202 protein-coding genes, 3 tRNA genes, 2 pseudogenes, 1 riboswitch and 1 other annotated feature (2 of these 209 running past the window's edge) are annotated in these 230686 nt (G+C 53.4%); of the genes and pseudogenes, 121 read left to right on the top strand and 86 right to left on the bottom strand.

The window, feature by feature from the left end; translation table 11 throughout:
• Positions 1 to 517: the 5' portion of a GntR family transcriptional regulator gene (locus ACO7SM_RS18500; RefSeq protein ID WP_490468718.1), read on the bottom strand. 404 nt of this gene lie to the left of the window's left edge; the window shows 517 of its 921 coding nt (coding positions 1-517); the start codon lies at positions 515 to 517; the stop codon falls past the left edge of the window.
• Between the two features lie 139 nt (positions 518 to 656).
• On the opposite strand from ACO7SM_RS18500, the gene ACO7SM_RS18495 reads away from it, so the two are divergent.
• Together ACO7SM_RS18495 and ACO7SM_RS18490 are read left to right on the top strand one after the other, a co-directional pair.
• On the top strand, positions 657 to 1679 hold the full coding sequence (locus ACO7SM_RS18495; protein WP_490468717.1) for a zinc-binding alcohol dehydrogenase family protein: 1023 nt from the start codon (positions 657 to 659) through the stop codon (positions 1677 to 1679).
• A 13-nt stretch (positions 1680 to 1692) separates the two neighbouring features.
• The gene (locus ACO7SM_RS18490; RefSeq protein WP_490468716.1) at positions 1693 to 3138 is read left to right on the top strand and encodes a tagaturonate reductase; all 1446 of its coding nucleotides are present in this window, start codon (positions 1693 to 1695) and stop codon (positions 3136 to 3138) included.
• 104 nt (positions 3139 to 3242) lie between these two features.
• On the opposite strand, the gene opgB is transcribed toward ACO7SM_RS18490, so the two are convergent.
• The 6 genes from opgB to ACO7SM_RS18460 all read right to left on the bottom strand — a co-directional run bounded on the left by opgB (position 3243) and on the right by ACO7SM_RS18460 (position 9001).
• Positions 3243 to 5534 (bottom strand): phosphatidylglycerol--membrane-oligosaccharide glycerophosphotransferase, encoded by a 2292-nt coding sequence (gene opgB / locus ACO7SM_RS18485; protein WP_490468715.1) that lies wholly within the window; start codon positions 5532 to 5534, stop codon positions 3243 to 3245.
• Positions 5535 to 5801: 267 nt separating this feature from the next.
• Positions 5802 to 6293: a YjjA family protein gene (locus ACO7SM_RS18480; RefSeq protein WP_203361325.1), complete on the bottom strand. Its 492-nt coding sequence runs from the start codon at positions 6291 to 6293 to the stop codon at positions 5802 to 5804.
• Positions 6294 to 6351: 58 nt separating this feature from the next.
• The gene (gene dnaC / locus ACO7SM_RS18475; RefSeq protein WP_490468714.1) at positions 6352 to 7089 is read right to left on the bottom strand and encodes a replicative helicase loader DnaC; all 738 of its coding nucleotides are present in this window, start codon (positions 7087 to 7089) and stop codon (positions 6352 to 6354) included.
• Positions 7090 to 7091: 2 nt separating this feature from the next.
• Entirely contained in the window at positions 7092 to 7631 is a 540-nt protein-coding gene (dnaT, locus tag ACO7SM_RS18470) for a primosomal protein DnaT (protein WP_490468713.1), read from the bottom strand.
• Between the two features lie 129 nt (positions 7632 to 7760).
• On the bottom strand, positions 7761 to 8234 hold the full coding sequence (locus tag ACO7SM_RS18465) for a threonine/serine exporter (protein WP_490468712.1): 474 nt from the start codon (positions 8232 to 8234) through the stop codon (positions 7761 to 7763).
• Complete coding sequence (locus ACO7SM_RS18460; RefSeq protein ID WP_490468711.1) at positions 8225 to 9001, bottom strand: threonine/serine exporter family protein; 777 nt, start codon at positions 8999 to 9001, stop codon at positions 8225 to 8227. The genes ACO7SM_RS18465 and ACO7SM_RS18460 overlap by 10 nt, the downstream gene beginning before the upstream one ends.
• A 614-nt stretch (positions 9002 to 9615) precedes the next feature.
• On the opposite strand from ACO7SM_RS18460, the gene ACO7SM_RS18455 reads away from it, so the two are divergent.
• Positions 9616 to 10338 carry a LuxR C-terminal-related transcriptional regulator gene (locus tag ACO7SM_RS18455; RefSeq protein ID WP_490468710.1) on the top strand — a complete coding sequence of 241 codons (723 nt, stop codon included), beginning with the start codon at positions 9616 to 9618 and terminating at the stop codon, positions 10336 to 10338.
• Complete coding sequence (gene bglJ / locus ACO7SM_RS18450; protein ID WP_490468709.1) at positions 10299 to 10973, top strand: DNA-binding transcriptional activator BglJ; 675 nt, start codon at positions 10299 to 10301, stop codon at positions 10971 to 10973. Before ACO7SM_RS18455 ends, bglJ begins: the two co-directional genes overlap by 40 nt.
• Positions 10974 to 11026: 53 nt before the next feature.
• On the opposite strand, the gene ACO7SM_RS18445 is transcribed toward bglJ, so the two are convergent.
• Positions 11027 to 11485 carry a YbaK/EbsC family protein gene (locus ACO7SM_RS18445; RefSeq protein ID WP_490468708.1) on the bottom strand — a complete coding sequence of 153 codons (459 nt, stop codon included), beginning with the start codon at positions 11483 to 11485 and terminating at the stop codon, positions 11027 to 11029.
• Positions 11486 to 11853: 368 nt separating this feature from the next.
• On the opposite strand from ACO7SM_RS18445, the gene ACO7SM_RS18440 reads away from it, so the two are divergent.
• A complete protein-coding gene (locus tag ACO7SM_RS18440) occupies positions 11854 to 13197 on the top strand; it encodes a PTS sugar transporter subunit IIC (RefSeq protein ID WP_490468707.1) in 1344 nt (447 codons plus the stop codon).
• Positions 13198 to 13228: 31 nt separating this feature from the next.
• Here the strand turns inward: ACO7SM_RS18440 and fhuF are convergent, their stop codons facing one another.
• The gene (gene fhuF, locus ACO7SM_RS18435) at positions 13229 to 14017 is read right to left on the bottom strand and encodes a siderophore-iron reductase FhuF (protein ID WP_490468706.1); all 789 of its coding nucleotides are present in this window, start codon (positions 14015 to 14017) and stop codon (positions 13229 to 13231) included.
• Positions 14018 to 14130: 113 nt separating this feature from the next.
• Entirely contained in the window at positions 14131 to 15195 is a 1065-nt protein-coding gene (locus ACO7SM_RS18430) for a GGDEF domain-containing protein (RefSeq protein ID WP_490468705.1), read from the bottom strand.
• A 216-nt stretch (positions 15196 to 15411) separates the two neighbouring features.
• Here ACO7SM_RS18430 and ACO7SM_RS18425 point away from each other — a divergent pair, with 216 nt between their 5' ends.
• Positions 15412 to 15687, top strand: a complete 276-nt coding sequence (locus ACO7SM_RS18425; protein ID WP_490468704.1) for a DUF1435 domain-containing protein — start codon at positions 15412 to 15414, stop codon at positions 15685 to 15687.
• Positions 15688 to 15725: 38 nt separating this feature from the next.
• Here ACO7SM_RS18425 and ACO7SM_RS18420 read toward each other — a convergent pair.
• The 4 genes from ACO7SM_RS18420 to rsmC form a co-directional block, all read right to left on the bottom strand.
• Positions 15726 to 15812: transfer RNA gene (locus tag ACO7SM_RS18420), tRNA-Leu, on the bottom strand.
• Between the two features lie 31 nt (positions 15813 to 15843).
• A tRNA-Leu gene (locus tag ACO7SM_RS18415) sits at positions 15844 to 15930 on the bottom strand.
• 28 nt (positions 15931 to 15958) lie between these two features.
• A tRNA-Leu gene (locus ACO7SM_RS18410) sits at positions 15959 to 16045 on the bottom strand.
• A 173-nt stretch (positions 16046 to 16218) separates the two neighbouring features.
• Positions 16219 to 17250, bottom strand: a complete 1032-nt coding sequence (rsmC, locus tag ACO7SM_RS18405; RefSeq protein WP_490468703.1) for a 16S rRNA (guanine(1207)-N(2))-methyltransferase RsmC — start codon at positions 17248 to 17250, stop codon at positions 16219 to 16221.
• Between the two features lie 103 nt (positions 17251 to 17353).
• Here rsmC and ACO7SM_RS18400 point away from each other — a divergent pair, with 103 nt between their 5' ends.
• The 8 genes from ACO7SM_RS18400 (at position 17354) to ACO7SM_RS18365 (ending at position 23843) form a co-directional block, all read left to right on the top strand.
• Complete coding sequence (locus tag ACO7SM_RS18400; protein ID WP_490468702.1) at positions 17354 to 17767, top strand: DNA polymerase III subunit psi; 414 nt, start codon at positions 17354 to 17356, stop codon at positions 17765 to 17767.
• On the top strand, positions 17736 to 18182 hold the full coding sequence (gene rimI, locus ACO7SM_RS18395) for a ribosomal protein S18-alanine N-acetyltransferase (RefSeq protein WP_490468701.1): 447 nt from the start codon (positions 17736 to 17738) through the stop codon (positions 18180 to 18182). Before ACO7SM_RS18400 ends, rimI begins: the two co-directional genes overlap by 32 nt.
• Positions 18183 to 18203: 21 nt before the next feature.
• Positions 18204 to 18881, top strand: coding sequence for a pyrimidine 5'-nucleotidase (yjjG, locus tag ACO7SM_RS18390; protein ID WP_490470980.1), 678 nt, complete (start codon positions 18204 to 18206; stop codon positions 18879 to 18881).
• A gap of 91 nt (positions 18882 to 18972) precedes the next feature.
• On the top strand, positions 18973 to 20562 hold the full coding sequence (gene prfC, locus ACO7SM_RS18385) for a peptide chain release factor 3 (RefSeq protein ID WP_490468700.1): 1590 nt from the start codon (positions 18973 to 18975) through the stop codon (positions 20560 to 20562).
• Between the two features lie 404 nt (positions 20563 to 20966).
• Entirely contained in the window at positions 20967 to 21584 is a 618-nt protein-coding gene (gene osmY, locus ACO7SM_RS18380; RefSeq protein ID WP_192610976.1) for a molecular chaperone OsmY, read from the top strand.
• Between the two features lie 127 nt (positions 21585 to 21711).
• The gene (locus ACO7SM_RS18375; RefSeq protein WP_162380798.1) at positions 21712 to 21873 is read left to right on the top strand and encodes a DUF1328 domain-containing protein; all 162 of its coding nucleotides are present in this window, start codon (positions 21712 to 21714) and stop codon (positions 21871 to 21873) included.
• Between the two features lie 123 nt (positions 21874 to 21996).
• A complete protein-coding gene (locus ACO7SM_RS18370) occupies positions 21997 to 23070 on the top strand; it encodes a patatin-like phospholipase family protein (RefSeq protein ID WP_490468699.1) in 1074 nt (357 codons plus the stop codon).
• Positions 23067 to 23843, top strand: coding sequence for a metal-dependent hydrolase (locus tag ACO7SM_RS18365; protein WP_490468698.1), 777 nt, complete (start codon positions 23067 to 23069; stop codon positions 23841 to 23843). Before ACO7SM_RS18370 ends, ACO7SM_RS18365 begins: the two co-directional genes overlap by 4 nt.
• Positions 23844 to 23910: 67 nt before the next feature.
• On the opposite strand, the gene ACO7SM_RS18360 is transcribed toward ACO7SM_RS18365, so the two are convergent.
• Positions 23911 to 24774 (bottom strand): YjjW family glycine radical enzyme activase, encoded by an 864-nt coding sequence (locus tag ACO7SM_RS18360; RefSeq protein WP_490468697.1) that lies wholly within the window; start codon positions 24772 to 24774, stop codon positions 23911 to 23913.
• Positions 24746 to 26296 (bottom strand): YjjI family glycine radical enzyme, encoded by a 1551-nt coding sequence (locus tag ACO7SM_RS18355; protein WP_490468696.1) that lies wholly within the window; start codon positions 26294 to 26296, stop codon positions 24746 to 24748. The genes ACO7SM_RS18360 and ACO7SM_RS18355 overlap by 29 nt, the downstream gene beginning before the upstream one ends.
• Positions 26297 to 26557: 261 nt before the next feature.
• On the opposite strand from ACO7SM_RS18355, the gene deoC reads away from it, so the two are divergent.
• From deoC to deoD, 4 genes are all read left to right on the top strand, one after another.
• Positions 26558 to 27337 carry a deoxyribose-phosphate aldolase gene (deoC, locus tag ACO7SM_RS18350; protein ID WP_490468695.1) on the top strand — a complete coding sequence of 260 codons (780 nt, stop codon included), beginning with the start codon at positions 26558 to 26560 and terminating at the stop codon, positions 27335 to 27337.
• Positions 27338 to 27459: 122 nt separating this feature from the next.
• On the top strand, positions 27460 to 28782 hold the full coding sequence (gene deoA, locus ACO7SM_RS18345; RefSeq protein ID WP_490468694.1) for a thymidine phosphorylase: 1323 nt from the start codon (positions 27460 to 27462) through the stop codon (positions 28780 to 28782).
• 52 nt (positions 28783 to 28834) lie between these two features.
• Positions 28835 to 30058 carry a phosphopentomutase gene (deoB, locus tag ACO7SM_RS18340; protein WP_490468693.1) on the top strand — a complete coding sequence of 408 codons (1224 nt, stop codon included), beginning with the start codon at positions 28835 to 28837 and terminating at the stop codon, positions 30056 to 30058.
• A 98-nt stretch (positions 30059 to 30156) separates the two neighbouring features.
• Complete coding sequence (deoD, locus tag ACO7SM_RS18335; RefSeq protein WP_490468692.1) at positions 30157 to 30876, top strand: purine-nucleoside phosphorylase; 720 nt, start codon at positions 30157 to 30159, stop codon at positions 30874 to 30876.
• 91 nt (positions 30877 to 30967) lie between these two features.
• Here deoD and lplA read toward each other — a convergent pair whose 3' ends face one another.
• Together lplA and ACO7SM_RS18325 are read right to left on the bottom strand one after the other, a co-directional pair.
• Positions 30968 to 31984, bottom strand: coding sequence for a lipoate--protein ligase (gene lplA / locus ACO7SM_RS18330; RefSeq protein WP_490468691.1), 1017 nt, complete (start codon positions 31982 to 31984; stop codon positions 30968 to 30970).
• A gap of 67 nt (positions 31985 to 32051) precedes the next feature.
• The gene (locus ACO7SM_RS18325) at positions 32052 to 32699 is read right to left on the bottom strand and encodes a YtjB family periplasmic protein (RefSeq protein ID WP_490468690.1); all 648 of its coding nucleotides are present in this window, start codon (positions 32697 to 32699) and stop codon (positions 32052 to 32054) included.
• Between the two features lie 117 nt (positions 32700 to 32816).
• On the opposite strand from ACO7SM_RS18325, the gene serB reads away from it, so the two are divergent.
• From serB to nadR, 3 genes are all read left to right on the top strand, one after another.
• Positions 32817 to 33785: a phosphoserine phosphatase gene (gene serB, locus ACO7SM_RS18320; RefSeq protein ID WP_490468689.1), complete on the top strand. Its 969-nt coding sequence runs from the start codon at positions 32817 to 32819 to the stop codon at positions 33783 to 33785.
• A gap of 11 nt (positions 33786 to 33796) precedes the next feature.
• Entirely contained in the window at positions 33797 to 35179 is a 1383-nt protein-coding gene (gene radA, locus ACO7SM_RS18315; RefSeq protein ID WP_490468688.1) for a DNA repair protein RadA, read from the top strand.
• A 121-nt stretch (positions 35180 to 35300) separates the two neighbouring features.
• A complete protein-coding gene (gene nadR, locus ACO7SM_RS18310; RefSeq protein ID WP_490468687.1) occupies positions 35301 to 36533 on the top strand; it encodes a multifunctional transcriptional regulator/nicotinamide-nucleotide adenylyltransferase/ribosylnicotinamide kinase NadR in 1233 nt (410 codons plus the stop codon).
• 31 nt (positions 36534 to 36564) lie between these two features.
• On the opposite strand, the gene ettA is transcribed toward nadR, so the two are convergent.
• The gene (gene ettA, locus ACO7SM_RS18305; RefSeq protein WP_203358996.1) at positions 36565 to 38232 is read right to left on the bottom strand and encodes an energy-dependent translational throttle protein EttA; all 1668 of its coding nucleotides are present in this window, start codon (positions 38230 to 38232) and stop codon (positions 36565 to 36567) included.
• Between the two features lie 212 nt (positions 38233 to 38444).
• Here ettA and sltY point away from each other — a divergent pair, with 212 nt between their 5' ends.
• Entirely contained in the window at positions 38445 to 40382 is a 1938-nt protein-coding gene (gene sltY, locus ACO7SM_RS18300; RefSeq protein ID WP_490468686.1) for a murein transglycosylase, read from the top strand.
• 89 nt (positions 40383 to 40471) lie between these two features.
• Entirely contained in the window at positions 40472 to 40798 is a 327-nt protein-coding gene (trpR, locus tag ACO7SM_RS18295) for a trp operon repressor (protein WP_192610991.1), read from the top strand.
• Between the two features lie 81 nt (positions 40799 to 40879).
• Here trpR and yjjX read toward each other — a convergent pair whose 3' ends face one another.
• Positions 40880 to 41395: an inosine/xanthosine triphosphatase gene (yjjX, locus tag ACO7SM_RS18290; RefSeq protein WP_490468685.1), complete on the bottom strand. Its 516-nt coding sequence runs from the start codon at positions 41393 to 41395 to the stop codon at positions 40880 to 40882.
• A gap of 51 nt (positions 41396 to 41446) precedes the next feature.
• Here yjjX and gpmB point away from each other — a divergent pair, with 51 nt between their 5' ends.
• Complete coding sequence (gene gpmB / locus ACO7SM_RS18285; protein ID WP_490468684.1) at positions 41447 to 42094, top strand: 2,3-diphosphoglycerate-dependent phosphoglycerate mutase GpmB; 648 nt, start codon at positions 41447 to 41449, stop codon at positions 42092 to 42094.
• On the opposite strand, the gene robA is transcribed toward gpmB, so the two are convergent.
• Positions 42091 to 42960 (bottom strand): MDR efflux pump AcrAB transcriptional activator RobA, encoded by an 870-nt coding sequence (gene robA, locus ACO7SM_RS18280; RefSeq protein ID WP_490468683.1) that lies wholly within the window; start codon positions 42958 to 42960, stop codon positions 42091 to 42093. The two genes, gpmB and robA, sit on opposite strands and share 4 nt — an antisense overlap.
• Positions 42961 to 43171: 211 nt before the next feature.
• Here robA and creA point away from each other — a divergent pair, with 211 nt between their 5' ends.
• From creA to creD, 4 genes are read left to right on the top strand one after another with little or no spacing between them, the layout of a single operon-like run.
• Positions 43172 to 43645, top strand: coding sequence for a protein CreA (creA, locus tag ACO7SM_RS18275; RefSeq protein ID WP_490468682.1), 474 nt, complete (start codon positions 43172 to 43174; stop codon positions 43643 to 43645).
• Positions 43646 to 43656: 11 nt separating this feature from the next.
• The gene (gene creB / locus ACO7SM_RS18270) at positions 43657 to 44346 is read left to right on the top strand and encodes a two-component system response regulator CreB (RefSeq protein ID WP_490468681.1); all 690 of its coding nucleotides are present in this window, start codon (positions 43657 to 43659) and stop codon (positions 44344 to 44346) included.
• Positions 44346 to 45770, top strand: coding sequence for a two-component system sensor histidine kinase CreC (creC, locus tag ACO7SM_RS18265; protein ID WP_490468680.1), 1425 nt, complete (start codon positions 44346 to 44348; stop codon positions 45768 to 45770). Before creB ends, creC begins: the two co-directional genes overlap by 1 nt.
• Before the next feature lie 58 nt (positions 45771 to 45828).
• Complete coding sequence (gene creD, locus ACO7SM_RS18260; RefSeq protein WP_490468679.1) at positions 45829 to 47187, top strand: cell envelope integrity protein CreD; 1359 nt, start codon at positions 45829 to 45831, stop codon at positions 47185 to 47187.
• A gap of 61 nt (positions 47188 to 47248) precedes the next feature.
• On the opposite strand, the gene arcA is transcribed toward creD, so the two are convergent.
• A complete protein-coding gene (gene arcA / locus ACO7SM_RS18255; protein WP_001194359.1) occupies positions 47249 to 47965 on the bottom strand; it encodes a two-component system response regulator ArcA in 717 nt (238 codons plus the stop codon).
• Positions 47966 to 48060: 95 nt separating this feature from the next.
• Between arcA and yjjY the strand changes: the two are divergent.
• The 6 genes and pseudogenes from yjjY (at position 48061) to thrC (ending at position 54331) form a co-directional block, all read left to right on the top strand.
• Positions 48061 to 48200, top strand: a pseudogene (gene yjjY, locus ACO7SM_RS18250) (YjjY family protein).
• 400 nt (positions 48201 to 48600) lie between these two features.
• The gene (locus tag ACO7SM_RS18245; RefSeq protein WP_490468678.1) at positions 48601 to 49287 is read left to right on the top strand and encodes a tRNA/rRNA methyltransferase; all 687 of its coding nucleotides are present in this window, start codon (positions 48601 to 48603) and stop codon (positions 49285 to 49287) included.
• Between the two features lie 213 nt (positions 49288 to 49500).
• Positions 49501 to 49566, top strand: coding sequence for a thr operon leader peptide (gene thrL / locus ACO7SM_RS18240; RefSeq protein ID WP_192614291.1), 66 nt, complete (start codon positions 49501 to 49503; stop codon positions 49564 to 49566).
• Positions 49502 to 49622, top strand: a sequence feature (Thr leader region). It overlaps the preceding gene by 65 nt.
• A gap of 25 nt (positions 49623 to 49647) precedes the next feature.
• A complete protein-coding gene (gene thrA, locus ACO7SM_RS18235; protein WP_490468677.1) occupies positions 49648 to 52110 on the top strand; it encodes a bifunctional aspartate kinase/homoserine dehydrogenase I in 2463 nt (820 codons plus the stop codon).
• A gap of 1 nt (position 52111) precedes the next feature.
• Positions 52112 to 53041 carry a homoserine kinase gene (gene thrB, locus ACO7SM_RS18230; protein ID WP_490468676.1) on the top strand — a complete coding sequence of 310 codons (930 nt, stop codon included), beginning with the start codon at positions 52112 to 52114 and terminating at the stop codon, positions 53039 to 53041.
• A gap of 3 nt (positions 53042 to 53044) precedes the next feature.
• The gene (thrC, locus tag ACO7SM_RS18225) at positions 53045 to 54331 is read left to right on the top strand and encodes a threonine synthase (RefSeq protein WP_490468675.1); all 1287 of its coding nucleotides are present in this window, start codon (positions 53045 to 53047) and stop codon (positions 54329 to 54331) included.
• A gap of 104 nt (positions 54332 to 54435) precedes the next feature.
• On the opposite strand, the gene yaaA is transcribed toward thrC, so the two are convergent.
• Positions 54436 to 55209: a peroxide stress protein YaaA gene (yaaA, locus tag ACO7SM_RS18220; protein ID WP_490468674.1), complete on the bottom strand. Its 774-nt coding sequence runs from the start codon at positions 55207 to 55209 to the stop codon at positions 54436 to 54438.
• Positions 55210 to 55278: 69 nt separating this feature from the next.
• A complete protein-coding gene (locus ACO7SM_RS18215) occupies positions 55279 to 56724 on the bottom strand; it encodes an alanine/glycine:cation symporter family protein (protein WP_490468673.1) in 1446 nt (481 codons plus the stop codon).
• Positions 56725 to 56996: 272 nt separating this feature from the next.
• Between ACO7SM_RS18215 and tal the strand changes: the two genes are divergently transcribed.
• The 3 genes from tal (at position 56997) to ACO7SM_RS18200 (ending at position 60080) form a co-directional block, all read left to right on the top strand.
• Positions 56997 to 57950 (top strand): transaldolase, encoded by a 954-nt coding sequence (tal, locus tag ACO7SM_RS18210; RefSeq protein WP_490468672.1) that lies wholly within the window; start codon positions 56997 to 56999, stop codon positions 57948 to 57950.
• 111 nt (positions 57951 to 58061) lie between these two features.
• A complete protein-coding gene (gene mog, locus ACO7SM_RS18205; RefSeq protein ID WP_490468671.1) occupies positions 58062 to 58649 on the top strand; it encodes a molybdopterin adenylyltransferase in 588 nt (195 codons plus the stop codon).
• A 123-nt stretch (positions 58650 to 58772) separates the two neighbouring features.
• Positions 58773 to 60080 carry an MFS transporter gene (locus ACO7SM_RS18200; RefSeq protein ID WP_490468670.1) on the top strand — a complete coding sequence of 436 codons (1308 nt, stop codon included), beginning with the start codon at positions 58773 to 58775 and terminating at the stop codon, positions 60078 to 60080.
• A gap of 35 nt (positions 60081 to 60115) precedes the next feature.
• Here ACO7SM_RS18200 and satP read toward each other — a convergent pair whose 3' ends face one another.
• Positions 60116 to 60682, bottom strand: a complete 567-nt coding sequence (satP, locus tag ACO7SM_RS18195) for an acetate uptake transporter (protein WP_490468669.1) — start codon at positions 60680 to 60682, stop codon at positions 60116 to 60118.
• A gap of 532 nt (positions 60683 to 61214) precedes the next feature.
• On the opposite strand from satP, the gene dnaK reads away from it, so the two are divergent.
• The 4 genes from dnaK (at position 61215) to nhaR (ending at position 66691) form a co-directional block, all read left to right on the top strand.
• Positions 61215 to 63131 carry a molecular chaperone DnaK gene (gene dnaK, locus ACO7SM_RS18190; RefSeq protein WP_192611009.1) on the top strand — a complete coding sequence of 639 codons (1917 nt, stop codon included), beginning with the start codon at positions 61215 to 61217 and terminating at the stop codon, positions 63129 to 63131.
• Positions 63132 to 63217: 86 nt separating this feature from the next.
• Positions 63218 to 64351 carry a molecular chaperone DnaJ gene (dnaJ, locus tag ACO7SM_RS18185; RefSeq protein WP_192611010.1) on the top strand — a complete coding sequence of 378 codons (1134 nt, stop codon included), beginning with the start codon at positions 63218 to 63220 and terminating at the stop codon, positions 64349 to 64351.
• Positions 64352 to 64556: 205 nt separating this feature from the next.
• Complete coding sequence (gene nhaA, locus ACO7SM_RS18180; protein ID WP_490468668.1) at positions 64557 to 65723, top strand: Na+/H+ antiporter NhaA; 1167 nt, start codon at positions 64557 to 64559, stop codon at positions 65721 to 65723.
• Between the two features lie 68 nt (positions 65724 to 65791).
• Positions 65792 to 66691: a transcriptional activator NhaR gene (nhaR, locus tag ACO7SM_RS18175; RefSeq protein ID WP_490470979.1), complete on the top strand. Its 900-nt coding sequence runs from the start codon at positions 65792 to 65794 to the stop codon at positions 66689 to 66691.
• A 73-nt stretch (positions 66692 to 66764) separates the two neighbouring features.
• Here nhaR and rpsT read toward each other — a convergent pair whose 3' ends face one another.
• Entirely contained in the window at positions 66765 to 67028 is a 264-nt protein-coding gene (rpsT, locus tag ACO7SM_RS18170; protein ID WP_142466497.1) for a 30S ribosomal protein S20, read from the bottom strand.
• A 105-nt stretch (positions 67029 to 67133) separates the two neighbouring features.
• Here rpsT and ACO7SM_RS18165 point away from each other — a divergent pair.
• From ACO7SM_RS18165 to caiF, 11 genes and pseudogenes are all read left to right on the top strand, one after another.
• Positions 67134 to 67348 (top strand): annotated as a pseudogene (locus ACO7SM_RS18165) (DUF2575 domain-containing protein).
• A 7-nt stretch (positions 67349 to 67355) separates the two neighbouring features.
• A complete protein-coding gene (ribF, locus tag ACO7SM_RS18160; protein ID WP_490468667.1) occupies positions 67356 to 68294 on the top strand; it encodes a bifunctional riboflavin kinase/FAD synthetase in 939 nt (312 codons plus the stop codon).
• 32 nt (positions 68295 to 68326) lie between these two features.
• Positions 68327 to 71143 (top strand): isoleucine--tRNA ligase, encoded by a 2817-nt coding sequence (gene ileS, locus ACO7SM_RS18155; protein WP_490468666.1) that lies wholly within the window; start codon positions 68327 to 68329, stop codon positions 71141 to 71143.
• A complete protein-coding gene (gene lspA / locus ACO7SM_RS18150; RefSeq protein ID WP_192611018.1) occupies positions 71143 to 71640 on the top strand; it encodes a signal peptidase II in 498 nt (165 codons plus the stop codon). The genes ileS and lspA overlap by 1 nt, the downstream gene beginning before the upstream one ends.
• 509 nt (positions 71641 to 72149) lie before the next feature.
• The gene (gene fkpB / locus ACO7SM_RS18145) at positions 72150 to 72599 is read left to right on the top strand and encodes an FKBP-type peptidyl-prolyl cis-trans isomerase (RefSeq protein WP_490468665.1); all 450 of its coding nucleotides are present in this window, start codon (positions 72150 to 72152) and stop codon (positions 72597 to 72599) included.
• A gap of 1 nt (position 72600) precedes the next feature.
• The gene (ispH, locus tag ACO7SM_RS18140) at positions 72601 to 73551 is read left to right on the top strand and encodes a 4-hydroxy-3-methylbut-2-enyl diphosphate reductase (protein ID WP_490468664.1); all 951 of its coding nucleotides are present in this window, start codon (positions 72601 to 72603) and stop codon (positions 73549 to 73551) included.
• 66 nt (positions 73552 to 73617) lie between these two features.
• On the top strand, positions 73618 to 74532 hold the full coding sequence (gene rihC, locus ACO7SM_RS18135) for a ribonucleoside hydrolase RihC (RefSeq protein ID WP_490468663.1): 915 nt from the start codon (positions 73618 to 73620) through the stop codon (positions 74530 to 74532).
• A 173-nt stretch (positions 74533 to 74705) separates the two neighbouring features.
• On the top strand, positions 74706 to 75527 hold the full coding sequence (dapB, locus tag ACO7SM_RS18130) for a 4-hydroxy-tetrahydrodipicolinate reductase (protein ID WP_490468662.1): 822 nt from the start codon (positions 74706 to 74708) through the stop codon (positions 75525 to 75527).
• A 456-nt stretch (positions 75528 to 75983) separates the two neighbouring features.
• Complete coding sequence (carA, locus tag ACO7SM_RS18125; RefSeq protein WP_490468661.1) at positions 75984 to 77132, top strand: glutamine-hydrolyzing carbamoyl-phosphate synthase small subunit; 1149 nt, start codon at positions 75984 to 75986, stop codon at positions 77130 to 77132.
• Between the two features lie 17 nt (positions 77133 to 77149).
• Positions 77150 to 80374: a carbamoyl-phosphate synthase large subunit gene (gene carB, locus ACO7SM_RS18120; protein ID WP_490468660.1), complete on the top strand. Its 3225-nt coding sequence runs from the start codon at positions 77150 to 77152 to the stop codon at positions 80372 to 80374.
• Between the two features lie 291 nt (positions 80375 to 80665).
• The gene (gene caiF / locus ACO7SM_RS18115; protein WP_490468659.1) at positions 80666 to 81058 is read left to right on the top strand and encodes a carnitine metabolism transcriptional regulator CaiF; all 393 of its coding nucleotides are present in this window, start codon (positions 80666 to 80668) and stop codon (positions 81056 to 81058) included.
• Positions 81059 to 81160: 102 nt separating this feature from the next.
• On the opposite strand, the gene caiE is transcribed toward caiF, so the two are convergent.
• From caiE to caiT, 6 genes are all read right to left on the bottom strand, one after another.
• Positions 81161 to 81757: a carnitine operon protein CaiE gene (gene caiE, locus ACO7SM_RS18110; protein ID WP_490468658.1), complete on the bottom strand. Its 597-nt coding sequence runs from the start codon at positions 81755 to 81757 to the stop codon at positions 81161 to 81163.
• A gap of 90 nt (positions 81758 to 81847) precedes the next feature.
• Entirely contained in the window at positions 81848 to 82633 is a 786-nt protein-coding gene (gene caiD, locus ACO7SM_RS18105) for a crotonobetainyl-CoA hydratase (protein ID WP_490468657.1), read from the bottom strand.
• A gap of 115 nt (positions 82634 to 82748) precedes the next feature.
• Entirely contained in the window at positions 82749 to 84302 is a 1554-nt protein-coding gene (gene caiC, locus ACO7SM_RS18100) for a crotonobetaine/carnitine-CoA ligase (RefSeq protein ID WP_490468656.1), read from the bottom strand.
• 64 nt (positions 84303 to 84366) lie between these two features.
• A complete protein-coding gene (gene caiB / locus ACO7SM_RS18095; protein ID WP_490468655.1) occupies positions 84367 to 85584 on the bottom strand; it encodes an L-carnitine CoA-transferase in 1218 nt (405 codons plus the stop codon).
• Between the two features lie 106 nt (positions 85585 to 85690).
• On the bottom strand, positions 85691 to 86833 hold the full coding sequence (caiA, locus tag ACO7SM_RS18090) for a crotonobetainyl-CoA dehydrogenase (protein ID WP_490468654.1): 1143 nt from the start codon (positions 86831 to 86833) through the stop codon (positions 85691 to 85693).
• Positions 86834 to 86864: 31 nt separating this feature from the next.
• Positions 86865 to 88382, bottom strand: coding sequence for an L-carnitine/gamma-butyrobetaine antiporter (gene caiT / locus ACO7SM_RS18085; RefSeq protein WP_490468653.1), 1518 nt, complete (start codon positions 88380 to 88382; stop codon positions 86865 to 86867).
• Positions 88383 to 88863: 481 nt separating this feature from the next.
• Here caiT and ACO7SM_RS18080 point away from each other — a divergent pair, with 481 nt between their 5' ends.
• The 8 genes from ACO7SM_RS18080 (at position 88864) to folA (ending at position 96846) form a co-directional block, all read left to right on the top strand.
• Entirely contained in the window at positions 88864 to 89637 is a 774-nt protein-coding gene (locus ACO7SM_RS18080) for an electron transfer flavoprotein FixA (RefSeq protein ID WP_490468652.1), read from the top strand.
• A gap of 11 nt (positions 89638 to 89648) precedes the next feature.
• Positions 89649 to 90590 (top strand): electron transfer flavoprotein subunit alpha/FixB family protein, encoded by a 942-nt coding sequence (locus ACO7SM_RS18075; protein WP_490468651.1) that lies wholly within the window; start codon positions 89649 to 89651, stop codon positions 90588 to 90590.
• A gap of 57 nt (positions 90591 to 90647) precedes the next feature.
• Positions 90648 to 91934, top strand: a complete 1287-nt coding sequence (locus tag ACO7SM_RS18070; RefSeq protein WP_490468650.1) for an FAD-dependent oxidoreductase — start codon at positions 90648 to 90650, stop codon at positions 91932 to 91934.
• A complete protein-coding gene (gene fixX, locus ACO7SM_RS18065) occupies positions 91931 to 92218 on the top strand; it encodes a ferredoxin-like protein FixX (protein WP_490468649.1) in 288 nt (95 codons plus the stop codon). The genes ACO7SM_RS18070 and fixX overlap by 4 nt, the downstream gene beginning before the upstream one ends.
• A gap of 118 nt (positions 92219 to 92336) precedes the next feature.
• On the top strand, positions 92337 to 93662 hold the full coding sequence (locus ACO7SM_RS18060) for an MFS transporter (protein WP_490468648.1): 1326 nt from the start codon (positions 92337 to 92339) through the stop codon (positions 93660 to 93662).
• Between the two features lie 120 nt (positions 93663 to 93782).
• Complete coding sequence (gene kefF / locus ACO7SM_RS18055; protein ID WP_490468647.1) at positions 93783 to 94313, top strand: glutathione-regulated potassium-efflux system oxidoreductase KefF; 531 nt, start codon at positions 93783 to 93785, stop codon at positions 94311 to 94313.
• Positions 94306 to 96168, top strand: coding sequence for a glutathione-regulated potassium-efflux system protein KefC (gene kefC, locus ACO7SM_RS18050; protein WP_490468646.1), 1863 nt, complete (start codon positions 94306 to 94308; stop codon positions 96166 to 96168). Before kefF ends, kefC begins: the two co-directional genes overlap by 8 nt.
• Positions 96169 to 96366: 198 nt before the next feature.
• Entirely contained in the window at positions 96367 to 96846 is a 480-nt protein-coding gene (gene folA, locus ACO7SM_RS18045) for a type 3 dihydrofolate reductase (RefSeq protein ID WP_162380932.1), read from the top strand.
• Between the two features lie 93 nt (positions 96847 to 96939).
• Here folA and apaH read toward each other — a convergent pair whose 3' ends face one another.
• The 6 genes from apaH to lptD are packed head-to-tail and all read right to left on the bottom strand — an operon-like array spanning position 96940 to position 103698.
• Entirely contained in the window at positions 96940 to 97788 is an 849-nt protein-coding gene (apaH, locus tag ACO7SM_RS18040) for a bis(5'-nucleosyl)-tetraphosphatase (symmetrical) ApaH (protein ID WP_490468645.1), read from the bottom strand.
• A 10-nt stretch (positions 97789 to 97798) separates the two neighbouring features.
• A complete protein-coding gene (apaG, locus tag ACO7SM_RS18035; protein ID WP_490468644.1) occupies positions 97799 to 98176 on the bottom strand; it encodes a Co2+/Mg2+ efflux protein ApaG in 378 nt (125 codons plus the stop codon).
• A 2-nt stretch (positions 98177 to 98178) separates the two neighbouring features.
• The gene (gene rsmA, locus ACO7SM_RS18030) at positions 98179 to 99000 is read right to left on the bottom strand and encodes a 16S rRNA (adenine(1518)-N(6)/adenine(1519)-N(6))-dimethyltransferase RsmA (protein WP_192611048.1); all 822 of its coding nucleotides are present in this window, start codon (positions 98998 to 99000) and stop codon (positions 98179 to 98181) included.
• Positions 98997 to 99986 carry a 4-hydroxythreonine-4-phosphate dehydrogenase PdxA gene (gene pdxA / locus ACO7SM_RS18025; protein ID WP_490468643.1) on the bottom strand — a complete coding sequence of 330 codons (990 nt, stop codon included), beginning with the start codon at positions 99984 to 99986 and terminating at the stop codon, positions 98997 to 98999. Before pdxA ends, rsmA begins: the two co-directional genes overlap by 4 nt.
• Positions 99986 to 101272: a peptidylprolyl isomerase SurA gene (surA, locus tag ACO7SM_RS18020; protein ID WP_490468642.1), complete on the bottom strand. Its 1287-nt coding sequence runs from the start codon at positions 101270 to 101272 to the stop codon at positions 99986 to 99988. The genes pdxA and surA overlap by 1 nt, the downstream gene beginning before the upstream one ends.
• 53 nt (positions 101273 to 101325) lie before the next feature.
• A complete protein-coding gene (lptD, locus tag ACO7SM_RS18015; protein WP_490468641.1) occupies positions 101326 to 103698 on the bottom strand; it encodes an LPS assembly protein LptD in 2373 nt (790 codons plus the stop codon).
• A 332-nt stretch (positions 103699 to 104030) separates the two neighbouring features.
• Here lptD and djlA point away from each other — a divergent pair, with 332 nt between their 5' ends.
• Complete coding sequence (gene djlA, locus ACO7SM_RS18010; RefSeq protein WP_490468640.1) at positions 104031 to 104843, top strand: co-chaperone DjlA; 813 nt, start codon at positions 104031 to 104033, stop codon at positions 104841 to 104843.
• Between the two features lie 93 nt (positions 104844 to 104936).
• On the opposite strand, the gene rluA is transcribed toward djlA, so the two are convergent.
• The 6 genes from rluA to araB all read right to left on the bottom strand — a co-directional run bounded on the left by rluA (position 104937) and on the right by araB (position 115246).
• A complete protein-coding gene (gene rluA / locus ACO7SM_RS18005) occupies positions 104937 to 105596 on the bottom strand; it encodes a bifunctional tRNA pseudouridine(32) synthase/23S rRNA pseudouridine(746) synthase RluA (RefSeq protein WP_490468639.1) in 660 nt (219 codons plus the stop codon).
• A gap of 11 nt (positions 105597 to 105607) precedes the next feature.
• On the bottom strand, positions 105608 to 108514 hold the full coding sequence (rapA, locus tag ACO7SM_RS18000) for an RNA polymerase-associated protein RapA (protein ID WP_490468638.1): 2907 nt from the start codon (positions 108512 to 108514) through the stop codon (positions 105608 to 105610).
• 131 nt (positions 108515 to 108645) lie between these two features.
• The gene (gene polB / locus ACO7SM_RS17995; protein WP_490468637.1) at positions 108646 to 110997 is read right to left on the bottom strand and encodes a DNA polymerase II; all 2352 of its coding nucleotides are present in this window, start codon (positions 110995 to 110997) and stop codon (positions 108646 to 108648) included.
• A 111-nt stretch (positions 110998 to 111108) separates the two neighbouring features.
• On the bottom strand, positions 111109 to 111804 hold the full coding sequence (gene araD / locus ACO7SM_RS17990; RefSeq protein ID WP_192611056.1) for an L-ribulose-5-phosphate 4-epimerase: 696 nt from the start codon (positions 111802 to 111804) through the stop codon (positions 111109 to 111111).
• Between the two features lie 219 nt (positions 111805 to 112023).
• Positions 112024 to 113526: an L-arabinose isomerase gene (araA, locus tag ACO7SM_RS17985; protein WP_490468636.1), complete on the bottom strand. Its 1503-nt coding sequence runs from the start codon at positions 113524 to 113526 to the stop codon at positions 112024 to 112026.
• Positions 113527 to 113536: 10 nt separating this feature from the next.
• Positions 113537 to 115246: a ribulokinase gene (gene araB, locus ACO7SM_RS17980; protein ID WP_490468635.1), complete on the bottom strand. Its 1710-nt coding sequence runs from the start codon at positions 115244 to 115246 to the stop codon at positions 113537 to 113539.
• Positions 115247 to 115584: 338 nt separating this feature from the next.
• Here araB and araC point away from each other — a divergent pair, with 338 nt between their 5' ends.
• Together araC and ACO7SM_RS17970 are read left to right on the top strand one after the other, a co-directional pair.
• Positions 115585 to 116430, top strand: a complete 846-nt coding sequence (araC, locus tag ACO7SM_RS17975) for an arabinose operon transcriptional regulator AraC (protein WP_490468634.1) — start codon at positions 115585 to 115587, stop codon at positions 116428 to 116430.
• Positions 116431 to 116549: 119 nt separating this feature from the next.
• The gene (locus ACO7SM_RS17970) at positions 116550 to 117317 is read left to right on the top strand and encodes a DedA family protein (protein ID WP_490468633.1); all 768 of its coding nucleotides are present in this window, start codon (positions 116550 to 116552) and stop codon (positions 117315 to 117317) included.
• A 90-nt stretch (positions 117318 to 117407) separates the two neighbouring features.
• Here the strand turns inward: ACO7SM_RS17970 and thiQ are convergent, their stop codons facing one another.
• From thiQ to sgrR, 4 genes are all read right to left on the bottom strand, one after another.
• Positions 117408 to 118106, bottom strand: a complete 699-nt coding sequence (gene thiQ / locus ACO7SM_RS17965; protein WP_490468632.1) for a thiamine ABC transporter ATP-binding protein ThiQ — start codon at positions 118104 to 118106, stop codon at positions 117408 to 117410.
• Positions 118090 to 119700, bottom strand: a complete 1611-nt coding sequence (gene thiP / locus ACO7SM_RS17960) for a thiamine/thiamine pyrophosphate ABC transporter permease ThiP (RefSeq protein WP_490468631.1) — start codon at positions 119698 to 119700, stop codon at positions 118090 to 118092. Before thiP ends, thiQ begins: the two co-directional genes overlap by 17 nt.
• Entirely contained in the window at positions 119676 to 120659 is a 984-nt protein-coding gene (gene thiB / locus ACO7SM_RS17955) for a thiamine ABC transporter substrate binding subunit (protein WP_490468630.1), read from the bottom strand. The genes thiP and thiB overlap by 25 nt, the downstream gene beginning before the upstream one ends.
• 31 nt (positions 120660 to 120690) lie before the next feature.
• Positions 120691 to 120791, bottom strand: a riboswitch (TPP riboswitch).
• Positions 120792 to 120826: 35 nt separating this feature from the next.
• Positions 120827 to 122482: an HTH-type transcriptional regulator SgrR gene (gene sgrR, locus ACO7SM_RS17950; protein WP_490468629.1), complete on the bottom strand. Its 1656-nt coding sequence runs from the start codon at positions 122480 to 122482 to the stop codon at positions 120827 to 120829.
• Between the two features lie 93 nt (positions 122483 to 122575).
• On the opposite strand from sgrR, the gene sgrT reads away from it, so the two are divergent.
• Positions 122576 to 122698: a glucose uptake inhibitor SgrT gene (gene sgrT, locus ACO7SM_RS17945; protein WP_192611065.1), complete on the top strand. Its 123-nt coding sequence runs from the start codon at positions 122576 to 122578 to the stop codon at positions 122696 to 122698.
• A gap of 127 nt (positions 122699 to 122825) precedes the next feature.
• Positions 122826 to 124004: a sugar efflux transporter gene (locus tag ACO7SM_RS17940; RefSeq protein WP_490468628.1), complete on the top strand. Its 1179-nt coding sequence runs from the start codon at positions 122826 to 122828 to the stop codon at positions 124002 to 124004.
• Between the two features lie 100 nt (positions 124005 to 124104).
• Here the strand turns inward: ACO7SM_RS17940 and leuD are convergent, their stop codons facing one another.
• The 5 genes from leuD to leuL all read right to left on the bottom strand — a co-directional run bounded on the left by leuD (position 124105) and on the right by leuL (position 128963).
• Positions 124105 to 124710 (bottom strand): 3-isopropylmalate dehydratase small subunit, encoded by a 606-nt coding sequence (gene leuD / locus ACO7SM_RS17935; RefSeq protein ID WP_490468627.1) that lies wholly within the window; start codon positions 124708 to 124710, stop codon positions 124105 to 124107.
• A gap of 10 nt (positions 124711 to 124720) precedes the next feature.
• The gene (leuC, locus tag ACO7SM_RS17930; protein ID WP_490468626.1) at positions 124721 to 126121 is read right to left on the bottom strand and encodes a 3-isopropylmalate dehydratase large subunit; all 1401 of its coding nucleotides are present in this window, start codon (positions 126119 to 126121) and stop codon (positions 124721 to 124723) included.
• Between the two features lie 2 nt (positions 126122 to 126123).
• Positions 126124 to 127215 (bottom strand): 3-isopropylmalate dehydrogenase, encoded by a 1092-nt coding sequence (gene leuB / locus ACO7SM_RS17925; protein WP_490468625.1) that lies wholly within the window; start codon positions 127213 to 127215, stop codon positions 126124 to 126126.
• Positions 127215 to 128786: a 2-isopropylmalate synthase gene (gene leuA / locus ACO7SM_RS17920; RefSeq protein ID WP_203358937.1), complete on the bottom strand. Its 1572-nt coding sequence runs from the start codon at positions 128784 to 128786 to the stop codon at positions 127215 to 127217. The genes leuB and leuA overlap by 1 nt, the downstream gene beginning before the upstream one ends.
• A gap of 90 nt (positions 128787 to 128876) precedes the next feature.
• Positions 128877 to 128963 carry a leu operon leader peptide gene (leuL, locus tag ACO7SM_RS17915; RefSeq protein ID WP_192614293.1) on the bottom strand — a complete coding sequence of 29 codons (87 nt, stop codon included), beginning with the start codon at positions 128961 to 128963 and terminating at the stop codon, positions 128877 to 128879.
• 655 nt (positions 128964 to 129618) lie between these two features.
• Between leuL and leuO the strand changes: the two genes are divergently transcribed.
• From leuO to mutT, 23 genes are all read left to right on the top strand, one after another.
• Positions 129619 to 130560: a transcriptional regulator LeuO gene (gene leuO / locus ACO7SM_RS17910; protein WP_490468624.1), complete on the top strand. Its 942-nt coding sequence runs from the start codon at positions 129619 to 129621 to the stop codon at positions 130558 to 130560.
• Between the two features lie 316 nt (positions 130561 to 130876).
• The gene (ilvI, locus tag ACO7SM_RS17905) at positions 130877 to 132601 is read left to right on the top strand and encodes an acetolactate synthase 3 large subunit (protein ID WP_490468623.1); all 1725 of its coding nucleotides are present in this window, start codon (positions 130877 to 130879) and stop codon (positions 132599 to 132601) included.
• A gap of 2 nt (positions 132602 to 132603) precedes the next feature.
• Positions 132604 to 133095, top strand: a complete 492-nt coding sequence (gene ilvN, locus ACO7SM_RS17900; protein WP_490470978.1) for an acetolactate synthase small subunit — start codon at positions 132604 to 132606, stop codon at positions 133093 to 133095.
• Positions 133096 to 133276: 181 nt separating this feature from the next.
• The gene (gene cra, locus ACO7SM_RS17895; RefSeq protein WP_490468622.1) at positions 133277 to 134281 is read left to right on the top strand and encodes a catabolite repressor/activator; all 1005 of its coding nucleotides are present in this window, start codon (positions 133277 to 133279) and stop codon (positions 134279 to 134281) included.
• Positions 134282 to 134884: 603 nt separating this feature from the next.
• Positions 134885 to 135343, top strand: coding sequence for a division/cell wall cluster transcriptional repressor MraZ (gene mraZ, locus ACO7SM_RS17890; protein WP_203361319.1), 459 nt, complete (start codon positions 134885 to 134887; stop codon positions 135341 to 135343).
• Positions 135344 to 135345: 2 nt separating this feature from the next.
• Entirely contained in the window at positions 135346 to 136287 is a 942-nt protein-coding gene (gene rsmH / locus ACO7SM_RS17885) for a 16S rRNA (cytosine(1402)-N(4))-methyltransferase RsmH (RefSeq protein ID WP_192614295.1), read from the top strand.
• Entirely contained in the window at positions 136284 to 136649 is a 366-nt protein-coding gene (gene ftsL / locus ACO7SM_RS17880) for a cell division protein FtsL (protein WP_192611074.1), read from the top strand. The genes rsmH and ftsL overlap by 4 nt, the downstream gene beginning before the upstream one ends.
• Before the next feature lie 15 nt (positions 136650 to 136664).
• A complete protein-coding gene (locus tag ACO7SM_RS17875; RefSeq protein ID WP_203358933.1) occupies positions 136665 to 138431 on the top strand; it encodes a peptidoglycan glycosyltransferase FtsI in 1767 nt (588 codons plus the stop codon).
• On the top strand, positions 138418 to 139905 hold the full coding sequence (gene murE, locus ACO7SM_RS17870; RefSeq protein WP_490468621.1) for a UDP-N-acetylmuramoyl-L-alanyl-D-glutamate--2,6-diaminopimelate ligase: 1488 nt from the start codon (positions 138418 to 138420) through the stop codon (positions 139903 to 139905). Before ACO7SM_RS17875 ends, murE begins: the two co-directional genes overlap by 14 nt.
• Complete coding sequence (gene murF, locus ACO7SM_RS17865) at positions 139902 to 141260, top strand: UDP-N-acetylmuramoyl-tripeptide--D-alanyl-D-alanine ligase (protein WP_490468620.1); 1359 nt, start codon at positions 139902 to 139904, stop codon at positions 141258 to 141260. Before murE ends, murF begins: the two co-directional genes overlap by 4 nt.
• Entirely contained in the window at positions 141254 to 142336 is a 1083-nt protein-coding gene (gene mraY / locus ACO7SM_RS17860; RefSeq protein WP_490468619.1) for a phospho-N-acetylmuramoyl-pentapeptide-transferase, read from the top strand. Before murF ends, mraY begins: the two co-directional genes overlap by 7 nt.
• 2 nt (positions 142337 to 142338) lie before the next feature.
• Positions 142339 to 143655, top strand: coding sequence for a UDP-N-acetylmuramoyl-L-alanine--D-glutamate ligase (murD, locus tag ACO7SM_RS17855; RefSeq protein ID WP_490468618.1), 1317 nt, complete (start codon positions 142339 to 142341; stop codon positions 143653 to 143655).
• A complete protein-coding gene (gene ftsW, locus ACO7SM_RS17850; RefSeq protein WP_203358928.1) occupies positions 143655 to 144899 on the top strand; it encodes a cell division protein FtsW in 1245 nt (414 codons plus the stop codon). The genes murD and ftsW overlap by 1 nt, the downstream gene beginning before the upstream one ends.
• Entirely contained in the window at positions 144896 to 145963 is a 1068-nt protein-coding gene (gene murG / locus ACO7SM_RS17845; protein ID WP_490468617.1) for an undecaprenyldiphospho-muramoylpentapeptide beta-N-acetylglucosaminyltransferase, read from the top strand. The genes ftsW and murG overlap by 4 nt, the downstream gene beginning before the upstream one ends.
• A 53-nt stretch (positions 145964 to 146016) precedes the next feature.
• Entirely contained in the window at positions 146017 to 147492 is a 1476-nt protein-coding gene (murC, locus tag ACO7SM_RS17840; protein WP_490468616.1) for a UDP-N-acetylmuramate--L-alanine ligase, read from the top strand.
• Positions 147485 to 148405 carry a D-alanine--D-alanine ligase gene (locus ACO7SM_RS17835; RefSeq protein WP_490468615.1) on the top strand — a complete coding sequence of 307 codons (921 nt, stop codon included), beginning with the start codon at positions 147485 to 147487 and terminating at the stop codon, positions 148403 to 148405. The genes murC and ACO7SM_RS17835 overlap by 8 nt, the downstream gene beginning before the upstream one ends.
• Position 148406: 1 nt before the next feature.
• Complete coding sequence (gene ftsQ, locus ACO7SM_RS17830) at positions 148407 to 149237, top strand: cell division protein FtsQ (RefSeq protein WP_192611084.1); 831 nt, start codon at positions 148407 to 148409, stop codon at positions 149235 to 149237.
• Positions 149234 to 150496: a cell division protein FtsA gene (gene ftsA / locus ACO7SM_RS17825; protein ID WP_192611085.1), complete on the top strand. Its 1263-nt coding sequence runs from the start codon at positions 149234 to 149236 to the stop codon at positions 150494 to 150496. Before ftsQ ends, ftsA begins: the two co-directional genes overlap by 4 nt.
• Positions 150497 to 150557: 61 nt before the next feature.
• Positions 150558 to 151709 (top strand): cell division protein FtsZ, encoded by a 1152-nt coding sequence (gene ftsZ / locus ACO7SM_RS17820; protein ID WP_003018753.1) that lies wholly within the window; start codon positions 150558 to 150560, stop codon positions 151707 to 151709.
• Between the two features lie 100 nt (positions 151710 to 151809).
• Positions 151810 to 152727: a UDP-3-O-acyl-N-acetylglucosamine deacetylase gene (gene lpxC, locus ACO7SM_RS17815; RefSeq protein WP_162381022.1), complete on the top strand. Its 918-nt coding sequence runs from the start codon at positions 151810 to 151812 to the stop codon at positions 152725 to 152727.
• A 279-nt stretch (positions 152728 to 153006) separates the two neighbouring features.
• On the top strand, positions 153007 to 153510 hold the full coding sequence (secM, locus tag ACO7SM_RS17810) for a secA translation cis-regulator SecM (RefSeq protein WP_490468614.1): 504 nt from the start codon (positions 153007 to 153009) through the stop codon (positions 153508 to 153510).
• Positions 153511 to 153575: 65 nt separating this feature from the next.
• The gene (gene secA, locus ACO7SM_RS17805; RefSeq protein WP_490468613.1) at positions 153576 to 156281 is read left to right on the top strand and encodes a preprotein translocase subunit SecA; all 2706 of its coding nucleotides are present in this window, start codon (positions 153576 to 153578) and stop codon (positions 156279 to 156281) included.
• Positions 156282 to 156340: 59 nt separating this feature from the next.
• Positions 156341 to 156733, top strand: a complete 393-nt coding sequence (mutT, locus tag ACO7SM_RS17800; RefSeq protein ID WP_490468612.1) for an 8-oxo-dGTP diphosphatase MutT — start codon at positions 156341 to 156343, stop codon at positions 156731 to 156733.
• A 74-nt stretch (positions 156734 to 156807) separates the two neighbouring features.
• Here the strand turns inward: mutT and yacG are convergent, their stop codons facing one another.
• From yacG to coaE, 3 genes are read right to left on the bottom strand one after another with little or no spacing between them, the layout of a single operon-like run.
• Positions 156808 to 157002 carry a DNA gyrase inhibitor YacG gene (gene yacG / locus ACO7SM_RS17795; RefSeq protein ID WP_490468611.1) on the bottom strand — a complete coding sequence of 65 codons (195 nt, stop codon included), beginning with the start codon at positions 157000 to 157002 and terminating at the stop codon, positions 156808 to 156810.
• A 22-nt stretch (positions 157003 to 157024) separates the two neighbouring features.
• On the bottom strand, positions 157025 to 157768 hold the full coding sequence (gene zapD, locus ACO7SM_RS17790; RefSeq protein ID WP_490468610.1) for a cell division protein ZapD: 744 nt from the start codon (positions 157766 to 157768) through the stop codon (positions 157025 to 157027).
• Positions 157768 to 158388, bottom strand: a complete 621-nt coding sequence (gene coaE, locus ACO7SM_RS17785; RefSeq protein WP_490468609.1) for a dephospho-CoA kinase — start codon at positions 158386 to 158388, stop codon at positions 157768 to 157770. The genes zapD and coaE overlap by 1 nt, the downstream gene beginning before the upstream one ends.
• Positions 158389 to 158614: 226 nt before the next feature.
• Between coaE and ACO7SM_RS17780 the strand changes: the two genes are divergently transcribed.
• Entirely contained in the window at positions 158615 to 159658 is a 1044-nt protein-coding gene (locus tag ACO7SM_RS17780) for a GMP reductase (protein ID WP_490468608.1), read from the top strand.
• A gap of 38 nt (positions 159659 to 159696) precedes the next feature.
• On the opposite strand, the gene hofC is transcribed toward ACO7SM_RS17780, so the two are convergent.
• The 4 genes from hofC to nadC all read right to left on the bottom strand — a co-directional run bounded on the left by hofC (position 159697) and on the right by nadC (position 163855).
• Positions 159697 to 160896: a protein transport protein HofC gene (hofC, locus tag ACO7SM_RS17775; protein ID WP_490468607.1), complete on the bottom strand. Its 1200-nt coding sequence runs from the start codon at positions 160894 to 160896 to the stop codon at positions 159697 to 159699.
• Positions 160886 to 162271 carry a type II secretion system protein GspE gene (gene gspE, locus ACO7SM_RS17770; protein ID WP_490468606.1) on the bottom strand — a complete coding sequence of 462 codons (1386 nt, stop codon included), beginning with the start codon at positions 162269 to 162271 and terminating at the stop codon, positions 160886 to 160888. The genes hofC and gspE overlap by 11 nt, the downstream gene beginning before the upstream one ends.
• A 9-nt stretch (positions 162272 to 162280) precedes the next feature.
• Positions 162281 to 162718, bottom strand: coding sequence for a prepilin peptidase-dependent pilin (ppdD, locus tag ACO7SM_RS17765; protein WP_490468605.1), 438 nt, complete (start codon positions 162716 to 162718; stop codon positions 162281 to 162283).
• A gap of 243 nt (positions 162719 to 162961) precedes the next feature.
• Positions 162962 to 163855, bottom strand: a complete 894-nt coding sequence (gene nadC, locus ACO7SM_RS17760) for a carboxylating nicotinate-nucleotide diphosphorylase (RefSeq protein WP_490468604.1) — start codon at positions 163853 to 163855, stop codon at positions 162962 to 162964.
• An 86-nt stretch (positions 163856 to 163941) separates the two neighbouring features.
• Here nadC and ampD point away from each other — a divergent pair, with 86 nt between their 5' ends.
• Together ampD and ampE are read left to right on the top strand one after the other, a co-directional pair.
• Positions 163942 to 164505, top strand: a complete 564-nt coding sequence (ampD, locus tag ACO7SM_RS17755; RefSeq protein ID WP_192611097.1) for a 1,6-anhydro-N-acetylmuramyl-L-alanine amidase AmpD — start codon at positions 163942 to 163944, stop codon at positions 164503 to 164505.
• On the top strand, positions 164502 to 165356 hold the full coding sequence (gene ampE, locus ACO7SM_RS17750; RefSeq protein WP_490468603.1) for a beta-lactamase regulator AmpE: 855 nt from the start codon (positions 164502 to 164504) through the stop codon (positions 165354 to 165356). Before ampD ends, ampE begins: the two co-directional genes overlap by 4 nt.
• A gap of 87 nt (positions 165357 to 165443) precedes the next feature.
• Here the strand turns inward: ampE and ACO7SM_RS17745 are convergent, their stop codons facing one another.
• The 3 genes from ACO7SM_RS17745 to aroP form a co-directional block, all read right to left on the bottom strand.
• Positions 165444 to 166394 (bottom strand): glycoside hydrolase family 43 protein, encoded by a 951-nt coding sequence (locus ACO7SM_RS17745; protein WP_490468602.1) that lies wholly within the window; start codon positions 166392 to 166394, stop codon positions 165444 to 165446.
• Positions 166394 to 167800, bottom strand: a complete 1407-nt coding sequence (locus ACO7SM_RS17740) for a glycoside-pentoside-hexuronide (GPH):cation symporter (protein WP_490468601.1) — start codon at positions 167798 to 167800, stop codon at positions 166394 to 166396. The genes ACO7SM_RS17745 and ACO7SM_RS17740 overlap by 1 nt, the downstream gene beginning before the upstream one ends.
• A gap of 156 nt (positions 167801 to 167956) precedes the next feature.
• Positions 167957 to 169330 carry an aromatic amino acid transporter AroP gene (gene aroP, locus ACO7SM_RS17735; protein ID WP_490468600.1) on the bottom strand — a complete coding sequence of 458 codons (1374 nt, stop codon included), beginning with the start codon at positions 169328 to 169330 and terminating at the stop codon, positions 167957 to 167959.
• 593 nt (positions 169331 to 169923) lie between these two features.
• On the opposite strand from aroP, the gene pdhR reads away from it, so the two are divergent.
• From pdhR to traT, 5 genes are all read left to right on the top strand, one after another.
• On the top strand, positions 169924 to 170688 hold the full coding sequence (gene pdhR / locus ACO7SM_RS17730) for a pyruvate dehydrogenase complex transcriptional repressor PdhR (protein ID WP_162381051.1): 765 nt from the start codon (positions 169924 to 169926) through the stop codon (positions 170686 to 170688).
• Positions 170689 to 170849: 161 nt separating this feature from the next.
• Entirely contained in the window at positions 170850 to 173513 is a 2664-nt protein-coding gene (gene aceE / locus ACO7SM_RS17725; protein WP_301701433.1) for a pyruvate dehydrogenase (acetyl-transferring), homodimeric type, read from the top strand.
• 14 nt (positions 173514 to 173527) lie between these two features.
• Positions 173528 to 175417: a pyruvate dehydrogenase complex dihydrolipoyllysine-residue acetyltransferase gene (aceF, locus tag ACO7SM_RS17720; RefSeq protein ID WP_490468599.1), complete on the top strand. Its 1890-nt coding sequence runs from the start codon at positions 173528 to 173530 to the stop codon at positions 175415 to 175417.
• A gap of 199 nt (positions 175418 to 175616) precedes the next feature.
• Entirely contained in the window at positions 175617 to 177041 is a 1425-nt protein-coding gene (gene lpdA, locus ACO7SM_RS17715; RefSeq protein ID WP_203361317.1) for a dihydrolipoyl dehydrogenase, read from the top strand.
• Positions 177042 to 177235: 194 nt separating this feature from the next.
• Positions 177236 to 177967, top strand: coding sequence for a conjugal transfer complement resistance protein TraT (traT, locus tag ACO7SM_RS17710; RefSeq protein WP_276292819.1), 732 nt, complete (start codon positions 177236 to 177238; stop codon positions 177965 to 177967).
• Positions 177968 to 178098: 131 nt separating this feature from the next.
• Here the strand turns inward: traT and ACO7SM_RS17705 are convergent, their stop codons facing one another.
• Together ACO7SM_RS17705 and ACO7SM_RS17700 are read right to left on the bottom strand one after the other, a co-directional pair.
• Positions 178099 to 178890 (bottom strand): DUF2950 family protein, encoded by a 792-nt coding sequence (locus ACO7SM_RS17705; protein ID WP_490470977.1) that lies wholly within the window; start codon positions 178888 to 178890, stop codon positions 178099 to 178101.
• A 12-nt stretch (positions 178891 to 178902) separates the two neighbouring features.
• Complete coding sequence (locus tag ACO7SM_RS17700) at positions 178903 to 180594, bottom strand: DUF3300 domain-containing protein (RefSeq protein ID WP_490468598.1); 1692 nt, start codon at positions 180592 to 180594, stop codon at positions 178903 to 178905.
• 400 nt (positions 180595 to 180994) lie between these two features.
• On the opposite strand from ACO7SM_RS17700, the gene acnB reads away from it, so the two are divergent.
• On the top strand, positions 180995 to 183592 hold the full coding sequence (gene acnB, locus ACO7SM_RS17695; protein ID WP_490468597.1) for a bifunctional aconitate hydratase 2/2-methylisocitrate dehydratase: 2598 nt from the start codon (positions 180995 to 180997) through the stop codon (positions 183590 to 183592).
• Positions 183593 to 183812: 220 nt separating this feature from the next.
• Positions 183813 to 184175, top strand: coding sequence for a protein YacL (gene yacL, locus ACO7SM_RS17690; protein ID WP_490468596.1), 363 nt, complete (start codon positions 183813 to 183815; stop codon positions 184173 to 184175).
• 47 nt (positions 184176 to 184222) lie between these two features.
• On the opposite strand, the gene speD is transcribed toward yacL, so the two are convergent.
• From speD to ACO7SM_RS17675, 3 genes are all read right to left on the bottom strand, one after another.
• Entirely contained in the window at positions 184223 to 185017 is a 795-nt protein-coding gene (gene speD / locus ACO7SM_RS17685; RefSeq protein WP_490468595.1) for an adenosylmethionine decarboxylase, read from the bottom strand.
• 20 nt (positions 185018 to 185037) lie between these two features.
• A complete protein-coding gene (gene speE, locus ACO7SM_RS17680; protein ID WP_490468594.1) occupies positions 185038 to 185898 on the bottom strand; it encodes a polyamine aminopropyltransferase in 861 nt (286 codons plus the stop codon).
• A gap of 106 nt (positions 185899 to 186004) precedes the next feature.
• Entirely contained in the window at positions 186005 to 186352 is a 348-nt protein-coding gene (locus ACO7SM_RS17675) for a YacC family pilotin-like protein (RefSeq protein WP_000846617.1), read from the bottom strand.
• Between the two features lie 166 nt (positions 186353 to 186518).
• On the opposite strand from ACO7SM_RS17675, the gene cueO reads away from it, so the two are divergent.
• Together cueO and hpt are read left to right on the top strand one after the other, a co-directional pair.
• Complete coding sequence (gene cueO, locus ACO7SM_RS17670; RefSeq protein WP_490468593.1) at positions 186519 to 188099, top strand: multicopper oxidase CueO; 1581 nt, start codon at positions 186519 to 186521, stop codon at positions 188097 to 188099.
• 215 nt (positions 188100 to 188314) lie between these two features.
• Entirely contained in the window at positions 188315 to 188851 is a 537-nt protein-coding gene (gene hpt / locus ACO7SM_RS17665; RefSeq protein ID WP_192611113.1) for a hypoxanthine phosphoribosyltransferase, read from the top strand.
• A gap of 104 nt (positions 188852 to 188955) precedes the next feature.
• Here hpt and can read toward each other — a convergent pair whose 3' ends face one another.
• On the bottom strand, positions 188956 to 189618 hold the full coding sequence (gene can, locus ACO7SM_RS17660) for a carbonate dehydratase (RefSeq protein WP_192611114.1): 663 nt from the start codon (positions 189616 to 189618) through the stop codon (positions 188956 to 188958).
• A 108-nt stretch (positions 189619 to 189726) separates the two neighbouring features.
• Between can and ACO7SM_RS17655 the strand changes: the two genes are divergently transcribed.
• From ACO7SM_RS17655 to ACO7SM_RS17640, 4 genes are all read left to right on the top strand, one after another.
• Positions 189727 to 190653: an ABC transporter ATP-binding protein gene (locus tag ACO7SM_RS17655; RefSeq protein ID WP_490468592.1), complete on the top strand. Its 927-nt coding sequence runs from the start codon at positions 189727 to 189729 to the stop codon at positions 190651 to 190653.
• Entirely contained in the window at positions 190650 to 191420 is a 771-nt protein-coding gene (locus ACO7SM_RS17650; RefSeq protein ID WP_203358897.1) for an ABC transporter permease, read from the top strand. Before ACO7SM_RS17655 ends, ACO7SM_RS17650 begins: the two co-directional genes overlap by 4 nt.
• A 102-nt stretch (positions 191421 to 191522) precedes the next feature.
• Positions 191523 to 191963: a PTS sugar transporter subunit IIA gene (locus ACO7SM_RS17645; RefSeq protein WP_490468591.1), complete on the top strand. Its 441-nt coding sequence runs from the start codon at positions 191523 to 191525 to the stop codon at positions 191961 to 191963.
• A gap of 62 nt (positions 191964 to 192025) precedes the next feature.
• On the top strand, positions 192026 to 193255 hold the full coding sequence (locus tag ACO7SM_RS17640) for a polysaccharide deacetylase family protein (RefSeq protein WP_490468590.1): 1230 nt from the start codon (positions 192026 to 192028) through the stop codon (positions 193253 to 193255).
• Positions 193256 to 193261: 6 nt separating this feature from the next.
• On the opposite strand, the gene panD is transcribed toward ACO7SM_RS17640, so the two are convergent.
• The 9 genes from panD to thpR all read right to left on the bottom strand — a co-directional run bounded on the left by panD (position 193262) and on the right by thpR (position 200411).
• Positions 193262 to 193642: an aspartate 1-decarboxylase gene (gene panD / locus ACO7SM_RS17635; protein ID WP_162381094.1), complete on the bottom strand. Its 381-nt coding sequence runs from the start codon at positions 193640 to 193642 to the stop codon at positions 193262 to 193264.
• Between the two features lie 93 nt (positions 193643 to 193735).
• Positions 193736 to 194590, bottom strand: a complete 855-nt coding sequence (panC, locus tag ACO7SM_RS17630; RefSeq protein ID WP_490468589.1) for a pantoate--beta-alanine ligase — start codon at positions 194588 to 194590, stop codon at positions 193736 to 193738.
• Positions 194591 to 194716: 126 nt separating this feature from the next.
• Complete coding sequence (gene panB / locus ACO7SM_RS17625; RefSeq protein ID WP_490468588.1) at positions 194717 to 195508, bottom strand: 3-methyl-2-oxobutanoate hydroxymethyltransferase; 792 nt, start codon at positions 195506 to 195508, stop codon at positions 194717 to 194719.
• 119 nt (positions 195509 to 195627) lie between these two features.
• Positions 195628 to 196107: a 2-amino-4-hydroxy-6-hydroxymethyldihydropteridine diphosphokinase gene (folK, locus tag ACO7SM_RS17620; RefSeq protein WP_490468587.1), complete on the bottom strand. Its 480-nt coding sequence runs from the start codon at positions 196105 to 196107 to the stop codon at positions 195628 to 195630.
• Positions 196104 to 197501 (bottom strand): polynucleotide adenylyltransferase PcnB, encoded by a 1398-nt coding sequence (gene pcnB / locus ACO7SM_RS17615; protein WP_490470976.1) that lies wholly within the window; start codon positions 197499 to 197501, stop codon positions 196104 to 196106. The genes folK and pcnB overlap by 4 nt, the downstream gene beginning before the upstream one ends.
• A gap of 59 nt (positions 197502 to 197560) precedes the next feature.
• Positions 197561 to 198457 (bottom strand): tRNA glutamyl-Q(34) synthetase GluQRS, encoded by an 897-nt coding sequence (gene gluQRS / locus ACO7SM_RS17610; protein ID WP_490468586.1) that lies wholly within the window; start codon positions 198455 to 198457, stop codon positions 197561 to 197563.
• 72 nt (positions 198458 to 198529) lie between these two features.
• Complete coding sequence (gene dksA / locus ACO7SM_RS17605) at positions 198530 to 198985, bottom strand: RNA polymerase-binding protein DksA (protein ID WP_003829221.1); 456 nt, start codon at positions 198983 to 198985, stop codon at positions 198530 to 198532.
• Between the two features lie 177 nt (positions 198986 to 199162).
• Positions 199163 to 199867 carry a DNA/RNA nuclease SfsA gene (gene sfsA / locus ACO7SM_RS17600; protein WP_490468585.1) on the bottom strand — a complete coding sequence of 235 codons (705 nt, stop codon included), beginning with the start codon at positions 199865 to 199867 and terminating at the stop codon, positions 199163 to 199165.
• 13 nt (positions 199868 to 199880) lie between these two features.
• Complete coding sequence (gene thpR, locus ACO7SM_RS17595; protein WP_490468584.1) at positions 199881 to 200411, bottom strand: RNA 2',3'-cyclic phosphodiesterase; 531 nt, start codon at positions 200409 to 200411, stop codon at positions 199881 to 199883.
• Positions 200412 to 200484: 73 nt separating this feature from the next.
• On the opposite strand from thpR, the gene hrpB reads away from it, so the two are divergent.
• The 6 genes from hrpB to fhuB all read left to right on the top strand — a co-directional run bounded on the left by hrpB (position 200485) and on the right by fhuB (position 211762).
• Positions 200485 to 202914, top strand: a complete 2430-nt coding sequence (gene hrpB, locus ACO7SM_RS17590; protein ID WP_490468583.1) for an ATP-dependent helicase HrpB — start codon at positions 200485 to 200487, stop codon at positions 202912 to 202914.
• A gap of 121 nt (positions 202915 to 203035) precedes the next feature.
• Positions 203036 to 205585, top strand: a complete 2550-nt coding sequence (gene mrcB / locus ACO7SM_RS17585) for a bifunctional glycosyl transferase/transpeptidase (protein ID WP_490468582.1) — start codon at positions 203036 to 203038, stop codon at positions 205583 to 205585.
• A 218-nt stretch (positions 205586 to 205803) separates the two neighbouring features.
• A complete protein-coding gene (fhuA, locus tag ACO7SM_RS17580) occupies positions 205804 to 208047 on the top strand; it encodes a ferrichrome porin FhuA (RefSeq protein WP_490468581.1) in 2244 nt (747 codons plus the stop codon).
• Between the two features lie 48 nt (positions 208048 to 208095).
• Complete coding sequence (gene fhuC, locus ACO7SM_RS17575) at positions 208096 to 208893, top strand: Fe3+-hydroxamate ABC transporter ATP-binding protein FhuC (protein WP_192611128.1); 798 nt, start codon at positions 208096 to 208098, stop codon at positions 208891 to 208893.
• A complete protein-coding gene (gene fhuD, locus ACO7SM_RS17570) occupies positions 208893 to 209783 on the top strand; it encodes a Fe(3+)-hydroxamate ABC transporter substrate-binding protein FhuD (protein ID WP_490468580.1) in 891 nt (296 codons plus the stop codon). The genes fhuC and fhuD overlap by 1 nt, the downstream gene beginning before the upstream one ends.
• Positions 209780 to 211762: a Fe(3+)-hydroxamate ABC transporter permease FhuB gene (gene fhuB, locus ACO7SM_RS17565; RefSeq protein WP_490468579.1), complete on the top strand. Its 1983-nt coding sequence runs from the start codon at positions 209780 to 209782 to the stop codon at positions 211760 to 211762. Before fhuD ends, fhuB begins: the two co-directional genes overlap by 4 nt.
• A gap of 104 nt (positions 211763 to 211866) precedes the next feature.
• Here fhuB and hemL read toward each other — a convergent pair whose 3' ends face one another.
• Entirely contained in the window at positions 211867 to 213147 is a 1281-nt protein-coding gene (hemL, locus tag ACO7SM_RS17560; RefSeq protein WP_490468578.1) for a glutamate-1-semialdehyde 2,1-aminomutase, read from the bottom strand.
• A 151-nt stretch (positions 213148 to 213298) separates the two neighbouring features.
• Between hemL and clcA the strand changes: the two genes are divergently transcribed.
• Genes clcA through erpA form a run of 3 tightly spaced genes read left to right on the top strand, consistent with a single transcriptional unit; the run spans position 213299 to position 215145 of the window.
• On the top strand, positions 213299 to 214720 hold the full coding sequence (gene clcA, locus ACO7SM_RS17555) for a H(+)/Cl(-) exchange transporter ClcA (protein ID WP_490468577.1): 1422 nt from the start codon (positions 213299 to 213301) through the stop codon (positions 214718 to 214720).
• On the top strand, positions 214668 to 214808 hold the full coding sequence (gene yadW / locus ACO7SM_RS17550; protein ID WP_490468576.1) for a small protein YadW: 141 nt from the start codon (positions 214668 to 214670) through the stop codon (positions 214806 to 214808). Before clcA ends, yadW begins: the two co-directional genes overlap by 53 nt.
• Positions 214801 to 215145 carry an iron-sulfur cluster insertion protein ErpA gene (erpA, locus tag ACO7SM_RS17545; protein ID WP_006686771.1) on the top strand — a complete coding sequence of 115 codons (345 nt, stop codon included), beginning with the start codon at positions 214801 to 214803 and terminating at the stop codon, positions 215143 to 215145. The genes yadW and erpA overlap by 8 nt, the downstream gene beginning before the upstream one ends.
• Before the next feature lie 44 nt (positions 215146 to 215189).
• On the opposite strand, the gene ACO7SM_RS17540 is transcribed toward erpA, so the two are convergent.
• From ACO7SM_RS17540 to mtnN, 3 genes are read right to left on the bottom strand one after another with little or no spacing between them, the layout of a single operon-like run.
• Positions 215190 to 215813, bottom strand: coding sequence for a TRIC cation channel family protein (locus ACO7SM_RS17540; RefSeq protein WP_490468575.1), 624 nt, complete (start codon positions 215811 to 215813; stop codon positions 215190 to 215192).
• A 37-nt stretch (positions 215814 to 215850) separates the two neighbouring features.
• Positions 215851 to 216651 (bottom strand): vitamin B12 ABC transporter substrate-binding protein BtuF, encoded by an 801-nt coding sequence (btuF, locus tag ACO7SM_RS17535; protein ID WP_490468574.1) that lies wholly within the window; start codon positions 216649 to 216651, stop codon positions 215851 to 215853.
• On the bottom strand, positions 216644 to 217342 hold the full coding sequence (mtnN, locus tag ACO7SM_RS17530) for a 5'-methylthioadenosine/S-adenosylhomocysteine nucleosidase (protein ID WP_490468573.1): 699 nt from the start codon (positions 217340 to 217342) through the stop codon (positions 216644 to 216646). Before mtnN ends, btuF begins: the two co-directional genes overlap by 8 nt.
• Before the next feature lie 83 nt (positions 217343 to 217425).
• Here mtnN and dgt point away from each other — a divergent pair, with 83 nt between their 5' ends.
• From dgt to cdaR, 3 genes are all read left to right on the top strand, one after another.
• Positions 217426 to 218940, top strand: coding sequence for a dGTPase (gene dgt, locus ACO7SM_RS17525; protein ID WP_490468572.1), 1515 nt, complete (start codon positions 217426 to 217428; stop codon positions 218938 to 218940).
• Between the two features lie 132 nt (positions 218941 to 219072).
• Complete coding sequence (gene degP / locus ACO7SM_RS17520; protein ID WP_490468571.1) at positions 219073 to 220509, top strand: serine endoprotease DegP; 1437 nt, start codon at positions 219073 to 219075, stop codon at positions 220507 to 220509.
• 155 nt (positions 220510 to 220664) lie between these two features.
• A complete protein-coding gene (cdaR, locus tag ACO7SM_RS17515; protein ID WP_192611138.1) occupies positions 220665 to 221822 on the top strand; it encodes a DNA-binding transcriptional regulator CdaR in 1158 nt (385 codons plus the stop codon).
• Between the two features lie 56 nt (positions 221823 to 221878).
• On the opposite strand, the gene ACO7SM_RS17510 is transcribed toward cdaR, so the two are convergent.
• The 4 genes from ACO7SM_RS17510 to map all read right to left on the bottom strand — a co-directional run bounded on the left by ACO7SM_RS17510 (position 221879) and on the right by map (position 226811).
• A complete protein-coding gene (locus ACO7SM_RS17510; RefSeq protein ID WP_192611139.1) occupies positions 221879 to 222265 on the bottom strand; it encodes a DUF3461 family protein in 387 nt (128 codons plus the stop codon).
• A 110-nt stretch (positions 222266 to 222375) separates the two neighbouring features.
• Positions 222376 to 223200 (bottom strand): 2,3,4,5-tetrahydropyridine-2,6-dicarboxylate N-succinyltransferase, encoded by an 825-nt coding sequence (gene dapD / locus ACO7SM_RS17505; RefSeq protein ID WP_162381135.1) that lies wholly within the window; start codon positions 223198 to 223200, stop codon positions 222376 to 222378.
• 30 nt (positions 223201 to 223230) lie between these two features.
• Positions 223231 to 225903, bottom strand: coding sequence for a bifunctional uridylyltransferase/uridylyl-removing protein GlnD (gene glnD, locus ACO7SM_RS17500; protein ID WP_490468570.1), 2673 nt, complete (start codon positions 225901 to 225903; stop codon positions 223231 to 223233).
• 113 nt (positions 225904 to 226016) lie between these two features.
• Positions 226017 to 226811, bottom strand: coding sequence for a type I methionyl aminopeptidase (map, locus tag ACO7SM_RS17495; protein WP_490468569.1), 795 nt, complete (start codon positions 226809 to 226811; stop codon positions 226017 to 226019).
• Positions 226812 to 227258: 447 nt separating this feature from the next.
• On the opposite strand from map, the gene rpsB reads away from it, so the two are divergent.
• The 5 genes from rpsB to ispC all read left to right on the top strand — a co-directional run.
• Complete coding sequence (gene rpsB / locus ACO7SM_RS17490) at positions 227259 to 227984, top strand: 30S ribosomal protein S2 (protein WP_490468568.1); 726 nt, start codon at positions 227259 to 227261, stop codon at positions 227982 to 227984.
• Between the two features lie 136 nt (positions 227985 to 228120).
• A complete protein-coding gene (gene tsf / locus ACO7SM_RS17485) occupies positions 228121 to 228972 on the top strand; it encodes a translation elongation factor Ts (RefSeq protein ID WP_203358869.1) in 852 nt (283 codons plus the stop codon).
• Positions 228973 to 229122: 150 nt separating this feature from the next.
• Positions 229123 to 229848, top strand: a complete 726-nt coding sequence (gene pyrH / locus ACO7SM_RS17480; protein WP_046475796.1) for a UMP kinase — start codon at positions 229123 to 229125, stop codon at positions 229846 to 229848.
• A gap of 152 nt (positions 229849 to 230000) precedes the next feature.
• Complete coding sequence (gene frr / locus ACO7SM_RS17475) at positions 230001 to 230558, top strand: ribosome recycling factor (protein WP_203358868.1); 558 nt, start codon at positions 230001 to 230003, stop codon at positions 230556 to 230558.
• A gap of 95 nt (positions 230559 to 230653) precedes the next feature.
• Positions 230654 to 230686, top strand: the beginning of a protein-coding gene (gene ispC / locus ACO7SM_RS17470) for a 1-deoxy-D-xylulose-5-phosphate reductoisomerase (protein WP_490468567.1). The gene runs 1164 nt beyond the window's last position; 33 of the gene's 1197 nt are visible here — the first part of the coding sequence; the start codon lies at positions 230654 to 230656; its stop codon lies off the right edge, out of view.

Here is a 230686-nt window from a genome sequence, read left to right as displayed (position 1 = left end):
GCAGGGCGTGGGTTTCCAGCATTTCCCGTATTTCGAAAAGCTGTTCGGCATAGCGTTGATCGAACTGTTGCATACGCCACAGACCCCGCCGTTCGCTGATAATCAGATTGTAACGCCCGAATTTTAAAAGATATTCCCGCACCACGACCGGGCTGACACCGGCAGCGCGCGCCAGTTGCAGTTCGGAAAAAGTCTCTCCTGCGCGTAACTGCCGTTGGTTAATCATGGTGAAAAAGGCGTGTTCGAAAATACGATTTTGCTCTGCCAGTGAGGCTGTAGTGCAGGCGAAACCGTCGTCATTATTGGGCTTGCGGGCGATCACGTAGTCGCTGCCAACTGGCGTCAGTACGCCGCATTCGCTTAAATGACTGAGCATATGGCGCACCGTGGTACGGCTGATGTTATACATCTCCGCCAGGGCGCTTTGCGAGGGGAGTGGGGACGGGATATGGCCGCGAGCCATATCATCGATCATCTGATTAATGACATTGTGACGTAAATTTTGCGAGCGGCTCATCGGTCTCTCCTTTTGGCGCGTATTAAAACCCGATTTAAAACATTTTTATGCGTCGGTATTCACAAATTACGTTTTCTGTCTCTTCGATATTTTTATTTTCATCGATATCTGATGCAACGAAAAACAGGAGAGCTGAATCATGTCAACGATGAACACGCTGATTTGCCAGGAACCGAAAAATTTAGTTTGGGAAGAACGTGAAATTCCTATTCCTGGTGAGGATGAGGCATTAATCAAAATTAAATCCGTAGGGATTTGCGGTACCGATATTCATGCCTGGGGAGGTAATCAACCTTTTTTCAGTTATCCTCGTGTATTGGGCCATGAAATATGTGGCGAAATTGCCGGGTTAGGTAAAAATATCCAGCATCTGAAAATGGGCCAACAGGTCGCCGTGATTCCCTACGTGGCCTGCCAGCAATGCCCGGCGTGTAACAGTGGACGTACCAACTGCTGTGAGAAAATTTCGGTGATTGGCGTGCATCAGGACGGCGGCTTTAGCGAGTATTTATCTGTTCCTGCGACTAACCTGCTGGCGGCGGACGGTATTGATCCGCAGGCGGCGGCGCTGATTGAGCCTTATGCCATTAGCGCACATGCGGTACGCCGGGCGGCGATTGCGCCAGGCGAGCAGGTACTGATTGTGGGGGCAGGGCCGATAGGACTCGGGGCGGCGGCTATTGCCAACGCCGACGGCGCGCAGGTGGTGGTTGCCGATACCAGCCCAGCCCGTCGGGAGCATGTGACTTCTCGCCTGGAACTCCCGGTGATTGATCCGTCTGCCGACGATTTTGACGCACAGTTACGTGCGCAATTCGGCGGATCCCTGGCGCTAAAAGTCATTGATGCGACGGGGAATCCGCATGCGATGAACAATAGCGTTAACCTGATTCGCCATGGTGGCAGCATTGTTTTCGTTGGACTATTCAAGGGGGACTTGCAGTTTTCCGACCCTGAGTTCCACAAGAAAGAGACCACCATGATGGGCAGTCGTAACGCCACGCCGGAGGATTTCGCCAAAGTCGGGCGTCTGATGGCGGAAGGTAAGCTGACCGCAGAGATGATGCTGACGCACCGCTATCCCTTCACCACCCTGGCGGAGATCTACGAAAGTGATGTGATTAACAACCGTGAGCTTATCAAAGGCGTGATTACTTTCTGACAGGGATAGAGTAATGAAGGCATTGAATAGAAAGAATTTTCCAGGTCATAACTACCCGACGAAAGTGATTCAGTTTGGTGAAGGCAATTTTCTGCGCGCGTTTGTCGACTGGCAACTGGATGTCCTTAATGAGACGACGGATTTGCAGGCGGGCATCACCCTTGTCCGCCCTATAAATACTGATTTTCCGCCGTCGCTCAATACCCAGGATGGCCTGTACACCACGGTGATACGGGGCCTGAACGAGCAGGGCGAGGCCGTTAGCGACGCGCGTTTGATCCGCTCGGTGAATAACGAGATTAACCCGTATCAGGATTTTGCCGGGTATCTGGCGCTGGCGCATAACCCTAATATCCGCTTTGTGTTTTCTAACACCACTGAGGCAGGGATCAGCTATCACGCAGGTGACAGTATTGACGATGCTCCGCCGGTGAGTTTCCCGGCGAAACTGACTCGCCTGTTGCTGGAGCGTTTTAATCACTTCAACGGTGCGCCAGACAAAGGCTGGGTGATCATTCCCTGCGAACTGATCGACTATAACGGCGATGCGCTCAAGGCGTTAATTCAGCGTTATGCACAGGAGTGGCAGTTGTCTGCGGCGTTTCTCGACTGGCTGGAAACAGCCAACACATTCTGCTCCACGTTGGTGGACAGAATCGTGACCGGTTATCCGCGTGAAGAGGCGCCAGCGCTGGAAGCACAGTTGGGGTATCACGATGCGTTTCTCGACACCGCCGAGCATTTTTATCTGTTTGTGATCCAGGGGCCGGCCTGGCTGGCAGACGCGCTGAAATTGACGGAATCTTCGCTGAATATTCGCATTGTCGCCGACATCAAGCCGTATAAAGAGCGTAAAGTCGCCATTCTCAATGGCGCGCATACCGCACTGGTGCCGGTGGCGTGGCTGTGTGGGCTGGATACGGTCGGCGAGGCGATGCAGGATGACGATGTGCGTCACTTTGTGGAAAAGGCGATTAACCAGGAGATTATCCCGGTTCTGGATCTGCCTGCTGCTGAGCTGCGTGAATTTGCCGATGCGGTGACCGGGCGTTTCCAGAATCCGTATATCCGCCATCAGCTACTTTCTATCGCGCTCAACGGCATGACGAAATTCCGCACGCGTATTTTGCCTCAGTTGCTGGCTGGTCGGCAGAACGGTACTTATCCCGTGCGGCTGACGTTTGCGCTTGCGGCGTTGATCGCGTTTTACCGTGGCGAACGGGCAGGTGAGACGTATCCACTCCAGGACGACGAGCAGTGGCTCACTCGCTATCAACAACTGTGGCCGCGTGTGGGTACAGATCTGACGTTGCATGAGCTGGTCAATGCCGTACTCAGCGATAACGCGCACTGGGGCGAGGATTTAACGCTGTTGCCAGGGCTTACCGCCCAGGTGACGGACTGCCTGGAAAAGGTACGGGTACAGGGAATGCGTCAGGCGGTGAAAGCGCTGGATTAAGGTTGCCATGCAGCGCCCGGAGTCGTGTTGGGCGCTGTTTTTTTCACCGATAATGAGAGGCCCGGTGGCGTGACGCTTATCGGGCCGATGCTTTCCACACGGGGTTATCCTTCGGCATTCACCACTTTGATTTCCACCATACCGATCCCCAGTTTACGTGGCGAGTGTCCCAAAATGTTGCCCTCGTTGCTGGATTGCGGGTCGGGTGGCGTAATCACCAGCGTGCTGGCCGCTTCCGGATTGTCAAAATGCAGTGTGGTTGTGGAGATATCATTACCTAACCGCAGGATCTGTTCTTCTTTGCCCACACGCACCGGAATGGGACGATCGGCGTTCGCGCCGTAGGCTTTGGCGGTGATCACCAGATCGAATTTTTTGGGCAACGGCGTCTTGTACTCGATTTTGACCTCTTCTCCCACCTGCGCGTTTGACCAGCGCCCCCAGGATTCCGGGCGAGAGATGCCGCTGAACTGTTTCACCTCTTCTGGCGCGCCTGCAACGTTAAAGACGAAACTGTCCGCTTTGTAGCGAATATCGTTATCGACGATTTTCAGCGTATCCACGTTGCCTTTATAGCGTTCCATATCGATGAGGGTGTTCTTAAACGCGGTCTTGCCCTTCCACTGTGCTTTGTTCACGTGCTGTACGGTTTGCTCCCCGCCCAACTGACCCTGCGAGACACACCAGTCGGTAGAGAGCGCCAGTTCCGGCGACCACAGTTGTGCCATTTTGTAGCAGCGATCAACCCAGACAAAGTTGTCGCGTGGGGCAAAATCCGCCAACTGGAAGCGTAGCGGGGCGGAGTATTCGCTTTCCGGCAGCGGTTCAACGCGATTGTCTGAAACGCGCAGCAGCAGCGGCAAACGGAAATGGCTGCCCGAAAAGGCAATCATGTTTTTATCCTGATCGATGGTGAACGTTTTCATCTCTTTGGGGAAATTCCACAAGCGGATGATATCGGGTTTCCACGCCAGAACTTTCTCTTTAATGTTCAGGAACACCAGCGACATGGATTCGCCGGACAAACTGCTGCGCCCGAGTCCAATAAAGTTATCCCCGCCGAGAATATCGAGTATGGTCGCGCCGTTATCCATCGTGTTGCGTTTGACCGCCAGCGTCTCTTGCTGAGGCTGGTCGCCGCGCAGAACGAAAAACAGGTTATTGCGATCTTGTTTATTCAGGTACTTCCATGCGGTGTTGTTCATCGCCAGATGATCGGAAGTGACGACGATAACGGTGTCTTTAAACCACGGAGACGCTTTGATCTTATTGATAAACTGGGCGATGTTTTCCTGGCTGCAACTGACGGCGCTAAATGACTGGTTAGGCTTGCCGTCGAAGTCGTAGCGTTTACGGTTGCAGGTGCGCGAGATAAATCCATCCGGGTGATGCGTGTCGACGGTCAGCGTAAACAGAGAGAAACGCTGGCCGGAGCGAGAGAGTTCTTCAAACTTTTTCCATGCTTCGTCGAGCACGGTATCGTCGTAGAAACCCCAGTCATTACGATACGTTGGGTCCGCGACCACGGTTTTTAACTCTTCGGCGCCGTAGAGATGATCAAAGCCGTGGGATTTCAGGAACACATCTTTGCCGGCAAAACGCAGGTTCGCGCCCTGAACAAAGTAGTTCTGGTAACCGGAGTTCTTCAGGATATCGCCAAGGCAGACATTCTGCGGGAAGAAGCTGGAAACCGATGCCGAGGCGTTGCCTTCAAAGGGGGCAAACAGAGGAATACCGCACTGGGAGGCTACCATCCCGGCAATGGTGTAATCCGTGCCCGGCAATTGCATGGTTTGACTGAAATCTAGCCCTTCGTTTTTCAGCGCGCCCAGTTCCGGAGCGAGATCCGGGAAGGCATCGTTGTCAAAATAGGTGCGCTCAAGACTTTCGCCATAGATATAGACCAGATTCAGTTTGGGGTTGGGGATCGTTTTCGACGGCTCTTTGTAATACGCCGTGAAATCAGGATCGCCATCGCGGGACTGTGATTTCACCAGTTCGGTAATCTGGCGAAACGCCGGGCTGGCATCTACCGAACCCAGTGCCAGCAGCAGTGCCAGCAGACTATAACCCATATGATGAGGATGGTGACGACGGCGGCGAAGAACCCAGCCCAGCGCACCAAATACCAGCGTCAGCGCGAGGAAAATCCCCACGCCCGGAAGAATGTATTTACTGACGCCTGCGCCCGTCAGGCTGTTGGTCAAGGTGTAGAGCACCGCATCGTTGATGCCGTCGCCGGTAAAGTAGTCGCTGGCATAGAGTGTAATGTTCAGGACAACAAAAAGACCGAGCACCGTCAGCGTGGCGGCAAACCACCAGGTGTTACGACCCGCTTTCCAGGCATAAATCAGCACAGAAGCGAGAAACAGGGCGATGGACAGGAATTCAGACAACGAACGATCCTCAGTTATAGCCTGCTCCTCCCGGCTAAATATCAGGAGGGCTAATCTTTTTCGGGGTAGACAATGTAATTGCGATGTTACACTGCTGCAATTCTAGTGACATTAAATTACGTTGTTATTCAGAATTGGTTTAGAAAGCGTATATTTTGATCGCCATCACTTCCCGTGATTCCGGCGTGTATCAAGGGGTGAGGGGAGAAAAGAGAGGATTAAGGCCGCGTTTCAGGCTCAGGCGCTAAAACGCGGCGTGTGAAACGATTAGGAAATGAAACTCATGCCTTGCTTAAGTACCAAATCGCAGGCTTTGGTTTTGACCTGCTCCGCCAGCGGCGTGCTGCCGATGTTGCTCAGATTCAACTGCTGGCCGTCTTTGGTGTTCAGCAGACCCTGAATACCGTCCATATAGTTGGTATCCTGTTTTTGCTCGTTTGCGCTCAGGCCCAGTTTATCCAGAACCTGATTTTTGACGTTCTCCGCATCGGTCGCGGACGCGAGTTTTTGTTTGGCGCAATACTGCAAAATCCCCGCCGCGTTGTTCATGTTGCTGGCGCTCAACGCGTCAGTGCTGCCATTTAACAGACTGGTGAGGGAGGAAAGCGACGTGCTGCTCTGTCCTGAGGTGGTGCTTTTGGTGAGTTCGTTGGCGGCGCTTGAGAGCGAATCCTGCCAGGATGATGCGAAAATGCTGGTGGAGATGAGTGCGCTGGCGGCAATCGCGCAGCGCAGAATGCGTTTTGTTGTTTTCATAATGGTAACTCGTATGTGCCTTTTCAGCGAAAGTATAGCGCTGCTCGTATTAAGAATGGTCTTAATACTCTTTCCCGGTCACACGGCTACGATAGCTATCCCAGTTGAAATTTACCCACAAACTGTTGCCCAAACGCATACGATCCATCACACGCTCGCCGAGCAATTTGCTCATCTCTTCCATATTGCTGTTGGTCAGCATACCTGTAGGGCGTTTTGAGGATGAGCGACGATCGACGATCTGATTGATGATCACTTTTTCGTAGCGAGATTCGGTTTGTACGCCAATTTCGTCGATGACCAGCAGATCGACATTGCTGAGATCGTTGAGCAACTGTTCTTCACTGGTTTCACGATTCGTGAAAGTCTCTTTCATCGCTGACATAATATCGGCGACGGTAATGATCAGGACTGATTTTCCCCGCAGCAGCAGCTCGTTGCAGATTGCCGCCGCAAGGTGGTTTTTTCCGGTGCCTGGCTTGCCCGAGAAGATAAAACTGGCGATGTTGCCATCGAACTCTTCGACATACTGTCGGGCTTTGCTGAGTGCGTTCATTTGGCCGTCGCACTCGACCCGATAGTTCTCGAAAGAGCAGTTTTGATGCAACGGGCGGATGCCGGAACGGTTGAATGTGCGCTGCATCTTCATCGCCCGGTTTTCTCGGGCCAGCGCGGCAGCGCGAATTTCACCCTGCTCTTTCTGCCATGCCAGCAGTTCTTCGCCTGTTTTAAACGCAGGCACTACATTCGCCGGCATTATTTTTTGCAGACGTTTCATCAGATCGCCAACGTTTTTCATCGTTACCCTCTAAATCCCGGTGGAATGTGGTTGTCAGGTTCGCTAATGCTATTCACATCACGTTTGGGCATTCCGCCATTGCTGGAGCGGCCAATCTGGAGACTGCGCGCCAGTTTTTGCTGCCACTGAACATGGTGAAAGACTTTGCCTTCCGCCTGCCAGTAAGTCACAAATGACGCCAGCTCTTCCGCTGTCGCCGGCTCTCTTAACGCGATGCCCCATAATGCCGCCTGACGCTGGAAGTCGGCGTCCGGCTGCCAGTCAGGATACATCGCAAATTTCCCCATCGGTACCGCAACGGGCGTGGCCTGCGGTTCTTCGTAAAACTGCGCGTCCAGTGTGATGTCGCTTCCCGGGCGCGACAGTTTTTCTTCCAGCGCCAGCAATTCTGCCAGACGGGCAGGCGTGACGGCATAAAATGCAGGCACGTTATTGGCAAATACCGCGACCGCGCCGCCAGCCGATTTTGCCAGCACGGCGTTGTGATCGTGGACTAATGCGTCAATACCGATGACGTCCGGGGTTAAAATTCTGCAAGACATAATGTTTCTCAATACGGAACAACAACCGAGAAGGGAGACTGTTTTTATAGTAACACACCGATGACCAGAAGCGGCAGGGAGGCGGGGTCACCGCCTCCGATTCGCAAAGTGATGCCAGAGGAGGGGGAATCAAACGCGTGGGCGTTTGCGGTACAACCAAAGCCCCGGCACAGAAAGTCCGATGGAGAGCGCGCCAACAATGGATGAGGCTTTCAGGAAATTGGTCAGCAAGGTGATCATCAGAGGATCGCTGTAGCCAAAATGGCCGATCTTAACGGCGGAAATCATCGCCGTGTAGGCGGAGATCCCCGGGAACATCGGGATAACCGCCGCTACGGTGAAGACCTTCGGGTGCGCCAGATACCAGCGCGACCACTGGATACCGATGCTGCCGACCAACAACGACGCCATAAAGGTCGACCATTCAATGTTAAACCCGGCGGTCATCATCGCCATCCGTGACCCGTGACCCAGCGCACCCAGCAGGGCGCACCAGGGCAGCGCCCGGTGTGGCACGTTAAAGACCATGGCGAACCCGACGGCCGGGATTGCCGACAAAATCATGTCCTGCATAAGGGCAAGAATAAATTCGATCACACCCATCCGCGAAGCCCCCATAACGTTAAAGCCATCACGACACCTACACAGGTTGCCAGCGTCAACAGGCTGGCGATCGCCCAGCGCGCCAGCCCGGTATTGATGTGACCTTTAAACATATCTGCGACAGAGTTGATTAACGGAAATCCCGGAACCAGCAGCAGTACGCTGGCCGCCATCGCGATGGTCGGGGTTTGACTGAACGTGTCCAGACGCAGTAATAGACCGGAGATGGTTGTGGCGACAAAGGCTGTAATGCAAAAGTTGATTTGCGGGTGGAGATGTCGGTGCGCCAGAAACTGACGGATATACATGGCCACCATGCTGGCGAAAAAGGTGATTACGGCGCCGTCCCATCCGCCCTTATTCAGTTTGCAGAAACAGGCGCAGGAAAGTCCGACCATGAAAGCCACCAGCCATCGCGGATAACGCAGCGGTTTGATTTGGCTAAAACGCTTCTCGACTCCCCGGCAGTCCAGGAGTTTGTGTTCAGCCAGAATCACAATGTGCTGAACTTCCGTGACAACGTGCATATTAATGCCACGATCCTGATTCTTCCGCGTCGACGTCAGACAGTGACCGTCTTTAATGGTGGTGAGAACGATAGCGTTAGAAGAGATGGCGCTTTCTACGCTGTCCATTCCGAGCGCCAGACCCAGACGCGTGGAGAGCTCATCAACCAGTGCGCTTTCTGCTCCGTGCTGCAATAAAAAAAGCCCGCATTGAATACATAACCGTGTAACCGTTCGTTGTAACAACTGCTCTGTTTGCATGACTCGCCCTGATTGAAGAGACGGGTAAAAATGACAAAGTCTTCTTTGTAACACGAAGTGCGAGTCCGTTGGCTCTGGCCCGGATCAATCTTTGTGTTGAAAAAAACGTCAGGGCGATGCGGTTGATCATGTGAACCGCGTCGCCTTCCGTTTTGCGTTGAGATTCATCATTGCAGTGCATTGATCAGGTTATGTCAACGAGGAAGGTTTACGTGAAGCACACCGACGATATTCCCTGACCGCCTGTTGCTAGCATTATGATTATACGGAGATTACTGATACGACAGACACCCTTATTATTTATCAATGAAGATGAGTGGATGTCGTCAAAAACATATTATTAATTTATTAAAAGAAATTAATTCATATTAAAGCAGTCGATCATTTAATTTGGATAATTTACTTGTGCGGTAATTGTTTTTATAAAACATAATGTGATAATGTTAATAGGAACTTATACCAGGTGGGTTCTGGTATGGCCGCAGTCACAATACACAAGAATAAAATAATGGAATAATTCACATCGCTAATCAAATTTATTTTCACTGTGCTATTTATATGTTTTATTTATTAATGGCGGTGGGAATGAGAAAGGATGTGAATATGGAGGGAGTATGTTGCCAGGACGCTACAGAAATGGAATTGTTATCAGTAAAATACCCGTTATCCAGGCCGGACTAAGAGGCATCTTTCTGGGTCACTTTCCCGATCATGAGGTCACATTTTGCCGTTCAATCGAAGCGCTTACGTTGTTGCAGTTGAGTCGCTCTGATCTGGTGTTGGTCGATTTATCGGGGGAGAGCAATCAGCCTCGTGCTGTTTGTGAACAGTTCTGTACATTATTGACGCAATACAGTGAAATTCATTGGGTTTTTCTCGTTTCCCGTACTTACTACCCTTCGGCCATTGAGCTATTGATGGGGCCTGGCACGACGTTGCTTTCTGACGAGGATCCGGTCGAAAGCGTGGTTAACGCCATTCGTTCAGGTAATCATAGTGAAGAGCGAATCAGTAAAGATCTGATATGTCCGACACTGCAAGAGATGAAGGAATATGGCGGTCAGTCGATGGTGCTTACGCTATCGGAACGAAAAGTATTACGGCTTCTCGGAAAAGGCTGGGGAATTAATCAAATCGCGACGTTGTTGAAGAAGAGTAATAAAACCGTCAGTGCCCAGAAAAACAGTGCCATGCGTCGTTTGTCTATACACAGTAATGCCGAAATGTACGCATGGATTAACAGTTCTCAAGGAGCAAGAGAACTGAACTTACCTTCAGTATATGGAGATACCACGGAATGGAAAAAAGAAGCATTAAGAGAAATGTCGCACTGGTAGAAAAGTGTGCAATGAGTAGTATTGGTATTAAGAGTTTATTTAATTCAGTTCCTGAATGTCTCTATAAGCTTCATCTCTTTTCCAATCAGTTTGAATTTAAAAAAGCGATGGTTAATACGCCTTTTTCTGCGGTTATTTTCTCACTTTCTGCAATACGAGAAGATCGTCGGGTCGGGTTGGCGTGCCTGACGGAACTGGCGATCGATTTCCCGCGTATGCGTCGACTGGTCATTGCTGACGACGATGAGGAAGCCCGTCTTATTGGCTCTCTGTCGCCATCGCAACTGGATGGCGTATTAAGTAAATCATCGTCGCTGAACAGTTTACAAGAACAGTTATCTTTAGCGCTGAACGGCGTACGTCAGGTGACGGAAAGCAGCAGCAATCTTTGGTATACCAGTCAGAGTCGTATGATAAGCCCTACAGAGCGTGAGATTTTACAGTTTATGTCGCACGGCTACTCGATGGTTCAGATAGCTGTGCAGCTTGAACGTAATATCAAAACGATCCGGGCACATAAATTTAATGTGATGTCCAAGCTGGGCGTGAGTTCGGATGCCGGGTTGTTGGATGCAGCAGATATCTTGCTGTCTCTGCGCGCTGTGGATCCCCGTTCCAGGCTGCACACGGCATAGCGCTGTGTACCTGAAATGGCGAACGAGGCGTTTTGCTCAGACCTGACGGCGGATCACTGGCAGACATCAATCCAGGTCGCTGACGTCAACTCGGCCATCCTTTCAGGTGCGATTCTTATTGCACTGTTCGTTGCGCCAGCAGCGGGCAATACCTCTGTGTAATGCCTGAGGGAGACGTCGCAATAGACTGGCAGAGGCGTTTCCAGACCAAAAGGGCAGACGCCGCCTGGCGGGTGACCTGTTGCACTCACCACTTCATCAAAACTGAGCATACGCGCTTTCGCCCCAAATGTTTCTTTGAGCTTTTTATTGTCCAGGCGGACATCACCTTTGGCGACAACCAAAATAATGTTGTCTTTCACCTTTAGGGAAAGCGTTTTTGCAATTTGTCCCGGCTCCACATTGTGGGCTTTCGCAGCCAGTTCAACCGTTGCTGTGCTCTGATCCAATTCGATAATTTCAATTTCGGGGGCATATTCGGCCAGAAATTGCCGTACAGATTGCAGACTCATTCATTCCTCCTGACGCGGTGTAAGCAGCCCTGTTCTTCGGAAAACTGCGTGGCGTAATTTGTCATAGGGAAAGTATCGCTGTAAATATTTTAAAGTAACAATCCAGCAACATGCACAAATATTAGATCCTCTTCACAATCACAGAAACCGGTTACAGTAACCGGTTGCGGTACGGGTGGGAGAGATTAATACTAAAATTGTCACTTCCTCTGTATCACATAATAAGAGCCATCTATGAAACTTGATTCTCTACGCTGTATCGCGGGTCTTTATTCCGGCACGGTTGTGAAAAGTGGTAATGGATTCTTACGTGGCGGTGCTGCTGCTGCCTGCATATCTACGTTGTTTTGACGGACTGGAGAGCGGATATGTCTACCAACCATGCTGTGTTTAATGTGATTTTTCGGTTTGTTGAAAACTATGTTAGCCCCGTTGCCGGGCGTATATCCTCACAGCGCCACGTAATGGCGATCCGCGATGGGTTTATTTCGGCAATGCCGTTTATGATTGTCGGATCGTTCTTGCTGGTGTTTGCCTATCCTCCTTTTTCTCCGGATACCACCTGGGGGTTTGCCCGTGCGTGGCTGGATATGGCAAAACAGTTTGAAGGTCAGATACTCACGCCGTTTGATATGACGATGGGGATCATGTCCATCTACATTTGCGCGGCCATCGCATACAACCTGGGGAAACACTACGCTAAGTCGCATCAGTTAGATCCTTTTATGTGCGCAATGCTTTCGATCATGGCGTTTTTACTGATTGCGGCCCCTAAAACGAAAGGTTCCCTGCCGGTTGACAGCCTCGGAGGCACCGGTATTTTTACCGCGATCCTGGTGGCGATTTACTGCGTCGAAATGATGCGTTTTCTGAAAGCGCACAATATCGGAATTCGCTTGCCGGATCAGGTTCCCCCGATGATCAAAAACTCTTTTGATCTGCTGATTCCGGTGTTGGTGGTGGTTCTCACGTTGTACCCACTGAGCCTGCTGATTCAGGCGCAATTCGATATGCTGATCCCACAGGCCATCATGGCGATCTTTAAGCCATTAGTTTCAGCGGCTGACTCCTTGCCGGCAATTTTGCTCGCGGTGTTGATTGGCCATCTGTTGTGGTTTGCGGGGATACACGGCGCCGCGATTGTCTCCGGGATGCTACAGATGTTCTGGCTGACCAATCTTGGGATGAACCAGAGCGCACTGGCGCAGGGCGCACCGCTACCGCATATCTTCATGGAAGCGTTCTGGACGTTCTTTATTGTTGTCGGCGGATCCGGTGCGACAATGGGGCTGGTGATTTGCTATTTGCGTAGCCGGTCTGTCCACCTGCGATCCATTGGTCGTTTGAGTGTGGTTCCCAGCATTTTCAATATTAACGAGCCGGTCATTTTCGGTACGCCGATTGTAATGAACCCGGTATTTTTTATTCCGTTCCTGCTCGCACCGATGGTTAACGCGGTACTGGCCTGGGCGGCAATGAAACTCGACTTGATTGGGCGCGTGATTTCCGTTGTTCCGTGGACCGCACCAGCACCGGTAGGGGCTGCCTGGGCGTTAGGCTGGGATTATCGTGCAGCAGTACTGGTGGTGGTGCTGGCGTTGGTGTCCGCCGTGATTTATTTCCCATTCTTCAAAGTTTACGAGAAACAGTTGCTGGCGCAGGAAGCTGAAGAAGCTCAGCGTACGGAAGAGGAAAGTCAGCAGGTTGCATAAAGCGAAAAAGCAAGGGGCGATGGCTCCTTGCTTATTTTAACGTACAGTCGCCACACTGCTGAACATCAGGAAGGCGATAGCGCTGGCAGCAGGTTCTGCGCACCAAAAGCCCTTCGCGTGGAACAACAGTTCGCCACAGGGGGTTATCTTCACCGCCAGACAGCTTTTTCTCGAAGAAGCAGGTCTGGCGCAGTGTCGCCAACAACTCTTCTCCCAGTAACGGTTTCATTTCTGTCAGATACCAGTGGATCAAATACCCGGTATTGCTCCAGATGAGTTTGCTATTAATCTCTCCGGTGGCTTCCAGCGCCTGAACGATGGGCATTAACGCCCGGAGAATCAACGTTTCCATCCGTTGCTGGGGAGTGTGTAACGTCGCCCGGTTATCCTGGTGCACGTCAATCCAGAAACAGGCTGCCCGTCCGGTTTCATGAAACTCAACGCTGACATATTCAGGTGAAACATCAATGGCTTCTTCCTGAGTCAGCAGAGCAAGCATCAGCGGGGGAACCATCAGTCCGATATACCATTGCGCCCACAGCGAAATCAGCGGTTTATTTTCGCGTGGCTGTGTGGGTTGATTGCGATAGATATGATCGGAATATATCGCCAGCAAAGAGCGTAACGCGCTGGGAGTAGACCACTGGGCCAGCGTCATGACACCTTGCGGGGCGGGTTCATCAAGACGAATAAATTCCAGTAGATGCTCGCGGGTTTGCGCGATCGTTTCACGCACGGCATCGGCAAGCGCTGGCTCCCCGGACGGGAGATGAGCTTGCCAGATGACATCTTCAATAATAGGAGCAGAGCGATAGGCCATAGCGCTATATCTGGATAGTAATCTAAATGATAATGATTACGAATCCTAGCGATAGAGCGAAACGATGGCAAGTGCTTTGTCGCTATCCTCTGCGACGCAGCACGATTAAACCATCAGGGGAGGGGGAGTTCATCGAAAACCAGCGTGTTATTTCGCCCCTGGTTTTTCGCTTCATACAGCGCTTTATCGGCTCGTGAGATCGCGCCATCAATGTCCTGATCGACCAATGGCGCAATGCCGATGCTGATGGTGACATTTGTCGCAGTACTCTCATTAAACATATGCGGGATCTCGAGATCGTAGACTTTTTGGCGAATCTGTTCGGCGGTAACTCGCGCCTGTTGTTGATCCACCGCAGTCAGCAAAACCATGAATTCTTCGCCGCCAAAACGCGTGACAATATCCCGTGAACGGACGGCGTCACGAATGGCCGCAGAAACGCGAATCAGCGCCTGATCGCCCATCATATGCCCGTAATGATCGTTGTAGGCTTTGAAGTGGTCGATATCGAGGAGTAAGACATAGTGCTCGCGGGTGTCCAGGGCCAGCAGGGTATCCAGCTTATTTTGCAGACCGCGACGATTGTACAAACCGGTCAATGGATCCAGCATACTCAGACCGTTCAGTGTCTCCCTCTCTTCCAGCAAGTTGTACATCAACCGTTGAGCGAAGCGGTCATAGCGCTTTTGGATAACATGCTGAATGGCAACGCCTGCCATCGGCAAGGCCATTAAATAGAGGATCCGTATTCCGTGATCGTGGCCATTAAGCCATAAGCAGACAAACACCGAAGGTAACGAGTGAAGCGTAAACGCAATAATGTTGTTAGCAAACGCAATGGAGCCAATGAATAACACGCTCAGCAGGGAAATCATTAAAAAAGCGTCATCACTATGACCTAACATCCTGTATTTCATTGCAATATAACTCGCCCACAGCAGGCCAAATATCAGGGATACGATGGGAAGACTGATTTTTTTATCGGCGTATTTCCCATGCCAGACCAATAACAGCGTGCTTGCGGCAACGATAAAAACCGCCGGGGCGGGAAGTGTGCTGACCTCAAATAGGGGAAACGCTAATGCAAACAGTGCCGATGCAGCGTTAAGAAACAGAAAAAGGCGGAGTGAAAATTGATACTTCTTGGTACGTAGTGTTCGCCAGGATTGTGCTGTCATATCTAAATATCGTTATTAATCTGCAAGATACGTTGTGTGGGGTACAAAATGAAAAATAACGTGCGAGGATGAAACTCACAGAGGTATACGTTTTATGGTGCTCGTAGGTTAACCAGCGAGCAATTTATCACCCTGCTGAATTTATGTCATCTATCGTTAAGTAAAACTTATTGCTGTGATGAATGCGCCATGCTGACAGATGAGAAATTATATCATATGATATTGATTATCATTATTGCTGTCAGAGGTGAAATCATGTTGCAACGTGCGCTGGGCAGTGGGTGGGGGATATTGTTGCCTGGAATGATTATTACCGGACTGGCGTTTGCCGATCTCTCTCTCGCAGCATGGAAAGCGATGGTTGTGTCAGGATTGCTACTGACTTCATTGATGTTATATCACAAACAGTTACGACACTTTGTGTTGCTGCCATCATGTGTGGCGCTGGTGAGCGGCATTGTGCTGGTGGTGATCAACGCGAGTCAGGGATAAAACAGAGAAGGAAAAAACAGCGTGGGAAATAAGATAATTGGTGCGAGGGGGGGGACTTGAACCCCCACGTCCGTAAGGACACTAACACCTGAAGCTAGCGCGTCTACCAATTCCGCCACCTTCGCACAGTCATCTTACTTTTTGATATCGCCTCGTTGGTGCGAGGGGGGGGACTTGAACCCCCACGTCCGTAAGAACACTAACACCTGAAGCTAGCGCGTCTACCAATTCCGCCACCTTCGCCCAGTGCGAGCAATATCAACGTGGTTTATGGTGCGAGGGGGGGGACTTGAACCCCCACGTCCGTAAGGACACTAACACCTGAAGCTAGCGCGTCTACCAATTCCGCCACCTTCGCATACCATCGATTCTTAAAAAAAGAATCACTACCACGGAGGCGCATTCTAGTGGTTTTCAGCTTTTCGTCAATAGTTAATTACGTGGGATGAATTGATTGCTGTAAAAATGGCCTGGCATGTGGCGACCGGATGACAGATGCCAGCGTCAGACCCGGTCTTCACATTCAGTCAATCAGGCTTTCTTCGCCTGACGGGTCATCACCGTGCGGTATACCTTAAAGCGGCCGGTTTGCGCGATGACTTCGTGGAAGCCAAATGTCTCATCCAGCACTTTCGGATACGGCAGGAAGGCGTTGGCGACAATCCGCAGCTCTCCGCCGCTGTTCAAATGGCGAACGGCGCCGCGAATTAACGTTTGTGCAGCGTCAAGACTGGTCTGAACGCCGTCATGGAAAGGCGGGTTGGAGATGATCATGTCAAAACGCCCCGTCACTTCCGAGAACACATTGCTGGCAAATACGTCACCTTCAATGCCGTTCGCTGCAAGCGTTGCACGGCTGGCTTCAACCGCAGGCGCGGAAACATCACACAAGGTCAGGCGCACTTTCGGGGAGTGGCTCACTAATGCGGCAGACAACACGCCTGCGCCACAGCCAACATCCAGAACTTTACCTTTGGTGTGTGGCGTCAGCGTTGAGAGCAAAAGCTGGCTGCCGACATCCAGACCGTCACGGCTAAACACGCCAGGCAGGGTTTTGATGGTAAGCCCTTCGCAAGTATATTCACCCCAGAAGGCGTCGGCATTAAAGACCGGCTGTTTTTCCAGGCGACCGTGATACAGACCGCAGCGACGCGCACTATCGATTTTATTCAACGGCGCGTATTCGGCCAGCATCTGCTCAGCGCTGCGAACACCGCTACGGTTTTCACCCACCACAAAAATGTCCGTACCGACAGGCAGCAGCGACAATATGTTCATCAACTGAAACTGCGCTTCCGGTTTGTTTTTCGGCCAGTAGTAGATAAATGTGTCGCAGTCGGCGACATCGCTGGCCTGCGCCACCAGGCTAAAACGCGCGTTGTCACCCATCTGGCGGCTCAATACCTGCCAGTGGTGAAATTGTTGAGTATGCACACGGCTGGCGGCACATTCGAAGCGGGCAGGCAGGTCATCCTGCAAATCTCCGGCAAACAGAATACGGCTTTGTTCGAAATCATCACTGTGACGCAGCAAGACTTCACTTGCCGGGGTAAAAGCAGACATGAAAAATTCCTCTATTGTTCCAGGCGGCGATTATAGTTGTTTGTTGGCGCAGTTTCGACGAATTTGCTATATTTGCGCCCCTGACAGACAGGAGCGTTTCGCTATGACATCCCGACGAGACTGGCAGTTACAGCAACTGGGCATTACGCAGTGGTCGCTGCGTCGCCCTGGCGCGCTGCAGGGCGAGATCGCGATTTCACTTCCTGCGCACGTTCGTCTGGTCATGGTTGCCGAGGACTTACCGGCGCTGAATGACCCGCTGATGAGCGATATTTTACGTGCGCTGACCCTTAGCCCGGATCAGGTGCTGCAATTGACGCCTGACCGCGTCACGATGCTGCCGCAGGGGAGTCGCTGCAATAGCTGGCGGCTGGGGACAGACGAACCGCTGTTACTGGAAGGCGCACAGGTATTAAGTCCTGCGTTTAATGAATTACGGGAAAACCCAACGGCACGCGCCGCACTATGGCAACAAATCTGCGCATATGAACACGATTTCTACCCTCAATCCGACTGATCTCCCCGCAGCCTTTCAGATTGAAAAACGCGCCCATGCGTTTCCGTGGAGCGAACACACTTTTGCCAGTAATCAGGGCGAACGCTACCTCAACTATCAATTGACGGTAGACGGGAAGCTGGCGGCCTTTGCCATTACGCAGGTCGTACTGGATGAAGCGACGCTGTTTAATATTGCCGTCGATCCGGATTTTCAACGTCGGGGACTGGGACGCGCGCTGCTGGATCATCTTATTGATGAACTGGAAAAACGCGGCATTCTGACGCTATGGCTGGAAGTCCGCGCCTCTAACGTTGCCGCCATCGCGCTGTATGAAAGCTTAGGCTTTAACGAGGCAACGATCCGCCGCAACTATTATCCGACGGCGGATGGGCGTGAGGACGCCGTCATAATGGCACTTCCTATAAGTATGTAATAAAAGAGGCAAGGTGTAATGATGAAGTGGGACTGGATTTTCTTTGATGCCGATGAAACGCTGTTTACGTTTGATTCCTTCACCGGTTTACAGCGGATGTTTCTCGACTATAGCGTAACCTTTACCGCTGAAGATTTTCAGGACTATCAGGCCGTCAATCAACCTCTGTGGGTGGATTATCAAAACGGTGCGATCACTTCATTACAGTTGCAACACGCGCGTTTCCTGGACTGGGCTGAACGTTTGAATGTGCCGTCGGGCCAGCTTAATGACGCATTTATTAATGCGATGGCGGAAATTTGCTCGCCATTACCGGGTGCTGTCTCTCTGCTCAACGCTATTCGCGGTAAAACAAAAATTGGCATTATTACCAATGGATTTACCGCGTTGCAGCAAATTCGCCTTGAGCGTACCGGACTGCGCGACTATTTCTCCCTGCTGGTCATCTCTGAGCAGGTTGGCGTGGCGAAACCGGACCCGCGAATTTTTGATTATGCGCTGGAGCAGGCGGGCAACCCTGACCGTTCTCGCGTGCTGATGGTAGGCGATACCGCAGAGTCTGATATTCTTGGTGGTATCAATTCCGGGTTATCCACCTGCTGGCTAAATGCGCACCATCGTGAGCAGCCTGCGGGCATTCAGCCGACCTGGACGGTGACGTCATTAAGCGAACTGGAGCAGCTCCTGTGTAAACACTGATTGCCTCCCCCCTGTTGATGGGTAAAATAGCCGCAATTTTTCGTATTCAACATGCCCGGCCTTAGCCGTGCTTACCTAAGAAGATTTGACTATGACGTTGTCTCCTTTCTTGCAAGAGGTGGCCAAACGCCGCACTTTTGCCATTATTTCTCACCCGGATGCCGGTAAAACTACCATCACCGAAAAGGTGTTGTTATTCGGACAGGCTATCCAGACCGCCGGTACGGTAAAAGGTCGTGGCTCCAGTCAGCATGCGAAATCAGACTGGATGGAGATGGAAAAGCAGCGTGGTATCTCTATTACCACCTCTGTGATGCAGTTTCCGTATCATGACTGCCTCGTTAACCTGCTGGACACCCCCGGGCACGAAGACTTCTCGGAAGATACTTATCGTACGCTGACGGCGGTGGACTGCTGCCTGATGGTGATCGACGCCGCGAAAGGTGTAGAAGACCGTACCCGTAAGCTGATGGAAGTCACCCGTCTGCGCGATACGCCGATCCTCACTTTTATGAACAAACTCGACCGTGACATCCGTGATCCGATGGAAGTGATGGATGAAGTGGAGCGCGAGCTGAAAATCGCCTGTGCGCCAATCACCTGGCCGATTGGCTGCGGTAAGTTGTTCAAGGGCGTTTACCACCTCTATAAAGATGAAGTGTATCTCTACCAGACTGGTAAAGGGCACACCATCCAGGAAGTGCGCATCGTGAAAGGTCTGGAGAACCCGGATCTGGATAAAGCCGTCGGTGAAGAGCTGGCGCAACAACTGCGCGATGAGCTGGAGCTGGTCAAAGGCGCATCTCACGAATTCGATCATGAGCTGTTCCTGGCCGGTGAAATCACGCCGGTCTTCTTCGGTACCGCACTGGGTAACTTCGGTGTGGATCACATGCTGGACGGTCTGGTGGAGTGGGCGCCTGCGCCGATGCCGCGCAAAACCGATACGCGTGTGGTAGAAGCCGAGGAAGAAAAATTCACCGGTTTCGTCTTTAAAATTCAGGCCAACATGGACCCGAAACACCGTGACCGCGTTGCCTTTATGCGTGTCGTTTCCGGTAAATACGAAAAGGGCATGAAAATGCGCCAGGTGCGTACCGGTAAAGACGTGGTGATTTCTGACGCGCTGACCTTTATGGCCGGTGACCGCTCTCATGTGGAAGAGGCGTATCCGGGTGATATCCTCGGTCTGCACAACCACGGCACCATCCAGATTGGCGATACCTTCACCCAGGGTGAAATGATGAAGTTCACGGGTATTCCGAACTTCGCGCCGGAACTGTTCCGCCGTATTCGCCTGAAAGATCCGCTGAAGCAGAAGCAACTGCTGAAAGGGCTGGTGCAGCTCTCTGAAGAGGGCGCGGTGCAGGTCTTCCGTCCTATCGCCAACAACGATCTGATCGTTGGCGCGGTCGGTGTACTGCAGTTTGACGTCGTGGTTGCGCGTTTGAAGAGTGAATACAACGTTGAAGCGATTTACGAATCGGTGAATGTGGCGACCGCACGCTGGGTCGAATGTTCTGACGTGAAGAAATTCGAAGAGTTCAAACGTAAAAACGAAATCCAGTTGGCGCTGGATGGCGGTGATAACCTCACGTATATCGCCCCAACGATGGTCAACCTTAACCTGACGCAGGAACGTTATCCTGACGTTCGGTTCCGCAAAACCCGCGAGCACTAATCTACCTTCCAGAGCGCGGTATCGCCGCGCTCTGCGACGTTTTCCCTCTTCTCCCCCCGTTGCGGAATGTTCTTAAATCCCTCTGTTTTCCCTATGATTGTCTGTTTTTTAACCGCATCAGCAAGCGATTTTGCGATTGTGATCTATATTTAACAAAGTGATGACATTTTTGACGGCTTTTACAACTACTTGGATTGTGAATGTTGGTTGTTAAAGCTGTAAATAATTTTAATCACGATATTAAAAACTGACTCAGAAGGTACCAGGGCAGAGTTTCATCATAAGAATTGCTGATTGTGACCTCTGCCATTGACTTCTGAACTGGGTGATTTTCACCACATTCAGCAATGCAGCCTCGTGTTGCCTGCGCTCAAATTACGAGCAAACCATACAGGAATTAATCGATGACTATGACAAGACTTAAGATTTCTAAAACTCTGCTGGCCGTTATGTTGACCTCCGCTGTCGCGACAGGCTCTGCGTTTGCAGAAACCTCTACGATGGATAAGGCGCAATCCGGGGCTGAAAGCGCAGGGCAAAAGATCGATAGCTCTATGAATAAAGTCGGTAATTTCATGGATGACAGCACCATCACTGCGAAAGTGAAAGCCGCACTGGTGGACCACGAAAGCATTAAGAGCACCGATATCTCCGTTAAAACCGACCAGAAAGTGGTGACACTCAGTGGGTTTGTCGAAAGCCAGGCGCAGGCAGAAGAAGCTGTCAAAGTGGCAAAAGGCATTGAGGGCGTGAGTTCCGTCAGCGACAAACTTCATGTTCGTGATAGCAAATCAGATTCCGTGAAAGGCTACGCAGGCGATACGGCAACTACCAGCGAGATCAAAGCGAAGTTGCTGGCTGATGACACCGTTCCCTCCCGTAAAGTGAAAGTCGAGACTACCGATGGCGTGGTTCAGCTCTCCGGTACCGTCGATTCTCAGGCGCAAATCGAGCGCGCTGAAAGTATCGCCAAAGCGGTTGATGGCGTGAAAAGCGTCAAAAATGATCTGAAAACTCAGTAATTCTTCGTAATTTGCCCTCCTGACTTTGTCGGGAGGCGCACTGTGCACCACACTCAAATTATCGCAAATGAGCAGCCTGAGCGCTCATCTCAAGCGGTCGACATTAACAAGGGTAAAGGAGAGGCTTATGTTTCGTTGGGGCATTATATTTCTGGTTATCGCGTTAATTGCCGCCGCTCTGGGTTTTGGCGGACTGGCTGGCACCGCTGCAGGGGCGGCGAAAATAGTCTTCGTCGTCGGGATTATTCTGTTCCTGATCAGCCTGTTTATGGGCCGTAAACGACCCTAGTGCTTAATCCGTAACGTTTTGTTGATACTAAGCCAGTCTAACGGACTGGCTTTTACGGTTTTAGCACAGGCAAAATTGCGTTACTTTGTTGCTCTATAATACAAAAAGAACAGGAAGGCAGAGGTGGGGCAGCGAATACCCGTCACGCTCGGCAATATAGCGCCGTTAACAATCAACACATTCCGCCCGGGCAGCATGGCACTGGTGTGCGAAGGTGGAGGACAGCGGGGGATTTTTACCGCTGGGGTGCTGGATGAGTTCATGCGCGCGCAGTTCAACCCCTTTGATCTCTACTTCGGCACATCCGCGGGGGCGCAAAACCTCTCGGCTTACCTCTGCAATCAGCCCGGCTATGGGCGCAAAATCATCATGCGGTACACCACGAAGCGCGAATTCTTTGATCCGGTGCGCTTTGTGCGCGGGGGAAACCTCATCGACCTCGACTGGCTGGTGGAGTCGAGCGCCGGGCAGATGCCTCTGGCACTGGATAACGCAGCGCAGTTGTTTGAAACGGGAAAAAAGTTTTACATGTGCGCCTGTCGCGGCGATGACTACTCGCCGGTCTATTTTTCGCCCACCAAACAAAACTGGCTCGATCTGCTTCGCGCCTCCAGCGCCATTCCTGGATTCTATCGCACGGGCGTCGAGCTTGATGGTATCAGCTATCTGGACGGCGGCGTCAGCGATGCGATCCCCGTTCGTGAGGCGGCGAAGCAAGGGGCAAAGACGCTGGTGGTGATCCGCACCGTCCCCTCGCAGATGTACTACACGCCACAATGGTTTAAGCGTATGGAGCGCTGGCTGGGGGAAAGCAGTTTGCAGCCGTTGGTCAATCTGGTGAAGCATCACGAAGCCAGTTACAGTGCAATTCAGCGCTTTATAGAAAAGCCGCCGGGTAAATTACGTATTTTTGAGATCTACCCGCCAAAACCGTTACAAAGCATGGCGCTGGGGAGTCGCATTCCGGCATTGCGTGAGGATTACAAAACCGGGCGTCTGTGCGGGCGCTATTTTTTGGCGACGGTGGGGAAACTGCTGGCGAAAAACCCACCGATAATCCGCCATACGCCGAAGATTGTGGTTCCCGGAAGGGTGGTGGTGCCCGCCGCTCCGGTGGCTAACGACGCGCAGGTGAAAACCATGAGTGGTGCGCCGCAGGCCAATGACACAGCGTTCAACAGTGAGGATCTGGCGTGAGTCGGTGTTTTATCGATACGCACTGCCATTTTGATTTTCCGCCTTTTTGCGGCGATGAAGTGGCCAGTATTCAGCGCGCTGCAGATGTCGGCGTCGGAAAAATCATCGTCCCGGCAACGGAGTCGGCGAACTTCTCACGCGTGCTGGCGCTGGCGGAACAGTTCCCGCCGCTGTTTGCCGCACTCGGCCTGCACCCCATTGTCATTGAACATCACACAGACGACTGCCTGGATAAACTCCAACAGATCCTGGATAAACGCCTACAGAAAGTGGTGGCGGTAGGGGAGATTGGCCTGGATCTTTACCGGGACGATCCTCAGTTCGCAAGGCAGGCGTTCTTGCTGGAGGCGCAACTGAAACTGGCGAAACGTTATGAGCTGCCGGTTATCCTCCACTCGCGTCGCACGCACGACACGCTGGCGATGCATCTTAAGCGCCAGAATTTGCCGCGAACCGGCGTGGTACACGGTTTCTCAGGAAGCCTGCAACAGGCGGAGCGCTTTGTTCAACTGGGCTATAAGATTGGCGTGGGTGGCACCATTACGTATCCTCGCGCCAGTAAAACGCGTGATGTTATGGCGCGACTGCCGCTGGACGCTTTACTGCTGGAAACGGACGCGCCGGACATGCCGCTGAACGGTTTTCAGGGGCAACCGAACCGCCCGGAACAGGCCGTCAGAGTGTTTGAGGTGTTATGCGAATTGCGCCCGGAGCCTGAAGAGGTGATTGCCGATGCGCTGTATCGCAATACAACGACGCTGTTTGATCTTTGATTGCCGGAGGGCGAACGCGCTGTACCTGTAGGCCCGGTAAGCGTCAGCGCCACCGGGCAATTCAGATTTAAAGATACAGCGCCGGGAAAATCAGGTTAGTCACGCCGCGCTCCTGCAAGGCGCTCGCCAGGGCTTTCACGTCGTCCGGCGTTGCGCTCGGCCATGCTTTGGCTTCGCCATACACTCCGTGGGCGTGGAAAGCATTCAATCGGATGGGAACATTTCCCAGCGTAGAAATAAACGCCGCCAGCGGGTCTATCTGTTGCAAATAATCAACCTGACCGGGAATGACCAGCAGCCGCAGTTCCGCCAGTTTGCCACGTTCTGCCAACAGTGAAATGCTGCGCTTAACAAGCGCATTATCCCGCCCGGTGAGCCGTTGGTGGCACGCGTTACCCCACGCTTTAAGATCAAGCATGGCCCCGTCACACAGCGGGAGTAATTTCTCCCAGCCGGTTTCGCTCAACATACCGTTGCTATCGACCATGCAGCTCAGATGACGCAGGTGCGGGTCGGCTTTGATGGCCGCAAACAGTTGCAGGATAAACGGTAATTGCGTTGTGGCTTCGCCGCCGCTGACGGTGATGCCCTCAATGAACAATGATGCTTTGCGGATATGACGTAATACATCGTCAATGCTCATCGTCTGCGCCATCGGCGTGGCGTGTTGTGGGCACATTTGCAGGCAGGTATCGCACTGCTTACAGACATCAGCCTGCCACACCACTTTCCCGGCAACGAGACTCAGCGCCTGGTGCGGGCAGTAAGCGACACACTCTGCGCAATCATTACAGCGTCCCATCGTCCACGGATTGTGGCAGTTTTTACAGCGCAGATTACATCCCTGTAAAAACAGGGCCAGACGACTGCCTGGCCCGTCCACGCAGGAGAAAGGGATAACCTTACTTACCGAAGCGCATCTGTTGTTCATGGCTTATCACGCGGGGTTGTCGTTCCAGAATACGTGTATTACGTGCGGCTTCTTCTCCCAGCCAGGTAGTGTTGGTACGGGAGCCTTCAGCGCGGTATTTTTCCAGGTCTGACAAACGCACCATATAACCCGTGACGCGCACCAGATCGTTGCCGCTGACGTTGGCGGTAAATTCACGCATACCCGCCTTGAACGCCCCAAGACAAAGTTGTACCAGCGCCTGCGGATTACGTTTAATGGTTTCATCCAGCGTCAGGATGTCGCTGATACCAGAGTGATACCACGCATGGTGCGGCGCGACGGTTTGCAGATGGGTGATGGGATCTGGTTCGTCGCCATAGGGCAGACGCGCGCCCGGCGTTGTGCCGATATCTGAACTGATCCCCGACTGCGCATGCAGCATCGCTCTTTGCTTCCAGCCGTGTTTTACCGGTGTCTTTTCGACAAACCCAGCCAGTTGCTCACTGATGCGATAACCCAGCGCGTTTGCGGCCTCATCTTTCCCATATCGCGCTTTCAACCCTGCTTTTTCACACAGCAGATTGACGGCTTCCGCCAGGCCATACATCCCAAACATGGGCACAAAACGTTGTGGATCGATCAACCCTTCCTGCACGAGGAAGCTATTCTCAAAGAAATGTGATTGTTCGTAGAGGAAGTCACAGCGGGCATCAATGATGGAAATTTGTTGCTGACAGTAGTGCGGTAGCGTGCGCGTAAAGAAGTCATCGACAGAAGTACTGCGCTCTGCAACGGCTTTCAGGTTAAGCCTGACCAGTGTGCTGCCGCCTCCGGCAAGGGGTAAAGAGTTGTAACAACTGACGACGCCATAACCGCCTTTTGTGAAAATTTTATCATTTTCAGGGCCGTTGGAAATATGGGGCTTACTGCATTCGCAAATATTTTTCGCCACTTCCAGCAGCAAATCATCCGGTGTAATTTGCGGATCATAAATAAACGTCAGATTAGGTGCTACCTGCTTTAGCTCTGCATCTGCGCGTAAAATTGCACGGGTGACAGGGGTATCGGCAGGGCCAATATTGGCATGCATAAACGCATCAGGAAGGGTTCTGTCGAGATAGCGCCAAAAACGTTTTATTCGAATGTCGATCTCTTCTTGTGTTAGAATTCTAACATATGGTTGCAGCAGCGTATCAAGCTGACCAAGGAAGACCGGCATCGATGTTACCGAGGGCACATGGTGGTACAGAATGGTGAGCAAGGATAATGCGTCATCCAAATCCTGCGCCCCTTCCAGTTCCAGCCACTGTGAACCGTTAGCCAGAAAACGCGCATAATCAGGCAATACATAGCGGGGTTTGAAGGGGGCATGTCCTTCAAACATATCGCAAATAACGCCGTCATCCAGCGCCTGGCGGGCATCAGCCGGGAGCGGCGGATAAGGCAGATTGTTCTCGGCCTCCAGCGCCAGGAAATGGCGTTTTTGTTCAGGGCTGAGCACCGGGCTGGCCACGATTTGCTGGCAACGTTGTTGCAGGGCGGTTTCGCTTGAAACAGGCATCTTCGCTTCCTTTTTGTACCGAAGGTTTAGCGCCATTGTAGAAAGTTACGCCACGATAGCTTTTGATCCTGATGCGCCTGTCGCATTCTCGTGGGGCCTGAAAAGGTCATTTATTTGAAGTTGATCGCATTAGAGTAATGCAAATTTGTACGTAGTTTTCATTAACTGTGATGTATATCGAAGTGTAATGGCGGATGAATGTTAGAATACTAACAAACCCGCAAGGTGAAATTTTATACGGCGATGCCGTTGGAGAATCAAATGACCGATTTAAAAGCAAGCAGCCTTCGCGCGCTGAAACTGATGGACCTGACCACCCTGAACGACGACGACACCAATGAAAAAGTGATCGCGCTGTGTCATCAGGCGAAAACCCCGGTCGGCAACACGGCTGCTATCTGCATCTACCCGCGTTTTATTCCCATCGCGCGTAAAACCCTGAATGCGCAGGGCACGCCGGATATCCGTATCGCGACGGTGACTAACTTCCCGCACGGTAACGACGACATCGACATCGCGCTGGCAGAAACCCGTGCGGCAATCGCCTACGGAGCAGATGAAGTGGACGTGGTGTTCCCGTACCGCGCGCTGATCGCGGGCAATGAGCAGGTCGGTTTTGATCTGGTTAAAGCCTGTAAAGATGCCTGTGCGGCGGCTAACGTGTTGCTGAAAGTGATCATCGAAACCGGTGAACTGAAAGAAGAAGCGCTGATCCGTAAAGCGTCTGAAATCTCCATCAAAGCCGGTGCGGATTTCATCAAAACCTCTACCGGTAAAGTGCCGGTAAACGCGACGCCGGAAAGCGCGCGCATCATGATGGAAGTCATTCGTGATATGGGCGTTGCCAAAACCGTTGGTTTCAAACCGGCAGGCGGCGTACGCACGGCTGAAGACGCGCAGCAGTTCCTCGCGATTGCCGACGAACTGTTTGGCGCTGACTGGGCTGATTCTCGTCACTACCGTTTCGGCGCATCCAGCCTGCTGGCGAGCCTGCTGAAAGCACTCGGCCACGGCGACGGTAAAAGCGCAAGCAGCTACTAAGGTGCTAAGTGCCTGATGGCGCTTCGCTTATCAGGCCTGCGACATATCACCGTAGGCCGTATAAGGCGTTAGCCGCCATCTGGCAAAACCGCCTGCAAACTCTTTTCCTCATGGAGGTTACCTTGTTTCTCGCACAAGAAATTATTCGTAAAAAACGTGATGGCCACGCGCTGAGTGATGAAGAAATTCGTTTCTTTATTAACGGGATTCGTGACAACACCATCTCTGAAGGGCAGATTGCCGCCCTGGCGATGACCATTTTCTTCCACGATATGACAATGCCAGAACGCGTCTCGCTGACCATGGCGATGCGGGATTCAGGAACCGTACTGGACTGGAAAAGCCTGAATCTGAACGGCCCGATTGTTGATAAACACTCTACCGGCGGCGTAGGCGACGTGACCTCCCTGATGTTGGGGCCGATGGTGGCAGCCTGCGGGGGTTACATTCCGATGATCTCCGGGCGTGGCCTCGGTCATACCGGCGGTACGCTCGACAAACTGGAAGCGATCCCGGGGTTTGATATCTTCCCGGATGACGCTCGTTTTCGTGAAATTATTAAAGACGTGGGTGTGGCGATCATTGGGCAAACCAGTTCGCTGGCACCGGCGGATAAACGTTTTTATGCCACGCGCGACATTACCGCGACCGTGGACTCCATCCCATTGATTACCGCCTCCATTCTGGCCAAAAAGCTGGCAGAAGGGCTGGATGCGCTGGTTATGGATGTCAAAGTGGGTAGCGGCGCCTTTATGCCAACCTATGAGCTTTCTGCCGCGTTGGCAGAAGCGATCGTCGGCGTTGCCAATGGCGCGGGAGTGCGGACAACGGCGCTGCTGACTGACATGAACCAGGTGCTGGCCTCCAGCGCAGGCAACGCGGTAGAAGTGCGTGAAGCGGTGCAGTTCCTGACCGGCGAATATCGCAATCCACGTCTGTTTGACGTCACGATGGCGCTGTGCGTTGAGATGCTGATCTCCGGCAAGCTGGCCCGTGATGATGCAGACGCGCGTACAAAACTGCAGGCGGTGCTGGATAACGGTAAAGCGGCGGAGATCTTTGGTCGTATGGTTGCGGCGCAGAAAGGGCCGACGGACTTCGTTGAAAACTACGCAAAATACCTGCCGACAGCGATGCTGAGTAAAGCGGTATATGCTGACAGCGAAGGGTTTGTTGGTGCAATGGATACCCGCGCGCTCGGCATGGCGGTAGTGTCGATGGGCGGCGGTCGCCGTCAGGCATCGGACACTATTGATTACAGTGTTGGTTTTACCGACATGGCGCGACTGGGTGACAGTGTTGATGGACAACGCCCGCTGGCGGTGATCCACGCGAAAGATGAGGCCAGTTGGCAAGAGGCGGCGAAAGCGGTTAAAGCGGCAATCAGACTTGACAACGAAGCGCCTGAAATTACACCGACAGTGTATCGTCGAATCACCGAATAGCGATATACTGATCTGATCGCTTTTTTGCAGCGCAAGATGTATGGAGAACAAGATGAAACGTGCATTTATTATGGTGCTGGACTCCTTTGGTATTGGTGCAACTGAAGATGCGGATCGCTTCGGCGACGTAGGTTCCGACACTCTGGGCCATATTGCAGAAGCCTGCGCCAAAGGCGAGGCTGACAATGGTCGTAAAGGCCCACTGAATTTGCCTAACCTGACCCGTCTGGGTCTGGCGAAAGCGCACGAAGGCTCTACGGGTAAAATCGCTGCCGGGATGGATGGCAACGCAGAAGTCATTGGCGCCTATGCGTGGGCGCATGAGCTTTCTTCCGGTAAAGATACCCCGTCGGGGCACTGGGAAATCGCTGGCGTGCCGGTTTTATTTGACTGGGGTTACTTTAGTGACCACGACAATAGCTTCCCGCAGGAACTGCTGGATAAACTGGTGAAACGCGGTAATTTGCCGGGCTATCTGGGCAACTGCCACTCTTCCGGGACGGTGATTCTGGACGAGTTGGGCGAAGAGCATATGAAAACCGGCAAGCCGATTTTCTACACCTCCGCGGACTCCGTGTTCCAGATTGCCTGCCATGAAGAAACCTTTGGTCTGGATCGTCTGTACGAGCTGTGCGAAATCGCCCGCGAAGAACTGACCGAAGGTGGCTACAACATTGGCCGTGTTATCGCGCGTCCGTTTATCGGCGACAAAGCGGGCAACTTCCAGCGTACCGGTAACCGTCACGATCTGGCCGTTGAACCGCCAGCGCCGACCGTGTTGCAAAAACTGGTCGAGGAGAAAGACGGTCATGTGGTTTCCGTGGGTAAAATCGCGGATATCTATGCCAACTGCGGTATCACCAAAAAAGTGAAAGCCACGGGGCTGGACGCGTTGTTTGACGCGACCCTGAAAGAGATGAAAGAAGCGGGTGACAAGACTATCGTCTTCACCAACTTTGTTGACTTCGACTCTTCCTGGGGCCACCGTCGCGATATCGCAGGATATGCAGCAGGTCTGGAACTGTTCGACCGCCGTTTGCCTGAGCTGATGGAGCTGGTTGGGGAAGATGACCTTCTGATCCTGACCGCTGACCACGGTTGTGACCCAAGCTGGCAGGGCACCGACCATACGCGTGAGCACATTCCGGTACTGGTTTATGGTCCGAAAGTGAAACCCGGTTCGCTGGGTCACCGTGAAACGTTCGCGGATATCGGCCAAACGCTGGCAAGCTATTTCGGCACGTCGGCAATGGACTACGGCAAAAACATGCTGTAAACCTCTTGCCCGGCGGCGTTGCGCTTGCCGGGGCTACTGAATCGTAGGCCGGGTAAGCGAAGCGCCACCCGGCAAAAAAACTTATAAGGGATCTGAAGATGGCAACCCCACACATTAATGCAGAAATGGGCGATTTCGCAGACGTAGTTTTGATGCCGGGCGACCCGCTGCGTGCGAAGCACATTGCTGAAACTTTCCTTGAAGATGTTCGTGAAGTAAATAACGTTCGCGGTATGCTGGGTTTCACCGGGACGTATAAAGGCCGTAAGATCTCCGTTATGGGTCACGGTATGGGTATCCCGTCCTGCTCTATCTACACCAAAGAGCTGATCACCGATTTCGGCGTGAAGAAAATCATTCGTGTCGGTTCCTGCGGCGCAGTACGTACCGATGTCAAACTGCGTGACGTGGTGATCGGTATGGGTGCCTGCACCGATTCCAAAGTTAACCGCATCCGTTTCAAAGATCATGATTTTGCCGCGATTGCCGATTTCGGCATGGTGCGTGACGCCGTTGACGCCGCAAAAGCCCTGGGCGTTGACGCTCGCGTTGGCAACCTGTTCTCCGCAGACCTGTTCTACTCTCCGGACGGCGAAATGTTCGACGTGATGGAAAAATACGGCATTCTGGGTGTGGAAATGGAAGCCGCGGGTATTTACGGCGTGGCAGCCGAGTTTGGTGCGAAAGCGCTGACTATCTGCACCGTATCCGACCATATCCGTACCCACGAGCAGACCACTGCCGCTGAGCGTCAGACGACCTTCAACGACATGATCAAAATCGCGCTGGAATCTGTACTGCTGGGCGATAAAGAGTAATTTTGTTTTGTACCCGGTGGCGCTCACGCTTACCGGGTAAAAAAGCCGGGTGGTGGCTTCGCCTTACCCGGCCTACAAAACCGTATTGATATTATCGAACCGCTTTCATAATCCACGCCGACAATTCCCGCAACGCGTTCTCCTGCTCCGGGAAATCCACTAACAGCGCATCACACGCCTGTTGCAGTACCTCTGAACGATACAGACAGCCTTGCAAACGAGTCGCCAACGCTTCCAGCGGTGCCGGGTTCAGACTATCGGTAAAGATCTGAGCACGGGTGATGAGGCCTTTCTCAACATCAAAATGCAGCTCCACGCCGCCCCAGCTAAAGCGTTCATCCAGCAAATGCGAAAACGCCGGTGCCTGACCAAAGTTCCATTCCCAACTGCTTTGACGGGCAAAGGTTTCGGCAAAGTTTGGCAGATCTGGCGCTTTATCCGGTGAAATAATTTCCGCTTCCACACGCTCGCCGTAGTGGGCGAAAAAGGCGTCGGTTATCGCCTCGCACGCCTGAGCGTGAGTAATACCCGGCAACAGCTCGACCAGATTCGCGACCCGCGCACGCACGGAAGTAATCCCTTTGGCTTCAAGCTTCTTCTTATCCGGATTCAGATAGTTCGCCAGACGACTCAGGTCTGCGTTGAGCAACAATGTGCCGTGATGAAAACCACGGTCTTTCGTTTCACGATAGGCGGAGCCGGACACTTTGCGCTCCCCATCGGCGGTTTTAACGATCAGGTCGTTACGCCCGGAAGCCTCGGCGGTAACGCCGAGTGAATTCAGCGCATCCAGCACAATGGCCGTAGAAATGGTTTTGTCGTATTCCGGCTTCCCCGCCATAAAGGTAAAACAGGTATTGCCGAGATCGTGGAATACCGCGCCACCGCCGCTGCTACGGCGCGCCAGACGGACGTTGTCTTCCTCCATGCGCCGGGTATTGCACTCCTTCCACGGATTTTGCGCCCGGCCAATAACCACCGTATCCGCGTTACGCCACAGGAACAAAACGCGCTGAGTGGCAGGCATCTGGCGGAAAATACACTCTTCGACGGCGAGGTTGAACCAGGGATCGTAAGAGTCTGAGATAAGTAAGCGTAGTGTCGACATGGCAGATTTCCTTTCTATAACTGACGTCTATAGTAATGCTAACGGACTGGCGCTGCACTTTCGCGACTTACGGCTCCTTTTTCTCGTTCTCATCCTCTTCGGGTACGGACTTGCTGGCGGTAAGCAGGAAGGGGGATTGTTGCCAGCGCGTGCGTTTGCCCTGAAGAAGGGTTCGGGTTAATACCACGCCAATAGCCAGTGACAAGAGCAGCATCAGGCGTAGAATATTGGTGGTATTGTCGACCTGCTTCGCTTCGGTGGCTAAGGTGTGCGTGTCGAGCGTCAGACGCAGATAACCCAGTGGGCCATTCTTCCCCTGAATAGGTTCGACGATCTGCTGGTTAAAATAGCCGCCGGCTTTTTTGCCGTCCAGCGCCAGCCTGTCGCGCACATTAACGCTTTCACCTGCACGGGTAATGAGATCGCCTTGCTCATCGTAAACTCCGGCATCCAGAATTCGGCTCTCTTCCGTTAGCTGGCGGAGCACAGCGGCGATACGTTTTTCATCTGGCGTTTCGGTGCGCATTAACGGTGCGATGTTGAGCGTCACCTGATGCGCCAGCGTACGAGCCAGTTCTTCCAGTTGCGGATTTCGTTGTCGCTGATGGTTTTGACTGAACCAGGACGCACCCTGCATCAGCGCGACAAGCAGTGCGAGACAGAACAATACAATCACTGCACGATGAAGCCGGAATTTGAGTTTTGCGCGAGCCATAATCCACCTGCTGAAAATTTGAGGCTTAATGTTGCCAGAAGCGATGGTTACAGGGTAGCCTCATGCGTTATTTTCCCCTGGATGTTTCCCGACCCGTACGATTTTACAGGAGCTTTAATGCCTAACATTACCTGGTGCGACCTGCCTGAAGATGTCTCTCTGTGGCCAGGTTTGCCCCTCTCATTAAGTGGTGACGAGGTGATGCCACTCGATTACCACGCAGGCCGTAGTGGCTGGCTGCTGTATGGTCGCGGGCTGGACAAGCAGCGCCTGACGCAATACCAGAGCAAGCTGGGGGCGGCGATGGTGATTGTCGCCGCCTGGTGCGTCGAGGATTATCAGGTTATTCGTCTGGCGGGCTCATTAACGCCGCGCGCCACAAAACTGGCGCACGATGCAAAACTGGATGTTGCTCCGCTGGGTAAGATCCCGCACCTGCGTAAGCCAGGCCTGCTGGTGATGGACATGGATTCCACCGCGATCCAGATCGAATGCATTGACGAAATCGCGAAACTGGCCGGTACGGGTGAAATGGTGGCGGAAGTGACCGAACGGGCGATGCGTGGGGAACTGGATTTTACCGCCAGCCTGCGTAGCCGTGTGGCGACGCTGAAAGGTGCGGATGCCGATATTCTACGCCAGGTTCGTGAAAACCTGCCCCTGATGCCGGGGCTGACGCAACTGGTGCTGAAGCTGGAAACGCTGGGCTGGAAAGTGGCTATTGCCTCTGGCGGGTTCACTTTCTTTGCACAATACCTGCGCGACAAGCTACGCCTGTCGGCGGTGGTGGCGAACGAGCTGGAAATCATGGACGGGAAACTCACCGGGAATGTGATTGGCGATATCGTTGATGCGCAATACAAAGCCAATACGCTGGCGCGCCTTGCGCAGGAGTATGAGATCCCGCCAGCGCAGACCGTGGCGATCGGCGATGGTGCTAACGATCTGCCGATGATCAAAGCGGCAGGGCTGGGAATTGCGTACCACGCCAAGCCGAAAGTGAATGAAAAGACGGAAGTGACTATCCGTCATGCCGATCTGATGGGGGTGTTCTGCATTCTCTCCGGCAGCGTGAATCAGAAATAACGAGGTAAACCGTGGCAAAAGCTCCAAAACGCGCCTTTGTTTGTAATGAATGCGGGGCCGATTATCCGCGCTGGCAGGGGCAATGTAGCGCCTGCAACGCCTGGAACACCATCACTGAGGTACGCCTTGCGGCATCGCCGACGGTGGCGCGTAACGAGCGACTCAGCGGCTATGCTGGTCATGCTGGCGTGGCAAAAGTGCAGAAGCTGGCGGATATCAGCCTTGAGGAACTGCCACGTTTTTCGACCGGTTTTAAAGAATTTGACCGCGTACTGGGCGGCGGTGTCGTGCCCGGCAGCGCCATTCTGATTGGTGGGAACCCCGGCGCGGGGAAATCTACGCTGCTGCTGCAAACGTTGTGCAAACTGGCGGAACAGATGAAAACCCTGTATGTCACCGGGGAAGAGTCTTTGCAGCAGGTGGCGATGCGCGCCCATCGGCTTGGACTGCCGACCGCGAATCTGAACATGCTTTCGGAAACCAGTATTGAACAGATCTGCCTGATTGCCGAAGAAGAGCAACCGAAACTGATGGTCATCGACTCCATTCAGGTGATGCACATGGCGGATATTCAGTCTTCGCCGGGCAGCGTTGCGCAGGTTCGTGAAACGGCGGCTTATCTGACTCGCTTTGCCAAAACTCGCGGTGTCGCCATCGTGATGGTCGGTCATGTAACCAAAGACGGTTCACTAGCGGGGCCCAAGGTACTGGAACACTGTATCGACTGTTCCGTGCTGCTTGATGGCGATGCCGACTCCCGATTTCGTACGTTGCGCAGCCACAAGAACCGTTTTGGCGCGGTCAATGAACTGGGCGTTTTTGCGATGACCGAGCAGGGGCTGCGGGAAATCAGTAACCCTTCCGCTATTTTCTTAAGCCGTGGTGATGAAGTGACCTCCGGTAGTTCGGTGATGGTGGTCTGGGAAGGTACGCGCCCTCTGCTGGTGGAGATTCAGGCGCTGGTCGATCACTCGATGATGGCAAACCCGCGTCGCGTTGCCGTTGGACTGGAACAGAATCGCCTGGCCATTTTGCTGGCGGTGCTGCATCGTCACGGCGGTTTGCAGATGGCCGACCAGGATGTATTCGTCAACGTGGTGGGCGGTGTCAAAGTGACGGAAACCAGCGCAGACCTGGCATTACTGCTGGCGATGGTGTCCAGCCTGCGCGACAGACCTTTGCCACAAGATCTGGTGGTGTTTGGCGAAGTCGGGCTGGCGGGGGAGATTCGCCCCGTGCCGAGCGGCCAGGAACGGATTTCTGAGGCGGCGAAACACGGTTTCCGCCGTGCTATTGTCCCGGCGGCCAATGTCCCGAAAAAAGTGCCGGAGGGGATGCAAATCTTCGGTGTCAAAAAACTCTCAGATGCGTTAGGCGTGTTTGACGACTTATAATTGCCTATATGTACTCGCCTCCCGGGCCTGAAAAGCGTCGCGCCATCAGGCATGGGGGGTGAAAGTGCCGGATGGCGACGATGCCTTATCCGGCCTACGATTTTTTCAGCAGGAGGCACCTTTGTCAGCGTTCGACTACTTAAAAACCGCCATTAAGCAAAAAGGCTGCACATTGCAGCAGGTGGCCGATTCCAGCGGAATGACCAAAGGGTATTTAAGTCAGTTGTTGAATGCCAAGATTAAAAGCCCCAGCGCGCAAAAGCTGGAGGCGCTGCATCGTTTTCTGGGGCTGGAATTCCCACGAATGCAGAAAAATATCGGTGTGGTGTTTGGTAAATTTTACCCCTTGCACACCGGCCATATCTATTTGATTCAGCGCGCCTGTAGCCAGGTGGACGAACTGCATATCATCATGGGCTATGACGACGCGCGTGACCGCGCCTTGTTTGAAGATAGCGCGATGTCACAGCAGCCGACGGTTTCCGATCGTCTGCGTTGGTTATTACAGACCTTTAAGTATCAAAAAAACATTCGTATTCATGCTTTTGATGAAGCGGGCATGGAACCGTATCCGCATGGCTGGGATGTCTGGAGCAACGGCATTAAGACGTTCATGGAAGAAAAAGGGATTCAGCCTAACTGGATATACACTTCCGAAGAGAACGACGCCCCGCAGTTTCTTGAACATCTGGGAATTGAAACCGTACTGGTGGATCCGAAACGCACCTTTATGAGCATCAGCGGGGCGCAAATTCGCGAAAACCCGTTCCGCTACTGGGAATACATTCCCACCGAAGTGAAACCGTTTTTTGTGCGCACCGTGGCGGTACTGGGGGGAGAGTCGAGTGGTAAATCGACGCTGGTGAATAAACTTGCCAACATCTTCAATACCACCAGCGCCTGGGAGTATGGGCGTGATTACGTCTTTTCTCACCTCGGCGGCGATGAGATGGCGTTGCAATATTCAGATTATGACAAAATCGCCCTTGGCCATGCGCAATATATTGATTTTGCTGTTAAATACGCCAATAAAGTGGCATTCGTCGACACTGACTTTGTCACGACCCAGGCGTTCTGTAAAAAGTATGAGGGGCGCGAACATCCTTTCGTTCAGGCGTTGATTGATGAATACCGTTTCGATTTGGTGATCTTGCTGGAAAACAACACGCCGTGGGTGGCTGACGGTTTGCGTAGCCTGGGGAGTTCGGTCGATCGCAAAGAGTTTCAGACGCTACTGGTATCGATGCTTGGGAAGAACAATATCGAGTTTGTACACGTCGAAGAAGCGGACTATGACTCGCGGTTCCTGCGCTGTGTGGAACTGGTCAAAGAGTTGATGGGCGAGCGGGGATAAAAAAATGGCCCTCCGCAGAGGGCCATTCAGATTACTTCGCGATACGCTTGTACTTGATACGCTTCGGCTCCAGCGCGTCTGCGCCCAGCGTGCGTTTCTTATACTCTTCGTATTCGGTGAAGTTACCTTCGAAGAATTCAATCTTACCTTCATCCTGATAATCCAGAATGTGGGTAGCGATACGGTCAAGGAACCAACGGTCGTGCGAGATAACCATCGCGCAACCCGGGAATTCCAGTAAGGCGTTTTCCAGTGCGCGCAGGGTTTCGATGTCCAGGTCGTTGGTCGGTTCATCGAGCAGCAGCATGTTGCCGCCAACCTGCAGCAGCTTCGCCAGGTGCAGACGACCGCGCTCACCGCCGGAGAGTTCGCCGACGCGTTTGCCCTGATCAACACCTTTAAAGTTAAAGCGGCCAACGTAGGCGCGGCTTGGCATTTCGGTGTTGCCGATCTTCATGATATCCAGCCCGCCGGAAACTTCTTCCCATACGGTTTTGCTGTTATCCATCGCGTCACGGAACTGGTCAACAGAGGCCAGCTTCACGGTTTCGCCCAGCGTAATGGTGCCGCTGTCTGGCTGCTCCTGACCGGACATCATACGGAACAGGGTAGATTTACCCGCGCCGTTCGGACCGATAATGCCGACAATCGCCCCTTTCGGTACGGAGAAACTCAGATCGTCGATCAGTACGCGATCGCCGTAAGACTTACGCAGGTTACTGACTTCAACGACTTTATCGCCCAGACGCGGTCCAGGCGGAATAAACAGTTCGTTGGTTTCGTTACGTTTCTGGTATTCGGCGCTGTTCAGCTCTTCAAAGCGTGCCAGACGAGCTTTGCCTTTGGACTGGCGGCCTTTCGCGCCCTGACGCACCCACTCCAGCTCTTTCTCAATGGATTTACGGCGAGCCGCTTCCTGAGAGGCTTCCTGCGCCAGACGTTGGTCTTTCTGTTCCAGCCAGGATGAGTAGTTGCCTTCCCACGGGATACCTTCGCCGCGGTCAAGTTCGAGGATCCAACCGGCAACGTTATCGAGGAAGTAACGGTCGTGGGTGATCGCCACAACAGTGCCTTCGAAGTCGTGCAGGAAGCGTTCCAGCCAGGCCACGGATTCGGCATCCAGGTGGTTGGTCGGTTCGTCGAGCAGCAGCATGTCTGGTTTTTCGAGCAGCAGACGGCAGAGCGCTACACGGCGACGTTCACCCCCGGAAAGGGTAGCGACTTTCGCATCCCAGTCGGGCAGACGCAGTGCGTCAGCAGCGCGTTCCAGTTGTACGTTCAGGTTGTGGCCGTCATGCGCCTGGATAATTTCTTCGAATTTACCCTGTTGCGCAGCCAGCTTGTCAAAATCAGCGTCCGGTTCAGCGTACTTCGCGTACACCTCATCCAGGCCTTTCAGTGCGTTAACCACTTCGGCAACCGCTTCTTCGATAGACTCGCGAACGGTGTGTTCCGGGTTCAGCTTCGGTTCCTGCGGCAGATAGCCAATTTTGGTGCCAGGCTGTGGGCGCGCTTCGCCTTCGATATCGGTATCGATGCCAGCCATGATACGCAACAGGGTCGACTTACCGGCACCGTTCAGGCCCAGTACGCCGATCTTAGCGCCAGGGAAGAAGCTCAGAGAAATGTTTTTCAGAATGTGACGTTTCGGCGGAACCACTTTGCCGACACGATGCATGGTATAAACGAATTGAGCCACGTTGGACTTCGCCTCTATGTTTATCGTGATGAATAAGAGTTTTCAAAGGCGAAGTGTAGCTGTTTTCACTGTCCAATCCCAGCTAGCAGATCTCACTCGCAGTAAAAGTAAAAAAGTGTCCGCAACGTGGCGCAAATGCTCATGACTGGTTAGCATAAATTTATTACGTGGCATGAAGCTGCATTGACGCACATTGATTAGAGGAAGAGCTTGTGGACAAAGCCAAACAATTTACCTGGCGTCTTCTGGCGACCAGCGTATGCCTGCTGACGGTGAGTAGCGTGGCAAGGGCTGATTCACTGGACGAACAGCGTAACCGCTATGCGCAAATTAAACAGGCCTGGGATAACCGACAGATGGATGTCGTTGATCAGATGATGCCAGGACTGAAGAATTACCCGCTATACCCCTACCTTGAATACCGTCAGATCACTGACGATTTGATGAATCAACCGGCCGTGACGGTCACCAACTTTGTTCGCGCAAATCCGACGCTGCCTCCGGCGCGCACGTTGCAATCGCGTTTTGTGAATGAGCTGGCACGACGTGAAGACTGGCGAGGGCTTCTCGCGTTCAGCCCGGAGAAACCCGGCACCACAGAAGCGCAATGCAATTATTACTACGCGAAATGGAATACCGGGCAACCCGAAGAGGCATGGACTGGCGCAAAAGAACTCTGGTTGACGGGAAAAAGCCAGCCGAATGCCTGTGACAAATTATTTAGCGTATGGCGGGCTTCCGGCACGCAGGATCCGTTGGCCTATTTAGAGCGTATCCGGCTGGCGATGAAGGCGGGCAACACGGGGCTGGTGACGGTGCTGGCCGGACAAATGCCCGCGCAATACCAGACGATTGCCTCTGCCATTATCTCTCTGGCGAATGATCCCAACAGCGTGATGACATTTGCGCGCACCACCGATGCGACTGATTTTACCCGTCAAATGGCGGCGGTCGCCTTTGCCAGCGTGGCGCGTCAGGATGTTGAGAATGCCCGACTGATGATCCCTTCTCTGGTGCAGGCGCAGCAGCTCAATGAGGATCAAACTCAGGAGTTGCGTGACATCGTCGCGTGGCGACTGATGGGCAATGATGTCACCGATGAACAGGCGAAATGGCGTGACGACGCCATTATGCGATCGCAGTCGACGACGCTGGTCGAACGTCGTGTCCGTATGGCGTTGGGAAATGGCGATCGTCGGGGTCTGAACACCTGGCTGGCGCGTCTGCCAATGGAAGCCAAAGAAAAAGACGAGTGGCGTTACTGGCAAGCCGATCTGTTGCTGGAGCGGGGCCGCGATGCGGAGGCGAAAGAGATCCTGCATGCGCTGATGCAGCAGCGGGGTTTCTACCCGATGGTGGCCGCACAGCGTTTAGATGAAGAGTACGTCCTGAAAATTGATAAAGCACCTGATAATGTTGATTCGGCGCTAACCCAGGGGCCAGAAATGGCGCGGGTTCGGGAACTGATGTACTGGAATATGGACAACACTGCGCGTAGCGAATGGGCGAATCTGGTAACCAGCAAAACCAAATCCGAACAGGCGCAACTGGCGCGTTATGCCTTCAACAACCACTGGTGGGATCTCAGCGTGCAGGCGACGATCGCCGGCAAGTTGTGGGATCATCTGGAAGAGCGTTTCCCGCTGGCTTATAAAGATCTCTTCACGCGCTATACCAGCAGTAAAGATGTTCCGCAGAGCTACGCAATGGCCATTGCGCGTCAGGAAAGCGCGTGGAATCCGAAAGTGAAATCCCCGGTGGGGGCCAGCGGTTTGATGCAAATCATGCCGGGCACGGCAACGCATACGGTGAAAATGTTCTCCATTCCGGGGTACAGCAGTCCGAATCAACTGTTAGACCCGGAAACCAATATCAATATTGGCACCAGCTACTTACAGTATGTGTACCAGCAATTTGGCAATAACCGCATCTTCTCCTCTGCGGCTTATAACGCCGGGCCGGGACGCGTACGCACCTGGCTGGGTAATAGTGCCGGGCGCATTGATGCCGTTGCGTTTGTGGAAAGCATTCCTTTTTCTGAAACGCGCGGCTATGTGAAGAATGTGCTCGCTTATGATGCTTACTATCGCTACTTCATGGGCGGGAAGCCGACGTTGATGAGTGACACAGAATGGCAGCGCCGTTACTGACCGCGTCGGTTGTGTTATGCTATCGTACTCGTTAAAGAGTACAATCAGGGGAAGCGAGTTCGTTTCCCCGAGCAATATGGCGATATTTTATGACCCAGCAATCTCCCTATTCAGCTGCGATGGCAGAGCAACGTCACCAGGAATGGTTACGTTTTGTTGAGCTGTTAAAACGCGCCTATGAACAAGATCTCCATCTTCCACTCCTGAGTTTGATGATGACGCCGGACGAGCGCGAAGCGCTGGGAACGCGCGTGCGTATCGTTGAAGAGTTGTTGCGTGGTGAAATGAGCCAACGTGAGCTGAAAAACGAACTGGGGGCGGGGATAGCGACAATCACGCGCGGCTCGAACAGCCTTAAGTCTGCGCCGGTCGAACTGCGTCAGTGGCTGGAGCAGGTACTGCTGAAAAACGGCTGACGGTTGGTTGCCGGAGGGCAATCTACGGTGAAATACCGCCTTTTTGTGGGCCGGTCAAGCGTCGCGCCGTCAGGCAAAATGCTATTGATACACCGCATTATGGAACGGACTTAACGCCAGAATCACCGCCTGGTGATAGACGCTGGCGCGGGTTAACGTTCCGGCGGTAAACACGCCAATCGCCCCCTCTTTACGCCCAATCTCATCAATGCCGGTATAGTGAGACATCACCGGGCCGAGCGCGTCTCCGGCCTTCACTTTCTCCAGAATGACGGCGGGTAATGGCAGGGTGGCTGAACGTGATTCCCCGCGCTGTTCGCGGTTTTCGATAACGACCCAACTGAAGGTACTGCCCTCATCAATACCCGCTTCAATGGCGACCCAAAAGTCAGCCTGCGGGCGCAGGGCGCGTGCGTTTTCTACCCGATTTCGTGCGCCAGCGCGCGTTTCCTGACTTCCAAAGGGCTGTTCTGGTACCCCGCTCTCGACGGAGACGGATTCAATATGGCAGGATCCTTCACCGAAGATCTCGTTAAATGCCTGCAGAATTGCCTGAATTTTGGCGGGATTGGTGGTTGCTGAGACAACATGGTGCATAATCAGATTTACTCAGAAAAGAATGTCATCGCAGTATAACGGATAAAAAGCATGTTACAGGTATACCTTGTTCGCCACGGTGAGACGCAGTGGAACGCCGAGCGACGTATTCAAGGCCAGTCTGACAGCCCGCTAACCGCTAAAGGTGAGCAACAGGCCGTGCAGGTGGGTGTGCGCGCCAAAGAGCTGGGCATCACTCACATTGTGAGCAGTGATTTAGGTCGCACGCGTCGCACGGCAGAGATAATCGCCCAGGCGTGTGGTTGTGATATCACCTTCGATTCTCGTCTGCGTGAGCTGAATATGGGGGTGCTGGAAAAACGGCACATCGATTCACTCAATGAAGAAGAAGAGAACTGGCGTCGCCAACTGGTTGATGGCACGGTCGATGGCCGTATTCCGGATGGCGAATCAATGCAGGAATTAAGTGAGCGCGTAAACGCGGCGCTGATGTCTTGCCTGGAACTCCCGCAAGGCAGCCGACCTCTGCTGGTCAGTCACGGTATTGCGCTGGGCTGTCTGGTGAGTACGATTCTGGGGCTGCCAGCCTGGGCGGAACGCCGGTTACGTCTGCGTAACTGTTCTATTTCCCGCATCGATTATCAGGAAAGTTTATGGCTGGCGTCTGGCTGGGTGGTTGAAACCGCAGGAGACATCTCACATCTGGATGCCCCTGCGTTGGATGAGCTACAGCGTTAACGACGAATCGGAATCAGGAATTCGCAGCGCAGGTTAATAGGGCGGTCGCCGGCTTTTGCATCATCTGCCGGGAAGTATCGCTCTATATCCTGCCCTTTACGGCGGGTCAGATTCAGCGTTGGCATGCAGGTACCGTAGACCGTCAGGATAAAGTCCTGAACACCGGTGCCCAACCCTTCATAAGTGAACATCACATATTCGCCACCTTGCAACAGGACTGGGTGTCCGGCCTGCACATAACCGTCGGCTTGCTCTCGCGGTAAGGCGGTGGTGTAAAACACTTCCTGCTCGTCATCTTTCTCAAGGCTTGGACGCGACTCGTTAAGTCCGTACAGCACCGGAGGGATGGTAGGCGCCTGGCTCAGGAAATCTCGCCAGAACTGAACGCGCATCTCGTGGCGGAAGTCGGAAATTTGTTCCAGCGAACAGGAATAACTCTGTGTAATGCCGAGCAGACTGGTGTCTTCCAGCGTAACAAACTGATGTTCAGGCAGGGTAAATTCGCCCAAACGCAGAGGAGGGCGGATCCCGAAGGAGCTCCACTCTGGAGAACGGCGATACAACGCTGGCGTTTGGGAGAACTGTTTCTTAAAAGCGCGTGTAAAAGTTTGTTGAGAATCGAAGCGGTATTGCAGAGCAATGTCCAGAATAGGACGCGCCGTCAGGCGCAACGCCACAGCGGATTTTGATAATCGACGGGCGCGGATATAAGCGCCGATAGCATGGCCCGTCACGTCCTTGAACATTCTCTGCAGATGCCACTTGGAATAACCCGCTTTTGCCGCCACATTGTCAAGCGACAGGGGCTGATCCAGATGACCTTCCAGCCAGATTAAGAGGTCGCGAATAATGCCAGCCTGATCCATAAAATATCCTCATCCTTTCAACAACGAGTACCTGACATCAGGTATTCGGATAATAGCATTTTTTGCTGTTTTAGCATTCAGTGTTTTTTTTGCGCATAAATGCTTTTTTTGGTCAGTCGAAAGCGTGATTATTGTAATCCTGTGATCTGTAAACATTTTATCTTAGAATGTTTAATAATTGCACAGCGTAACATTTAAAAATGGTAACAATATGAAATATAAGAGCTTAGTAATATCCTCAATTCTGCTCATGCTGACACAGGTTGCGCATGCAGAGCAGATTGGTTCGGTCGATACCGTCTTCAAAGTGCTGGGGCCTGACCACAAAATTGTCGTGGAAGCGTTTGATGATCCCGATGTCAAAAACGTCACCTGCTACGTGAGCCGTGCAAAAACCGGAGGCATTAAAGGGGGACTGGGACTCGCTGAAGACACCTCTGATGCCGCGATTTCGTGTCAGCAGGTTGGGCCGGTAGAACTGAGTGAAAGAATTAAAAACGGTAAGGCGGAAGGTGAAGTCGTCTTTAAGAAGCGGACTTCGCTGGTATTTAAGTCATTACAGGTTGTCCGTTTCTATGATGCGAAGCGCAACGCGCTGGCCTATCTGGCATACTCTGACAAGGTTGTCGACGGGTCGCCTAAAAATGCCATTAGCGCAGTACCCATTATGCCGTGGCGGGAATAACAGGGAAGTCTATGCAACAGGAACGGGTCTGGTTGGTTGAAGATGAGCAAGGTATTGCCGATACGCTTATCTATATGCTGCAACAGGAAGGATTTGCCGTCGAGGCGTTTGAACGCGGGTTCCCCGTACTGGAACAAGCGCGTTCCAGACTGCCTGATGTCATCATTCTGGATGTAGGATTACCCGATATCAGCGGTTTTGAGTTGTGTAGAAAATTGCTGGAACATCACCCGGCATTACCGATCCTCTTTTTGACCGCACGTAGCGACGAAGTGGATCGGCTTCTCGGGCTGGAGATTGGCGCGGATGACTATGTCGCGAAACCCTTTTCTCCACGGGAAGTGTGCGCCAGAGTGCGCACACTGCTTCGGCGCGTGAAGAAATTTTCAACCCCTTCACCTGTTCTGCGTATTGGGCAATTTGAGCTGAATGAACCTGCGGCGCAAATTGCCTGGTACGGTATGCCGCTCAACCTTACGCGCTATGAATTTCTGCTACTGAAAACGTTGCTGGTGTCACCGGGGCGCGTTTACTCTCGTCAGCAACTGATGGATCTGGTCTGGGCCGATGCGCAGGATTCCTATGACAGGACGGTCGATACGCATATCAAAACGTTGCGGGCGAAGCTTCGGGCGATCAATCCGGACGTCTCTCCCATTAATACGCATCGCGGTATGGGATACAGCCTGAGGAGCGCCTGATGCGCATTGGGATGCGATTGCTGCTCGGCTACTTTCTGATTGTGGCCGTCGCCGCCTGGTTTGTATTGTCGATCTTTGTGCAGGAGATAAAGCCCGGTGTGCGCAGGGCAACGGAAGGGACGCTGATCGATACGGCGACGCTGCTGGCGGCGCTGGCGCGGGATGATGTGCTCTCTGGCGATCCTGCACATGGACGACTGGCGCAGGCGTTCAGCCATCTACAGAACCGTCCTTTTCGCGCCAATATCAGCGGCATTAACAAAGTGCGCAATGAATACCATGTCTACATGACCGATACCCAGGGCAAGGTACTGTTTGATTCCGCAAACAAAGCGGTGGGTGAAGACTACTCCCGCTGGAACGATGTGTGGCTCACGCTTCGCGGGCAGTATGGCGCGCGCAGCACGCTGCAAAATCCGGATGACCCGGAAAGCACGGTGATGTATGTCGCCGCGCCGATTACCGACGGTAACACTATTATCGGCGTACTCAGCGTGGGTAAACCCAATGCGGCGATGGCGCCGGTCATTAAGCGTAGTGAACGGCGAATATTGTGGGCGAGCGCCATATTGTTGGGCATCGCATTAGTGATTGGCGTTGGGATGGTCTGGTGGATCAACCGCTCCATTGCCAGACTGGCGCGCTATGCCGATTCGGTAACCGAGAATCAACCAGTCGCCTTACCAGAACTGGGCAGCAGTGAGCTGCGTAAACTGGCGCAGGCGCTGGAAAGTATGCGTCTGAAGCTGGAAGGTAAAAACTACATTGAACAGTATGTGTATGCGTTAACCCATGAATTGAAAAGCCCGCTGGCGGCGATTCGCGGCGCAGCGGAGATCTTGCGGGAGGGGCCGCCTCCCGATGTGGTCGCGCGGTTTACCGGGAATATACTGACGCAAAACGCCCGCATGCAGGCGTTGGTCGAGACCCTGCTACGCCAGGCGCGACTTGAAAACAGGCAGGATATCGCGTTGACGCCGGTGGCTGTCGACCCGTTGTGGACGCAGGTGGGCGAGGCCCGCGCCATCCAACTGGCGGCAAAAAATATTTCGCTGCATATCAGCCCTTCGCCATTTGTGGTTTCAGCCGACCCGGCACTGCTGGAGCAGGCGCTGGGGAATCTGCTTGATAACGCGATCGATTTTACCCCTGTGCAGGGGGCGATTTTCCTGAAGGCGGAAGCCGATGCGGAGTACGTCACGCTCCTGATTTGCGATACCGGCAGCGGAATTCCCGATTTTGCGCTGCCGCGTATATTTGAACGTTTCTACTCGTTGCCGCGTGAGAATGGGCATAAGAGCAGCGGTCTGGGACTGGCGTTCGTGAGCGAAGTAGCCCGCTTACTCAAAGGCGAGGTCGCTTTGAAGAACCGCCCGGAAGGCGGCGTTCAGGCATCGCTGACACTTCACCGTCACTTCACATAACTTCAAATTCTCCCCACATAGCCTCTCTACTCTGCGGTCATTGCAAAGGAGAAAAGCTATGTTTAAATCCCCCCTGTTCTGGAAAATGGTCACGTTGAGTGGCGCGATATTACTGCTGTTGATTCCGTTGATGATGGTCAGACAGATAATCGTGGAGCGAGCGGATTACCGTAGCACCGTCGAGGATGCGATTCGTCAAAGTACCAGTGGGTCGCAAAAAGTGGTCGGCCCGCTGGTAGCGATTCCCGTTACAGAGCTGTATACGGTTCTGGAAAATGAGAAAGACGTTCAGCACAAGCGCAGCTACATCCATTTCTGGCTGCCGGAATCCCTGATGATGGAGGGAAATCAGAACGTTGAGTCCCGTAACATCGGTATTTATGACGCTCAGGTCTGGCACAGCGATTTGTCGGTGAAGGCGGAGTTTGATGCCTCTCGCCTGAGAGAATTAGACAGACCGAATATCACCCTCGGAAAACCGTTTATCGTGGTAGGCGTAGGCGATGCCCGGGGAATCGGTGTGGTGAATGCGCCGCAGGTGAATGGCACCGCGCTGGCCGTTGAACCCGGTACCGGACTTGCCGGCGGTGTGCAAGGCCTGCATATTCCACTGCCGGATGCGCAATGGGTAAAGACCAATCTGAGTCTGGCGTTTTCGCTGAATCTGAGTGGAACCGGGAGTTTTTCCGTGGTGCCGGTGGGGCGAAATAGCGAAATGACGCTGGTTAGCAACTGGCCCCATCCCAAATTCCTGGGCGATTTCTTACCGACCAGCCGTGAGCTGAGCGAGTCGGGTTTTCACGCAAAATGGCAGAGTAGCTGGTTTGCCAATAATCTTGGAGAGCAGTTTCCCGAGGTCGGAGAGACCGAAAAAATGGGCTGGTACAGCCTGCCGTCGTTCAGAGTCGCCGTCACCACGCCGGCCGATCAGTATCAATTAACCGACAGGGCGACAAAGTATGCCATTTTGCTGATTGCGCTGACGTTCATGGCCTTTTTTGTCTTTGAGACCCTGACGGCGCAACGACTGCATCCCATCCAATACCTGCTGGTCGGGATGTCACTGGTCATGTTTTACCTGTTATTACTGGCACTGTCTGAACACATTGGTTTTACGGCGGCATGGGCTGTGGCGAGTCTGGTAGGCGCGTTGATGAACGGTGTTTATTTACAGGCGGTGCTGAAAGGGTGGCGTAATAGCGTGGTGTTTACCCTGGCGTTATTGGCGCTGGATGGGGTGATGTGGGTACTGTTGAACTCCGCAGACAGCGCGTTGTTGCTGGGAACCGGCGTGCTCCTGTTGGCGTTGAGCGGGGTGATGTTCCTGACGCGTCATTTTGACTGGTATTCGCTTTCTCGCCCAAAGGCGAAAGAGTCCAAACCCGCGAGTGATGATGAATTGCGTATCTGGAAGTAGCTGCGGTGAGAAATGAAAAACGGCGCCAGGAGCGCCGTTTTTAATACCGGAGGTGTCAGGATTAATCCTGCAGGTCGCCGCAGAAACGGTAGCCTTCGCCGTGGATGGTGGCGATAATTTCCGGCGTATCCGGTGTTGATTCGAAATGTTTACGAATACGACGGATGGTCACATCAACAGTACGGTCATGCGGCTTCAGCTCGCGACCGGTCATTTTCTTCAGCAGTTCTGCGCGAGACTGGATCTTACCCGGGTTCTCACAGAAGTGAAGCATGGCACGGAATTCGCTGCGTGGCAGTTTATACTGCTCGCCATCAGGGCCAATCAAAGAACGGCTGTTGATATCGAGTTCCCAACCATTGAACTTGTAGCTTTCAACGCTACGACGTTCTTCGCTGACAGTCCCCAGGTTCATGGTACGAGACAGCAGGTTGCGCGCACGGATAGTCAGTTCGCGTGGGTTAAACGGTTTGGTGATGTAGTCATCCGCACCGATTTCGAGGCCGAGGATTTTATCGACTTCGTTATCGCGGCCCGTCAGGAACATCAACGCAACGTTAGCCTGTTCACGCAATTCACGCGCTAACAGAAGACCGTTTTTCCCTGGCAAATTGATATCCATAATCACCAGGTTGATGTCATATTCAGAGAGGATCTGATGCATTTCCGCGCCATCTGTCGCTTCGAATACATCATAGCCTTCCGCTTCGAAAATACTTTTTAACGTGTTGCGTGTTACCAACTCGTCTTCAACGATAAGAATGTGCGGGGTCTGCATGTTTGCTACCTAAATTGCCAACTAAATCGAAACAGGAAGTACAAAAGTCCCTGACCTGCCTGATGCATGTCGCAAATTAACATGATCGGCGTAACATGACTAAAGTACGTAATTGCGTTCTTGATGCACTTTCCATCAACGTCAACAACATCATTAGCTTGGTCTGGGTACTTTCCCTCTGGACCCGACAGTGTCAAAAACGGCTGTCATCCTAACCATTTTAACAGCAACATAACAGGCTAAGTGATACCGGACACCCAATAAAACTACGCTTCGTTGACATATATCAAGTTCAATTGTAGCACGTTAACAGTTTGATGAAATCATCGTATCTAAATGCTAGCTTTCATCACAAAATTGCAGCAATCCAACTAGTTGCGCGACCTAACTAATAAATGTAATGAATCCAATGGATGCGCTTCATTTTAAATTAAATTATCCTAAATAAACAGAAGGATATGCAACTTTTATTAACATAATATTCGTTAGTAAACACAGGAAACAGTTTAGCGTCTTTTACTGAATGTGAAATGTTGATCCAGTGATTTTCGTTAAAAATTTGTAAATTCGCGCTGCGTAATATGATGATATGCATCACATTATTCCCTGCGGGCCAGTCAAAAAGAGTCTCATAAATGCGTTTAACAATCATCCTGGTCGCCCCGGCCAGAGCGGAAAACATTGGTGCGGCGGCACGCGCCATGAAGACGATGGGTTTTACCGATTTACGTATCGTCGACAGTCAGGCCCACCTTGAACCCGCCACGCGTTGGGTTGCGCATGGTTCAGGTGATATTATTGATAACATTACTGTTTTTCCTACCCTGGCAGCGGCTCTGCACGACGTTGAATTTACCGTCGCGACGACAGCCCGCAGCCGCGCGAAATTTCATTACTATGCAACGCCGGCAGAACTGCTGCCCGTGTTGCAGGAAAAGTCCGGCTGGATGAATCACGCCGCCCTGGTGTTTGGACGCGAAGATTCCGGGCTGACAAATGAAGAACTGGCGTTGGCAGATGTGCTGACGGGGGTTCCGATGGTCGCTGATTATCCTTCGCTCAATTTAGGCCAGGCGGTGATGGTCTACTGCTATCAATTAGCAGGTTTAATGCAACAATCCATAAAAGAGACTGAAACATCGGATGAATTTCAGTTGCAGGCATTACGCGCACGAATTGTAAGGTTAATGAGTTCTCTGGATGTGGCTGATGACATCAAACTGGCAGATTGGTTACAGCAACGCATTGGCCTGTTAGGGCAGCGGGACACCGCAATGTTGCACCGTTTGCTGCATGATATTGAGAAAAATATAACAAAATAAAATCTTACCTAAATAGAGTTGTATGGTTTTTTGCTCTGGTTTCAAGTGGGGTTCTCGCTCTGCATTGGTTGAAAGTAAATACGCAGGCAGCAGCTCGTGAACAAGTTTCGGAGTGTGATCAAATTAAAAATTTATTGACTTAAGTCATCAGATACTTTAACCAATATAGGCAGACAGCACAGACAGATAATAATTACAGAGAACACAACATCCATGAAACGCATCAGCACTACCATGATTACAACCATCACCATTACCACAGGTAACGGTGCGGGCTGACGCGTACAGGAAACACAGAAAAAAGCCCGCACCTAAACAGTGCGGGCTTTTTTTTCGACCAAAGGTAACGAGGTAACAACAATGCGAGTGTTGAAGTTCGGTGGTACATCAGTGGCAAATGCAGAACGCTTTCTGCGGGTTGCCGATATTCTGGAAAGCAATGCCAGGCAGGGGCAGGTCGCGACCGTGCTTTCTGCCCCTGCGAAAATTACTAACCATCTGGTGGCGATGATTGAAAAAACCATCGGAGGTCAGGATGCTTTACCCAATATCAACGATGCCGAACGCATCTTTTCCGAACTTCTGACGGGACTCGCTGCCGCGCAGCCGGACTTTCCGTTGGCGCAATTAAAAGCCTTTGTCGAACAAGAATTTGCGCAGATCAAACATGTGTTGCACGGCATCAGCCTGCTGGGACAGTGCCCGGACAGCATCAATGCTGCGCTCATCTGCCGTGGCGAAAAAATGTCGATCGCCATTATGGCGGGCTTGCTGGAAGCACGCGGCCACGGCGTAACGGTCATCGACCCGGTTGAAAAATTACTGGCGGTTGGGCATTACCTCGAGTCCACCGTCGATATCGCTGAATCCACGCGTCGTATTGCTGCCGGGCGTATCCCCGCAGACCATATGGTGCTAATGGCCGGTTTTACCGCCGGGAATGACAAAGGCGAGCTGGTCGTGCTGGGGCGTAATGGCTCGGACTATTCGGCGGCTGTCCTCGCAGCCTGTTTACGCGCAGATTGTTGTGAGATCTGGACTGACGTTGATGGCGTGTACACCTGCGACCCTCGGCAGGTGCCGGATGCCAGATTACTGAAATCGATGTCTTATCAGGAAGCCATGGAGCTTTCCTACTTCGGCGCCAAAGTTCTCCACCCTCGCACGATTACCCCTATTGCTCAGTTCCAGATCCCATGCCTGATTAAAAATACCGGCAACCCGCAAGCGCCCGGTACGCTGATTGGCGCGAGCTGCGACGATGACAATCTGCCGGTGAAAGGGATCTCGAATCTTAACAACATGGCGATGTTCAGTGTTTCCGGCCCGGGTATGAAAGGGATGGTAGGAATGGCGGCGCGCGTGTTTGCCGCCATGTCTCGCGCCGGTATTTCGGTCGTCCTGATCACGCAGTCTTCTTCAGAGTACAGCATCAGTTTCTGTGTGCCGCAGGGCGACAGCGCACGTGCCCAGCGCGCGATGCAGGATGAGTTCTACCTGGAGCTGAAAGAAGGTTTGCTGGAGCCGCTGGCGGTGACTGACCACCTGGCCATCATCTCTGTGGTGGGCGATGGTATGCGGACGCTGCGTGGCATTTCAGCAAAATTCTTCGCGGCGCTGGCCCGTGCCAACATCAATATTGTCGCCATTGCGCAAGGCTCGTCCGAGCGTTCTATTTCTGTCGTGGTCAACAATGACGATGCAACAACCGGTGTCCGCGTTACACACCAGATGCTGTTCAATACCGATCAGGTCATTGAAGTGTTTGTTATCGGTGTCGGCGGTGTCGGCGGCGCATTGCTGGATCAACTCAAACGCCAGCAGACCTGGCTGAAGAATAAACATATCGATCTGCGCGTTTGCGGTGTGGCGAACTCAAAGGCGCTGCTGACCCATGTGCATGGGTTGAATCTGGAAAACTGGCAGGCGGAACTGGCGGAAGCGAAAGAGCCTTTCAACTTAGGCCGTTTAATTCGTCTGGTGAAGGAATATCACCTGCTCAACCCTGTGATTGTGGACTGCACCTCCAGCCAGGCCGTTGCGGATCAATACGCAGACTTCCTGCGTGAAGGTTTCCATGTGGTGACGCCAAACAAGAAGGCGAACACCTCGTCGATGGATTACTACCATCAACTGCGTTTCGCAGCGGAAAAATCGCGGCGCAAATTTTTATATGACACGAACGTTGGCGCGGGCCTGCCGGTGATTGAAAATCTGCAAAACCTGCTCAACGCGGGGGATGAGCTGCAAAAATTCTCCGGGATTCTCTCCGGCTCGCTCTCCTTTATCTTCGGTAAACTGGATGAAGGAATGAGCCTCTCGCAGGCCACCACGCAGGCCCGCGAGATGGGGTACACCGAACCTGATCCGCGCGACGATCTCTCCGGGATGGATGTTGCGCGCAAGCTCCTGATCCTCGCCCGTGAAACAGGTCGGGCGCTGGAGCTTTCCGATATCGTGATCGAACCGGTGTTACCGGAAGGATTTGATGACTCTGGCGATGTGGCGACGTTTATGACGAATCTGCCGCAGCTTGATGACGTGTTTGCGGCACGCGTGGCGAAAGCCCGTGATGAGGGCAAAGTGTTGCGCTATGTGGGCAACATTGAAGAGGACGGCGTTTGCCGCGTGAAGATTGCCGAGGTCGATGGCAACGATCCGCTGTTCAAAGTGAAAAACGGCGAAAACGCGCTGGCGTTCTACAGCCACTATTATCAACCGCTGCCGCTGGTGTTGCGCGGTTACGGTGCGGGCAACGACGTCACGGCGGCGGGGGTCTTTGCCGATCTGCTGCGTACCCTCTCATGGAAGTTAGGAGTTTAACATGGTGAAAGTTTATGCTCCGGCTTCCAGCGCCAATATGAGCGTTGGATTTGATGTCCTTGGCGCGGCAGTGACGCCCGTTGATGGTTCGCTGCTGGGCGATGTGGTCACCGTTGAGGCGTCGGACAGCTTTCGTCTGATTAATCGGGGGCATTTTGCTGACAAACTGCCTTCAACGCCGCGTGAAAATATTGTCTACCAGTGTTGGGAGCGTTTTTGCCAGGAACTTGGCAAGCAAATCCCGGTGGCGATGACGCTGGAAAAAAACATGCCGATAGGTTCCGGGTTAGGTTCCAGCGCCTGTTCCGTCGTTGCTGCGCTGGTGGCGATGAACGAACACTGCGGTAAACCGCTGAACGATACGCGACTGCTGTCCATTATGGGGGAGCTGGAAGGGCGTATCTCCGGCAGCATTCATTACGATAACGTCGCGCCGTGTTTTCTGGGCGGTATGCAGTTGATGATTGAAGAAAACGGCATCATTAGCCAACAGGTGCCAGGCTTTGATGAGTGGCTATGGGTACTTGCCTATCCGGGGATCAAAGTGTCCACGGCGGAAGCCCGCGCGATCTTACCTGCGCAGTACCGCCGTCAGGACTGCATCGCCCACGGGCGGCACCTGGCTGGGTTTATTCATGCCTGTTATTCCCGTCAGCCGCAGCTTGCTGCAAAGCTGATGAAAGATGTGATTGCTGAGCCGTATCGCGCGCGTCTGCTGCCTGGTTTTAGCCAGGCGCGTCAGGCGGTGGCGGAGATCGGCGCGCTGACCAGCGGTATTTCCGGCTCCGGGCCGACGCTGTTCGCGCTGTGCGATAAACCGGATACCGCGCAACGCGTAGCGGATTGGCTGACTAAACACTACCTGCAAAATCAGGAAGGCTTTGTTCATATTTGCCGTCTGGACACGGCGGGCGCACGAGTACTGGGATAATCAATGAAACTCTACAATTTAAAAGATCACAATGAACAGGTCAGCTTTGCGCAGGCCGTTACGCAGGGACTGGGCAAAAATCAGGGATTGTTCTTTCCACATGAACTCCCGGAATTTAGCATGCCCGAGATCGATGAGATGCTGAACCAGGACTTCGTTGTCCGCAGCGCAAAGATCCTCTCAGCATTCATTGGGGATGAGATCCCGCAGGAGATCCTTGAAGAGCGTGTACGCTCTGCGTTTGCCTTCCCGGCGCCGGTGGCTAAGGTCGAAAGCGATGTCGGCTGTCTGGAGCTGTTTCATGGCCCCACGCTGGCATTTAAAGATTTCGGCGGGCGTTTTATGGCGCAGATGCTGACACATATCAGCGGCGATAAACCAGTCACCATCCTGACGGCGACCTCCGGGGATACCGGCGCGGCGGTGGCTCACGCGTTCTATGGCCTGAAAAATGTGCGTGTCGTTATCCTTTACCCGCGCGGAAAGATAAGCCCATTGCAGGAAAAACTCTTCTGTACCCTTGGCGGTAACATTGAAACCGTGGCAATCGACGGTGATTTTGATGCCTGCCAGGCTCTGGTGAAGCAGGCGTTTGATGATGAAGCGCTGAAGCAGGCGCTGGGTCTGAACTCGGCCAACTCCATTAACATTAGCCGTCTGTTAGCGCAGATTTGTTACTATTTCGAAGCGGTTGCGCAGTTGCCGCAAGAGGCACGTAATCAACTGGTGGTTTCTGTTCCGAGCGGTAACTTCGGCGATCTGACCGCTGGCCTGCTGGCGAAATCGCTCGGTCTGCCGGTGAAGCGTTTTATCGCCGCGACCAACGTGAATGACACCGTTCCGCGTTTCTTGCATGACGGGGAGTGGGCGCCTAAGACAACGCAGGCGACTTTGTCGAATGCCATGGATGTCAGTCAGCCGAACAACTGGCCGCGTGTGGAAGAGTTGTTCCGCCGTAAGATCTGGCGCCTGAATGAACTGGGTTACGCGGCGGTAGACGACGCGACGACGCAAGAGACGATGCGTGAGTTAAAAGCGGTGGGTTACACCTCAGAACCCCATGCGGCAGTTGCCTATCGTGCGTTGCGCGATCAATTGCACCCTGGCGAGTACGGCCTGTTCCTGGGAACCGCGCATCCGGCGAAATTTAAAGAGAGCGTGGAGGCTATTCTCGGCGAAACGCTGGATCTGCCAAAAGAGCTGGCGGATCGCGCCGATCTGCCGCTGCTTTCTCATCATCTGCCCGCCGATTTCGCGGCGCTACGTCAGTTGATGATGACGCGTAGCTAGTGACTGTGCCGGATAGCGACGCGAAAGCGTCTTCTCCGGCCTGCGGAACTGTCGTTATGTTTTGTAGGCCGGATAAGGCGTAGCCGCCATCCGGCATGCTTCAATTACTGTTCGTGGCGTTTAAACACCAGTTCACCTTTCCCTGACGCTTCTTCATCAAAGAAATAGCCTTCGCTGTTAAATCCGGTGAGCTGCTCCGGTTTCGTCAGGCGATTTTCAATAATGTAGCGACTCATCAGACCGCGCGCTTTTTTGGCGTAGAAGCTGATGACCTTGAACTTGCCGTTTTTCTCATCAAGGAAAACCGGTTTGATAAGCTCAGCGTTGAGTTTCTTCGGCTTCACGGATTTAAAGTATTCGTCTGACGCCAGGTTGATGACAACCTGATCACCTTGCGCCTTCAGGGCTTCATTGAGCTTTTCAGTGATCGTATCGCCCCAGAATTGGTAGAGATCTTTCCCTTTCGCGTTTTCAAGGCGAATCCCCATCTCCAGACGATAAGGTTGCATCAAATCCAGCGGGCGCAAGACGCCATACAAACCGGACAGCATACGTAAATGCTGTTGGGCGAAGTCAAAATCTGCATCGCTGAAGGTTTCCGCGCGCAGTCCGGTGTAGACATCCCCTTTGAACGCAAGAATAGCCTGACGCGCATTCTCGGGGGAGAAGTTGGGTTGCCAGTCGTGAAAGCGGGTGGCATTGAGGTCGGCCAGCTTGTCGCTTATTCCCATCAGTTTACCAATCTGCGGCGCAGAGAGTTTACGTGCCTCGTGGATAAGCTGCTGGGAGTGATCCAGCAGCTCGGGCAGGGTATGACGCGTAGTCGCCAGCGGGCTCTGATAATCGAGCGTTTTTGCAGGTGAAATAAGAATCAGCATATCCAGTCCTTGCGGGAAATTTACTGCGACTTTAGCAAAAAAAACGACAGAATTGATCGATGGCTGCGATTACCTTGTGTCATCCCGATCGCCAGACGCGTCTTCCCAGCTCCCTGGTGCCAGTTGTTGGCTGATATCAGGATAACGAAGCGGATCAAAGACGGGCCGTACGCCGAGTTTAAGTTGACGCAGGTAATCTCCCGCAAGGGTACACACGACCGGAGAGAGTAACAGTATTGCCGTCAGGTTGGTGATCGCCATGCAGGCCATAATAATGTCGGCCAGTTGCCATACAACCGGCAGGCTCAGTAGCGTTCCCAGAACCACCATACCGACGGTGGTTATCCGCAATATCCAGACATTTCGGACGTTGTCCAACTGAAGAAAAATTAGGTTGTTTTCGGCGTAAATATAGTTGGCGACGATCGAGCTGAAGGCAAACAGCACCACAATCAACGCGACGAATCCTGCTCCCCATTCTCCGGTCAATGAGGTCATCGCCCGCTGAACAAGCTGAATACCTTCGGTCGGCATATAGGTGGTGCCATGGCCAGCCAGTAAAATGATCATGGCGCTGGCCGTACAAATAATCACTGTGTCGGTAAACACGCCAATCATTTGCACAATGCCCTGCGCAGCAGGATGGGGAGGCCATGATGCTGCCGCCGCTGCGGCGTTAGGCGAAGACCCCATACCGGCTTCATTCGAGAACATTCCCCGTTGAAATCCACTGGTGATGGCCTGGCTGAGCGTATAGCCAGCGACACCTGCCGTCGCTTCCTGCCAGCCGAAGGCACTCTTCACGATAGCGATAACGATGCCGGGGAGTTGGTCAATATGCCAGACACAGATCGCCACACTGGCAGCCAGCCACAGCATGGCCATCATGGGGACAAACCACTGCATGATCCGTGCGACACCTTTGATCCCACGAACGATCACCAGCAATGCCAGCGCCGCCAGCGCCAGGCCGGAATAGAGGGGAGGTATGTCAAAAGCAAAATTCAGTGCCCGTGCGACAGAGTTTGCCTGGACACTGTTAAAAATAATACCGTAAGCAATGAGTAAGAAGATGGCAAAGATAACGCCCATCCAGCGCATCCCGAGTCCCCGCGCCATATACCAGGCCGGGCCGCCGCGAAACTGGCCTTTGCTGTCGCGTTCTTTATAGAGTTGGGCGAGTGAGCATTCAGCAAAGGATGTCGCCATACCTATCAGCGCTGACATCCACATCCAGAATACGGCACCGGGGCCGCCTGCGGTTATCGCGACGGCGACGCCCGCTAAATTGCCGCTGCCAACGCGGGCGGCAAGGCTGGTGCAAAGTGCCTGAAATGACGTTAAGCCGCCGGGTTGTGGGGTCAGGCTATTTTTCAGACTTTTGCCAAACTGGCGAATATAGCGAAATTGAACGAACCCGGTACGATAAGTGAACCAACACCCTGCGCCAAAGAGCAGGTAGATCATTACCGAACCCCAAAGTACGTCATTAATAAATGATAAAAAATCAGGCATTAACATCCCTCTTGTTGATGCCGGTACGCTTCTCTATTCCTGTGTAAGCGTTACCAATTCAAATGCAGTATATACCCTGCAAGATGATTGATTACAGAATCGTATGATACACAAGAGTGTGGTCAGTAATGCCGTGCAGGGTCAATGTCGCGTTAAAAACAGCATCGGGCGGATAACCGCATTGTCTTCGGTTGCGATGTCAGTGCGTCGTGTTATCATCAGGGCAGACCGGTTACATCCCCCTAACAAGCTGTTTAAAGAGAAACACTATCATGACGGACAAATTGACCTCCCTTCGTCAGTTCACTACCGTGGTGGCTGACACCGGAGACATCGCGGCAATGAAGCTGTACCAGCCGCAGGATGCCACAACTAACCCTTCTCTCATTCTGAATGCAGCGCAGATCCCGGAATACCGTAAACTGATTGACGACGCCGTTGCCTGGGCTAAACAGCAGAGTCACGATCGCGCGCAGCAAGTGGTTGATGCCACTGACAAGCTGGCGGTGAACATTGGTCTGGAGATCCTGAAACTGGTTCCTGGCCGTATCTCTACCGAAGTTGACGCACGTCTGTCTTACGACACCGAAGCGTCTATCGCAAAAGCGAAACGTCTGATCAAACTCTACAACGATGCGGGTATCAGCAACGATCGTATTCTGATCAAACTGGCTTCCACCTGGCAGGGCATTCGTGCTGCTGAGCAGCTGGAAAAAGAAGGCATCAACTGTAACCTGACGCTGCTGTTCTCCTTCGCGCAGGCGCGTGCATGTGCAGAAGCAGGCGTGTACCTGATTTCTCCGTTCGTAGGTCGTATTCTTGACTGGTATAAAACCAATACCGACAAGAAAGAGTATGCGCCGGCTGAAGATCCGGGCGTGGTTTCCGTGACGGAAATCTACGAGTACTACAAACAGCACGGCTACGAAACAGTGGTGATGGGCGCAAGCTTCCGCAACATGGGTGAGATTCTGGAGCTGGCGGGTTGCGATCGTCTGACAATCGCGCCTGCATTGCTGAAAGAGCTGGCGGAAAGCGAAGGCGCTGTTGAGCGCAAACTGTCCTTCTCTGGCGAAGTGAAAGCACGTCCGGAACGCATCACCGAGTCTGAATTCCTGTGGCAGCACAACCAGGATCCGATGGCTGTAGACAAACTGGCGGACGGTATCCGTAAGTTTGCTGTAGACCAGGGTAAACTGGAAAAAATGATCGGCGACCTGCTGTAATCATTTTTAGCGTGGCCCTGATACGGGTCACGCTAACCCCTCTGAAACCTGTCTGTCCGTCCCTTCGCAGTGTATCATTCTGTTTAACGAGACTGTTTAAACGGAATAATCATGAATACCTTACGTATTGGCTTAGTTTCCATCTCAGACCGCGCCTCCAGCGGTGTTTATCAGGACAAAGGTATCCCGGCTCTGGAAGAGTGGCTGGCCGCCGCCCTGACGACGCCTTTTGAAGTGCAAACCCGACTGATACCGGATGAACAGGCGATTATCGAACAAACGCTGTGTGAACTGGTCGATGAGATGAGTTGTCACCTGGTGCTGACGACCGGTGGAACCGGGCCTGCGCGCCGCGACGTTACGCCGGATGCGACGCTGGCCGTCGCTGACCGGGAAATGCCCGGCTTTGGCGAACAGATGCGCCAGATAAGCCTGCACTTTGTGCCAACGGCAATTCTCTCTCGCCAGGTGGGCGTCATTCGCAAACAGGCGCTGATCCTCAATTTGCCTGGACAACCGAAATCCATCAAAGAAACGCTGGAAGGGGTGAAAGGCGCGGACGGCAAAGCGCTGGTGGCGGGGATTTTTGCCAGTGTACCGTATTGTATACAGCTTCTGGATGGCCCGTATGTGGAAACCGCACCCGACGTTGTAGCATCATTCCGCCCGAAAAGCGCTATCCGCGATACAAACGCCTGAAGTTAACCGTTTCGTGACATAAGCGGTGAAGTGAGTGGAGTATTGAATTGTTTACGGTATAGTAATTTTTAATTTACATACCGCTTAACCAAATCAATAACTCCACTTTACTCATGGTTTGCTATGTCACAACACACACGACCTCTGAATCGTCAGGATTATAAAACCCTTACGCTGGCCGCTCTCGGTGGCGCGCTTGAGTTTTATGACTTCATTATTTTTGTCTTCTTCGCGGCTGTCGTTGGCGAACTGTTTTTCCCTGCTGATATTCCAGAATGGCTCCGCCAGGTGCAGACCTTTGGCATCTTTGCCGCCGGTTATCTGGCGCGTCCGTTGGGTGGCATCATCATGGCGCACTTTGGCGACCTGGTGGGGCGTAAAAAAATGTTCACCCTGAGCATTTTATTGATGGCCGTGCCGACGCTGGCGATAGGTCTGTTACCCACCTTTTCCTCCCTGGGGATTCTGGCGCCGTTGCTGCTGTTACTGATGCGCATTTTGCAGGGGGCGGCCATTGGCGGTGAAGTCCCTGGCGCGTGGGTGTTTGTGGCGGAACATGTTCCTGAACGTCGGATAGGGATCGCCTGCGGGACGCTGACCGCGGGATTGACGGTGGGGATCCTGCTCGGCTCTGTCGTGGCGACACTGATTAACACCAGCATGACTCCGCAGGCAGTACACGATTATGGCTGGCGTATCCCCTTCCTGCTTGGGGGCGTTTTTGGCCTTGTGGCGATGTATTTACGCCGCTGGTTACAGGAAACACCCATCTTCCTCGAGATGCAGCAGCGTAAAGCGCTGGCGCAGGAGCTTCCGGTAAAATCCGTTGTGGTTAATCACCGAAAAGCGGTGGTTGTCTCGATGCTGCTGACCTGGCTTTTGTCGGCAGGTATTGTGGTGGTGATTTTGATGTCGCCAGTCTGGCTGCAAAAACAATACGGCTTTGCGCCAGCGCTGACCCTACAGGCAAACAGCATCGCCACCGTCATGCTGTGTGTGGGGTGTTTGCTGGCTGGACTGGCCGCCGATCGTTTTGGCGCCAGTAAGACGTTCATTGTGGGGAGCCTGTTGCTGGCGTGCTCAAGCTGGTTCTTTTATCACTTATCTGGCGCGCATCCGGAGCAGCTATTCTTTCTTTACGGCGTGGTAGGGCTGTGTGTCGGTGTAGTAGGGGCGGTGCCCTATGTCATGGTCAGAGCTTTTCCGGCGGAGGTTCGCTTCACCGGTATTTCATTTTCTTACAATGTCTCGTATGCGATATTTGGGGGACTGACGCCAATTTTCGTCACCGTGATGATGGGCATTTCGCCGATGGCGCCTGCCTGGTATGTACTGGCGTTATCGCTGATAGGGTTGGGATTAGGAATGTGGCTGCGTCAGGATATGTATTGCCGTGACATCCATGATGAGGCAAAACTGCAGCAAGAGTAAAAAATATCCCCCCGGTCGGGGGGGATATCAACAAACTAGTGTGCTTCGCCGATAGGCAGAATGGTGCGCCCAAACTGCTCGTTCAGCACTTCGCCCATGGCCAGATAGATGGCGCTGGAGCCGCAAATTAAACCCACCCAGCCTGCAAAGTGGATCACCGCCGCATTGCCGCCGATGTTGCCGACAGCCAGCAGAGCAAACAGCACTGTCAGACTCAGGAAGACAAACTGCAGCGCACGGTTGCTCTTCAGCGTACCGAAGAACATAAACAGCGTGAACACGCCCCACAGTCCCAAATACACGCCCAGGAACTGCGTATTGGGTGCATCTGTCAGACCCATTTTCGGCATTAACAGGATCGCGACCAGCGTCAGCCAGAAGGAGCCGTAAGAGGTGAATGCCGTTACGCCGAAGGTGTTGCCTTTCTTGTATTCCATCAGGCCGGCAAAGATCTGCGCGATACCGCCGTAGAAAATCCCCATCGCGAGAATAATACCGTCAAGCGCAAATAAACCCACGTTATGCAGGTTAAGCAGAATGGTGGTCATGCCGAAACCCATCAGGCCCAGCGGCGCCGGATTAGCCAACTTAGTGTTGCCCATAATTCCTCAAAATCATCATTGATTGAATGGTGAAATAGTTCCCCCGATAAATCAGTATCCGTTCGGGGCGCGGCATAATAATCATGGGGATGGGGGCTGTCTATGATCTATCAGGGGTAAAATGAAGTATTTTTACTCAAGTGCGCGGATTACTTTTGAGTGACGCCGATCACACGGCAGTTACACCGTTTATACCGTGCTCATTGAGCCCTCCAAAAGAGACTGCGACGCCGCGCTTTTCGTAAAGGCTCTTTCTGGATTTCGCTCTTATAAAGGTTCCAGAAGAGAGATAAACGCACTTTTCAGGTCGAGGTTCGGTCGTCTTATTATGCTTTTCTGGTGTTTATTTTCGCTTCGCAGTAAAAAAAATTTTTGTGCCCCCCTTGATGACGTAGGTTACGACCCCATCTTGTAGTCAACCGCAGTGAGTGAGTCTGAAAAAAAACGATTCAGGGTAGTTGAAACCGCACGTTTCGCCCTTATTACAGATTCACAACCACATGATGACCGAATTTTTAGTGGAGACGTTTAGATGGGTAAAATTATTGGTATCGACCTGGGTACTACCAACTCTTGTGTAGCGATTATGGATGGCACTACTGCACGTGTGCTGGAGAATGCCGAGGGCGATCGCACCACGCCTTCTATCATTGCTTATACCCAGGATGGTGAAACTCTGGTTGGTCAGCCGGCTAAACGTCAGGCAGTGACAAACCCGCAAAACACCCTGTTTGCGATTAAACGCCTGATTGGCCGCCGCTTCCAGGACGAAGAAGTACAGCGTGATGAAGCCATCATGCCGTACAAAATCATCGGTGCTGACAACGGTGATGCATGGATTGATGTAAAAGGTCAGAAAATGGCACCGCCGCAGATCTCTGCTGAAGTGCTGAAAAAAATGAAGAAAACGGCGGAAGATTACCTGGGCGAACCGGTAACTGAAGCGGTTATCACTGTACCTGCTTACTTCAACGATGCTCAGCGTCAGGCTACCAAAGATGCCGGTCGTATCGCAGGTCTGGAAGTCAAACGTATCATCAACGAACCGACTGCAGCAGCGCTGGCTTACGGCCTGGATAAAGAAGTCGGTAACCGTACTATCGCGGTCTATGACCTCGGTGGCGGTACTTTCGATATCTCTATTATCGAAATCGACGAAGTTGACGGCGAAAAAACCTTCGAAGTTCTGGCGACCAACGGTGATACCCACCTGGGTGGTGAAGACTTCGACAGCCGTATGATCAACTATCTGGTTGACGAATTTAAGAAAGATCAGGGCATTGACCTGCGTAACGACCCGCTGGCAATGCAGCGCCTGAAAGAAGCCGCAGAAAAAGCGAAAATCGAACTTTCTTCTGCGCAGCAGACCGACGTGAACCTGCCGTACATCACTGCAGACGCGACCGGTCCGAAACACATGAACATCAAAGTGACCCGTGCGAAACTGGAAAGCCTGGTCGAAGACCTGGTGAACCGTTCTATCGAGCCGCTGAAAGTTGCTCTGCAGGATGCTGGTCTGTCTGTTTCTGACGTTCAGGACGTTATCCTGGTCGGCGGTCAGACTCGTATGCCGATGGTGCAGAAGAAAGTTGCTGAGTTCTTCGGTAAAGAACCGCGTAAAGACGTTAACCCGGACGAAGCTGTTGCAATCGGTGCAGCGGTTCAGGGTGGTGTACTGACCGGTGATGTGAAAGACGTACTGCTGCTGGACGTTACCCCGCTGTCTCTGGGTATCGAAACCATGGGTGGCGTGATGACAGCGCTTATCAGCAAAAACACCACTATCCCGACCAAGCACAGCCAGGTGTTCTCTACCGCTGAAGACAACCAGTCTGCGGTAACCATCCATGTGCTGCAGGGTGAACGTAAACGTGCCGCTGATAACAAAGATCTGGGTCAGTTTAACCTGGATGGAATCAGCCCGGCGCCGCGCGGTATGCCGCAGATCGAAGTGACCTTCGATATTGATGCCGATGGTATCCTGCACGTTTCCGCGAAAGACAAAAACAGCGGTAAAGAGCAGAAGATCACTATCAAAGCGTCTTCTGGTCTGAACGAAGAAGAAATTCAGAAAATGGTTCGCGAAGCAGAAGCGAACGCAGAATCTGACCGTAAGTTCGAAGAGCTGGTTCAGACCCGTAACCAGGGTGACCATCTGCTGCACAGCACCCGTAAGCAGGTTGAAGAAGCAGGCGATAAACTGCCCGCTGACGACAAAACTGCCATCGAGTCTGCGCTGACTGCGCTGGAAACATCGTTGAAAGGTGAAGACAAAGCAGACATCGAAGCAAAAATGCAGGCGCTGGCTCAGGTTTCCCAGAAACTGATGGAAATCGCTCAGCAGCAGCATGCACAGCAGCAGGCTGGTTCAGCTGATGCTTCTGCAAACAACGCGAAAGATGACGATGTTGTCGACGCTGAGTTTGAAGAAGTGAAAGACAAAAAATAATCGCCCTTTGATTGGGTAATTACTGACACGGGCGAAGAGGTTTTCCTCTCCGCCCGTTTATGCATGTTAAGGGCAGATAAAAAGAGATGGCTAAGCAAGACTACTACGAGATTTTAGGCGTTTCCAAAACAGCGGAAGAGCGTGAAATCAAAAAGGCCTACAAGCGCCTGGCCATGAAATTTCACCCAGACCGTAACCAGGGTGATAAAGAGGCCGAAGCCAAATTCAAAGAGATCAAAGAAGCCTACGAGATCCTGACCGATGCGCAAAAACGTGCGGCTTACGATCAGTACGGCCATGCTGCGTTTGAGCAAGGCGGTATGGGCGGCGGCGGCGGTTTTGGCGGCGGGGCTGACTTCAGTGATATCTTTGGTGACGTGTTTGGCGATATCTTTGGCGGCGGTCGTGGCCGTCAGCGCGCTTCACGTGGTGCTGATTTACGTTACAACATGGATCTCACTCTGGAAGAAGCCGTGCGTGGCGTCACCAAAGAGATCCGCATCCCGACGCTGGAAGAGTGTGATGTTTGCCACGGAAGCGGCGCGAAATCAGGTACCAAACCGCAGACCTGTCCAACCTGTCACGGTTCTGGCCAGGTACAGATGCGTCAGGGCTTTTTCGCGGTACAGCAGACCTGTCCGCATTGCCAGGGCCGCGGGACGCTGATTAAAGATCCGTGCAACAAATGCCACGGTCACGGTCGCGTTGAGAAAAGTAAAACGCTGTCCGTTAAAATCCCGGCAGGCGTGGATACCGGCGATCGCATTCGTCTTTCCGGTGAAGGTGAAGCCGGTGAGCATGGCGCACCAGCAGGCGATCTGTACGTTCAGGTGCAGGTAAAACAGCACCCGATTTTCGAACGTGAAGGCAATAACCTGTACTGTGAAGTGCCAATCAACTTCGCAATGGCGGCGCTTGGCGGTGAGATTGAAGTCCCAACGCTGGATGGCCGCGTGAAGCTGAAGGTGCCTGGCGAAACACAGACCGGCAAATTGTTCCGCATGCGCGGTAAAGGCGTGAAGTCCGTACGCGGTGGCGCACAGGGCGATTTACTCTGCCGTGTTGTCGTTGAAACGCCGGTTGGCCTGAATGACAAGCAGAAGCAACTGTTGAAAGACTTACAGGATAGCTTTGGTGGCCCAACGGGCGAGAAAAACAGCCCGCGTTCAAAAAGCTTTTTCGACGGCGTGAAAAAATTCTTTGATGATTTGACCCGCTAATTGCTTGCATGAGATCGGACAAGGGCCTGAGGTTGAGAAATCTCAGGCCTTTTTTATTATACGTATTCATATGTTTCGGTAAGGCGTAAGACTTTATCTCATCGCAAAAACCGAATTGTTAATCATAAATAATCTAATTTTAACGATCGATCATGCGGGTTAGTATAGTAATTACGAAGTATTCACCTGATTGAGAGAATAAAAAGTGAAACATCTGCACCGTTTCTTTAGCAGCGATGCCTCTGGGGGCATCATTCTTATCATCGCCGCAGCGCTGGCTATGTTGATGGCGAACCTGGGGTGGAGCAGTGGCTGGTATCACGCATTTCTGGAAACCCCGGTACAACTGCGGGTCGGCGCGTTAGAAATCAATAAAAACATGCTGTTGTGGATTAACGACGCACTGATGGCGGTGTTTTTCCTGTTGATAGGGCTTGAGGTCAAACGTGAACTTATGCAGGGGTCGCTGGCCAGTTTGCGTCAGGCGGCTTTCCCGATCATTGCCGCCATTGGGGGGATGATTGTCCCGGCGTTGCTCTATCTGGCGTTTAACTATGCGGATCCCGTTACGCGTGAAGGGTGGGCCATTCCAGCCGCAACCGATATCGCGTTTGCTCTGGGGGTGCTGGCGTTGTTGGGCAGTCGTGTACCCCTGGCGCTGAAAATATTCCTGATGGCGCTGGCGATTATCGACGATCTGGGCGCGATTGTGATTATCGCGCTGTTCTACACCAGTGACCTTTCCGTGATGTCGTTAGGGGTTGCCGCGTTTGCGATTCTGGTGCTGGCCGTCCTGAATATGTGCGGGGTAAGGCGTACCGGTATTTATATTTTGGTGGGCATGGTGTTGTGGACAGCAGTGCTGAAGTCTGGAGTACACGCAACGCTTGCTGGCGTGATTGTCGGCTTCTTCATTCCGCTAAAGGAGAAGCACGGTCGCTCTCCGGCCAAACGTCTGGAGCACGTTTTGCATCCGTGGGTGGCGTATCTGATTCTGCCGCTGTTCGCTTTTGCCAATGCCGGTGTTTCGTTACAGGGGGTGACGATAGACGGTCTGACCTCCATGCTCCCGCTGGGGATTATTGCGGGTCTGTTAATCGGTAAACCGCTGGGTATCAGCGTGTTCTGCTGGCTGGCACTGCGTCTCAAACTGGCGCAATTACCGGAAGGGACGAACTTCCAGCAGATTATGGCCGTCGGGATCTTGTGCGGTATCGGATTTACCATGTCGATTTTCATCGCCAGTCTGGCATTTGGAAATGTCGACCCTGAGCTGATTAACTGGGCAAAACTGGGAATTCTGATCGGATCGTTGTTGTCAGCGATTGTGGGTTATAGTTGGCTTCGTGCCCGCTTAAATACGCCTGTTTAACGGGCGTGGAATGACAAGGGAGCCACCTGTGGCTCCCTTTGCGACATTGTTCAGGGAGAGAAATGAGCATGCCCCATATTAATTACAACCATCTTTATTACTTCTGGCATGTCTATAAAGAAGGTTCTGTTGTGGGTGCCGCAGAGGCGCTGTATCTGACCCCACAAACCATTACTGGCCAGATTAAAGCCCTTGAAGAGCGTTTACAGGGCAAATTATTCAAGCGCAAGGGGCGTGGTCTGGAGCCCAGCGAGTTAGGGGAATTGGTTTTTCGCTACGCGGATAAAATGTTCACGTTGAGCCAGGAGATGCTGGATATCGTGAATTACCGCAAAGAGTCAAACCTGCTGTTTGATGTTGGCGTGGCGGATGCGCTTTCCAAACGTCTGGTCAGCAGCGTGCTGGATGCGGCTGTGGCTGAGGGAGAACAAATTCACCTGCGCTGCTTTGAATCTACGCATGAGATGTTACTTGAACAACTGAGTCAGCATAAGCTGGATATGATCATCTCTGATTGCCCGATAGACTCCACGCAGCAGGAAGGACTCTTCTCCGTGAGGATTGGCGAATGCAGCGTCAGCTTCTGGTGTACTCATCCACTCCCCGAAAAACCGTTTCCTGCCTGTCTGGAGGAGCGCCGGGTATTGATTCCAGGGCGCCGTTCAATGCTGGGACGTAAATTGTTGAACTGGATTAATTCCCAGGGACTAAACGTTGAAATTCTGGGCGAGTTTGATGATGCGGCGTTGATGAAGGCATTTGGCGCCACTCACAATGCGATTTTTGTGGCTCCAACGCTCTATGCGAATGATTTTTATGCAGACGATTCGATTGTTGAAATCGGGCGCGTAGAGAATGTCATGGAAGAGTACCATGCCATTTTTGCGGAGAGGATGATTCAGCATCCTGCGGTACAACGTATTTGCCATGCGGACTACAGCACGCTTTTTGCTCCTGCGGGCAAGTAAGGCGAGTGTGCCGGACAGACATAAAAAAACCCGCTTGCGCGGGTTCTTTTACAAAGCTTCAACACTCAGGCAATTAAGCCAGTTTGCTGATTTGTGCAGTCAGGTTAGCTTTATGACGTGCAGCTTTGTTTTTGTGGATCAGACCTTTAGCAGCCTGACGGTCCACGATTGGTTGCATTTCGTTAAATGCTTTCAGTGCAGTAGCTTTGTCGCCAGCTTCGATAGCTGCGTATACTTTCTTGATGAAAGTACGCATCATAGAGCGACGGCTTGCGTTGTGCTTACGAGCCTTTTCAGACTGAACGGCGCGCTTCTTAGCTGATTTGATATTAGCCAAGGTCCAACTCCCAAATGTGTTCTATATGGACAATTCAAAGGCCGAGGAATATGCCCTCTTAGCCTTCTTTTGTCAATGGATTTGTGCAAATAAGCGCCGTTAAAAATGCAGCACTCGTTGCGTAGTGATGGCGCAGGATTCTACCAGCTTGCTGACTGTGAATACAGCTTTTCCGCGATAAAAATTGAACAGAGCGGCCAGTTTTTTGTATTGATTTGGCCATAACAATGAAAACAAACCTCTTTATGTTTCGCTGCATCAATCGCCGGTTAACCTTGACCGCTGTACAAGGTATACTTTGGCGATTTTCACTGTTTTGAGCCAGACATGAAGCTGATACGCGGCATACATAATCTCAGTCAGGCCCCACATGGGTGTGTGCTGACTATTGGTAATTTCGACGGTGTGCACCGTGGTCATCGTGCATTGCTGCAGGGCTTGCAGGAAGAAGGGCGCAGGCGTGGTTTACCGGTCATGGTCATGATATTCGAGCCACAACCGCTGGAACTGTTTGCGACTGAAAAGGCGCCTGCGCGTCTGACCCGTCTGCGGGAAAAACTACGCTACCTGGCAGAGTGTGGCGTCGAATACGTGCTGTGCGTGCGTTTCGACCGGCGCTTTGCCGCGCTCACGGCGCAAATGTTTATCAGTGACCTGCTGGTAAAGCGTCTCGGTGTACAATTTCTTGCCATTGGCGACGATTTCCGCTTTGGTGCTGGTCGCGAAGGCGATTTCTTGTTATTACAGAAAGCGGGCGCTGAGTATGGTTTTGACGTCACCAGCACCCAGACGTTCTGTGAAGGCGGTGTGCGTATCAGCAGTACAGCGGTGCGCCAGGCGTTGGCAGAAGACAACCTGTCGCTTGCTGAAAGTTTACTGGGACGCCCCTTTACCATCTCCGGGCGCGTTGTCCACGGCGATGAGTTAGGGCGCACCATCGGCTTTCCTACGGCGAATTTACCGCTACGTCGTCAGGTTTCCCCGGTTAAAGGGGTCTATGCGGTTGAAGTGATGGGCCTTGGCGACACGCCGTTACCCGGCGTCGCTAACATTGGCACTCGCCCAACGGTGGCGGGTGTGCGTCAGCAGTTGGAAGTGCATCTGCTGGACGTTGCAATGGACCTCTACGGTCGCCATATAGATGTAATACTGCGTAAAAAGATACGCAATGAGCAGCGGTTCGCTTCTCTTGATGAGTTGAAAGCGCAGATCGCGCGTGATGAGTTAACGGCCCGCGAATTTTTTGGGCTATCAAACCCGGCGTAAGCCTACGTGAAAAATACGGAAACGAGAATCTGATGAGTGACTATAAATCAACCCTGAATTTGCCGGAAACAGGGTTCCCGATGCGTGGCGATCTCGCCAAACGCGAACCGGGAATGCTGGCGCGTTGGACTGATGATGACCTGTACGGCATCATTCGTGCGGCCAAAAAAGGCAAAAAAACCTTCATTCTGCATGATGGCCCTCCTTATGCGAATGGCAGTATTCATATTGGTCACTCAGTTAACAAGATTCTGAAAGACATTATCGTGAAGTCCAAAGGACTGACGGGATTTGACTCACCTTATGTTCCGGGCTGGGACTGTCATGGTCTGCCTATCGAACTGAAAGTTGAACAGGAATACGGTAAGCCGGGCGAGAAGTTCACTGCGGCAGAGTTCCGTGCGAAGTGCCGTGAATATGCGGCGACGCAGGTTGACGGTCAGCGTAATGACTTTATCCGCCTGGGCGTGCTGGGTGACTGGTCGCATCCGTATCTGACCATGGACTTCAAAACCGAAGCCAACATCATTCGTGCGCTGGGTAAAATCATCGGTAACGGCCACCTGCATAAAGGCGCGAAGCCGGTGCACTGGTGCGTAGACTGCCGTTCCGCACTGGCGGAAGCGGAAGTTGAATACTACGACAAAACCTCTCCGTCTATCGACGTGGCTTTCCATGCCGCCTCTCAGGATGACGTGAAAGCAAAATTCGGCGTCACTTCTGTGAAAGGCCCTGTCTCTCTGGTTATCTGGACTACCACGCCGTGGACGCTGCCTGCTAACCGTGCGATTTCTCTGGCGGCGGATTTTGACTATGCGCTGGTACAGATTGACGATCAGGCGCTGATTCTGGCGAAAGATCTGGTTGAAGGCGTCATGCAGCGTATTGGCGCTGCAAACTACAGCATCCTTGGCACGGTAAAAGGTGCGGAACTGGAACTGTTGCGCTTTACCCATCCGTTTATGGGCTTCGACGTCCCGGCTATCCTTGGCGATCACGTAACGCTGGATGCCGGTACGGGTGCCGTTCATACCGCACCGGGCCACGGCCCTGACGACTATGTGATTGGTCAGAAATACGGTCTGGAAGTCGCTAACCCTGTTGGCCCGGATGGCACATATCTGCCGGGTACGTACCCGACGCTGGATGGCGTTAACGTATTCAAAGCAAACGATGTTGTCGTTGCATTGCTGACTGAAAAAGGCGCGCTGCTGCACGTTGAGAAAATGCAGCACAGCTATCCGTGCTGCTGGCGTCACAAGTCTCCGATCATCTTCCGTGCGACACCGCAGTGGTTTGTCAGCATGGATCAGCAAGGTCTGCGCGCGCAGTCGCTGAAAGAAATTAAAGGCGTACAGTGGATCCCGGACTGGGGTCAGGCACGTATCGAATCTATGGTCGCGAACCGCCCTGACTGGTGTATCTCCCGTCAGCGTACCTGGGGTGTGCCGATGTCTCTGTTTGTACACAAAGACACCGAAGAGCTGCATCCTCGCGCCATTGAACTGATGGAAGAAGTGGCGAAGCGCGTTGAAGTTGACGGCATTCAGGCCTGGTGGGATCTCGACCCGAAAGAGATTCTGGGCGATGACGCTGACCAGTATGTGAAAGTGCCGGATACGCTGGACGTCTGGTTTGACTCTGGTTCCACCCACTCTTCCGTGGTCGATGTGCGCCCTGAATTCTCCGGCCACGCTGCGGATATGTATCTGGAAGGTTCTGACCAGCATCGCGGCTGGTTCATGTCTTCTCTGATGATCTCCACCGCGATGAAAGGCAAAGCGCCATACCGCCAGGTACTGACCCACGGATTTACCGTGGATGGTCAAGGTCGCAAGATGTCTAAGTCCATCGGTAATACCGTTTCTCCTCAGGATGTGATGAACAAACTGGGCGCGGATATCCTGCGTTTGTGGGTGGCATCGACCGATTATACCGGTGAGATGGCCGTTTCTGACGAAATCCTGAAGCGTGCTGCCGACAGCTATCGTCGTATCCGTAACACCGCACGCTTCCTGCTGGCGAACCTGAACGGGTTCGATCCGGTGAAAGACATGGTGAAACCGGAAGAGATGGTCGTGTTGGATCGTTGGGCGGTTGGCTGTGCGCAAGCCGCACAGGAAGACATCCTGAAAGCGTATGAAGCCTACGATTTCCACGAAGTGGTACAGCGCCTGATGCGCTTCTGCTCCGTTGAAATGGGCTCGTTCTATCTCGACATCATCAAAGACCGCCAGTACACCGCGAAATCAGACAGTGTGGCGCGTCGTAGCTGCCAGACTGCCCTGTATCACATTGCAGAAGCGCTGGTGCGCTGGATGGCACCGATCATGTCTTTCACCGCAGATGAAATCTGGGGCTATCTGCCAGGTTCCCGCGAGAAATACGTCTTCACCGGCGAGTGGTACACCGGCCTGTTTGGTCTGGCCGATGCCGAAACCATGAACGACGCTTTCTGGGACGAGCTGCTGAAAGTCCGTGGCGAAGTGAACAAAGTCATCGAACAGGCACGTGCAGATAAGAAAGTGGGCGGTTCTCTGGAAGCAGCGGTGACGCTGTATGCCGAGCCGGAACTGGCCGCGAAGCTGACTGCTCTGGGCAACGAATTGCGATTCGTCCTGTTGACCTCTGGCGCGACTGTTGCAGAGTATGCAAGTGCGCCTGCTGACGCACAGCAGAGCGAACTGCTGAAAGGGCTGAAAATCGTCCTGAGCAAAGCCGAGGGTGATAAGTGCCCGCGTTGCTGGCATTACACGACGGATGTCGGCCTGGTGGCGGAGCACGCAGATATCTGCGGACGCTGTGTTAGCAATATCGCCGGTGATGGCGAACAACGTAAGTTTGCCTGATGAGTAAGCCTATCTGTTCAACAGGACTGCGCTGGCTGTGGCTGGTGGTAGTCGTGCTGATTATCGATTTGGGCAGCAAATACCTGATCCTCCAGAATTTTGCTCTGGGGGATACGGTGTCGCTGTTCCCATCGCTTAATCTGCATTATGCGCGTAACTACGGCGCGGCGTTCAGTTTCCTTGCCGATAGCGGTGGCTGGCAACGCTGGTTCTTCGCCGGTATTGCCATTGGTATTTGCGTTATCCTGATGGTGATGATGTATCGCGGGAAGGCTTCGCAAAAACTGAATAACATTGCTTATGCGTTGATTATTGGCGGTGCGCTGGGCAATTTATTCGATCGTTTGTGGCACGGCTTCGTGGTCGATATGATCGACTTCTACGTCGGCAACTGGCACTTCGCGACGTTTAACCTCGCGGATACCGCCATTTGTGTCGGCGCGGCGATGATTGTGCTGGAAGGCTTTTTGCCTTCGAAAGAGAAAAAAGCCGCATAAGAAATGGCCGGGTGGCGCCATCAGGCAAACCTGTGCCGGATGGCGGCGTATGCGCCTTATCCGGCCTACAATATATCGCAATCTTTGTAGGCCTGATAAGCGTAGCGCCATCAGGCAAACCTGTGCCGGATGGCGGCGTAAACGCCTTCTCCGGCCTACAATTTATCGCAATCCTTGTAGGCCCGGTAAGCGTAGCGCCATCAGGCAAACCTGTGTCGGATGGCGGCGTAAACGCCTTCTCCGGCCTACAATTTATCGCAATCTTTGTAGGCCTGATAAGCGTAGCGCCATCAGGCAAACCTGTGCCGGATGGCGGCGTAAACGCCTTACCGGCCTACAATTTATCGCAATCTTTGTAGGCCTGATAAGCGTAGCGCCATCAGGCAAACCTGTGCCGGGTGGTGGCGTAAACGCCTTCTCCGGCCTACCATTTATCGCAATCCTTGTAGGCCCGGTAAGCATAGCGCCACCGGGCAAACAGGCGGCAGCAATGTTAAAGAGCAACCTGCATGTCTAAATCAGTACAGAGTAACAGTGCGGTGCTGGTGCACTTCACCTTAAAGCTCGACGATGGCTCCACCGCAGAGTCGACCCGCAATAATGGTAAACCTGCGCTATTCCGCCTGGGTGATGGCTCTCTGTCTGAAGGACTGGAGCAGCATCTTCTGGGCCTGAAAAATGGCGAAAAAACCACGTTTTCTCTCGAGCCGGATGCCGCCTTTGGCGTATCGAGCCCGGATTTGATTCAGTATTTCTCGCGTCGGGAATTTATGGACGCGGGTGAACCCGAAATCGGGGCCATAATGCTCTTTACCGCAATGGACGGCAGTGAAATGCCTGGCGTGATCCGCGAAATCAATGGCGACTCCATCACCGTTGATTTCAACCATCCGCTGGCAGGGCATATCGTTCATTTTGATATTGAAGTGCTGGAAGTCGATCCGGCACTGGAGGCGTAAAATGCAGATCCTGTTGGCCAACCCGCGCGGATTTTGCGCAGGTGTAGACCGCGCTATCAGCATTGTTGAAAACGCGCTGGCGATTTATGGCGCGCCAATTTATGTTCGTCACGAAGTGGTACATAACCGTTATGTGGTGGACACCCTGCGCGAGCGTGGGGCAATTTTTATAGAGCAAATCAGTGAAGTACCCGACGGCGCGATCCTGATTTTCTCTGCCCATGGCGTTTCTCAGGCGGTACGTAACGAGGCGAAAAGCCGCGATCTCACGGTTTTTGACGCGACCTGTCCGCTGGTAACGAAAGTGCATATGGAAGTGGCGCGCGCCAGCCGTCGCGGCGAAGAGTCGATCCTGATTGGTCATGCAGGGCACCCGGAAGTCGAAGGTACGATGGGGCAGTACAGCAACCCGGTAGGGGGGATGTACCTGGTCGAATCGCCAGAAGATGTCTGGACGCTGAATGTCAAAAATGAGGGCAAACTCTCCTTTATGACGCAAACCACGCTTTCTGTGGATGACACCTCAGACGTTATTGATGCGCTGCGTAAGCGATTCCCGAAAATCGTCGGGCCGCGTAAAGACGATATCTGTTATGCGACGACTAACCGTCAGGAAGCGGTGCGTGCGCTGGCTGAAAAGGCCGATGTGGTGCTAGTGGTCGGTTCCAGGAACTCCTCAAACTCCAACCGTCTGGCTGAACTGGCGCAGCGAATGGGGAAAGCGGCATTTCTTATCGATGATGCGACCGATATCCAGGAATCCTGGGTAAAAGAGGCCAAATGTGTGGGAGTGACCGCTGGGGCCTCCGCACCGGATATTCTGGTACAGAATGTCATTTCGCGTCTGCAGGAGCTTGGCGGCGGCGAAGCGATTCCTCTGGAAGGCCGTGAAGAGAACATCGTTTTTGAAGTGCCGAAAGAGTTACGAGTGGATGTTCGTGAAGTAGAGTAAATCTTGCACGTGATGATTATGAGAAGATGCCAGACTTGATGTCTGGCATTTTTTTATGGAGGAAATATGCGCCTACCCATTATTCTCGACACCGATCCCGGTATTGATGATGCTGCGGCGATTGCCGCTGCGCTGTTTGCCCCTCAGCTTGACCTACGGCTGATGACCACGGTTGCCGGTAATGTCTCGGTGGAGAAGACCACCCGTAACGCCCTGCAACTGCTGCATTTCTGGAATGCCGATGTTCCCCTGGCGCAGGGCGCCGCCACGCCGCTGCTGCGTCCGTTACGCGACGCCGCTAATGTTCATGGCGAATCCGGTATGGAAGGCTATGATTTTGTCGGCCATGACCGACAGCCGCTGGCTAAACCGGCGTTTATCGCTATTCGTGACGCGCTGATGAGCGCCCCGGAACCGGTAACTCTGGTGGCGATTGGCCCGTTAACAAACATTGCGCTGCTGCTGATGCACTCTCCAGAATGTACGTTCAATATCCGTCGTCTGGTGATCATGGGCGGTTCTGCCGGGCGAGGGAACTTTACCCCTAATGCCGAATTTAATATCGCTGTCGATCCGGAAGCTGCCGCCCGTGTATTCCAGAGTGGCATTGACATTGTGATGTGCGGGCTGGATGTCACGAATCGGGCCATGCTGGCGCCGGAGTATCTGACCACGCTACCCTCACTGAATCATACCGGAAAGATGTTGCATGCCCTGTTCAGCCACTATCGCAGTGGGACAATGAGCAATGGCGTGCGGATGCACGACCTCTGCGCTATCGCCTGGCTGGTTCGCCCGGATCTGTTTACCGTCAAGCCGTGCTTCGTCGCGGTAGAAACGCAGGGGGAATATACCGCTGGAACAACCGTTGTGGATATTGAGGGACGAATGAACAGACCGGCAAACGCACAGGTCGCCCTTGATATTGACGTTGTCGGTTTTCAGCATTGGGTGGCCGAGGTGCTGGCATTGGCTCCGTAAATCCAGGTGTATCAAACGGTATGGTGCGACTTATTCCGATGCATCATGCCTTTTACTGATATCTCACCCTGTTTATCATTAAATTCTAATTATCGACGTTTTTGGCTAGCGGTGCGGCAGCGCGCTGGTTAATCTGAAAACGATTTACGTAAAATTAACAAAAGAGAATAGCTATGCATGATGCACATATCCGCGTTGCCATCGCGGGAGCCGGTGGACGCATGGGACGTCAGTTGATTCAGGCGACACTGAGCATGGAAGGCGTCCAGTTGGGCGCAGCGCTGGAGCGGGAAGGTTCCTCATTGCTGGGCAGCGATGCGGGTGAACTGGCGGGTGCCGGAAAGTGCGGTGTTACCATACAAAGCAGCCTTGATGCCATCAAAGACGATTTTGATGTGTTCATCGATTTTACCCGCCCGGAAGGGACGCTAACGCATCTGGCTTTTTGCCGCCAGCACGGCAAAGGCATGGTGATAGGTACGACCGGGTTTGACGATGCCGGTAAGCAGGCGATTCGCGACGCCGCTCAGGAAATAGGAATTGTGTTTGCGGCGAACTTTAGCGTGGGCGTTAACGTCATGCTGAAGCTTCTCGAAAAAGCGGCAAAAGTAATGGGCGATTACGCCGACATTGAAATTATTGAAGCCCACCATCGTCATAAAGTGGATGCGCCGTCAGGGACAGCACTGGCGATGGGGGAAGCAATTGCCCATGCGCTGGACAAAGATCTTAAAGACTGCGCCGTCTACAGCCGGGAAGGCTATACCGGCGAGCGCGTGCCCGGCACGATTGGTTTTGCTACCGTACGTGCGGGTGACATTGTGGGTGAACATACCGCGATGTTTGCTGATATCGGCGAGCGCGTTGAGATCACGCATAAGGCATCCAGTCGCATGACATTTGCTAACGGAGCCATAAAATCGGCAATTTGGTTGAAGTGCAAATCAAAGGGTCTTTTTGATATGAGAGATGTGCTTAATTTAAATGATTTATAAGTATGAGTTACCCTTAGTGATGTGGTCATTGTAGTCATAATTTATTGATTACATAGGGCAATATTTTATTGCCCTTTTATTTTATCGATTTTTCGATGTTTTTTAAGTGAGTTGCTTATAAATTTATGTTTTCATCTTCTGTTTTGTTGGTTTTATGTAAATTTTGACCAAATGGTCTACTTTTTCTATCTTGATAACGCATTTTCATACTCTTTTCATCGCGCAAGCGTTTCCTGACACGACTTAGCTGATCTTTTTGCCTGTTAAATCGCGTGATTTATCTCAGTGACGTAAAATAATAATAAAAATTCCCCTTTCAGGTAGACTTTTGTCTGCTCTGTCTCTAGAATGCCGCCGTTTGCCAGAAATACATGGGTAAGCAAATTTGCATTGATTCATGCAATCAAAATGAATTAATATGCAAATAAAGTGAGTGAATATTCTCTGGAGGGTGTTTTGATTAAGTCAGCGCTATTGGTTCTGGAAGACGGAACCCAGTTTCACGGTCGGGCCATAGGGGCAACGGGTTCGGCGGTTGGGGAAGTCGTTTTCAATACTTCAATGACCGGTTATCAAGAAATCCTCACTGATCCTTCCTATTCCCGCCAAATCGTCACTCTTACTTATCCCCATATCGGTAATGTCGGCACCAATGAAGCCGATGCAGAATCCTCTCAGGTACATGCGCAAGGCCTGGTCATTCGCGACCTGCCGCTGATTGCCAGCAACTACCGCAATACTGAAGACCTCTCTTCTTACCTGAAACGCCATAACATCGTGGCGATTGCCGATATCGATACCCGTAAGCTGACGCGCCTGCTGCGTGAGAAAGGCGCTCAGAACGGCTGCATCATCGCCGGTGATAACCTGGATGCGCAACTGGCGCTGGAAAAGGCGAAAGCCTTCCCGGGGCTGAACGGGATGGACCTGGCGAAAGAAGTGACCACGGCTGAAACCTACGGCTGGACGCAGGGTAGCTGGACGCTGGCAGGCGAACTGCCAGAAGCCAAAAAAGAAGAAGAGCTGCCGTTCCACGTCGTTGCCTACGATTTTGGCGCCAAACGCAACATTCTGCGTATGCTGGTTGACCGCGGCTGCCGCCTGACGGTTGTCCCGGCGAAAACCTCTGCCGAAGACGTCCTGAAGCTGAATCCGGACGGTATCTTCCTGTCAAACGGCCCGGGTGACCCGGCGCCGTGTGATTACGCTATCGACGCGATTGAAAAATTCCTCCAGACCGAGATTCCGGTATTCGGCATCTGCCTGGGCCATCAGCTGTTAGCGCTGGCCAGCGGTGCGAAAACCATCAAGATGAAATTCGGTCACCACGGTGGTAACCACCCGGTGAAAGATATCGATAACAACGTGGTGATGATTACCGCGCAGAACCACGGTTTTGCGGTCGATGAAGCGACGCTGCCTGCAAACCTGCGTGTGACCCACAAATCGCTGTTCGATGGCACCCTGCAGGGGATTCACCGCACCGATAAACCGGCGTTTAGTTTCCAGGGCCACCCGGAAGCGAGCCCGGGGCCGCACGACGCAGCGCCGCTGTTCGACCACTTTATCGAGTTAATTGAGCAATACCGTCAGTCCGCGAAATAATCAGGAGTTAAAGAGCCATGCCAAAACGTACAGACATAAAAAGTATCCTGATTCTGGGCGCGGGCCCGATTGTTATCGGTCAGGCGTGTGAGTTTGACTACTCCGGTGCCCAGGCGTGTAAAGCCCTGCGTGAAGAGGGTTACCGCGTCATTCTGGTGAACTCTAACCCGGCGACCATCATGACCGACCCGGAAATGGCCGATGCCACCTACATCGAGCCAATTCACTGGGAAGTGGTGCGCAAAATCATCGAAAAAGAGCGTCCGGACGCCGTTCTGCCAACCATGGGCGGCCAGACGGCGCTGAACTGCGCGCTGGAACTGGAACGTCAGGGCGTACTGGAAGAGTTCGGCGTGACCATGATTGGCGCGACGGCCGATGCGATTGATAAAGCGGAAGACCGCCGTCGCTTCGACATCGCGATGAAGAAAATCGGTCTCGACACCGCGCGCTCCGGTATCGCTCACACGATGGAAGAAGCGCTGGCGGTTGCCGCTGACGTCGGCTTTCCGTGCATCATCCGGCCTAGCTTCACCATGGGCGGCACCGGCGGCGGTATCGCCTATAACCGCGAAGAGTTCGAAGAGATTTGCGAACGCGGTCTGGATCTTTCCCCCACCAATGAGCTGCTGATTGATGAATCGCTAATTGGCTGGAAAGAGTACGAGATGGAAGTGGTGCGTGATAAAAACGACAACTGCATCATCGTCTGCTCTATCGAAAACTTTGACGCCATGGGCATCCATACCGGTGACTCCATCACGGTGGCTCCGGCGCAAACGCTGACCGACAAAGAGTATCAAATCATGCGTAACGCCTCGATGGCGGTACTGCGTGAAATCGGTGTGGAAACCGGTGGTTCTAACGTCCAGTTTGCGGTAAACCCGAAAAACGGTCGTCTGATTGTCATCGAAATGAACCCGCGTGTCTCCCGCTCCTCGGCGCTGGCGTCGAAAGCAACGGGCTTCCCGATTGCAAAAGTGGCGGCGAAACTGGCGGTCGGTTACACCCTCGATGAGCTGATGAACGACATTACCGGTGGACGTACCCCGGCCTCGTTCGAGCCTTCCATCGACTACGTTGTGACCAAAATTCCACGCTTTAACTTCGAAAAATTCGTCGGCGCGAACGACCGTCTGACCACCCAGATGAAATCTGTCGGTGAAGTGATGGCGATTGGTCGCACCCAGCAGGAATCCCTGCAGAAAGCGCTGCGCGGCCTGGAAGTTGGCGCGATGGGCTTTGACCCGAAAGTGAGCCTGGATGACCCGGAAGCTCTGACTAAAATTCGCCGCGAGCTGAAAGATGCCGGTGCTGAGCGTATCTGGTACATCGCTGACGCCTTCCGCGCGGGCCTGTCTGTTGACGGCGTGTTTAACCTGACCAATATCGACCGCTGGTTCCTGGTACAAATTGAAGAACTGGTGCGTCTGGAAGAAAAAGTGGCGGACGTGGGCATTAACGGCCTCGATGCTGACTTCCTGCGGCAGTTGAAGCGCAAAGGGTTTGCGGATGCGCGTCTGGCAAAACTGGCAGGCGTTCGCGAAGCGGAAATCCGCAAGCTGCGCGACCAGTTCAACCTGCACCCGGTTTACAAGCGTGTGGACACCTGCGCGGCAGAATTCTCCACCGACACCGCGTACATGTACTCCACGTATGAAGATGAGTGTGAAGCGAATCCGAATCAGGATCGCGACAAGATTATGGTGCTGGGCGGTGGTCCAAACCGTATCGGTCAGGGGATTGAGTTCGACTACTGCTGCGTGCACGCCTCGCTGGCGCTGCGCGAAGACGGTTTTGAGACCATTATGGTCAACTGTAACCCGGAAACCGTCTCTACCGATTACGACACCTCTGACCGCCTGTACTTTGAGCCGGTGACGCTGGAAGACGTACTGGAAATCGTCCGCGTCGAGCAGCCGAAAGGCGTTATCGTGCAGTATGGCGGGCAGACGCCGCTGAAACTGGCGCGTGCGCTCGAAGCGGCGGGTGTTCCGGTTATCGGTACCAGCCCGGATGCGATTGACCGTGCAGAAGACCGTGAGCGCTTCCAGAAAGCCGTTGACCGCCTGAAGCTGAAACAACCGGCGAACGCCACCGTGACCGCGATTGAGATGGCGGTTGAGAAGGCGAAAGAGATTGGCTACCCGCTTGTGGTGCGCCCGTCTTACGTACTGGGCGGCCGTGCGATGGAAATCGTCTACGATGAAGCCGACCTGCGTCGCTACTTCCAGACGGCGGTCAGCGTTTCTAACGATGCGCCGGTGCTGTTGGACCGCTTCCTCGACGATGCGGTTGAAGTGGACGTCGATGCTATCTGCGACGGCGAGATGGTGCTGATTGGCGGCATCATGGAGCACATCGAACAGGCTGGCGTTCACTCCGGTGACTCCGCGTGTTCTCTGCCTGCTTACACGCTGAGTCAGGAAATCCAGGACGTGATGCGCCAACAGGTGCAGAAACTGGCCTTCGAACTGCAGGTTCGCGGTCTGATGAACGTACAGTTCGCGGTGAAAGACAACGAAGTCTACCTGATTGAAGTCAACCCGCGTGCGGCGCGCACCGTGCCGTTCGTCTCTAAAGCCACCGGTGTTCCGCTGGCGAAAGTGGCAGCGCGCGTGATGGCCGGTAAGTCACTGACTGAACAGGGTGTCACCAAAGAGATTATCCCGCCGTACTACTCGGTGAAAGAAGTGGTGCTGCCGTTCAACAAATTCCCGGGCGTTGACCCGCTGTTAGGGCCAGAAATGCGCTCTACCGGGGAAGTGATGGGCGTGGGTCGCACCTTCGCGGAAGCGTTCGCCAAGGCGCAGTTGGGCAGCAGCTCCACCATGAAAAAACAGGGCCGTGCGCTGCTCTCCGTTCGCGAAGGCGATAAAGAGCGCGTGGTTGACCTGGCCGCTAAGCTGTTGAAACAGGGCTTCGAGCTGGATGCCACCCACGGTACCGCGGTAGTGTTGGGCGAAGCGGGTATCAATCCACGTCTGGTAAACAAGGTGCATGAAGGTCGTCCGCACATTCAGGATCGTATCAAGAACGGCGAATATACCTACATCATCAACACCACCGCAGGTCGCCAGGCGATTGAAGACTCCAAGCTGATTCGCCGCAGCGCGCTGCAGTATAAAGTGCATTATGACACCACGCTGAACGGCGGTTTCGCCACGGCGATGGCGTTAAATGCGGATGCCACTGAGAAGGTGACATCGGTGCAGGAAATGCACGCGCAGATTAAAAAATAATCTCTGCTGGCGGGCACTTACCCGCCATCCGGCAAAACGGAATATTTGCCATTAATCTAAACGGTTCCTTTTCAGGAGCCGTTTTTTTTGGCGGTGGTAAGTTAATTCCAGGATATTTATATTTCTTTAATCATATTTACAATGTGACAAGCAAGATTTAGCTCACACTAATTAACCTCCAACTTGCATATTATCGCTGATATCCACGACTTTAATACGGCTAATGGCATTGCGTTAATTTGCGCCGACAGAGCCTGAGCAAGAATTTTAATTAGTGAAAATGGTGTGCCTATGTGTGAAGAATATGTTGAAAAACCGCTTTATTTGTTAATTGCTGATTGGGTGATGGCGCAAAATCGTTGGGTTAGCGCCAAAGAGATAGCAAAGCATTTTGATATGGACCATTGCAAAGCGATTAATACGGTTTCTTATATTCTCTCTGAGGTTGGGGAAATATCCTGCGAAACCAAGACAATTCCAAACCAACTTGAGGGGCGGGGATGTCAATGTCAGCGACTGGTGCGTATCAATAATATTGATGCTTCGCTATATACCCGACTGGGTATCAGTGTGCAGACAAAAGTGGTCAGTCCGGTGAGCAGATCGTGTATGCCAGTACCGCCCAGAGAACTTAATCGCGAACAAAAATGGCAGATGATGCTTTCTAAAAGCATGCGTCGTTAATCGTCATGGCCTGTTTGTCGGAGGGCGTCGTGAAACGCCTTTCCGGCAAACATTTTCATCTTTTTCATCGGCCGGACAGGCGCTGATGCCATCCAGCATGATTTACATTTCCGATTTTGGTTTTACTTCCGTTGTGCCTTTCAGTCGCGGCCGGTTTGCTTCTACCTGTGTTAACGGTTGTGTTTCATGTAGCGCGGCCCGACAGCGAACAGCAAGATCCTGATATTCCTTCGTATTGAGCCGCTTCCAGCGTAACTCGTCGTCCGTCACCGGGCGCAGAAAACGTGCGGGAGTGCCCACCAGGAGCTGGCGGGGAGCACCGGCAAATCCTGCTTTCACAAAACTCATCGCAGCGACGATGCTCTCTTCACCAATCACGGCGCCGTCCATGATGACGCTGTTCATGCCGACCAGCGCGTCCCGACCTACAATGCAACCGTGCAGAATCGCGCCGTGTCCAATGTGCCCATTATCATGCACGATGGTGTCGGTGTCGCAATAGCCATGCATAATGCAGCCATCCTGGAGATTGGCGCCCGCTTCAAGGATCAGGCGGCCATAGTCACCGCGCAGCGAAGCGTGTGGGCCGATATACACTCCGGCCCCAACAATCACATCGCCAATAAGTACGGCGCTGGGATGGACATACGCCTCTGGGTGTACCACCGGAATCAGGCCTTCAAAGGCGTAATAGCTCATAAATAATCCTGTATGTTTTTTGCCGGATGGCTTATCCGGCCTACGAAACAGCACACCTTGTAGGCCTGATAAGCGTCAGCGCATCGGGCATTAACGCCCTTTCCAGACCGGATCGCGTTTTTCTGCAAACGCCTGCGGCCCTTCGACGGCATCTTCGGAATGCAGTACGGCAGGGTAATGTTTTAGCGCGCCGCTGCGGATGTGGCGATAGCCTTCTTCAACCGGCATTTCGCTGGTGGCGCGGTAAATCTCTTTGAGCGCGGCGATGGCCAGCGGTGCGCTGTCTACCAGTTGTTGCGCGAGTTCGCGGGCGCTGTCCATGAGTTCGGACTGGCTCACGACGCGGTTCACGATCCCCCAGCGCAGTGCTTCTTCAGCATCCATACGTCTGCCGGTCATCACCATTTCATTGACGATGGCAGGCGGCAGCAGTTTCGGCAGGCGCAGTACGCCGCCGCTGTCCGGTACGATACCCAGTTTGGCTTCTGGCAACGCGAAGCTGGCGTTTTCTGCGCAGACAATAAAGTCAGCCGCAAGCGCCAGCTCAAAGCCGCCGCCAAACGCATAGCCGTTAACGGCGGCAATGACCGGTTTGTCGAGGTCAAAGATTTCGGTTAAACCTGCAAATCCACCAGGACCAAAATCGGCATCTGGCGCTTCACCTTCAGCAGCGGCTTTCAGATCCCAGCCAGCAGAAAAGAATTTTTCTCCACCGCCGGTAATGATGGCCACGCGCAGCTCTGGATCGTCACGGAACTGGAGAAAAACCTCGCCCATTTCGAAGCTGGTTTTCGCGTCGATGGCATTCGCTTTTGGCCTGTCCAGGGTAATTTCCAGAATGGGGCCGTTGCGGGTCAGATGTAATGATTCACTCATTTTTCACTCCTTAATTATTTTTATTCCGTTACAGAGGCAGCACGGGGCCTGCAAAGCGCTGCATCCATTTCGTCGTGATAATTTTTCTGCGTGGGTTATTTCCCCACCGTGTGCGTTATTTCAGATTTTTTTTGATTATTTTTCCTGAACAATTACGTGGCAAATCGGTTCGTATCTCCATAAAAGAGGGAACTTTAAATTTCGCCATATTCAGTTCACAAAAACTGAAAAATTCATCTTCACTTAACGTTTCCCCTTCGTTAAGAACCACAAAGGCTTTAATCGCTTCATCGCGAATAGAATCTTTAATCCCAACGACAACGATGTCCTGAATCTTTGGGTGTGCGGAAATGATATTTTCCAGTTCAACGCAGGAGACGTTTTCCCCTCCGCGCTTGATCATGTTGCAGCGCCGGTCGACAAAATAGAAAAAGCCCTCTTCGTCCCGGTAGCCGGAGTCACCTGTATGTAACCAACCTTCTGGCTCCAGCGCTTTTGCGGTTGCATCCGGGCGGTCGTAATACTCTTTGAAAATGGTTTTCCCTGGGATGCCTTTGATACAGATTTCACCTGTTTCACCCGGGGGAAGAGGGCGGTTGTTCTCATCACGAATTTCGGCTTCATAGCAAAAACCGACTCGCCCGATAGAAGGCCAGCGTCGCTTGTCTCCCGGTCTGTCGCCAATGATCCCGACAATAGTCTCTGTCATTCCGTAGGAGGTGAGTAATCTGACGCCGAAGCGCGTAACAAAGTCATCTTTTTCCTGCACCGACAGGTTGAGGTAGAACATCACTTCGCGCAGGTGATGCTGGCGGTCTTGTGGCGATTCGGGTTGCACCATCATCGTGCGGATCATCATCGGGATGCATTCGGTGACAGTAGCGCGGTATTTTCGTACCTGTTCCCAAAACGCGCGGGCGCTGTATTTCTCGAGCAATACAAAGGTACTGCCCACCGAAAACGCGGCCATTGCCGCCGTACACTGACAGTCGATATGAAAAGCAGGCATCACCGTCAGGTAGATATCATCCTCGCGCAAAGCGCACTGCCAGGAAGAGTAGTAGCCTGCGAAACGTAAATTATAGTGGGTGATGACCACCCCTTTCGGGCGTGATGTGGTGCCAGAGGTGAACAGGATTTCGGCGGTATCGTCGGTACTGAGCGGCGGGGCGTAATGAAGCGTAGGGGATTGCTGCTCACTCAACTGCGTAAAGTTGATAACGCCATCGACCTTTGGAATGTCTTGCCCGATGAGACAAATGTACGTAAGCGGATTGTCGCTATCTTGCTGAATTTGTTGGTACATCGGATAAAACTGGCTGCTGGTGACTAACAACTGCGCCTGGCTACTTTGCAAAATCCAGGTGCTTTCCTCCCGCAGCAGTCGGGCATTAATGGGCACCATGACAGCGCCAATTTTTGCCAGTCCGAACCAGCAGAAGATAAATTCCGGACAGTTATCCAGATGCAGTGCAACCTTATCGCCTTTTCGAATACCTAACAAATGGAACAGGTTTGCTGTACGGTTGATTTCCTCATTCAGCGAGGCATAGCTAAATTGCTGTACGACGCCTTCGCTGGACTCGAAAATGAGCGCCATTTTATCATCATAGACGTCCGCAAGGTCGTCCCACATCTGACGTAAGTTTTGTCCGCCAACGATATCCATTGCACCTCTATCCGTTTTTCACCGTGATGGCGCTAACTGGCAAAGCCAGCCAGCGCGACCGCGTTTAGTTCTCAACTTTGGCCAGGCCTTTGCCGACCAGCTCTTTAATGTCTGCTTCGCTATAACCGATATTTTTAAGAATGGCGGCGGTGTCCATGCCGTGTGAAGGCATGCCTCGCCAGATTTTCCCAGGGTTGTTTTTGAATTTCGGCATCACGTTCGGCCCTTTGCAGGTGCGACCATCAATCGTTTGCCACTGGGTGATAGATTCACGGGCTACGTATTGCGGGTTGCCTTCCAGTTCCGGGATAGTCAGTACTTTTGCACAGGCGATATTCAACTCGGCAAAACGTGCCTGTACCTCGGCGATGGTGTGCGCTGCCAGCCAGGCATCCAGTTTTTCTTCTACTAAGGGGCCATACGGACACTCGACGCGGTGAATCAGCTGCGTGCCTTCCGGGACTTCTGGCGTCCCCAGGATGTGTGCGAGGCCAATATCTTTAAAGCATTCGTTAATTTGGGTAATGCCGACCAGCTCCATGACGATATAGCCGTCCGCGCATTTGTAGAGTCCACACCCGGCGTAGTAGGGGTCTTTGCCTTTGGTCATTCGCGGGCAAATTTCGCCGCCGTTGAAGTGATCCATCATGAAATACTGCCCCATGCGCAGCATGACTTCGTACATCGCGACATCAATACTTTCGCCTTTACCGGTTTCACGTACCCGGTACAGTGCCGCCAGCGCCGCGGTGGTCGCGGTCATGCCGGAAAAGTAGTCCGCCGTGTAAGGGAAGGCTGGCATTGGCTGATCGACGTCGCCGTTTTGAATCAGGTAGCCGCTGAATGCCTGGGCAATGGTGTTGTACGCCGGAAGGTTGGTGTACTCATCTGTACCGTACTGGCCAAAACCGGAAAGATGGGCGATAACCAGCTTCGGGTTATGCTCCCAGAGCACTTCATCAGTGATCCCCCGACGGGCAAACGCCGGGCCTTTACTGGCTTCAATGAAGATATCGGTGGTTTCCATCAGTTTAAGAAACGCTTCCCGGCCTTCATCTTTGAAAATGTTCAGGGAAAGCGCGTGCAGATTGCGACGTGAAAGCTGCGGATAGTTGGGCTGGACGCGGATCGTATCGGCCCAGGCAACGTTTTCAATCCAGATGACTTCCGCGCCCCACTCGGCAAGCATTTGCCCGGCGAACGGCCCAGCGATTTCAATCCCGGAGAAGACAACCCTCAACCCGGTAAGCGGCCCAAAGGCGGGCATCGGTAAATGGTCCATATAATAGCTCCTGACAGGTTTTGTAGGCCTGATAAGGCGCGTAAGCGCCACATCAGGCAACGAATGCCGGATGCGCTGCGCTTATCCGGCCTACGGGCGTACTGAATTAGCGATATTGTTTCAGTACTGCACGACCCAGTGTCAGGATCTGCATTTCGTCTGAACCGCCGGAAACACGGTCAACGCGCAGGTCACGCCAGAAACGTGTGATACGGTGGTTGCCCGCAATCCCCACGCCGCCCAACACCTGCATAGCACTGTCCACAACTTCAAACGCAGCATTGGCGCAGAAGTATTTACACATCGCGGCATCACCGGAGGTGATGGTGCCGTTATCGCTCTTCCATGCTGCTTCAAACAGCATGTTTTTCATGGAGTTTAATTTAATCGCCATGTGAGCGAATTTTTCCTGAATCAGCTGGAAGCGACCGATAGTTTCGCCAAACTGCACGCGCTGATTCGCATAGCGCGCGGCATCTTCAAAGGCGCACATTGCGGTACCGTAGTTGGTTAAGGCCACCAGGAAACGTTCGTGATCGAACTCTTCTTTTACGCGGTTAAAGCCATTACCTTCACGACCGAACATGTCTTTCTCATCCAGTTCGACATCGTCAAAGTTGATTTCACAGCAGCTGTCCATGCGCAGACCGAGCTTCTCAAGTTTGTTCACTTTGATGCCCGCTTTGCTCATATCGACACACCATTCGGTATAAACTGGTTTGTCCGGAGAGGCGGCGTCTCGTGCCATTACCACGACGTAAGGGGTATAGGCGCTACTGGTGATAAAGCACTTACTGCCGTTAAGATAAACCTTACCATTTTTACGTGTATAAGTAGTTTTTAAACTACCAACATCTGATCCCGCTCCCGGTTCTGTGATGGCGGAGTTCCACATTTGCTTCCCGGTTCCCTGGAAAGCCATGATCTTATCGATCTGCTCCTGGGTTCCTTCACGCAGGAAGGTGTTAAACCCGCCTGGAAGCTGGTACAGAACATACGTTGGTGCGCCCAGGCGTCCCAGTTCCATCCAGACCGCCGCGACGGTGACAAAACCGGCTTCCAGTCCACCGTGTTCTTCCGGGATCAGCAGGCTATCAATGCCCATGTCCGCCAGTGCTTTTACAAAACGTTCTGGATAGACGCTGTCGCGATCGCACTCGGCAAAATACGCTTCCCAGTTTTCACTGGCCATCAGTTCACGAATACCGGCGACAAACAGTTCCTGCTCGTCATTTAAATTAAAATCCATCTTCCAACCTCTTGATATATTGGGGTTAAAGTTACTTGTCTTTCCAGTGCACTTTGGCGTCTTTAATAAAGGACAGCGTCACCATGATATTGACGAAGAACAACGGACAGCCGCCGGCGATAATGGCGGTTTGTATCGGTTTCAGCCCGCCAAGCGCCAGCAGTACGATACCGATAACGCCAACCAGCACTGACCAACCGATGCGAATCAGCAGAGGCGGTTCTTCGCCGTCGCGGACTTCGCGGCAGGTCGACATTGCCAGGGTGTAAGAACAGGCGTTAATCAGTGTTACCGTGGCGATAAAGCAGAGGATAAAGAATCCCCACATCGTGGCGGTACTGAACGGCAGTGCGGCCCAGGTTTCGATGATGGCGCGCGCCACACCGTGTTGTTCGATTAACTGCGGAATGTTGAGAATGTTTTTGTCCATCAGCAGCAGGGTGTTACTGCCGAGAACGGTCCACAGGATCCAGGTGGATGCGGTCAGACCCAGCACCATCCCGAAGCACAATTCACGAACGGTACGTCCACGGGAAATACGGGCAAGGAAGATACTCATCTGGATGGCGTAGATAACCCACCAGGCCCAGTAGAAGACCGTCCAGCCTTGCGGGAAGCCGCCTTTGCCGATGGCATCGGTATAAAACAGCATGCGTGGCAGATACATCAGCAACATGCCGACGGAATCCGTGAAGTAGTTCATGATGAAGCTGGCGCCGCTGACAATAAACACCCAGCCCAACATCAGGAAACTTAAATAACTGCGTACGTCACTGGCGATTTTCACCCCTTTTTGCAGACCACAGGCGACGCAAATCGCGTTCAGGATGATCCAGCAGGTGATGATGATGGCGTCCAGTTGCAGCGTATGCGGAATGCCAAACAACCACTGCATACACTCTGTGACCAGCGGTGTCGCCAGACCCAGACTGGTACCCATCGCAAAGATCAGCGCCACCAGATAGAAGTTATCAACGATGGTTCCGAATAAGCCTTTTGCGTGTTTCTCTCCGACCAGCGGCACCAGCGTTGAGCTGGGGCGAATGACGTCCATTTTGCGAACAAAGAAGAAGTAAGCGAACGCAACGGAGAGGAAGCTATAGGTTGCCCACGGTAACGGTCCCCAGTGGAACAAGCTGTAGGCAAGGCCGAGCTCTTTCGCGCCCGTGGAATTCGGCGCAAGGGCAAACGGCGGTGTCGAGATGTAGTAGTAAATCTCAATCGAACCCCAGAATAAGACGGCGGCTGAGGTACAGGAGGCGAACATCATAAAAATCCAGCTGGTGGTGCTGAATTCCGGTGCTTCATCGCCTAATTTCTTTTTGGCATAGGGGCCGAAAACCAGCCAGAACCAACCAAAAAGCATAACGATCATGTACCATTCGAATGCCCAACCCCAGACATTTGTGACGTAACTAAATACGGCGTTAATAACGACATTTGCCGCATCCAGATCGCGAACGGTTAGCCAACATAGTATTCCAACAATTATTAATGGAGGAAAAAAAACCTTTGGTTCAATTCCAGACTTTTTCTTTTCATTTTTCATAAGTTAATTCCAGTGTCAAAACAAAATTTATTTTGTATTCCCGGATGTTATTTCTTGTTTGTTTTTTGTAATAATAATTTAATGATTTATTAACCTCAGGAACGCGTTGGAAAGTACTTCATAATGGGTATTCGTACCGCTGTGTACTGTTACCAGTGTCACACTTTTATGTCGGGTTGTTTTAGGTGATTATTTTGTTTTTTTTAATTTAAAATCATCATGTTACATGCAATTTTTTTACTTTCGTAACCCTCCGGGTTTCAATATTGGTGATCAACAAAGCAATATTGAAAGTTTTTGGTTTTGATGTCTGCTTTCAATATTAGTGAGGAGCTTAACATTATTGAAAGTTGAAAATATCAGTGTGTGACATTTTCAATATTGGTGATTAATGTTTAATTTCCGAATTAAAGAGCGTGGTATCTGTATATTTAACACTGCCGATATGAACGACGTTTCCTTCATGATTTCTGGAGATGCAATGAAGATAATTACTTGCTACAAGTGTGTACCTGATGAACAGGATATTGTGATTAATAATGCTGATGGATCATTAGATCTCAGCAAAGCGGATGGCAAAATTAGCCAATATGATCTGAATGCGATCGAAGCCGCTTGTCAGTTGAAACAGCAGGTTGGCGAGGCTCAGGTGATCGCGTTGAGCGTAGGCGGCAAAGCGCTGACTAACGCCAAAGGGCGTAAAGATGTGCTCTCCCGTGGCCCTGATGAACTGATTGTGGTGATTGACGATCAGTTTGAAAAGGCCTTACCGCAACATACGGCTGCCGCGCTGGCTGCCGCCGCGAAAAAATCCGGCTTTGATCTGATTGTCTGTGGCGATGGTTCTTCTGACCTTTATGCACAGCAGGTGAGCCTGCTGGTAGGCGAAACGCTGCAAATCCCCGCCATTAATGGCGTCAGCAAGATCCTCTCGCTGGCGGATAACACCCTCACGGTGGAACGTGAGCTGGAAGATGAAATTGAAACCCTGAGCATTCCCCTTCCTGCGGTGGTGGCCGTTTCTACCGACATTAACACCCCGCAGATTCCGTCCATGAAAGCCATTCTTGGCGCGGCCAAAAAACCGGTTCAGGTCTGGTCATCAGCGGATATTGGATTCAATGCGGTTGATGCGTATTCCGCTCAACAGGTTGCTGCGCCGAAACAGCGCGAACGTCAGCGCATCGTCATTGAAGGCGATGGTGAAGAACAGATCGCCGCGTTTGCCGATCATCTGCGCAAAATTATTCGTTAAAAGGGGATGTTATGAGCAAGTTTTCCAGTGTCTGGGTATTCAGCGATACCCCTTCTCGCCTGCCGGAACTGATGGGTGGCGCACAGGCTTTAGGTGAACAGATTAATGCGTTTGTGCTTAACGATACTGACGGCGTGACGGCGTTTCAGTCCGGTGCAAATCATGTCTGGCAACTGAGCGGTAAGCCCGATGACCGCATGATGGAAGATTACGCCGACGTGATGGTGCAAACCATTCGTCAGCAAAGCGAGGCGGGCGTCGTGCTGCTGCCTAATACCCGTCGCGGCAAACTGCTGGCGGCAAAGCTGGCGTTTCGTTTGTCGGCTGCCGTCTCCAACGATGCGAGCGCGGTAGAGAAAAAAGACGGTCATGCGGCCGTTAAGCATATGGTTTACGGCGGTCTGGCCATTGGTGAAGAGACGATTGCGTCGCCATTTGCTGTTATCACGCTCAGCAGCGGCACGTTTGAAGCCGCAGCTCAGGATGCCTCTCTGAGTGGGACTGCGCAGGTTGTACAGTGGCAGTCACCTGAGATTGCGGTGACCCGCACGGCAACACTGGCGCGTCAAAGCAACAGCGTTGATCTCGACAAAGCACGTCTGGTGGTCAGCGTTGGGCGTGGTATCGGCAGCAAAGAGAATATTTCTCTGGCAGTCGCGCTGTGTGAAGTCATTGGCGCGGAGCTGGCTTGCTCTCGCCCGGTAGCGGAAAACGAAAAGTGGATGGAGCATGAACGTTATGTCGGGATCTCCAACCTGATGCTTAAGCCAGATCTGTACCTGGCGGTCGGGATTTCCGGGCAAATCCAGCACATGGTAGGGGCGAACGGCTCACAAACCATTTGCGCCATTAACAAAGATAAAAATGCCCCGATCTTCCAATACGCTGATTACGGCATTGTCGGCGACGTCATGAAGATCCTGCCAGCGCTCACGAGCGCGTTAGCACGCTGATCCACCAGGCAGGGCCGGATCCCGGCTCTGCCATCGACAGGTTAATCTGGAGTTCTTATGTCCGAAGATATCTTTGATGCCATCATCGTGGGAGCAGGGCTGGCCGGTTCGGTTGCGGCGCTGGTGCTCGCCCGTGAAGGGGCACAGGTTTTAGTTATCGAGCGCGGCAATTCTGCAGGTGCGAAGAATGTCACCGGTGGGCGTATTTATGCCCATAGTCTTGAACGCATTCTCCCTGGGTTTGCTGAACAGGCCCCCGTCGAACGTGTAATTACCCACGAAAAACTCGCCTTTATGACGGATAAAGGGGCGATGACGGTGGATTATTTCAACGGTGAAGACGCCGCGCCTTCACAAGTTTCGTATTCCGTACTGCGCAGTAAATTTGACGCCTGGCTCATGGAACAGGCGGAAGAAGCGGGCGCGCAACTGATCACCGGCATCCGCGTCGATAACGTCGTTAAGCGCGACGGGAAAGTGGTGGGTGTTGAAGCCGATGGCGATATTCTCGAAGCGAAGGTCGTTATCCTTGCTGATGGGGTGAATTCTCTGTTGGCAGAACAGTTGGGCATGGCAAAACGCGTTGAAGCAGAACACGTTGCGGTCGGGGTGAAAGAGCTTATCGAATTGCCCAAATCGGTGATTGAAGATCGCTTCCAGTTGCAGGGCAACGAAGGGGCTGCCTGCCTGTTTGCGGGATCGCCAACCGACGGCCTGATGGGCGGCGGTTTCCTCTATACCAATGAAACCACCATCTCTCTGGGGCTGGTGTGCGGCCTTCATCATCTGAAGGACGCCAAAAAATCGGTTCCACAGATGCTGGAAGACTTTAAACAACACCCGGCAGTTGCACCGCTTATTGCAGGCGGCAAGATGGTTGAATACGCTGCGCACGTCGTTCCTGAAGCTGGAATGAACATGCAGCCTGAACTGGTGGGCGACGGCGTGTTGATTGCCGGTGATGCCGCCGGAATGTGTATGAACCTGGGTTTTACCATTCGCGGTATGGATCTGGCAGTCTCGGCAGGTGAAGCCGCCGCGAAAACAGTACTCTCCGCCATGCGTAGCAACGATTTCAGCAAGCAAGGACTGGCGGAATATCATCAGCATCTGGACAACGGCCCGATGCGTGATATGCGCATGTATCAGCGCTTACCTGCATTCCTCGACAACCCGCGCATGTTTAAACAATACCCTGAAATGGTGGTCGGCATTGCTCGCGATCTCTTCACCATCGATGGTAGCGCGCCGGTGCCGATGCGTAAAAAAATCCTGCGCCATGCTAAGAAAGTCGGCTTTATCAATCTGATGAAGGACGGCATTAAAGGGGTAACTGCATTATGACTTCTTCCGTCAACGTAGACGTCAAACTGGGCGTTAATAAATTCAATGTGGATGAAGAGAATCCACACATCATTATGAAAACTGACCCCGATAAACAGGTACTGGAAGTTCTGATTAAGGCCTGTCCTGCGGGACTGTATAAAAAACAGGATGATGGTAGCGTGCGTTTCGATTATGCCGGGTGCCTGGAATGCGGCACCTGTCGGATCCTCGGCTTGGGGACGGCGCTGGAAAAATGGGAATACCCGCGCGGCACGTTTGGCGTGGAGTTTCGTTACGGCTAAACCCGATGCCGGATGACGCTGACGCGCATCCGGCCTACTAAAATATGTAGATCTGTAGGCCGGATATGACGTTTCGCGTCGCCATCCGGCAACGTTGCCGATGAAACAGGAAGCCACCATGCAACAGCCAAGGAATTTTGACGATATCAAATTCTCATCCATTCACCGCCGAATCATGCTGTGGGGAAGCGGTGGCCCTTTTCTGGATGGGTACGTACTCGTCATCATCGGCGTTGCGCTGGAGCAATTGACCCCGACATTGGGCCTGAACGCAGAGTGGATCGGTATGCTCGGCGCAGCGACGCTGGCTGGGTTGTTTGTCGGTACTTCGCTGTTTGGCTATATTTGCGACAAGGTCGGCCGCCGCAAAATGTTCCTTATCGATATCGTCGCCATTGGGGTGATATCGGTGGCGACCATGTTTGTGACTACACCGTTTGAACTGCTCATCATGCGTGTGCTGATTGGGATTGTGATTGGCGCAGATTATCCCATCGCCACCTCAATGATCACTGAGTTCTCCAACACCCGCCAGCGGGCGTTCTCCATCGGTTTTATTGCCGCCATGTGGTATGTGGGCGCGACCTGCGCCAACCTGGTCGGTTACTGCTTATACGACGTTGAAGGCGGCTGGCGCTGGATGCTGGGCAGCGCTGCGATTCCGTGCCTTATCATCCTGATTGGCCGTTTTGACCTCCCGGAATCCCCGCGATGGCTGCTACGCAAAGGGCGGGTGGAAGAGTGTCAGAAGATGATGATCAAACTGTTTGGCGAACCCGTCGTGTTTGATGATGAACCGCCTAAGGAAACCCGCTTCCTGCAGTTGTTCAACCGCCGTCATTTTCCGTTTGTGCTTTTCGTGGCGGTTATCTGGACTTGCCAGGTGATCCCGATGTTTGCCATCTACACCTTTGGCCCGCAGATAGTCGGATTGCTCGGCTGGGAACAGGGACGGAGTGCGGCCTTAGGAAACGTGGTTATTAGCCTCTTCTTTATGCTGGGCTGTGTTCCGGCCATGTTCTGGCTGAACAGCATCGGTCGTCGCCCGTTGCTTATCGGCAGCTTTGCGATGATGACGTTCGCCCTGGCGCTGCTTGGGTTTATCCCCAATTTAGGGATCGGTCTGGTGGTGGTGGCATTTGCGGTCTATGCGTTTTTCTCCGGTGGGCCGGGTATTTTGCAATGGCTTTACCCCAACGAACTGTTTCCCACTGACATTCGCGCTTCCGCGGTCGGTGTCATCATGTCGCTCAGCCGTATTGGGACGGTGGTCTCTACCTGGGCGTTACCGATTTTCATCACCCGTTACGGAATTAATAACGTGATGCTGATTGGGGCACTGATTTCGCTGATAGGTCTGGTTGTCTCCGTCATGTTTGCCCCGGAAACGCGTGGCCTGACGCTGTTGCAGGCAGGGAATATGAAAATTCGCGGTAAGCCATAAGCGACCGGAACCTCTTGTTCAGAATTCTCATCCTGACCGCTCAAGAATATTGACTATAAGCCTGGTGAATAACTGACTACACTCTGTGGTAAAAGAGTGTCGCAAAATAACAGGCTAATCATGATTCTTATCATTTACGCGCATCCCTATCCGCACCATTCGCATGCGAATAAGCGGATGCTCGAACAGGCAAGGACGCTGGACGGTGTAGAAATTCGCTCTCTTTACCAGCTCTATCCCGACTTCAATATCGATATCGCCGCAGAACAGGAAGCGCTATCCCGCGCTGATCTGATTATCTGGCAACACCCGATGCAGTGGTACGGCGTTCCCCCCTTGCTAAAACTCTGGATGGATAAAGTCCTTTCTCACGGTTGGGCCTATGGACACGGCGGAACCGCGCTTCGCGATAAACACCTGATGTGGGCCGTCACCACGGGCGGCGGCGAAAGCCACTTTGATATTGGCTCACACCCGGGGTTTGACGTGCTTTCCCAGCCTCTGCAGGCCACTGCAATTTACTGCGGACTGACCTGGCAGCCACCGTTTGCTATGCATTGCACGTTTATTTGTGATGACGAAACGCTACAGGCGCAGGCGCGTCGCTACAAGCAGCGGTTGATGGAATGGCAGGAGACGCACAATGGATAGTCACACGCTAATACAGGCGTTAATTTATCTCGGTTCTGCGGCGCTGATTGTGCCGATTGCCGTGCGGCTTGGCTTGGGGTCAGTGCTGGGGTATCTCATCGCCGGATGCATTATCGGCCCCTGGGGATTACGCCTGGTGACAGACGCCGAATCTATCCTGCATTTTGCTGAGATTGGCGTGGTGCTGATGCTGTTTGTTATCGGCCTTGAGCTGGACCCGCAGCGTTTGTGGAAACTGCGGGCCTCGGTGTTTGGCGGCGGCGCTTTGCAGATGGTGGTCTGTGGCGGCCTGATTGGGCTGTTCTGCATGTTCCTCGGTCTGCGTTGGCAGGTTGCAGAGCTGATTGGTATGACGCTGGCGCTCTCTTCGACGGCCATCGCCATGCAGGCGATGAACGAACGCAATCTGACGGTTTCCCAAATGGGGCGTAGCGCCTTTGCGGTGCTGCTGTTCCAGGATATCGCGGCAATTCCGCTGGTGGCGATGATTCCCTTGCTGGCGACCAGCGGTGCCGCCACGACCCTGGGGGCGTTTGCGCTTTCTGCCTTGAAAGTCGCGGGTGCCCTGGTGTTGGTGGTGTTGCTGGGGCGCTATGTCACGCGTCCGGCACTGCGCTTTGTGGCGCGTTCAGGCCTGCGGGAAGTTTTCAGCGCCGTGGCGCTGTTCCTTGTGTTCGGTTTCGGTTTGCTGCTGGAAGAGGTGGGCCTCTCAATGGCGATGGGCGCGTTTCTGGCGGGCGTACTGCTGGCGAGCTCAGAATACCGACATGCGCTGGAAAGTGATATTGAGCCGTTTAAAGGGCTATTGCTGGGGCTGTTTTTCATTGGCGTCGGCATGTCGATTGATTTTGGCACGCTGATTGATAACCCGCTGCGTATCGTCATTCTGCTGGTGGGCTTCCTGGTCATTAAAATGGGTATGCTGTGGCTTATCGCCAGACCGTTACAGGTACCGAACAAACAACGTCGCTGGTTTGCCGTATTATTAGGGCAGGGGAGTGAATTTGCGTTTGTGGTGTTTGGGGCGGCGCAAATGGCGAATGTACTGGATCCTGAATGGGCCAAAGCGCTGACGCTGGCGGTTGCACTCTCTATGGCGGCGACGCCGATTTTGCTGGTGTTGCTGACCCGGATGGAAAAATCCGCCGCCGAAGAAGAACGTGAAGCCGATGAAATTGATGAAGAACAGCCGCGGGTGATCATCGCCGGGTTCGGGCGCTATGGTCAGATAACCGGCCGTTTGCTGTTGTCGAGCGGGGTGAAAATGGTCGTTCTCGATCACGACCCTGACCATATTGAGACGCTGCGTAAATTTGGTATGAAGGTGTTTTACGGCGATGCGACGCGCATGGATTTGCTGGAATCTGCGGGGGCGGCAAAAGCAGAGGTGTTAATTAACGCCATTGACGATCCGCAAACCAGTCTTGAGCTGACTGAAATGGTGAAGACCCATTTCCCCAGTCTGCAAATTCTTGCCCGCGCCCGCGATGTCGATCACTACATTCGTTTGCGACAGGCCGGGGTGGAGATGCCGGAACGTGAAACCTTCGAAGGCGCGTTAAAGACCGGACGTCTGGCGCTGGAAAGTTTAGGGTTAGGCCGTTATGAAGCGCGTGAACGCGCGGATCTGTTCCGCCGTTTCAATACACAAATGGTTGAAGAGATGGCGCTGGGGGAAAACGACGCAACTGCCCGCGCGGCCGTCTACAAACGTACCAGTGCAATGCTGAGTGAAATCATCACCGAAGATCGCGAACATTTGTCTTTAATTCAACGCCATGGCTGGCAAGGCACGGATGAAGGTAAACATACGGGCGACGTTGCCGATGAGCCGGAAGTGAAACCGTCAGCATAAGGTAAAAAATGTGATGTTCTGCAAACTTTACTGCTAATTGACTGTTTTTGAACTACTGTAAGGCTGGCACTCCACTTTAAATCAGTGGGGTCGTCAGCAGAACGGAAAATTTTCGTGCTCATCTTCTTTCCGCCAGTCGACGAAAGATTGCGCTTTCCGTATAGTGGCGACAATTTTTTTGCATCCGGGAATTATTCAATGATCAGTCTGATTGCGGCGTTAGCGGTAGATCGCGTTATTGGCATGGAAAACGCCATGCCATGGAACTTGCCTGCCGATCTCGCCTGGTTTAAACGTAACACGTTAAACAAGCCTGTCATTATGGGACGTCACACCTGGGAATCCATCGGTCGGCCGCTGCCAGGACGTAAGAATATCGTTATCAGCAGCCAGCCAGGTACCGACGATCGTGTGCAGTGGGTGACCTCTGTTGACGACGCGGTGGCAGCCTGTGGCGATGCGCCAGAGATTATGGTGATTGGCGGTGGCCGCGTTTACGAGCAGTTCCTGCCGAAAGCGCAGAAGCTGTATCTGACGCACATTGATGCCGAAGTTGAGGGGGATACGCATTTCCCGGACTACGAGCCTGATGACTGGGAATCGGTATTCAGTGAGTTTCATGACGCCGACGAGCAGAACTCACACAGCTACTGCTTTGAAGTTCTGGAACGCCGGTAATACTGATTAGCAACGCGCTATCAGAGAATCAGGTACAGAGTGCCGGATGACGACGCTGACGCGTCTTATCCGGCCTGTATTTCTATTGCGTGATTACGACGCCACAGCCTCATGTTCACCTGGGTTTCGGTGACGGTTTGACGGCTGCACAAAATATTTTTTATCTTCCCAACGCAGGCAGGTTAAGTCACCGCCCCAGCAGCATCCCGTATCCAGCCCGTAAATACCTTCTGGCGTGCCTCTGCCTTCCAGTGAGGCCCAGTGTCCGAAAACAATACTGTACGCTTCGCTAACCGGGCCAGGTATGGCAAACCAGGGCTTCAGCGGCGCTGGCGCGTTTTCCGGAGACTCTTTGCTGTACATATCCAGTTGACCATTCGGAAAACAGTAGCGCATGCGGGTAAATGCGTTGGTGATAAAACGTAGCCGCGCCAACCCCGTTAACTCTGGTGTCCAGTTGTTTGGCATATCGCCGTACATTGAGTCCAGAAAGAAAGGGTAGGAGTCGCTGGATAAGACCGCTTCGACATCGCGGGCGCACTCTTTGGCGGTTTGGAGATCCCACTGTGGCGTGATGCCCGCGTGGGCCATGACCAGTTTCTTCTCTTCATCAACCTGTAATAGCGGCTGACGACGCAACCAATTGAGCAGTTCGTCTGCATCTGGCGCTTCGAGAAGCGGAGTCAGCCTGTCTTTGGGCTTATTGCGGCTGATGCCAGCAAATACGGCCAGCAAATGAAGGTCATGATTGCCCAGCACTAAGCGAACGCTGTCACCCAGTGATTTAACGTAGCGCAGCACATCCAGAGAACCGGGACCACGGGCGACCAGATCGCCCGTCAACCATAGCGTGTCATTCCCAGGGGTAAATTCTACTTGTTCTAACAATGCGATCAGTTCGTCGTAGCAACCGTGAACGTCGCCAATGAGGTATGTTGCCATCGCTTTAGTTTTAATGAATGAGTGTAGGGACAGCGAGTCGAAATACGGGGATATCGATCGTAAAGGCGGCGCCATTTTCGTCGATCATTTCGTAATGACCCTGCATGGTGCCCAGCGGCGTTTCAATGACGGCACCGCTGGTATACTGATATTCTTCACCAGGTTCGATGTGTGGCTGTACGCCGACCACACCTTCACCCTGTACTTCAGTTTCACGACCATGACCATTGGTAATCAGCCAGTAGCGACCTAATAGCTGTACCGGCGCTCGCCCCAAATTGCGGATGGTCACGGTATATGCAAAGACATAACGTTCATCATCAGGTGCGGACTGCGCCTCAATATAGACGCTTTGTACCTGAATACACACTCGGGGCGAATTGATCATGCTTAACTCTCCTTCGACGGCGGGTTCTCTGACAGATAGTTCGCCATCTTGCAGTATTGCGCGACAGAAATATTCTCCGCCCGCATTGCCGGGTCAACGCCCAGTTCGATCAGCAACTCAACGCTAAACAAATTACCGAGGCTGTTACGAATCGTTTTGCGACGCTGGTTAAAGGCTTCGGTAGTAATACGGCTCAGCACGCGAACATCTTTGACCGGATGCGGCATCGTTGTATGCGGCACCAGACGTACGACGGCAGAATCCACTTTAGGCGGCGGCGTAAAGGCCGATGGCGGCACTTCAAGAACCGGGATCACCTGACAGTAATACTGCGCCATGACGGTTAATCGACCATACGCTTTACTGTTTGGTCCTGCAACCAGACGGTTCACAACCTCTTTTTGCAGCATAAAGTGCATGTCAGCAATGGCATCAGTATAGCTAAAGAGATGGAACATCAACGGCGTGGAGATGTTGTAGGGCAAGTTGCCAAACACACGCAGCGGCTGACCCATTTTTTCGGAAAGCTCGCCAAAATTCATGGTCATGGCATCTTGCTGATAAATCGTCAGCTTCGGCCCCAGGAATGGGTGCGTTTGCAGACGTGCAGCCAGATCGCGGTCAAGTTCAATGACCGTGAGCTGATCCAGGCGTTCGCCTACTGGCTCCGTCAGTGCTGCCAGCCCTGGACCGATTTCGACCATGGCCTGACCCTTCTGCGGGTTGATGGCAGAGACGATACTGTCGATCACAAACTGATCGTTGAGAAAGTTTTGCCCGAAGCGTTTACGGGCTAAGTGGCCCTGATGGACTCTATTATTCATTGAGTATTAACAATCATTTTGATGGCGAGATTAAGCGCCGTAATAAAACTGCCGACATCGGCTTCTCCACGACCCGCGAGTTCAAGCGCGGTGCCGTGATCAACAGATGTGCGAATAAAGGGTAGGCCCAACGTGATATTCACGCCGCGCCCAAAGCCCTGGTATTTTAGCACGGGAAGACCCTGATCGTGGTACATTGCCAGAACAGCATCGGCACTATCGAGGTATTTAGGCTGAAATAGCGTATCGGCGGGCAGTGGGCCGCTTAAATGCATACCCTGTGCGCGCAGCGCATCCAGCACCGGAATGATCGTGTCGATCTCTTCCGTTCCCATATGACCGCCTTCTCCGGCATGCGGATTCAGACCACACACCAGAATATGCGGATCGGCCAGGCCAAATTTCAGGCGCAGGTCGTGATGCAAAATGCCGATCACCTCTTGCAGCAGGTCAGGCGTAATCGCATCGGCAACGGCTCTGAGCGGCAGATGTGTGGTGACCAACGCAACGCGAAGTTCTTCGGTTGCGAGCATCATGACCACTTTCTTCGCCTGCGAGCGTTCTTCTAAAAACTCGGTGTGTCCGGTAAAGGGTACGCCAGCGTCATTAATGATGCCTTTGTGAACCGGGCCGGTCACCAGCGCGGCAAATTCGCCCTGCAAACAGCCATCGCAGGCGCGAGCCAGCGTGTCCACCACATACTGCCCATTTGCGACCGCCAATTGACCCGCAGAGACCGATGCGCGCAGGGCGACAGGTAAGAGGGTCAGCGTGCCAGCGGACTGCGGTCTGGCCGGAGAGTGGGGCGAATAAGGGAGTAGCGTGAGCGGTAAACCGAGCATCGCTGCCCGGTCTGTTAATAGCGTGGCATCGGCACAAACGACGAGTTCTACCGGCCACTCGCGCTGTGCAAGCTGGACAACTAAGTCCGGGCCAATCCCGGCGGGTTCGCCGGGAGTGATGACAACACGTTGAGTTGTGCTCATTAATTGCTCAGAATTTTAACGTATGCGCCAGCGCGCTGTTCCTGCATCCAGGTTGCTGCTTCTTCCGAGAACTTACGGTTCATCAGCATGCGATAGGCTCTGTCTTTCTGGGCCGCGTCGGTTTTATCAACGTTACGCGTATCTAATAGTTCAATCAGATGCCAGCCAAAGGAAGAGTGCACCGGGGTGCTCATCTGGCCTTTGTTCAGTCGGGTCAGCGCATCGCGGAAGGCAGGGTCGAAAATATCAGCCGCTGCCCAACCCAGATCGCCGCCCTGGTTGGCAGAACCCGGATCCTGAGAGAACTCTTTCGCTGCGGCGGCAAACGTGGTTTTGCCACTCTTGATGTTCGCTGCGATCTCTTCCAGTTTCAGGCGCGCCTGCTGATCGGTCATGATCGGCGACGGTTTCAGCAGAATATGGCGGGCGTGAACTTCAGTCACCGAAATGCTCTGGCTTTGGCCGCGCATATCGTTCACTTTCAGGATATGGAAGCCGACACCTGAACGAATCGGGCCGACGATATCACCTTTTTTCGCGGTGCTCAGCGCCTGAGCGAAGATACCCGGCAGTTCCTGAATTCGACCCCAGCCCATCTGGCCGCCATTCAGCGCCTGTTGGTCAGCCGAATGGGCGATGGCCAGTTTGCCGAAATCAGCGCCGTTTTGCGCTTGCTCAACGACAGAACGCGCCTGGCTTTCAGCTTCGTTCACCTGGTCGGAGGTTGGGTTTTCCGGCAGCGGAATCAGAATATGGCTCAGGTTCAGCTCGGTACTGGCGTCGTTTTGTTTACCCACCTGCTGGGCCAGCGCATCCACTTCCTGCGGTAGAATCGTGACACGACGGCGTACTTCGTTGTTACGCACTTCAGTGATGATCATCTCTTTGCGGATCTGGCTACGGTAGGTCGAGTAGTTCAGACCGTCGTAAGCCAGACGGCTACGCATCTGATCCAGCGTCATGTTGTTCTGCTTGGCAATGTTGGCGATGGCTTGATCCAACTGCTCGTCAGAGATTTTGATGCCCATTTTCTGGCCCATCTGCAGCATAATCTGATCCATGATCAACCGTTCAAGGATCTGATGGCGCAGCGTAGCGTCATCCGGAAGCTGTTGACCCGCCTGACCCGCGTTGAGTTTTACTGACTGCATTAACCCATCGACGTCACTTTCGAGTACGACGCCGTTATTGACGACGGCTGCGACTTTATCGACTACCTGTGGGGCAGCGAAACTGGTATTCGCGATCATGGCGATACCGAGAAGCAGCGTTTTCCAGTTCTTCATACTTTTTCCATTTCAATTAACCGCAATGCGGATTACGTGGTAAATCAATCAGATCACAAAGAGTTCTGGTACGGCAGAATGTTCGAGCGCAGCATCTCTTGCGTGCCGAGACCATAATTGGAGCTCAGGCCGCGCAACTCGATGTTAAAGCCGATCACGTTGTCGTAGACAGAATCTTGTTTGTCATTATCCCAACCATTCAGCTTACGTTCGTACCCGAAGCGCAGCGCATAACAGCAGGAGTTATACTGTAGACCGAGCATCTGGTCGGCAGCTTTATTCACATTGGTGTCATAGTAGTAGGCGCCAACAATGGACCACCGGTCAGCAATCGGCCAGCTTGCCACCATACCGACTTGATTGATCCCGTCTTTATACTGCGGGGCATTCCAGCGCGTGTCGCTACTATTTCTGGGCAAGGTTGCCTGAATATATTCCGGGCTGGCGTACCGGTAGTTCAGTTGCACCAGGCGATTTTCATCCCGACGGTATTCAATGCTGCTGCTGCTGGTCGCCACGCTGTCCAGACGCGTGTCATATTGCAGACCGCTACGTAAACCCCAACGATCGGAAATACGCCAGTAGGTGTCGCCCGCCCAAACCAGTGAACCTGTTTTGTCATCATTCTCCCATTTTATGTTGTCATCGCCAGTGCGAGACTCCGTGAAATAGTAGATTTGACCCAGAGAAACGTTAAAACGTTCAACGGCAGCGTCATCATATACACGAGATGTGACGCCGGTCGTGACCTGGTTGGCGGAAGAGATACGGTCCAGACCGCCATAAGTACGGTCGCGGAACAGGCCAGAATAGTCAGACTGCAGCAAAGACGAATCGTAGTTGTAGATACCGCTCTGGTCACGGAACGGCACATACAGATACTGGGCGCGAGGCTCCAGCGTCTGGGTGTAGCCCGGTGCAAAGGTGGCCATGTCGCGTTCAAAAATCATCTTACCGTCGACTTTGAACTGCGGCATCACGCGGTCAGCGGACTCATCCAATTTTTCTGTGTTTAACGGATTGTTGTTGTACGAATCCAGATTGGTTTGCTGGTAGTGGGTTGCCAGCAGCTTGGCTTCCGTGTTGATACTGCCCCACTGATTCGACAACGGCAAATTGATGGTCGGTTCGATGTGCAGACGGGTTGCTTCCGGCTGATCGTCTTTGCTGTTAACAAAATGCACCGCCTGACCGTAGATACGCATATCAAAAGGACCGACGTCATTCTGATAGAGGTTAACGTCTAACTGGGGTTCAGCCGAGTAACTGCTGGTGCTCTGATCGCTAAAGACCTGGAACTGTTTGGTCGATACGGTGGCGTCAAAGTTTTCCACCGCATAGCCAACGCTAAATTTCTGCGTCGCATAGCCATCAGTACTGGAACCGTACTTGTTATCAAAGTCATTGAAGTATTTGGAGTCACTGACCTTGGTGTAGTCAACGTTGAAACGCCACACCTGATCCATGACGCCTGAGTGTTGCCAGTAGAACAACCAGCGACGCGAGTTATCATCGTTAGGATTTTCGTCACTGTAGACATTATCGGAGTTCAGGTAGTCAAACTCCATCAAACCGGCGCCCGCATGGGTGAGGTAGCGGAATTCGTTCTCCCACATAATGCCGCCACGGCGGTGCATGTAGTGTGGGGTGATCGTGGCGTCCATATTGGGCGCGATGTTCCAGTAGTACGGCAGATAGAACTCAAAATAGTTATTACTGCTGTACTGCGCATTCGGGATCAGGAAGCCTGAGCGGCGTTTGTCGCCAACCGGTAACTGCAAATACGGGCTATAGAAGACCGGAACAGAGCCGACTTTAAAACGGGCGTTCCAGATTTCCGCCACCTGCTCTTCGCGGTCGTGGATAACTTCAGTGCCCACCACGCTCCAGGTGTCCGCGCCGGGTAAACAGGAGGTGAAGCTACCGTTTTCAAGGATGGTATAGCGGTTTTCGCCACGCTGTTTCATCAGATCCGCTTTACCGCGCCCCTGACGACCGACCATCTGATAGTCGCCTTCCCACACGTTAGTGTCTTTGGTATTCAGGTTCGACCAGCCTTTCGGCCCCTTCAGGATGACCTGGTTGTCATCATAATGGACGTTACCCAGTGCATCGACAGTACGAACGGGCTCGGGGAGTCCTTGCGCTTCTTTCTGATGGAGTTGTACCTCATCAGCCAGAAGACGGCTATTGCCCTGGGCGATATCCACATTACCGGTAAACACCGCGTCATCAGGGTAGTTCCCTTTGGCGTGATCGGCGGTAATGGTTACGGGTAACTGGTTCGTCTCGCCCTGCACCAATGGACGGTTATAGCTTGGCACGCCCAGCAAACACTGTGAGGCGAGATCGGCTGCGGCGCCCTGCTGGCTATAAAGGGCGCTGGCAATCATGGTGGCCAGAAGAGTGGGAATACGTTTTTTCATACGTTGTATTTATTGTTCCATCATCGGTAGCGTTGCGCGTGACAAACGGTCAGAGACTAACGTACTCATCTTCACTGCGCTAGTGTTAATCCTGTCCGTTTTATACCCGCCGTCTTCCTGGCTGCATCTTCTATGGCGGTACGTTATCGCCTTGTTGCAACTCGAAATCCAATGGATATAGCGTCTGTGGTGTTAGGCACGGCATTGAATGACAGGTATGATAATGCAAATTATAGGCTATGTCCCACAATTGACCGTAGCGTTGATTGCCGTAAAAGCACCTTATATTGTGGGACATAGCCTCACTGACCGCGTAAAGATTTGGGGAGTCTATGCAGTACTGGGGAAAAATAATTGGTGTCGCCGTGGCTCTAATGATGGGCGGAGGCTTCTGGGGCGTGGTTTTAGGCCTGCTGGTCGGGCATATGTTCGACAAAGCCCGCAGTCGCAAAATGGCGTGGTTTGCGAACCAACGTGAACGTCAGGCGCTGTTTTTTGCCACGACTTTTGAAGTCATGGGACACTTAACCAAATCGAAGGGGCGCGTTACCGAAGCCGATATTCATATCGCCAGTCAGTTGATGGATCGGATGAATTTGCATGGTGAATCACGTACGGCGGCGCAACATGCCTTCCGCGTCGGAAAATCAGACAATTACCCATTACGCGAAAAAATGCGCCAGTTTCGTAGCGTCTGCTTTGGGCGATTCGATCTGATCCGCATGTTTCTGGAGATTCAGATTCAGGCGGCGTTTGCCGATGGCACTTTGCATCCGAACGAGCGGGAAGTGCTGTATGTGATCGCCGAAGAGTTAGGGATTTCCCGCACGCAGTTTGACCAGTTTCTGCGCATGATGCAGGGCGGGGCACAGTTTGGCGGCGGATATCAGCAGCAATCCGGCGGTGGATGGCAACAGGCGCAGCGCGGGCCGACGCTGGAAGATGCCTGTAACGTGCTCGGCGTGAAACCTGACGACGATGCGACGACGATCAAACGCGCTTATCGTAAGCTGATGAGTGAGCACCATCCTGACAAACTGGTGGCGAAAGGTTTACCGCCGGAGATGATGGAGATGGCGAAGCAAAAAGCGCAGGAAATTCAAAAAGCGTATGAGTTGATCAAAGAGCAGAAAGGCTTTAAGTGATGGTTTTGCCGGATGGCGACGCAACGCGTCTTATCCGGCCTACGTTGATGAACTTTGTAGGTCGGATAAGCATAGCGTCATCAGGCAGTTATGTTAAAAATCCACCGGGGCTTTGAAGGTCATGCTGTTACCGTATGCAGGATGCGTAATGGTGAGCATTTCGGCATGCAGTAACAAGCGTGGTGCCATTGCCAGTGCTTCTGGGGATGCATAAAACCGGTCGCCTAAAATAGGATGTCCCAGCGCCAGCATGTGTACGCGTAGCTGATGAGAACGCCCGGTAATCGGTTTGAGGACGACCCGGGCGGTATTATCCGCCGCGAAATCCACCACTTCATATTCGGTTTGTGCCGCTTTTCCCGTCTCATAACACACTTTTTGTTTTGGCCGGTTCGGCCAGTCACAAATCAACGGTAAATCGACCACGCCCTCGCTGGGCGCGGGATGCCCCCACACGCGCGCAACATACTGCTTTTTCGGCTCACGCTCGCGAAACTGACGTTTGAGTTCACGTTCGGCCGCTTTCGTGAGCGCCACTACAATCACGCCGCTGGTCGCCATATCCAGACGATGCACCGACTCTGCCTGCGGGTAGTCGCGCTGGATACGCGTCATCACGCTGTCTTTGTGCTCTTCCTGACGACCCGGCACAGACAACAAGCCGCTCGGCTTGTTGACCACCATAATGTGCTCATCCTGATACAGGATAACCAGCCAGGGATCCGTCGGCGGATTGTAGTTTTCCATTCCCATTTTCAGCTCCGTTATTGATGCGTGACGACAATAAGGCGCAACGCATCCAGACGCCAGTTCGCCTGATCGAGGCTTTCCAGAATCTGCTGACGATTCGTCTCGATAGCCGTCAGTTCGTCATCACGGATGTTAGGGTTGACGGCGCGCAGCGCTTCCAGACGTGACAACTCTGCGGAGAGTTTTTCATCGGCTTCGCTACGTGCGGCGTCGATCAATGCACGGGCAGATTTTTCTACCTGCGCTTCGCCCAGTTGTAAAATCGCGTGGACATCCTGCTGAACCGCATTGACCAGCTTACTGCCGGTGTGACGGTTCACGGCGCTTAACTGGCGGTTGAAGGTTTCGAACTCAACCTGTGCCGCCAGATTAGTGCCGTTTTTGTCCAGCAACATACGAACCGGCGTTGGTGGCAGGAAGCGGTTAAGTTGCAGTTGTTTCGGTGCCTGGGCTTCCACCACATATACCAGTTCAACCAGCAACGTACCGACCGGCAATGCTTTGTTTTTCAACAGAGAAATTGTACTGCTGCCGGTATCGCCCGACAAAATCAGATCCAGACCGTTACGGATCAGCGGGTGTTCCCAGGTCACAAACTGCGCATCTTCGCGCGACAGTGCCACGTCACGCTCGAAGGTAATGGTGCAGCCATCTTCAGGTAAACCCGGGAAGTCCGGCACCAGCATGTGGTCAGAAGGTGTCAGTACAATCAGATTCTCACCGCGATCGTCCTGGTTAATCCCCACGATATCAAACAGGTTCATGGCGAACGCAATCAGGTTGGTATCGTCATCCTGCTCTTCAATACTTTCGGCCAACTGTTGCGCTTTTTCACCGCCATTAGAGTGAATTTCGAGCAGGCGGTCACGACCCTGCTCCAGTTGCGCTTTCAGTGCTTCATGCTGTTCGCGACAGGATTTAATCAGCTCGTCGAAGCCGTCATTGTTTTCAGGCGCGGCCAGGAAGGTGATCAGATCGTTATAAACCGTGTCATAGATGGTGCGTCCGGTCGGGCAGGTGTGCTCAAACGCATCCAGACCTTCGTGATACCAGCGAACCAGTACCGACTGCGCGGTTTTTTCTAAGAAAGGAATGTGGATCTGAATATCGTGCGCCTGGCCGATACGATCCAGACGACCGATACGCTGCTCCAGCAGGTCTGGGTTAAACGGCAGGTCAAACATCACCAGGTTGCTGGCGAACTGGAAGTTACGGCCTTCGGAACCGATTTCAGAACAGAGCAGAACCTGAGCGCCGCTGTCTTCTTCCCCAAACCAGGCGGCAGCGCGGTCGCGCTCAATAATCGACATACCTTCGTGGAATACGGCGGCGCGAATACCTTCGCGCTCGCGCAGAACCTGCTCCAGCTGCAATGCGGTGGTGGCTTTCGCACAAATCACCAGCACTTTCTGCGAGCGGTGACTGGTCAGGTAGCCCATCAGCCATTCAACGCGGGGATCGAAGTTCCACCATGTGCCCGTATCGCCTTCGAATTCCTGATAAATCTGCTCCGGGTAGAGCATGTCGCGGGCTCGGTCTTCCGCGCTTTTACGTGCGCCCATAATCCCGGAGACTTTAATCGCCGTTTGATACTGCGTTGGCAGCGGGAGTTTAATGGTGTGCAGCTCGCGTTTCGGGAAGCCTTTAACGCCGTTACGGGTGTTACGGAACAGCACGCGGCTGGTGCCGTGGCGATCCATCAGCATGGAAACCAGTTCCTGACGGGCGCTCTGTGCGTTTTCACGATCGCTGTTGGCGGCTTGCAGCAGCGGTTCGATATCCTGCTCGCCAATCAGGTCGCCGAGCATATTGAGTTCGTCATTGCTCAGCTTATTGCCTGCCAGCAGCATCGCAACGGCATCCGCAACCGGACGGTAATTTTTCTGCTCTTCAACAAATTGCCCGAAGTCGTGGAAGCGGCTTGGATCCAGCAGACGCAGACGCGCGAAGTGGCTTTCCATTCCCAGTTGTTCCGGCGTTGCGGTAAGCAGCAGGATACCCGGAACGCGCTCCGCCAGTTGTTCGATAGCGGCATATTCACGGCTGGGGGCCTCTTCGCTCCACACCAGGTGGTGCGCTTCATCGACAACCATCAGATCCCATTCGGCGTCGCACAGGTGTTCCAGGCGTTGCTTACTGCGACGGGCGAAGTCCAGCGAGCAGATAACCAGTTGTTCGGTTTCAAACGGGTTATAAGCGTCATGCTGGGCTTCTGCGTAACGTTCATCATCAAACAGCGCGAAACGCAGATTAAAACGACGCAGCATTTCAACCAGCCACTGATGCTGTAACGTCTCAGGCACGATAATCAATACGCGCTCTGCTGCACCGGCTAACAATTGCTGATGCAGGATCATCCCCGCTTCAATGGTTTTTCCCAGACCGACTTCGTCGGCTAACAGCACGCGCGGGGCGTGGCGACGGCCAACGTCATGAGCGATATTGAGCTGATGTGGGATCAGGCTGGTACGCTGACCGCGCAGACCGCTCCACGGCATACGATACTGTTCGCTCTGAAATTTACGTGCGCGATAGCGCAGCGCAAATCGGTCCATACGATCGATTTGACCTGCAAACAGACGATCCTGCGGTTTACTGAAGACCAGTTTACTGTCGAGCAGCACTTCACGTAGCATGACGCCCGCTTCTTCGCTATCAAGACGAGTCCCCACGTAGGCAAGCAGACCATTTTCTTCTTTTACTTCATCGATTTGCAACTGCCAGCCTTCATGGCTTGTAATCGTATCACCGGGATTAAACATCACGCGGGTCACGGGGGAGTCACTACGCGCATACAGACGGTTTTCACCTGTAGCCGGGAAAAGTAAGGTGACGGTTCGCGCATCCATCGCAACAACAGTTCCAAGTCCCAGTTCGCTTTCTGTATCGCTGATCCAGCGTTGACCAAGTGTAAAAGGCATATGTGTTTGGCTCTATATCTTTAATTGCAGGCAATAATCACCCACTGCCAGGCTAAAGTGGCAGCAGGGTTATATGGGTCCAGGAATGGAAAGGGCGCTATGGTACTGGATGGCGGCGCGTTCGTCACGCGTCAAAATAACCCCAGTTGCCCTGTCAGTAGTGTAGCAAAATTATCATCAATAAAGGGAAGAATTCCCTCCGCCACGGGCTGTAGTTGGCGCGTCAGGTAGTGCTCGTAATCCAACGGCGAGTGTTGATAATCCACAGGTTCGGGGCCATTTGTCGTCCACACATATTTTATGGTGCCGCGATTCTGGTATTGCGCAGGCCGCCCGCGCGCCAGGTTCTGCTCATCGGCGAGTCGGGCAGCGCGAACGTGTGGAGGGACATTTCGTTGATATTCACTTAATGGACGGCGCAGACGTTTTCGATAGACCAGCCTTTCGTCCAGCTCTCCCGCCATCAGTTTATCTATGGTTTCCCGCACGTAATCCTGATACGGCTCGTTACGAAAAACACGCAGATACAGCTCCTGTTGGAACTGTTGCGCCAGCGGCGTCCAGTCAGTGCGTACTGTTTCCAGCCCTTTGAACACCATCCGTTGCGCGTCGCCTTCCTGAATCATCCCGGCATAACGCTTTTTGCTGCCGGTATCCGCCCCGCGAATAGTGGGCATCAGAAAGCGGCAGAAGTGGGTTTCAAACTCCAGTTCCAGCGCGCTGGTTAGCTGTTGTTGTTGCAATGAATGCGCCCACCACGCATTAACATGCTGTACCAGCGAACGACCTATTTTCGCCGCCTCTTCTTCCGAGTGCGCGCCCTTCAGCCAGACGAATGTGGAGTCGGTATCGCCATAGATAACGTCATAGCCTTGTTCTTCAATGAGCGCTTTGGTCTGGCGCATGATCGCGTGGCCGCGCATGGTGATTGAGGAGGCGAGTCGGGGATCGAAAAAACGGCAGGCAGTGGTGCCGAGCACGCCGTAAAACGCATTCATAATGATCTTCAGCGCCTGTGAAAGCGGTTTATTGCCGTGACGCTTTGCCTCGTCGCGCCCGAGCCAGATCTGGGTAACGATCTCCGGCAGACAGTGTTTTTCCCGTGAGAACCAGGCGTCGAGGAATCCTTCGGTACTGTGTGTGGGATCGGGCTGCGCCATGCCTTCTATCAGGCCGACCGGATCAATGAGAAACGTGCGGATGATTGAGGGGTACAGGCTTTTGTAATCCAGTACCAGCACCGAGTCATACAGACCGGGGCGAGAGTCCATCACATAACCGCCGGGGCTGGCTAAGGGTGGTACTTCCCCCAGATTTGGCGCGACATAACCGGCGCGGTGCATACGTGGAAAATAGAGGTGCCCGAAGGCGGCAACTGAACCGCCGTGACGATCGGCGGGCAGCCCGTTGACCGTCGCGCGTTCCAGTAAAAACGGCATGATGTCCGTTTTGCGAAAAATCCGCGTGACCAGCTCGCAATCTTTCAGGTTATAGGTGGCCAGTGCGGGTTTATCTTCGGCGAAACGGCGGTCAATTTCGTCCATGCGATCCCAGGGATTGTCGATGGATTTACCTTCGCCGAGCAACTCCTGCGAAACGGTCTCCAGAGAAAATGAGGAGAAATTCCAGAACGCGGATTTCAGCGCTTCAATGCCGTCGATAATCAGCCGTCCTTTTGCCTGAGCGAAGAACACCCCGTTTTTAAAGCCGTGCTCGCGCCATTCCAGCTCAGTTTTCTCGCGCCCCAGGCATAAAGGAATGCGATAGCGTTCAGCATGTTTTTGCAGGACGCGTAAATCGAACTGCACCACATTCCAGCCAATAAGCACGTCAGGATCGTATTGAGCAAACCAGGCGTTGAGTTTTTCCAGCAACAGAGGGCGGCTTGCCACATATTCGAGCTCAAAATCCAGCCCCCCGGCATCGCCATTCTCCGGGCCGAGCATATACACGGTACGTTGGCCGCAGCCTTCCAGACCAATGCAGTAAAGCTCGCCGTGGCGATTGGTTTCGATATCCAGCGACACCCATTTCAGCGGTGGTCGATAATGCGGGTTGGGTTTCAGGCGCGCATTAACGATGGCGCCATGATGGTTTTCGCCATCGACCCACACCGGAGAGGTGATAAACCGCTCCATCAGATAGCGCTCCGGCGGGCGTACATCGGCTTCATAGACCGTAATGCCGTTTTCTTTCAGCCGTTTTTCCAGACGCATGAGCTGTCGATGGGAGCGGCAATACAAACCGGAAACTGGCTGGCGATGAAAATCCCGCAGGTTGAGCGGCGCGATACGGTAGCCATTTTCAGCGCTTAACAATGCAGTGGCGCGGGGAATTTGATCGACGGGGATAAACGCCACCGACTCCTGCGGCGCGAGCGTGACCTGCAATGGACCATTGTCCGTCGCCAGCCAGAATGAGACTTCCGTTCCCTGCGGGGTATCCCGCCAGTGCCGGGTTAAAATAAAACCTGCCTGCGCCACGCTGTGTACCCATCAAAAAAGCCAGGCGTTATTATAGCCTGGCTTAGGTGATTTTGCTGTGGTTTTATACAGGTGTCATTCCAGTGAAACGCAGCGACCCAGGCTATACGTTTATTGCCCGTAATAGGCTTTCGCGCCATGCTTGCGCAGATAGTGCTTATCCAGCAGCGTCTGTTGCATATCCGGCAATTGTGGTGCGAGCTGGCGACAGAAAATGCCCATATAGGCCACTTCTTCCAGCACAATGGCGTTATGAACGGCGTCTTCTGCCGTTTTTCCCCATGCAAACGGGCCGTGGGAGTGCACCAGCACGCCGGGCATTTGTGCGGCGTCAATCCCCTGTTTTTCAAAGGTTTCGACGATCACATTGCCCGTTTCCCATTCGTATTCGCCGTTGATTTCCGCATCGGTCATTTTACGGGTGCAGGGAATGGCGCCATAGAAATAATCGGCGTGTGTCGTTCCAGTGGCCGGGATTGACTGACCCGCCTGCGCCCAAATGGTGGCGTGGCGCGAGTGGGTGTGAACGATGCCGCCGATTGTCGGAAACGCCTGATACAGCAGTCGGTGGGTTGGTGTATCGGAAGAGGGTTTCTTCGTACCTTCGACGACGTCCCCGGTGGCGATGCTCACGACCACCATATCATCAGCGGTCATCACGCTGTAATCAACGCCAGAGGGTTTAATCACGAATACGCCGTGTTCCCGGTCTACCGCGCTGACGTTCCCCCAGGTGAGGGTCACCAGGTTGTGTTTTGGGAGCGCCAGGTTGGCTTCTAACACCTGGCGTTTGAGATCTTCTAACATGTTGGCTCCTGTGTGCCGGATGGCGCTGTGCTTATCCGGCCTACAAATAGCTTCTGTGTGCCGGATGGCGCTGCGCTTATCCGGCCTACAAATAGCTTCTGTGTGCCGGATGGCGCTGCGCTTATCCGGCCTACAAATGGCTTCTGTGTGCCGGATGGCGCTGTGCTTATCCGGCCAACAAATAGCTTCTGTGTGCCGGATGACATTCCGATACGATGCTTAGCGTTTAAAGCCGTAATAAACCTCGTTCCAGCGCAGTGCATCCTTAAAGGCAGGCAAGCGGGTGTCGTTATCGATCACGCTGATTTCGATATCGTGCATTTCAGCGAACTGGCGCATGTCGTTCAGATCCAGCGCATGGCTGAAGACGGTGTGGTGCGCGCCACCGGCGAGGATCCAGGCTTCTGATGCGGTCGGCAGGTCGGGTTGCGCTTTCCACAGGGCGTTGGCCACCGGCAGTTTCGGGAGATCGTGCGGCGTTTTTACCGTGTCGATGCAGTTAACCAACAGACGGTAACGATCGCCCAGATCAATCAGGCTGGCGACGACGGCCGGGCCCGTTTGGGTATTGAAGATCAGGCGGGCAGGATCATCTTTACCGCCAATGCCGAGGTGCTGCACATCGAGGATCGGTTTTTCCTCAATGGCAATCGAAGGGCACACTTCCAGCATATGCGAGCCGAGCACCAGATCGTTGCCTTTCTCGAAGTGGTAAGTGTAATCCTCCATAAAGGAGGTGCCGCCCTGCAGACCGGTTGACATCACCTTCATGATGCGAAGCAGGGCGGCGGTTTTCCAGTCGCCTTCACCGGCAAAGCCGTAGCCTTGCTGCATCAGGCGTTGTACGGCGAGGCCAGGAAGCTGTTTCAGGCCGTGTAAATCTTCAAACGTAGTGGTGAACGCATGGAATCCGCCTTGCTCGAGGAAACGCTTCATACCCAGTTCAATTCGCGCCGCTTCACGTACGTTCTGACGTTTATCACCGTGGATCTGGGTGGCTGGAGTCAGGGTGTAGCTGCTTTCGTACTCGTCGATCAGCGCGTTAATTTCGCCGTCGCTGATGGCGTTCACCACCTGCACCAGGTCACCCACCGCCCAGGTATTAACGGAGAAGCCGAATTTGATCTGCGCGGCTACTTTATCGCCGTCAGTCACCGCCACTTCACGCATGTTATCGCCAAAACGGCACACTTTCAGATGGCGGGTGTCCTGTTTGGAGACGGCGTGGCGCATCCACGAACCAATACGCTCGTGCGCCTGTTTGTCCTGCCAGTGGCCAGTGACAACGGCGTGCTGCTGACGCATACGTGCGCCGATAAAACCGAACTCGCGACCGCCGTGTGCGGTCTGGTTCAGGTTCATAAAGTCCATATCAATGCTGTCCCACGGCAGAGCGGCATTGAACTGGGTGTGGAATTGCAGCAGCGGCTTGTTGAGGATGGTCAGACCGTTGATCCACATTTTGGCCGGGGAGAAGGTGTGCAGCCACACCACCATACCGGCACATTTTTCGTCATAATTGGCGTCGCGGCAGATGGCGGTGATCTCATCCGGGCGCGTACCCAGTGGTTTGAGAACCAGTTTGCACGGCAGTTTGGCTTCTGTATTCAGTGCTTTTACGACGTGCTCGGCATGTTGAGTCACCTGACGCAGGGTTTCAGCACCATACAGATGCTGGCTACCAATCACAAACCACACTTCGTAATTATCAAAAATCGTCATTGTCGTGTCCTTAATGAGTCAGGGTTGCCTGAGCTTCCGGGGCTTTTGGCGCCGGGGCGGCAGTCGGAAGATAGTGTTGTTCAGCGCTTACCGCCCACTGTTGGTAGCGGCGATAAAGCTGTTCAAAGCGTTGGGCCTGTTCCGGGCGAGGTTGCAGCGTGTGCTCGACAGCGCTTGCCATTTTGTCCTGCGCGGCAGGAATGTCGGCGTGTACTTTTGCGGCGACGGCGGCAAAAATCGCTGCGCCGAGCGCGCAACATTGATCGGAGGCAACAATTTGTAATGGGCGATTGAGCACGTCGCAGCACGCCTGCATAACGCTGACGTTTTTACGGGCGATACCGCCGAGCGCCATTACGTTATTGACCGCAATGCCTTGTTCGGTAAAACATTCCATGATGGCGCGTGCGCCAAAGGCCGTGGAGGCTACCAGGCCGCCAAACAGCGCTGGCGCGTCGGTGGCGAGGTTGAGATCGGTGATCACCCCTTTCAGGCGCTGGTTGGCGTTTGGCGTGCGGCGACCGTTAAACCAGTCGAGCACCACAGGCAGGTGATCCAGCGACGGATTTTTTGCCCACGCTTCGGTCAGTGCGGGTAAGAGCTGTTTCTGGCTGGCTTTGATCTGATCTTTCAACTCAGGATGCTGAGCGGCAAGCTGCTCCAGCGGCCAACCGAGAATGCGACCAAACCAGGCGTAGATATCGCCAAAGGCGGACTGACCGGCTTCCAGGCCGATAAAACCGGGCACCACGCTGCCGTCGACCTGTCCACAAATCCCTTTCACCGCGCGTTCGCCAACGCTGTTTTTGTCGGCAATCAGAATGTCGCAGGTGGACGTCCCAATCACTTTCACCAGCGCATTTGGCTGCGCGCCAGCGCCGACGGCACCCATATGGCAGTCAAACGCGCCGCCGGAAATCACCACGTTTTCCGGTAAACCGAGGCGCTGTGCCCACTCGGCACAAAGCGTTCCAACGGGAATGTCGGCAGTAAACGTTTCGCTAAACATTGGGTAAGACAAGTGGCGGTTAAGCAGCGGATCAAGTTCGTCAAAGAAACTGGCGGGGGGGAGTCCTCCCCAGCTTTCATGCCACAGTGATTTGTGTCCGGCGCTGCAGCGGCCGCGGCGAATATCCTGTGGGCGGGTAGTGCCGGAAAGCAGAGCGGGCACCCAGTCGCACAGCTCAATCCATGAAACGGCGGCTTGCGCGACGGCGCTATCCTCGCGGGTGACATGCAGAATTTTTGCCCAGAACCATTCGCTGGAGTAAATACCGCCAATGTAACGGGAGTAATCAACCTTGCCCGGCGTATGACACAGACGGGTGATCTCTTCTGCTTCTTCCACCGAGGTGTGATCTTTCCACAGCACAAACATTGCGTTTGGGTTGTCGGCGAACTCCGGGCGCAGGGCGAGGACATGACCGTCGGCATCAATAGGGGCAGGCGTGGAGCCGGTACTGTCAACGCCAATCCCGACCACCTCTGCGCGCTGTGATGCGCTGAGTTCAGCCAGCACGGTTTTCAGTGCGGACTCCATCGACTCAATGTAGTCGCGCGGATGATGGCGGAACTGGTTATTCGGCCCGTCGCAATAACGCCCTTCCTGCCAGCGTGGATACCACTCTACGCTGGTGGCGATCTCTTCGCCGGTGGCGCATTCCACCGCCAACGCTCGTACAGAATCACTGCCAAAATCGAGGCCAATTGCAATCGCCATCGTCTTACTCCATCCAAAAAAACAGGTATGGAGAAACAGTAGATAGTGGGGATAAAAACCGTCAGGCAGGATCCGCTAATCTTATGGATTAAAATGCTGTGCCATCGCAAAGTGTGACGCTGTGCAAATAATCAATGTGGACATTTCTGTCGTAGTTATAGACACTTTTGTTACCTGTTTTCGTCACCTCTGTTGTGTGGATTTGTTACTGGATGCTTTTCACATGCGGGTTGGTGCTCCACCACTGAAATCGTGGCGGCCGGAAGCGGTGAAATTGAGGAGGCCTCACACAATATGGACAATTTGTTTCTTCATAGAACGCCCGGAGTAATGAGTTTATGGCTGAAATACAAAATGATCCTCTGTTGCCGGGGTACTCGTTTAATGCACATCTGGTGGCGGGGTTAACCCCTATCGAAGCGAACGGATACCTGGATTTTTTTATCGACAGACCGTTGGGGATGAAGGGGTACATTCTTAATCTGACCCTTCGTGGTGAAGGGGTCATCAACAACCACGGGAAACAGTTTATCTGCCGCCCGGGGGATATTTTGCTGTTTCCGCCAGGCGAAGTTCACCATTACGGACGCCATCCCGACGCCAGTGAGTGGTATCACCAATGGGTCTATTTTCGCCCGCGAGCCTATTGGCAAGAATGGCTGGCCTGGCCGACAATTTTTGCGCAGACGGGATTTTATCGCCCGGATGAGGCCCATCAGCCCCATTTTAATGAAATGTTCGGTCAGATTATTAACGCCGGGCAGGGGGAAGGGCGCTACTCTGAGCTCCTGGCGATAAACCTGCTGGAGCAACTGCTATTGCGCCGCATGGAGGCGATCAACGAATCGCTACACCCGCCGATGGATAACCGTGTGCGTGACGCCTGCCAGTACATCAGCGATCACCTGGCGGACAGCCATTTCGATATCGCCAGCGTAGCGCAGCATGTTTGCCTGTCGCCCTCCCGTTTGTCGCACCTGTTCCGGCAGCAACTTGGCATCAGTGTGTTGAGCTGGCGTGAGGATCAGCGTATCAGTCAGGCTAAGCTGTTGCTCAGTACCACACGGATGCCGATTGCCAGCGTTGGGCGCAATGTGGGGTTTGACGATCAGCTCTATTTCTCCCGCGTCTTTAAGAAATGCACCGGGGCCAGCCCAAGCGAATTCCGTGCCGGATGTGAATAAAAAGTGAATGATGTGTCTGCAAAATTGTCATAACCCGTAAACTATTCAGATAAATGATGGCTTGACGAAGTGTGAGCGGGTTTGCAGAATCCCAGCTTCGTAAAACTGACGGGCATATTATGCAAGCATTGCTGGAACACTTTATTCTCCAATCCACACTCTATTCGTTAATTGCGGTCATGCTGGTGGCCTTTCTGGAATCGCTGGCGTTGGTCGGTCTGCTTTTACCTGGCACAGTACTGATGGCGGGGTTAGGGGCGCTCATTGGCAGCGGAGAAGTGAATTTCTGGCATGCCTGGCTGGCGGGCATTGCGGGATGTTTTCTGGGTGACTGGATCTCTTTCTGGCTGGGGTGGCGCTTTAAAAAACCGTTACACCGCTGGTCATTTATGAAAAAGAACAAAGCGCTGCTGGATAAAACCGAGCATGCGCTGCATCAGCACAGCATGTTCACCATTCTGGTGGGGCGTTTTGTGGGGCCCACGCGCCCGTTGGTGCCGATGGTAGCGGGAATGCTGGATCTGCCGATCGCGAAGTTCGTCGTGCCCAATATCATTGGCTGCGTACTGTGGCCGCCTTTCTATTTTTTACCGGGGATCCTGGCCGGTGCGGCGATCGACATTCCCGAGGGGATGCAGAGCGGCGGTTTCAAATGGCTGTTACTGGCAACGGCGCTGCTGCTGTGGGTCGCAGGCTGGCTGTGCTGGCGGTTGTGGCGTTTTGGTAAGGCGGCTCCCGATCGCCTGACGCCCTTTTTGCTCCGTGGCCGCTTGTTGTGGCTGACGCCGGCGATCCTCGCTATCGGCGTGATGGCGCTGGTGGCGTTGCTACGCCACCCGCTGATGCCGGTCTATATTGATATTTTGCGAAAAGTCGTGGGCTACTGAGTTCGGTTTAGGCCGGATGGCGGTTTCACCTTATCTGGGTGCGATCTGTAGGCCGGATAAGGCGTTCACGCCGCCATCCGGCAATGCTAGTTATGCTTTAATCCCCAACAGCGCCGAGGCGCTGGCCTTGCCGCTCAGTAATTCATCGGTATTACCCTGCCACGCGATGCGCCCGTCAGCCACCACGACGGAACGTGTCGCAATACGCGCCGCGTCCTCTATGCTGTGAGACACCATCAGCAACGTCAATTGCCGTTCGCGACACACGTCGCTGACCAACGCCAGCATCTCCTGGCGCAGGGCGGGGTCGAGAGCGGAAAACGGTTCGTCGAGCAGCAACACCGGCTGTTCGCGAACGAGGCAGCGCGCCAGCGCCGCACGTTGACGCTGGCCGCCGGAAAGCTCGCCCGGTAAACGCGCCATCAGGTTATCGATACCCATCTGGCGGGCAATATGCTGAATTTTCTCCCGCTGGGGCGTATTGAGCTTCAGTCCCGGATCAAGCCCAAGGCCGATGTTTTGTTGCACCGTAAGATGGCTGAACAGGTTGTTTTCCTGAAACAGCATCGAAACCGGGCGACGGGCCGGGGGCGTGGTGGTGTGATCCTCGCCTTCAATCAGCAGAGTACCGCTGGCGGGCGCGAGGAATCCGGCAACGAGGTTCAACAAGGTGCTTTTCCCGGCGCCGCTGGGCCCCAGCACCGCCACCTGTTCGCCGCGTTCCACAGAAAGCGTAAAACGCATCGGCAAATGGTGATAAAGCCAGGTGATATCAGTCAGAGTTAACATGTCGCCCCGGTAGTTTTTCAATCACGGTAAAGAGCATAAAGCAGAGTATCAGCAGTAATAATGCCGTTACCGCCCCGTCCTGACTGCGGTAAGAGCCAATCTGCTGGTACAGATAAAATGGCAGCGTGCGGAAATCATCGTTGCCAAACAGGGCGACGACGCCAAAATCGCCAATCGAAAGCACGCAGGCAAACGCCAGCGCCTGCGCCAGCGGCCGTTTCAGCGCGCGCAGTTCCACCACTTTCAGGCGTGACCATCCCTCGATCCCCAGCGACTGACACAGCATACTGTAACGCGCCGTCACATCTCGCATTGGGTTTTCCAGCACTTTCAATGCGTAAGGTATCGCCATTAACGCATTGGTGAAAATCACAATCCCGTCTGCGGATTCCGGCAAACCGATGCTGTTGTTCAGCAGCAGAAAAAAGCCTGTCGCCAGGACAATGCCGGGCATGGCAAGAATCAACATGCCGCTCAACTCCAGCGTTTGGCCTGCCAGCACCTGTTGCCGTGCCCGCAGTTCGCGACTGCTCCACAACAGCATCATGGTCAGAACCACGCACAGCAACCCCGCGGCCAGAGCGATCCGAAGCGAAGTCCACAGGGCCTGCCAGAGCACAGGTTGTGCGAGGACATCCAGCAACTGGCGGTTGAAACCGTCAACAATGACCGCCAATAGCGGAGGCAGCAATAGCAACAGTGCCAGAATAATCAGCGCCGCGTCGCTCAGGCGGCTATGCAGGCGATCGTCCGGGTCGCGCCAGCCTTGCACCAACGTCGTTCCCGGCGCAATGGATTTGCTTAAACGCTGGCTGAGCAGCACCAGCGCCAGGCAGCATGTCATCTGAATCAACGCCAGTATTGCCGCCCGCGCAGGATCGAAGTCGTAACTGAGCGCCTGATAAATCGCCAGCTCAATGGTGGTGGCCTGGGGGCCGCCGCCAAGTGAAAGAACGGTAGCAAAACTGGCGAAGCAGAGCATAAAAATGAGCGCCGCCACTGGCGGGATCTGCCGACGTAACCACGGCCACTCCACAAAGCGGAAGAAATTCCAGCCGCGCATACCTAACTGCGCCGCGAGCTGTCGCTGTTCGCCGGGAATGTTTTCCAGCGCCTGTAGCAGCAAGCGGCTGGCCATCGGCAGATTAAAAAAGACGTGCGCCAGCAGAATACCCTGCAACCCGTAAGGCGAGAAACGCCACTCCAGCCCGAAAGCTTGCCAGAGTGTGGCGAGCCAGCCCTGGCGGCCGTAGACGCTGAGAATACCGAAAACGGCAACCAGTACCGGCAGAATCAGGGTCATGGCGCACAAGCGTAATAACGCCAGACGACCGGGGAAACGGCGTCGGTAAAGCGCTCTGGCAAGGAAAATCGCCGGAACCACCGACAACAGCGCCGAGAGAAACGCCTGCCAGAACGAAAAACGCACCACGTGCCACAGGTAGCTGTCCTGCCAAAGCGAGAGCCATTGTCCCTGTGGCGCGTTAAGCCAGAGCGCCAGAAATGCCGCCAGGGCAACTGCCGCCATCAGCGTGGCGGCACAAAGCCCGGGTATCAGCCAGCCGGGAATTAACGGCTGACGGCGCGTTGCCATTCGCTGATCCATGCCTGACGTTGCGATGCCACTTCAGCAGGAGTGAACTCCAGCGTAGTGGCCGGTTTGGTCAACTGATCAAACCCGGCGGGCAGAGTGACGTGGGTGACAGGGTACATCCAGTTGCCGGTGGGGATGGCATTCTGGAATGCCGGAGAAACCATAAACTTGAGGAATTTCTCTGCCAGTTCCGGCTGCTTGCTGGCGGCGGTACGGGCGGCGACTTCAACCTGCAAATAGTGGCCTTCGCTGAAGTTTGCGGCGGCGTAATGGTCTTTTTTCTCTTCGATAGTGTGATACGCCGGAGAGGTGGTGTAGCTCAGCACCAGGTCGCTTTCCCCTTTCAGGAACAGGCCATAGGCTTCGCTCCAGCCTTTGGTGACGGTGACCGTTTTGGCTGCCAGCTTCTGCCAGGCTTCGGGGGCTTTATCGCCATACACTTTCTGCATCCACAACATCAGCCCAAGACCCGGCGTACTGGTACGTGGATCCTGATAAATCACGCGCCATTTCTGGTCGCTTTCGACGAGCTCTTTCAGGCTTTTGGGCGGATTTTTCAGCTTGTTTTTGTCATAAACAAACGCGAAGTAACCGTAGTCGAAGGGGACAAACGTCTCGTTCTGCCAGCCGCCAGGTACGTTGACGGCATCAGGCGCAATACCGCTTTTCGCAAACAGGTTGGTTTGCGTGGCGGCGTCGAGCAGGTTGTTGTCCAGCCCAAGCACCACATCCGCTTTGCTGTTCTTCCCTTCCATGCGCAGGCGATTCAGCAATGAGACGCCATCTTCCAGCGCCACCATTTTCAGTTCGCACTGGCAGTCGGCTTCGAAGGCTTTCTTGATGGTGGGGCCGGGGCCCCAGTCGGCGGCGAAGGAGTCGTAGGTATACACGGTCAGCACCGGTTTCGCGAAGGCCGGTGCTGCACACAGCACCAGTAAAGGAAGACATTTTTTTAACACTTTGCACCTCAGTAAAAGAGTGGCAAAGGACTTGAGCATGAGCCTCAAATCCCTTCGCCGGCGTTATCCGGATCAGGTTCGACGGGTATTTTCTCAGCCCACGCGTATGGCGCAGCACCCCGTTGAGAACGGCACATTGTAATGATTACGTGAAGAGATCAAAAGGGTTAAGGATCGGGTGGGGCAAACCACGCCGATTTAAAGTCGAACCAGCCGAGCGTGTTCATCCGCAAGCCGCGCATACTGCGTTGTCCCTGGATGATCAGCCAGTGGTGAATGAGTGGCACAATCGCTTTGCTTGCGAGTAATTGTTGACACCAGGCGGCCAGATTCATCTCGCCTGCGTGCCACTGTGCGGCATCTTCTTTCCAGTTTCGTGGGATGCAGTTTTGCAGCAGAGGCACTTCGCATAAGTGAGCGAACAGTGAGAAATCGAGCGGCAACGTGAAGTTGGCGCTGTTGAGCCAGATGTCGCTTTCGATCTCGCCTGCGTGCCACTGATCGTAGTCGATCTCCTGAATATTCAGGTGAACCTGATGTTCTGCCAGCAGGGCACTCATGATTTGGGCGATAACCCGATGTTCAATGTGCTCGCGATAGTACGTCAGCGTCAGGGTTTCCAGACCCGCAGGTTTTTCACCGTGTCCCGGTCGGGCATGGTGCCAGCGGGGCAGTAATCCATAGGCGGGGAACCACAGGCGCTGGTACTGCTCATCGGCGTGGTAAAGCAAATGGGTGGGAGAAAGTACGTGGCTTACCCACTCTCTGACGTGCTGATTGGCGCCGCGATGGGTTCGCGCATCAAAGAGTAAATAGTAACAGCCCTCTTCAAGACGACTCTCAATGGCTTTTTCACTTTCTACAGTGCCTTCGAGCATCAGGCCGCACGTCGGCTCTTCGCTAATGTCCGGTAATACCCAAACGTTCACCTCGTCAATGAGCGCCCGATAGCCAAAGTAATCGTCAAAGGCGTGGATCTTCAGTTGATTACGCGTATTGCGCATCACGGCATAGGGGCCTGTGCCTATTGGATGGCTGGAAAAATTGTTCAGGGTTTCCCATTCCCGCGGCAGGATCATCGCCGGAACCTGGCCTAACAACCACGGAAGCCAGCGATCGGGCTGCGAGAGATGGACATCCAGCGTCCAGGTTGTCGGAGAGACAATCTGCGTAATATGCGAGTAGAGCGGCAGGGCGTTGATGCGCGTGAGAGACGCCACCACATCGTCCATTTCCAGCTCTCGCCCGTGGTGAAAGTGAATCCCCGGTCGCAGAAAGAACCGCCATTGCAAAGGGGATATTTGCTGCCAGTGATGGGCAATATCGGCTTCCAGTTCCCCATTTTCCTCATTTACGCGGGTTAGCGCGCTGAAGATTTGCCGGGCGATGTGGGTTTCAGAACGGCGTAATGCGCTGCCCGGCAGCAGGTTATGCATCGGACGATAGTAAAGCACGCGCAGGATATGTCGGCCCTGACGGAAGCTGCGCCCCAAATGTGAAACCAGCATTTGCCGTACGGCCGTTTTGTCACCGACTAATTGTACCAGTTGGTCTATGCTGTCCTGCTCCAGCAGGTCTTCCGCCCGCTGTTGCTGTAGCGCAAGTCCGGTGTAGAGGAAGGTCAGGCGTGAACGTTTACCGCGACCGACTTCGGCTTCCCAGGTCAGCCAGCCGCGCGCCTGCATTGTGTTAAGCAGCGTACGCATATGGCGGCGGGAGCAACTTAGCAGTTCCGCCAGCTCATTTAGCGTGGTGTCTTGCGTTTTTCCGTCACAGCATTGCCACAGACGGATGAACTGTTGTTGCAGACGACCTGAAGACATAAAAGAGGAACTCCTGCGAAAAACTCAGCAATTTTATAATCCTCATATTAGGCCAATAATGGATTCCGATGAAGCAATATGGAGAGGTCGACTATGCGTCCGTTTTTTCTGCACTACTTTACCGCGACAGAAGGGTTGTCCTGGTTGGCTTGCCTGAGCGCGCCGCAGCGCTTAAAGATGCTCGAAGAACTGATGCAATGGGAGGTGACAGCCTGACCTCTGAAGCCCAAATTGCAGACATCATGTGTGACTGAGTATTGGTGTAGGCTCTGGCCTAAAATCACCCGCCAGCAGATAATACCTGCTGGCTTTTTTCGTTTCAGCAGCGCGAATAAGGAACTGTATGCTCTGGATTATGACGATGGGGCGGCGTCTTAACGGCGTTTACGCGGCGTTCATGCTGGTGGCTTTTATGATGGGCGTTGCAGGTGCGCTTCAGGCACCGACGTTGAGCCTGTTTTTGAGCCGCGAAGTGGGGGCGCAACCGTTTTGGGTCGGGCTGTTTTATACGGTAAACGCCATTGCCGGGATCGCGGTGAGTCTGGGGCTGGCAAAACGTTCGGATAGCCGGGGCGACCGCCGTCGACTGATCATGTTTTGCTGTCTGATGGCTATCGGTAACGCGCTGTTGTTTGCGTTTAATCGCCATTATCTCACGTTGATAACCTGCGGCGTATTGCTGGCATCGCTGGCGAATAGCGCCATGCCGCAACTGTTTGCGCTGGCGCGGGAGTATGCAGACAGTTCGGCGCGGGAAGTGGTGATGTTCAGCTCGGTGATGCGTGCTCAGCTCTCGCTGGCATGGGTGATTGGCCCGCCGCTGGCGTTTATGCTGGCGCTGAATTATGGCTTCACCACGATGTTTGCTATCGCGGCCGGGATCTTTGCCATCAGTCTGGTGCTGATTGCGTTGATACTGCCTTCGGTAGCGCGTGTTGAACAACCCGTCGATGCGCCTGAAACGCCGACCGGAGGCTGGCAGGATAAAAACGTGCGTATGCTGTTTATTGCGTCCACGTTAATGTGGACTTGCAACACCATGTACATCATTGATATGCCGCTCTGGATTAGCAGCGATCTTGGGTTACCGGATAAACTGGCGGGGATCCTGATGGGGACGGCGGCAGGGCTGGAAATTCCGGCAATGATCCTCGCGGGCTATTATGTGAAGCGCTTCGGAAAGCGGCGCATGATGATCACGGCGGTCGCGGCAGGCGTTCTTTTCTATCTTGGACTGATCTTTTTTCACAGCCACACGGCGTTGCTGGTGCTGCAACTGTTTAATGCGGTGTTTATCGGCATTATCGCGGGCATCGGGATGCTGTGGTTTCAGGATCTGATGCCGGGACGAGCGGGGTCGGCAACAACGCTGTTTACCAACAGTATCTCGACGGGCGTGATCCTGGCAGGCGTTATCCAGGGCGCGGTAGCGCAAAGTTACGGACATTTTGCCGTCTATTGGGTGATTGCGGCGATTTCTGTGGTGACGCTGGCGATGACCGGACGGGTAAAAGATGTTTAATTTTGCCGGGTGACGGCTTCGCCTTACCCGGCCTACACGGACTTTGTAGGCCCGTGCAAACGAAGTGCCGCCGGGCAATTCTCCCAGGCGGCACCTGGGGTTAGCGCATAAACGCCGGTTGCTTCTCTTCATATGCCGTAATGGCATCTTCGTGTTGCAGTGTCAGCCCGATGCTGTCCAGACCGTTCATCATGCAGTGGCGGCGAAACGCGTCGAGCGCGAAGGGGTAGGATTTGTCTCCGGCTTTAACCACCTGCGCCTCCAGATCCACGTCGAATGTGATGCCCGGATTCGCCTGCACCAGGGAAAACAGTTCATCCACTTGCGCATCGCTTAACGTCACCGGCAGCAACTGATTGTTGAAGCTGTTGCCGTAGAAAATATCCGCGAAGCTGGGGGCGATGACCACTTTGAAGCCGTAATCCGTCAGCGCCCATGGCGCGTGTTCGCGTGAAGAGCCGCAGCCAAAGTTTTCCCGCGCCAGAAGAATCGAAGCCCCTTTATATTGCGGGAAGTTCAGGACGAACTCTGGATTGGGCTGCTGACCCTGTTCATCCAGGAAACGCCAGTCGTTAAACAGATGTGCGCCAAAACCGGTACGGGTGACCTTCTGCAAAAATTGCTTAGGAATAATGGCGTCGGTGTCGACGTTGGCGGCATCCAGCGGGACAACCAGGCCGGTATGTTTAATAAATTTCTCTGCCATGGTGGTTTCCTTATTTGATGCTGCGAATGTCGGCAAAATGACCGGTAACGGCGGCGGCGGCGGCCATGGCCGGGCTGACTAAGTGTGTCCGTCCACCGCGTCCCTGACGACCTTCAAAGTTACGGTTGCTGGTGGAAGCGCAACGTTCACCCGGATTCAGGCGATCGTTGTTCATTGCCAGACACATGGAGCAACCGGGTAAACGCCACTCAAAACCGGCTTCGATGAAGATCTTGTCCAGACCTTCGGCTTCCGCCTGGGCTTTCACCGGGCCAGAGCCTGGCACGACCAGCGCTTGTACGCCCGGAGCCACTTTACGGCCTTTGGCAATTTCTGCCGCCGCACGCAAATCTTCAATCCGCGAGTTGGTGCAGGAGCCAATAAACACTTTATCAATAGCCACTTCCGTTAACGGAATACCGGGTTTCAGTCCCATATAGGCCAGCGCTTTTTCGGCGGACGCGCGTTCGACCGGGTCGGCAAATGATGCAGGATCGGGAATATTTTCGGTCACGGAGATGACCTGGCCTGGGTTGGTGCCCCAGGTGACCTGCGGCGCTATCTCTTCCGCCTGCAGGGTAACGACGGTATCAAATTTGGCGCCATCGTCGGTCTTCAGGGTTTTCCAGTATGCGACGGCGTCGGTAAAATCTTTCCCCTTCGGCGCGTGCAGACGACCCTGTACATAGTTGAACGTGGTGTCATCTGGCGCGACCAGACCGGCTTTCGCGCCCATTTCGATGGCCATGTTGCACAGCGTCATACGACCTTCCATGCTCAGGGCCTGGATTGCGTCACCGCAAAATTCAACCACATGCCCGGTACCGCCGGCGCTGCCGGTTTTCCCAATGATCGCCAGTACGATATCTTTTGCTGTGATCCCCGGCGCCGCTGTGCCATTCACTTCGATTTTCATGGTTTTGGCGCGGCCCTGTTTCAGGGTCTGCGTCGCCAGTACATGCTCAACTTCAGAGGTGCCGATCCCGAACGCCAGCGCGCCAAATGCGCCGTGGGTCGCCGTGTGGGAGTCGCCACAGACAATGGTCATGCCCGGCAGGGTGATACCCTGTTCAGGGCCCATCACGTGGACGATGCCCTGATACGGGTGATTCAGGTCGTACAGCTCGACGCCGAACGCGTTGCAGTTTTTAATCAACTCCTGCATTTGAATGCGGGCCATCTCGCCAGACGCGTTGATGTCTTTGGTTTGCGTAGAGACGTTATGATCCATCGTCGCGAAGGTTTTACCCGGCTGGCGAACCGGACGGCCATGCGCGCGCAGGCCATCAAATGCCTGCGGAGAGGTCACTTCATGCACCAGATGACGGTCGATATATAACAGCGGGGTTTCGTTCGGCGCTTCATAGACGACGTGTGCATCGAACAATTTTTCATACAAAGTTTTAGCCATGATTACACCCCTTCTGCGACGTAGCGGGCGATGATATCGCCCATCTCATCGGTACTGACTGCGGCAGCGCCACGGGCCAAATCACCGGTGCGGATACCTTCTTCTAACGCGCGATTAATGGCGCTTTCTATTGCGGTTGCGGCGTCGTTCGCGTCCAGGCTATAGCGCAGCAGCAGCGCCAGAGAGAGGATTTGCGCAATCGGATTGGCAATGTTTTTCCCGGCGATGTCTGGCGCCGAGCCACCCGCAGGTTCATACAGGCCGAAACCTTGTTCATTCAGGCTGGCGGAAGGCAGCATACCCATGGAACCAGTGATCATGGCGCATTCGTCAGACAGGATGTCGCCAAACAGGTTGGAGCACAGCAGCACGTCGAACTGAGACGGATCTTTGATCAACTGCATAGTGGCGTTATCGATGTACATGTGCGCCAGTTCAACGTCCGGATACTCTTTCGCGATTTCATTGACGATCTCGCGCCACAGAATGGACGTTTGCAGCACGTTCGCTTTATCAATCGACGTTACTTTATGACGACGCTTACGGGCCGACTCAAAAGCAATGCGAGCGATACGCTCGATTTCAAAGCGGTGATAGACCTCGGTATCAAAGGCTTTTTCATATTGACCGTGACCTTCGCGGCCTTTTGGCTGACCGAAATAGATCCCGCCGGTCAACTCGCGCACGCACAGGATATCGAAACCGTTGGCGGCAATATCCGCACGTAACGGGCAGAATGCCTCCAGCCCCTGGTACAGTTTGGCTGGACGCAGGTTGCTGAACAATTTGAAATGCTTACGCAGCGGCAGTAAGGCGCCGCGCTCGGGTTGCTGGTCAGGCGGCAGATTTTCCCATTTTGGACCGCCGACCGAGCCAAATAAAATGGCGTCCGCTTGCTCACACCCTTCAACCGTGGCCTGCGGCAGCGGCTGACCGTGATTGTCGATGGCGGCGCCGCCGACGTCGTAATGGCTGGTGGTAATGCGCATGGCAAAGCGGTTGCGAACGGCATCCAGTACTTTCAGGGCTTGCGCCATCACTTCCGGGCCAATACCGTCGCCCGGCAAAACAGCAATATGGTAATTCTTCGACATCACACGGTTTCCTTGTTGTTTTCGTTGTTCTGAGCTTTGCGTTGCAACTCTTTTTCGACTTCAGCCGCACGCCAGATGTTGTTCAGGACGTGCACCATCGCTTTGGCGGAGGATTCGACGATATCTGTCGTCAGACCGACACCGTGGAAACGGCGACCGTTATAGTTGGCGACGATATCCACCTGGCCCAGCGCATCTTTGCCGTGGCCTTTTGCCGTTAAGCTGTATTTCACCAGCTCGACGTTGTAATCAGTGATACGGTTGATGGCCTGATAGATAGCATCGACGGGGCCGTTACCGTTGGCCGCTTCTGCCTTCACTTCGTTGCCGCAGGCCAGTTTGACGGACGCCGTGGCGATATCGTTCGAGCCGGACTGCACGTTGAAATAATCCAGACGGAAATGCTCCGGCTCTTCCTGCTGTTTGTTAATGAAGGCCAGCGCTTCCAGGTCGTAGTCGAATACCTGACCTTTTTTATCCGCCAGTTTCAGGAACGCGTCATACAGATTGTCCAGGCTGTATTCGTCCTCTTTATAACCCATCTCATCCATACGGTGTTTTACCGCCGCGCGGCCTGAGCGAGACGTCAGGTTCAACTGAACCTGATTCAGGCCGATTGATTCTGGCGTCATGATTTCGTAGTTTTCACGATTTTTCAGCACGCCATCCTGATGAATGCCGGAGGAGTGGGCAAAGGCGCCGCTGCCAACAATCGCTTTGTTCGCCGGAATCGGCATGTTGCAGATTTGGCTGACTAACTGGCTGGTACGCCAGATTTCCTGGTGATGAATGCGGGTCTGTACGTTCAGGATATCTTTACGCACCTTAATCGCCATGATCACCTCTTCCAGCGAACAGTTACCGGCACGTTCGCCGATACCGTTCATTGCGCCTTCTACCTGACGTGCGCCCGCATGCACCGCGGCCAGCGCATTACCCACTCCCAGACCTAAGTCATCGTGGGTGTGAACAGAGATGATGGCTTTATCGATGTTCGGAACCCGCTCATACAGCCCGGAAATGATGCCGGCAAACTCGAAAGGCATGGTGTAACCCACGGTGTCAGGGATATTGATGGTTCTTGCCCCTGCGTTAATGGCGGCTTCGACCACACGAGCCAGGTCGGCAATCGGGGTGCGGCCTGCATCTTCGCATGAGAATTCCACGTCATCCGTGTAATTGCGCGCACGTTTGACCATGTAAACCGCGCGTTCAATCACTTCGTCCAGCGTGCTGCGCAATTTGGTGGCGATATGCATCGGCGAGGTGGCGATAAACGTATGGATACGGAATGCCTCTGCGACTTTCAGCGACTCAGCCGCCACATCGATATCTTTTTCTACACAACGAGCCAGAGCACACACACGGCTATTTTTAACCTGGCGCGCAATGGTCTGTACGGACTCAAAATCGCCAGGGGAAGAGACAGGGAAACCGACTTCCATTACGTCAACGCCCATACGCTCAAGCGCCAGAGCAATCTGCAGTTTTTCTTTCACACTCAGGCTTGCCTGTAACGCCTGTTCACCGTCGCGTAAGGTCGTATCGAAAATAATGACTTGCTGGCTCATGGTTTAAGTCCTTGTCTCTGAGAGCGCCTTGCATCAGGCATAAAAAAACCCGCGCAGCGGCGCGGGTTTTTTGTCTTACTGGAAGTTGACTTAATGCTGAATGTCGCTCACCAGTCTACCGCGCAACGAGGATGCGTTTAGTAGTAGTAGGCTGAGGAAGCGAACGTTACGAATCATTAATCAAACTCCAGGCGAAAGCGATATGCTTTTAGTGGTACTGGATACGTTGTGTGATGTCAACCCTGTCCCCTGTAAAATGCCGTTGTGGCGTGGGGGATTCTGTCTTTTACTTTAGCTAATTGTGCTGGGTAATCAGTCCAATAAGAGACAAATTAATTGTTGGTCGGTCACATTTTTCATCATTTGAAATATTTAAGCATATTTTTTTTCATTTGGTTGTAAAGAAAGGTCTTTGGATGGTCTTGCAAAGGTGTTGTTTATCTTTATGATTTACATTGTTTTTATATTTTCAGTGAATGGGTTTTTATCCTCACTAGCATCATATTGATAAATTACTGTTAAGGATATGGGTTGTATTAATATAAATATTTAATTAAAACTTAAACAATCATTCACCAAGCGCATGATTGTATATTTGTCGGGCTTATGGTTATATTGCTTTCGCAATTTGAATGTTGTGAATTATTGGGTGTGACATTCATCACGTTATGTTTGTCATATCTTTCACCGTTTTCTAAATGATGCCTTTATGTTTTCCTAATTTTTTTATTTTTCTTTTTCTTATTCTATATGCATGGTAAATCATATTTTCTGAGTTTATTTCTGCATTCCCCCAAGGAAAAGGATGTGTAGTGTGACAGTGGAGTTAAATATGCCAGAAGTAAAAAATAAACCGCATCTTTTAGAGATGGGAAAACCGCAACTTCGCATGGTTGATCTCAATTTATTAACTGTTTTTGATGCGGTAATGCAGGAACAGAATATCACGCGAGCTGCGCATTCTCTGGGGATGTCACAACCGGCGGTGAGTAACGCAGTTGCACGCTTGAAAGTCATGTTTAATGACGAGTTATTTGTACGGTACGGGCGTGGTATTCAGCCGACAGCGCGTGCATTTCAGCTATTCGGTTCCGTTCGGCAGGCGCTGCAACTGGTGCAGAATGAGTTACCGGGTTCGGGCTTCGAACCGACCAGCAGCGAACGTGTGTTCAATCTTTGTGTCTGCAGCCCGTTGGATAATATTCTGACATCTCTTATTTATAATCGTGTAGAACAAATTGCCCCAAATATACATGTTGTTTTTAAATCGTCATTAAATCAGGACACAGAACATCAATTACGTTACCAGGAAACGGAATTTGTTATTAGTTATGAGGAGTTTCGTCGCCCTGATTTTACTAGCATTCCGTTGTTTAATGATGAAATGGTATTAGTTGCCAGCAAAAAACACCCGCATATCAATGGCCCATTGCTGGAAAGCGATGTGTATAATGAACAACACGCGGTTGTATCACTCGATCGTTTTGCGTCTTTTAGCCAACCCTGGTATGACTCAACGGATAAACAAGCCTGTGTTGCCTATCAAGGTATGGCGATGATTAGCGTGCTTAATGTCGTTTCGCAAACGCACCTGGTTGCTATTGCCCCTCGCTGGCTGGCAGAAGAATTTGCAGACTCATTAGAATTACAAATATTACCTTTACCTTTAAAACTGAACAATCGGACGTGTTATCTTTCCTGGCATGAAGCAGCAGGTCGCGATAAAGGACATCAGTGGATGGAAGAATTATTGGTTTCTGTCTGCAAGCGATAAAACGGGCAGAATAAATCAGGGCGCGGCATCTGGTTTATTCTGCATTTTTTAATAAGTGCGAAATTTTATACTGAATTCACCGTCAGACTTCATGCTGAACAACCTGAAAAATAGAGGAATTGCTGTAACTCCTCATTTTTAAGCGATTAATTGTCACCACGAATGCGTATCATGGTGTAATCCGCCATTAAATCCCTTCATTCCTCTCATTTATTCTAATCTCACTCTGTTTACGGGCGTCTGCCCGAATTGCCTGCATCAGGGCGAGCGGTTAATGTGTTTAGCAAATGTTATTCATCATACAGTGAGGCAAGCCATGGAGATGTTGTCTGGAGCCGAGATGGTCGTGCGATCGCTTATCGATCAGGGCGTGAAACAGGTTTTCGGATATCCCGGGGGCGCAGTTCTCGATATTTATGATGCACTGCATACGGTGGGGGGAATTGATCACGTCCTGGTGCGTCATGAACAGGCTGCCGTGCATATGGCGGATGGGTTAGCGCGGGCGACCGGTGAGGTTGGCGTGGTGCTGGTGACGTCAGGCCCCGGAGCGACAAATGCTATCACGGGCATCGCAACGGCCTACATGGACTCTATTCCGCTGGTGATCCTTTCCGGCCAGGTGGCGACCTCGTTGATTGGCTACGATGCGTTTCAGGAATGCGACATGGTGGGGATCTCCCGCCCGGTGGTAAAACACAGTTTCCTGGTCAAGCAGACGGAAGATATTCCTCAGGTGCTTAAAAAAGCGTTTTGGCTGGCGGCGAGCGGGCGGCCCGGCCCGGTAGTGGTGGATTTACCCAAAGATATTCTAAGCCCGGCGAAAAAACTGCCTTATGTCTGGCCGGATGCCGTCAGTATGCGTTCGTATAATCCGACAACGACGGGGCATAAAGGGCAAATTAAGCGCGCGCTGCAAACCCTGGTGGCCGCGAAAAAACCGGTGGTCTACGTGGGCGGCGGGGCGATAAATTCAGCCTGCCACGAAGAACTACGTCAGACCATTGAGACGCTTAATCTCCCGGTTGTCTCTTCATTAATGGGGCTTGGCGCATTCCCGGCAACGCATCAACTGTCCTTAGGGATGTTGGGCATGCATGGCACGTATGAAGCGAATATGACCATGCATAACGCGGATGTGATTTTTGCGGTGGGGGTGCGGTTCGACGATCGTACAACCAATAACCTGGCAAAATACTGTCCAAATGCGACCGTTTTACATATTGATATCGATCCTACGTCTATCTCAAAAACCGTGACGGCAGATGTGCCTATTGTGGGCGACGCGCGTCTGGTGCTGGAGCAGATGCTGGAATTGCTGCCGCAAGAGTCCGCCGCGCAGCCGTTGGATGATATTCGCGACTGGTGGCAACAGATTGAACGCTGGCGTGCCCGCCAGTGTCTGAAATATGACACGCAAAGTGAGAGCATCAAACCGCAAGCGGTGATCGAGGCAATCTGGCGTCTCACCAAAGGTGAAGCGTACGTCACTTCCGACGTCGGCCAACACCAGATGTTTGCCGCGCTTTACTACCCGTTTGATAAACCGCGTCGCTGGATTAACTCCGGTGGGCTAGGCACCATGGGGTTTGGTCTGCCAGCGGCGCTGGGGGTGAAGATGGCGCTACCCGAAGAAACGGTCGTTTGTGTGACTGGCGATGGCAGTATCCAGATGAACATCCAGGAGTTGTCGACAGCGCTGCAATATGAATTGCCTGTTCTGGTGCTTAACCTGAATAACCGATATCTGGGGATGGTTAAGCAGTGGCAGGACATGATCTACTCGGGGCGCCATTCACAATCTTACATGCAGTCGTTGCCAGATTTTGTCCGTCTGGCGCAAGCCTATGGTCATATTGGGATCCAGATTAACCATCCGGGCGAGCTGGAAAGCAAACTGAGCGAGGCCCTTGAGCACGTACATAATAATCGTCTGGTCTTCGTCGATGTGACGGTGGATGGCAGTGAGCATGTCTACCCTATGCAGATACGCGGGGGCGGGATGGATGAAATGTGGTTAAGCAAAACGGAGAGAACCTGATTATGCGCCGGATATTATCTGTATTGCTGGAGAACGAGTCAGGGGCATTGTCGCGTGTGATCGGCCTCTTTTCGCAGCGTGGCTACAACATTGAAAGCCTGACCGTCGCGCCGACTGACGATCCGACATTATCGCGTATGACCATCCAGACCGTGGGGGATGAAAAAGTCCTCGAACAAATCGAAAAACAATTGCACAAGCTGGTCGATGTGTTGCGGGTGAGCGAGCTTGGGCAAGGGTCGCACGTTGAACGCGAAATCATGCTGGTGAAGATCCAGGCCAGCGGCTACGGGCGCGAAGAGGTCAAGCGCAACACCGAGATCTTCCGTGGGCAGATAATCGACGTCACCCCGTCTATTTATACTGTTCAACTGGTGGGAACCAGTGAAAAACTGGATGCTTTCCTGGCAACGTTGCGCGAAGTGGCGAAGATTGTCGAAGTTGCGCGTTCAGGCGTGGTCGGTCTTTCGCGCGGTGATAAAATCATGCGCTAAGGAATACCTTACGCCGATTTCACAGGCCCAACGTTACCGGTTGGGCTTTTTTTTGCGAAATCCGCAATAACCAGAGACAAAAGCGGTTGCACGCAGTGCGTATTCTGCGATTAGATGTTTATAAATTTTACCCATGCCGTCTCAGTGGTTATGGTTTGTACTTTTTACGCAAGGGGCAATTGTGAAACTGGATGAAATCGCTCGGCTAGCCGGTGTATCGCGAACAACTGCAAGCTACGTTATTAACGGAAAAGCAAAGCAATATCGCGTGAGCGACAAGACCGTTGAAAAAGTCATGGCGGTGGTGCGCGAGCATAATTATCACCCCAATGCTGTGGCTGCCGGGCTGCGTGCGGGACGCACTCGCTCTATTGGTCTGGTCATTCCTGACCTTGAGAACACAAGTTATACCCGCATTGCAAACTATCTGGAACGCCAGGCGCGCCAGCGAGGTTATCAACTGCTGATCGCCTGTTCAGAAGATCAGCCGGATAACGAAATGCGCTGTATCGAACACCTTTTACAGCGCCAGGTGGATGCGATCATTGTGTCGACCTCTTTGCCGCCGGAGCATCCTTTCTATCAGCGCTGGGCGAATGACTCATTCCCGATTGTCGCGCTGGATCGTGCCCTCGATCGTGAACATTTTACCAGCGTGGTTGGCGCTGACCAGGATGATGCGGAGATGCTGGCTGGAGAGCTGCGCAAATTCCCTGCGGAAACGGTGCTCTATTTGGGCGCGTTGCCAGAACTGTCGGTGAGTTTCCTGCGTGAACAGGGATTCCGTACTGCGTGGAAGGATGATCCGCGTGAAGTGAATTTCTTGTATGCCAACAGCTACGAGCGGGCTGCCGCAGCGCAGTTGTTTGAAAAATGGCTGGAAACGCACCCGATGCCGCAGGCACTGTTTACCACTTCTTTTGCGCTGTTGCAGGGCGTGATGGATGTGACATTGCGTCGTGACGGTAAATTACCTTCCGAACTGGCTATCGCCACATTTGGTGATAATGAACTGCTCGATTTTCTGCAATGTCCGGTGCTTGCCGTGGCGCAACGCCATCGCGATGTCGCCGAGCGTGTTCTTGAGATTGTTCTGGCGAGTCTGGATGAACCCCGCAAGCCAAAACCGGGTTTAACACGTATCAAACGTAATTTGTATCGCCGTGGCGTCCTTAGCCGTAGCTGAGTGAATACCCCCGCGCCGTAAAATGCTTCGGTGTGGGGGAAATAAAAAATGGAAATCAATAACCGTATCAGAATTAAGATTATTCCTTAAAATCTCGCTGAGCTGTCTTATAAATAATCCTGATAGTACTCTCGCAAACCATTTTCGGTTATTGGGTGGTTATGGCAGGTTACTCTTGAATTATTTTGTTACATGCTTGTGGGGATTTGCCGAATTAACAAACACTTTCCTTACCTGATGCGGTAACGCATCGCACTCCCTGACTGTAAGGGGCATAGCGACCGATAAACAGGTACTGTTATCCCGCTGCAATATGTCCTAAAATGCCGCTCGCGTCGCAAACTGACACTTTATATTTTCTTCAGGTAGTATTGAGTTGTTTTAAACGATAATGAGTTTTTGTTTTTTTTTCTTACAAATATTCATAACGTTAATTTGCTTCGTTCGTTGGACGTAATTTAATCAACGCTGATATTAGCCGTAAACATTGGGTTTTTTACTCCGGTAAGCGTCCTGACTTGCTTGACAAGCTTTTCCTCCGCTCCGTAAACTCCTTTAAGTGGGATTTTGTGGGATAAAGTGGTAATTGGGGGTGAGGCTGGCATGTTCCGGGGAGCAACGTTAGTCAATCTCGACAGTAAAGGGCGCTTATCTGTGCCCACCCGTTATCGGGATCAACTGCTCGAGAGCGCTACCGGTCAAATGGTGTGTACCATTGACATTCATCACCCGTGCCTGCTGCTGTACCCCCTGCCTGAATGGGAAGTTATCGAGCAAAAATTATCGCGTCTGTCGAGCATGAATCCGGTTGAGCGCCGCGTACAGCGCTTACTCCTGGGACATGCCAGCGAATGTCAGATGGACAGTGCCGGTCGTCTATTGATCGCGCCGATTCTGCGGCAACATGCCGCACTGACGAAAGAAGTGATGCTGGTTGGACAGTTCAACAAATTTGAACTGTGGGATGAAACGACCTGGTATCAACGGGTCAAGGAAGATATCGACGCTGAGCAGTCTGTTACCGAAACCTTGTCGGAGCGACTGCAGGACTTGTCTCTATAATGATGATGGAAAATTTTAAACATACAACGGTGCTACTGGACGAGGCCGTAAACGGTCTGAACATTCGCCCTGATGGCATTTACATTGATGGGACATTTGGTCGCGGTGGTCACTCACGTCTGATCCTGTCGCAACTTGGCGACAACGGGCGTTTACTGGCAATCGATCGCGACCCGCAGGCTATTGCCGTTGCCCAAACCATCAATGATCCTCGCTTCTCCATCATTCATGGGCCTTTCTCTGCGCTGGCTGAGTACGTCGCCGAGCGTGAACTGACGGGTAAAATCGACGGAATACTTCTCGATCTTGGCGTCTCTTCTCCGCAACTTGATGATGCCGAGCGCGGCTTTTCCTTCATGCGTGATGGCCCGTTGGATATGCGAATGGACCCAACGCGTGGCCAGTCTGCGGCTGAATGGCTGCAAACGGCTGAAGAAGCGGACATCGCCTGGGTTATCAAAACCTTTGGCGAGGAGCGTTTTGGTAAACGCATTGCGCGCGCCATTGTTGAGCGTAACCGCATTGAACCGATGACCCGCACCAAAGAGCTCGCTGAAGTGATTGCGGCAGCGACGCCGGTGAAGGACAAACACAAACATCCCGCGACCCGTACCTTCCAGGCGGTGCGCATTTGGGTGAACAGTGAACTGGAGGAGATAGAGCAGGCGCTAAAAAGCTCGCTCAGCGTGCTGGCCCCGGGAGGGCGACTTTCCATCATCAGTTTCCACTCGCTGGAAGACCGTATTGTGAAGCGCTTTATGCGTGAGCAAAGTCGCGGTCCGCAAGTACCAGCAGGATTGCCGATGACGGAAGATCAGCTCAAAAAACTGGGTGGCCGTGAGTTGCGAGCGTTAGGCAAGTTGATGCCGGGCGAAGAAGAGGTGGCAGAGAATCCACGCGCCCGTAGTTCAGTTCTGCGAATTGCAGAGAGGACGAACGCATGATCAGCAGAGTGACAGATGCCCTCAGCAAAGTTAAGGGATCATTAGGAAGCAACGAGCGCCATGCTTTGCCTGGCGTGATCGGTGACGATCTTTTGCGGTACGGGAAGCTGCCACTCTGCCTGTTCATTTGCATCATTTTGACGGCGGTGACTGTCGTCACCACGGCGCATCACACGCGACTATTGACCGCACAGCGTGAGCAATTGGTGCTGGAGCGGGATGCGTTGGATATCGAATGGCGCAACCTGATCCTTGAAGAGAATGCGCTCGGCGATCATAGCCGGGTGGAACGGATTGCAACGGAAAAACTGCAGATGCAGCATGTTGATCCCTCACAAGAAAATATCGTAGTGCAAAAATAAGGATAAACGCGACGCATGAAAGCAGCGGCAAAAACGCTCAAACCAAAACGCCAGGAAGAACAGCCCAACTTTATCAGTTGGCGTTTTGCGTTGCTGTGCGGCTGCATTTTACTGGCGCTGGTTTTTCTGTTGGGTCGTGCGGCCTGGCTGCAGATAATCGCGCCAGATATGCTGGTGCGCCAGGGTGACATGCGTTCTTTGCGTGTGCAGGAAGTGGCAACATCACGCGGTATGATAACCGATCGCTCTGGTCGTCCGCTGGCAGTGAGTGTCCCGGTAAAAGCGATTTGGGCGGATCCGAAAGAGCTGCATGATGCCGGCGGCATTACGCTGGATAATCGCTGGAAAGCGCTGGCTGATGCGCTGAAAATGCCGCTCGATCAGCTAGCGGCGCGCGTTAATGCAAATCCCAGAGGCCGCTTTATTTATCTGGCACGTCAGGTAAACCCGGATCTTGGCGATTACATCAAAAAGCTGAAGCTTCCCGGTATTCATCTGCGTGAAGAATCCCGTCGTTACTATCCTTCCGGAGAAGTGACCGCTCACCTCATTGGTTTCACCAACGTAGACAGCCAGGGTATTGAAGGCGTTGAGAAGAGCTTTGATAAGTGGCTTACAGGGCAGCCGGGCGAACGTGTTGTGCGTAAAGATCGCTATGGCCGCGTCATTGAGGATATCTCTTCTACTGACAGTCAGGCGGCGCACAACCTGGCGTTGAGCATCGATGAGCGCCTACAGGCGCTGGTGTATCGCGAACTGAATAACGCCGTTGCCTTTAACAAGGCGGAGTCGGGCAGCGCCGTGCTGGTGGATGTGAGCACTGGCGAAGTGCTGGCGATGGCCAACAGCCCGTCTTATAACCCGAACAACCTGACCGGTACGCAGAAAGATGTCATGCGTAACCGTACCATTACCGACGTCTTTGAACCGGGGTCAACCGTCAAACCGATGGTGGTGATGACCGCGCTTCAACGCGGCGTGGTGCGCGAAAATACCGTACTCAACACGATTCCCTACCGAATTAACGGTCACGAAATTAAAGACGTGGCGCGTTACAGCGAACTGACCCTGACCGGGGTTTTACAGAAGTCGAGTAACGTCGGTGTTTCTAAGCTGGCGTTAGCGATGCCGTCCTCAGCGTTAGTAGATACTTACTCACGTTTTGGGCTGGGAAAAGCGACCAATTTGGGGTTGGTCGGAGAACGCAGTGGCTTATATCCTCAAAAACAACGGTGGTCTGACATAGAGAGGGCCACCTTCTCTTTCGGCTACGGGCTAATGGTAACGCCGTTACAGTTAGCGCGAGTCTATGCAACGATTGGCAGCTACGGCGTCTATCGCCCGCTCTCAATTACCAAAGTTGACCCGCCCGTTCCGGGCGAGCGTATCTTCCCGGAATCTACCGTTCGTACCGTCGTGCACATGATGGAGAGCGTGGCATTACCGGGCGGCGGTGGCGTAAAAGCCGCGATCAAAGGCTATCGCATCGCCATTAAAACCGGTACAGCGAAAAAAGTGGGCCCGGATGGGCGCTACATCAATAAATACATTGCGTATACCGCAGGCGTTGCGCCTGCGAGTCAGCCGCGCTTTGCGCTGGTTGTTGTTATCAACGACCCGCAGGCGGGTAAATACTACGGCGGCGCCGTTTCCGCGCCGGTCTTTGGTGCCATCATGGGCGGCGTACTGCGCACCATGAACATCGAACCGGACGCACTGGCAACGGGCGAGAAAAGTGAATTCGTAATTAATCAAGGCGAGGGAACAGGTGGCAGATCGTAATTTGCGCGACCTTCTTGCTCCATGGGTGCCGGGCGCACCGGAGCGAGCACTGCGGGAGATGACACTCGACAGCCGTGTGGCTGCATCGGGCGATCTCTTTGTGGCAGTAAAAGGTCATCAGGCGGACGGGCGTCGATATATCCCGCAGGCGATAGCGCAAGGTGTGGCTGCCATTATTGCAGAGGCAAAAGATGAGGCGACCGACGGTGAGATCCGTGAAATGCACGGCGTTCCGGTCATCTATCTCAGCCAGCTCAACGAGCGTTTATCTGCACTGGCTGGTCGTTTCTATCATGAACCTTCAGAAAGAATGCGTCTGGTAGGCGTGACCGGCACGAACGGTAAAACCACGACTACCCAACTGCTGGCGCAATGGAGCCAATTGCTCGGCGAAACCAGCGCGGTAATGGGAACAGTAGGCAATGGTCTGCTGGGCAAAGTGATCCCAACGGAAAATACCACCGGTTCAGCGGTGGATGTCCAGCATGTGCTGGCGGGACTGGTAGAACAAGGCGCGACACTCGGCGCGATGGAAGTCTCTTCTCACGGCTTGGTACAACACCGCGTTGCAGCGCTGAAATTTGCGGCGTCAGTCTTTACGAATTTAAGTCGTGATCACCTCGATTATCACGGCGATATGGAGCATTACGAAGCGGCGAAATGGCTGCTGTACTCCACGCATCACTGCGGTCAGGCGATTGTTAATGCTGATGATGACGTCGGTCGTCGCTGGCTGGCGAAACTGCCGGACGCGGTGGCTGTTTCGATGGAAGACCGCATTAATCCCGACTGCCATGGCCGTTGGCTGAAAGCCGTTGAGGTGAATTACCACGACAGCGGAGCCACCATTCGCTTTGCGTCCAGTTGGGGCGAAGGCGAGATTGAAAGTCGCCTGATGGGCGCGTTTAACGTCAGCAACCTTCTGCTGGCGCTGGCTACGCTGCTGGCGTTGGATTATCCGTTGGCAGAACTGCTGAAAACAGCCTCCCGCCTGCAACCGGTTTGCGGGCGCATGGAAGTCTTCAGCGCGCCGGGTAAACCGACCGTCGTTGTTGACTATGCCCATACGCCTGACGCGCTGGAAAAAGCGCTCGAAGCGGCACGCCTGCATTGCGCGGGTAAACTGTGGTGCGTCTTCGGCTGCGGCGGCGATCGCGATAAAGGCAAACGTCCGCTAATGGGCGCAATTGCGGAACAATTTGCGGATGTGGCGGTAGTGACCGACGACAATCCGCGTACCGAAGAGCCGCGCGCCATTATCAACGATATTCTTGCCGGAATGCTGGATGCCGGGCATGCGAAGGTGATGGAAGGTCGTGCCGAAGCCGTTACCAACGCCATTATGCAGGCGAAAGAAGACGACGTCGTACTGATCGCGGGTAAAGGCCATGAAGATTATCAGATAGTCGGCTCCCAGCGTCTCGACTATTCCGACCGTGTGACCGCCGCGCGCCTGCTGGGGGTTATCGCATGATTAACGTAACGCTCAGCCAACTGGCTGAGATTCTGCACGGCGAGTTGCAAGGTGCCGATGTGGCGCTGGACGCGGTAACGACCGATACGCGTCAACTGACGCCGGGTTGCCTGTTTGTGGCGCTGAAAGGCGAACGCTTCGACGCCCACGATTTTGCCGATAAAGCGAAAGCCGGCGGGGCAGGGGCGCTGCTGGTCAGCCGTCCGCTGGATATCGACCTCCCGCAACTGATTGTCAAAGACACGCGTCTGGCGTTTGGTGAACTGGCGGCGTGGGTACGCGCGCAGGTGCTGGCCCGCGTGGTGGCGTTAACCGGTTCATCCGGTAAAACATCGGTTAAAGAGATGACGGCGGCCATTCTGAGCCAGTGCGGAAACACCTTATACACCGCCGGTAATCTGAATAACGACATCGGCGTGCCGATGACGCTGCTACGTCTGAATCATGATTATGACTATGCGGTGATTGAATTAGGCGCTAATCACCAGGGTGAAATTGCCTGGACCGTCGGCTTGACGCGTCCGGAAGCGGCGCTGGTGAACAATCTCGCTGCGGCGCACCTGGAAGGGTTCGGCTCGCTGGCGGGCGTGGCAAAAGCCAAAGGCGAAATTTTTAGCGGTCTGCAGGAAAACGGCATTGCCATCATCAATGCCGACAACAACGACTGGCTGAACTGGCAGAGCATCATTGGCGATCGCCCTGTCTGGCGCTTTTCGCCCAATGCCGCCAACAGTGATTTCACGGCAACCAATATCCATGTGACGCTGCATGGCACGACGTTTACTCTGCAAACCCCGAAGGGCAGCATTGATGTGCTGCTGCCGTTACCCGGTCGTCACAACATCGCCAACGCGCTCGCTGCGAGTGCGCTGTCGATGGCGGTTGGTGCGCCGCTCGAGGCTATCAAAGCGGGTCTGGCTAATTTAACGGCCGTACCTGGCCGTTTGTTCCCGATCCCACTGGCAGAAAATCAACTGCTGCTTGATGACTCCTACAACGCCAATGTGGGGTCGATGACCGCTGCCGTACAGGTTCTTTCTGAAATGCCGGGCTTTCGTGTGTTGGTGGTTGGCGATATGGCGGAACTGGGCGCAGAAAGCGAAGCGTGCCATGTGCAGGTCGGCGAGGCGGCGAAAGCGGCAGGTATCGATTGTGTATTGAGTACAGGGAAACTGAGCCAGGCCATCAGTAACGCCAGCGGCGTCGGCGAGCATTTTGCTGACAAACCTGCGTTGGTGGCGCGTCTTAAGACGCTGGTTGCAGAGCATCAAACAATGACTGTTTTAGTGAAAGGTTCACGTAGTGCCGCCATGGAAGAGGTAGTACGCGCATTACAGGAGAATGGGACATGTTAGTTTGGCTGGCCGAACATTTGGTCAAATATTATTCCGGCTTTAACGTCTTTTCGTATCTGACGTTTCGCGCCATCGTCAGCCTGCTGACCGCGCTGTTCATCTCTTTGTGGATGGGCCCGCGCATGATTGCCCGTTTACAAAAATTGTCATTTGGCCAGGTTGTGCGTAACGACGGCCCGGAGTCGCATTTCAGCAAGCGCGGTACGCCGACCATGGGCGGCATTATGATCCTGACCGCGATTGTCGTTTCTGTGCTGCTGTGGGCTTACCCGTCTAACCCGTATGTCTGGTGTGTATTGGTCGTGCTGGTGGGCTACGGCATTATTGGTTTTGTCGATGACTATCGCAAAGTGGTACGCAAAGACACGAAAGGTCTGATTGCGCGCTGGAAGTATTTCTGGATGTCCGTCATTGCATTAGGCGTGGCGTTTGCCCTCTATCTGGCGGGCAAAGATACGCCAGCCACTCAACTGGTGGTGCCGTTCTTTAAAGACGTGATGCCGCAGTTGGGGCTGTTCTACGTTCTGCTGGCGTACTTCGTGATTGTGGGTACGGGGAACGCGGTCAACCTGACCGATGGTCTTGATGGCCTGGCGATTATGCCAACCGTGTTTGTGGCCGGTGGTTTTGCGTTGGTGGCGTGGGCGAGCGGTAACATGAACTTCGCCAGCTACCTGCACATTCCCTATTTACGCCATGCCGGTGAGCTGGTGATCGTCTGTACGGCGATTGTCGGTGCGGGGTTAGGCTTTCTGTGGTTTAACACCTATCCGGCGCAGGTATTTATGGGTGACGTCGGTTCACTGGCGCTGGGTGGCGCGCTCGGGATTATCGCCGTGCTGCTGCGTCAGGAATTCCTGCTGGTGATTATGGGTGGGGTGTTCGTGGTGGAAACGCTGTCGGTCATCCTGCAGGTCGGTTCCTTTAAGTTGCGCGGGCAGCGTATTTTCCGCATGGCGCCGATTCACCATCACTATGAATTGAAAGGCTGGCCGGAACCGCGTGTCATTGTGCGCTTCTGGATTATTTCGCTGATGCTGGTGCTTATTGGCCTGGCAACGCTGAAGGTACGTTAATCATGGCTGATTACCAGGGTAAAAACGTCGTCATCATTGGTCTGGGTCTCACCGGACTTTCTTGCGTGGACTTTTTCCTCGCGCGTGGCGTGACGCCGCGTGTGATGGATACCCGCGCGACGCCGCCGGGGCTGGATAAATTACCTGAAGCGGTTGAACGCCACGTTGGCAGCCTGAACGACGAGTGGCTGTTGGCGGCGGATCTGGTGGTTGCCAGCCCTGGGATTGCCCTTGCGCATCCTTCACTCCGTGCCGCCGCTGATGCGGGCATTGAAATTGTCGGCGACATTGAGCTGTTTTGTCGCGAAGCGCAGGCTCCCGTCGTGGCGATCACCGGGTCGAACGGTAAAAGCACGGTAACGACGCTGGTTGGCGAAATGGCGAAAGCGGCGGGCGTTAACGTCGGTGTGGGCGGCAATATCGGCCTGCCGGCCCTGATGCTGCTGGATGACGATCGCGAACTCTATGTGCTTGAACTGTCCAGTTTCCAACTGGAAACCACCTCCAGTCTACAGGCCGTTGCCGCCACGATTCTCAACGTGACTGAAGACCACATGGACAGATATCCATTTGGTCTTCAACAGTACCGCGCGGCGAAACTGCGTGTGTACGAGAATGCGAAAGTGTGCGTGGTCAATGCCGATGATGCGCTAACCATGCCGGTACGCGGTGCGGATGAGCGCTGTGTGAGTTTTGGCGTCAATATGGGTGACTATCACCTAAACCGTCAGCAGGGCGAAACCTGGCTGCGCGTCAAAGGCGAAAAAATACTGAACGTGAAAGAGATGAAGCTTTCCGGTCAGCATAACTACACCAACGCGCTGGCGGCGCTGGCACTGGCGGACGCAGCAGGATTACCGCGCGCCAGCAGCCTGAAAGCGTTAACGACGTTTACCGGTCTTGCGCATCGCTTCCAGTTGGCGCTGGAGCATAACGGTGTTCGCTGGATCAACGATTCTAAAGCGACCAATGTAGGCAGTACTGAAGCGGCGTTGAATGGCCTGCATGTCGATGGCACGCTGCATCTGTTGCTCGGTGGAGATGGCAAATCAGCGGATTTCTCTTCGCTGGGACGTTATTTGAACGGCGATCGTGTTCGTCTGTACTGCTTTGGCCGTGACGGCGCGCAACTGGCGGAACTGCGTCCGGACGTCGCTGAACTGACGGAAACGATGGAAGAGGCGATGCGTTTGGTAGCGCCTCGCGTGAAGTCGGGGGATATGGTGCTGTTGTCACCTGCCTGCGCCAGCCTCGATCAGTTCAAGAATTTTGAGCAGCGGGGGGATGAATTTACCCGCCTGGCGAAGGAGTTGGGTTGATGCGCTTCTCTCTGCCTCGCCTGAGAATGCCGCGCCTGCCGGGATTTGGACTCCTGGCATGGGGCTTTGCTGCGCTTAAGGGCTGGGTGATGGCTTCGCGTGAGAAAGACGCGGACAGCCTGATAATGTACGACCGTATGTTGTTGTGGCTAACCCTGGGACTGGCGGCGATTGGTTTCGTGATGGTGACGTCAGCGTCGATGCCCGTGGGGCAAAGGCTGGCGAACGATCCGTTCCTGTTTGCCAAGCGTGATGCGCTGTATATCTTCCTGGCATTTTGTCTGGGGATGGTCACGCTGCGTTTACCGATGGAGTTCTGGCAAAAGTACAGCACCACGATGCTGATTGCGTCGATCATCATGCTGCTGATCGTACTGGTAGTGGGGAGTTCCGTTAACGGGGCATCGCGTTGGATTGCGCTGGGGCCGCTGCGTATTCAGCCAGCGGAATTCACCAAGCTGTCGCTGTTCTGCTACCTCGCGAACTACCTGGTGCGTAAGGTTGACGAGGTACGTAATAACCTGCGCGGCTTCTTAAAACCGATGGGCGTGATCCTGGTGCTGGCGGTGCTTTTGCTGGCGCAGCCTGACCTCGGTACGGTGGTGGTGTTATTTGTCACCACGCTGGCGATGCTGTTTCTTGCCGGGGCGAAACTGTGGCAGTTCATTGCCATCATCGGGATGGGGATATCGGCGGTTGTTCTGCTGATCCTCGCCGAGCCTTATCGTATTCGCCGTGTGACCTCTTTCTGGAACCCCTGGGAAGATCCCTTTGGCAGCGGTTACCAGTTGACGCAATCGCTGATGGCATTTGGTCGCGGTGAGGTCTGGGGGCAAGGACTGGGCAATTCGGTCCAAAAACTGGAGTACCTGCCGGAGGCGCATACCGACTTTATCTTCGCCATTATTGGGGAAGAACTGGGTTATATCGGTGTGGTATTGGCACTTTTAATGGTATTCTTCGTCGCTTTTCGCGCGATGTCGATTGGACGTAAAGCGCTGGAAATTGACCACCGTTTCTCCGGTTTTCTCGCCTGTTCGATCGGTATCTGGTTTAGTTTCCAGGCACTTGTCAACGTTGGCGCGGCTGCCGGTATGCTGCCGACCAAAGGTCTGACGCTGCCGCTGATCAGCTATGGTGGTTCGAGTTTGTTGATTATGTCGACAGCCATTATGTTTTTGTTACGTATTGATTATGAAACGCGTCTGGAAAAAGCGCAGGCGTTTACACGAGGTTCACGATGAGTGGTCAACCGAAGCGGTTAATGGTGATGGCAGGCGGTACCGGCGGACATGTGTTCCCGGGATTGGCCGTTGCTCACCATTTAATGGCCCAGGGCTGGCAGGTTCGCTGGCTGGGTACCGCCGATCGTATGGAAGCGGATTTAGTGCCAAAACATGGCATTGAGATTGACTTCATTCGTATCTCCGGTTTGCGTGGTAAAGGGATCAAGGCATTGCTTGCCGCCCCGCTGCGTATTTTTAACGCCTGGCGTCAGGCGCGCGCCATCATGCAACAGTTCAAACCCGACGTGGTGCTGGGCATGGGTGGCTATGTTTCAGGCCCCGGCGGTCTTGCCGCCTGGTCGTTAGGGATCCCGGTGGTGCTGCATGAGCAGAACGGTATTGCCGGTTTGACCAATAAATGGTTGGCGAAAATAGCAACCACGGTTATGCAGGCTTTTCCTGGCGCCTTCCCGAAAGCGGAAGTGGTGGGGAATCCTGTGCGTACGGACGTGCTGGCGCTGCCTCTGCCGCAGGAGCGTCTGGCGGGGCGTGAAGGCCCGGTTCGTCTGCTGGTGGTTGGCGGCTCTCAGGGCGCCCGCGTGCTGAACCAGACGCTGCCGCAGGTTGCCGCAAAACTGGGTGATGCGGTCACTATCTGGCATCAGAGCGGTAAAGGCGCGCAGCAGACGGTTGAAGACGCTTATGCACAGGCGGGGCAACCGCAGCATAAGGTGACGGAGTTTATTGACGACATGGCTGGCGCTTACGCGTGGGCGGATGTTGTCGTTTGTCGTTCGGGCGCATTAACCGTGAGTGAAATTGCTGCCGCGGGGCTTCCTGCGCTGTTTGTGCCCTTTCAGCATAAAGACAGACAGCAGTACTGGAATGCGCTGCCGCTGGAAAAAGCGGGCGCAGCCAAAATTCTCGAGCAGCCACAGTTTACCGTGGATGCCGTCGCCAGCACCCTTTCCGGGTGGTCGCGAGAAACGTTACTCACCATGGCAGAGCGTGCTCGCGCTGCATCGATACCTGATGCCACAGAACGAGTCGCAAATGAAGTGAGCCGGGCTGCCCGGGTGTAATTGTGGCGGTGCCTTTTGCATCGCATGAAATTTTGAAGTTAATGGCGTAAAGAATGAATACACAACAATTGGCGAAACTGCGTTCCATCGTGCCTGAAATGCGTCGCGTTCGGCATATTCACTTTGTTGGCATCGGTGGTGCTGGCATGGGCGGTATTGCCGAAGTTTTGGCCAATGAAGGGTATCAGATCAGTGGTTCCGATTTGGCGCCGAATCCGGTTACGCAACAGTTAACGAGTCTGGGTGCCACGATCTTTTTCAACCATCGCCCGGAGAACGTCCGTGATGCGAGCGTGGTAGTGGTTTCCAGCGCTATTTCGGCGGATAACCCGGAGATTGTTGCCGCGCATGAAGCGCGTATTCCGGTGATTCGCCGTGCAGAGATGCTGGCGGAATTAATGCGTTTTCGTCATGGCATCGCCATTGCCGGAACGCATGGTAAAACCACCACCACGGCAATGGTTTCCAGTATTTATGCTGAAGCGGGCCTCGATCCGACCTTTGTGAACGGGGGTCTGGTAAAAGCGGCGGGCGTACATGCGCGTCTCGGCCATAGCCGTTATCTGATTGCTGAAGCTGATGAGAGCGACGCGTCGTTCCTGCATTTACAGCCGATGGTGGCGATTGTCACTAACATCGAAGCTGACCATATGGATACCTACCAGGGCGACTTCGAAAACTTAAAGCAGACGTTCATTAATTTTCTGCACAATTTGCCGTTTTATGGTCGTGCAGTGATGTGCGTTGATGACCCGGTGATCCGTGAGCTGCTGCCGCGTGTGGGGCGTCAGACCACGACCTACGGTTTTAGCGATGACGCGGATGTGCGTATTGAAGACTATCAGCAGATTGGTCCGCAGGGGCATTTCACGCTACTGCGCCAGGACAAACCTGCGCTGCGCGTAACGTTGAATGCGCCGGGTCGCCATAATGCACTGAACGCGGCGGCTGCCGTGGCGGTGGCAACGGAAGAAGATATTGAAGACGAGGCAATCCTGCGTGCGCTGGAGAGCTTCCAGGGGACAGGACGCCGTTTCGATGTTCTTGGTGAGTTCCCGCTTGAGCCGGTAAACGGTAAAGCCGGTACGGCGATGCTGGTCGATGATTACGGCCACCATCCAACGGAAGTTGATGCGACTATCAAAGCCGCGCGCGCGGGCTGGCCGGACAAAAATCTGGTTATGCTGTTCCAGCCGCACCGTTTCACGCGTACGCGCGATCTGTACGATGACTTCGCCAACGTATTGACCCAGGTTGATACGCTACTGATGCTGGACGTTTATGCGGCGGGAGAGACACCGATCCCTGGCGCAGATAGCCGCTCACTGTGCCGCACTATTCGTGGGCGCGGCAAGATTGACCCGATTCTGGTGTCTGATCCTGCTCAGGTGGCGGAAATGCTGGCACCGGTATTAACCGGCAACGATTTGATTCTGGTACAGGGTGCGGGAAATATCGGCAAAATCGCACGTTCCTTAGCTGAAATCAAACTGAAGCCGCAAACTCAGGAGGAAGAACAACATGGCTGATAAGATTGCGGTCTTGTTGGGGGGAACCTCCGCTGAACGTGAAGTATCGCTGAACTCCGGCGCCGCCGTGTTGGCAGGGTTACGCGAAGGCGGCGTGGATGCGCATCCGGTGGATCCGCAAGAGGTTGACATCACCCTTCTGAAATCGATGGGTTTTCAGAAGGTGTTTATTGCGCTGCACGGGCGCGGCGGTGAAGATGGTACGTTGCAGGGCCTGCTGGATCTGATTGGCCTGCCGTACACCGGTAGTGGCGTGATGGCGTCTGCCATTTCAATGGATAAACTGCGCAGCAAATTGCTGTGGCAAGGGGCTGGATTACCGGTCGCACCGTGGGTGGCGTTAACGCGCGCTGAGTTCGAAAAAGGGCTTAGCGATGAGACCATGGCGCAAATTTCCGCATTGGGTTTACCGCTGATTGTGAAGCCGAGCCGTGAAGGCTCCAGCGTGGGAATGTCGAAGGTTGAAGAACATAATGCTTTGCAAAACGCATTAGCATTGGCTTTTCATCATGATGAAGAAGTATTGATTGAAAAATGGCTCAGCGGTCCAGAATTTACGGTAGCGATGCTCGGTGAAGAAATTTTACCGTCAATTCGTATCCAACCCGCTGGAACCTTCTATGATTATGAGGCGAAGTATCTGTCTGATGAGACACAATATTTCTGTCCTGCTGGTCTGGAAGTGGATCAAGAGGCTGCGTTACAGGCATTAGTCCTGAAAGCGTGGGCCGCGCTGGGCTGCAAAGGTTGGGGTCGTATCGATGTCATGAAGGACAGCGATGGCCAGTTTTATCTGCTGGAAGCCAATACCTCTCCGGGTATGACCAGCCACAGTCTGGTGCCTATGGCGGCACGTCAGGCGGGCATGAGCTTCTCGCAGTTGGTGGTACGAATTCTGGAGTTGGCGGACTGATATGTCGCAGGCTGCGCTGAACACGCGAAACAGTGAAGAAGAACTCTCATCTTCACGCCGCAGTAATGGAACGCGTCTTGCAGGTATTCTTTTCCTGCTGACAGTGTTGTGCACCGTGTTTGTCAGCGGCTGGGTGGTGTTGGGCTGGATGGAAGATGCGCAGCGTTTACCCTTGTCGAAACTGGTGCTGACCGGCGATCGGCATTACACGCGCAATGATGATATCCGACAGTCAATTCTGGCTCTCGGGGCGCCGGGTACCTTTATGACCCAGGACGTGAACATCATTCAGAGTCAGATTGAACGTTTGCCATGGATCAAACAGGCGAGTGTCAGAAAACAGTGGCCTGATGAATTGAAGATTCATCTGGTTGAATATGTGCCGATTGCGCGTTGGAATGATCAGCATATGGTGGATACGGAAGGTAATGCCTTCAGTGTGCCCACCGATCGGACCAGCAAGCAGGTTTTACCCATGTTATACGGCCCGGAAGGCAGCGCGAGTGAAGTGTTGCAAGGTTACCGTGAAATGGGGCAGGTGCTGGCTAAGGATAGATTCACCCTGAAGGAAGCGGCAATGACCGCTCGTCGTTCCTGGCAGTTGACGCTGAATAACGATATTAAGCTCAATCTGGGTCGGGGCGACACCATGAAACGTTTGGCTCGCTTTGTAGAACTCTACCCGGTTTTACAGCAGCAGGCGCAAACCGATGGCAAACGGATTAGCTACGTTGATTTGCGTTATGACTCAGGAGCGGCAGTAGGGTGGGTTCCCTTGCCTCCTGAGGAATCTAATCAGCAACAGAATCAGGCACAGGCAGAACAACAATGATCAAGGCGACGGACAGAAAACTGGTAGTTGGACTGGAGATTGGCACCGCGAAGGTTGCCGCTTTAGTAGGGGAAGTTCTGCCCGATGGTATAGTCAATATCATTGGGGTGGGCAGTTGCCCGTCGCGCGGTATGGATAAAGGCGGAGTGAACGACCTTGAGTCAGTGGTAAAGTGCGTACAGCGCGCCATTGACCAGGCTGAACTGATGGCAGATTGCCAGATCTCCTCGGTGTATCTGGCGCTTTCTGGGAAGCATATTAGCTGTCAGAATGAAATCGGTATGGTGCCGATTTCCGAAGAAGAAGTGACGCAGGAAGATGTGGAAAACGTGGTGCACACCGCAAAGTCGGTTCGTGTTCGTGATGAACATCGTGTTCTGCACGTTATTCCGCAAGAGTACGCGATTGACTACCAGGAAGGCATCAAAAATCCGGTCGGTCTTTCCGGCGTACGTATGCAGGCAAAAGTGCATTTGATTACGTGCCACAACGATATGGCGAAAAACATTGTCAAAGCCGTGGAACGTTGTGGCCTGAAAGTTGACCAATTGATATTTGCCGGACTGGCGGCCAGTTATTCCGTGTTGACGGAAGATGAACGTGAACTGGGCGTCTGCGTAGTGGATATTGGTGGTGGTACAATGGATATCGCCGTTTATACTGGCGGGGCGTTGCGCCATACCAAAGTAATACCTTACGCAGGAAACGTAGTGACCAGTGATATCGCCTATGCCTTTGGTACGCCGCCGAGCGACGCCGAAGCCATTAAAGTGCGCCACGGGTGTGCGTTAGGCTCCATCGTTGGGAAAGACGAAAGCGTGGAAGTCCCCAGCGTGGGTGGGCGACCGCCGCGCAGCCTGCAGCGTCAGACGCTCGCAGAGGTGATTGAGCCGCGGTATACCGAACTGCTCAATCTGGTCAACGAAGAGATACTGCAATTACAAGAACAGCTTCGCCAGCAGGGTGTGAAACATCATCTGGCGGCGGGGATTGTGTTAACCGGTGGCGCGGCGCAAATTGAAGGCCTTGCAGCCTGCGCCCAGCGCGTGTTCCATACGCAGGTGCGTATTGGTGCGCCGCTGAATATCACCGGACTGACGGATTATGCTCAGGAGCCGTATTATTCAACGGCGGTGGGGTTGCTTCACTACGGGAAAGAGTCCCATTTGAGTGGCGAAGCAGAAGTAGAAAAACGTGTTACGGCTTCAGTTGGCTCGTGGATCAAGCGACTTAATAGCTGGCTGCGAAAAGAGTTTTAATTTTTATGAGACCGGAGAAGATTAACGGTCTCAGGCGACAGGCACAAAACGGAGAGAAACTATGTTTGAACCTATGGAACTGACCAACGACGCGGTGATTAAAGTCATCGGCGTCGGTGGCGGCGGCGGTAATGCCGTTGAGCACATGGTGCGCGAGCGCATTGAAGGTGTTGAATTCTTCGCAGTCAATACCGACGCTCAGGCGTTGCGTAAAACTGCTGTTGGCCAGACCATTCAGATCGGTAGCGGTATTACCAAAGGTCTGGGGGCGGGGGCAAACCCGGAAGTCGGTCGCAATGCGGCGGACGAAGATCGCGAAGCTCTGCGTGCAGCGCTTGACGGGGCAGACATGGTGTTTATCGCAGCAGGCATGGGTGGCGGTACCGGTACCGGTGCAGCGCCAGTGGTTGCTGAAGTCGCAAAAGATTTAGGTATTCTGACCGTCGCTGTCGTGACTAAGCCCTTCAACTTTGAAGGCAAGAAGCGTATGGCATTCGCGGAGCAGGGTATCACCGAGTTGTCCAAACATGTGGACTCTCTGATCACTATCCCGAACGACAAACTGCTGAAAGTGCTGGGACGCGGTATCTCCCTGCTGGACGCATTTGGCGCAGCAAACGACGTGCTGAAAGGCGCGGTACAGGGTATCGCAGAGCTGATCACCCGTCCTGGCCTGATGAACGTCGACTTTGCAGACGTACGCACCGTGATGTCCGAAATGGGTTATGCAATGATGGGCTCTGGCGTGGCGAGCGGCGAAGACCGTGCGGAAGAAGCGGCTGAAATGGCTATCTCTTCTCCGCTGCTGGAAGATATCGACCTGTCTGGCGCTCGCGGCGTACTGGTCAACATTACGGCGGGCTTCGATCTGCGTCTGGATGAGTTTGAAACCGTGGGTAACACTATCCGTGCATTCGCTTCGGATAATGCCACCGTGGTTATCGGTACATCTCTTGACCCGGATATGAATGACGAACTGCGTGTTACCGTTGTTGCCACTGGAATTGGTATGGACAAACGTCCGGAAATCACCCTGGTCACCAATAAGCAGGTGCAGCAGCCAGTGATGGATCGCTACCAGCAGCACGGCATGGCGCCGTTGACGCAAGAGCAAAAACCGGTTGCTAAAGTGGTTAACGACAACACGCCGCAAACCACGAAAGAGCCGGATTATCTCGATATCCCAGCGTTCCTGCGCAAGCAAGCTGACTAAGAATTAGCTGGAATTTGGGTATCGTGGCTCTTTGTGCTAAACTGACCCGCCGAATGTATAGTACACTTCGGTTGGATAGGTAATTTGGCGAGATTATACGATGATCAAACAAAGGACACTTAAACGTATCGTTCAGGCGACTGGCGTCGGTTTACATACCGGCAAAAAAGTCACCCTGACATTACGCCCTGCGCCGGCCAACACCGGGGTCATCTATCGTCGCACCGACTTGAATCCACCGGTAGATTTCCCGGCCGATGCCAAATCTGTGCGTGATACCATGCTCTGTACGTGTCTGGTTAATGAGCATGATGTACGGATTTCAACCGTTGAGCACCTTAACGCTGCTCTGGCGGGCTTGGGCATCGATAACATTGTTATCGAAGTCAATGCGCCGGAAATCCCGATCATGGATGGCAGTGCTGCTCCGTTCGTCTACCTGCTGCTTGATGCCGGTATTGAAGAACTGAAAAGCGCCAAAAAATTTGTACGCATCAAAGAGACTGTTCGTGTCGAAGATGGCGACAAGTGGGCTGAGTTCAAGCCGTACAATGGTTTTACGTTGGATTTCACCATCGACTTTAACCATCCGGCTATCGACTCCAGTACACAGCGCTATGCGATGAACTTCTCTGCTGACGCGTTCATGCGCCAGATCAGCCGTGCGCGTACTTTCGGCTTCATGCGTGATATCGAATATCTGCAGTCCCGTGGTTTGTGCCTGGGCGGCAGCTTCGATTGTGCCATCGTTGTTGACGATTATCGCGTATTGAACGAAGACGGCCTGCGTTTTGAAGATGAATTTGTTCGTCACAAAATGCTTGATGCTATCGGTGATTTGTTCATGTGTGGTCACAACATTATCGGTGCATTTACCGCGTATAAATCCGGTCATGCACTGAATAACAAACTGCTACAGGCAGTCCTGGCGAAACAGGAAGCCTGGGAATTTGTGACCTTCCAGGACGACGCAGAACTGCCGTTGGCTTTCAAAGCGCCTTCGACTGTGCTGGCATAACGACACACCCTGTCGCATAAATTCGACTGGTTAATCTGGCACTCTCTCCGGCCAGGTAAGCCAGTCGTTTTTTTTGTAGCGTGCCCGTCATTTTTTCTGAAGCGATTTTTATGTGTTGCTGAATCGAAATGCAGCGCGTTCGCTGCTTTCTTAAGCATTTTTACCCTTCGCTATTTGTCATTCCTGCTGTAGTACAGCGGTATTAGTGATAAGATTTGTGCGCAAAAATAACGTTTAGAAAGCATAAGCCTGATAGCCGGGCTTCAAAGGTGACATTGAGTGAGTGGAATACTGACGCGCTGGCGACAGTTAGGCAGACGGTACTTCTGGCCGCATCTCTTATTGGGGATGGTCGCGGCGAGCTTTGGCCTGCCCGCTCTCAGTAACACCGAGCCTAATACGCCAGCAAAAGCGACAGCCAGCAACCACGATCAATCTGCGAAAGTAAACTTTAGCCAGCTTGCGTTGTTGGAAGCCACCAACCGTCGCCCGAATTTTACCGTCGATTACTGGCACCAACATGCGATTCGAACGGTTATACGCCATCTTTCCTTCGCAATGGCACCGCAAGCGCTGCCCGTTGCTGAAGAACCGTTACCGCTCCAGGCGCATCATCTTGCTTTACTGAATACGCTCAGCGCCATGCTGACTCAGGAAAGCCAACCGCCTGCGATCGTGCGCCAATTGGCGTACGCCCATTTTACGCCTCAGGCCGTATTTAACGTTTCCGTCTGGATTAGCCAGGCGCAGGGAATACGTGCCGGCCCTCAACGCCTCAGCTAACAACAACAAAACCTTTAATTCATTTTTATGACTTCGCTTCGCGGGGCGTTTGAGATTTTATTATTATGCTAATCAAATTATTAACGAAAGTATTCGGTAGTCGTAACGATCGTACGTTGCGTCGTATGCGCAAAGTAGTCGGCGTGATTAATGCCATGGAACCGGAGATGGAAAAACTCTCCGATGACGAACTGAAAGCGAAAACAGTAGAGTTCCGTGCTCGTCTGGAAAAAGGTGAAAGCCTGGAAAGCCTGATTCCGGAAGCCTTTGCGGTTGTCCGCGAGGCCAGTAAACGCGTCTTCGGGATGCGTCACTTTGACGTTCAGTTGCTAGGCGGTATGGTTCTTAACGACCGCTGCATCGCAGAAATGCGTACCGGTGAAGGTAAAACGCTGACCGCAACGCTGCCTGCTTACCTGAACGCATTAAGCGGTAAAGGCGTGCATGTAGTGACCGTGAACGACTATCTGGCACAGCGTGACGCCGAAAATAACCGCCCACTGTTTGAATTCCTCGGCATGAGCGTCGGCATCAACATGTCTGGCCTGCCTGCGCCGGCAAAACGTGAAGCATACGCGGCGGATATCACTTACGGCACCAACAACGAATACGGCTTTGACTACCTGCGCGACAACATGGCGTTCAGCCCTGAAGAACGCGTTCAGCGTAAACTGCATTACGCGCTGGTGGATGAGGTGGACTCCATCCTGATCGATGAAGCACGTACGCCGCTTATCATTTCTGGCCCGGCTGAAGACAGCTCAGAAATGTATAAGAAAGTGAACAAAATCATCCCGCGCCTGGTGCGCCAGGAAAAAGAAGACTCCGACACCTTTCAGGGTGAAGGCCATTTCTCCGTTGATGAAAAAGCCCGCCAGGTGAACCTGACCGAACGTGGTCTGGTACTGATTGAAGAACTGCTGGTGAACGAAGGCATCATGGACGAAGGTGAGTCACTGTACTCTCCGGGCAACATTATGCTGATGCACCACGTCACCGCCGCACTGCGTGCACACGTGCTGTTCACCCGCGACGTCGACTACATCGTGAAAGACGGTGAAGTTATCATCGTTGACGAACACACCGGTCGTACCATGCAGGGGCGTCGCTGGTCAGACGGTTTACACCAGGCCGTTGAAGCGAAAGAAGGCGTGGATATCCAGAACGAAAACCAGACGCTGGCCTCCATTACGTTCCAGAACTACTTCCGTCTGTACGAGAAACTGGCCGGTATGACCGGTACAGCAGATACCGAAGCATTTGAATTTAGCTCTATCTACAAGCTGGATACCGTTGTGGTTCCGACCAACCGTCCGATGATCCGTAAAGACATGCCGGACCTGGTCTACATGACGGAAGCGGAAAAAATTCAGGCGATTATTGAAGATATCAAAGAGCGTACTGCGAATGGTCAGCCGGTGCTGGTCGGTACTATCTCTATTGAGAAATCCGAAGTGGTTTCTAACGAGCTGGTGAAAGCCGGTATCAAACATAACGTTCTGAACGCCAAATTCCACGCCAACGAAGCGGCGATCGTTGCACAGGCGGGTTACCCGGCTGCTGTGACCATCGCGACTAACATGGCGGGTCGTGGTACTGATATCGTGCTGGGGGGGAGCTGGCAGGCAGAAGTGGCCGAGCTTGAAAACCCAACGCCGGAACAGATTGCACAGATTAAAGCAGACTGGCAGGTGCGTCATGATGCGGTGCTGACATCGGGCGGTTTACACATCATTGGTACCGAGCGTCACGAATCTCGTCGTATCGATAACCAGCTCCGTGGCCGTTCTGGTCGTCAGGGTGACGCCGGTTCTTCCCGTTTCTACCTGTCGATGGAAGATGCGCTGATGCGTATCTTCGCCTCTGACCGTGTTTCAGGCATGATGCGCAAACTGGGCATGAAACCGGGTGAAGCCATTGAGCACCCGTGGGTAACTAAAGCGATTGCTAACGCCCAGCGTAAAGTGGAAAGCCGTAACTTCGATATTCGTAAGCAACTGCTGGAATATGATGATGTGGCGAACGATCAGCGTCGTGCTATCTACAGCCAGCGTAATGAACTGCTGGATGTGAGTGACGTAAGCGAAACCATCAACAGCATCCGCGAAGATGTGTTCAAAGTCACCATCGATGCCTATATTCCGCCTCAGTCGCTGGAAGAGATGTGGGATGTTCCTGGATTGCAGGAACGCCTGAAAAACGATTTTGATCTCGACATGCCGATTTCAGAGTGGCTGGATAAAGAACCTGAACTGCACGAAGAAACGCTGCGTGAACGTATCCTGGCGCATGCTATCGATGTGTATCAGCGCAAAGAAGAGGTGGTCGGTGCAGAAATGATGCGCCACTTCGAGAAGGGCGTTATGCTGCAAACACTCGATTCGCTGTGGAAAGAGCACCTGGCGGCGATGGATTACTTGCGTCAGGGTATCCACCTGCGTGGCTATGCGCAAAAAGATCCGAAGCAGGAATATAAACGTGAATCTTTCGCCATGTTTGCCTCTATGCTGGAGTCACTGAAATACGAAGTGATCAGTACGCTGAGCAAAGTTCAGGTTCGCATGCCGGAAGAGGTTGAAGCCATGGAACAGCAGCGTCGTGAAGAAGCTGAACGTTTGGCGCAAATGCAACAACTGAGCCATAAAGACGATGATTCCGCCGTGGCAGAAGAGCTGGCTGCGCAAACGGGCGACCGTAAAGTGGGTCGTAATGATCCATGCCCTTGCGGTTCCGGTAAAAAATACAAACAGTGCCATGGTCGTCTGAGCTAAGGTCTGAATAAAAACGATAAAGGCGCAGATATCTGCGCCTTTTTTATGGACGAGATAATATGAAAATACTGCAAATCGCGGTGGGCATTATTCGCAACGACGCGGGGGAGATCTTCATTACTCAACGCGCCGCTGATGCTCATATGGCAAATAAATGGGAATTTCCTGGCGGTAAAATTGAAGCGGGTGAATCAGCCGAAGAAGCGATGATCCGTGAGCTACAGGAAGAAGTAGGCATTACGCCACAAGGCGCGGCCTTATTTGATACGCTGGAATACCAGTTCCCGGACAGGCATATCACCCTCTGGTTCTGGCTGGTCGAAAGCTGGGAAGGGGAGCCGTGGGGAAGGGAAGGACAACCGGGGCAGTGGATTGCGCAGAGCGAGCTGGATGCGAAAGATTTTCCTCCGGCGAATGAACCGGTTATCACGAAGTTAAAGCAGAATATGTAGGCCACAGGCCGGATAAGGCGCAGCCTCCATCCGGCAAACAAGGGCGGTTACCCGCCGACAGAACAGCAGCAGATTTACTGCTGTTCTTCGCTCCATTCATCACTCTCTGACATATCGCCAGAACTGGGAATGCGTTTTTCTTCGGCTGCCCATTCACCTAAATCAATCAACTGACAGCGTTTGGAACAGAACGGACGAAATGGGCTGACTTCGCCCCAGACAACACTTTTACCGCAGGTTGGGCAGTTAACGATGGTTTGTTCAGACATTTTCGCTCCTTAAACTCACTTCTTAACAACATGCCAGCTCAAAGTCCAGGCGTTCAGGAACCAGTCCATTTTCACTGTCCAGCGGCATAAAACGGATCGCAAAACGGCTTTTATGCCCTGAAATTTGCGGATAAAGCTGTGAGTCCAGCATCAGTTGCAGACGCAACAGATCTGCATCGTCACCGTTATCCTGATAGAAACCGTTCAGACTGGTTTGCTTACGGAAAGGCGCGGAGTTACGGATCAGATCCAGGATCAGCGTCAACGCCTGGTTAAGTGGACTCAGGCTGGTAAGCCATGTTTCAACCTGAGCATCACGTTGCGATTGCGGTAGATGCAGCCAGATGTGCAGCGTTGGCAGATCAAAACTGCAGCAGCCGCCAGGAATGCTCAGGCGCTGACGAACCAGAGCGACGAGGCGATCTTCACGCAGTTCCTGCCCAATTCGCGGCGCTGAAATCAAAATGCTACCAGCCGTTTTTAATTGCTGGCGAAGGGATTCGATTCGATTTTGATCTACACCAGGCACTTCCATCCAGGCCTTAAGCTTACGCTGCTGGCGCTCAAGTTCTTTGAGAAGTTCTGTGCGCACTTCACCCCGCTCAAACACGTCCAGCAAGTCGCCGATGTTGCGGAAGAAATGCAGTGCCCCTGCATGATCGGCAATAGGGAGTTTGACGGAGAGTTGTTGAATCAGAAATTCAATGCGCAGCCATGTACGCATCTTCTCATTGAGAGGGTGTTCAAAAAGGACCTGGGTGTGCATTACTGTTTTTCCTGTGAGACAAACTGCGACGCAAGCTGTAAATAGTGCGCGTGCAGGCGTGCGACATCCGATGCAAGGGCATCCGGCGCGCCGTTATTATCAATAACATCGTCCGCCACGGCAAGACGTGCTTCACGCGTTGCCTGGGCAGCCAGAATTTGTTCAACATGCTCACGCGTCACATCATCGCGTTGCATGGTTCTAAGGCGCTGTGTCTCCGGGGTAACATCGACCACCAGTACGCGATCGGCCTTTTTGTAGAGCGCGTTCTCAACCAGCAGCGGCACCACCCAAAGCACATAAGGCGACGTGGTTTGTTGAAATTGCCGCTGGGTTTCCTGCTGGATGAGCGGGTGCAGCAAGCCGTTTAGCCAGGACTTTTCTTCTGGGGCGGCAAATATGCGTTCGCGCAAAACCCGTCGTTGCAGCGAACCGTCCGCAGCGATAACGCCTGAACCAAAATGTTCCGCAATCGCGTTAAGGGCAGGTTGGCCGGGTTCAACCACCTGGCGGGCAATAATATCTGCATCAATTACGTTGATTCCGAGGTCAGCAAATGCATTTGCAACGGTGCTTTTACCACTGCCGATGCCGCCCGTTAAGGCTACCGTATACCTCATATAATTCGATCCCGGGAAATTGATTTTGATAATCAAATGGTTAAAAGTTAAACATGCGAAGGCGAGGCTGTTGTGGGGCTTGCCCACTGTTCGCCAGGTAAATTTATGGGATTGTAGCGTAAAAAAAGAGAATTTCGCAGTCTTGCGAAGCCATGATTAGTGCGTATGATAGCGTCACTGGAGTTGTGCTCTCATTCTAATAGCCATTAACCCCAGGAATCCGCACATGCGTATCGAAGAAGATCTGAAGTTAGGTTTCAAAGACGTTCTTATCCGCCCTAAGCGTTCTACTCTCAAAAGTCGTTCCGATGTTGAACTGGAACGTGAATTTACCTTTAAACACTCAGGTCAGACCTGGTCTGGCGTCCCGGTTATTGCTGCGAATATGGACACCGTTGGCACATTTTCGATGGCTACCGCTTTGGCCTCTTTCGGTATTCTGACCGCCGTTCACAAGCACTACTCCGTTGAAGACTGGAGCGCATTTGTCAGTGAAGCATCTGCAGATGTCATTAAGCACGTGATGGTTTCTACCGGGACTTCTGATGCTGATTTTGAGAAAACGAATCAGATTCTGGCGTTGAACCCGGCACTGAACTTTATCTGCATTGATGTGGCAAACGGTTACTCTGAACATTTCGTCCGGTTTGTGGCGAAAGCGCGTGAAGCATGGCCTACAAAAACCATCTGTGCAGGTAATGTGGTCACCGGTGAAATGTGTGAAGAACTGGTGCTTTCCGGCGCGGATATCGTGAAGGTTGGGATTGGCCCGGGTTCTGTATGCACAACCCGAGTGAAAACCGGCGTGGGCTACCCGCAGCTTTCTGCTGTGATTGAATGTGCCGATGCGGCGCATGGTCTGGGCGGCATGATTGTCAGTGATGGCGGTTGTACGATGCCAGGCGATGTTGCCAAAGCCTTTGGCGGTGGCGCAGACTTCGTGATGCTGGGCGGAATGCTGGCGGGTCATGAAGAAAGCGGCGGGAAAATTGTTGAAGAGAACGGCGAAAAGTTCATGCTGTTCTACGGTATGAGTTCTGAGTCAGCAATGACTCGCCACGTAGGTGGCGTTGCGCAATACCGTGCCGCAGAGGGTAAAACCGTTAAGCTGCCGTTGCGTGGCCCGGTTGAAAACACCGCGCGTGATATCCTGGGCGGCTTACGTTCAGCCTGTACTTACGTTGGGGCATCCCGTCTGAAAGAACTGACCAAACGCACCACCTTTATTCGCGTTCAGGAACAAGAAAACCGCGTTTTCAATAGCCTGTAATCGCCTGTGCTGGCGCTACATTCAGCGCCAGCCTCTCACTACCCTCCACTCATTGCATCCCCGAGATGGAAAATGGGTAAATACATTGCCACCACCAGCGTTCCTATAATTAACCCGGTTATCACCAACAGCATGGGTTCCAGTAGTGCCGCCAGGTTATCTGCCAGGGAGAGCGTATTTTCACTGTGATGTCGGGCAAGGTTATGCAACATCGTATCCAGCGAGCCAGAGGCTTCTCCGGTTCTCACCAGTTGCAGGCATAATGGACTAAATTCTCCGGCATTTTTGAACGCCAGCCAGATGGGGTGCCCCGCAGTAATGTCGTGTTGAATTTGCGTCAGTTGTTGCGACCACCAGGGGCAAACGATTGTTTCCCTCACACTCTCCAGCCCGTGTAAAAAAGTGATGCCCGCACTTTGCGTCAGCGCCAGAATGGTAAAGATTTGAGTGAGCTTCTGTCCCCGTGCCAGACGACCAATCATCGGTGTTCGCAGCAGAAGGCGCTGGCACACGATCTGCCAGGAAGGTTTTCGCCGTAGCAGCGTATTTGCAACCGCTAACACAACACAAAGCAACGCCAGCACCCATCCCGAGGACGCTATAAAATCAGCGAATACCATCACTCCCCGCGTCAGGGTGGGTAGCGGTGTATTAAATGTTTTATAGATGGCCGCAAATTCCGGCAGAACAAAGTGCAGCATGGCGAGAACCACCAGTACCGCCATGGTTAAAATGATGATGGGATAGCGCAGCGCTTTTTTCACTTTTTCCGTCAGTAGCTGCTGCGCCTTTTGTTGGCGGGCCAGTTCAAAACAGCATTCATCAAGCTTACCCGTTAATTCTCCGGTACGAATCATCGCCTGATAGAGCGGGGGAAAGACATTTGACCATTGTGACAGCGCGCTGGAAAACGGTATTCCCTGTTCCAGGTCATGAGCCAGAACGTATAGCAATGCTCGCCATTGTCCACTGGGATGCTGCTCAGCAAGTAACATCAGCCCTTCAGAAAGTGTCAATCCGGCTTTGAGGAGCGTTGCCAGTTGGTAGATAAGCTCTGCCGTTTTTTCGGCGCGCCATTGGGCAGTTTTCACGCTTATGCGCCTGACACGAAGCGGTGTAATTCGTTGTTGCGCCAGAGCCACAAGCAACAATACCCGGTTCTCAGCCCACAACGTACCGTCTGCACCGACGCCTTCGTCGTTAAGTCCCTGCCAACGCCAGAGTTGTTTAGCTGCCATGAGGCATACCCAGAACACGGATCAACTCTTCAAATGTCGTTAATCCTTGTTCAACGGCCTGGCAGCCATTGTCGAAAAGCGAACGCATACCGGCCTGCTGGGCATGGGATTCAAGCGTTTCAATGTCAGTTCCGTTAGCAATGAGTTGCCTGAGCGCAGGCGTAACGGGCAGGACTTCGAACAGTGCCGTTCGCCCGTAGAACCCATGGTGGCAATGTTCACAACCGGGCGCCTGCCAGCGCGGTAGCCATGTGGGCCAGAGTGCGGCCGGGAGCGTTATGGAATCTCCGGTGGTATGCCGACAGTGCGGGCACAGTTTTCGCACCAGACGTTGTGCAACCACCAGCGTCAACGCTGAGGAAAGCATCCAGCGCGCCACGCCCATTTGCTGCAAACGCACCAATGTTTCAATGGTTGAGTTGGTATGCAGCGTAGAGAGAACTAAATGGCCGGTTTGCGCTGCTTTAATGGCAATTTCTGCCGTTTCTCCGTCGCGGATTTCCCCAACCATGATGATATCAGGGTCCTGGCGCAGCAGCGCACGCAATACGCCCTGAAAGGTGAGACCCGCACGAGGGTGAATTTGTGTCTGGTTGAGACCTTCAATGGGGATCTCGACAGGATCTTCTACGCTACAGAGGTTAAGGTCTGGCATGTTGCGTGTTTGCAGCGCGCTGTAGAGTGTGACTGTTTTTCCGCTCCCGGTCGGGCCTGTGACCAACACCAGTCCCTGCGGCTGCTGTAGCGCCTGAATAAAGTCGGTTAATTGAGATTCCTGCATCCCTAACGTTTTTATGTCCAGCGCCTGATTGACCTGGTGTAGCAGGCGGAGCACCACTTTCTCTCCACCCCGACAGGGAAGCGTGGCGATACGAAATGAGACTGCGCTACCGGTTAATTCGATGGTGAACTGCCCGTCCTGTGGGAGACGGTGTTCCGCGATGTCCAGATGACCCAGCACTTTCAGTCTCGCGGTCAGCGCCGTACCCGTGTCCAACGAAATATTCGGCAAGGTGTGTAACACGCCGTCCACGCGCAGTCTGATTCGGTAATGGTTTTCAGACGGTTCAATGTGAATATCAGAGGCGCGTTTTGCCAGTGCCGTCTGTAAGGTTTGATGCAGCAATCCCGCGGCGGTGGGGCTGCTTTCCGGGATTGCTGCTGACGGCGCTTGTTGGGGCTTGTGCAGATGGTTTTCCATCTGTTGTGGAGTCCAGCACGCGAGATCGATCCGTTTTTGCGTCGCGAACCGCAGCGCATCCAACAATCCCTGAGAGGGCGAGTCGACCACGGCAATATGGACAGTATCGCTATCCACATTGATGAGTACCGCCTGATGGCGCTGGCACAAGGCCTGGAGTTGAGCGTCTTTCATTATTTAACCTCAGTTGGCGTCAAAGCGAAAAACGTCTTCGCAGGCTTGCTGTAATGCGCTGTCATTTTGGGCTGCGCAAACGCGTGTCCAGCCAGAAATACCGTTAGCGTTATCCCAGCCAGGCGTCATGGTGACGCTCAGACCATTGAGGCTTTCTTGCCCGGTGAGGGTGACGACGCCTTTCGCGATGCGCATTTCTGAGATATAGCGAGTGGTCGTAGGGGAGGGAATCCCATTGGTCGTGGCATTGCACGTATCTGTTCCGCCATGATCCAGCGCGCACAGCTCCACCGCAGTGCGATAGGGGACGAAGGTTTGCAGCATGTCGGTCAGTGCCGCTTTACGCAGGTAGTTTTGGTAAGCCGGAATACCAATGGCACTTAAAATGGCGATGATGCCAATGACAACCATCAATTCAATAAGCGTGAAGCCGCGTTGCTTGTCCATTGTCTGCTCCTTGAGTTAGCTGGCGCTACTGTGGCAAACACAGGGCTGTGCATACGAGAGGCAAAAAGCAAAACGGGAAGGCGGGTTCAGGCGTTTTTATGTTGGTTTCAAAATCAGACAGCGCATTTGCGAAGAGGCTCGAAGAAATGCCGGAGGACGGCGTAACCGCGTTATCCGGCCAACAAAAGAAGTGAGGATGCCAGGCCCGATAAGCGACGCGCCATCGGGCTATGCAATCAGCGATTAGCGAAAACGCATGGAGAGATCCAGTGCGCGCACGTGCTTGGTGAGTGCGCCTACGGAGATGAAATCGACACCCGTTTCGGCAAATTCACGCAGGGTTTCATGGGTCACATTACCTGAAACTTCCAGTCGCGCCTGACCGTTAGTGCGTTTAACCGCCTCGCGCATTTGTTCTGTGTCGAAATTGTCCAGCATGATGATATCTGCGCCCGCTTTCAGCGCGTCGTCCAGTTCATCCAGATTTTCAACTTCGACTTCTACCGGAACATCCGGGTGCAGCCAGAACGCTTTTTCAACGGCCTGGCGTACGGAGCCGGAGGCAATAATGTGGTTTTCTTTGATCAGGAATGCGTCAGAAAGACCCAGCCGATGGTTCGCGCCGCCACCGCAAAGTACCGCGTATTTTAGCGCAGTACGCAGACCTGGCAGCGTTTTGCGTGTATCCAGCAATTGGGTATTTGTGCCAGCAAGCAGATCGACATATTCGCGTACCACGCTGGCAACGCCAGAGAGCGTTTGAACAAAATTGAGCGCGGTGCGTTCGCCCGTTAGCAAGATACGAGACGGGCCATCAAGTTCGAATAACGGCTGGTTGGCTTTGATGCTGTCGCCATCTGCGACATGCCAGGTGAGGCTTACATCGTCGCCTGCCAGTTGAATAAAGACCTCTTCAACCCAGCGTTTGCCGCAAAATACGCCGTCTTCGCGCGTAATAACAATGGCGTGAGAACGTGTGTTCTCTGGCAGAAGTTGCGCGGTAATATCGTTACTGGCATCAACTTCTCCGCCTAAATCTTCGCGCAGCGCCTGGGCAACAGCGGCAGGGATATCCAGATTTATGCGTTCCAACAGCGCGTCACGTCGGTAGTCAGGGTTATAGCGGCGAGGCGGCATGATAAAACTCCAATTGCTAACGAATCATAAGGTAGAAACATGCTACTCTGAACCGGATATCAGCACCACATTTAAGGAGATCTTGCATGTTGTTAGACAAGGGATGGCTGGCAGAGGCGCGACGCGTCCCCTCTCCGCATTTTGATTGCCGCCCGGATGACGAAATCCCTTCATTATTGGTGGTGCACAATATCAGCTTACCGCCCGGTGAGTTTGGTGGCCCCTGGATTGATGCATTATTCACCGGAACTCTGGATCCTGATGCCCACCCGTTTTTTGCCGGGATCGCGCACCTGCGTGTTTCTGCCCATTGTCTGATTCGCCGCGACGGTGAAATCGTTCAGTATGTTCCTTTCGATAAGCGAGCATGGCATGCAGGGGTGTCGAACTATCACGGGCGTGAGCGCTGTAATGATTTTTCCATCGGTATTGAGCTGGAAGGTACTGACACGTTGGCCTATAGCGATGAGCAGTATCAGCAACTGGCCGCAGTGACGCGTACGCTAATCGCGCTTTACCCGGCAATAACCAACAACATGACCGGACATTGCGATATCGCGCCTGAGCGGAAAACCGATCCTGGCCCGTCGTTTGACTGGGCGAAGTTTCGCGCTCTGGTCACCCCCTCGTCGCACAAGGAGATGACATGACGCTGTTTACAACATTATTGGTGCTGATCGTTGAGCGCCTGTTTAAGCTGGGTGAGCACTGGCACCTCGATCATCGGCTGGAGACGTTTTTTCGCCGCATTAAGCATTTTTCGATGCTGCGAACGCTGGGAATGACGGCGATTGCCATGGGCATCACCTTTTTGCTGCTGCGCGCGCTGGAAGGTTTACTGTTCAATGCCCCAACGCTTGCGGTCTGGATCTTGATCGGCCTGCTCTGTGTCGGCGCAGGTAAAGTTCGCCTGCATTATCACGCCTATCTGAATGCGGCTTCTCGCGATGACGCGCATGCGCGTGAGGCGATGGCCAACGAGTTGACGCTTATCCATGGTGTTCCACCGGAGTGCAATGAGCGAGAGTTTCTGCGTGAACTGCAGAATGCGCTGTTATGGATTAACTTTCGGTTCTATCTGGCTCCGTTGTTCTGGTTTATTGTCGGTGGTTCGTGGGGGCCTGTGACGCTAATGGGTTACGCCTTTTTACGCGCATGGCAATCCTGGCTGGCGCGTTATCAAAACCCGCATCAGCGTTTGCAATCGGGAGTTGATGCCATTCTGCATGTGGTGGACTGGATCCCCGTGCGTCTGGCCGGTGTGGTTTATGCCTTGTTGGGGCACGGAGAGAAGGCGTTGCCAGCCTGGTTTGCTTCGCTGGCAGATCTGCACACCTCGCAGTATCAGGTGCTGACGCGTCTGGCGCAGTTCTCACTGGCGCGGGAGTCACATACGGGCAAAGTAGAAACGCCGAAAGCCGCGGTTTCTATGGCGAAGAAGACGTCGTTTGTGGTGGTGGTAGTTATTGCACTGCTCACCATTTATGGGACATTAGTGTAGCGTTGTGCCGGATGGCGCTAACGCTTATCCGGCCTACAATGGAAAAACGTGTAGGCCCGGTAAGCATTAACGCCACCGGGCAACGACTCAGATCGTATCCGCAGGCGGGATGCCAAAATCAGGCATCCCGTTTTCCTTCCAGTGAACTAACTTCAGGCGTGTGTGACGATTCGGATCGTAGAGCGGATCGCCTTCGATTTCGGTGTAGTTACGTGCGTGATAAATCAGCACATCTTCCCCATCCGGCGTTTTTGTAAAGCTGTTATGCCCAGGACCGTACTGGCGGTTTTCATTGTTGGTGGTAAAGACCGGATGCGGTGATTTTTGCCAGTTATCCGGGTTCAACGGATCGGCATCTGCCGCAATCCACAGCAATCCCATACAGTAGTTTTCATCCGTGGCGCTGGCCGAATAGCTGATAAACAGCGTGTCGTCGTGTCGTAAAACGGCGGGGCCTTCGTTAACCAGGAAACCACGACATTCCCAGTCATACTCGGGTTTGCTGAGCATGACCGGCTCACCTTTGAGCGTCCACGGGTTGGACAGTTCAGCGAGATAAATGTTCGAGTTTCCGGCGATGTCCGGCGATTTTTGCGCCCACAGATACCACTGTTTCCCCTGATGGCTAAACGTGGTGGCATCCAGCGCGAAGGTGTCGAACGGTGTTTTGATTTGGCCTTTTTCCACCCAAACGCCAGTGAGTGGGTCGTCATTCGTGCACTCGAGGGCGAACATGCGATGCTGGAACATGCCCAAACTGTCGAGCGCCTGGGTGTGCGCGGCGGCAAAATAGATGTACCACTTATTGGCAATGCGGTGCAGTTCTGGCGCCCAGACAAGTTCGCTCATGGGGCCGCTTTCTGGCTTGCGCCACACCACAACGGGTGCGGCATCGCGCAATCCTTCCAGTGAATCGGCCCGACGGATCTCCAGGCGATCGTATTCCGGGACGGAAGCAATGAAGTAGTAATCGTTGCCGTCCTGGAGGATAAACGGATCAGCGCGTTGCTCAATAAATGGATTTGGCCAGCTGCGCATTAGGCTTTCCTTACTGTTTCAGCAGATTGAATGTCCTGATACTCGTTGAGCTCGCGGTAATTGATGCGACGTTTCTCCAGATCGGCCTGAATCTGCTGCATTAATTCGCGATCGACTTTCAACAGGCGAACCACGCCTGCCGTTATCAGATAACCCATGCCTGGAATGATGGTGAACAGCAGCATAATGCCATTGATGGCATTTTCACTTTGCGCTTTCGCTCCGGCGTCGTAGCCGTACCAGGAGAGCAGGAAACCCACCATCGCCCCGGCAATCGCCAGACCCAATTTCAGGAAGAACAGGTTGCCGGAAAAACTGATCCCGGTGATACGTTTACCTGTTTTCCATTCGCCGTAGTCATCCACGTCTGCCATTAGCGACCAGTGGAGCGGGGACGGGATCTGATGAAGAATATTGAGCAGTACGTACAGTACGACGATCATTGTTGTCGCGTGCGGGTCGAGGAAGTAAAAGGCGCAGGAGAAAATCGCCAGTACGATGTTGGTCCAGAAAAACACCTTCAGTTTGCACCAGCGGTCCGTCAGCACTTTCGCCAGCATACTGCCACCCATCATACCGACCACGCCCAGGCTGATAAACAGCGTCGCGAAATGGGTGCTCTGTTGCATAACCCAGGTGACGTAATACATGGTTGCCGCCATGCGAATAAACCCCGGGCAAACATTGCACAGGGTTAACAGCAGGATTTTAACCCACTGGTCGTTCTTCCAGACGTCTTTGAGGTCTGCTTTTAAATCATCGTTGGTCGGAACTGCCGGACGCACACGTTCACGCACGGTGGCGAAGCAAAACAAGAACATGCACATGCCGATAAAGGCCAGTACGGTCATTGCCATCTGATACCCTTTCGCTTTGTTCTCGCCGCCAAACCAGTCGGCCATCGGCAAGAGGGTGAGCGACAGCAGCAGGGTGGCGATACCCACCATGACAAAGCGATAAGACTGACAGGCGACGCGCTCTTTCGGGTCGTTGGTGATAACACTGCCTAAAGAGCAATAAGGAATGTTGATGGCGGTGTAAGTGAGAGATAACAGGAAATAGGTGACAAACGCATAGATAACCTTGCTGTTGTAGCTCCACTCTGGCGTGGTGAACATCAGTACGCTGAACAGGGCATAGGGGAAGGCAATCCACAGTAACCAGGGGCGAAAGCGCCCGTATTTGCTGCGCGTTCGGTCAGCCAAAGCCCCCATAATCGGGTCAGTGACGGCGTCAATGACGCGCACAGAAAGCAGCAACACGCCGACCAGTGCCGGAGCCAGACCAAAAATATCCGTATAAAAATAGTTAACAAACAGCATTATAGCGCCAAAGATGATATTGCATCCGGCGTCACCCATGCCATAACCGATCTTTTCTCTTACAGACAGCTTACGCGTTTCCATTGAGAATTCTCCCCCATCAGGTGTAAAGAGGATTATTCGCCCCGGTATGGGTAATTGCGTTGCAGTAAAAGGTCGCTGATATGGACAAAACAGCTATGCGCGGGAAAGTGTGAGGCAGGTAACAACCCTCACCCGGGCGGGTGAGGGTAGAGAAGATTAATGCGCTTTTACGGCTTTAGCGGTTTTCTGTTTGCACAAATAGCCGACGCCAAGGATCACCAGCCAGACCGGGATCAGCCAAACGGAGATCGCCATACCCGGCGTCATCAGCATAATCACCAGCACTGCCGCCATGAAAATCAGGCAGATCCAGTTACCTAACGGATAAAACAGCGCCGGGAAGCGGGTGGATACTCCCTGTTGCTCTTTAGCGCGACGGAACTTGATATGCGCGAGGCTGATCATGGCCCAGTTGATGACCAGCGCAGAAACCACCAGCGCCATCAGCAGACCGAACGCAGAGTCTGGCGCCAGATAGTTGATCAGCACGCACAGGGCGGTGACCAGCGCAGAAACCAGTATGGTGTTCACCGGCACGCCGCGTTTATCGACACTCATCAACGCTTTCGGCGCGTTACCCTGTTGAGCCAGGCCGAACAGCATACGACTGTTGCAGTACACGCAGCTGTTATAGACAGAAAGGGCGGCGGTCAGTACCACAACGTTCAGCGCGTTTGCCACAAAGGTATCGCCCAGTTCGTGGAAGATCAGGACGAACGGGCTGACGTCAGCGGTAACACGCGTCCATGGCATCAGAGAGAGCAGGACGGCCAGCGAACCCACATAGAAAATCAGGATACGGTAGATAACCTGGTTAGTGGCTTTCGGGATGCTTTGCTCCGGGTTATCCGCTTCTGCGGCGGTGATCCCGACTAATTCAAGGCCGCCAAACGAGAACATGATGATGGCCATCATCATGACCAGACCAGTGAAGCCATGTGGCAGGAAGCCACCTTGAGCCCACAAGTTGCTGACGCTGGCCTGCGGGCCACCGTTGCCGCTAAACAGCAGCCAGCCGCCGAACAGGATCATCGCCACAACCGCGATAACCTTAATAATGGCGAACCAAAACTCCATTTCACCGAACACTTTTACGTTGGTCAGGTTAATGGCGTTGATAGCAATAAAGAAGACGGCAGCGGAGACCCAGGTCGGGATTTCCGGCCACCAGAACTGGACATACTTCCCAACGGCGGTCAGTTCCGCCATCGCGACCAGAACGTACAGCACCCAGTAGTTCCACCCGGAGGCAAAGCCTGCGAATCCGCCCCAATATTTGTAGGCGAAATGGCTGAAGGAACCCGCAACCGGCTCTTCAACAACCATTTCACCTAACTGACGCATGATTAAAAAAGCGATAAAACCGGCGATCGCGTAACCCAGAATAATGCCGGGCCCTGCAGACTGAATAACGGAAGCGCTACCCAGGAACAGCCCGGTGCCTATCGCGCCACCCAAAGCGATGAGCTGGATATGGCGGTTTTTAAGACCGCGCTTTAGCTGCTCGCCATGCTGTTGACCATCCATCATGAAACCTCGTGTGTGGTTTTACTCTTCATACTCCAGGCTGCTGTGGCGCTGCCCGCACTATTTTGAGTCATTATTTTTGAACGACGCAGTGATGCGTGTGTAAGTTTGCAATTCCGTTTGTTGTATTGTTTTGTTTACGGTTGTGAATTCTAAAATGTTACATAAAAACTTTTGTCTTATTCAGAATAATGGTATGCGGGCGTGAATGCACCTGCTTTATGAAGGGCGGGTGACGACTTGAATAAAAAGAAACCATTTGTAAATGCCATTTCACTGAAGACACTGTTTGCAATGTGAGTATTTATTCAATCATTAAGCACTCGAAATGGATGGTTAAGCAGGTGAATCGGTTCAGATGGGATATTTTTTCGTTTCAATTACGTTAAATCTGCTTTCGCGTGGGTAAATTTAACATTTGTGCATAGTTACATGTTTGAAACGTTATTTCTGTAATCTTGTTAAAATGTGCCTGGTTTACTGATTTCAATCAAAACCTGTATGGACAGAAGGTGAATACTTTGTTACTTTAGCGTCACGAACGTGAAATTGGTAAGACCAATTGACTCTGGGCAAACGGCTTAAGACAGGGAATCATGGCCTACAGCAAAATTCGCCAACCTAAATTATCCGATGTGATTGAGCAGCAGCTGGAGTTTTTAATTCTTGAGGGGACTTTGCGCCCCGGCGAAAAACTCCCACCGGAACGCGAACTGGCAAAACAGTTCGATGTCTCCCGACCCTCCTTACGCGAGGCGATCCAACGTCTCGAAGCGAAGGGTTTGCTGCTTCGTCGCCAGGGCGGCGGGACTTTTGTTCAGAGCAGTCTGTGGCAGAGTTTTAGCGACCCACTGGTAGAACTGCTCTCCGATCACCCTGAATCCCAGTTTGACCTGCTCGAGACGCGCCATGCGCTGGAAGGCATTGCTGCATACTATGCGGCACTGCGCAGCACGGATGAAGACAAAACGCGTATTCGTGAACTCCACCATGCCATTGAACTGGCGCAGCAGTCCGGCGATCTGGACGCAGAGTCCGACGCCGTTCTCCAGTATCAAATTGCGGTCACTGAAGCGGCGCACAATGTGGTGTTGCTCCATTTACTGAGATGCATGGAACCGATGCTGGCGCAAAACGTTCGTCAAAACTTTGAATTACTGTATGCGCGTCGGGAGATGCTGCCGCTGGTAAGCGGTCACCGTACCCGCATTTTTGAAGCGATTATCGCCGGGAATCCAGAAGAGGCGCGTGAAGCGTCGCACCGTCACCTGGCGTTTATCGAAGAGATTCTCCTGGACCGAAGCCGTGAGGAAAGCCGTCGTGAACGCGCCTTACGCCGCCTGGAGCAACGAAAGAATTAGTGATTTTTCTGGTAGAAAGTTAACCAGAAGATGTTGTAAATCAAGCGCTATTTAACGCGCGGCAACTAAACGCAGAACCTGTCTTATTGCGTTTTCCAGCGAAAATGCAATGGGACAGGTTCCAGATAACTCAACGTATTAGATAGATAAGGAATACCCCCATGTCAGAACGTTTCCCAAATGACGTGGATCCGATCGAAACTCGCGACTGGCTACAGGCGATCGAATCGGTCATCCGTGAAGAAGGTGTTGAGCGCGCTCAGTATCTGATTGACCAGCTTCTTTCTGAAGCCCGCAAAGGCGGCGTGAAAGTAGCGGCAGGTGCAGGGGCCAGCAATTATGTAAACACTATTGCCGTTGAAGATGAGCCGGAATACCCGGGCAATCTGGAGCTGGAACGTCGTATTCGTTCTGCTATCCGCTGGAACGCCATCATGACGGTGCTGCGTGCATCTAAAAAAGACCTTGAGTTGGGTGGCCACATGGCATCCTTCCAGTCTTCCGCAACCGTTTATGATGTTTGCTTCAACCATTTCTTCCGTGCGCGCAACGAGCAGGATGGCGGCGACCTGGTGTACTTCCAGGGCCACATCTCCCCGGGCGTCTACGCACGTGCATTCCTCGAAGGCCGTCTGACTGAAGAGCAGATGGACAACTTCCGTCAGGAAGTGAATGGCAAAGGCCTGTCTTCTTACCCGCACCCGAAACTGATGCCGGAATTCTGGCAGTTCCCGACCGTCTCTATGGGTCTGGGCCCAATCGGTGCTATCTACCAGGCTAAGTTCCTGAAATATCTGGAACACCGTGGCCTGAAAGATACCTCTAAACAAACCGTTTATGCCTTCCTGGGTGACGGCGAGATGGATGAGCCAGAATCCAAAGGTGCGATCACCATTGCTACCCGTGAAAAACTGGACAACCTGGTCTTTGTTATCAACTGTAACCTGCAGCGTCTTGACGGCCCGGTCACCGGTAACGGCAAGATTGTCAACGAACTGGAAGGCATCTTCGCAGGTGCTGGCTGGAACGTGATTAAAGTGATGTGGGGCGGTCGTTGGGATGAGCTGCTGCGTAAAGATACCAGCGGTAAACTGATCCAACTGATGAACGAAACCCTTGACGGTGACTACCAGACCTTCAAATCCAAAGATGGCGCTTACGTTCGCGAGCACTTCTTCGGTAAATACCCGGAAACCGCAGCGCTGGTCGCTGACTGGACTGATGAGCAGATCTGGGCACTGAACCGTGGTGGTCACGATCCGAAGAAAGTTTACGCTGCACTGAAAAAAGCGCAGGACACCAAAGGCAAAGCTACCGTCATCCTCGCCCATACCATTAAAGGTTACGGCATGGGCGACACCGCCGAAGGTAAAAACATTGCGCACCAGGTGAAGAAAATGAACATGGACGGCGTGCGTCATATCCGCGACCGTTTCAACGTTCCAGTCACCGATGAGCAGGTTGAAAAACTGTCTTACATTACCTTCCCGGAAGGTTCTGAAGAGCATACTTATCTGCACGCTCAGCGTCAGAAACTGCACGGCTACCTGCCGAGCCGCCAGCCGAACTTCACTGAGAAGCTGGAACTGCCGACCCTGGAAGACTTCGGTGCGCTGCTGGAAGAGCAGAACAAAGAGATCTCCACCACTATCGCTTTCGTTCGTGCCCTGAACGTGATGCTGAAGAACAAGTCGATTAAAGATCGTCTGGTTCCGATCATCGCTGACGAAGCGCGTACTTTCGGTATGGAAGGTCTGTTCCGTCAGATCGGTATTTACAGCCCGAACGGCCAGCAGTACACCCCGCAGGACCGTGAGCAGGTTGCTTACTACAAAGAAGACGAGAAAGGTCAGATCCTGCAAGAAGGTATCAACGAGCTGGGCGCAGGTTCTTCCTGGCTGGCCGCTGCAACCTCTTACAGCACCAACGATCTGCCGATGATCCCGTTCTACATCTACTACTCCATGTTCGGGTTCCAGCGTATCGGCGACCTGTGCTGGGCAGCAGGTGACCAGCAGGCTCGCGGCTTCCTGATCGGTGGTACTTCCGGTCGTACGACGCTGAACGGCGAAGGTCTGCAGCACGAAGATGGTCACAGCCATATTCAGTCTCTGACTATCCCGAACTGTATCTCTTACGATCCGTCTTACGCGTACGAAGTTGCGGTCATCATGCACGATGGTCTGGAGCGCATGTACGGTGAGAAACAAGAGAACGTTTACTACTACATCACCACGCTGAACGAAAACTACCACATGCCGGCAATGCCAGCAGGTGCCGAGGAAGGTATCCGTAAAGGTATCTACAAACTCGAAACCCTCGAAGGTAGCAAAGGTAAAGTTCAGCTTCTGGGCTCCGGTTCTATCCTGCGTCACGTCCGTGAAGCAGCGCAGATCCTGGCGAACGACTACGGCGTAGGTTCTGACGTGTATAGCGTCACCTCCTTCACTGAACTGGCGCGTGATGGCCAGGATTGTGAGCGCTGGAACATGCTGCACCCGCTGGAAACTCCGCGCGTTCCGTACATCGCTCAGGTGATGAACGACGCTCCGGCTGTGGCATCTACTGACTATATGAAACTGTTTGCCGAACAGGTTCGTACTTATGTACCGGCTGATGATTACCGTGTACTGGGTACCGACGGTTTCGGTCGCTCTGACAGCCGTGAAAACCTGCGTCACCACTTCGAAGTTGATGCTTCCTATGTGGTTGTAGCGGCACTGGGCGAACTGGCTAAACGTGGCGAAATCGATAAGAAAGTGGTTGCGGACGCAATCGCCAAATTCAACATCGATGCAGAAAAAGTTAACCCGCGTCTGGCGTAAGAGGTAAAAGAATAATGGCTATCGAAATCAAAGTACCGGACATCGGCGCAGATGAAGTTGAAATCACCGAGATCCTGGTCAAAGTGGGCGACAAAGTTGAAGCAGAACAGTCGCTGATTACCGTAGAAGGCGACAAAGCCTCTATGGAAGTCCCGTCTCCGCAGGCTGGCATCGTTAAAGAGATCAAAGTCTCTGTTGGCGATAAAACCGAGACCGGCAAACTTATCATGATTTTCGATTCCGCCGACGGTGCAGCAGCCGCTGCACCTGCTCCGGCAGAAGCGAAAAAAGAAGCAGCTCCGACAGCAGCACCTGCTGCTGCAGCGGCGAAAGATGTTCATGTACCGGACATCGGCGGTGACGAAGTTGAAGTGACTGAGATCATGGTGAAAGTGGGCGACACCGTTGCCGCTGAACAATCTCTCATCACCGTTGAAGGCGACAAAGCCTCTATGGAAGTCCCGGCTCCGTTCGCGGGCGTGGTCAAAGAGATCAAAATCAACACCGGCGACAAAGTGTCTACCGGCTCGCTGATCATGGTCTTCGAGGTGGCGGGCGCTGCACCAGCAGCGGCTCCGGCTCAGGCGGCTGCACCCGCAGCAGCGGCGGCTCCTGCGGCTTCCGGTTCTAAAGAAGTGAACGTACCAGACATCGGCGGTGACGAAGTTGAAGTTACCGAAGTGATGGTCAAAGTGGGCGACAAAATTGCCGCCGAGCAGTCTCTGATCACCGTAGAAGGCGACAAAGCCTCTATGGAAGTTCCGGCACCGTTCGCGGGCACCGTGAAAGAAATCAAAATCAGCACCGGCGATAAAGTGAAAACCGGTTCTCTGATTATGGTCTTCGAAGTGGAAGGCGCTGCACCTGCCGCGGCTCCGGCTGCTGCTCCAGCACCTGCTGCTGCCGCGCCTGCTCCTGCTGCTAAAGCAGCGGCACCGGCTGCGATTGCCGAAGGCAAATCTGAGTTTGCTGAGAACGACGCTTACATTCATGCGACCCCGCTGATTCGCCGTCTGGCGCGCGAGTTCGGTGTGAATCTGGCGAAAGTGAAAGGCACTGGCCGTAAAGGTCGTATCCTGCGCGAAGACGTTCAGACTTACGTGAAAGAGGCTATCAAGCGCGCTGAAGCGGCTCCGGCTGCCGCAGCGGGTGGCGGTATCCCGGGTATGCTGCCGTGGCCGAAGGTTGACTTCAGCAAGTTCGGCGAAATCGAAGAAGTGGAACTGGGCCGTATCCAGAAAATCTCGGGTGCTAACCTGAGCCGTAACTGGGTGATGATCCCGCACGTTACGCACTTCGATAAAACCGATATCACCGATCTGGAAGCGTTCCGTAAACAGCAGAACGCCGAAGCTGAGAAGCGCAAACTGGACGTGAAATTTACCCCGGTTGTCTTCATCATGAAAGCGGTTGCCGCGGCGCTCGAGCAGATGCCTCGCTTCAACAGCTCTCTGTCCGAAGACGGTCAGCGTCTGACGCTGAAGAAATACATCAACATCGGTGTGGCGGTTGATACCCCGAATGGCCTGGTGGTTCCGGTCTTTAAAGACGTGAACAAGAAGAGCATTACTGAGCTGTCCCGTGAACTGACGGTGATTTCTAAGAAAGCGCGTGATGGTAAGCTGACGGCCGGCGAAATGCAGGGCGGTTGCTTCACTATCTCCAGCATCGGCGGCCTGGGTACCACCCACTTCGCGCCGATTGTTAACGCGCCGGAAGTGGCTATCCTCGGTGTCTCCAAATCGGCGATGGAGCCGGTATGGAACGGGAAAGAGTTTGTACCGCGTCTGATGATGCCAATCTCTCTCTCCTTCGACCACCGCGTGATCGACGGTGCTGATGGTGCGCGCTTTATTACCATCATCAACAACACGCTGTCTGATATTCGCCGCCTGGTGATGTAATCGAAAAGCCGGCCTGACGGCCGGCTTTTTTCTGGTAATCTCATGTATGTTGTGGGGTTATTGGGTGACAAAGACAATTCGTTTGCCGTTTGTTGTTTCAAAATTGTTAACATTTTTGTACACTACGGACGGATAGAACGACCCGGTGGATGATGGGCGACAAGACCAGGGATCGCCGGAAATAAATTAAGAGGTCATGATGAGTACTGAAATCAAAACTCAGGTCGTGGTACTTGGGGCAGGCCCGGCAGGTTATTCTGCGGCCTTCCGTTGCGCTGATTTAGGTCTGGAAACCGTAATCGTAGAACGTTACAGCACCCTCGGTGGTGTTTGTCTGAACGTTGGCTGTATCCCTTCTAAAGCGCTGCTGCACGTTGCAAAAGTTATCGAAGAAGCCAAAGCGCTGGCTGACCACGGTATCGTCTTCGGCGAGCCGAAAACCGATATCGACAAGATTCGTACCTGGAAAGAGAAAGTGATCACTCAGCTGACTGGCGGTCTGGCTGGTATGGCGAAAGGCCGTAAAGTGAAAGTGGTCAACGGTCTGGGTAAATTTACCGGGGCAAACACCCTGGAAGTGGAAGGCGAGAACGGCAAAACCGTTATCAACTTCGACAACGCTATCATCGCGGCGGGTTCCCGTCCGATCGAACTGCCATTTATTCCGCACGAAGATCCGCGCGTATGGGATTCCACCGACGCACTGGAGCTGAAATCTGTACCGAAACGTCTGCTGGTTATGGGCGGCGGTATCATCGGTCTGGAAATGGGTACTGTGTACCATGCGCTGGGTTCAGAGATTGACGTGGTTGAAATGTTCGACCAGGTGATCCCGGCTGCCGATAAAGATGTCGTGAAAGTCTTCACCAAGCGTATCAGCAAGAAATTCAACCTGATGCTGGAAACCAAAGTGACTGCCGTTGAAGCGAAAGAAGACGGTATTTACGTTTCCATGGAAGGCAAAAAAGCGCCTGCTGAAGCACAGCGTTATGATGCCGTGCTGGTGGCTATCGGTCGTGTACCGAACGGTAAAAACCTCGACGCAGGTAAAGCGGGCGTGGAAGTGGACGACCGTGGTTTCATCCGCGTAGACAAGCAACTGCGTACCAACGTACCGCACATCTTTGCAATCGGCGATATCGTCGGTCAGCCGATGCTGGCGCATAAAGGTGTTCACGAAGGTCACGTTGCCGCTGAAGTTATCGCCGGTAAGAAACACTACTTCGACCCGAAAGTTATCCCTTCCATTGCATACACTGAACCAGAAGTTGCATGGGTAGGTCTGACTGAGAAAGAAGCGAAAGAGAAAGGCATTAGCTACGAAACCGCCACCTTCCCGTGGGCTGCTTCTGGCCGTGCTATCGCTTCCGACTGCGCAGACGGTATGACCAAACTGATTTTCGACAAAGAATCTCACCGTGTGATCGGTGGCGCGATTGTCGGCACCAACGGCGGCGAGCTGCTGGGTGAAATCGGTCTGGCGATCGAAATGGGTTGTGACGCCGAAGACATCGCGCTGACCATCCACGCGCACCCGACGCTGCACGAATCTGTTGGCCTGGCCGCAGAAATATTCGAAGGTAGCATCACCGACCTGCCAAACCCGAAAGCGAAGAAGAAGTAATCTTCTGACTTTTGTGAAAGCGCCTCTTCGGAGGCGTTTTTTTTGCCTGAAAACTACCTGTTCTGGTAGCCATCTTATTGATTTATTCCCTAAAAAAATCCTTTCTTCTGCCGATAACCCATTCACCTTTGTGTGGCTTCTGGCTACGCGCTTACTGGGATCTGGACTCTCATTACACGAAGAAAGGAAAAAACATGTCTTTAAAAAAAATCGCGGTTGTTGGTATGGTCGTCGCGGCAATGACGCTGACCGGCTGCGGCGCAATGACCACCGCAGTGAAAAAACGTAACCTTGAAGTGAAAACGCAGATGAGTGAAACCATCTGGCTGGAGCCTTCCAGCGAGAAGACCGTCTACATTCAGGTAAAAAATACGTCTGATAAAGACATGAGCAACCTGCAAACGTTGCTGGCAAATGATCTGTCAGCGAAGGGCTATAAAGTGACCAGTTCACCGGACAGCGCATACTACTGGGTACAGGCGAACGTACTGAAAGCAGACAAAATGGATCTGCGCGAGGCGCAGGGATTCCTGAAAACCGGTTATGAAGGTGCCGCGATGGGGGCGGCTCTGGGCGCGGGTATCACCGCCTATAACAGTAACTCTTCCGGCGCTGCGCTGGGTGTGGGACTGGCGGCGGGTCTGATCGGGATGGCCGCTGATGCGATGGTCGAAGACGTGAACTACACCATGGTCACCGACCTGCAAATTTCCGAGCGTAGCAAAGCGAAAGTCACGACAGATAACGTTGCTGCGCTGCGTCAGGGCACCTCCGGCATTAAGTTGCAAACCAGCAGTGAGAAGGGCGACCGTGCGAAATACCAGACTCGCGTCGTCTCTAACGCCAACAAAGTTAACCTGAAGTTTGAAGAGGCGAAACCGGTGCTGGAAGCGCAACTGGCAAAATCCGTTGCCAACATTCTGTAATCTGACTCTGCGCCCGTAAAAAGGCGAATCGCGTGAGCCATTCCGGGGTTCTGTAGACAAAAAATCCCCGTGTAAAAACACGGGGATTATGAGCCGTCAGCAGCAGCGATGCGCTGCTTTTTTTATGTCGGTTATTCTACCGGTGTCCAGGGGGCATCCTGGGTATATTGGGTGATAGCCGTCACTTTCTCTACGGTATCGTCACCTAAATCAGCCTGATAAACCCGATCGTCCTGATTCACGATAAAGCTCATCACGCCCGTTTCTCCCCACTCCACCGGCCAGGCCAGCAGCGCGAATCCTTTCTCATCATTACTTTTGACGATGCGGAAGTGGTAGCCATGATAACCCGTGCCTGGCACCACCGGGCTGAATGCCGGCCCCAGTGGGCTTGGGTCTTCTCCGGGTTTCATCGGCCAGTACAGGCCATCCTGCTTGCCTTCACTGCTGATCAATTTGGCGGCGAAAACCTGTTTGCGCTGCCAGTAGTCGTACTGGGCGTCAACATAGGCGCGCATTGCCTGTATGGCTGACAGTTCATTACGACCGATGGCGCGGGTGAGAATTTCATCCTCGGCGGCAGCCATATCGAAATGCCAGCCTTTGCTGGTTTTGACGATGGGGACGGGCAGTTGCCAGTCTTCCTGGCCGACATTCAGATGCGCTATGTTCTCTTGTTTTACAATGCGATGGCTGACCTTCCAGTCACGGTTAAAGCGAGCGACCGCTTCCGGGTCGGCCCCTTCCGGCGGGAGATACTGCTGCCAGTTGTCGCCTAACACGGCATTAAGGTGCGTTTCGTTTTGCTGAGCAACAGCATCAGCAAAGGCCTTTGCCGCCTTTTCGGGGGTGGAGAACAACTGCTGTGCGTGGCTCATCAGAGGCAATGACAGCAGCAGGGCACTTAACATGATTTTTTTCATCATTTGCTCCGATTAACGACGGCGTTCGTGACGCTCAGACATATTTCCACGCGACTCGGCACGCTGTTGGGTATTCGCGCGGCTTACACGGCGGCTTTCCTGACCTCGCGATTGCTGAGATTGCCAGGAAGGTGAACGGCTGTCGTTCCCACTGAATGCGTTAGAACGGTTACTCTGTTGTACGCGCGCCTGACGTTGATCTGACGAAACCGTGCTTCGCCGTTGCGTTGAGGATGACTCCACGCGCTGGCGGGCGTTATCGCGTTGCTGCTGAGAAACCTGCTGTTGAGCTTTCGCTCTCTGCTCATTGCGATTCTGCTGTTGTTTCGGCGTTGTCGATTTTTGTAGCGTTTTTTGTGCGGCTTCCCGACGCGTGTTGTTTTGCGGGGTATCGTAACCGCGATAGTTGTTACGCTGGGCAACCTGATTCAGTTGCTGTGAAGCGGCTTTGCGTTGCATATCGCGGGAAGAGAGCGACTGCTGGGTCGCCTGGGGCGATGTGTTGTTACGCTGCTGGAGCTGCGTCATTGCCGCCTGGCGCTGGCTGTCGCGAGATGCTGTCTGCTGCGTTGTATTTAAACCACTGGTATTGGCCCTGGTCTGATTAAAACGCTGTGAGACGGCATTGCTTTGATAAGGCACACCGCCGCGATAAGCAGGGTTGTGCTGCCATTTCATATTCCTGTCTTTAAGATTTTGACCGGAGATACGGTTGAGGTTTTCCACATCAATATTGATGTTGTTGTCCCCGTTACGTTCATAATGGCCGCCACCACCGTTGTAGTCATCGTGATCGTGGTGATAATCGTCGTCGTCATCATCCCAGTCAATGTTGCTGAACAAGGCGTAAGTGGTGGCAACGCCCAGACTTAAACCAAAACCGTTAACAAAACTGCTGGCAAACTGTTGCCCCGGAGGAGGCGGCATATACACCGGCGGGTAGGCTGTATTTGGCCAGGTGCCGTAAACCGTTGAAGGGTTATAGCTCGGGACATAGACGACCTGCGGGTCGGTGGGCTCAATTTTGATGACGGTCGGCGGCGCGGCTTGCGTCGTCGTATTGGTGGTGTTGTTGGTGGTTGTGTTGGTGGTGGTCTGTGTCGAGGCAACTGTTTTCTTCGGTTCGCTGGTCACCGTTTGTTGCGGTGAAGATTTCAGCGCGCCGGTTTGTTGCGCGAGTAATCGCAGTCGCTGCACGGAGTCCATCACATCCTGCGGCTGCCCCAGGAAGGCGTCACCGAGGTTTTGTACCCACGGCGGATTCTCACCCATCATCGCCATAAGCTGTGGAAATGCGACCAGAGATTTGACGCTCGGATCCCACGGTTGGCCTGCGACCGCCTGAATTGCGGCATCTCCCTGCATATTCGGGTTATCACGCGACCATTGCACAGCCTGAACCACGTTCGCCGGGTAGGTAGACGCCATCAGTACCTGAGAAAGCAGCGGATCAGGGAAAAGTGCGATAGGGGCAACCCACTGATCAATTTGGGCATTGGTGAACGTCGGTTTTGCGTCAGGCGCGGCGGCGGCAGTGGGGGCTTGAGGCGGCGTCGCTACAGGGGCTGGGGCGGCCTGAACCGGGACAGGCGCAGGTGTGGGCGCTTCAGGGCTACGGCTTTTGACATACAAAACACCTGAAGCGGCGAGCAATCCAGCACAACACACCAGAGCAATCACATGGGGCTTAAAGGGCAACTTCATCTTCTCTCTCCCGATTCCTGCGGAATCGCCAGGGTCATATTACCTGCCGCATGACGATGCGGTGTGACATGAGTATAGAGAGACAATAGTTTAATTTTTAACTTATCTTGGGATCGATACCGCAAGATGACTATCAGCAGACGAAATTATGTGACTAAACGTAACGGGGGAAAATAATTTCTTGTCCTCATGGCGAAGAGCATTAGACCATACGTAACGATTCAGCCACTTTTTTATGTTGCTTTTTTGTAAACGCATTAACACCCCGCTAAAATCCTGCTATTCTGCCGATTGCGGTATCGGGCATTTACCCTACTAACTGCTGTCTCACAGGAGCGTGAAGAGAATCGCCCATATACAAAAGCGCCGCACTATGACAATGAGAGCGAGGAGAACCGTCGTGCTAGAAGAATACCGTAAGCACGTAGCTGAGCGTGCCGCAGAGGGGATTGTACCCAAGCCCCTGGATGCTACCCAAATGGCTGCGCTTGTCGAGCTGCTGAAGAACCCGCCTGCTGGCGAAGAAGAATTCCTGTTAGACCTGTTAATTAACCGTGTACCGCCGGGCGTTGACGAAGCTGCCTACGTCAAAGCCGGATTCCTTGCTGCTGTCGCCAAAGGCGAAGCGACTTCCCCGTTGATTACCCCTGAAAAAGCCATTGAACTGCTGGGCACCATGCAGGGTGGTTACAACATTCATCCGCTGATCGACGCCCTCGACGATGCGAAACTGGCGCCGATTGCTGCGAAAGCGCTCTCCCACACCCTGCTGATGTTCGATAACTTCTACGACGTCGAAGAGAAAGCGAAAGCGGGCAACGTTTACGCGAAGCAAGTGATCCAGTCCTGGGCCGATGCCGAGTGGTTCCTGAACCGCCCTGCGCTTGCCGAAAAAATTACCGTTACCGTCTTTAAAGTGACCGGTGAAACCAACACCGATGATCTCTCCCCGGCGCCAGATGCCTGGTCGCGCCCGGATATTCCGCTGCACGCGCTGGCGATGCTGAAAAACGCCCGTGAAGGGATCGAGCCGGATCAGCCGGGCGTGGTTGGCCCGATCAAACAGATCGAAGAACTGAACAAAAAAGGTTTCCCGCTGGCCTACGTTGGCGATGTTGTGGGAACCGGTTCTTCACGTAAATCCGCAACCAACTCCGTACTGTGGTTCATGGGCGATGACATCCCGTTTGTTCCGAACAAACGCGGCGGCGGTCTGTGCCTCGGCGGCAAAATTGCACCTATCTTCTTTAACACCATGGAAGATGCGGGCGCGCTGCCGATTGAAGTGGACGTCAGTAACCTGAACATGGGCGACGTGATTGACGTTTACCCGTTCAAAGGCGAAGTGCGTAACCACCAAACCGGCGAACTGCTGGCAAGCTTTGAACTGAAAACCGACGTGCTGATTGATGAAGTGCGTGCCGGTGGTCGTATCCCGCTGATTATCGGTCGTGGCCTGACTACCAAAGCGCGTGAGTCTCTCGGTCTGCCGCACAGCGATGTGTTCCGTCAGGCAAAAGACGTGGCGGAAAGCAACCGTGGCTTCTCGCTGGCGCAGAAAATGGTCGGTCGCGCCTGTGGCGTGAAAGGGGTTCGTCCGGGCGCGTACTGCGAACCGAAGATGACCTCCGTGGGTTCCCAGGATACCACGGGCCCAATGACCCGTGATGAACTGAAAGACCTGGCGTGCCTGGGCTTCTCTGCTGACCTGGTGATGCAGTCTTTCTGTCACACTGCGGCCTATCCGAAGCCGGTTGACGTCACCACGCACCATACGCTGCCAGACTTCATCATGAACCGTGGCGGGGTTTCCCTGCGTCCGGGCGACGGCGTTATCCACTCCTGGCTGAACCGTATGTTGTTGCCGGATACCGTCGGTACTGGTGGTGACTCGCATACCCGTTTCCCGATTGGTATCTCCTTCCCGGCGGGCTCTGGTCTGGTGGCGTTTGCTGCTGCGACTGGCGTGATGCCGCTGGATATGCCGGAATCCGTGCTGGTGCGCTTCAAAGGCAAAATGCAGCCGGGCATCACTCTGCGCGACCTGGTTCACGCGATCCCGCTGTATGCTATCAAACAGGGTCTGCTGACCGTTGAGAAGAAAGGGAAGAAAAACATCTTCTCTGGCCGTATCCTGGAAATTGAAGGCCTGCCGGATCTGAAAGTCGAACAGGCGTTTGAGTTGACCGATGCGTCCGCTGAGCGTTCTGCTGCCGGTTGTACTATCAAGCTGAACAAAGAGCCGATCGTTGAATATCTGAGCTCTAACATCGTTCTGCTGAAGTGGATGATCGCAGAAGGCTACGGCGACCGTCGCACCCTGGAACGTCGCGTTCAGGGCATGGAAAAATGGCTGGCGAATCCTGAACTGCTGGAAGGCGACGCAGATGCAGAATACGCCGCGGTGATCGACATCGATCTGGCCGATATCAAAGAGCCGATTCTGTGCGCGCCGAACGATCCGGACGACGCGCGTCTGCTCTCTGACGTGCAGGGCGAGAAGATCGACGAAGTGTTTATCGGTTCCTGCATGACCAACATCGGCCACTTCCGTGCCGCAGGTAAACTGCTGGATGCGCACAAAGGCCAACTGCCGACGCGCCTGTGGGTGGCTCCGCCAACCCGTATGGACGCCGCGCAGCTCACTGAAGAGGGCTACTACAGCGTCTTTGGTAAGAGCGGTGCGCGCATCGAGATCCCTGGCTGTTCACTGTGCATGGGTAACCAGGCGCGTGTGGCGGACGGTGCGACGGTGGTTTCCACTTCCACCCGTAACTTCCCGAATCGTCTGGGTACCGGCGCGAACGTCTTCCTGGCCTCTGCGGAGCTGGCTGCTGTTGCGGCGCTGATTGGCAAACTGCCGACGCCGGAAGAGTATCAGACCTACGTAGCGCAGGTAGATAAAACCGCTGTCGACACATACCGTTATCTGAACTTCGATAAGCTCTCTCAGTACACCGAGAAAGCGGACGGCGTGATTTTCCAGACCGCGATATAAGGCGTTACATGCTGTTAAAGGCCGGGTGAATTCACTACCGCCCGGCAATATGGCTGGAAGCGCTCCGCTTACCGGCCTATAAAACCCCACTTCCTTCGAAGCGGGGTTTTTTATTTTCATTCCTTCCACCCGTGGCGCTTTTTTTCTGCGACCAGGCTGCGATAATTACAGCATGGCGCAGTGCGGGAATGACGCATTGCCGGGAGCAGAGGAACACATTATGGATTACGAATTTCTGCGTGATATTACCGGAGTCGTAAAGGTGCGGATGTCCATGGGCCACGAAGTGGTGGGGCACTGGTTTAACGAAGAAGTGAAAGAAAACCTGGCCTTGCTTGATGAAGTGGAACAGGCGGCTCAAGCGGTGAAAGGCAGCGAACGTTCCTGGCAACGGGCAGGGCATGAATACACGCTCTGGATGGATGGCGAAGAGGTGATGGTTCGCGCCAATCAGCTTGAGTTTTCGGGCGACGAAATGGAAGAAGGGATGAACTACTACGACGAAGAAAGTCTGTCACTCTGCGGCGTGGAGGATTTTCTTCAGGTGGTTGCGGCATATCGTGAGTTCGTACAACAACGCTAGTTCAGGGATGCTTTACCCAGCGGAGCCTCCGTGCTCCGCGAATACGCTTACAGCGTAGGAATATTACGGGCGTAGTAAATCTCGCGCATTTCCTTCCACAGCGCAGCGGTAATCTCTTTGCGCTCGGTTTCTGTCAGGTCTTCCGGTTTGGTGTGGAACATGTAGTGCTTAAGGTCGAACTCTTTAAGCAACATTTTGGTATGGAAGATATTTTCCTGATAGACGTTCACATCCACCATGTCATACAGCGACTTCATATCCTCGGACATAAAGTTCTGAATTGAATTAATCTCATGATCGATAAAGTGTTTCATACCATTGATATCACGAGTAAAACCCCGCACACGATAATCAATCGTCACAATATCGGACTCGAGCTGGTGGATAAGGTAATTCAGCGCATTTAGCGGTGAAATCACCCCACAAGTGGAAACTTCAATGTCGGCGCGAAAGGTACACAACCCGCCTTCCGGGTGACTTTCCGGATAGGTGTGGACGCAAATGTGGCTCTTATCAAGGTGCGCGACCACCGCTTCCGGCAAAGGGCCTGGATGTTCGGTTTTATCGATAAGTTTGGGGTCTATGGGCTCTTCGCTCACCAGAATGGTGACGCTGGCACCCTGCGGTTCGTAGTCCTGACGGGCAATATTCAGGATGTTTGCACCGATGATGGAACAGGTTTCTGAGAGGATCTCGGTCAGACGGTTGGCGTTGTAGAGTTCATCGATATAGGCGATGTAGCCGTCACGCTCTTCGGCGGTTTTGGCATAGCAGATATCATAAATACAAAAACTCAGGCTTTTGGTCAGGTTATTAAAGCCATGCAGTTTCAGCTTTTTCAATTTTTATCACATCCTTAGGTTCACTGTGCGGACAGTGCATCTTGCAAGTATTGAGGTAAGGCAAAGGCTGCCGTGTGAATTGCCGGATTGTAGTAACGGCATTTCAGACCGGAAGTGTGGAATCGGGCCTGAATAATCTCGGTCGAAAGGTGGCGCAGGGCTTCGTTGTCGGTCGCCCAGGCAAAGGTCATGATCCCGCCGTAATAGGTCGGAATGGCGGCCTGATAGAAACCAACGTCACCAAAGTAGTGGCTGAGTTTGCGGTGGCTGTCGAGCGCTTCATCTTGTTGCAGGAAGCAGACGCCATTCTGGGCGACAAAAATCCCGCCCGGATTCAGGCAGCGTTTGCAGCCTTCATAGAACGCCGAAGTGAACAGGCTTTCGCCGGGACCAATAGGATCGGTGCAGTCGGAAATGATCACATCGAAGGTCTGGTGGGTCTGATTCACGAAGTTGACGCCGTCGTCGATCACCAGTTTAAACCGCGGATCGTCGTAGCTGCCTGCGTTGTGGTTCGGCAAATACTGGCGGCAAAATGAGACTACGCCTGCATCGATCTCCACCATCGTAATGGTTTCGATGTTTTTATGGCGTGTAACTTCGCGCAGCATAGCGCCGTCGCCGCCGCCGATGATCAGCACATGTTTAGCGTGACCGTGTGCGAGCAACGGCACGTGGGTCATCATTTCGTGATAGATAAATTCATCGCGCTCGGTGGTTTGCACCACGCCGTCCAACGCCATCACGCGACCAAACGCGGCGTTCTCGAAAATGATCAAATCCTGATGGTCGGTTTTCTCATGATACAGCACGTTATCCACGGCAAAGTACTGACCAAACTGGTCGTGTAGCGTTTCATGCCACGGGGTATTTTCGGCCATTGGTTGATACCTCCATTGTTGGCGCCCGTGAAAAAGGGCGCAACATCATAGCTAACAATGACCGGTGTTGCACGGTCATTACTTCAGCAATCGGGTATCGGGGAATTTATTTGACGTAGGCCAGCAGACTGAGGGAATCTCGTGCCAGCGCTTTGCATTTTTTTGCGACGGGGATACCAATTCCGCTGAGATCCCGGTAGCTGTCTTCACCGAGGGATTTCATGTCGAAGGTGTCGTAATTACTCAGATCCCACTGGTTTTGCTGGGCAAAAAAGACCAGTGCGCGACGAATCTGCCCATTGGGTAAATTCTGGTATCCACAGTCATTTTTCAGGAACACAAAAACTGCCGTTAAATCGGCCATATCTTCGGCTTCGGACTCACTGAGCGCATAGCTGTTTGCACATACGGCCATCAGGCTGCCGAACAATACGGTTCTGAAAAACGTCTTCATTGCTTCTACCACTGCATCACGGAAATTAAACGTTAGCATACTGTGAGCGAAGCGACGACCTTTATTATCGCATTCGATTATGTCGCTGACTTGACCTTCCTGTAGGGGGAGGGTCTATGCTCAAGTTTTAGGCTGTGTCCCGCCTGCTGAGAATAAGGAAGTGAAAATGCAACGTCGTGATTTCTTAAAATATTCTGTGGCGCTTGGGGTCGCATCTGCACTGCCGCTGTGGAGCCGGAGTGCCTTTGCCGCCACGCGCCCCGCGTTACCGATTCCCGATCTGTTAACCGCCGATGCCCGCAATAAAATACAGTTGATCGTCAAGACCGGGCAATCGACCTTCGCGGGCAAGACGGCCACGACCTGGGGTTACAACGGTAATTTGTTGGGCCCGGCGTTAAAACTGCACAGGGGGAAAGCCGTCACCGTCGACATTCATAATCAGCTCGCTGAAGAGACCACATTACACTGGCATGGCCTGGAAATTCCCGGTGAAGTGGATGGCGGCCCGCAAGGCGTTATTCCGCCCGGTGGTTCGCGCACCGTCATGTTCACGCCCGATCAGCGTGCCGCCACCTGCTGGTTCCATCCACATCAGCACGGAAAAACGGGGCGTCAGGTTGCGATGGGGCTGGCGGGACTGGTGCTTATTGAAGATGAGGATATTCGTAAGCTGCTGCTCCCTACGCAGTGGGGCATTGATGATGTACCGGTGATAATCCAGGACAAACAGTTTTCCGCTGACGGACAGATAGATTACCAACTGGATGTGATGACCGCCGCGGTGGGCTGGTTTGGCGACACGCTGCTGACCAACGGGGCGATTTACCCTCAACACGCCGCGCCAAAAGGCTGGCTACGACTGCGTTTGCTCAATGGCTGTAACGCCCGTTCACTCAACATCGCCGCCAGCGATGGTCGCCCTCTGTATGTAATCGCCAGCGACGGCGGATTGCTGGCTGAGCCTGTCAAAGTGAATGAGCTACCCTTGTTAATGGGGGAACGCTTCGAAGTGATGGTGGATATCAGCGATGGCAACGCGTTTGATTTGGTGACTCTGCCGGTCAGTCAGATGGGAATGGCGGTTGCGCCTTTTGACAAACCGCATCCGGTCATGCACATCCAGCCGCTGGTGGTGACCGCTTCCGGCACGTTGCCGGATACGCTAACCCGGATGCCAGCATTACCGTCGCTTGATGGCCTGACGGTACGCAAACTGCAACTCGCCATGGACCCTATGCTCGACATGATGGGCATGCAAATGCTGATGCAAAAATACGGTGATCACGCGATGGCGGGGATGGAAAGTGGGCAGATGATGGGGCATATGGGTAATGGAAAAATGAATCACGGCAACATGAATCATGGCAGCATGGGGCATATGAATCACGGTGGACAATTTGATTTCCATAACGCCAACAAGATCAATGGTCAGGCGTTTGATATGAATAAGCCGATGTTTGCGGCGGCGAAAGGGCAGTATGAGCGTTGGGTCATCTCCGGTGAGGGTGACATGATGCTGCATCCGTTCCACATTCACGGCACCCAGTTCCGCATTCTGTCGGAAAACGGCAAAACGCCGGCAGCGCATCGTACGGGCTGGAAAGATACGGTACGCGTCGAAGGCGGCGTCAGCGAGGTGTTGGTCAAGTTTGAGCATGATGCCCCGAAGGAACATGCTTATATGGCGCACTGTCATCTGTTAGAGCACGAAGACACAGGCATGATGCTGGGGTTTACCGTTTAAAAAATGAATGCCGGATGGCGCTATGGAATAGCCCAGGCACCGTAGGCGATCGCGGCATTGATTGATTTTAGAGTGTGCGGATTCAAAAAATGCGCTTTATTAACGGATGCCGCGAACCATTACTTTTGCTGGTATACTGCGTGCCTTGCGCTTCGATGCTGTGAAATTCCGAGAAGGCATTGAGTGATTTGTTTTTAAATCATATGGTTAGAGATATGAAACATACTGTAGAAGTCATGATCCCCGAAGCGGAGATCAAAGCACGTATTGCTGAACTGGGTCGTCAGATTACTGAGCATTATAAAGACAGCGGCAGTGATATGGTGCTGGTGGGTCTGCTGCGCGGTTCATTTATGTTTATGGCGGACCTGTGCCGTGAAGTTCAGGTATCTCATGAAGTCGATTTTATGACCGCCTCCAGCTACGGTAGCGGCATGTCCACGACCCGCGATGTTAAAATCCTCAAAGACCTGGATGAAGATATTCGTGGCAAAGATGTGCTGATCGTCGAAGACATCATCGACTCCGGCAACACGTTGTCAAAAGTGCGTGAAATCCTGAGCCTGCGTGGGCCTAAATCACTGGCGATTTGTACCCTTCTGGATAAACCGACTCGTCGTGAAGTGGACGTGCCGGTCGAATACGTGGGCTTTGCGATTCCGGACGAATTTGTGGTGGGTTATGGCATTGATTACGCACAGCGTTATCGCCATCTGCCGTATGTCGGGAAAGTGGTACTGCTGGACGAGTAATCAAAAAAAGAAGCGCCAACAGGCGCTTCTCTTATCAGGCCTGTGCGAAGCCAGGCCCAGATGCCGGGTAAGGCGACACCGCCGCCCGGCATTTTATTGTGAACTTACTTGTGGTTGATGTGTTTCTGTTTGAGGTTGGAAATTCCCTGACGGTAACGCTGTTCAAGGGATTCGCGGCTGGTTGCGGTCACGTCGAGATCGCGCAGCAGGCCATCGTGAATACCATACGCCCAACCGTGGATCGTCACTTTCTGACCGCGTTTCCAGGCGGACTGCATAATGGTGGAGTGACCCAGGTTATATACCTGTTCCATGACGTTCAGCTCGCACAGGGTATCCATACGACGCTCCTGAGGCATTTCACCCAGCAGAGAGCTATGCTTAAACCAAATATCACGGATGTGTAGCAGCCAGTTGTCGATCAACCCCAGTTCCGGGTTTTCAACCGCGGCCTGAACACCACCGCAACCGTAGTGACCACAAATAATAATGTGTTCAACTTCTAAGACATCAACGGCATACTGCACGACAGAGAGGCAATTGAGGTCGGTGTGGATGACCAGGTTGGCCACATTACGGTGCACAAATAATTCGCCCGGTTCGAGCCCGGTTAAACGTTCTGCGGGAACGCGACTGTCGGAACATCCAATCCATAGAAAGCGCGGCTTCTGTGCTTGCGCCAGTTTCTCAAAAAATCCGGAATCCTCTTCCACCAGCATTTTTGACCATAGTGCATTGTTACTGATGAGTGTATCTATGTCTTTCATGGAGGTTAACGACCTGTAACCAAATAAACGCGTTGGGCTAATATAGGTCAACTCCGGGATTATTTAAACCACATATAAAGTGTAGGAACGTAAGGTAAGTAAAAATTTATGACCATTGCACTGGAACTTCAACAACTTAAAAAAACCTACCCTGGCGGCGTTCAGGCGTTGCGTGGGATAGATTTACAAGTCGAAGCGGGTGATTTTTATGCGCTTCTGGGGCCGAACGGGGCAGGAAAATCCACCACGATCGGCATTATCAGCTCGCTGGTAAACAAAACGTCTGGCCGCGTCAGCGTCTTCGGATACGATCTGGCGAAAGATGTGGTTAATGCCAAACGCCAACTGGGTTTAGTGCCGCAGGAATTTAACTTCAACCCGTTTGAAACCGTCCAGCAGATCGTGGTGAACCAGGCGGGTTACTATGGCGTTGAACGGCATGAAGCCACTATACGCAGCGAAAAGTATCTAAAACAGCTCGATTTGTGGGAAAAGCGTAACGAACGTGCGCGCATGTTGTCGGGAGGGATGAAGCGGCGTCTGATGATCGCGCGTGCGCTTATGCATGAGCCGAAACTGTTAATTCTTGATGAACCAACAGCAGGCGTTGATATCGAACTTCGCCGCTCAATGTGGGGTTTTTTGAAGGATTTAAACGACAAAGGCACCACGATCATTCTGACTACCCACTATCTGGAAGAAGCGGAAATGCTGTGCCGCAACATCGGGATTATTCAGCACGGAGAGCTGGTGGAAAACACCTCGATGAAAAATCTGCTCTCGAAGCTGAAATCAGAAACGTTCATTCTCGATCTGGCGGCAAAAAGCCCGCTGCCGAAACTTGAAGGCTATCAGTATCGTCTGGTGGATACCGCGACGCTGGAAGTGGAAGTGCTGCGCGAGCAGGGGATCAACAGCGTATTCAGCCAGCTCAGCGAGCAGGGGGTTCAGGTGCTGAGTATGCGCAATAAGGCGAACCGTCTGGAAGAGCTGTTTGTGTCACTGGTTCATGAAAAACAAGGAGATCGCGCATGATGCAGCTTTACTGGGTCGCGCTGAAAAGCATCTGGGCCAAAGAGATCCATCGCTTTATGCGCATCTGGGTACAAACGCTGGTTCCGCCCGTCATTACCATGACGCTCTACTTCATTATTTTTGGCAACCTGATTGGTTCGCGGATAGGTGAAATGCATGGTTTTAGCTACATGCAGTTTATCGTGCCGGGTCTTATCATGATGGCGGTGATTACCAACTCTTACGCCAACGTTGCGTCGTCGTTTTTTAGCGCCAAATTTCAGCGCAACATTGAAGAGCTGTTGGTCGCTCCGGTACCGACACATGTCATCATTGCCGGATTTGTCGGCGGTGGTGTGGCGCGCGGGCTGTGCGTCGGTGTGCTGGTGACGGCAATTTCGCTGTTCTTTGTGCCGTTTCAGGTTCATTCGTGGCTGTTTGTTGCGTTAACGCTGGCATTGACGTCGGTGCTGTTTTCGCTGGCCGGATTGTTGAATGCCGTGTTCGCAAAAACCTTTGATGATATCAGCCTGATCCCCACGTTTGTGCTGACGCCGCTGACCTATCTCGGCGGGGTATTTTACTCGTTGACGCTGCTGCCGCCGTTCTGGCAGGGGCTGTCGCATCTGAACCCGATCGTCTACATGATCAGCGGCTTCCGCTATGGTTTCCTCGGTATTCATGATGTTCCGTTAATCACTACATTTGGCGTACTGGTGATCTTCACCGTCGCTTTCTACATGCTGTGCTGGTATTTGATCCAGCGCGGACGTGGGCTACGTAGCTGATTTCACATTCCCCTCCTGTTTTGGGAGGGGGATCCTTTGACGGTTATCACCATTACAGATTGATTGCCCTGATAAACTACTTGTCTGCTAAGGAGGTAGGCAATGTTAGGTTGGGTCATTACCTGTCATGACGATCGTGCAGAGGAACTGCTGTATCGCCTGGAAAAGAAACACGGCCCGCAGGCGCAATGCCGCGCGGTGAATTTCTGGCGCGGATTAAGCGCAAATATGTTGAGCCGAATGCTGTGTGATGCATTGCATCAAACAGACTCCGGTGAAGGCGTGATCTTTTTAACCGATGCGTCTGGCGCTGCGCCTTATCGCGTTGCGTCATTGTTGAGCCATAAACACTCTCAGTGCGAGGTGATTTCCGGCATCACTCTGCCATTGTTGGAAAAAATGCTCTCATCCAGAGAGGCGATGAGCAGCGTTGAGTTTCGCAATCAAATCGTCGGGTGTGGCACGTCAGAGGTGACGAGTCTCTGGCATCAGCAGCAAAAAAATCCCCCTTTTGTATTGCTGCATGATTTGTATGAGCGTTAGCCGTTGGTATTGAGAAGGGTTTTGTTACAATAGGCAGGGTGTTCTCGTCCCGGCTATTTCTCATGATCAAACACGTTTTTTTTCTTCTGTTGCTGCTGGTTTCAGTGGGGGCTGGCGCTGCGTTGCCTGCGCGTTATATGCAGACAACGGAGGATGCAGCCGTCTGGGCGCAGATTGGCAACAACATGAAGAACGTGGGAACGCTTCGGGCCGGGCAGATAATCTCTGTTGAACCCATTGCCGCAGATTATTACGAATTCAAATTTGGTTTCGGCACCGGGTTTATCGATAAAGGCCACCTGGCGCCGGTGCAGGGGCATCAGAAAGTCGAAGATGGTCTGGGCGATCTCAATAAACCCCTCAGCAACCAGAACCTGGTCACCTGGAAAGATACGCCCGTCTATAATGCGCCGGATGCGGGAAGCGCACCATTTGGCATACTCGCAGAAAACCTACGTTATCCCATTATCAGTAAGCTAAAAGGGCGACTCAACCAAACCTGGTATCAGATACGGGTAGGTAACCGGCTTGCCTATGTCAGCGCGCTGGACGCGCAGGACGATCACGGTATCCCCGTGCTCACCTACCACCATATTTTACGCGATGAAGAGAACACCCGTTTTCGCCATACCTCGACGACGACATCCGTGCGTGCTTTTAGTAACCAGATGACCTGGCTGCGGGACCTGGGATATACCACGTTGACGATGTACCAACTGGAAGGGTATGTGCGCAATAAGATGAATCTTCCGGCGCGTGCGGTGGTCATTACCTTTGATGATGGACTGAAATCGGTCAGTCGCTATGCGTATCCGGTATTGAAGCAGTATGGCTTTAAGGCGACAGCCTTTATTATTTCATCCCGTATTAAGGGACGTCCGCAGAAATGGGATCCCAAATCGCTGCAATTTATGAGTATTTCAGAACTGCAGGAGATCAGAGATACCTTTGATTTCCAGTCGCATACGCACTTTTTACATCGGGTAGACGGTTATCGTCGGCCAATCCTGCTCAGCCGCAGCTATCACAACATTTTTATGGATTTTGCACGTTCACGCCGCGCGCTGGCGCAGTTTAACCCGCACGTGCTTTATCTCTCTTATCCGTTTGGCGGCTATAACGCCACGGCGGTAAAAGCGGCTAATGATGCGGGATTCCATATGGCGGTCACGACGGTGAAAGGGAAGGTGAAGCCGGGGGATAATCCGTTCTTATTGAAACGACTGTACATCTTAAGAACGGATTCGCTGGAAACCATGTCGCGGCTGATCAGCAATCAGCCGCAGGGGTAACTCTGTTCAGGCAACTTGTACCGGGATCGCCTTCGCCGTGCGTTTCATTTCGTTGTCGCCCTCAAAGTAGGCCACTTTTGGCTGCCAGCGACGTGCTTCTTCGTCGGACATGGTCACGAAACTGGCGATAATCACAATGTCGCCCACGCTGGCGCAGTGTGCCGCCGCACCGTTCACAGAGATAATTTTAGAACCGCGTTCAGCCGCAATTGCATAGGTTGAGAAACGCTTGCCGTTGGTGACGTTCCAGATATCAATAGCTTCGTTTTCAAGAATGCCCGCCGCGTCGAGAAAATCCTGGTCAATAGCGCAAGAGCCTTCGTAATGCAGGTCCGCCTGAGTCACTTTCACGCGATGGAGTTTGCCCTGCAACATAGTGCGAATCATAACGTCTACCTTTCTACCATAACGATAACAAAGCTGATATTTCTAACAGCTTCAGGAAATTCCAGGCAGTATTGCCCGATTTTTAACCCCTGTCTACTGGGTTAATGCAACGCTCTGATTGTCGATCAGACGCGCCTGACCTAACCATGCCGCAACGAGGATAACCGCACGTTTGCTGGTATCCGTGAGTTCCAACAGGGTATCGGCGTCACGAATCTGAATATCATCAGCGCGGAAGCCTTTTTCGTTCAATTCTTGCTCGGCAATGGCGATCATCTCTTCACAATCGCGATCTCCGGCCAGTAATTTCCCGGCAATGCCATTCATGACTTTGTGTAAGCCAGGCGCAATTTTACGCTGTTCAGCCGTCAGGTAGCCGTTGCGGGAGCTCAGGGCCAGACCGTCTTTGGCGCGGATGATAGGAACGCCCACGATTTCAATGTCGTAGCCCATATCGGCAACCATTTTGCGGATTAGCGCCAGTTGCTGAAAATCCTTCTCGCCAAAGCAGGCAACGTCTGGCTGCACCAGGTTGAACAGCTTGCTGACGATAGTCGAAACGCCGCGGAAATGGCCTGGTCGACTGGCGCCTTCCAGCATGGTGGAGAGGCCCGGTACGTCAACGTAGGTGTGGCCTTCAATACCGTGCGGATAAATTTGGTCTGGCGCGGGCGCAAATACCAGGTCGACTTTGCGCTTGTTCAGTTTTTCGCAGTCTTCTTGCAACGTACGGGGATAACGCACCAGATCGTCAGGACGGTCAAACTGCATCGGGTTAACGAAAATACTGACTACCACGACGTCGGCGTGCGTTTTGGCTTCGTCAACCAGTTTCATATGGCCATCATGCAGGTTGCCCATGGTAGGCACCAGTGCAACACGTTTGCCTTCCTGACGCAGACGACGGATATGCTGACGTAGCAGCGGCAGGGTTTCAATAATTAACACAACAGGACTCCTTTAGTGGCCTGATTATCCGTAGGCCTGATAAGCGCAGCGCCAGCAGGCATCTCTGCACGAATGCCGGACGGCGATGCGACGCGTCTTATCCGGCCTACACAATCCAAACGTTGCTTAATGGAAACTGTGTTCTTCGCCCGGATAGACGCCGGACTCAACTTCGGCAATATACTGCCGCACTGCGGCGCGGATGTCGCCCGCTTCTGCCAGGAAATTTTTAGCAAATTTCGGAATATGCCCACCGGTGATGCCAAACGCATCATGCATCACGAGGATCTGTCCGTCGGTGACATTACCTGCGCCAATACCGATCACCGGAATGGAGAGCGCTTCCGTTACCCGCTTCGCCAGCTCAACCGGAACGCACTCCAGCACCAGTAACTGTGCGCCTGCCGCTTCCAGTGCCAGCGCATCATCGAACAGCGCCTGACCGGCATCGCCGCGCCCCTGAATTTTATAGCCACCGAAGATATTGACTGATTGGGGCGTTAACCCCAGATGCCCGCAAACCGGCACCGCGCGTTCTGTCAGCATTTTTACGGTATCCACCAGCCACGCGCCGCCCTCGATTTTGACCATGTTTGCGCCCGCGCGCATGACCACCGCCGCATTCTCAAACGCCTGTTCTGGCGTGGCGTAAGCCATAAACGGCAGATCAGCCAGCAGCAGACTGTTTGGTGCGCCACGACGTACGGCGCGGGTGTGATAGGCAATGTCCTCGACGGTCACCGGCAGGGTGGAATCATGGCCCTGTACCGTCATGCCAAGCGAGTCGCCCACCAGCATCACATTCAGCCCTTCATCGGCAAACAGTTTGGCGAAGCTGTAGTCGTACGCGGTAATGGTGGCGAAGCGTTTTTTGTCTTGTTTGTGTTTCTGCAGTAACGAGATGGTGGTCGGTTTCATAACATTTCCGGATCATGAAAGTATCATTATCCGGCATTCTAACAGCCGTAGTCAGGGGGGCAATTACTTTAAGGAAATGATTAACGCGTGCGCAGATCAGGGTAAGAGGAACGCTAAATTTACCAGTAAGCAGGTTTTTCTGCGGCCAGAAGGGTGAGTTGTTGGTGCAATGTGATGCCATCTGGAAACACACACTCAGGCGCAATTTCAAACAGCGGCCACAGCATAAAGCCACGGTTTTTCATGTCATAGTGGGGAATGGTCAGACGTTCAGTGTTTATCACCTGGTCGCCAAACAACATGATATCGAGATCCAGCGTGCGTGGCCCCCAGCGCTCCGCTTTACGGACACGTCCCTGCTGTAACTCAATACGTTGGGTATGGTTCAGCAGCGCTTCCGGCAGAAGCGTCGTTTCCAGCGCCACGGCGGCGTTCAGATAGTCGGGCTGATCCTGCGGCCCCAGCGGCGGGGTGCGGTAAAACGAGGAGAGAGCGACAATCCGGCTTTCCGGGATCTCTCCCAGCGCCTGAATTGCCGCATTAACCTGCTCCAGCGGAGAGGCCAGATTACTGCCAATTGCGATATACGCAAGGGTCATGCACTGCCCTCACGACGCGGAGCGCGTTTGCGTGGGCGGCGATGACGTCGACGGGCGGCCGGTTCTTCATCCAGTTCGGTCAACATGCCTTTTTGCTCAGGCGGTGCAGAGACCTGGAACTCACCCCACCACTGCGCCAGACGTTGCAGTTCTGTGTTGTTTTCCACTTCGGCGCGCAGAGCCAGTAAATCGTAAGCTGCACGGAACTTAGGATGTTCCATCAGTTTCCAGGCGCGTTTACCCTGGCGGCGCGACATACGCAACTGGAGCTGCCAGATGTCACGCGTGAGGGACGTCAGGCGTTTGGGGATCGCCAGCGAGCGGCACGCTTCGTCCAGCACATCATTCATGGCCAGCGCAAACGCGTCGTAATAAGCCAGACCGCTTTCCTGAGCAATTTTCTGTGCCATCTCGAGCAACGGATACCAGAACATGGCGGCGAACAGGAATGCCGGGTTGACGCGCATATCATTGTGGATACGGGTGTCGGTGTTCTTCAGTACCTGCGCGATGATGCGTTCCATCGGGCTATCGCCGTTTTCGGTGAAATAGCGCGTAATGGTCGGGAACAGCGGCTGGAACAGGCTGTATTCGCACAGTTTTTTATAGGTTTCAAAACCATAACCCGCCTGCAGAAGTTTCAATGATTCTTCAAACAGACGCGCAGGAGGAATATCGTTGAGCAGTGTTGCCAGGCGTGGAATAGGCTCTGCGGTTTCCGGACTGATGCGCATGTCGAGTTTGGCCGCAAAACGGACAGCACGTAACATACGTACGGGATCTTCGCGGTAACGCGTTTCCGGATTACCGATCAGACGGATCACGCCGTCTTCCAGATCCTTCATGCCGCCGACATAATCACGCACGGTAAAATCAGCCACGCTGTAATAGAGGCTGTTGATCGTGAAATCGCGACGTTGCGCATCTTCTTCAATAGAGCCGAAGATGTTGTCACGCAGCAGCATGCCGTTTTGTCCGCGCTGAGACGTGGTGCGGTCAGTGTCGCCGCCTTCATGATGACCACGGAAGGTGGCGACTTCGATGATTTCCGGGCCAAACATAACGTGAGCCAGACGGAATCGGCGACCAACCAGACGACAGTTGCGAAACAGTTTACGTACCTGATCGGGCGTGGCGTTGGTCGTGACGTCGAAATCTTTCGGCTTTTTGCCGAGCAGAAGATCGCGCACACCGCCGCCGACCAGCCAGGCTTCGTAACCCGCCTTATTGAGCCTGTACATTACCTTCAGGGCATTTTCACTGATATCTTTGCGGGAAATTCCGTGCTGTTCACGCGGGATTACCGTCATATGAGGACGGGCGACGACCTGTTCAGCCTCGCTCTCTTCGCGACTTAGCACTTTGCGGCAAAAATTAGCGACTCGGGTAAAAATGGTGCACCTCGGTAGTGTCAAACTTCAATCAGGACAAAAAAATAGCGGCTAATCATAGCTCAGCATGACGCGTTTGAGAACGCCGAATTTACAATAGACGATGCAGGCACTGTCGCAAGCGTCCAGTTCTTCACCGCATATTGCAGCAATTCTTCCACATTCATCTCCTGCCATTCTAACGCGACGTTCTGACCCAGGAAGCGTAACGCATCAATGAGTACCGGGCGCGGATCGCCTTGCGGCAGCGCAGGTGCATGATTCTGCTTGGAGAGTTTAGCGCCTTGTTCGTTGAGCGCCAACGGAAGATGAATATAGTCAGGCGCTTGCCAGCCAAATTGTTGGTACAACGAAATTTGTCGAACGGTGGGTTCGATTAAGTCCGCGCCGCGCACGATTTCAGTAATGCCCTGAAAATGATCGTCCACCACCACGGCGAGGTTATAGGCAAACAGGCCGTCGCGGCGATGAATAATAAAATCTTCTTGCGCCAGATGACGGTCTGCCTGGATATCCCCGCGCAGCACATCATAAAACTGGGTCACGGGATGCTGTTGTTTAATCCGCACGGCAGCGTGTTCTGGCCCATGAGCCAGAGTGCGGCAATGGCCGTCGTAGACTCCGCCGAGGCTTTGGATTCTGGCACGTGAGCAGGTGCAGTTGTAACTCAGACCTTGTTCAAAGAGCCAGGCCAGCGCGTCCCGATACGCCTCATGGCGCTGAGATTGCCATAGTATGTCGCCGTCCCAGTGCAGACCGTAATGTTCCAGTTGACGCAGGATAGTGTCTGCGGCACCGGGAACTTCACGAGGAGGGTCAATGTCCTCAATACGCACTCGCCAGATGCCGTCCTGAGCACGCGCCCGTAGGTAGCTGCCCAACGCAGCGATCAACGAACCAAAGTGTAGCTCGCCGGAAGGGGAAGGGGCGAAGCGGCCAATATAGTGTGACTCTGTCATGGATTAAGAAACATAAAAAAATAAGGCGGGAGTGACTCCCGCCTTGATTGAAAGTGGTAAAAATGGCCGGGATTAACCCGCCATTTGTTTTTCGCGAATTTCAGCCAGCGTTTTGCAGTCGATGCACAGATCGGCTGTCGGACGCGCTTCCAGACGACGAATACCAATTTCCACACCGCAGGATTCGCAGTAGCCGAAATCTTCGTCTTCTACTTTCTTCAGCGTTTTCTCGATCTTTTTGATCAGTTTGCGTTCACGATCGCGGTTACGCAGTTCAAGACTGAACTCTTCTTCCTGTGCGGCACGGTCAACCGGATCAGGGAAGTTCGCTGCTTCGTCCTGCATATGAGTTACAGTGCGATCGACTTCATCCCTAAGTTGATTACGCCATGCTTCCAGAATACGTCTGAAGTGCGACAACTGGGCTTCGTTCATATACTCTTCGCCCGGCTTCTCCTGGTACGGCTCCACCCCAGCGATGGCGAGAATACTCAGGGACGATGTTTTACGGTTTTGCCCTTCTTGCATGTTGCTTCTCCTTAACACGCACTATCGATCCCCATGTTCGGGGGAAAAATCAGGTCGCTATAAATAACAGATGCTTTTCCGGATAGCAATTATCTCTACGTACCACTTGACAACCCTGTGAGGAAAAGCGTATTTGCGCACGCGGCCAGAATACTAACTAACCAGTTGTTTTTACCACTACAATGTAATGGGCAACGGTTCCTTAAGAGTCATGCCTGCGGCAGAAAGTTCCGCTTTATAAATCAGAATTTCTACCCCCTTTTGTTGTGCTTCTATCAGGAGTTGCGCATATTTTGCATCGATATGCCGCGCAGGTGAAAACCGTGTAATGGCTGTGTGCAGTACCGCAAATAACACCACCGCGCGATGGCCAGCAGCCGCTACGCTCATCAATTCCCGAAGATGTTTCTGACCGCGTTCAGTAACGGCATCGGGAAAATAACCCTGCTCTTCTTCCGCCAACGTAACCGATTTTACTTCAATATAGCAGTCGGGTCGGGAATCTGCCTGTAACATAAAATCAATACGACTGCGCTCGACGCCGTATTTTACTTCGCTTTTCAAGACGCTGTAGCCTGACAATTCCGGCAGGTGGTTATTTTCTATTGCCTCTTTCGTTAATCTGTTCGCCCACAGCGTATTAACGCAAATGAATGCCCCGGACTGAGTTTCGGTTAATTCCCAGGTATGAGGATATTTTCGTTTCGTATTTTCTGACGCCGAATACCAAACGGTATCGCCTGCTGTCGCACAGCCGGTCATTGCCCCTGTATTAGGGCAGTGTAACGTTAATTCGACTCCGTCTGGCGTGACAACATCGGCTAAAAAACGCTTATAGCGCTGAATCAACGTCGCGCGCTGTAAAGGGGGAGAGAATTTCATCGGAGTTCCTTGGTTATTCAGCAAGCGTCCAGCGTTGCAGAGCGGTATATCGTGTACGTCCCCGCTCGAATGAAGAGGCGTAAAGGGAAAATTCTGTCACCGGAAACGACCAGCAAAAACCTGGCGGTGGAATCGCCACGGCATGGCTGGCGTCGCGCAGCAGGGTGATATGCGGATGAAAAGGTTGAGGGTTCTGATAACAACCGCTACGCGCAGCCTGCGCCCGCAGCATGTTGGCCAGTTGCAGCAGTCCCCGTGGCGACTGGCGCATTCCCAGCCACACCACGCGCGAACGTAGCCACTGGCCCGCGTCATCCAGGTTGAGCGTAAACCCCGGTTGACGAATACGCCCGGCAAGCTGCGACAACGCCTGTTGTTTTTCCGGGCTGACCTCGCCCAGAAAGGCCAGCGTCAGATGCAGATTTGCGCTGGCCACCGGGCGACCCACTTCAGGGGCAAAATGGGCGGCGCGCCAGGCGATAATTTGCTCACGAACAGGGCCGGGCAATTCAATCGCAAAGAACAGCCGTTTTGGCTCAGTCATGATAGGTACTCGGTTATGAATTAACGCGATGCTACAATGCAGCGCGAAGAAAGTTAACCCTCTGGAGTCATTTGTGACGTCGTTGCCTGTAGCCGCCGTACTGCCTGAACTGCTCACTGCCCTTGATAGCGCCCCCCAGGTCTTACTGAGCGCGCCGACCGGTGCCGGGAAATCAACCTGGCTACCGCTGCAGTTTCTGACGCATAAAGGCATCCAGGGGCGAATTATCCTGCTGGAACCACGCCGTCTGGCGGCGCGCAATGTGGCACAACGACTGGCGGAACTTCTGAACGAAAAAACCGGCGAAACGGTAGGCTACCGGATGCGGGCGCAAAGCTGCGTGGGGCCGCAAACGCGACTTGAAGTGGTCACCGAAGGCGTGCTGACCCGAATTATCCAACGCGATCCGGAGCTTAACGGCATCGGGATGGTTATCCTCGATGAATTTCACGAGCGCAGCGTGCAGGCTGACCTGGCGCTGGCGTTGCTGTTAGACGTACAGCAGGGACTGCGCGACGATTTAAAGCTGCTGATCATGTCCGCGACGCTGGATAACGACCGTTTACAACAGCGATTGCCGGAGGCGCCGGTGGTGGTTTCCGAAGGGCGCGCCTTTCCGGTCGAACGTCGATACCAGCCACTGGCGCCTCAACTGCGTTTTGATGAGGCAGTGGCCGTTGCCACGGCGGATTTACTGCGCAGCGAGTCGGGGTCGTTGCTGCTATTTTTACCCGGCGTTGGGGAGATCCAACGCGTGCAGGAACACCTGACTTCACGCGTGGGGAGCGATGTTCTGCTGTGTCCACTCTACGGCGCATTGTCGTTGGATGACCAGCGGAAAGCCATTTTGCCGGCGCCCGCCGGAATGCGCAAAGTGGTGCTGGCAACCAATATTGCCGAAACCAGTTTAACGATCGAAGGGATCCGTCTGGTGGTGGACAGCGCGCAGGAGCGGGTGGCGCGTTTTGACGCGCGAACCGGGCTGACGCGCCTGATTACCCAGCGCGTCAGCCAGGCTTCCATGACGCAGCGTGCGGGACGAGCGGGGCGACTGGAACCGGGGATCTGTCTTCACCTTCTGCCTAAAGATCAGGCAGAGAGAGCCGCAGCGCAAAGCGAGCCGGAGATTTTGCAAAGCGATCTGTCGGGCGTACTGATGGAGCTATTGCAATGGGGATGTCACGATCCCGCCCAGCTCACCTGGTTAGATCTTCCGCCCGCGCTTCATATGCAGGCGGCTAAGCGGCTGCTACAGATGCTGAACGCGCTCGAGGGCGATCGCCTGAGCGCAACGGGTCAAAAAATGGCGGCACTCGGCAACGATCCCCGACTGGCGGCGATGCTGGTTAGCGCCAGCAACAGCAGTGAAGCCGCAACGGCGGCGAAGCTTGCGGCGATACTTGAAGAGCCGCCGCGAGGAGGGAGCTGCGATTTAAGCGTCGCATTTTCACGTCATCATCCTGGCTGGCAACAGCGCAGTCAGCAGCTTCTGAAACGCCTCAACGTGCGTGCCACGGAACCGGACAGTCGTCTGATTGCGCCGTTGCTTGCCCGCGCATTTGCCGATCGCATTGCGCGTCGACGCGGGCTGGATGGACGCTATCAACTGGCGAATGGGATGGGGGCAAAACTGGATGCTGATGACGCGCTGGGTCGCCATGAGTGGCTGATTGCGCCGCTCTTGTTGCAGGGAAGCGCCTCACCGGATGCGCGTATTTTGCTGGCGTTACCGCTGGAGATCGACGCGCTTATTCAGACGTGTCCCGCACTCTTGCAGCAATCCGATACGGTTGAGTGGGATGACGCGCAGGGCACGCTGAAAGCGCTACGACGGCTGCGTATCGGGCAACTGACGGTAAAAGTTCAGCCGCTTGCCAAACCTTCTGAAGACGAACTGCATCAGGCGATGCTGAATGGCATTCGCGATAAAGGCTTAAGTGTGCTCAACTGGACGCCGGAAGCAGAGCAGCTACGGCTGCGTTTGCACTGCGCGGCAAAATGGCTGCCGGAGTACGCGTGGCCTGCCGTGGATGAGGCCTCTTTGCTGGCTAGCCTGGAATCCTGGTTACTGCCGCAGATGACCGGTGTGCATTCTCTGCGTGGGCTGAAGGCTGTGAATGTGGGTCTGGCATTACGCAGTTTACTGGACTGGTCTATGCTGCAACGTCTGGATAGTGAACTGCCTGCGCATTACACTGTGCCGACGGGAAGCCGGATAGCCATTCGCTATCATGACGATAACCCGCCTGCGCTGGCCGTCAGAATGCAGGAGATGTTTGGGGAAGCGCAAACACCTACTATTGCTCAGGGGCGCATTCCGCTGGTGCTGGAGTTATTATCACCGGCGCAGCGACCGCTGCAAATCACGCGGGATTTAAGCGCGTTCTGGCAGGGTGCCTACCGTGAGGTGCAAAAGGAGATGAAAGGACGCTATCCCAAACATGTGTGGCCGGATGACCCGGCAAATACCGCGCCGACGCGGCGCACCAAAAAGTATTCGTAGTATTTGTAGACCGGATGCCATCCGGCGCACGAGTAGTAAAAATTGAGAGATTTCTTCTTCTGTCCTCTGGCGGAAGAACAGAGAATCAGGCCTTTGCGCCTGAACGTTGCGGAGAAAAAGCATGGCGGGGAATGACCGCGAGCCAATCGGGCGTAAAGGGAAACCGACGCGTCCGGTGAAACAAAAGGTGAGCCGTCGTCGACTCAGAGATGACGAGTATGACGACGATTATGATGATGACTATGAGGATGAAGAACCGATGCCGCGTAAGGGTAAAGGCAAAGGCGGTAAGCCTCGTGGTAAGCGCGGCTGGGTCTGGCTGCTGCTAAAACTGTCGATTGTTTTTGTGGTGCTGATTGCCATTTACGGCGTCTACCTGGATCAAAAAATCCGTAGCCGTATTGATGGCAAAGTCTGGCAATTGCCAGCGGCGGTCTATGGCCGCATGGTGAACCTTGAGCCGGAAATGTCGGTCAGCAAAAACGAAATGGTGAAGTTGCTGGAAGCGACCCAGTATCGCCAGGTGTCGAAAATGACGCGCCCTGGCGAGTTCACCGTGCAGGCGAACAGCATTGAGATGATTCGTCGCCCGTTTGACTTCCCGGATAGCAAAGAAGGGCAGGTACGGGCGCGTTTGACGTTTGATGGCGATCATCTCGACACCATCGAGAACATGGACAACAACCGCCAGTTCGGTTTCTTCCGTCTCGATCCGCGTCTGATCACGATGCTCTCTTCACCGAACGGTGAACAGCGTCTGTTTGTACCGCGTAACGGTTTCCCGGATCTGCTGGTCGATACACTGTTGGCGACCGAAGACCGCCACTTCTATGAGCATGATGGGGTGAGCCTGTACTCCATCGGACGTGCGGTGCTGGCGAACCTGACCGCCGGACGTACGGTGCAGGGAGCGAGTACGCTGACTCAGCAGTTGGTGAAAAACCTCTTCCTCTCCAGCGAACGTTCCTACTGGCGTAAAGCCAACGAAGCCTACATGGCGCTGCTGATGGATGCGCGTTACAGCAAGGATCGCATTCTCGAACTGTACATGAACGAAGTGTACCTCGGTCAGAGTGGCGACAATGAAATTCGCGGCTTCCCGCTGGCGAGTTTGTACTATTTTGGTCGTCCGGTTGAGGAACTGAGTCTTGATCAGCAGGCCTTGCTGGTGGGGATGGTAAAAGGGGCGTCCATCTACAACCCGTGGCGTAACCCGAAACTGGCGCTGGAGCGTCGTAACCTGGTATTACGTCTGCTGCAACAGCAGCAGATTATTGACCAGGAACTTTACGAAATGCTGAGCGCGCGTCCGTTGGGCGTGCAGCCGCGTGGTGGGGTTATCTCTCCGCAACCGGCGTTCATGCAGATGGTGCGCCAGGAGCTACAGACAAAGCTGGGCGACAAGGTTAAAGACCTCTCTGGCGTGAAGATCTTCACGACGTTTGACTCGGTGGCGCAGGATGCCGCAGAGAAAGCCGCCGTTGAGGGGATTCCGGTACTGAAGAAACAGCGCAAACTGAGCGATCTGGAAACGGCTATCGTGGTGGTTGACCGCTTCAGTGGCGAAGTACGTGCGATGGTCGGCGGGGCTGAACCGCAGTTTGCTGGCTATAACCGTGCAATGCAGGCGCGCCGTTCCATTGGCTCGCTGGCAAAACCGGCGACCTACCTGACCGCGCTCAGTCAGCCGAAGCTGTATCGTCTCAATACCTGGATTGCCGATGCGCCGATTGCGCTGCGTCAGCCAAATGGCCAGGTCTGGTCGCCGCAGAACGATGACCGTCGCTACAGCGAGAGCGGTAAAGTGATGCTGGTGGATGCCCTGACGCGTTCAATGAACGTGCCGACGGTCAATCTGGGGATGGCGCTGGGACTGCCTGCCGTCACCGATACCTGGCTGAAACTGGGCGCGCCGAAAGATCAGCTTAATCCGGTGCCGGCGATGCTGCTCGGGGCGTTGAACCTGACGCCAATCGAAGTCGCGCAAGCGTTCCAGACGATCGCCAGCGGCGGTAACCGTGCGCCGTTGTCGGCGTTACGTTCGGTGATTGCTGAAGATGGCTCGGTGCTTTATCAGAGCTTCCCGCAGGCGGAACGCGCGGTTCCGGCACAGGCGGCTTACATGACGCTGTGGACTATGCAGCAGGTGATACAGCGTGGTACCGGACGTCAGTTGGGCGCGAAATACCCGGGACTGCATCTGGCCGGTAAAACCGGAACCACCAACAATAACGTGGACACCTGGTTTGCCGGTATTGACGGTAGTCAGGTCACGATTACCTGGGTGGGCCGTGATAATAACCAGCCAACCAAACTGTACGGCGCCAGCGGTGCGATGTCGATTTATCAGCGTTATCTGGCCAACCAGACGCCAACGCCACTGGTGCTAACGCCGCCGGAAGACATTGTGGATATGGGCGTGGATTACGACGGCAACTTTGTGTGTGGCGGCGGAATGCGTACGCTCCCGGTCTGGACTACCGATCCTGATGCGCTGTGCCAGCAGGGCGAGATGATGCAACAACCGCAATCGGGCAATCCGTTTGACCAGTCATCTCAACCGCAGCAGCAACAGCAACAGCAACAGCAACAGCAGCAGCAACCGTCGCAGGAGAAGAAAGACGGTGACGGCGTTGCAGGCTGGATAAAGGATATGTTTGGCAGTAACTGATGCCCTCAAAACCCGCTTCGGCGGGTTTTTCTTTGCCGCACGGCAAGGCGATATCGCCTGATTTATTAACCCCTTCTTTTCATCTGGTTATTTCTTAACCCCTCAGTTTTCTTAGGGTCGCGTAGCGCTTGCGATCTCGCCAGTATTTCGAATATTATGCCCCGGCATAATAATAATTCTCGTTTACGTTATCATTCACTTTTATCAGAGATATACCAATGGCGCGTTTCAAAACTGCTCAGCCAACCTACTCGCTGCGTAAAATCGCAGTCGTAGTAGCCACAGCGGTTAGCGGCATGTCTGTCTATGCACAGGCAGCGGTTCAACCGAAAGAAGAAACCATTACTGTTACTGCCGCACCTGCTCCGCAAGAAAGCGCATGGGGGCCCGCAGCCACCATCGCCGCACGACAGTCTGCTACGGCGACCAAAACGGATACCCCGATTGAAAAGACGCCTCAGTCTATTTCCGTGGTGACTGCCGAAGAGATGGCGCTGCACCAGCCGAAATCCGTGAAAGAAGCGCTCAGCTACACCCCAGGCGTTGCCGTGGGCACCCGTGGCGCGTCCAACACCTATGACTACCTGATTATCCGCGGTTTCGCTGCCGATGGCCAAAGCCAGAATAACTATCTGAATGGCCTGAAGATGCAGGGTAACTTCTACAACGATGCTGTGATCGACCCCTATATGCTGGAGCGCGCGGAAGTGATGCGCGGTCCGGTTTCCGTTCTGTACGGAAAGAGCAACCCGGGCGGCTTACTGAACATGGTCAGCAAGCGTCCAACCACGGAGCCCCTGAAAGAAGTTCAGTTCAAAATGGGCACCGACAACCTGTTCCAGACCGGGTTTGACTTCAGCGATGCGCTGGATGACGATGGCGTTTACTCCTATCGTTTAACTGGCCTGGCGCGTTCCGCCGATGCGCAGCAGCAGGGCGCAGAAGAGCAGCGCTATACCATCGCGCCGTCTTTCTCCTGGCGTCCGGATGACAAGACCAACTTCACCTTCCTCTCTTACTTCCAGAACGAACCGGAAACAGGTTATTACGGCTGGTTGCCAAAAGAGGGAACGGTGTCTGAATTGCCGAACGGTAAGCGTCTGTCTACCGATTTCAACGAAGGTGCTGACAACAATACCTACTCTCGTAACGAGAAAATGGTGGGCTACAGCTTCGATCACGAGTTTAACGACACCTTTACCGTGCGTCAGAACCTGCGCTTTGCGGAAAATAAAACCTCGCAAAACAGCGTTTACGGCTATGGCGTTTGCACCGACCCGGCGAACGCGGGCAGCAAACAATGTGCAGCGCTGGCACCGGCAGACAAAGGCCACTACCTCGCGCGTAAGTATGTTGTTGATGATGAAAAATTACAGAACTTCGCTGTGGATACCCAGTTGCAGAGTAATTTTGCAACCGGCGACGTCGACCATGTCCTGCTGACTGGCGTTGACTTTATGCGTATGCGTAATGACATCAACTCCTGGTTTGGTTATGACGACTCGGTTCCGCTGCTGGACTTGTACAATCCAGTGAACGGCGATTTCGATTTTAATTCGAAAGATCCGGCGACCTCTGGGCCTTATCAGGTTCTGAACAAACAGAAACAGACGGGTTTGTATATCCAGGATCAGGCGCAGTGGGATAAAGTTCTGGTAACATTGGGCGGTCGTTATGACTGGGCCGATCAGGAGTCGTTTAACCGCGTTTCCGGTACGACCTCAGAGCGTGATGACACCCAGTTCACCTGGCGTGGCGGTGTAAACTACCTGTTTGATAACGGGGTGTCACCGTACTTCAGCTATAGCGAATCGTTTGAACCGTCTTCACAGACCGATGCGCAGGGTAATTTGTTTGCTCCTTCGAAAGGCAAGCAGTACGAAGTCGGTGTGAAGTATGTGCCGAAAGATCGCCCGATCGTGATTACCGGCGCTCTGTATCAACTGACCAAAACCAACAACCTGATGGCGGATCCTTCGGGGTCATTCTTCTCGGTTGACGGTGGTGAGATCCGCGCGCGTGGCGTTGAGATCGAAGCGAAAGCGGCGCTGTCGGCGAGTGTTAACATCGTCGGTTCATACACCTATACCGATGTTGAATACACGACGGACACCAAATACAAAGGCAACACGCCTGCACAGGTGCCGGAACATATGGCGTCACTGTGGGGGGATTACACCTTTTATGATGGCGCATTGTCGGGTCTGACGCTGGGTACCGGGGGACGTTTTAGTAGCTCAAGCTATGGTGACCCGGCAAACTCCTTTAAAGTGGGAAGTTATGCCGTTATGGATGCGTTAGTACGCTACGATCTGGCTCGCGTGGGTATGGCGGGTTCCAACGTGGCGCTCCACGTTAACAACCTGCTTGATCGTGAATACGTCGCCAGTTGCTTCAACACGTATGGTTGCTTCTGGGGCGCGGAACGTCAGGTTGTTGCAACCGCAACCTTCCGTTTCTAATTTCTCTTAGGGCACGGTTTTCCGTGCCCGCTATACAAGTTGGCCGCTATGCAGGAAAACACAACCCATTCCGACACGACGTTTGCGTTGCGCAAAGTCTCCTTTCGCGTGCCTGGACGCACGCTGCTGCATCCTCTCTCTCTGACCTTTCCAGTCGGCAAAGTGACCGGACTTATCGGGCATAACGGCTCAGGTAAATCCACCCTGCTGAAAATGCTTGGGCGACATCAGCCGCCTTCGGAAGGTGAGATTTTGTTGGACGGTCAGCCGCTGGAAAACTGGAGCAGCAAAGCGTTTGCGCGCAAAGTCGCTTACCTGCCCCAGCAGTTGCCGCAGGCTGAAGGGATGACGGTGCGTGAACTTGTCGCGATTGGGCGTTATCCGTGGCATGGCGCATTGGGGCGTTTTGGCGTGGCCGACAGAGAGAAAGTAGAAGAAGCCATTGCGCTGGTCGGTTTAAAACCGTTGGCGCATCGGCTGGTGGACAGTCTTTCCGGTGGCGAGCGTCAACGGGCATGGATAGCGATGCTGGTGGCGCAGGATAGCCGCTGCCTGTTGCTTGATGAACCCACCTCGGCGCTGGATATTGCGCATCAGGTTGATGTGCTGGCGTTGGTGCACCGTTTAAGCCAGCAGCGCGGCCTGACCGTGATTGCCGTGCTTCATGATATCAACATGGCAGCGCGCTACTGCGACTATCTGGTCGCGCTGCGTGGCGGTGAAATGATCGCGCAGGGAACGCCCGCCGAACTGATGCGTGGTGAAACGCTGGAACAGATTTACGGCATCCCGATGGGGATTTTACCGCACCCTGCGGGCGCTGCACCTGTGAGTTTTGTTTATTAATGAGTGGTTTATATCCTCTTTCTCGCCGTCGCTTATTAACCGCGATGGCGCTTTCTCCGTTGCTCTGGAAAATGGGGCAGGCGCGCGCCGCCTCGGTCGATCTGCAGCGTATTGTGGCGCTGGAATGGCTACCGGTAGAGCTTCTGCTGGCACTGGGTATTACGCCTTACGGCGTGGCGGATATGCCTAACTACCGTTTGTGGGTCAACGAACCGCCGTTGCCGGATTCCGTGATTGATGTGGGTCTGCGTACTGAGCCGAATCTGGAACTGCTGACCGAAATGAAACCCTCATTTATGGTCTGGTCGGCAGGATATGGCCCTTCACCTGAGAAGCTGGCACGTATTGCGCCGGGACGTGGGTTTAACTTCAGCGACGGCAAAAATCCCTTAGCGGTGGCGCGCCAGTCGCTCACCGAGATGGCGCAACTTCTCAATGTAGAACCCGCGGCTCAACGCCATCTGGCGGCGTTTGACAGCTTTATCGAAAGCCAAAAATCACGCTTTACGCAGCGCGGGGAGAGGCCGTTGCTGATAACGAGCCTGCTGGATTCGCGTCATATGCTGATCTTCGGGCCGAACTGCCTCTTTCAACCGGTGCTGGACGAATATGGCATTCGTAATGCCTGGCAGGGTGAAACCAATTTTTGGGGAAGCACCGTGGTGGGGATCGATCGTCTGGCTGCCTATAAAGACGCTGATGTTATCTGCTTTGATCACGGTAACCACCGTGAGATGGATGCATTGACCGCCACACCGCTGTGGCAGGCGATGCCGTTTGTGCGTGCCGGGCGTTTTCAGCAGGTGCCCGCGGTCTGGTTCTATGGCGCAACGCTTTCCACCATGAGTTTTGTTCGTATTCTGGGTAATGCGCTGGGAGGCAAGGCGTGAGTAAACGTATTGCGCTGTTTCCTGCGTCATTTCTGGCGGTGCTGCTGATTGCCGCCGCTGGACTCACCTGGACTAATTTCACGATTGCACTGCCTTGTCGCCAGTGGTTGCAAGCATTGTGGTCACCCAATATTGATGTGGTCGAGCAGATGTTGTTCCACTACAGCTTGCTGCCGCGTCTGGTTATCTCTTTGCTGGTGGGCGCCGGACTGGGTCTGGTGGGCGTACTCTTTCAGCAGGTGCTACGTAACCCGCTGGCGGAGCCGACGACGTTGGGTGTGGCAACCGGTGCGCAACTGGGGATCACCATCACCACTCTGTGGGCGCTCCCCGGTGCATTGACGACGCAATTCGCCGCACTGGCGGGAGCCTGTGTCGTCGGTGCCGTGGTGTTTGGCGTCGCATGGGGGAAACGTCTGTCTCCGGTAACGCTAATTCTCGCCGGGCTGGTCGTCAGCTTGTATTGCGGCGCCATCAATCAACTGATGGTTCTTTTCCACCACGATCAACTGCAAAGTATGTTTCTCTGGAGTTCCGGGACGCTGACGCAAACGGACTGGGGCGGCGTGCAGCGCCTGTGGCCACAGTTGTTGGGCGGGGCGATGCTCACTTTGCTGCTGTTACGCCCGATGACCCTGATGGGGTTAGACGACGGCGTGGCGCGCAATCTGGGACTGGCCTTGTCGCTGGCGCGCCTGGCGGTACTGTCACTGGCGATTGTGATCAGTGCGCTACTGGTGAACGCGGTGGGGATTATCGGCTTTATCGGTCTGTTTGCGCCGCTGCTTGCAAAAATGCTCGGCGCGCGGCGTCTGCTGGCGCGTCTGATGTTAGCGCCATTGATTGGGGCGCTGATCCTCTGGCTTTCCGATCAAATCATTCTCTGGTTGACGCGGGTGTGGATGGAAGTCTCCACCGGGTCGGCAACGGCGTTGATTGGCGCACCGCTGCTTCTGTGGCTGCTGCCGCGCCTGCGCAGTATGAGTATGCCGGCGATGAATGCGAATGACAGGGTTGCAGCCGAACGACAGCATGTGCTGGGTTTTGCGCTGGCGGGTGGCGTGCTGCTGCTGGCGGTGGTGATGGTGGCGCTTTCGCTAGGGCGTGATGTGCACGGCTGGACGTGGGCCAGCGGCGCAATGCTGGATGAGTTAATGCCCTGGCGCTGGCCACGTATTCTGGCCGCCATGATTGCTGGTGTGATGCTGGCGGTCGCCGGGTGCATTATTCAACGCCTGACCGGCAACCCGATGGCGAGCCCGGAAGTGTTGGGGATAAGCTCTGGTGCGGCGTTTGGCGTGGTATTAATGCTGTTTCTGGTTCCGGGAAATGCGTTCGGCTGGCTACTGCCTGCCGGGAGTGTTGGCGCGGCAGTGACGTTGCTGATCATTATGATCGCCGCCGGGCGCGGCGGGTTTTCTCCGCACCGTATGTTACTGGCGGGGATGGCGCTCAGTACCGCATTCACCATGCTATTGATGATGTTGCAGGCAAGCGGCGATCCGCGAATGGCGGAAGTGTTAACCTGGATCTCGGGTTCGACCTATAACGCCTCGGGTGAGCAAGTGCTGCATACCGGGATAGTGATGGTGATTTTGTTGGCGATAACACCGCTGTGTCGTCGTTGGCTGACCATCTTACCGTTAGGCGGTGATACCGCACGGGCTGTGGGGATGGCGCTGACGCCTTCGCGCATTGGCCTGCTGATGTTGGCCGCGTGTCTGACGGCGACGGCGACGATGACCATTGGCCCGCTGAGCTTTGTCGGATTGATGGCGCCGCATATTGCGCGGATGTTAGGTTTTCGTCGAACGATGCCGCATATGATAATGTCGGCGCTGGCGGGGGGCGTGCTGTTAGTCTTCGCTGACTGGTGTGGCAGAATGGTACTGTTCCCGTATCAGATCCCGGCGGGATTACTGTCGACGTTTATAGGTGCGCCGTACTTTATCTATCTGTTACGTAAGCAGAGTCGGTAAAATGGTTTTTTACATGTAGGCCTGATAAGCGTTAGCGCCATCAGGCAAAAAAAAGCCGGGTGCGGCTCACGCCTTACCCGGCCTACACTACGTAATCTCGTATTTTACAGCTTCGCGAACACCCGACGTGCGGCGTCGATGGTGTTATTGATATCGTCCACGCTGTGCGCCACGGACATAAAGCCCGCTTCAAACGCTGACGGCGCCAGATAAACGCCTTCATCCAGCATCAGATGGAAGAAACGCTTAAAGCGCTCCACATCACACGCCATCACATCCTGGTAGCAGGTCACGGACTCGGCATCGGTGAAGAATAGCCCGAACATGCCGCCAACATGGTTCATCACCAGCGGAATTCCCGCCTCCTGCGCCGCTTCCAGCAGACCTTCAGACAGTCGCGTGGTCAGCTCATTCAGCGTTTCATGGATCCCCGGCTGGGCGACTTCGGTCAGGCAGGCAAAACCGGCTGCCATCGCGATAGGGTTACCGGAAAGCGTTCCCGCCTGGTAAACCGGGCCGGTCGGCGCCAGCGCATCCATCACGTCGCGGCGACCGCCGAAAGCGCCGACAGGCATACCGCCGCCGATGATTTTGCCCAGGCATGTCAGATCCGGCGTTACACCGTAGTAATCCTGTGCGCCAGCCAGCGCGACACGGAAACCGGTCATCACTTCGTCGATAATCAGCAGTGCGCCAAATTCGTCGCACAACGCGCGCAGGCCTGGCAGGAATTCCGGCAGCGGCGGGATGCAGTTCATGTTACCTGCGACGGGCTCAACGATGATGCAGGCAATCTCCTGCGGATACTGTTCGAATGCCGCGCGAACCGAGTCCAGATCGTTGTAAGTACAGGTCAGGGTATGTTTCGCGAAATCTGCCGGTACGCCCGGAGAATTCGGTTGACCCAGCGTCAGTGCGCCGGAACCGGCTTTAACCAGCAGGCAGTCGGCGTGACCGTGGTAGCAGCCTTCAAATTTGATGATCTTGTCGCGGCCCGTAAAGCCGCGCGCCAGGCGGATGGCGCTCATGGTGGCTTCGGTACCTGAGTTCACCATACGTACCATATCCATGGTCGGCACCAGATTGGTGACCAGTTCCGCCATCTTCACTTCCATCTCGGTAGGTGCGCCGAAACTCAGACCCCGTTCGGCAGCTTCAATCACCGCGTTACGGATAGCCGGATGGTTGTGACCCAGCACCATCGGTCCCCAGGAACCGACGTAATCAATGTAGGCTTTGCCATCGACATCATACAGATACGCGCCGTCTGCTTTTTCGATAAACAGCGGCGTTCCCCCCACGCCAGTAAAGGCGCGAACAGGGGAGTTAACGCCGCCGGGGATGAGCTCGCGTGCTGCGCTGTAGAGGTTTTCAGACTTACTCATGGATGGGTTCCTGGTTCGTAGAAAAAGTGAATGCCCGCTATTCTAAGTAAAGTTATCCGCATTTGAAACAACACGATTTACAGGGGATTTTCACTGAAGAGACGAGTAGAATGCCGTCTCTGCATTTGTATTACCAATTAATGATCATCCAATGAAAACAGACACTCCCTCTTTTGAAGCACAGCACGTTTTGCGCTTACGGCGCAGGGATCTGATCCGCCGACTCGTTGAACGCGATAAAACGCCGCTGGCGATTTTGTTGATGGCAGCCGTTGTCGGTACTGTCACTGGGTTGGTTGGCGTGGCATTCGAAAAAGCGGTGACCTGGGTTCAGAACCAGCGCCTCGGTTCATTAGCCCATGTCGCAGACCATGCGCTGTTGGTCTGGCCGCTGGCCTTTATTCTCTCTGCTGGGCTTGCGATGGTCGGTTATTTTCTGGTGCGTAAATTTGCGCCAGAGGCCGGTGGGTCGGGTATCCCCGAAATTGAAGGCGCTCTGGAAGATCTGCGTCCCGTACGTTGGTGGCGCGTACTTCCCGTTAAGTTTGTGGGCGGTATGGGGACGCTCGGCGCAGGCATGGTGCTTGGACGCGAAGGGCCCACGGTGCAGATCGGCGGTAATATTGGTCGCATGGTGCTGGATGTGTTTCGTATGCGCAGCGCCGAAGCGCGCCACACGTTACTGGCAACCGGTGCGGCTGCGGGGCTTTCTGCTGCTTTTAACGCGCCGTTGGCGGGCATTTTATTCATTCTTGAAGAGATGCGTCCGCAGTTTCGTTACAACCTTATTTCGATCAAGGCGGTGTTCACCGGAGTTATCATGTCCAGCATCGTGTTTCGGATCTTCAACGGTGAATCACCGATCATTGAGGTGGGGAAACTGTCGAATGCGCCGGTTAACACCCTGTGGCTCTATTTGATCCTCGGAATGGTCTTTGGCTGCGTGGGGCCGGTCTTCAATACCCTGGTGCTGCGTACTCAGGATATGTTCCAACGCTTTCATGGCGGCGATATCAAAAAATGGGTATTGATGGGCGGCGTTATCGGCGGGCTGTGCGGGATTCTCGGGTTGATTAAACCGGAGGCGGCTGGCGGAGGATTTAACCTGATCCCCATTGCTGCCGCCGGCAACTTCGGCGTTGGACTCCTGCTGTTTATTTTTATCGCCCGGGTCATTACCACGTTACTTTGTTTTTCCTCCGGTGCGCCTGGCGGTATTTTTGCGCCAATGCTGGCGTTGGGGACGTTACTGGGCACCGCGTTTGGCATGGCGGCAGCGGTCTTTTTCCCGCAGTATCATCTTGAGGCGGGAACGTTCGCGATTGCCGGAATGGGAGCCCTGCTGGCGGCATCTGTGCGTGCGCCGTTGACGGGGATTGTGCTGGTGCTGGAAATGACCGATAACTATCAGCTCATTTTGCCAATGATTATTACCTGTCTTGGCGCAACACTGTTAGCGCAATTTATGGGCGGAAAGCCGCTATACTCTACAATCCTTGCCCGCACACTGGCAAAGCAGGATGCAGAGCAGGCGGCAAAAAGCCAGGGCGTTACCGCGGGCGAGAATACTTGAACGAAATACCAGGGTATTAGATAATGACAAGAGTATTGGGTTAGAATTTGCCCAATTGCCAATGTCGTTTGGAGCAAAAAATGAGTGATGACGTAGCGCTGCCACTGCAATTTACTGAAGCAGCAGCCAATAAAGTAAAAAGCCTGATCGCTGATGAAGATAACCCGAATCTGAAATTACGTGTGTATATCACCGGTGGTGGTTGCAGCGGTTTCCAGTACGGTTTCACCTTTGATGATCAGGTGAATGATGGCGATATGACCATTGAGAAACAGGGCGTCGGTCTGGTTGTCGATCCGATGAGCCTGCAGTATCTGGTGGGCGGATCCGTTGACTACACCGAAGGTCTGGAAGGTTCTCGTTTCGTCGTGACCAACCCGAACGCAAAAAGCACCTGCGGGTGTGGCTCGTCCTTCAGTATCTGATTGTACTGAACATGAAAAAGCCGTGTCATGGACACGGCTTTTTGCTATCGGGTGCGATCATCCAGTGCAAAGGTCGGCAACTTCAGATGCCAGCGAATGGCGGCAAGCCGAATGAGCAACGTCACGACCATCCCCAACATGCTGGACGTCTCCAGTGGAATTTCAAACGTATAATACGCAGTAGCATGCACAATACCGCCGATGATACAGGCCGTTGCATAAATTTCGGTCCGCAAAATCATGGGGACTTCGCGGGCTAACACATCACGAATAATCCCGCCGCCGACGCCGGTAATCACGCCCATACAGATGGCAACCAGTGGGCCGCTTCCCGCAATAAAGGCTTTATTCACGCCGATACCGACAAACACCGCCAGGCCAACGGCATCCAACACCGGGAGCATCCATTTAGGCAGTCTTCTGGGCTGACGCACCAGTACAATGGTGAGCATACTGGTGATCATCGCCACCACCAGGTCGGTGGGATCTTTTACCCAAAATACCGGCCCGTTATCCAGCGCCATATCGCGAATGGTTCCCCCGCCTACGGCCGTGACAACGCCAAGAACCAGAACGCCAAAAGGGTCCATGCGCAGTTTTCCGGCCAGTAATACGCCGGAGATAGCAAATACCGCTGTGCCTACAATATCGAGCCAATAGACGAGCATCGTCGAATCCCCACGGAGAGCCTGGCGGGGCCTGGCTCTATTTCACTTGTGAAAGCGCATTACAGAGTTGTTTTGCGGCGAGGATAATACGCGGGCTTGCGCGTTCAAACCAGTCACTGGTGAGTGGAATAACCGGAATTTTTAGCTGATTTCCCCAGTATTGTTTGATTTTGAGAATTTCGCCCGAATCTCCTGCGACGACGATCGCCTGGGGAGCCCTTGCCAGCACCTGTTCGCGACTCACCTGCGGCCAGGGAACCCGACTATCGGCAAAGACATTTTCTCCGCCACAAAGCTCAATAACCTGGTTCTGAATCGAGTTTTTTCCGCTGGTAAAGGGCGGATTGATGCCAAACTGGAGAAACACCCGCTTTTTCGGTTTCTCTGCATACTGAGATTTTAGCTGAGCATACTCATCCAACAAGGTTTGCGCCGCACGATTGGCTTTCTCGGGATCGGGGCTCCAGGCCGCCAACTGTTGTAAAGCGCCAGCGACCTGCTCGATGGTTTCCGCGTCTATCCAGATGACGTTGATGCCCAGAGAGGTCAGTTGATTGACCTGCCGCTCTGAATTCCCGCCACGCCAGGCGATAACCAGATCGGGCTTTAGCGCCACAATCCGTTCCAGATTCATCCCTTGCCAGGTGGAAACCTCATCGATGTTTTTCGCTTCCGGGGGATAGTCGGAATAACTACTGACGCCAACGGGGGTAATGCCTGCGGCAAAGGCGAGTTCGGTATTAGCGGGGGAAAGAGAAACGACGCGCGGCGCGGCAGACAGCCACACCGGAACAATGAGAAGCAGGGCGGCCAGCGCCCTGGATAATGATTTAGCCATGTGCCAGTTTCTGGACCAGCGTTTCCACCATCAGGCTGGACTGTTTGGCGGCAACTACCAGGAACTCGTCAAAGCTGAGGTGAGACTGCTGATCCGCCACGTCAGAAATGGCGCGAACCACCACAAAAGGCACCTTAAAGTTATGGCAAACGTGCGCGATAGCCGTCGCTTCCATCTCCACGGCAATCGCGTTCGGGAAGTTATGACGGATCCTCGCCAGACTGACTGAGCCATTGATGAAGGCGTCACCACTGACGATCAACCCGCGAACCGCATTCAGGTTCAGTTCTGCAATGCAGGATTCGGCAGCAGCGACCAGTTTGTCATCCGCTTTAAAACCCGCCGGGCAGCCCGGAAGCTGACCAAATTCATAACCAAACGCGGTGACGTCGGCATCGTGATAACGCGCTTCGTCAGAAACCACGATGTCACCGACTTTCAGCGTCGGCGCCAGGCCGCCCGCAGAGCCCGTGTTAACAATGACATCCGGCTTGCAGCGCTCGAGAAGCAGGGTTGCGCCCAGCGCAGCCGCGACTTTACCGATGCCTGATTTCAGTAGCGCAACCTCGGTTCCGTTCAGTTGGCCGGTGTAAATTTCACAACCGCCAAGGGTAATTGTCTGACGGTTTTCGATTTTGTCACGCAGCAGCGTAACTTCTTCTTCCATTGCACCAATGATGCCGATTTTCATAGATTTACTCGCGATAAGCCAGATTTGAGGGCATAGTCTATCATGCGCTTAAGGTGAAGCGCATTGCTCAGGCGGGAGAGAACATGGCACAGGTCGATTTCCGAAATAAAATTAACTGGCACCGTCGTTATCGCTCACCGCAGGGCACGAAGTCTGAACATGAAATTCTACGGATCTTTGAGAGCGATCGTGGTCGGATCATCAATTCTCCCGCGATTCGCCGTCTGCAACAGAAAACGCAGGTGTTTCCCCTTGAGCGCAATGCGGCGGTGCGGACGCGTCTGACGCACTCTATGGAAGTGCAGCAGGTTGGGCGCTATATCGCCAAAGAGATACTGAGTCGCCTTAAAGAGCTGAAACTGTTAGAGAAGTACGGCCTTGATGAGTTGACCGGCCCTTTTGAAAGCATCGTGGAGATGTCCTGCCTGATGCATGATATCGGCAATCCGCCGTTTGGCCATTTTGGCGAGGCGGCGATTAACGACTGGTTTCGCCAGCGGTTGTTCCCGGCAGATGCGGAAAGCCAGCCACTCAGTGACGATCGTTGTGTCGTTGCGGCGCTGCGATTGCGTGAGGGTGAGGAGTCAGTGAATCATCTTCGTCGTAAAGTGCGCCAGGACTTATGTCAGTTTGAAGGGAATGCGCAGGGGATACGTCTGGTTCATACATTGATGCGAATGAATCTGACCTGGGCGCAGGTGGGCGGTATTTTAAAATATACGCGACCGGCCTGGTGGCGGGGTGAAACACCTTCCTCGCATACCTATTTAATGAAAAAGCCGGGCTACTATCTTTCTGAAGAGCCTTATATTGAGCGGTTACGTAAAGAGCTTGAAATGGCACCTTACAGCCGATATCCATTGGCGTGGATTATGGAAGCGGCTGACGACATATCATATTGTGTGGCCGATCTTGAGGATGCCGTTGAGAAAAGAATCTTCAGCGTGGAGCAGCTTTATCATCATCTTTATGAAGCCTGGGGGCATCATGAAAAAGGCTCACTGTTCACGCAGGTGGTTGAGAATGCCTGGGAGAAATCGCGCGCCAATTCATTAAGTCGCAGTACGGAAGACCAATTTTTTATGTATTTACGCGTGAATACACTTAATAAACTGGTGCCGTATGCAGCCCAACGCTTTATTGATAATTTGCCGCAAATCTTTGACGGTAATTTCAATCACGCCTTGCTGGAAGATGCCAGTAGCTTCAGCCAGTTGCTTGAATTATATAAAAATGTCGCGATAAAACACGTGTTCAGCCACCCGGATGTTGAACAACTGGAATTACAAGGCTATCGGGTGATCAGCGGTTTGCTGGAGATTTATCAGCCGCTACTAAAAATGTCGCGAGTAGATTTTTCTGAGCTGGTTGAGAACGAACGACTGAAGCGTTTTCCTATTGAGTCCAGGCTATTCCAGAAGCTCTCTACACGCCACCGCCTGGCCTATATTGAAGTGGTGGGCAAATTAACCTTAGATTCACCTGAATACGCCACGCTGGAATATTATTATCGCTGCCGCCTGATCCAGGACTATATCAGCGGGATGACCGATTTGTATGCCTGGGATGAATATCGCCGGTTGATGGCGGTTGAATAATATTCAACCTTTTGTAAAGATGAACAATAAATTTTTACCGTTTCCAGAAACTTTATACCGGAACTTCGCGCTATAAAACGAATCTGATGTACACAGCAATTTTGCGTTATCTGTTAATCGAGATCGAAACACATGAAAAAAACCACATTAGCAATGAGTGCACTGGCTCTGAGTTTAGGTTTGGCGTTGTCCCCCCTGTCTGCAACGGCGGCTGAGACGGCGTCTTCAGCAACAACAGCCCAGCAGATGCCAAGTCTGGCGCCGATGCTCGAAAAAGTGATGCCATCGGTGGTGAGTATTAACGTGGAAGGCAGCACGACGGTGAATACGCCGCGTATGCCGCGGAACTTCCAGCAGTTTTTCGGTGAAGATTCTCCGTTCTGTCAGGATGGTTCGCCATTCCAGAGCTCGCCTTTCTGTCAGGGCGGGATGCAGCAGGGCGGCGATAACGGCGGCGGTCAGCAACAAAAATTCATGGCGCTGGGCTCCGGTGTCATCATTGACGCTGCAAAAGGCTATGTTGTGACCAACAACCACGTGGTCGACAAAGCCAGCGTTATCAAAGTGCAACTGAGCGATGGCCGTAAGTTCGATGCGAAGGTTGTCGGTAAAGATCCGCGCTCCGATATTGCGCTGATCCAGATTCAGGATCCGAAAAATCTGACGGCGATTAAGCTGGCGGACTCTGATGCGCTGCGCGTCGGGGATTATACCGTTGCCATCGGTAACCCGTTCGGTCTGGGCGAGACGGTGACGTCCGGTATTGTTTCGGCGCTGGGCCGTAGCGGTCTGAACGCAGAGAACTATGAAAACTTTATCCAGACTGACGCCGCCATCAACCGGGGTAACTCCGGTGGGGCGCTGGTGAACCTGAACGGCGAACTGATCGGTATTAACACCGCGATTCTTGCGCCGGACGGCGGCAATATCGGTATCGGTTTTGCCATCCCAAGCAACATGGTGAAAAACCTGACGGCCCAGATGGTCGAGTACGGTCAGGTAAAACGCGGCGAGCTGGGGATTTTGGGAACCGAACTGAGTTCTGAGCTGGCGAAAGCAATGAAAGTCGATGCACAGCGCGGCGCATTCGTAAGCCAGGTGTTGCCGAACTCGTCGGCGGCGAAAGCGGGCATTAAAGCGGGTGACGTCATTACGTCTCTGAACGGTAAACCGATCAGCAGCTTTGCCGCACTGCGCGCTCAGGTCGGAACGATGCCGATTGGCAGCAAAATCAGCCTGGGTCTGCTGCGCGAAGGCAAGCCTGTGACGGTAAGCCTGGAACTGCAGCAAAGCAGCCAGAATCAGGTCGATTCCAGCACCATCTTCAGCGGTATTGAAGGTGCTGAGATGAGCAATAAAGGCCAGGATAAGGGCGTTGTCGTGAATAACGTCAAAGCCAATTCTCCGGCTGCCGTGATTGGCCTGAAGAAAGGGGACGTGATCGTTGGGGCAAACCAGCAGGCGATTAAAAACATCGCTGAACTGCGTAAAATCCTCGACAGCAAACCGTCTGTGCTGGCGCTGAACATTCAGCGTGGCGATAGCTCCATCTACCTGCTGATGCAGTAATCTCTCGCAAAACCCTTTCCCCGCAGGGGAAAGGGTTCTTCCCCGTTTTGTGAAGTTTCCCACAACTCCATACATCTTCCCGTCAGTTTGTGCATTTGCACAATGTTGCAGGCTAACATCTTCCCTATGCTTGAGTTCCGCTCACAGGAGGGTTTATGGCTGGCTGGCATCTTGATACCAAAATGGCACAGGATATCGTGTCACGAACCATGCGCATCATTGATACCAATATCAACGTAATGGATGCCCGTGGGCGCATTATCGGCAGCGGCGATCGCGAACGTATTGGTGAATTGCACGAAGGTGCATTGCTGGTGTTGTCGCAAGGGCGTGTGGTTGATATCGATGATGCGGTGGCCCGGCATCTGCACGGCGTGCGCCAGGGGATAAACCTGCCGCTACGACTTGAGGGGGAGATCGTTGGGGTCATTGGCCTGACGGGACAACCTGAGCACTTGCGTAAATACGGCGAACTGGTGTGTATGACCGCCGAAATGATGCTTGAGCAGTCACGCCTGATGCACCTGTTGGCGCAAGACAGTCGTCTACGCGAAGAGCTGGTCATGAACCTGATTCAGGCAGAAGAAAATACGCCAGCGCTGACCGAGTGGGCGCAGCGTCTGGGAATCGATTTGAACCAACCGCGGGTGGTCGCCGTGGTGGAAGTCGACAGCGGCCAGCTTGGCGTCGATAGCGCCATGGCGGAGCTACAGCAGTTACAGAATGCGCTGACCACCCCAGAGCGGAATAACCTGGTGGCGATTGTGTCACTCACCGAAATGGTGGTGCTGAAACCTGCGCTAAATCCGTTTGGTCGCTGGGATGCGGAAGATCACCGAAGACGTGTTGAACAGCTTATTGCGCGGATGAAAGAGAATGGGCATCTGCGTTTTCGCGTCGCGCTGGGCAACTATTTTACCGGCCCTGGCAGCATTGCCCGCTCGTACCGTACCGCCCGCACGACCCTGATGGTGGGGAAACAGCGGATGCCGGAAAGTCGCGGTTACTTTTACCAGGATCTGATGTTACCGGTGCTGCTGGACAGTTTACGCGGCGGCTGGCAAGCCAATGAGCTGGCGAGGCCGTTAGCACGACTGAAAGCCATGGATAACAACGGATTATTGCGCCGGACACTGGCCGCGTGGTTTCGCCACAACGTACAGCCGCTGGCGACGTCAAAAGCGTTATTTATCCACCGTAATACCCTGGAGTATCGCCTGAACCGAATCTCTGAATTAACCGGGCTGGATTTGGGGAATTTTGACGATCGGTTATTGCTGTATGTGGCATTGCAACTGGATGAACAACGGTAGGCGGGATTGTTTTGTAGGCCGGGTAAGGCGAAGCCGCCACCCGGCAACAAACCGCATTATTTGCGTGTCAACTTCTCAAGATCGGCTTCAATCTCGCTGATCTTATTGGTCACGACCGATTCCAGATGGCGTAAATCGTCGAGGATCTTACGCTTAAGATCGACTTCGGTGCGGTCACGCTGGCAGATCTGATCCAGCTCGTCGATCACATAGCGAAGATTCGGGCTGATCTCCTGCACTTCTTTATACCCTTGACCCACACCATCAGCGACAACCGTTTTGCGCTGGCGAGGATATTTAAACTTAACGCTCTTGGCAAAAAATTCGCCTTTATCCTTCTGGAAATAGATTTTCAGGATATCGTTGTTGGCTTCTTGCCGCAGGCTGTAACGATCGATTTCTTCAGGATTGGTAATGCCCAGACTTTTCAGATTGTCGTACATAGCGGTACCCTTAATCTCAACATAACCTTTGAATAATTAACGAAAAGTTCTTTTTCCGCCACCAGAAGATATAAAAAAAGCGGGGTTGCCCCCGCTTTTTTTAATCATGATTAGTCGATAGTGCGCAGTAGCTCGTTGATACCCACTTTACCGCGGGTTTTCGCATCCACCTTTTTCACAATCACGGCACAGTACAGGCTGTATTTCCCATCTTTGGACGGGAGGTTGCCGGAAACCACTACCGAGCCCGCCGGAACGCGGCCGTAATGCACTTCACCGGTTTCGCGATCGTAAATACGGGTGCTTTGACCGATGTATACGCCCATGGAGATCACGGAACCTTCTTCCACGATCACCCCTTCAACGACTTCTGAACGCGCGCCGATAAAGCAGTTGTCTTCGATGATGGTTGGGTTAGCCTGCAGTGGCTCCAGAACACCACCGATGCCCACGCCGCCAGACAGGTGAACGTTTTTACCGATCTGCGCGCAGGAGCCAACGGTCGCCCATGTATCCACCATGGTGCCTTCGTCAACGTACGCGCCGATGTTCACGTAGGATGGCATCAGCACCGTGTTGCGAGCGATAAACGCGCCCTGACGCACGGCCGCAGGCGGAACCACACGGAAGCCTTCTTTCTGGAAACGCGCTTCATCGTAGTTAGCGAATTTCATCGGCACTTTATCGAAGTAGCGGCTTTCCGCACCGTCGATAACCTGGTTATCGTTAATACGGAAAGAGAGCAGTACCGCTTTCTTCAGCCACTGATGGGTGACCCACTGGCCATCAATCTTTTCTGCGACACGCAGCACGCCGGAATCCAGCAGAGAAATGACCTGATTAACCGCTTCACGGGTCACGGTATCTACATTTGCCGGAGTGATGTCGGCACGACGCTCGAAAGCTGACTCAATAACGTTCTGTAACTGCTGCATTGTTAAACTCTTTCCATATAAATAAACACACTACACTTTATCGTTTGGATTGAGGGCCTCTGTCAACCGTTGATGCACTTCCTGCTGCAGCTCATTATTAAGCGCACGCCGGTCGGCTGTGGCGATTATGAATAAATCTTCTACTCGCTCACCAATGGTTGTAATTCGGGCGCCATGAAGCGAAATTCCCAGATCGGCAAAAATTTGCCCGACCCGCGCCAACAGGCCCGGCTGATCGAGTGCAATCAATTCCAGGAACGATTTTCTGTCGGTATGGGTCGGCAGGAAATTCACCTCAGTCTCGACGGTGAAATGGCGGAGTTTGGCCGGTTGTCGACGCGGCTGTGGCGGCTGCCAGCTACGCTGCGTGATCGCCTGCTCCAGCCCAAAACGGATGGCTTCGTGGCGATCCGACGAAAGCGGGCTGCCATCGGGTTCCAGAACGATAAACGTATCCATCGCCATGCCGTCGCGGGTGGTGAAAATCTGTGCGTCGTGAACGCTCAGATTGCGCCTGTCCAGCTCGGCGCAGACGGCGGCAAACAGATACGGTCTGTCCGGGCTCCAGATAAAAATTTCGGTTCCGCCGCGCGTGGCCTGCGGGCTGAGCAGAATTAATGGATTATTGAGGTCATGCTGCAACAAATGTCGGGCGTGCCAGGCCAGTTGATTTGGGCTATGGCGGACAAAATAGTTGGCGCGACAGCGTGACCAGATGTGATGCAGCGCCTCTTCGTCAATATTATCCATACGCAGCAGCGCCAGGGCCTGCAACTGGTGATGACGCACACGCTCGCGCATATCTGGCGTATTCTGCATTCCCCGGCGGAGCTGTTTCTCGGTGGCAAAATAGAGTTCACGCAACAGGCTCTGCTTCCAGCTATTCCACAGCGTTTCATTGGTGGCGCAAATGTCGGCTACCGTCAGACAGGCGAGGAAACGCAGACGGTGTTCTGTTTGCATCTCTTCGGCGAACTGCTTGATCACTTCCGGATCCTGAATATCCCGTCGTTGCGCCGTGACAGACATCAGCAGGTGCTGACGCACCAGCCAGGCAACCAGTTGCGTTTCGCGTGAGTTCAGACCGTGCAGTTCGGCGAATTTAAGCACGTCCTGCGCACCCAGAACCGAGTGGTCGCCGCCGCGACCTTTGGCGATATCATGAAACAGCGCGGCGATAAAAATCAGCTCGGGTTGTCGCAGGCGAGGCCAGAGATCCACACACAGCGGGTGCGCCTGACGCGTCTCTTCTTTGGCGAAGCTCTCCAGCTTCAGCATGACCCGAATGGTGTGCTCATCCACGGTATAGGCGTGGAACAGGTCAAACTGCATTTGACCAACGATGTGCGACCACTGCGGCATATAGGCCCACAGCACGCTGTGACGGTGCATCGGCAACAGACCACGGCTGACGGCGCCAGGATGGCGCAGCATACTCAGAAACAGCGATCGCGCTTCCGGGATGTAGCAGAGTGGCTGATTAAGATGGCGACGCGCATGGCGAAGATGACGCAGCGTGGTGGAATAGATGCCCGTGATCGCGCTGTTGCGCACCATGGTGTAGAACATCCGCAGGATCGCTTCCGGTTCTCGGATAAACAGATCCTCACTGCGCAGGTCGATCAGCGTACCGCGTAACTGAAAATCGTCATCAATGGGGCGCGGTTTTTCGTCGGCGGACAGTGCGAGGATCGCTTCGTCAAACAGTTGCAGCAGCATCTGATTAAGTTCAGTGACGCGGCGGGTGACCCGGAAATAATCCTTCATCATCTGTTCGACCGGTTCGTTACCTTCGCCACGGTAGTTGAGACGCTGGGCAACGTTTAACTGGCGGTCAAACAGCAGGCGGTTATCGTAACGGTTGACCACCAGGTGGAGTGCAAAGCGAATGCGCCACAGAATATGCAGGCACTCGTTTAGCTCGGCACGTTCCGCCTGCGTTAAAAAGCCGAAACCGACCATCTCGTCTAACGATGTCGCGCCAAAGTGACGGCGTGCCACCCACTGCAGAGTATGAATATCGCGAAGACCGCCAGGACTGCTTTTGATGTCAGGTTCCAGATTGTAACTGGTGCCGTGATAGCGGTGATGGCGCAGGTGTTGCTCTTCCACTTTCGCGGCGAAAAATTTTTCTGACGGCCAGAACCCTTCGCTGAAGATGTGTTTCTGTAATTCAAGAAATAACGCGACATCGCCGATGAGCAGACGCGTTTCGATAAGGTTGGTGGCGACGGTGAGATCCGATAATCCCTCCAGCAGACACTCTTCCAGAGTCCGCACGCTGTGCCCAACCTCCAGTTTGACGTCCCACAACAGAGTCAGTAATTCACCAATTTTTTGCGCCTGCGCGTCGGGCAACTTTTTACGGCTTAAGATCAGCAGGTCGATGTCGGAAAGCGGATGAAGTTCACCACGACCGTAACCGCCAACCGCCACCAGCGCGACATCGCTAATTTGCCCAAAACCGTAATCGATCCACAGTCTCTGTAGGAGCTGGTCAATAAATTCGGTACGGGCTTCAATGAGCATTTCGGCTGAAACGCCTTCGTCAAAGGCCTCGCCGAGCCAACGCTGAAAGACATCAAGATGTGCTTTGATGTCCGCGCAGGTGAGTTCATGTTGCGGCCAGACGCCGGGGTTTTGCGGTTGGCCGGGTAGGGTGGGGAGGGCCGTGTTCGCATGTTGTTCTGGAAGAGTATTCATCGTATGCCACCCATAAAAAAGCCGGATGACGGCGCGAGCGCCTTATCCGGCCTACGGGATAGTGCAATTTGTAGGCCTGATAAGATGCGGGAGCATCGCCATCAGGCAAAAAATTATTCGTCGTGCGTGATGACCGCCGGGATGGTGTCATCCTTGCGTAATGTCAGAATTTCACAGCCATTTTCTGTCACCACAATAGTATGCTCATACTGTGCGGACAAGCTGCGATCTTTCGTTTTTACCGTCCAGCCATCTTTCATGGTACGGATACGATAATCACCGGCGTTCAGCATCGGTTCAATGGTGAACGTCATCCCGGTTTGCAGCACGACGCCACCGTCATCAGCATCATAGTGCAGAACCTGCGGTTCTTCATGGAAGCCGCGACCAATGCCGTGACCGCAGTATTCACGCACCACGGAGAAACCTTCGCCTTCCGCAAATTTCTGAATAGCGGCGCCCAGCGTGCGCAGACGGATGCCCGGTTTCACCATCCGCAGCGCCAGATACAGGCTTTCCTGCGTCACACGGCACAGACGTTCGCCCAGAATAGTGGGTTTGCCGACGATAAACATTTTTGAGGTATCGCCGTGGTATTCATCTTTGATAACGGTCACGTCGATGTTGACGATATCGCCATCTTTCAGATGTTTGGCATCATCCGGAATACCGTGACACACCACTTCATTGATAGAGATGCAGACGGATTTCGGGTAGCCGTGATAGCCCAGACATGCGGAAATAGCATGCTGTTCATTAACGATATAATCGTTACAGATATGATCCAGTTCACCGGTGCTGACGCCCGGTTTGATATACGGTTCGATCATTTCCAGCACTTCGGCGGCCAGACGACCAGCGACGCGCATTTTTTCGATTTCTTCAGGGGTCTTGATTGAGATAGCCATGAATTCTGTCCATCAGTGTCGATTATTTCGACAATAATTGTGTAAGTGCTGTCAATGGTATCAGTCAGGGGTACACGCTGCCAAATTGAGAATCATTCTGAACTTCGCCTTTCGTGCCACAAGTGCGTTGGCTGCATTTTTTCACCCCAGTCACTTACTCCTCGTAAGCTCCAGGGGATTCAAAAATTTGCCGCCTTCTTGTAACACGAAATTCATTGTTCAATTCAGCACGGACTGCCAACAATTATTGGTGTCTGGGGCGTATTTGTGGTATAAAGCGCGCCGGACTTCCGTTCTCTCTCAGATACACAAGATAGACGGAAGCGACAAATCTCACTTTGTGTAACAACACACACGTATCGGCACATATTCCGGGGTGCCCTTTGGGGTCGGTAATATGGGATACGTGGAGGCATAACCCCAACTTTATATATAGAGGTTTTAATCATGGCAACTGTTTCCATGCGCGACATGCTCAAGGCTGGTGTTCACTTCGGTCACCAGACCCGTTACTGGAACCCGAAAATGAAGCCGTTCATCTTCGGTGCGCGTAACAAAGTTCACATCATCAACCTTGAGAAAACTGTACCGATGTTCAACGAAGCTCTGGCTGAACTGAACAAGATCTCTTCTCGCAAAGGCAAAATCCTTTTCGTTGGTACTAAACGCGCTGCAAGCGAAGCGGTGAAAGACGCTGCTAATAGCTGCGACCAGTTCTTCGTGAACCATCGCTGGCTGGGCGGTATGCTGACTAACTGGAAAACCGTTCGTCAGTCCATCAAACGTCTGAAAGACCTGGAAACTCAGTCTCAGGACGGTACTTTCGAAAAGCTGACCAAGAAAGAAGCGCTGATGCGCACTCGTGAGCTTGAGAAACTGGAAAACAGCCTGGGCGGTATCAAAGACATGGGCGGTCTGCCGGACGCTCTGTTCGTTATCGATGCTGACCACGAGCACATTGCTATCAAAGAAGCAAACAACCTGGGTATTCCGGTATTTGCTATCGTTGATACCAACTCTGATCCGGACGGTGTTGACTTCGTTATCCCGGGTAACGACGACGCAATCCGTGCTGTTACCCTGTACCTGGGCGCTGTAGCTACAACCGTTCGTGAAGGCCGTTCTCAGGATCTGGCTTCCCAGGCGGAAGAAAGCTTCGTAGAAGCTGAATAATAAGGCACGCTCGTTAGAGCCCTTATAGACCAGGTAGTATCACGTTTGGTTAGGGGGCCTGTATATGGCCCCCTTTTTCACTTTTAAATCTGTGCGGTTTATGGCCGGGCAGATCAAATCTTCCGAGGATTTTAGAATGGCTGAAATTACCGCATCCCTGGTAAAAGAGCTGCGTGAGCGTACCGGCGCAGGCATGATGGATTGCAAAAAAGCACTGACTGAAGCTAATGGCGACATCGAGCTGGCAATCGAAAACATGCGTAAATCCGGCGCTATCAAAGCGGCGAAAAAAGCAGGCAACGTTGCTGCTGACGGCGTAATCAAAACCAAAATCGACGGCAACATCGCTTTCATTCTGGAAGTTAACTGCCAGACTGACTTCGTTGCTAAAGATGCTGGTTTCCAGGCATTTGCTGACAAAGTACTGGACGCTGCCGTTGCTGGCAAAATCACTGACGTTGAAGTTCTGAAAGCACAGTTCGAAGAAGAACGTGTTGCGCTGGTTGCTAAAATCGGTGAGAACATCAACATCCGTCGTGTTGCTTCCCTGGAAGGCGAAATTCTGGGTAACTACCAGCACGGTGCGCGTATCGGTGTTCTGGTTGCTGCAACTGGCGCTGACGAAGAACTGGTTAAACAGCTGGCAATGCACGTTGCTGCAAGCAAACCAGAATTCGTTAAGCCGGAAGACGTGTCTGCTGAAGTGGTAGAGAAAGAATACCAGGTTCAGCTGGACATCGCGATGCAGTCTGGTAAGCCGAAAGAAATCGCAGAGAAAATGGTTGAAGGCCGCATGAAGAAATTCACCGGCGAAGTTTCTCTGACTGGCCAGCCGTTCGTCATGGAGCCGAGCAAATCTGTTGCTCAGTTGCTGAAAGAGCACAACGCTGACGTTACTGGCTTCATCCGCTTTGAAGTGGGCGAAGGCATCGAGAAAGTTGAGACTGACTTTGCAGCAGAAGTTGCTGCGATGTCCAAGCAGTCTTAATTTCATAAGGAGCCGCCTGAGGGCGGCTTCTTTTTGTGTCCGTCAGGCAAAATTCAGACAGACTCCAGGCGTTTCTGTGCTGATATGCGACATATCATATGTCGCCAGAATTAACCCCATCTTAATCGTTGACAGTCTCAGGAAAGAAACATGGCTACCAATGCAAAACCCGTCTATAAACGCATTCTGCTTAAGTTGAGCGGCGAAGCTCTGCAGGGTACGGAAGGCTTCGGTATCGACGCAAGCATACTGGATCGTATGGCTCAGGAAATCAAAGAACTGGTTGAACTGGGTATTCAGGTTGGTGTGGTGATTGGTGGCGGTAACTTGTTCCGTGGTGCTGGTCTGGCGAAAGCGGGTATGAACCGCGTTGTGGGCGACCACATGGGCATGCTGGCCACCGTAATGAACGGTCTGGCAATGCGCGATGCGCTTCACCGCGCCTATGTGAACGCCCGCCTGATGTCTGCTATTCCCCTGAACGGCGTATGTGACAATTACAGCTGGGCAGAAGCGATTAGCCTGCTGCGTAATAACCGTGTGGTTATTTTGTCTGCCGGTACGGGTAATCCGTTCTTCACTACCGATTCCGCAGCGTGCCTGCGCGGTATTGAAATTGAAGCCGATGTCGTACTGAAAGCCACCAAAGTAGATGGCGTATTTACTGCCGATCCGGCGAAAGATCCAACCGCGACCATGTACGAGCAATTGACCTACAATGAAGTGCTGGATAAAGAGCTGAAAGTGATGGATCTGGCCGCGTTCACGCTGGCTCGTGACCACAAATTGCCGATTCGTGTATTCAACATGAACAAGCCAGGTGCGTTGCGTCGTGTTGTGATGGGCGAAAAAGAAGGGACTTTAATCACGGAATAATTCCCGTGATGTCCAAATACAGGTAATATTCCGCTTTACTGTCGCGGGAGAGGCTCTTACCCGTATATGAATTAATCAGGGCTATACTTAGCACACTGCTACTGTGTGTGACTGTCTGGTCTGACTGAGACAAGTTTTCAAGGATTCGTAACGTGATTAGCGAAATCAGAAAAGATGCTGAAGTACGCATGGACAAATGCGTCGAAGCGTTCAAAAACCAAATCAGCAAAATACGCACGGGTCGTGCTTCTCCCAGCCTGCTGGATGGCATTGTCGTGGAATATTACGGCACGCCGACGCCGCTGCGTCAGCTGGCAAGCGTAACGGTAGAAGATTCCCGTACTCTGAAAATCAACGTGTTTGACCGTTCTTTGGGGCCAGCCGTTGAGAAAGCGATTATGGCTTCTGACCTCGGCCTGAACCCAAGCTCTGCAGGTAGCGATATTCGTGTTCCGCTGCCTCCGCTGACGGAAGAACGTCGTAAAGATCTGACGAAAATCGTTCGTGGTGAAGCTGAACAAGCACGTGTTGCCGTACGTAACGTACGTCGTGATGCGAACGATAAAGTGAAAGCTCTGCTGAAAGAGAAAGAGATCAGTGAAGATGACGATCGTCGTTCTCAGGAAGACGTGCAGAAAATGACCGACGCAGCCATCAAGAAAGTTGATGCGGCGCTGGCAGAAAAAGAAACTGAACTGATGCAGTTCTGATTTCCCTGTACGACTAAAACGCCGCACAGAAAACCTGTAAAGGTTGGCTGGCGGCGTTTTGCTTTTTATCGTATCTCAATTCTTCTGGACGTCTTATGAAGCATTTAACCATTCTGGGCTCAACCGGC

This window comes from Citrobacter sp. LJND-P06, from assembly GCF_058188415.1.
The sequence above is the reverse complement of the archived record's forward strand: the minus strand, read 5'-3'. Positions and strand labels throughout refer to the sequence as shown.

Bases quoted from the DNA above. Each gene is read 5' to 3' on its own strand.
- ACO7SM_RS18495 (WP_490468717.1), top strand. From the start codon at position 657: ATGTCAACGATGAACACGCTGATTTGCCAGGAACCGAAAAATTTAGTT.
- ACO7SM_RS18490 (WP_490468716.1), top strand. From the start codon at position 1,693: ATGAAGGCATTGAATAGAAAGAATTTTCCAGGTCATAACTACCCGACG.
- dnaC (WP_490468714.1), bottom strand. From the start codon at position 7,089: ATGAAAAACGTTGGCGATCTGATGAAACGTCTGCAAAAAATAATGCCG.
- dnaT (WP_490468713.1), bottom strand. From the start codon at position 7,631: ATGTCTTGCAGAATTTTAACCCCGGACGTCATCGGTATTGACGCATTA.
- ACO7SM_RS18465 (WP_490468712.1), bottom strand. From the start codon at position 8,234: ATGGGTGTGATCGAATTTATTCTTGCCCTTATGCAGGACATGATTTTG.
- ACO7SM_RS18460 (WP_490468711.1), bottom strand. From the start codon at position 9,001: ATGCAAACAGAGCAGTTGTTACAACGAACGGTTACACGGTTATGTATT.
- ACO7SM_RS18455 (WP_490468710.1), top strand. From the start codon at position 9,616: ATGTTGCCAGGACGCTACAGAAATGGAATTGTTATCAGTAAAATACCC.
- bglJ (WP_490468709.1), top strand. From the start codon at position 10,299: ATGGAAAAAAGAAGCATTAAGAGAAATGTCGCACTGGTAGAAAAGTGT.
- ACO7SM_RS18445 (WP_490468708.1), bottom strand. From the start codon at position 11,485: ATGAGTCTGCAATCTGTACGGCAATTTCTGGCCGAATATGCCCCCGAA.
- ACO7SM_RS18440 (WP_490468707.1), top strand. From the start codon at position 11,854: ATGTCTACCAACCATGCTGTGTTTAATGTGATTTTTCGGTTTGTTGAA.
- fhuF (WP_490468706.1), bottom strand. From the start codon at position 14,017: ATGGCCTATCGCTCTGCTCCTATTATTGAAGATGTCATCTGGCAAGCT.
- ACO7SM_RS18430 (WP_490468705.1), bottom strand. From the start codon at position 15,195: ATGACAGCACAATCCTGGCGAACACTACGTACCAAGAAGTATCAATTT.
- ACO7SM_RS18425 (WP_490468704.1), top strand. From the start codon at position 15,412: ATGATATTGATTATCATTATTGCTGTCAGAGGTGAAATCATGTTGCAA.
- rsmC (WP_490468703.1), bottom strand. From the start codon at position 17,250: ATGTCTGCTTTTACCCCGGCAAGTGAAGTCTTGCTGCGTCACAGTGAT.
- ACO7SM_RS18400 (WP_490468702.1), top strand. From the start codon at position 17,354: ATGACATCCCGACGAGACTGGCAGTTACAGCAACTGGGCATTACGCAG.
- rimI (WP_490468701.1), top strand. From the start codon at position 17,736: ATGAACACGATTTCTACCCTCAATCCGACTGATCTCCCCGCAGCCTTT.
- yjjG (WP_490470980.1), top strand. From the start codon at position 18,204: ATGAAGTGGGACTGGATTTTCTTTGATGCCGATGAAACGCTGTTTACG.
- prfC (WP_490468700.1), top strand. From the start codon at position 18,973: ATGACGTTGTCTCCTTTCTTGCAAGAGGTGGCCAAACGCCGCACTTTT.
- osmY (WP_192610976.1), top strand. From the start codon at position 20,967: ATGACTATGACAAGACTTAAGATTTCTAAAACTCTGCTGGCCGTTATG.
- ACO7SM_RS18375 (WP_162380798.1), top strand. From the start codon at position 21,712: ATGTTTCGTTGGGGCATTATATTTCTGGTTATCGCGTTAATTGCCGCC.
- ACO7SM_RS18360 (WP_490468697.1), bottom strand. From the start codon at position 24,774: ATGAACAACAGATGCGCTTCGGTAAGTAAGGTTATCCCTTTCTCCTGC.
- ACO7SM_RS18355 (WP_490468696.1), bottom strand. From the start codon at position 26,296: ATGCCTGTTTCAAGCGAAACCGCCCTGCAACAACGTTGCCAGCAAATC.
- deoC (WP_490468695.1), top strand. From the start codon at position 26,558: ATGACCGATTTAAAAGCAAGCAGCCTTCGCGCGCTGAAACTGATGGAC.
- deoB (WP_490468693.1), top strand. From the start codon at position 28,835: ATGAAACGTGCATTTATTATGGTGCTGGACTCCTTTGGTATTGGTGCA.
- deoD (WP_490468692.1), top strand. From the start codon at position 30,157: ATGGCAACCCCACACATTAATGCAGAAATGGGCGATTTCGCAGACGTA.
- lplA (WP_490468691.1), bottom strand. From the start codon at position 31,984: ATGTCGACACTACGCTTACTTATCTCAGACTCTTACGATCCCTGGTTC.
- ACO7SM_RS18325 (WP_490468690.1), bottom strand. From the start codon at position 32,699: ATGGCTCGCGCAAAACTCAAATTCCGGCTTCATCGTGCAGTGATTGTA.
- serB (WP_490468689.1), top strand. From the start codon at position 32,817: ATGCCTAACATTACCTGGTGCGACCTGCCTGAAGATGTCTCTCTGTGG.
- trpR (WP_192610991.1), top strand. From the start codon at position 40,472: ATGACCCAGCAATCTCCCTATTCAGCTGCGATGGCAGAGCAACGTCAC.
- yjjX (WP_490468685.1), bottom strand. From the start codon at position 41,395: ATGCACCATGTTGTCTCAGCAACCACCAATCCCGCCAAAATTCAGGCA.
- gpmB (WP_490468684.1), top strand. From the start codon at position 41,447: ATGTTACAGGTATACCTTGTTCGCCACGGTGAGACGCAGTGGAACGCC.
- robA (WP_490468683.1), bottom strand. From the start codon at position 42,960: ATGGATCAGGCTGGCATTATTCGCGACCTCTTAATCTGGCTGGAAGGT.
- creA (WP_490468682.1), top strand. From the start codon at position 43,172: ATGAAATATAAGAGCTTAGTAATATCCTCAATTCTGCTCATGCTGACA.
- creB (WP_490468681.1), top strand. From the start codon at position 43,657: ATGCAACAGGAACGGGTCTGGTTGGTTGAAGATGAGCAAGGTATTGCC.
- creC (WP_490468680.1), top strand. From the start codon at position 44,346: ATGCGCATTGGGATGCGATTGCTGCTCGGCTACTTTCTGATTGTGGCC.
- creD (WP_490468679.1), top strand. From the start codon at position 45,829: ATGTTTAAATCCCCCCTGTTCTGGAAAATGGTCACGTTGAGTGGCGCG.
- arcA (WP_001194359.1), bottom strand. From the start codon at position 47,965: ATGCAGACCCCGCACATTCTTATCGTTGAAGACGAGTTGGTAACACGC.
- ACO7SM_RS18245 (WP_490468678.1), top strand. From the start codon at position 48,601: ATGCGTTTAACAATCATCCTGGTCGCCCCGGCCAGAGCGGAAAACATT.
- thrA (WP_490468677.1), top strand. From the start codon at position 49,648: ATGCGAGTGTTGAAGTTCGGTGGTACATCAGTGGCAAATGCAGAACGC.
- thrB (WP_490468676.1), top strand. From the start codon at position 52,112: ATGGTGAAAGTTTATGCTCCGGCTTCCAGCGCCAATATGAGCGTTGGA.
- thrC (WP_490468675.1), top strand. From the start codon at position 53,045: ATGAAACTCTACAATTTAAAAGATCACAATGAACAGGTCAGCTTTGCG.
- yaaA (WP_490468674.1), bottom strand. From the start codon at position 55,209: ATGCTGATTCTTATTTCACCTGCAAAAACGCTCGATTATCAGAGCCCG.
- ACO7SM_RS18215 (WP_490468673.1), bottom strand. From the start codon at position 56,724: ATGCCTGATTTTTTATCATTTATTAATGACGTACTTTGGGGTTCGGTA.
- tal (WP_490468672.1), top strand. From the start codon at position 56,997: ATGACGGACAAATTGACCTCCCTTCGTCAGTTCACTACCGTGGTGGCT.
- mog (WP_490468671.1), top strand. From the start codon at position 58,062: ATGAATACCTTACGTATTGGCTTAGTTTCCATCTCAGACCGCGCCTCC.
- ACO7SM_RS18200 (WP_490468670.1), top strand. From the start codon at position 58,773: ATGTCACAACACACACGACCTCTGAATCGTCAGGATTATAAAACCCTT.
- satP (WP_490468669.1), bottom strand. From the start codon at position 60,682: ATGGGCAACACTAAGTTGGCTAATCCGGCGCCGCTGGGCCTGATGGGT.
- dnaK (WP_192611009.1), top strand. From the start codon at position 61,215: ATGGGTAAAATTATTGGTATCGACCTGGGTACTACCAACTCTTGTGTA.
- dnaJ (WP_192611010.1), top strand. From the start codon at position 63,218: ATGGCTAAGCAAGACTACTACGAGATTTTAGGCGTTTCCAAAACAGCG.
- nhaR (WP_490470979.1), top strand. From the start codon at position 65,792: ATGCCCCATATTAATTACAACCATCTTTATTACTTCTGGCATGTCTAT.
- ribF (WP_490468667.1), top strand. From the start codon at position 67,356: ATGAAGCTGATACGCGGCATACATAATCTCAGTCAGGCCCCACATGGG.
- ileS (WP_490468666.1), top strand. From the start codon at position 68,327: ATGAGTGACTATAAATCAACCCTGAATTTGCCGGAAACAGGGTTCCCG.
- lspA (WP_192611018.1), top strand. From the start codon at position 71,143: ATGAGTAAGCCTATCTGTTCAACAGGACTGCGCTGGCTGTGGCTGGTG.
- fkpB (WP_490468665.1), top strand. From the start codon at position 72,150: ATGTCTAAATCAGTACAGAGTAACAGTGCGGTGCTGGTGCACTTCACC.
- ispH (WP_490468664.1), top strand. From the start codon at position 72,601: ATGCAGATCCTGTTGGCCAACCCGCGCGGATTTTGCGCAGGTGTAGAC.
- rihC (WP_490468663.1), top strand. From the start codon at position 73,618: ATGCGCCTACCCATTATTCTCGACACCGATCCCGGTATTGATGATGCT.
- dapB (WP_490468662.1), top strand. From the start codon at position 74,706: ATGCATGATGCACATATCCGCGTTGCCATCGCGGGAGCCGGTGGACGC.
- carB (WP_490468660.1), top strand. From the start codon at position 77,150: ATGCCAAAACGTACAGACATAAAAAGTATCCTGATTCTGGGCGCGGGC.
- caiF (WP_490468659.1), top strand. From the start codon at position 80,666: ATGTGTGAAGAATATGTTGAAAAACCGCTTTATTTGTTAATTGCTGAT.
- caiE (WP_490468658.1), bottom strand. From the start codon at position 81,757: ATGAGCTATTACGCCTTTGAAGGCCTGATTCCGGTGGTACACCCAGAG.
- caiD (WP_490468657.1), bottom strand. From the start codon at position 82,633: ATGAGTGAATCATTACATCTGACCCGCAACGGCCCCATTCTGGAAATT.
- caiC (WP_490468656.1), bottom strand. From the start codon at position 84,302: ATGGATATCGTTGGCGGACAAAACTTACGTCAGATGTGGGACGACCTT.
- caiB (WP_490468655.1), bottom strand. From the start codon at position 85,584: ATGGACCATTTACCGATGCCCGCCTTTGGGCCGCTTACCGGGTTGAGG.
- caiA (WP_490468654.1), bottom strand. From the start codon at position 86,833: ATGGATTTTAATTTAAATGACGAGCAGGAACTGTTTGTCGCCGGTATT.
- caiT (WP_490468653.1), bottom strand. From the start codon at position 88,382: ATGAAAAATGAAAAGAAAAAGTCTGGAATTGAACCAAAGGTTTTTTTT.
- ACO7SM_RS18080 (WP_490468652.1), top strand. From the start codon at position 88,864: ATGAAGATAATTACTTGCTACAAGTGTGTACCTGATGAACAGGATATT.
- ACO7SM_RS18075 (WP_490468651.1), top strand. From the start codon at position 89,649: ATGAGCAAGTTTTCCAGTGTCTGGGTATTCAGCGATACCCCTTCTCGC.
- ACO7SM_RS18070 (WP_490468650.1), top strand. From the start codon at position 90,648: ATGTCCGAAGATATCTTTGATGCCATCATCGTGGGAGCAGGGCTGGCC.
- fixX (WP_490468649.1), top strand. From the start codon at position 91,931: ATGACTTCTTCCGTCAACGTAGACGTCAAACTGGGCGTTAATAAATTC.
- ACO7SM_RS18060 (WP_490468648.1), top strand. From the start codon at position 92,337: ATGCAACAGCCAAGGAATTTTGACGATATCAAATTCTCATCCATTCAC.
- kefF (WP_490468647.1), top strand. From the start codon at position 93,783: ATGATTCTTATCATTTACGCGCATCCCTATCCGCACCATTCGCATGCG.
- kefC (WP_490468646.1), top strand. From the start codon at position 94,306: ATGGATAGTCACACGCTAATACAGGCGTTAATTTATCTCGGTTCTGCG.
- folA (WP_162380932.1), top strand. From the start codon at position 96,367: ATGATCAGTCTGATTGCGGCGTTAGCGGTAGATCGCGTTATTGGCATG.
- apaH (WP_490468645.1), bottom strand. From the start codon at position 97,788: ATGGCAACATACCTCATTGGCGACGTTCACGGTTGCTACGACGAACTG.
- apaG (WP_490468644.1), bottom strand. From the start codon at position 98,176: ATGATCAATTCGCCCCGAGTGTGTATTCAGGTACAAAGCGTCTATATT.
- rsmA (WP_192611048.1), bottom strand. From the start codon at position 99,000: ATGAATAATAGAGTCCATCAGGGCCACTTAGCCCGTAAACGCTTCGGG.
- pdxA (WP_490468643.1), bottom strand. From the start codon at position 99,986: ATGAGCACAACTCAACGTGTTGTCATCACTCCCGGCGAACCCGCCGGG.
- surA (WP_490468642.1), bottom strand. From the start codon at position 101,272: ATGAAGAACTGGAAAACGCTGCTTCTCGGTATCGCCATGATCGCGAAT.
- lptD (WP_490468641.1), bottom strand. From the start codon at position 103,698: ATGAAAAAACGTATTCCCACTCTTCTGGCCACCATGATTGCCAGCGCC.
- djlA (WP_490468640.1), top strand. From the start codon at position 104,031: ATGCAGTACTGGGGAAAAATAATTGGTGTCGCCGTGGCTCTAATGATG.
- rluA (WP_490468639.1), bottom strand. From the start codon at position 105,596: ATGGGAATGGAAAACTACAATCCGCCGACGGATCCCTGGCTGGTTATC.
- rapA (WP_490468638.1), bottom strand. From the start codon at position 108,514: ATGCCTTTTACACTTGGTCAACGCTGGATCAGCGATACAGAAAGCGAA.
- araD (WP_192611056.1), bottom strand. From the start codon at position 111,804: ATGTTAGAAGATCTCAAACGCCAGGTGTTAGAAGCCAACCTGGCGCTC.
- araA (WP_490468636.1), bottom strand. From the start codon at position 113,526: ATGACGATTTTTGATAATTACGAAGTGTGGTTTGTGATTGGTAGCCAG.
- araB (WP_490468635.1), bottom strand. From the start codon at position 115,246: ATGGCGATTGCAATTGGCCTCGATTTTGGCAGTGATTCTGTACGAGCG.
- araC (WP_490468634.1), top strand. From the start codon at position 115,585: ATGGCTGAAATACAAAATGATCCTCTGTTGCCGGGGTACTCGTTTAAT.
- ACO7SM_RS17970 (WP_490468633.1), top strand. From the start codon at position 116,550: ATGCAAGCATTGCTGGAACACTTTATTCTCCAATCCACACTCTATTCG.
- thiQ (WP_490468632.1), bottom strand. From the start codon at position 118,106: ATGTTAACTCTGACTGATATCACCTGGCTTTATCACCATTTGCCGATG.
- thiP (WP_490468631.1), bottom strand. From the start codon at position 119,700: ATGGCAACGCGCCGTCAGCCGTTAATTCCCGGCTGGCTGATACCCGGG.
- sgrR (WP_490468629.1), bottom strand. From the start codon at position 122,482: ATGTCTTCAGGTCGTCTGCAACAACAGTTCATCCGTCTGTGGCAATGC.
- sgrT (WP_192611065.1), top strand. From the start codon at position 122,576: ATGCGTCCGTTTTTTCTGCACTACTTTACCGCGACAGAAGGGTTGTCC.
- ACO7SM_RS17940 (WP_490468628.1), top strand. From the start codon at position 122,826: ATGCTCTGGATTATGACGATGGGGCGGCGTCTTAACGGCGTTTACGCG.
- leuD (WP_490468627.1), bottom strand. From the start codon at position 124,710: ATGGCAGAGAAATTTATTAAACATACCGGCCTGGTTGTCCCGCTGGAT.
- leuC (WP_490468626.1), bottom strand. From the start codon at position 126,121: ATGGCTAAAACTTTGTATGAAAAATTGTTCGATGCACACGTCGTCTAT.
- leuB (WP_490468625.1), bottom strand. From the start codon at position 127,215: ATGTCGAAGAATTACCATATTGCTGTTTTGCCGGGCGACGGTATTGGC.
- leuA (WP_203358937.1), bottom strand. From the start codon at position 128,786: ATGAGCCAGCAAGTCATTATTTTCGATACGACCTTACGCGACGGTGAA.
- leuL (WP_192614293.1), bottom strand. From the start codon at position 128,963: ATGATTCGTAACGTTCGCTTCCTCAGCCTACTACTACTAAACGCATCC.
- leuO (WP_490468624.1), top strand. From the start codon at position 129,619: ATGCCAGAAGTAAAAAATAAACCGCATCTTTTAGAGATGGGAAAACCG.
- ilvI (WP_490468623.1), top strand. From the start codon at position 130,877: ATGGAGATGTTGTCTGGAGCCGAGATGGTCGTGCGATCGCTTATCGAT.
- ilvN (WP_490470978.1), top strand. From the start codon at position 132,604: ATGCGCCGGATATTATCTGTATTGCTGGAGAACGAGTCAGGGGCATTG.
- mraZ (WP_203361319.1), top strand. From the start codon at position 134,885: ATGTTCCGGGGAGCAACGTTAGTCAATCTCGACAGTAAAGGGCGCTTA.
- rsmH (WP_192614295.1), top strand. From the start codon at position 135,346: ATGATGGAAAATTTTAAACATACAACGGTGCTACTGGACGAGGCCGTA.
- ftsL (WP_192611074.1), top strand. From the start codon at position 136,284: ATGATCAGCAGAGTGACAGATGCCCTCAGCAAAGTTAAGGGATCATTA.
- ACO7SM_RS17875 (WP_203358933.1), top strand. From the start codon at position 136,665: ATGAAAGCAGCGGCAAAAACGCTCAAACCAAAACGCCAGGAAGAACAG.
- murF (WP_490468620.1), top strand. From the start codon at position 139,902: ATGATTAACGTAACGCTCAGCCAACTGGCTGAGATTCTGCACGGCGAG.
- mraY (WP_490468619.1), top strand. From the start codon at position 141,254: ATGTTAGTTTGGCTGGCCGAACATTTGGTCAAATATTATTCCGGCTTT.
- murD (WP_490468618.1), top strand. From the start codon at position 142,339: ATGGCTGATTACCAGGGTAAAAACGTCGTCATCATTGGTCTGGGTCTC.
- ftsW (WP_203358928.1), top strand. From the start codon at position 143,655: ATGCGCTTCTCTCTGCCTCGCCTGAGAATGCCGCGCCTGCCGGGATTT.
- murG (WP_490468617.1), top strand. From the start codon at position 144,896: ATGAGTGGTCAACCGAAGCGGTTAATGGTGATGGCAGGCGGTACCGGC.
- murC (WP_490468616.1), top strand. From the start codon at position 146,017: ATGAATACACAACAATTGGCGAAACTGCGTTCCATCGTGCCTGAAATG.
- ACO7SM_RS17835 (WP_490468615.1), top strand. From the start codon at position 147,485: ATGGCTGATAAGATTGCGGTCTTGTTGGGGGGAACCTCCGCTGAACGT.
- ftsQ (WP_192611084.1), top strand. From the start codon at position 148,407: ATGTCGCAGGCTGCGCTGAACACGCGAAACAGTGAAGAAGAACTCTCA.
- ftsA (WP_192611085.1), top strand. From the start codon at position 149,234: ATGATCAAGGCGACGGACAGAAAACTGGTAGTTGGACTGGAGATTGGC.
- ftsZ (WP_003018753.1), top strand. From the start codon at position 150,558: ATGTTTGAACCTATGGAACTGACCAACGACGCGGTGATTAAAGTCATC.
- lpxC (WP_162381022.1), top strand. From the start codon at position 151,810: ATGATCAAACAAAGGACACTTAAACGTATCGTTCAGGCGACTGGCGTC.
- secA (WP_490468613.1), top strand. From the start codon at position 153,576: ATGCTAATCAAATTATTAACGAAAGTATTCGGTAGTCGTAACGATCGT.
- mutT (WP_490468612.1), top strand. From the start codon at position 156,341: ATGAAAATACTGCAAATCGCGGTGGGCATTATTCGCAACGACGCGGGG.
- yacG (WP_490468611.1), bottom strand. From the start codon at position 157,002: ATGTCTGAACAAACCATCGTTAACTGCCCAACCTGCGGTAAAAGTGTT.
- zapD (WP_490468610.1), bottom strand. From the start codon at position 157,768: ATGCACACCCAGGTCCTTTTTGAACACCCTCTCAATGAGAAGATGCGT.
- coaE (WP_490468609.1), bottom strand. From the start codon at position 158,388: ATGAGGTATACGGTAGCCTTAACGGGCGGCATCGGCAGTGGTAAAAGC.
- ACO7SM_RS17780 (WP_490468608.1), top strand. From the start codon at position 158,615: ATGCGTATCGAAGAAGATCTGAAGTTAGGTTTCAAAGACGTTCTTATC.
- hofC (WP_490468607.1), bottom strand. From the start codon at position 160,896: ATGGCAGCTAAACAACTCTGGCGTTGGCAGGGACTTAACGACGAAGGC.
- gspE (WP_490468606.1), bottom strand. From the start codon at position 162,271: ATGAAAGACGCTCAACTCCAGGCCTTGTGCCAGCGCCATCAGGCGGTA.
- ppdD (WP_490468605.1), bottom strand. From the start codon at position 162,718: ATGGACAAGCAACGCGGCTTCACGCTTATTGAATTGATGGTTGTCATT.
- nadC (WP_490468604.1), bottom strand. From the start codon at position 163,855: ATGCCGCCTCGCCGCTATAACCCTGACTACCGACGTGACGCGCTGTTG.
- ampD (WP_192611097.1), top strand. From the start codon at position 163,942: ATGTTGTTAGACAAGGGATGGCTGGCAGAGGCGCGACGCGTCCCCTCT.
- ampE (WP_490468603.1), top strand. From the start codon at position 164,502: ATGACGCTGTTTACAACATTATTGGTGCTGATCGTTGAGCGCCTGTTT.
- ACO7SM_RS17745 (WP_490468602.1), bottom strand. From the start codon at position 166,394: ATGCGCAGCTGGCCAAATCCATTTATTGAGCAACGCGCTGATCCGTTT.
- ACO7SM_RS17740 (WP_490468601.1), bottom strand. From the start codon at position 167,800: ATGGAAACGCGTAAGCTGTCTGTAAGAGAAAAGATCGGTTATGGCATG.
- aroP (WP_490468600.1), bottom strand. From the start codon at position 169,330: ATGATGGATGGTCAACAGCATGGCGAGCAGCTAAAGCGCGGTCTTAAA.
- pdhR (WP_162381051.1), top strand. From the start codon at position 169,924: ATGGCCTACAGCAAAATTCGCCAACCTAAATTATCCGATGTGATTGAG.
- aceE (WP_301701433.1), top strand. From the start codon at position 170,850: ATGTCAGAACGTTTCCCAAATGACGTGGATCCGATCGAAACTCGCGAC.
- aceF (WP_490468599.1), top strand. From the start codon at position 173,528: ATGGCTATCGAAATCAAAGTACCGGACATCGGCGCAGATGAAGTTGAA.
- lpdA (WP_203361317.1), top strand. From the start codon at position 175,617: ATGAGTACTGAAATCAAAACTCAGGTCGTGGTACTTGGGGCAGGCCCG.
- traT (WP_276292819.1), top strand. From the start codon at position 177,236: ATGTCTTTAAAAAAAATCGCGGTTGTTGGTATGGTCGTCGCGGCAATG.
- ACO7SM_RS17705 (WP_490470977.1), bottom strand. From the start codon at position 178,890: ATGAAAAAAATCATGTTAAGTGCCCTGCTGCTGTCATTGCCTCTGATG.
- ACO7SM_RS17700 (WP_490468598.1), bottom strand. From the start codon at position 180,594: ATGAAGTTGCCCTTTAAGCCCCATGTGATTGCTCTGGTGTGTTGTGCT.
- yacL (WP_490468596.1), top strand. From the start codon at position 183,813: ATGGATTACGAATTTCTGCGTGATATTACCGGAGTCGTAAAGGTGCGG.
- speE (WP_490468594.1), bottom strand. From the start codon at position 185,898: ATGGCCGAAAATACCCCGTGGCATGAAACGCTACACGACCAGTTTGGT.
- ACO7SM_RS17675 (WP_000846617.1), bottom strand. From the start codon at position 186,352: ATGAAGACGTTTTTCAGAACCGTATTGTTCGGCAGCCTGATGGCCGTA.
- cueO (WP_490468593.1), top strand. From the start codon at position 186,519: ATGCAACGTCGTGATTTCTTAAAATATTCTGTGGCGCTTGGGGTCGCA.
- hpt (WP_192611113.1), top strand. From the start codon at position 188,315: ATGAAACATACTGTAGAAGTCATGATCCCCGAAGCGGAGATCAAAGCA.
- can (WP_192611114.1), bottom strand. From the start codon at position 189,618: ATGAAAGACATAGATACACTCATCAGTAACAATGCACTATGGTCAAAA.
- ACO7SM_RS17655 (WP_490468592.1), top strand. From the start codon at position 189,727: ATGACCATTGCACTGGAACTTCAACAACTTAAAAAAACCTACCCTGGC.
- ACO7SM_RS17650 (WP_203358897.1), top strand. From the start codon at position 190,650: ATGATGCAGCTTTACTGGGTCGCGCTGAAAAGCATCTGGGCCAAAGAG.
- ACO7SM_RS17645 (WP_490468591.1), top strand. From the start codon at position 191,523: ATGTTAGGTTGGGTCATTACCTGTCATGACGATCGTGCAGAGGAACTG.
- ACO7SM_RS17640 (WP_490468590.1), top strand. From the start codon at position 192,026: ATGATCAAACACGTTTTTTTTCTTCTGTTGCTGCTGGTTTCAGTGGGG.
- panD (WP_162381094.1), bottom strand. From the start codon at position 193,642: ATGATTCGCACTATGTTGCAGGGCAAACTCCATCGCGTGAAAGTGACT.
- panB (WP_490468588.1), bottom strand. From the start codon at position 195,508: ATGAAACCGACCACCATCTCGTTACTGCAGAAACACAAACAAGACAAA.
- folK (WP_490468587.1), bottom strand. From the start codon at position 196,107: ATGACCCTTGCGTATATCGCAATTGGCAGTAATCTGGCCTCTCCGCTG.
- gluQRS (WP_490468586.1), bottom strand. From the start codon at position 198,457: ATGACAGAGTCACACTATATTGGCCGCTTCGCCCCTTCCCCTTCCGGC.
- dksA (WP_003829221.1), bottom strand. From the start codon at position 198,985: ATGCAAGAAGGGCAAAACCGTAAAACATCGTCCCTGAGTATTCTCGCC.
- sfsA (WP_490468585.1), bottom strand. From the start codon at position 199,867: ATGAAATTCTCTCCCCCTTTACAGCGCGCGACGTTGATTCAGCGCTAT.
- thpR (WP_490468584.1), bottom strand. From the start codon at position 200,411: ATGACTGAGCCAAAACGGCTGTTCTTTGCGATTGAATTGCCCGGCCCT.
- mrcB (WP_490468582.1), top strand. From the start codon at position 203,036: ATGGCGGGGAATGACCGCGAGCCAATCGGGCGTAAAGGGAAACCGACG.
- fhuA (WP_490468581.1), top strand. From the start codon at position 205,804: ATGGCGCGTTTCAAAACTGCTCAGCCAACCTACTCGCTGCGTAAAATC.
- fhuC (WP_192611128.1), top strand. From the start codon at position 208,096: ATGCAGGAAAACACAACCCATTCCGACACGACGTTTGCGTTGCGCAAA.
- fhuD (WP_490468580.1), top strand. From the start codon at position 208,893: ATGAGTGGTTTATATCCTCTTTCTCGCCGTCGCTTATTAACCGCGATG.
- hemL (WP_490468578.1), bottom strand. From the start codon at position 213,147: ATGAGTAAGTCTGAAAACCTCTACAGCGCAGCACGCGAGCTCATCCCC.
- clcA (WP_490468577.1), top strand. From the start codon at position 213,299: ATGAAAACAGACACTCCCTCTTTTGAAGCACAGCACGTTTTGCGCTTA.
- yadW (WP_490468576.1), top strand. From the start codon at position 214,668: ATGCAGAGCAGGCGGCAAAAAGCCAGGGCGTTACCGCGGGCGAGAATA.
- erpA (WP_006686771.1), top strand. From the start codon at position 214,801: ATGAGTGATGACGTAGCGCTGCCACTGCAATTTACTGAAGCAGCAGCC.
- ACO7SM_RS17540 (WP_490468575.1), bottom strand. From the start codon at position 215,813: ATGCTCGTCTATTGGCTCGATATTGTAGGCACAGCGGTATTTGCTATC.
- btuF (WP_490468574.1), bottom strand. From the start codon at position 216,651: ATGGCTAAATCATTATCCAGGGCGCTGGCCGCCCTGCTTCTCATTGTT.
- mtnN (WP_490468573.1), bottom strand. From the start codon at position 217,342: ATGAAAATCGGCATCATTGGTGCAATGGAAGAAGAAGTTACGCTGCTG.
- dgt (WP_490468572.1), top strand. From the start codon at position 217,426: ATGGCACAGGTCGATTTCCGAAATAAAATTAACTGGCACCGTCGTTAT.
- degP (WP_490468571.1), top strand. From the start codon at position 219,073: ATGAAAAAAACCACATTAGCAATGAGTGCACTGGCTCTGAGTTTAGGT.
- cdaR (WP_192611138.1), top strand. From the start codon at position 220,665: ATGGCTGGCTGGCATCTTGATACCAAAATGGCACAGGATATCGTGTCA.
- ACO7SM_RS17510 (WP_192611139.1), bottom strand. From the start codon at position 222,265: ATGTACGACAATCTGAAAAGTCTGGGCATTACCAATCCTGAAGAAATC.
- dapD (WP_162381135.1), bottom strand. From the start codon at position 223,200: ATGCAGCAGTTACAGAACGTTATTGAGTCAGCTTTCGAGCGTCGTGCC.
- glnD (WP_490468570.1), bottom strand. From the start codon at position 225,903: ATGAATACTCTTCCAGAACAACATGCGAACACGGCCCTCCCCACCCTA.
- map (WP_490468569.1), bottom strand. From the start codon at position 226,811: ATGGCTATCTCAATCAAGACCCCTGAAGAAATCGAAAAAATGCGCGTC.
- rpsB (WP_490468568.1), top strand. From the start codon at position 227,259: ATGGCAACTGTTTCCATGCGCGACATGCTCAAGGCTGGTGTTCACTTC.
- tsf (WP_203358869.1), top strand. From the start codon at position 228,121: ATGGCTGAAATTACCGCATCCCTGGTAAAAGAGCTGCGTGAGCGTACC.
- pyrH (WP_046475796.1), top strand. From the start codon at position 229,123: ATGGCTACCAATGCAAAACCCGTCTATAAACGCATTCTGCTTAAGTTG.